The sequence below is a fragment of the Brevundimonas sp. NPDC055311 genome (assembly GCF_053645695.1).
In genome coordinates this window covers 1-225,622 of sequence record NZ_JBSHMV010000001.1, presented here as the reverse complement: position 1 = coordinate 225,622, position 225,622 = coordinate 1, and the positions used below count along the sequence as shown (strand labels likewise).

Here is a 225,622-nt window from a genome sequence, read left to right as displayed (position 1 = left end):
TCGAACATGACGATGCGGTATCTGGCTGGGTCGAAGTAGCGGCGCATGCCCGGGTTGACCGCCCCGCCGGGGCCGCCGTGCAGGACGATGACCGGCACGCCGTGGGGATTGCCGCTTTCCTCGTAATAGATCTCATGGACGCTGTCGGTGGACATCCAGCCCGAGGCGTAGGCTTCGATTTCCGGATAGAGGTCGCGGCGCTCGGTGTTGATCACGTGGGATGCCTCTTTGAAAGGATGGTCTCAGGTCTTGGCGAGATTGGACTGGAAGGCGGCGAAGAAGATCAGGAGCCAGCCGGCGATCATCATGGCGCCGCCGACGGGGGCCACGGCGCCCATGACGGGCAGGCTCAACAGGCCGATCATGGCCAGGGCCACACAGAAAACCAGTCCGCCGGCGCTCGCCAGCCAGCCCGCCAGACGCAGGCGGCGGCTTGATCCGAACAAGGCCAGGGCGACGGCGAGGGCGGCGTGCACCATCTGATAATGGCCGCCCGTGGTCAGCAGGGTCTTGACGGCGGGAGCGGCGCCGTGGGCCGCGAAGGCGCCCAGGGCTACGGCCATGGCGCCGTTGAAACCGGCGAAGGCGAGCAGTTTGCGGTCAGGGCTCATGCCTAATGTCTAGACCACAAAATCGGCGAAGTCTGCTATCGCGCGCCGATGAAAGCCGCATCGCGCATGGCGCTGCAATATGTCCTGCTGTTCGGCGCCAGCGGCGTGACCCTGCCGTTCGCCGGCCTGTGGTTCCGCGATCAGGGGCTGAGCGGCGCCCAGATAGGGGCCCTGCTGGCGATTCCCATGCTGGCGCGAGCCCTGACCGGTCCGCTGCTGGCGGTCTGGGCTGATGGTTTCGCCCTGCGCCGGACCCCGATCGCCTTGCTGGGCCTGGTCATGGCCGTCGGCTATGGCGGGGCGGGACTGGTCGAGGGCTTCATTCCATGGGCCCTGTTCTGGCTGATCGGGGCGACGGCGGCGGCGGCCCTGATCCCGCTCAGCGATGTGATGACCCTGCGCGTTGCGGGGCGCGAGGGGTTCGCCTTCTCCCTGCCGCGCGGCTGCGGTTCGGCGGCCTTCGTCGTCGCCAATCTGACCATGGGCGCCCTGCTGACGCAGGTCTCATCCGACGCCGTCATTCTCTGGGCGGTGACCGCCGCGGTGCTGATCGCGGTCACCGCCTGGCGCGTGCTTCCGGCAGAGCCGGTGGCCGAGGGCGGTCCAGCTTCGCGGTTGGAGCGCTTTCAGGGGCTGGGACGGTTGTTGCGCCGTCCGGTGTTCATGGCGGCCATCTTCTCCGTCGGCGCGGTGCAGGCGACGCACGCCTTCTATTACGGCTTCTCGGCCATCGCCTGGCGCGCGCAGGGGCTGGCCGAGAGCGTGACGGGCCTGTTGTGGGGCTTCTCGGTCGTGGTCGAGATCGGTTTCATGTGGTGGATCGAGCCGTGGCGTCGCCGCATCGGGATCGGTCCGTGGACCATGTTGTTCATCGGCGCGGGCGCGGCGATCCTGCGCTGGGGCCTGATGGCGTTCGCCCCGCCGCTGTGGATGCTCGTCCCGTTGCAGATGCTGCACGCCCTGACCTTCGCCGCGACCTATCTGGCCGGGGTGCAGATCGTCGAACGCCTGTGTCCGCCGGACAGCCATACCGCCGCCCAGACGCTGAGTTCGGCGTTGTCGGCCGGGGTGCTGATCGGTCTGGCCACCTTGGCCAGCGGGCCGCTGTACGACATCGTTGGGCTGAAGGCCTATCTGGCCATGGCCGGATTGGCGCTGATCGGCGCCCTGGTCGGGCTGTGGGTTCGCGCGCAGGAAGCCGCGTCAGGCCACGACTGAGCGGGGCAGGGGCGCCAGGCGCCGCGCCATGGCTGAGGCCGCTGTCTTCACTGCGGTGCGGACGATGGTTTCGCTGGTCCCGTCGGGAATCCGCAGCAGGCCGATGGACGGCGATTCCAGATTGTCCGGAAGATTCGCCAGGACGCGATAGAGGATGTAGCTTCCCGCATCATCCTCGGCGTCGGAGGCGGCGATGGCCGGAACGCCCGCCGCCGTAAGGTCGCGAAGCATGTCGGCGACCGGCGCCGTCACACGGGCAATGCTGGGGCTGGTGCTGTCCAGGCGACCCGGTTCGCCCGGACGGCGGTTTTCCGCGCGCATCTGAATCCGCACCGGCCCGGCGTGGACCGTGCGGCCGACCAGGAGCAGGGCCGAGCATTCGCCCCCAGACAGCAGGTTCGTCAGAGTGTCCGCCAAGGTCTCGGCCGAGGCGTCGCCGGGGGTGGCCAAGGTGCGGGCGCCAGGCGGGTTCCAAGGCTCGCCGGACAGATCCTCGACAGGATCCCAGGCCCGATACGACGGCGACCAGGCGCAGATGGAAATGGCGGGGCGCCGATCAGGACGACCGTTGGAATCCAGACCCGTCAAAGGAAATAGACCCCCTCTAGCGCCACGATGGCGCGCCGCAGCCGGAACGGTGCTTTGAAATGCGGCGTCAGGTCAAGCCTGACCGGCGCCGCGATGGCGAGATGAAAAGGCGAAACGGTCAGCTCAGATCGCCTACGGCGGCGTCCAGAAGCATGAAGGCGCGGCCCTCGTCGGTGGCCAGCCGCATCTGGACGTCGTCGGCGCTGCCGCGCTCCGCCTGAATCTTCAGCCCCTGGACGAAGGCGCGGACGTAGGCCTCGGCGTCGGCGCGCAGGGCGTCGTCGCCCAGAATACGGCGCGAGACGCTGCGGACGGCGGCCGGCGCGACGCGGCGGACGATCTGACGGGCGCGCGCCGGATCGTGGCTGGAGAAGGCCTGGGCGGCTTCCTCCACGCGGGGGCGCGGCAGCAGGGCGTTGGGATCGACCCCCATGCGACGGATGGCCGAGGTCACGCGCGCCGCCAAGGCGTCGATCTCTTCGGGCGTGCCGATGGCGGCGTTCAGCCCCAGCGGCGGGCTGGGCTCGGGCGAGGCGGCGGGCGCCTGTTCCGGCTGGACCAGATCGCGCCAGCTGAGGGCGTCGCCGATGCGCGCGGGGTCGGCTGGAGCCGTTTCGGGCGGCACGGCAGGGGCCGCAGGAATCGGTTCGATTTCCGATTCGGCCGGATGCTCGGGGCGCAGGCGGCCGCGCAGGCTGGAGGCGGGGGGCGGGCCGGCCTCGCGCGCTGCGGGCGTCGTCGGGCGGCGACGGGCGCCGCCTTCGCCGGACACGGCGCCCATCAGACGCACGGCCTCGGTCAGCATCTCATAATTGCGACGCACGCGGTCCTGGAAGCCGGCGTCCAGGGCCTCGGTGTCCTGGGCCGCCTTGCGCGAGGCGGCGGTCAGGGCGCTCAGGCCTTCCTCGACGCTGAGGCGCACGGATTCGACACGGGCGCGCGCTTCGTCGGGCAGTCGGGCGGCGCGCTGATCCATCTCGGCGACCGCCTGTTCGACGGACGTCAGGGCGTCGGTGACCTGAGCCAGGGTCGCCTGGAGGCTGTCGACCAGCTTCTGTCCGGTCAGATCGACCATGTCGGCGGTCTGGGCGACGATGCGGCGGGCGCCGTCGATGCGGGCCTCGGCCGCCTCGTCGGCCTTCTGGGCGGCGTCGAACAGGGATTCGCCCAGGCGGTCGGCGCGGATCTGAGCCTGTTCGATCGCGGCCTGCGCCGCGGCGCGCTGCTCTTCGGCCGTGGCCTGAAGCGCCTCCAGCGAACGCCGCGTCTCCTCGACCAGCAGGTCGCGGGATTCGGCGGCCAGACTCTCGAAGCGGTCCAGCGACAGTTTGGTGGCGTGGTCGAAGCCGTCGGCCTCGCGCTGCGACATCTCCACCAGGGCCTTGAACTGGTCGATCACGGCCTCGACCTGCGCCTTGATGGCGGCGGCGGCGTCGTCGCCCCGCTGGTTCAGATCGTCGGCGGCGGTGCGGGTCTGGGACAGGTGGTCCAGAAGCTGGGCGCGCTGGCTCTCGATCTGGGCGGAGAAGTCCTCCTGGTCCGTACGCAGGGCGTAGGCGGCTGTGACCAAGGCGGCGCGCTGCTGGCCCAGGCCTTCTTCGACCGACTGAATCTGTTCTGCGACTCCGGAGCCGGCCGTTTCCAGACGAAGGGTCTGGCGCGCCAGATCGTCGGAGGCGGAACGGGCGGCTTCCTGGGCCTCGTTGGCCGCAGCGGCCAGATCGGCGGCGCGGGCGGCCAGGGCGGCCTCGGCCTCGCGCAACTGGGTCTGGGCCAGGTCGGAAGCGTCGGCCACCATGCGCGACTGGCGCTCGACCGTCTCGACCACGGCCGACGCTTGGCCTTCCAGCTTGCCGCCCAGAACCCCCATCTGCTCGCGTTCATGCGACAGCTGTTCGGCCAATCGACGGGCCGTGCCGCCCGCCAGCTCCGCCGCCTCGTTCAGGAGGTTGGATTCCTTGACCAGGGCCTCGCGCAGGGAGGCCAGGTCGTCGCGAGCCCGCTCGGCCGACTGTGCGGCGCGGTCGATATCCTCACGCAGGTTGTTCAGCACCTGACCCGCCTGATTGGCGGCCAGGGCGGTCGGCCCCACCAAGGCGTCGGCCATCTCCCGCGCGCGTTTGGTCTCCTGCGCCAGCCCCGCGCCCTGGCGAACGGCGTGGGCCAGCAGGATGGACAAGCCGACCGGCGCCAGCAGGATCAGGGCGTAGACCGCCAGGCGCAGGGGATCGAGCTCCATCATCCCCGAGCCCAGCTCATAGGCGAACCACGACGCCAGACCGCCGACCCACAGGGCTGAAGCCAGGCCGGCGATCAGATAGGCGTTGGCCGCGCCGTTCGAGGCCTTGCCCTTGCCTCGCTTGGCGGACGTTCGGGCGGGAGGGGCTGCGGGCGCTATCGTGGCGGGCGGCGCGTCGGCGGATTCGGCCAGGGGCGACAGGGCGCGCGCAGCCTTCTCGGCCTCGGCGGCGCGTTGCTCGGCCAGGGCCTGTTGCTCGGCCAGACGCCGGCGCTGGCGTTCCGACATGGGGCGCGGAGGCGCCTCGGGCAGGGGCTCAAGGGTCGGATCGGGCTTTGCCGGCGCCGCCTCGGCGGCTTCAGCCGTGTCCGACGCGGGCAGGGGCTCGGTCTCCGAGACAGGTTCGGATTCGGTCAGGTTGAGCGGCGGCCGATGGCGGGATTTCATGGGCGTCGGTCTCGATCACTGATCGCCAGGAAGGCGGCGAAGGGGCGCAGGGCACGGACCCTAACGGCTGGATCGTAAGGCGAAAAGGCTCGAGCGCGGATTAGATCGCCCTTAGCCGACAGGGATCAACGTGATCTGTGGATCAGCAGGACGGCGGAGCGGTCACGTGGACCACGGCCGCAGGCTTGGCGTCGCCGCAATCCTGCACCCGTTGGATTTCACGATCCGACTTGCGCGGAGCATTCATGTCGACGCCGAATTGCGACAACGCCGCTGCGGCGAGCAGGGCGATCAAACCGGCCAGCATCTCAATCAGAGCTTGCATAATTGGACTATGCCAGAAACATCTTCGGGCGACAATGCGGCGAACAGATGAAGCGTCGCCATTGATCCGACTGATGCGAAAATGGAACGATCCGGCCGCGCCGGCGTCTGATGAGATCAGGACGCCCATTGGGTCGTCACGCGAATCAGCCATTGCAGGGGGTATGGGAGCAGACCAGTTCTATGAGGGCAGCCTGCTGGAGACGGCCACCGGAGTGTGGCGGTCCGCGACGGCGCATCGGTTCGCCCCCCTGATGGAGAACAAGGCCTACTTCGACGCCCTGGCGTCGGCGTTGCACAAGGCCGAACGCTCCATTCTTATTCTGGGCTGGCAGTTCGACCCGCGCACGCGCCTGGATCCCGAAGGGCCGCTGACCGATCGTCGAGCCGAGATCGGCCATCAGCTGAAGGCCCTGGTCCGCCACAAGCCGGAGCTGGACGTTCGGCTGCTGATCTGGCGTTCGCCGTTGCTGATCGCAGCCTCGCAGGGCTTCTATCCGCACAAGGCGCAGCGCTGGTTCCGGCGTCGCATCGTCGAGTTCCGACTGGACGGCCCCGGCATCCTGGGCGCTTGCCACCATCAGAAGGTGGTGGTGATCGACAATCAGATCGCCTTTTGCGGCGGCGGCGATATCTCAACCGACCGCTGGGACACCGACGAGCATTTCTCGGGCGATCCGCGCCGGTGCGAGCCGACCGGCGTCATTCCCGCGCCGCGGCATGAGGTCATGTGCGTGATGGACGGGCCGGCCGCCCAGGCTCTTGGCGATCTGGCGCGCGAGCGGTGGAGAAGAGGGACGGGCGAGGTCCTCTCCCCAGTTACGGCCAGATGCGGGGATTCCTGGCCAGACGGCGTGTCGCCCTCCATGACGCAGGTGCAGATCGGCATATCGCGCACCGAGCCCAAGGTGCGCGGTCGTCCCGAGGTGCGTGAGAACGAGGCCCTGCATCTGGAGGCGATCCGGCGGGCGCGTTCGCTGATCTATATGGAGAACCAGTATTTCACCTCGCCCCTGCTGGCGGCGGCGCTGGCTGAACGGCTGGCCGAGCCGGATGGGCCGGAGGTGGTGTTGGTGTCGACCGGGCGCAGCCCCAGCTGGTTCGACGGCCTGACCATGGATACGGCGCGGGCCGAGGTCCTGTATCGGCTGGAACAGGCGGACCGCCACGACCGCTTCACCGCCTTCTATCCGGTGACGGACGAGGGCGAGCGGATCATCGTCCACGCCAAGATGACGATCATCGACGACAAACTGTTGCGGATCGGGTCCAGCAATCTGAACAACCGCTCCATGGGGCTGGATACGGAATGCGACGTCTCGGTCGAGGCGGAGACGGATGAACAGCGCGACGTGATCCGGCGTTTTCGTCGCCGATCCCTGGGTCACTTCATCGGGGTGTCGGGCGAGGCCTTCGCCGAGGCCGAGACGTTGATGGGGTCGGTCGGTCAGGCGATCCAGACCTTTGGACAGGGCCGGATGAAGCCGCTGGGCGCCGCCGAGCCTACGCGGGTGGAGCGGATGTTCGCCGAGTGGCAGTTCGGCGATCCGGTTTCCTCCACCGACGCCTGGCGGCCGTGGAAGCGCCTCAACCGTTCGCACCGCACCCGGCCCAGGTCCGAGGGCGGTCAGGCGCCGGGCTGATTTTTGGGCTGATCGATTTCGAAATCGATGATGAGCGGCAGGTGATCAGACGCTGCTCGCGCCAGGGGCGATGACGCCGCGCTGGCGCTGATCACGCGAATCTCGCGGCTGACGAAGCAGTGGTCGATGCGGATCGCCGGGAAGCTGGACGGGAAGGTCTTGATCGAGGGCTTCAGGCCCAGACGTCGCTGAGCGTCGTCCAGCCGCCGGGTCAGAGCCTGATAGGGGCGGGTGATCGAGGTGGCGTTGAAGTCGCCGGTCAGGATGGTCGGTCCCTGACACATGGGATCGCCCAGCCATTCATCGCCGATCAATGCGGCGGCCTGAAGCCGCTGCTCGCGCGGGACCAGCCCCAGGTGGGTGTTCATGATGTTGACGATCACCCCGTCGAAATCGACGGCTGACCACAGGGCGCCGCGCGGCTCCAACCCCTTGATGCCGGGCAGGGTCGGCAGCGAGGCCGCGCGCACCAGTCGTTCGGGACGGTGGGTCAGTATGGCGTCGCCGTAAAGCTCGGCCTCGACCTTCATGGCGGGGTGGAATTGCACGCTCATCGCCAGCCGTTGGGCGATGGCGTCGGCCTGGTCGACCCAGCCGGTGCGCGCGCGGCCGACGTCCAGCTCCTGCAGGCAGACCACGTCGGGTTCATGCTCGGCGATGACGTCGGCGATCCGCTGCACATCCAGTCTGCGATCGACGCCGACGCAGCGATGAACGTTGTAGGTCAGAAGTCTCGGCATGAATTCCTTGCCCGCGATCGCAGCGACTGTCGCGCCTCAATGCGGCGGTCGCGAGGCCCTGATAACCGGACTAGATGACAACCAGCTTGTCGGGGATCTCATTTTCATCAGCGGGCTTGGGCGGAAAGCGTTCCGCCAGCACCTGACCGCACAGGGCGACGGCCTTCTCGAAGCCTTCGACCGGTCGGTCGCGACGCAGGGCCCCGGTGAGAGCGGCGACCGCGTCGGCCCAGACCTCTGGACTGACGCAGGAATGGATGCCCTCGTCGGCCACCACCTCGACCTGATGATCGGCCAGGGCGGCGAAGATGAGGACGCCGGTGCGCGCTTCGGTGACGTGCAGACCGTGGGCCAGGAACTGCTGCATGGCGGCGCGGCGGACCCGCGTGCGACGCAAGGCGGCCGGCGTCAGCAGCCGTCGCACGATCGGGATCAGAGACAGCAGGAACACGGCCAGGAAAACCCCGGCCTGCACCAGCCCATAAGCCGCCAGCGCGCGCCCGATCTCGGCCGAGGCGGCGGGCGCGTGGGCGATCTCCCAGCCGCCGCCGAAGGTCAGCCAGTCGCCGTTGAAGCCGAACGGGATCAGCCCCAGCGGCAGCAGCAAGGCCGCAGCCGCCGCCCAGCCCAGGCTGACGTCGCGATAGGAGGACACCTGGCGCGCTACGACGCAGAAGATCTCGCCGGAGGTGTTCGCCTCGGCCTGAGCGATGGCCTGGGCCACGCGGGCATGGTCGTCGTTCGTGAATTGCATCACCATCCCCCCGAGGCGCCGCCGCCGCCGAAGCCGCCGCCGCCTCCGCCGAAACCGCCGCCGCCGAAACCGCCGCCACCGCCCCAGCCTCCGCCGCCGCCCCAGCCGCCGCGATCATCGTCGTCGCGGTGGCGCAGGGCTTCGCTGGCGGCCCAGATCAGGATGGGCGACAGGCCGTCGCCGCGACCGCGTCGTTTCCGACCGCCTGCGGCGGCGCCGATCATGCCGAAGAAGATGAAGGCGAAGACCGCCAGGATGACGATGGCGGGCAGGACCGGCTTGGTCGTCCGGGACGCCGCGCTTTTGGCCTCTTCCGCCCGCGCCTGGGCCTCCGCCGGATCGGCGGTCAGTTGGGTGATGATGGCGTCCGTCCCGGCGATGATCCCGGCCGCGTAGTCGCCCTGGCGGAAGGGCGGCAGGATGTCGTTGCGGATGATCAGGGACGAATAGGCGTCGGTCAGCACGCCCTCCAACCCATAGCCGACCTCGATCCGCACCTTTCGCTCGTTCGGCGCGACGATCAGCAGGGCGCCGCCGTCGTTTTCCTTCTGACCGATGCCCCAGTGACGTCCCAGCTGATAGCCGAAGTCCTCGATCTCCTGATCCTGAAGCGAGGGCAGAGTGACGACGACCAACTGATCGCCGGTCTGCTGCTCCAGCGCCGCCAGCTTGCCGGTCAGGGCCTGCTCCTGTTCGGGCGTCAGCAGTTGGGCGTCATCGACCACGCGGCCGGTCAGCGCCGGAAAACTGATTTCGGCGGCCACGCCGACGCCGGGCAGGGCGGCCAGCCACAGGATGAGGCCCAGCATCAGCGCGGGGAGGAGGGCCCGCGCCGCGCCTTCCCTCAGGGCGAGGGCGGAAGGGTTCATTTCAGGCTTACTGCGCCGCCGGGGCGGGCGCAGCCGCAGGCGGCGTCGAACCAGGCGCGGCGCCGGGCGCCGTCGCAGGCGCGCCGCCGCCGGGCTGGACGCCCAGGTCGAAGTTCACGGTCGGCGCCGACTGGGCCTCAGCCGTGGCGGTGAACAACTGCATGGGCTTGGAGCCGCCGTGCAGCGTCTTGGCCCAGATCACGCTCGGGAAGGTGCGCAGGGTGGTGTTGTAGTCGCGCACGGCTTCATTGTAGTCGCGGCGCGCCACGGCGATGCGGTTCTCGGTCCCTTCCAACTGCGACTGCAGGGTCAGGAAGTTCTGGTTGGCCTGGAGCTGAGGATAGGCCTCGACCGTCACCAGCAGCCGCGACAGGGCGCTGGAAAGCTCGCCTTGCGCCTGCTGGTATTGCTGGAAGGCGGCGGCGTCATCGAGGGTCGAGGCGTCGATGTTGACGCTGGTGGCCTTAGCGCGCGCCTCGATCACCTGGGTCAGGGTGGTGCGCTCCTGAATGGCCGCGCCCTGCACGGTGGCGACCAGGTTCGGCACCAGGTCGGCGCGGCGCTGATACTGGCTCTGAACGTCGGCCCAGGCGGCCTCGGCGCGTTCCTGCTTGGTCGGAATGGTGTTGTAGCCGCAGGCGCCCACGGCGGGGGCCAGGACGACGACAGCGGCGACGGCCGCGATGCGAGGCGAGAATCCAGCCATGAAGAAGCTCCTGCGGGCGGTCGTCGGGACCGCTGATCGCTAAAGACTATCGGGGCCGAAAGGCTCCGCTTCAAGGCTGGATTTTTGCAACTTGATCCGCTCATCCCGGCGGACGCCGGGATCCAGTTCTTTGGCCGTCAATCGCACCGTCAAGTCGTTGGGCGTCGCCAGGCGTGCGAGGCTCTTACTGGACCCCGGCGTCCGCCGGGGTGAGCGGAAGAGGGAGCGGTCTTCAGCCGTTCAGGTCTTCCGGCTCCACGCCCGCCGTGCGGCAGGCGGCGGTGTAGGTGTTGGCCAGCAGGCAGGCGATGGTCATGGGGCCGACGCCGCCGGGAACGGGGGTGATGCGGCCGGCGACCTCAACCGCCTGGTTGAAGTCGACGTCGCCGACCACGCGGGTCTTGCCTTCGGCGGCCTTGACCGGATCGCGCGCAGGGACGCGGTTGATGCCCACGTCGATGACGGTGGCGCCGGGCTTGATCCAGTCGCCCTTGATCATTTCCGGGCGGCCGACGGCGGCGACCAGAATATCGGCGGTGCGGCACAGGGCCGGCAGGTCGCGGGTGCGCGAGTGGGCGATGGTGACTGTGCAGCTTTCGCCCAGCAGCAGTTGCGCCATCGGCTTGCCGACGATGTTGGAGCGGCCGACGATGACGGCGTTCAGGCCTGACAGGTCGCCGAGTTGATCCTTCAGCAGCATCAGGCTGCCCAGGGGAGTGCAGGGGATCATGCCCGGCAGGCCGACGGCCAGGCGTCCGGCGTTGACGACATGGAAGCCGTCCACGTCCTTGTCCGGCGAAATGGCGTCCAGAACAGCAGCCGAATCGATGTGCTTGGGCAGGGGCAACTGCACCAGCACGCCGTGGATGCCCGCGTCGGCGTTCAACTGGGCGATCAGGGCCAGCAATTCGTCCTGGGTCGTTTCGGCGGGCAGGCGGTGGGTGTCGGACCGCATGCCGGCCTTCAGCGTCGTCTCGCCCTTGTTGCGGACATAGAGCTGGCTGGCGGGGTCCTCGCCGACGATGACGACAGCCAGGCCGGGCTTGACGCCATGAGCGGATTCCAGCCGGGCGGCGGCGGCCGCGACGCGCTCCACCAGGGTCTGTGAGAAGGCCTTGCCGTCGATCATCGAGGCGCGGGCGGGTTCGACAGCCATATTTGGCTCCATCTGCCGGGAACTGGAAAGCGTGGCCGCGATTTACAGGCGCTGCGGTTCGGCGTCTATGATGACGCCAGCAAAGAGGTTTTTATGCGTTATTCCCTGTTCGCGGCGGCCAGCGCCGTCGCCATCCTGTCCACCGGCGCAGCCTGGGCCCAGACGGCGTCTGACGCCCGGCTGGGCGACGACATCCGGGGGCGGCTGGAAGAGGGAGACGCCCGCACCCGTGGAAGCGACGGCTATCGCTACGACGACTATCGCGTGAACCTGCGCGCCGGACAGCGGCTCGAGGCCGAGATGACGGCGGACGATTTCGACGCCTATCTGGAAATTTACGCCGAGGGCTCCTTGCAGGACTCCCTGGCCAGCGACGACGACAGCGCAGGGGCGCTGAACGCGCGTCTGCGGTTCACCGCACCGGAGGCGGGGGCGTATATCGTCCGTGCGCGAACCTTCTCGGGCATCGAGACCGGCGACTATCAGTTGTCGCTGAAGGAGCGAGCCGCGCCGCGTCTGCCGCGTCCAGGACGGATCGCTGTCGGCCGTGACGCGACGGGCAGCCTGGGATCGAACAGCGCCGAGGATGACGACGGCGCCCGTTATGACGCCTACGCCTTCCGCGCGTCGGCGGGCGAACGGGTCAAGATCGACCTGGAATCCGACGATTTCGACGCCTTCCTGCGCGTCGGACGCATCGTCAACGGCGCCTTTGTCCAGATGGCCGAGAACGACGACGGCGGCTCCAGCCTCAACGCCCGTCTGGTGTTCACCGCGCCGCAGGCCGGGGAATATCTGATCCGCGCCACGTCCTATAACAGCTCGGCCCAGGGCGATTATCGGCTGGCGCTGGAGCAGGGACCGCCTGCGCCGACCGCCACGTCGGTGACGGTTGGCGAGGAGACGCGCGGACGCCTGACGCCAGACAGCGCAACCAGCGATTCCGGGGCGCCGGCGGACCTCTATCGCTTCAGCGGGCGCGCCGGCCAGCGGGTGGCCATCACCATGAAGGCCGATGGTTTCGATACCTACCTCGAGCTGTTCGACGCCAACCACAACAGTCTGGCGACCGATGACGACAGTGCGGGCGACCTGAACTCCCGCCTGACGCATACCCTGACCGAGGATGGCGATTATCTGATCGAGGCGCGCGCCTTCTCCAGCGGCGAGGGTCCCTATACGCTGAACATAGAAGAAATCGCGCCGCCGCCGCCGCCGTCGGCCATTGCTTTCGGCCAGACGGTCGAGGGCGAACTGACCAGCAGCGACGCCACCGACGACGACGGCCGCCTGTATGACGCCTTCATCTTCAGCGGGACCGAGGGGCAGCGCGTCCAGGCCGTCATGCGGTCCGGCGATTTCGACGCCTATCTGCAGCTCGGGCAGGGCGAAGAGGACTTCAGCGAGATCGCCAGCGATGACGACGGTCTGGGCCAGGGAACGGACGCGCGCCTGATCTTCACCCTGCCAGAGACCGGCGACTATGTTCTGCGGGCGCGTTCGTGGTCGCGCGACGCCAAGGGGCTCTATGCGCTGGAGCTTCAAGATCTGGGCGGCGAGCCTTCGCCGGGCAGCCTGCTGATCGGCTCCACCGTGCGAGGCCGGCTGACCGAGCGGGCCAGCATCACTGACGACGGAATCTACTACGACGCCTATCATTTCAAGGCCAAGGCGGATGAGAAGCTGCGCTTCACCCTGATCGCCAGCAGCTTCGACGCGGTGATCGAGGTCGGCGAAGAGAAGGACGGCGACTACTTCAAGCTGGAGGAGGACGACGACAGCCTGTCCGACACCCACGCCCGCCTGAACTGGACCGCGCCGCGCGACGGGACCTATGTCCTGCGGGCCCGCAGCTTCGGCGCCAACTCGACCGGCGACTATGTCCTGATCACGGAGCGGCAGCCCTGAGCGAAACCGGCGACGACGCTGCTTCGGCCCTGATCCTGGGCCGGAAGGACCAACACCTTGACGTGGTGCTGGCCGGCGGCGGTCGTCATGCGCTGTCGGCCGGGTTCGACGATTGGCGCTTCGTGCACGAGGCCTTGCCGGACCTGGATCATGCTCGAATCGACCTGGGCGTCGACTTCCTGGGGCGGCGGCTGAAGGCGCCTTTCCTGATCAGCGCCATGACTGGCGGCCCTGCGCGGGCCGAGGCGATCAACGCCCGTCTGGCCGAGGCGGCCCAGCATCTGGGCATCGCCCTGGCGGTCGGGTCGCAGAGGGCGGCGCTGGAAGGCGGGGCCGCAGGCGGCCTGGACTTCTCACTGAGGCTGAAGGCGCCGGACACGCCGATCCTGGCCAATATCGGCGCGGCCCAGCTGACGCGCGGATTCGGCCGTGATGAGGCGCGTCGCGCGATGGACATGATCGGCGCTGACGCCCTGGTCGTTCACCTGAATCCGCTGCAGGAGGCCTGCCAGCCGGAAGGGGACCGCGACTGGTGGGGCGTGGGCGCGGCGCTTCAGGCCCTGATCCGCGGTCTGGACGCGCCTGTCATCGTCAAGGAGACGGGCGCCGGGATTTCCGCCGTCACGGCCCAGCGTCTGATCGCCATGGGCGCGGCGGGCGTCGATGTGGCCGGAGCCGGCGGCGCCAACTGGGGCCTGATCGAAGGCGAGCGCGCGACCGATGCGGCCGACAAGGCGCACGCCCTAGCCTTCGCCGATTGGGGCATACCAACCGCGCGCGCTCTGGCTGAGACGCGCAACGCCCTGCCGGACGCCTTGCTGATCGGATCTGGAGGCGTGCGCGACGGGGTCGACGCGGCCAAGGCGATCCGGTTGGGCGCGGACGTGGTCGGCATGGCCTCGGGCGTCATTCAGGCCGCCACCGTCTCGACCGAGGCCGTCATCGAGCGCTTCCAGTTGACCATCCGGCAACTGCGCACCGTGTGTTTCTGCGTAAACGCTTCAAATTTAGCGGCGTTGAAACGAGTTCCATTGCTTCCTGTCAAATAAGTCGGGCATTTCCGCCCGCACGTTTTTGCGTCGCACCCAAGGAGATTCCCATGCGCGCCCTGCTGATGTCGTCGATCCTGACGTCGTCCCTGCTTCTGGCCGGCGCCGCCGCCGCCCAGAGCACCATCCGCCCCGGCCAGACCGTGACCGGCAATTTCAGCAGCAAGGACGCGCGCATGGACGACGGGTCCCATTACCGTTGCTACGTCGTCCAGACGCAGGCAGGTCAGGCCTACACGGTGACGATGCAGTCCGAGGACTTCGATACCTATCTGATGGCGGGCGCCGGTGCAGATTGCGATGAAACGTCGGTGACGAACGACGACGGTCCGGACATGGGCACCGACTCGCAGTTGCGCTTTGTTTCCAATGGCGGAAACTGGATCATCCGCGCCAATACGCTCAGCGAAGGCGAGACCGGTTCCTTCCGTCTCAGCGTCTCTGAAGGCCAGCGCCTGCGCCCGACCACTCAGGTCGTGCCGATTTCGGTCGGCGAAAGCCGCCAGGGCCGCCTCGAGTTCAGCGACCGCCAGGCGGATGACGGCTCCTTCTACGACTGCTACGCGCTGGGTGTCAGTCGAGGTGGGAATGTCTCGGTTCGCATGGATTCGGCGCAGTTCGACGCCTACCTCTCGCTGCACGAAGGGCCGCAGTGTGACGGCGACAGCCTGGCCTCCGACGACGATAGCGGCGGCGGCACCAGCGCCATGGTCACCCAGAACCTGCGTCCCGGCTCCTATTCCTTCCGCGCCAACAGCCTCAGCTCGGCGCAGGAAGGCGACTACACCGTCTCCGTCACGACGATGCGCTGACAACGAAAAGGCCCCGGTTTCGCCGGGGCCTTTTTCAATAGAAGACGCTGTCCGATGCGCGCCGCGTTTCTAACGGTTCCCTGAGCGCGGACTGGCGCGCCTCGCGTTCGGCGGCGTAGTCGGGCTGGGGGGCGTCAAAGCCGAAGCCGTAGTCATACCCCTTCAGCTGTGGCGCAGGCTGCGGCGGCGAGAGGCGGATAAGGGGCGGCGGCGTTTCCTGTTCGGGCGGCGGCGGCGGGTCGGGCGTCAACTCCAGCCAGGCGCTTTCGACATAAGGTTCGTCATCCCCCGGGACGTCGGCGAGCCGGTCGGGATCATGTTCGTATCCATCCCGCAATTCTCCAACAGCCATGATGGAGCCGACCGGAAGGTCGGGTTCAACGGGCGGAACGACTTCGATAGCGACAGCCGGGCCTGATCCTCGTCCGCCATGCGCTACGGAAGTCGAGTTCCACGCAGCCCAGCCAGCCGCCCCCAGTCCCATAAGAACCAGGGCGGCGGAGGCCAGAATGACGGCATTCCTGTTCATGCTCGGGGGCGGTCCGCGTTCACGTTGCCTATGAAAGCGCTCAACCGCCGTCCGGTTCAAGCCGAGGGCAGGAGATCGCCGGCGAAGGCGCGATAACGGCCCGCGCGGACGCCTTCCGTCGCACGAGCGATGTCCGGCGCGAAATAGCGGTCTTCGGTGTAGGGGCCGCAAGCCTCGCGCACGATGGCGTAGGTCTGCTCCAGTTCCGGCGATGAGGTCAGCGGACGACGGAACTCGATGCCCTGCGCGGCGGCAAGCAGTTCGATACCGACCACGGTCGCCGTATTGGCGGCCATGTCCAGCAGGCGGCGGGCGCCGTGGGTGGCCATTGAGACATGGTCTTCCTGGTTGGCGCTGGTCGGCACGGTGTCGATAACGCAGGGGTGGGCCACCATGCGGTTCTCGGCCACCAGGGCCGCCGCCGTCACCTGGGCGATCATGAAGCCCGAGTTCACGCCGCTGTCCTTGACCAGGAAGGCGGGCAGGTCGGTCATCTTGGGATCGACCAGGATGGAGGTGCGGCGCTCGCTGATATTGCCAATCTCGCACAGGACCATGGCGATCTGATCGGCTGCATAAGCAACAGGTTCGGCGTGGAAGTTGCCGCCCGAGATGACATCGCCGTCTTCGATGAAGACCAGCGGATTGTCGGTCACGGCGTTGGCTTCACGCTCCAGCATGGCGGCGGCGTTGCGCAGCACGTCCAGCGTGGCCCCCATGACCTGCGGCTGGCAGCGCAGGGAGTAGGGGTCCTGCACCTTGGCGCAGTCGTGACGATGGCTGTCGCGGATGGCGCTGCCGTTCAGCAGTTCACGCAGACGACGGGCCACGTCGATCTGACCGGGCTGGCCGCGCAGGGCGTGGATGCGGTGATCGAACGGCGCGTCAGAGCCCAACAGGGCGTCGACCGACAGGCCGCCGGCGGCGATGGCGGCGGCGAAGACGTCCTCGGTCGCGAACAGGCCGGTCAGGGCCAGGGCCGTCGAACACTGGGTGCCGTTCAGCAAGGCCAGACCTTCCTTGGGGCCCAGAACGACCGGCTTCAACCCTGCCTTGGCCAGAGCAGAAACAGCGTCCAGCACCTGACCCTGATAGCGGGCTTCGCTGACGCCGATCAGGACGCACGACATATGGGCCAGCGGCGCCAGATCGCCCGAGGCGCCGACCGAACCCTTGGAGGGGATCAGCGGCAGGATCCCGGCGTTGACCATGCCGATCAGCGTCTCCAGCGTGTGGCGACGTACGCCCGAGGCGCCCTTCGACAGGCTGGCGATCTTCAGCACCATCAGCAGGCGGGTGGTGTCTTCGCTCAGCGGCTCGCCGACGCCGCAGGCGTGGCTGAGCACCAGGTTCTTCTGAAGGGTTTCAAGGTCTTCCGCCGCGATGCTGGTGTTAGCCAGCAGGCCGAAGCCGGTGTTGATGCCATAGACCGTGCGGCCTTCGTCCAGGATGGCGGCGACGGTGGCCGCGCCCTTTTCGACATTGGCCCAGGCGGCGTCGGTCAGGCTGACCGTGACCGGACCGTTCAGGACGGCGCGAAGCTGGGCGAGGGTGAGCGGCGCGGCGCCGATTTCAATGGAGGTGGTCATAAGCTTACAGGTCCAGCGAGGGCAGGTTCAGGCCATGTTCGCGCGCGGCGTCCCTGGCGATGTCGTATCCGGCGTCGGCGTGGCGCATGACGCCGGTGGCCGGGTCGTTCCACAGAACGCGCTTCAGACGTCTGGCGGCTTCTTCCGTGCCGTCGGCTACGATGACGACGCCCGAGTGCTGACTATAACCCATGCCGACGCCTCCGCCGTGGTGCAGCGACACCCAGGACGCGCCCGACGCCGTGTTCAGCAGGGCGTTCAGCAGGGGCCAGTCAGACACGGCGTCCGAACCGTCCATCATGGCCTCGGTCTCGCGGTTCGGGCTGGCGACGGAGCCGCTGTCCAGATGGTCGCGGCCGATGACGATGGGGGCGCTCAGTTCGCCCGACTTCACCATCTCGTTGAACATCAGGCCCGCACGGTGACGGTCGCCCAGACCGATCCAGCAGATGCGCGCCGGCAGGCCCTGGAAGGCGATGCGCTCGCCCGCCATGTCCAGCCAGCGGTGCAGGCCCGCGTTGTCGGGGAACAGTTTCTTCATCGCCTCATCCGTCTTGCGGATGTCCTCGGGATCGCCCGACAGGGCGGCCCAGCGGAACGGCCCGATGCCGCGGCAGAACAGCGGGCGGATATAGGCGGGCACGAAGCCGGGGAAGTCGAAGGCGTTCTCGACGCCCTCGTCGAAGGCGACCTGACGGATGTTGTTGCCGTAGTCGGTCGTGGGGACGCCCATCTTCTGGAAGTCCAGCATGGCCCTGACGTGTGTGGCCATCGACGCGCGCGCAGCGGTTTCGACGGCGGCCGGGTCGCTGACGCGCTTTTCCTCCCACTCGGCGACGGTCCAGCCTGAGGGCAGGTAGCCGTTGACCGGGTCGTGGGCGCTGGTCTGATCCGTCACCAGATCGGGGCGAACGCCGCGCTTGACCATTTCAGGCAGAAGATCAGCCGCATTGCCCAACAAGCCGATCGACAAGGGTTTCTTGTCCTTGAAGGACTGCTCGAGCAGGGCCAGGGCCTCGTCCAGCGTATCGGCCATGACGTCGACATAGCGGGTGCGCAGGCGGAACTCGATGCGGCTGCGCTGGCACTCGATGGTGATGCACGAGGCGCCGGCCATGGTCGCGGCCAGAGGCTGGGCGCCGCCCATGCCGCCCAAGCCCGCCGTCAGGATCCACTTGCCCGACCAGTCGCCGCCATAATGCTGGCGACCCGCCTCCATGAAGGTCTCATAGGTGCCCTGAACGATGCCCTGGGTGCCGATGTAGATCCACGACCCAGCGGTCATCTGGCCGTACATGGCCAGGCCCTTCTTATCGAGCTCGTTGAAGTGCTCCCAGGTCGCCCATTTGGGCACTAGGTTGGAGTTGGCGATCAACACGCGCGGCGCGTCGACATGGGTGCGGAACACGCCGACCGGCTTGCCCGACTGGACCATCAGCGTCTCGTCGGCTTCCAGATTCTTGAGTTGGTCGATGATGATGTCGAAAGCCTGCCAGTTGCGGGCCGCCTTGCCGATGCCGCCATAGACGACCAGATCCTCGGGACGCTCGGCCACCTCGGGGTCGAGGTTGTTCATCAGCATCCGCATGGCGGCCTCGGCGGCCCATGTTTTGGCAGTCTTTTCCGGCCCGCGCGGGCTACGGATAATGCGAGTGTTGGGCGTGGACATCGAATCCTCCATGCGGCTTCGGCCGTCGAATGTTGGGGTCAGTGTTATGTCTAGACATTAATGCGCGCAAGGGGCAGTTTCGCATGATGGATCAGGAGCCGCTTCATCGTCGCATCGCGGGCGACATCGAGCGCCGCATCGCCTCGGGCGAGTGGCGGCCGGGTTTCCGCATCCCGACCGAGGCTGAACTGACCGCGGAATACGGCTGTGCGCGGATGACGGTGTCGCGCGCCATGTCCGATCTGGCGGCGCGCGGGTTGGTGGTGCGTCGCCGTCGTGCGGGAACCGTGGTGGCCCATCCGCCCGTGCATTCCTCGGCCCTGGTCGCCATTCCCGACATTCAGTCCGAGGTCGAGGGGCGCGGACTGGCCTATTCCCACCGTCTGCTGGGCCGGATCGTGCGCCCGGCCGGTGAGGACGAAGAGGGGCTGGGCGAGCGGCTGATCGAACTGCAGACCCTGCACCTGGCGGACGATCTGCCGTTCGTGTTCGAGCGGCGCCTGATTTCCCTGTCCGCAGCGCCCGAGGCGGAGGCTGCCGACTTCACCACGCAGCCGCCGGGCGGCTGGCTGCTGGCCCACATGCCCTGGACCGAGGCCGAGCACCGCATTTCTGCCGTCGGCGCCGATCATGAGACGGCGGCGGGTCTGGGCCTGGCCGACGGCGCGCCGTGTCTGCGGCTGGAACGCCGGACCTGGCGCGACGGTCAGGGCGTGACCTGGGCCTCACAGATTTTCCCCGGTGCGGCCTATGATCTGGTCGCGCGCTTCTCTCCCACTAAAGGTTGATTGGCCAAAGGATGACCCTGATGGGCGAACCGTCTGAAGCTCTGGGCTGGCGTTCTGTCGGCGATCTGGTCGGCCAGCATCCAGAGGCGCGCGTCGCCCTGATCGGCGCGCCGCTGAACGAGCGGTCATTGACGCCGGGCCGCTGTGATCTGGGCCCGAAGACATTGCGCGCCGTGCTGCCGCGCTTGTCGACCTATGACGTTGAGACGGGGCTGGAACTGGAGATCAAGGTCCACGACGCGGGCGATGTGGCGCTGAAGGCCGTCTCGCCGTTCGACGCCTTTGAGCCGGTGCGTGATGCGGCGGCGGCGCAGGCCCACCGCGACCTGACCCTTCTGGTCGGCGGCAACAACGCCATCACTCGGCCGGGCGTTCATGCGCTGGGGCTGGACCGCGTCGGCGTGCTGACGCTGGACGCCCATTTCGACCTGCGTGACACGGATCAGGGCCTGACCAACGGCAACCCGATCCAGGCCCTGTTGGACGACGGCATGGACGGCCATCGCATCAGCCAGGTGGGCCTCGCGCCCTTCGCCAACACTCGCCGCGCCCACGAAAAAGCCGAGGCGGCGGGCATCAGCGTCCGCACCGCCCGCGAGTGCCGCCAGCGCGGTCTGGCCAACATCGTGGTCGAGGAACTGGAGCGCCTGTCGTCCCTGTGCGAGGTCATCTACGTCGACTTCGACATCGACGTGATCGACCGCAGCCAGTGGCCCGCCAGCCCCGGCGCGCGGCCGGGCGGGGTGTCGGTGCACGACTTCTTCGACGCCGCCCGCGCCATCGGCGCCCATGCCAAGGTTCGCGCCGTCGACCTGACCGAATACGACCCGTCGCTGGAAGTCGGCGACCTCGGCTCCCTGACGGCGGGTCGCTGGTTCTGTGAAATTCTGGCTGGAGTTTCGTCGCGATGAGAGCGTGGCTAGCGGCTGCGATTGTCGGCCTGGTTGTCTCAGCATCCCCCGCACAAGCCTGTGAAGGCATCGATCGCGCGAGCCAACAGATTCTTGAGTTCCAGCGCAACCTAGCCTCAAACGCTGATAGCATTTACCTCGCGCGGGCTGTTCCAGTCCCTGGCCGAACCTATATGAGCACTTACAGCCGTATCGTTGTGATCGACGGTGAGACGCCGCCTCGCAGGTTAAGAGATTGGCCTATAGACTGTGGCGAAGCCGATGAGGGGCTAACCGTGGTTTTCGCCCAGCGAGTTCGACCCACCTATAAGCTGTCCGATTACTGGTTCTGGGGCGGCTGGGTTCTTACAGCATTCTACCCGTCCGAGATCGTCGATCCGGAGATAGCGGCCCGCCTGCGCACAACCGCTGATCGTTTGAGAGCCGAGTTGCGTCAATGAGCCTGGAAACACGACTATTGATCGACTGCCACGTCGCCGCCATGACCGAGGGCGGCGCCCCCTACGGCGCGATCGAGGACGCCGCCATCCTGATCAAGGACGGGCGCATCGCCTGGGTCGGGCCGCGCGCCGACCTGCCTGTGCACAAGGCTGTGGAAGCCGACAGTCTGGGCGGGCGCTGGGTCACGCCGGGGCTGGTCGACTGCCACACCCATCTGGTCTTCGGCGGCGACCGCTCGGGTGAGTTCGAGCAGCGGCTGGAAGGCGCGACCTATGAAGAGATCGCGCGCGCCGGGGGCGGCATCGTCTCGTCCGTGCGCGCCACGCGCGAGGAGAGCGAGGATCAGCTCTACGCCTCGGCCCTGGCGAGGCTGGAGGGGCTGAAGGCCACCGGCGTCACCACGGTCGAGATCAAGTCCGGTTATGGTCTGGATCACGACAGCGAACTGAAGATGCTGCGCGTCGCCCGCCGTATTGGACGCGAGGCCGGGGTGCGGGTCCGCACCTCCTATCTGGGTCTGCACGCCGTTCCGCCGGAACATAAGGTCGACCGCGCCGTCTATGTGGACAAGGCTGTGGATGAAATCCTGCCTGCCGCCTACGCCGAGGGTCTGGTCGACGCGGTGGACGCCTATTGCGAGCCTATCGCCTTCTCGGTCGAGGAGGTCAGCCGCCTGTTCGACAAGGCAGAGGAACTGGGCCTGCCGGTCAAGCTGCACGCCGACCAGTTGTCGGACGGCGGCGGGGCGGCGCTGGCCGCGCGCTATCAGGCGCTGTCGGCCGACCATATCGAGCACACGACCGAGGCGGGCGTGAAGGCGATGGCAGAGGCGGGCGTGGTGGCGGTGCTGCTGCCCGGCGCCTTCCTGATGCTGCGAGAGACGCAGGCGCCGCCGATCGACCGGTTGCGCCGGCACGGCGTGCGGATGGCGGTGGCGACGGACTGCAATCCCGGCACCTCGCCGGTCGCCTCGATGACGGCGGCGATCAACCTGGCCTGCGTCCAGTTCCGCCTGACGCCGGAAGAGGCGCTGGCGGGCGCCACGCGCAACGCGGCCCGCGCGCTGGGCCTGCAGGACGAGATCGGCACGCTTGAGGCGGGCAAGGCCGCCGACCTGGCCGTCTGGGACATCAGTCGTCCGGCGGAGCTGGCCTATTGGCTAGGCAAGCCGCTGCTGCATCGCCGCTATCTGGCGGGACGCGCGGCCTAGGACTAGCGTCGTTCCCTCAAGCGGGAGGGAGCGCGCATGGCGCAGACGGAAACGGACGTCGTCATCCTGGGCGGCGGGCACAACGGACTGGCCTGCGCCTTCTATCTGGCGCGGGCCGGGCTGAAGGTCACGGTGCTGGAGCGGCGCGGCGTCGTCGGCGGGGCGGCGGTGACCGAGGAATTCCATCCCGGCTTCCGCAACTCGACCGCCAGCTACACCGTCAGTCTGCTGAACCCGCGCGTCATCGCCGACATGGAGTTGCCGCGCCACGGGTTGCAGGTGGTGGAGCGACGGGCGGCGAACTTCCTGCCCTTTGACGACGGGCGCTACCTGCTGACCGGCGAGGGGCGAACCCAGGCCGAGGTCGCCAAATTCTCGACCCGCGACGCCGAGCGCCTGCCTGACTATGAGGCGCGGCTGGAGACGGTCGCCGCCATCCTGCGCGATCTGGTCCTGACCACCCCGCCGAACGTGGTGGAAGGCGGCTGGCTGGCGGCCCTGCCGGAGATGTTGAAGGCGGCCTCGCTGGGGCGGCGCGTCTCGGGTTTGGGCCTGGCGGCCCAGCGCGACCTGTTGGACCTGTTCGCCAAGTCGGCGGGCGACTGGCTGGACGGCTGGTTCGAGAGCGATCCGATCAAGGCCCTGTTCGGGTTCGACAGCGTCGTCGGCAACTACGCCAGCCCCTATACGCCGGGCTCGGCCTATGTCCTGCTGCACCACGTCTTCGGTGAGGTGAACGGTAAGAAGGGGGCTTGGGGCCACGCCATCGGCGGCATGGGGGCGATCACCCAGGCCATGGCCGCCGCCTGCGCCGAACAGGGGGTCGACATCCGGCTGGATGCGCCGGTCGCCGAGGTTCTGACGGAAAAGGGCAGGGCCGTCGGCGCCGTGACCGAGGCGGGCGACGCAGTCCGCGCCCGGGCCATGGTCTCCAACCTGCACCCGCGCCTGTTGTTCGACCGCCTGGTCGATCCGGCCGTGGTCTCGGCGGATTTCACCGAGCGGATGAGCCGCTACGCCTCGGGCTCAGGCACGTTCCGCATGAACGTCGCCCTGTCTGAGCTGCCGCGCTTCACCGCCTTGCCGGGCGCGGGCGATCATCTGACGGCGGGCATCATCATCGCCCAGACCCTGGCCTATATGGACCGCGCCCACGCCGAGGCGAGGCTGAACGGCTGGTCGTCAAAGCCGATCGTCGAGATGCTGGTCCCCTCGACCCTGGACGACAGCCTGGCCCTGGCGGGGCAGCACGTCGCCAGCCTGTTCTGCCAGCATGTTGCGCCGGATCTTGAGGACGAACATCGCGACACGGTGGCCGACCTGATGATTGAGACCGTCGAGGCCCATGCGCCGGGCTTCAAAGCTTCCGTGGTCGGGCGGCTGGCGCTGGGGCCGCGCGATCTGGAGCGGCGCTTCGGCCTGATCGGCGGCGACATTTTCCACGGGCGGCTGACGCTGGATCAGTTGTTCAGCGCCCGGCCGGTGCTGGGCCACGCCGATCATCGGATGCCGGTGCCTGGGCTCTATCTGTGCGGATCGGGCGCTCATCCGGGCGGCGGGGTGACGGGGGCGCCGGGACACAATGCGGCGCAGGCGGTGCTGAAGGATTTCGGCCGCCGCTGAAGTGATCTCGTACAGGTTGTGTTTGTAGGTTAATTCAACCTAATATTGTTCTCTCAGGGGTGGGAGAACAATCTATGGATGTCGAAGCGTTCATCACGCGCTGGGGCGGTGCGACAATCAGCGAGCGTGCGCACCATCAGACCTTCATCGGCCAGCTGTGCGCCCTGATCGGAGTGGCGGCGCCGGATCAGGAGACGGTCGGAGATCGCGGCTACTGCTTCGAGCGGCGTGTGGAGTTTTCATTTCACGACGGCGGGGCCCATCGAGGGTTCATCGATTGCTACCGGCGCGGCGCCTTTGTGCTCGAGGCCAAGCAGTCGCAGAAGCGGGCGCCGGGCGGCGAACTGGACCCGCAACGGCATCTGGCCCTGTTCAACGGTCGAGGACGCAAGCCGCCGCAGGGGCATCCAGACGCCATCGAGCGGCTGATGCTGGACGCCAAGCGTCAGGCCGAGAGCTACGCCAAGGCGCTGGACGAATGGCCGCCCTTTATCGTCGTCGTGGACGTGGGCCGCTCCATTCATCTGTGGGCCGACTTCGATCGGCAGGGGAAGGGCTATGTGCCCTTTCCCGACCTGGCCCGCTGTCGCATCGCCATGGACGATCTGCGTGATCCCGAGGTTCGCGATCGTCTGCGCCGGGTCTGGGATGAGCCGATGAGCCTGGACCCGGCGAACCATGTGGCGGCCGTGACCAGCGACATCGCGGCGCGACTGGCCTGGCTGGTCCGTTCGATCCGCAAGCGGGCGCCGACCGACGCCGGGGGGCGCGTCGATGCCGTAGCGCGGGCGGCGTGGGACAAGCGCACCTCCCTGTTCGTCATGCAATGCATCTTCGCCATGTTCGCCGACAGCGTCGGATTGATCGACGACAGGGGCTTTCTGCACCTGCTGGAAAGCTATCGCGGGATGGCGGATCGCTTTCATGTCAGCGCGGCGGACTTCTTTCGGCGTATGAACAGCGGCGGCCATTGCTCGGCCGTTCGCCAGGACCTGCGCCGCTTCAACGGCGGCCTGTTCAAGGAAGAGGCCGCCGTGCCGGTGACGGAGGTCGAACTTGAGGCCCTTATCGCCGCCGCCCAGCGCGACTGGGCCTCGGTCGAGCCGGCGATCTTCGGCGCCTTGCTGGAACAGGCTTTGGACCCGACCGAACGCGGCGAGTTGGGCGCCCACTATACGCCCAAGGCCTATGTGCGGCGGCTGGTCGAGGCCACGATCATGGAGCCGCTGCGCGCCGAGTGGGAGGCTGTCGCAGGGGTGGCGGTCGGACACTATGTTCGTGGCGACATCATTCGGGCCCGTCGCGCCATGCGCGAATTCCATCGCGAGCTGTGTGGGACGCGGGTGCTGGATCCGGCCTGCGGAACCGGCAACTTCCTCTATGTGGCCATGGATATGATGAAGGATCTCGAGAGCGAGGTCCTGACCGCCCTGACCGACCTGGGGGACGCCCAGACGGCGCTCGGTCTGGAGGGGCATACCATCAGCCCCGAGCAGTTCTGGGGGTTGGAGAAGAACGTGCACGCCGCCTGGATCGCCGAGATGGTGATGTGGATCGGCTATCTGCAATGGCATTTCAGGAACGCCGGCGACGCCAAGCCGACCGAACCGATCCTGCGCAACTTCAACCGCATTCTGCATACCGATGCGCTGCTCACCTGGACTGGCGAAGAGCTCGTGCGCGATGGATATGGGCGACCGGTCACTCACACTCGGAAGCTGAGCCGGGGCGGCCTTTCAGCGGCGGTGGTTCGTGAAGAGCGGGAGGTCGCCCGTTACATTGATCCGCGTCCGACGGTATGGCCGGCGGCGCATTTCATCATCGGCAATCCGCCCTTCATCGGCGGCAAGGATGTGCGCGGGGAGCTGGGCGACGGCTATGTCGACGCCCTTTGGCGGGTGCGGCAGGGGCGGTTCCGATCGGCCGATCTGGTCACGGCGTGGTGGGATCGGGCGGCCGAGATCCTGACGACGAAGGACAGCACGTTGAGACGGTTCGGCTTCATCACCACCAACTCCATCACCCAGACCTTTTCCCGGCGCGTGCTCGAGCATCATCTGAAGGGCGGGCCGCCCATGCGGCTGACCTTCGCCATCCCTGACCATCCGTGGATCAAGGGGGTCGACCGCGCTGATGTGCGCATCGCCATGACGGTGGCCGAGCGCGGCGAACCGAACGGGCAGGGGCGGCTGCTGACGGTTGTCGAGACCGTCAGCGACGGCGAGACGCCGGAGATCGTGTTTCATGAGCAGAGGGGCGACATCGCGCCGGACCTGACCATCGGCCTGTCGATCAGCGAGGCGCAATCGCTGAAGGCCAATGCGCTGCTGTGCTCGCCGGGAGTGAAGCTGCACGGTCCGGGCTTCATGGTGTCGCCGGAAAAGGCCGAGCAACTGCTGGCGACTTCTGGCGATGAGGCGGACAGTCCGATCCGCGCCTATCGCAATGGACGCGACCTGGCGTCACGATCGCGCGGTGTGAAGGTGATCGATCTGTTCGGCTGGACCGAGGAGGAGGCGCGCCGCCGCCACCCTGCGATCTTCCAGCATCTGCTGGAGAGCGTGAAGCCCGAGCGCGACCGCAACAATCGTGCGACCTATCGCGACAACTGGTGGGTGTTCGGCGAACCGCGCAGCGAGTTCCGCCCGGCGCTGGAAGGATTGTCCCGCTATATCGCCACGGTAGAGACGGCCAAGCATCGGTGGTTCCGCTTTCTGAACGCTGACATCCTGCCGGACAATGCTCTGATCGCGGTCGCCTCTGATGACCCTCGCATCCTGGGCGTGCTGTCGTCGCGACTGCATGGTCTGTGGGCCCTGGCGCGGGGCGGGCGGCTGGAGGATCGGCCCGTCTATAACAAGAAGGCCTGTTTTGACGCCTTTCCCTTTCCCGATCTCAACAGCACCGCAGGCTTGGAGGTCGGCGCCTTGGCTGAGGAGATCGACGAACGTCGTCGCCAGGTTCTGGGTAGGCACGAAGACCTGACCATGACCGGGCTCTACAATGTCCGACACCGCCTTCAGGAGGGCGGAGAACTGACGACCGCCGAGCGCAATATCTATGATCGCGGCCAGGTCGGCTTGCTGCATCATCTGCACCAACGGCTGGATCAGCAGGTGGCGTCGGCCTACGGGTGGCGCGACTCAATGACGGATCAGGCGGCGCTCGGCGCCCTGCTGGAGTTGAATCGTGCGCGGCGGGTGCAAGAGGAGAGGGGCGAAATCCAATTTTTGCGCCCGACTTATCAAGCCGGCCGGATCAAGGCGTTCGCGCGCGCCGTGCAGACCGAGGCGTCGCTCGACAAGGTGAACGCGCGCAAGCCCTTGCCCGAGGCGCCCGCAGTCCTGGCCGGCGTGCTGCTGGAAGAACTGCGCCGCGAAGGCCGGCCGCTACAGCCTCTTGAACTGGCGCGCCGCTTCGATGGGCGGATCGGCCGTCGCAAGACGGACCGGATCGAGCAGACCCTGGCCGTCCTGGCTGTGGCGGGATCGGTTCAGCGGACGGACGACGGCTGGTTCTCGCCGCGGCGTCACTGATTTGACCTAGCCGTGGGCTGCGGCGATCATTAAGTCACATAAGGGCGGTTCCGGCGGGACCGCCCTTTGCTTTACCGAAGAATTCCAGCCCCGATCGGCGGCGCATTCACGCTACGCCTCGGGGAAACGAGATGACCATGCTTGAGAAGACGTTCGAACCCAAGGCCGCCGAGCCGCGCATCTACGCCCAGTGGGAGGACAGCGGCCTGTTCGCCCCGCGCGCGGCCAAGCCGACCGACGGCGCCGCAGACGCCTATTCGATCGTCATTCCGCCGCCGAACGTAACGGGCAGCCTGCACATCGGCCACGCCCTGAACAACACGCTTCAGGACATTCTGGCCCGCTATCACCGCATGAAGGGCAAGGCCGTCCTGTGGTTGCCCGGCACCGACCACGCAGGCATCGCCACCCAGATGGTGGTCGAGCGCAAGCTGGCGGCTGAGGGCAACATCGGCCGCCGCGACATGGGCCGGGACGCCTTCATCGAGAAGGTGTGGGAGTGGAAGGCCGAATCCGGCGGGACCATCGTGCGCCAACTGCGCCGTCTGGGCTCGTCCTGCGACTGGTCGCGCGAACGCTTCACGCTGGACGAAGGCTTGAACGCCGCCGTCCGCAAGGTCTTCGTCCAGTTGCACAAGGACGGCCTGATCTATCGCGACAAGCGGCTGGTGAACTGGGACCCGCATTTCCAGACCGCCATCTCGGACCTTGAGGTCGAGCAGAAGGAGGTCGACGGCGCCTATTGGCACTTCGCCTATCGCCTGTCGGACGGCGTGACCTATGAGCACCCGGTCGCCTTCGACGAAGACGGCAAGGCGACCGAGTTCGAGACGCGCGACTTCATCGTCGTGGCGACGACCCGGCCGGAGACCATGCTGGGCGACACCGGCGTGGCCGTGCACCCCGAGGACGAACGCTACAAGGGTCTGGTCGGCAAGTTCGTGACCCTGCCGATCACGGGGCGCCGCATTCCGATCGTCGCCGATGACTACGCCGACCCGACCAAGGGGTCGGGCGCGGTGAAGATCACGCCTGCCCATGATTTCAACGACTTCGGCGTCGGAAAGCGTGCGGGACTTGAAGCCCTGAACGTCATGGACGCCTTCGGCCGGATCACCGCCGCCGACACGCCCGACGTGCCTGCCGAATACGAAGGCATGGACCGCTTCGCCGCGCGCAAGGCCATCGTCGCCCGCGCCGAGGAAGAAGGCTGGCTGCGCGAGATCGAGAAGACCAGGCACATGGTCCCGCACGGCGACCGCTCGGGCGTGGTCATCGAGCCGTGGATGACGGACCAGTGGTACGTCGACGCCAAGGTCATGGCCCAGCCGGCCCTGAAGGCGGTCGAGGAGGGCGCGACCGTTTTCGAGCCGAAGTCCTACGAGAAGATCTACTTCGAATGGCTGCGCAACATCGAGCCGTGGTGCATCTCGCGCCAGCTGTGGTGGGGCCACCGTATCCCGGCCTGGTATGGCCCCAACGGCGAGATCTACGTCGCCGAGACGGAAGATGACGCCCGCGAACAGGCATTGTCGGACTATGATTCCGAGGTCGTGCTGACCCAGGACGAGGACGTTCTGGACACCTGGTTCTCGTCCGCCCTGTGGCCGTTCTCGACCATGGGCTGGCCGGAAAAGACTGAGGATCTGGAGCGCTTCTATCCGACCAGCGATCTGGTTACGGCGGCGGACATCATCTTCTTCTGGGTCGCCCGGATGATGATGATGGGCCTGCACTTCATGGACGGCGAAGTTCCGTTCAAGCGCGTCATCATCAACGGTCTGGTCCGCGACGAGAAGGGCCAGAAGATGTCGAAGTCCAAGGGCAACGTCATCGACCCGCTGAACATCATCGACGAGCTGGGCGCCGACCCCTTGCGCTTCACCATGGCAATCCTGTCGGGCACGCGCGACATCAAACTTTCGAAGCAGCGCATTGAAGGTTATCGCAATTTCGGCACCAAGCTGTGGAACGCCGCCCGCTTCAGCCAGATGAACGAGGCGCGTCGGGTGAAGGGCTTCGACCCCGCAGACGTGCAGCAGACGATCAACCGCTGGATCCGCGGCGAACTGACCAAGGCCGAGCGCCAGGTGTCGGACGCCATCGAAGGCGGCCGTTTCGACGATGCGGCGGGCGCGCTTTACCGCTTCATCTGGAACGTTTTCTGCGACTGGTATCTGGAACTGGCCAAGCCGGTGTTCAACGGTTCGGACGAAGCCGCCAAGGCTGAGACGCGCGCCATGACCGCCTGGACCATCGATCAGACGCTGAAGCTGCTGCACCCGGTCATGCCCTACATCACCGAAGAACTGTGGGCCGAACTGGGCAGGGAAGGCCCGACTCGCGACGGTCTGCTGATGGGCGAGACCTGGCCGGTGCTGCCGGACGCCTTCGTGGATACGGACGCCGAGGCGGAGATCGGCTGGCTGGTCGATCTGATCGGCGAAATCCGCGCGCTGCGGGCCGAGATGAATGTGCCGCCGTCGGCCAAGCCGCCGCTCGCCTTTGTCGCCCCGGACGCGGCCACGGCTGAACGCATCGCGCGTCACCGCGACCTGATCCTGACCCTGGGCCGCGTGTCCGAGGTCGCCGTGGCCGAGGCCGCCCCCACCGGGGCCGTGACCTTCGTCTCGGGCGGGGCGACGGTCGCCCTGTCGCTGGCCGGGATCATCGATCTGGACGCCGAACGTGTGCGTCTGGAAAAGGAGATCGCCGCCTTCGACGCTGACATCGGCCATGTGAACAAGAAGCTGGGCAACCCCAACTTCGTCGCCCGCGCCGCCGCCGAAGTGGTCGAGGAACAGCGCGCCAAACTGGCTGAAGCCGAAGAGGGCAAGGCCCGGCTGCAGGCCGCGCTGAAGCGGCTGGAAACCCTGTAAGGGCGTGAGAATCGACCAGCTTCTCGTCGCGCGCGGCGTCTTCGACAGTCGCGCCCGCGCCCGCGCCGCCATCGAGGCGGGGCGGGTGAGGGCGGACGGCCGCGTCGTCGCCAAGCCTTCCGAAAAGGTCGCGGAAGACGCCGAGATCGAGGCCGAGGCCGCCCATCCCTGGGTCGGTCGCGGCGCCTTGAAGCTGGCGCACGCGCTGGAGCTGTGGCCGATCGCGATTGAGGGGCGCGTGGTGCTGGATGTCGGCGCTTCGACCGGCGGCTTCACCGAAGTCTGTCTGGGTCGCGGCGCGGCGCAGGTTTTCGCCGTGGATGTCGGCACAGGGCAGTTGCATCCCTCGGTCGCCGCCGATCCGCGTGTCGTGAATCTGGAGAAGACCGACGCCCGCCACCTGACCACGGCTCTGATCACCGAGACGCCGTCGCTGATCGTCTGCGACGCCAGCTTCATCAGCCTGTCGAAGGTTCTGCCCGCTGCGCTGGCTCTGGCGGAGCCGGAGGCGGATCTGATCACGCTTGTGAAGCCTCAGTTCGAGGCGGATGGTCCCAAGGCGGTCGGCAAGAAGGGCGTGGTCAAGGACCCGGAGGCGCACGCCGCCGCCGTGGCCGGGGTGCGCGACTGGCTGGAGGAGAGCGGCTGGACCGTGCGCGAGGTCGCTGACAGCCCCATCACCGGCGGCGACGGCAACGTCGAGTTCCTGCTCTGGGCTCAGAAAGCCTGAGCCCAAACGATTTGAGGGCCGCCGGTGATCCGGCGGCCCTCTTCACATCGTCGATTGACAGGGGGGCTGAAACTTAATCGACGACGCGATAGCGGCCCGATTGGTCCATGCAGGTGCGCACATAGCGCGTCTCCATGCGACCGTCGGGAAGACGGATGTTGCTCTCGGCCAGGCGACACTGATCGGCGTCGCGGGGCGTGGAGGCGTAGGTATCGGGATAGTCCCGGTAATAGTCGTAAGCATCGCGACGGTCGTCGTAGCGACGATCGTAGTCATAGCCGCGATTGTCATAGCCTCGGTTGTCGTAACCATAGGCAGGCGGGACGTAGGTTCCCTGATAGCCATAGTTGGCGTCGCGGCGATAACGGCTGTCGCAGGCGGCCGAGCTGTTTCCCACGCCGGCGCCGATCGCGGCGCCCAGGACACCGCCCAGAGCGCTGCCTTCGGTGCGGCGGCCGCGGGCCGCCATCTGGGAGCCGGCGACGGCGCCGATGGCGGCGCCCAGCAGGCCGCCGGTCGTGGCGCGCTGGCGCTGATCACGCACGCAGGGATCGTAATAGGTCCCCTGGCCGTAGCCGCTGTTTCCATAGCCATAGGCGGGCGGATAGTCATAGCCGTAGCTCTGGGCCGAGGCGACGCCGGGCAGGGCGACGGCCGAGGCGCAGGCCAGGGCGGCGATGGCGGCGACCGAGGCTTTTTTCGAGATGAGAGCGATCATCGTTTCTGTTCCTTCGACGGACGTTCTCTGAACGGGTCAGGCCGCCGTCTGTTGCAGCCATTGATAGGGCCGCGAAGCTGAACGGCTTTTGATCGCGTCGTTCATCTTCGTTCATGTTTCGATTTTCGCGCGGAAACCGTTAGAAGCCGCCGCATGACGCAAACGCTGACCATCGCCCGCATGGGCCATCAGGGCGACGGGATCGCCGACACCGCCGACGGCCCGGTCTTCGTACCGGGCGCCTTGCCGGACGAGGTGATCGCGGCCGAGGTCAAGGGCGGGCGGGCCGAGCGATTCGAGTTGATCGAGGCCAGTCCCGACCGGCGTCCGATCCACTCGCAAACCTATGCCGAATGCGGCGTCGCGCCGTTGCAACACTGGGCCGACGCGCCCTACCTGGCCTGGAAGCGCGAGGTGGTGCTCCAGACCCTGGCGCGCGAAGGGCTGGAGACCGAGGTGGAGGCGACGGTGGCCACGCCGCTGGCCAGTCGTCGGCGCCTGGCGTTGCACGCGCGCCAGGGGCCGGACGGGCGAGTCATCCTGGGTTTCAAGGCGCGCAAGTCGTGGCGGGTGGTGGAGCTTACGGATTGCCCGTTGTCGGACCCGCTCCTTACGGCGGCTCTGCCGGCGCTCGCCAAGGTCGCGGCGCCTTTCCTGGGCCATCCCAAGTCGGCGCCGACCCTGCACGTCACCCTGACCGACAGTGGTCTGGACGTCGATGTGACGGGGGTGGAGAAGCGTTCCGGCGGTCTGAACGGTGACCAGCTGGCGCTCGCCATCGCGGCGGCGGCCGAAGCGGATCTGGCGCGCCTCAGCCTGGACGGCAATACGCTGGTGATGGCGCGTCAGCCTCGCGTTCGGTTCGGACGGGCGTCCGTGCCCTTGCCGCCGGGCGCCTTCCTGCAAGCGTCGCCGGCCGCCGAGGCCGCCATGGTCGAACGCGCCGTCGAGGCGGTGAGGGGGGCCAGGAAGGTCGCCGACCTGTTCTGCGGCGCGGGAACCTTCACCTTCCCGCTGGCTGAGGTCGCCAGCGTCACGGCGGCCGATTCCGCCGCCGCCTCCATCGCCGCACTGAAAGCGGGGGTCAGCACGGCGCAGGGATTGAAGGGAATAGAGGCTCAGTCGCGCGATCTGTTCCGTCGTCCTCTATCACCCTACGACCTGAAGGGGTGCGAGGCCATCGTCCTTGATCCGCCGCGCGCGGGCGCCCTGGAGCAGACGCAGCAACTTCCGGGGACCAAGGCCTCGGTCATCGTCGGCGTATCCTGCAACCCCCAGACCTTCGCTCGTGACGCGCGCGTTCTGGTCGACGCCGGTTTCCGGCTCGAGAAGGTTACGCCGATCGATCAGTTCATCTGGTCGACGCATATCGAACTGGTCGGCGTCTTCCGGCGCTGATCAGGACGCCAGGTCGAACAGGTCCAGTTGGGGACGAGCGTCGGCGGGAATGCGAAACTGGGTCACGTCCAGCGTATGACGAGGGCCGTCCAGACCGTAGCGTTTGACCGCCGCCTTGAAGCGCGCGGCGATCAGTTCGGCGACGGGACCCGTTCCCTTCATTCGCTGCGACCAGTCCGGGTCGTAGTCCTTACCGCCTCGCGTCTGGCGGATCAGCGACATGACGCGCGCCGCGCGGTCGGGGCGGGCGTCGGCCAGCCATTCGCGGAACAGGTCCTTGATTTCGAGCGGCAGGCGCAGGGTCACGTACATGGCCGAGGTCGCCCCGGCCTTCTGAGCCGCCTCCAGCACCGCTTCGAGTTCATGATCGTTCAGGCCGGGAATGACCGGGGCGAAGCCGACGCCGACCGGGCATCCAGCCTCGGCCAGGCGGCTGATCGCCTCCAGTCGTTTGGCGGGCGTGGAGGCGCGCGGCTCCATCGCCCGCGCCAGCTTGCGGTCCAGGGTGGTGATGGAGACGAAGGCCGAGGCCAGGCCTTGTCTTCCCATGTCGCCCAGAATGTCTGCGTCACGCGCGATCAACACCGACTTGGTGATGATGCTGAACGGCTGTTTGAACCGTTGCATGACCTCCAGGATCGAACGGGTCGATTTCGTTTCGCGCTCGACCGGCTGATAGGGGTCGGTATTGCCGCCTATGTGGATGCGCCGGCAGACGTATCGGGGCTTTGAGAGTTCCTGTTCCAGTAGACGCGCGGCGTGCGGTTTGAAGAAGATCCGGCTCTCGAAATCCAGGCCCGGGGATAGGCCCATCCAGGCATGGGACGGACGGGCGTAGCAGTAGATGCAGCCATGTTCGCAGCCCTTGTAGGGGTTGATGGAGCGATCGAAGCCGACGTCGGGACTCGTATTACGGGCGATGATGGTCCGGGCGTGTTCCGGGGACAGGGTGGTGCGGAGCGGCGAGGCCGCTTCGTCCTGATCCGTCCAGCCGTCGTCCCAAGCCTCGCGTCGGTCGGCTTCATACCGACCCGAGGCGTTGGAACGTGCGCCGCGTCCATTGATCGCCTTGTTCATGGCCGCATGATGCGGAACGGAGTGGAACAAATCAAGAACAAGTTGATCGAAGAACAACCCGGCGGTCAGGCCGGGTTGTCTGTTCTAGCGTCGCGCGGAGGCGTTGGGGCGGCGATCTCGACGATCGCCGCCGGGACGAGGGCCTTCGCGCCGCCACCGGACGGATAGGGAGGTGTCGCCTTCGCCGCCGAATTTCGAGGTGATGGCGAGGTTGCGCCGGACCTGCCACTCGACGCTGACTGCGGCTCCGCGTTCGGCGCCGCCGATCACTTCGAGGTAGACGTCGTCGGTGATGTAGCGGCCGCCAGCCACGGTCAGGCTGGACGCTTCGCCGCTGAAGGAGAGGCGATCCAGACCGGCCAGTTCTCTCAGATTGCCGATCACGTCGAACCCGCCGCCTCCCGCCAGGGAGGCCACGGCCGAGGCCAGTTGGGCCGCCTCGAACGGCGACAACTGCGCCGCCGATCGGCCGAACAGCACCTGCGACAGGATTTCGTCCTGGGGCAGGGCGGGCGTGGAGGTCAGCTCGATCTTGGGTTCGGCGGCGCTGCCGGTGACCTTGATCACGGCGGTCAGGGCCGGGTCTTCGCGCACGGCCTGAAGATTCAGCCGGATGCGCGCCGGATCGGTGGACAGGATGACCGAGCCGCGATCATCGAAGACGAAACGTTTGCCTGCGAACTCATAGTCGCCGCGCACCACATTGGCCGTGCCGGTCAACTGAGGTTGGGCGATGGTGCCGCGCACCCTGGCGTTGGCGGCCAATTCGACGTTCAGTCCGCGGCCGCGAAGATGAATTTCGCGCCCTGTCAGGGTCAGATCCAGGCCGATCTGGGGGCCGCCAGCCGTCTTCTTCTCGGTTTCGACCGGATCGCCGCCGGGGCGATTGATCTCGACCACGTCCATCTTGACGATGCCGTTGGAGCCAGGCAACTCCGGCGAGATCTCGGCCTCGTCGATATTCACGGCGCCTGTCAGGCGGATGTTGCCGTCGGCGCCGCGCACTGCGGTCAGGCGGCCGTTTGCGCGGGCCTGGGCGATATCGTTGTCGATGACGCGGAAGCGCGTCAGCTCGAGCTGCAGGGTCGAGGGCGATCCCTGGCGCAGGCCCAGATCGCCGCTGCCTGACACCTCGCCCTTCAGTCCGTCAGTCGCCTGGAAACGTTCGATCACGGCCTGGCTGTCGTTGAAGCGGCTGGCCAGGGTCACGCTTTCGAGGCGAAGCCCTGTGGCGCTGTCGCGGAATGCGCCCTGTTCAAGATCCAGGCGACCGTTCAGGCGCGGGGCGTTCAGCGTGCCGGCCAGGGTCGCCTGACCGTTCACCTGGCCGGACAGCGACTGGGCGCCGCCCAGGAACAGGTCCCAGATCGGCTGTATCTGACCACGAATGGCGACCTGACCCGACATGTCGCGGGTGCGGGCGATGGCGAGGCGCAGAGGCGCGGCGGAAGCCTCGACCGGCAGGCTGACGTCAGCGGTCGCCTGAACGGCCGTGCCGTCGTTGGCCTGGGCGCGCAGCCTAAGGATGTTGTCGCCGAGGTCGGCGTTCAACGTGCCGTCGATGGCCAGTCCTCGAGGTGCGTCCACGCTGCGAAGCTGTTTCAGGTCGATGTTGGCGGAGCCGCGCAGCGTGTCGCCCTGGCCTTGCATCGAGACGCGGCCCGTCACCTGCCCGCGCAGGTCGGGCGCGAGAGAGCCCATTTCGACATTAGTCATGTCGGCCTGGATGACGCTGCCCTGGCTATCCTGCTTCAGTTCGCCGGTCAGGACGCCGCCGCCGACGCCCAGGTCCAGGCGTGCGACGCGGCCGTCGCCGTTGATGGCGAAGACGGCGGGCGCACGGGTGGTGAAGGCGATCTCACGCACGCGGCCGCCGCCGCGCAGGGTCAGGCTCTGGGCTGCGTCCTGGCGGGAATACTCGCCCGAACCATTGAACTGCACGGGATTGGCGCCGCCCACATCGGCCGCCAGGGTGAAGGGCAGGCGGTCCAGCGTGCCCTGACCCTTCAGCGACAGGTTGCGCAAGGTCCAGTCCTGGCCGATCAGGCGCACGTTGCGGCCCGTGACGTCCAGCACGGCGGTCTGGTCGCCGGCGCCTTCGGTCAGACGTACGCGGCCATTGGCCTCGCCGGAGGCCAGGAAGGCGCCTTGACGCGCGGTGAAGGTCAGGTCGGCGCTGGAGGGAAAGTTATTCGACAGGGCGACGTCGCCCTGGGCCGCCACGCCGCCCGCATTCACATCGACGTCCGACAGCCGCAGGCGCGGTCCGCCCAAGTAGAAGTTGCCCGAGGCGTGCGCCGGCCCGTAGTTGGAGCCGGAGTTCAGGACGACACGCCCGTCCGAGGCGTCGGCGCCCTTGCGGAAGCTGAGCACCAGATCGGCGTTGGTCAGGGTCAGTCCGCCCGCCGCCACCTTGTCGAAGGCGGCGCGCAGGTCGGCGCGCGGCTGGGCCAGGGTGCCGGTCAGGGCGCCGTCGCCCGACATGGCGCCGTCGATGGCGACCGGGCCGACGCCGAACGGGCCCTGGGCGTTCCAGTCCAGCGCCAGCCGCAACTTGGCCCCCTCGATCAGGCCCTTGGCCCCCGCACGCCCGGCGGCGCCGGTCAGTTCGCCGCGATCGATGGAGACGACGCCGTCATTCAGGGAACCGGCCAGTTGCAGGCGCGGCGTCGCGCCCAGAAGACGGTCCAGCTCTTCCATGCCGACGGCCATGCGCGAACCGCGCCCGTCGAAGCTGAGGGTCCAGGGCGCGCCGGCCTTGGCTGAGGCGGCGCGGATCGGGCCGCCGAACGCGCCGCGCGCGCCGGGCTGGATGCGCGATAGTTCGGTCAAGTCGGCCCGGCCGGTGAAGTTCAGGCCGCCGTTCAGGCCGCGCCCGCCCGACCCGACCAAGGTCAGGCCCTGGCCGCGTGCGTCGATCTTCTTCAGCAGCATGGCGCCGTCGGCCATGCGCGCGCCTTCCATCTGGATGCGCGGCGCAGAACCCAGCAGTCCGCCGATGATGCCCGCCGCAGAACCGCCGACGGCGCGCACGTCGGTCGTCACGTCGATACGGCCCTTGTTGGCGGCGATATTGACCGGGCCTGAGATGCGCGTGGCGCGATAGGAGGCGATGTCGGCGTTCAGCAGGCTGGCCGAGCCCTGCAGGGTCCAGACCTGGGCGTCGCCCTTGAACACGCCGGTATAGGCGGCGGGACCGGCGACAGGGCTGCCCACCAGGCGGCTGAGCGACGGCGTGTTCAACTCCAGGCTGATTCCCTCGGGCGAGGTGTTGTCCGTGGTGCGGATCAGACCACGGGCGCTGGATTCGATGTTGTCGGCGTACAGGCGCCAGGCCACGCCCTTATAGCCGTCGCGCTTGGCGTCCGGCGTCATGGCGAAGCCGAAGCGGGCGGTGCGGCCGATACGCTCCACGAAGGGCTCCAACAGGTCCGAGCCGGAGAAGTCGGCGTAACCCGACACCTTGGCGCCGGTGTCGCCATAGGTCCCCTTCACCAGAAGCGGGCGAAACTGGCCGGTCTGGACGGCCACGTCGATGACCTCGCCGTTGACCACGGCGACGGCCGAGAAGGGTTGATCCGGCGAATAGCCCAGCGATCCGGCGATTGGGCCGCCCTGGGCTTCATTGGCGCGCAGGTTGACCCGCAGGTCTTCGGGTTTGTCGCCGAAAGCGGCGGCCAGACGGAGATAGTCGCCCTTGCGGTTCAGGCTGTAGGCGTTGACGTTGGCGCTCTTGACGCCCTTGCGCGGAATGGCGGCGTCGCCGCTGAGGGTCCAGCGGCCGTATTCCTTGGAGAAGCCTTCCAGCAGCTCGACATTGGCGCTGAAGCGGTCGATGTCGATGGAGATGGCCTGCGGCCCGCCCGACTCGCTGGGCGGCTCCAACTCGGGTCGGCGTAGCAGGCGAATCTGGCCCGCGCTGATTTCAGTCGCATGAAAGCGGCGAGCCAGCAGGGGCCAGTAGGACCAGTCGACACGGACGTCGGTCGCTTCCAGCCAGACGCCCTTCTCGTCGGTCACGGTGACGCGCTTCAGGCGGAAGTCGTTGAACAGGTCGCCCTGCAACCCTTCGACGTTAATCCGGCCATAGCGGCTGATCTTCTTGCCCGCGACGAAGCTGGTGATCAGTTCGCGCCCCGCGTCGGACACGAGGTACATCCGCCCTCCCACCAGGGCGACCACGATCAAGGCCAGCAGACCGGCGAAGGTCGCGCCCGCGATGAAGGCCGCCAGTTGCAGGCGCGTACGCTTGCGCTTGGCCTTCTTGGCCGGCGTGTCGGCGACGTCTGCGCCCGTTTCGTGAGGCGGAGGAGTGTCGGTCAAAACGCCTGGCCGATGCTGAGATAGAGCTGGAACCCGGAGTCGCCCTCGCGCTTGTTCAGCGGGAAGGCGATGTCGGCGCGGACGGGGCCGAAAGGCAGCTTGTAGCGGACGCCGACGCCGGCGCCGTATCGCATGTTGCTGAGGTTGGGCGTTTCCTGGAAGCCGACGGCGCCGCCGTCGACGAAGGCCACAGCCTGCAACTTCTCACCAATATCGCGGCGCACCTCGACGGAGGTTTCGAACAGCGACAGGCCGCCGCGCGGTCGGTTGTTGGGCAGGCGCGGGTTGATGCTCTGATAGGAATAGCCGCGCACCGAGCCGCCGCCGCCTGAATAGAACAGACGATCCGACGGCACGGTCAGTTCCTCGCCGCCTATGATGGAGCCGATACGCGCGCGCCCGGCCAGCACGGTCTTGGCCCCGTCCTGAAGCGGCAGATAGGCGGTCGCCTGGCCCTCGGTGCGCAGGAACAGCACCGTATCCTCGCCCGCCACCGCGGTCGGTTGTGTCGACAGCGACAGGCGATAGCCCGAAGTCGGGTTCAGAGGATCGTTCGAGCGATCCATGAAGGCGCTGCCGCGCAAGGTGACGATGGCGAGATCGCGGTCGAAGGTGATCGGCTCCTGCGTCACCGGGTCGAAGCGGTATTCGGTGTAACGGCCTGCGTCGACGCCCAGGCCGTAGCTGAACCAAGACGTCTTGCCGAGGCGCTGTGACAGGTCGGCGGCCGCAGTGATGGCGCTGCGGTCGTAGGCGTCGGTCTGCTCGTTGACGATGAAGGACGACAGCTTCAGCGTCCGCCCCGCCCTGCGCCAGTGCGGCTGGGACCATTCACCGCCGATGCGGCTGTCGATGCTGGCGATGCGCGCGCCGTAGCGCAGGGTGTCGGCCCGACCGAAGCGGTTGTATCGGGTGCGGAAGATATCGACGCCGACGCCTTCATAGGTCGAATAGCTGGCGCCGGCCTCTAGCAGGCTGACCGGGCGATCCGCCAATGTGACCACGACGGGGCGAAGGCCGTCCGGGCGGACATCGTCCAGGGGAGACAGGGCCACGCCCACACCGTCATAGACTCCGGTGTCCAGCAGTCGGCGCTCCAGTTCGGCGACGTCTTCCGGATCGTAGCGGTCGCCCTCGGACCACGGGATGAGACTGTTGAGCCAACTCTCCTTGGTCGGCCCACGGGTCCGAAGCTGGACGCCGTCCAGGCGCACCAATTCACCAGATTTGATGTTGAAGCCCGGCTGGACCAGGAAGGTGGCGTGATCCACCACCACGCGGCGGGGCAGGGCGGTGGCGTCCGCATATCCTCGGCGGGTCAGGTCGGCGACCACGCGGCCCTCCGCCTCCAGAATATCAGCCGCCCGGCCGGGTGCGCCGGGTTTCAGCCGAATGTCTTCAATGACGGCCGCGCTGGTTTCCGCATCGGGCTCGGGCACCGTCCAATTGACCGAAGCCTCGCCCAGGACGAAGCGGCGACCCGGAACGACCTGCACTACGGCGACCGGATTTTCCTCGCCCTCCACCTGATCTTCCACGGTGGCTTGATAATAGCCCTCCGACCGGAGCAGGGCCTGGGCCGAGGTCAGGGCCGCGCGAGCGCGACGACGCGCCTCGAAGCGATTGGAAGGCGCTCCGTCGACCTGCCCGATAGCGCGTTCGAGCTGGCTCTTGAGGTCGCTGTCGATCTCACCGCGAATCTGAGCCCGGGGTTCGGCGGCGGCCTGGCTTGCAAGGGCGCATAAGGCGGCGCCAGCAAGAAGGAGGGGGAGCCTCGACGTCAAATCCGAACCCTGGTTGCGAGACGATCAAGGGCGCTTAGCCCTGTTCGTCAGGAGAATCAGTAAAACAGCGTATCGCTCTCGGGTTGGACTGTCTCTTCGGAGGACCGTTGGTCCGGCGGCAGAGCCTCGACCGGCGCAGTCGTTTCGGCGGGCGCGGGAGCTTCGGCGACAGTCGGTGCGGCGGCGTCTTCGGCGGCGGGCGCTTCGACCGGAGCGGGCGCTTCGACGGGCGTCGGTTCGCTGTAAGGTTGTTCACAGGCGGCAAGGAAGCCGGAGGCGGCCAGCGCCGCCCCGATCAACAGGCGATTCAACATGGATCGATTCATCGTGGGTCCCCCTTCTAGGGGTTGAAAACGTGGAGAAGCGAAGCCGGTTCCTTCGCCGGATCGTCTCCGCGCCTTAGCGAGTTCACGTGAACCTGCAATGAATCGACGCTGGCGGCGGTCGTTTTCAAGGGATCCGGGCTTCATCAGCGCCTTGTTTGCGCGTGGGAAAATTACCTGAAATTTCCACTTGCCCGTCCCGAAGCTCATCCGTATGTTCCGCGCCTCTTCGCAGACGCGATGTGCGCCCCTAGCTCAGTTGGTTAGAGCATCTGACTTTTAATCAGAGGGTCCTCGGTTCGAGCCCGAGGGGGCGTACCACTCCCTTAAAAATCCAAAACGCGTCTAGCGCCGCTGGTTCTTGTTGCGGACAGCGCGTTCGAGTTTTGTCAGGCGTTCGTCCAGCCAACTGACATATGAGGTTCCAATCCCACGCCGCCGCAAGGGGCCGTGGAGCCGCCAGGCGGCCGCGAGCAACGCCGCCAGTACGATTGCGGTGATCACGAAATCCAGCCACGTCAGATTATAAAGCGGGGCGTTCAGCGAGCGCATGACGTTCAGCCTAAGCGGGCTTCGAACCTAGTGTCGAGGGAGGCAGGCTTGGCTTTGGGCGGCCGGGCATGATTAAACGCGCTCATGCGCCAGATTTCCTTGTCCGCCATCGCCGTGTCCCTGTTGCTTGCCGGCTGCAACGCCGGCGCCTCCGCTCGGGACGGGGTGGATCAGGTGGGAACGGGGTTGGGCGACGCCGTGACCGCGCCGCTCGAGGATCTCAACCTCAAGCGTCAGGAAATTCCGACCGTTCTGTTACAGGCGGAATCCAATCCCTATGACGTGCGGAACATGACCCGTTGCTCCGTCATCGCCGCTGAAATAGCTCGGCTGGATGAGGCGCTGGGGCCAGATACGGACGCCGCGCCTACGGATGACGGCACGCTGGCGAGCGAGCGGGCTGCCGATGCTGCGGCTGGGGCGACGCTGGACGCCGTGCGCGGCACCGTGACGGATTTCATTCCCGCCCGCAGCTGGGTGCGCCGCCTGACCGGCGCCGACGCGCACAGCAAGCATGTCCAGTCGGCCATTCAGGCGGGGCTGCGCCGCCGGTCCTTCCTGAAAGGCGTGGGGATGCAGCGCAACTGCGCGCCGCCGGCGGCGCCGGCCGGCTTCGTGCCGCGCCGCGGCTAGGCCTTGAGATGCCGCGCGCGGAAGTCGCGGCGGAACTGTTCGAACCGACCTTCGGCGATGGCCGCGCGCATGGCGGCGGTCAGGGCCTGGAAGAAGGCGATGTTGTGCCAGCTGAGCAGGATCTTGCCGAGAATCTCATCGGCGCGGATCAGGTGGTGCAGGTAAGCCTTTGAATAGTCCTGCGAGGCCGGGCAGGGGACTTCCACATCCAGCGGGTCCTGATCCTCGGCGAAGCGGGCGTTCTTGAGATTCAGCGGGCCGTCCCAGGTCCAGGCTTGGCCGTGGCGTCCCGCGCGGGTCGGCAGGACGCAATCGAACATGTCGACGCCGCGATAAACCGCTTCGACCAGATCGATCGGCTTGCCGACGCCCATAAGATAGCGGGGGCGGTCCTTCGGCAGGAACTCGGGCGCATAGTCCAGCACCTCGCACATGGCCTCATGGCCCTCGCCGACGGCCAGGCCGCCGATGGCGTAGCCGTCGAATCCGATCTCCTGCAGGCGTTCGGAGGACTCGCGGCGCAGGTTTTCATAGGTCGAGCCCTGCTGGATGCCGAACAGGGCCTGCGTGTCGCGCGTGCCGAAGGCGTTCTTCGAGCGCTGGGCCCAGCGCGCCGACAGCTCCATGCCTTCGCGGGCGCGCTTTTCCTCGGCGGGCCAGGCGACGCATTCGTCCAACTGCATGACGATGTCGGAGCCCAGGCGGTCGGCCTGAATCTGGATCGAGCGCTCCGGCGTCAGGACGTGCTTGGACCCGTCGATGTGGCTGGAGAAGGTGACGGCCTCCTCGGTGAGCTTGGAGATTCCCGACAGGCTCATGACCTGGAAGCCGCCGGAGTCCGTCAGGATCGGCTTGTCCCAGCGCATGAAATTATGGAGGCCGCCCAGGCGCTCCATCCGCTCGGGACCGGGCCGCAGCATCAGGTGATAGGTGTTGCCCAGAATGATGTCCGCGCCGGTCTGTTTGACCTGATCCACCGTCATCGCCTTGACCGTGGCGGCGGTGCCGACGGGCATGAAGGCGGGGGTGCGAATGTCGCCGCGCGTGGTTTTCAGCACGCCGGTGCGGGCGCGGCCTTCGACGGCGGAAATCTCAAACGGGAAAGGCATGGGCGTTCCTTGCAGGGACGCGCGTCTTAGGCCGAACGGCGAAAGGCCGCCAGCCCTGGGCCGGTTCCTGTCTCAAGGCGGTTCTGTGGCCGTAATCCGGCGCACACGCCTTTGTTTGAATAGCGACGGTTAGTTTGAAACCGAACGATCACGCGGCTGTTAGGGCAGCGCACGAAACCGTGAAAGTCGCCCGATTAATGTTGCTCCGTTCTGGAACCCTGGGTTCCGTTTCCCTGCTTGCGCTCGCCGTCGCTCACCCTGCCTGGTCCCAGGATTCCATTGTAGTCACGCCGCCCTCGACCGCTGCCGGCGGTCCTGTTCAGGTGCAGGATGTGGTGGTGACCGGACTACGCGGAAGCCTGCGCTCGGCCCAGGCGTTGAAACGCAACGCTGACGAGGTGATGGACGCTGTCGTCGCCGAAGACATCGGCAAGCTGCCGGACGTGAACGCCTCGGAATCCTTGGCGCGGGTCACCGGCATCCAGGTCGAGCGAGGCGGCGGGGAAGCGTCGCGCGTGATCGTGCGCGGACTGCCCGATGTGGCCACCACCTACAACGGCCGCGACATCTTCACGGACCAGGGGCGTTCGGTCGCCATGCAGGACTTCCCGGCGGCGGCCATCGCCGCGCTGGAGGTCTACAAGTCCAGTTCCGCCTGGCGGCTGGAATCGGGCATCGCCGGTCTGATCAATGTAAGGTCGCGGCGGCCGTTCGACTTCGACGGTTTCGAGTTGTCGGCTTCGGCGAAGGGCTCCTACGCCACCCAGTCGGAAAGCTATGATCCGAACGGCGACATCCTGATCAGCAACCGCTGGAACACAGGCGCGGGCGAGGTCGGAGCCTTACTGAACCTGTCATACACCAGCCTGCGCTATCTCGACTCCGTGCGCTGGGACAGCGGCGGCATCGTCGCCGTGGACGGGCAGTCGGCCGATCCGGCGGTTCAGGGGGCGCGTTATCCTGACGCCGTCGGCATCTTCTACGGAACCGGCGACCGCTGGCGTCCGTCGGCCAATCTGGCGCTGCAGTGGCGGCCGAACGACCAGTGGGAATTCTATGTCGACGCCCTTTACCAGGGCTATCGGGCAAAGATTTCGGACCGTCAGTTCATCGTGCCGCTGAACGATGAGACGACACGTTTTGACGACGTGACGCTGCGCGACAGCCGCAATGAAATCCAGAGCCTGACCCAGATCGCCGGCCGTCGTCCGGAGCAGTGGCAGGGCGCCTCGACCGGCAAGACGAACACCTGGCAAGCGGCCGTGGGCGGCAGCTACAACGCCGGGTCGCTTCAGATCGCCTTTGATCTGGCGCGCACTGACAGCACCTATGAGTTCTCGAACTACAGCTTCGACACGGCCTTCACCCATGCGCCGGTGACGCTGATCGACTTCGATACGCCGGGGAAGGATGGCGGAGCGACCTTCGACTTCCGGGACTTCGACGTCACGGACCCGAACAACTACGTCTATCGCGGCCTGTTCGACCGCCACTTCATCGGCGCGGGCGACGATTGGCAGGCGAAGGTTGACCTGACCTATGACACGGGCAACAGCCTGATCCCGCAGTTGAAATTCGGGGTGCGCTACGTCGACCGCAACGGCTCCTATCAGAACGGCGAGCGGTATCAGGATCAGGAAAGTCTCGGCTTGCCGTTGACCGCCATCCCGGTGGAGTTGGCCCTCATCCCGGCAGGTTTCAACGGCAGCGACATTCAGGACATGCGCGCCTGGGTGTCACCGACCTATGGCGGCCTGCGTCAGAACATGGACGCCCTGCGCGCCCTGGCCGGGTTCGAGCCGGGTCGTCCGCCCATCAACCCGGTTCAAACCTATGAGGCGTCGGAGAGGGCCTACACCGCCTATGGTCAGGCGGACTTCGCCATCAACACCCGCATTCCGATCGAAGGCGAACTGGGTCTGCGGATCGTCGCAACCGATTTCAGCGTGCGCGGAACCAGCCGTTCGATTGAGGGCGAGGAAGAGGTGTTCACGCCGGTCGATCAGGGTGGGCGCTACACGGACCTGCTGCCCAGCCTGGGGGTCCGCTTCATGCTGGATGACGACCTGATCCTGCGCATGGCGGCGAACCAGACGCGGACGCGCCCGGCGTTCGGCCAGTTGAACCCTAGCCTGTTCATCAGCCCCTCGGCCGATACCTCGGGACGGCAGACGGCTTCGGGCGGCAACCCTGACCTGAAGCCGATCGAATCGACCAACTATGACCTGACGCTGGAGCGCTACTTCGGTGATGCGGGCGCAGCGACGCTGGCGCTGTTCCGACGCGAGATTTCAGGCTTCATCGCCGATCAGACGATGGACATGGACGATCCTGTCTATGGCGTCCTGCGCGTCACGCGGCCCGTCAACCTGAATGACGCCGTGCTGCAGGGCGTGGAGACGTCCTTCACGACCTTCTTCGACTATGAGTTCGTGCCGAAATGGGCGCGGTCGTTCGGGGTGCAGGCCAACGCCACCTATATCGACGGGGCGCTGCCCTATGTGTCGAAATATTCCTACAACCTGACCGGCATGTATGAGAACGGGCCGTGGACGGCGCGGTTGGCCTATAATCTGCGGACCAAGTTCGGCAACGGCGTCATCGGCGAGCATGTCGATGACGTGGCGCGACTGGACTTCTCGGCGGGCTGGTCGCCGACCGAGCGGATCACCGTGACCTTCGACGCCACCAATATTCTGGGGCAGCCGTTCCGATCGTTCTTCGACTATGGCGAGGGCGTTTATCCGCGCGACGTGCGCTACGAAGAGAGCCTTTATACCGTGGGGCTGCGCTTCCGGTATTGAACCGGGATCAGCGCAGGAGCGTCTCGAGACGCTCCGCGCGTTGCAGGTCCTTGGGACGGCCGAACAGGCGGCATTTCTCGATCTGCTCGGCGACGCTGGGGATGTAGAGCGTTCCCCCGTCCAGTTCGATCGCCTGACGGGTGGTGAAGATGACCGGCGTCCAGTCGGCGCCCGCGCGAACGTCCATCATCGCCATGACCTCGACCGGGACCGGCGTGGTCAGGATCTGGCCGAAGACCTGCGACCGGAACAGGCCCTCGCCGGGGTCTTCCACGGTTTCGCCGTGGAGGGCCTCGATCAGGCGCCGGGCGTCGCGAGGACTGGTCATCACGTCGACATCGGGCACGTGCCATTCCGACAGGCCCGACAGCGCCATGCCCGCGCCCCCGAACACCCACCAGGGATCCTGAAGCTCGGTCGCCGCCGAGGCCAGGATGTCGAAGGTCGCGGCCAGGTTTTCGGGCAGGTCGTCGATGTGGCTCATTGGGCGTCTTCCCGAAACAGCAGGCTTCCGTCGCCATAAGAATAGAAGCGATAGCCGCTGTCGATGGCGTGGGCGTAGGCGGCCCGCATCGTCTCCAGCCCGGCGAAGGCGCTGACCAGCATGAACAGCGTCGATTTCGGCAGGTGGAAGTTGGTCATCAGCACGTTGCAGGCGCGGAAGCGATAGCCCGGCGTGATGAAGATGGCCGTGTCGCCGTGGAAGGGCTGGACCACGTCGTCCTCGCCGGTGGCGCTTTCCAGTAGGCGCAGGCTCGTGGTGCCGACGCAGACGATGCGCCCGCCCGCCGCGCGCACGGCGTTCAGGGCGCCGGCGGTCTCGGCCGAGACCTCGCCCCACTCGGAGTGCATCTTGTGATCGGCCGTGTCGTCCGCCTTGACCGGCAGGAAGGTGCCCGCCCCGACGTGCAGGGTCACCGCATGGGTCGTCACGCCGCGCGCCCGGATGCTATCCAGCAGGGCAGGGGTGAAGTGCAGACCCGCTGTCGGTGCCGCGACCGAGCCGTCATGCTCGGCGAAGACGGTCTGATAATCCTTCAGGTCCTGATCGTCCTCGGCCCGTTTGGCCGCGATATAGGGGGGCAGGGGCATGACCCCGACCTCGCGGATGGCGTCGTCCAGCACAGGACCGGCCAGATCGAAACGCAGGGTGACGAGGCCGTCCTCGCCCTTGGCGGTGATCTCGGCGTCGACCTGGCCCAGGAAACAGGCGTTGTCCTCCTCGCGCCCGAAACGCACTCGGTCGCCGACCTTCAGCCGCTTGCCGGGCTTCATGAAGGCGCTCCAGACGTCGGGCGCGTCGCGGTGGTGCAGGGTCGCCTCGACCGGCACCGACAGCAGTTCGCCCTCCGGCCCGGTGCGGTGGCGCACGCCCGACAGACGGGCGGGGATCACGCGAGTGTCGTTGAAGACCAGGGCGTCGCCGGGCTGCAGGAAGTCCGGCAGGTCGCGGATGATCTTGTCCTGAAGATCGCCGCCCTTCACCACCAGAAGGCGCGCCGAGTCGCGCGGGTCGGCGGGACGCAGGGCGATGCACGCCTCGGGCAGGTCGAAGTCGAAATCGGATGTCCGCATGAGGCGGGCAATGCTCACGCCCCGCCTTTGCGGTCAAGCGAGGCGCAGCCGAAAGTCGACTGGCGAAATTCGGCCCAGCCGCTATGTCAGGCGCAGCCAATGGGAGTTGAGTGCATGACCGACCGCTATCTGGACGACCTGAACGTCGGCGAAAGCTGGGACAGCGAACCCTTCACGATCACGGAGGATGAGATCATCGCCTTCGCGAGCGAGTTCGACCCCCAGCCCATGCATATCGACAAGGCGGCGGCCGAGGCGGGACGGTTCGGCGGCCTGATCGCCAGCGGCTGGCACGTCTGTTCGCGCGTCATGCGCCAGTTCGTGGACGAAGCCTATTTCGGCAACACGCCTTTACTGGGCATGAACGTCGACGCCCTGTGGTGGGTGCGGCCCGTGCGACCGGGCGACATCCTGACTGTGCGCCGCGAGATCATCGAAATCCGCCCGTCGAAGAGCCAGCCCGACCGCGGCGTCGTTCGCACCAAGACAACCGTCACCAACCAGGACGGCGACCTGGCCATGAGCTTCGAGAACCAGATGCAACTGCCGAGGAACGCCGAAGCGCGGCTGTAGAACGCCGCCGCTGTTGACCACGGGCCTTCAAGGCGTCAAAGCCCGGTGCATGCTACAGAACCTCGAAACCCTGTCCCGTGAGGCCCGTTCGTGGCCGTTTGAGCAAGCGCGCAACCTGCTGGCCCACGTGCTCAAAAAACGGCTGTCGGACGCGGAGCGCGACGCTGCGAAACTGCTGATCGACGCCGGCAAGACGGACGAGGCTCTGGCGACCTTCGAGGCGCTGAACAAGCCGGTGATCCTTGAGACGGGTTACGGCCCGTCGGGCCTGCCGCACATGGGCACCTTCGGCGAGGTGGCGCGCACGACCATGGTGCGCAACGCGTTTCGCGCCCTGACCGGCGATCACTGGGCCACGCGCCTGATCGCCTTCAGCGACGACATGGACGGCCTGCGCAAGGTGCCCGAGGGAATCCCCAATCCGGAGATGCTGCGCGAAGACCTGCATCTGCCGCTGACCAAGGTGCGCGATCCCTTCGGCACCCACGACAGCTTCGGCGCGCACAACAACGCCCGCCTGCGCGCCTTCCTCGACAGCTTCGGCTTCGAGTATGAGTTCATGTCCTCGACCGAGACCTATCGGTCGGGGCGGTTCGACGCGGCCCTGCTGACCATGCTGGAGCGCTTCGACAAGGTCATGGGCATCATGCTGCCGACCCTGGGCGAGGAGCGCCGCGCCACCTATTCGCCCTTCCTGCCGATCAGCCCGATCACCGGTCACGTGCTGCAGGTGCCGACGCTGGAGCGCAATGTCGAAAAGGGCACGATCGTCTTCGACGACCCGGCTGGCGGTCGCACCGAGGTCCCTGTCACCGGCGGTCATGTGAAGCTGCAGTGGAAGCCCGACTGGGCGATGCGCTGGACCGCGCTGGACGTCGATTATGAGATGTCGGGCAAGGACCTGATCGAGAGCGTGCGCGAGTCGTCCAAGCTCTGCCGCGCCATCGGCGGCGTCCCGCCTGAGGGCTTCAACTACGAGCTCTTCCTCGACATCGAAGGGAAGAAGATCTCCAAGTCCAAGGGCAACGGCCTGACGATGGAGGACTGGCTGCGCTACGGCACGCCCGAGAGCCTGAGCTGGTACATGTTTCAGTCGCCGAAGTCGGCCAAGAGCCTGCACTTCAACGTCATTCCGCGCGCGACGGACGACTATCTGTCCTTCATCGAGCAGTACAAGACGCAGGAACCGGCCAAGCGGATGGACAACGCCGTGTGGCACATCCACTCGGGGAACCCGCCTGAGAGCGCCTCGCCGGTGTCGTTCGCCCTGCTGCTGAACCTGGTGGGCGTGGCCAACGCCTCGACCAAGGATCAGCTGTGGGCCTATTTCGCCAAATATCTGCCGGACGCCTCGCCTGAGAGCGAGCCCGTGCTGGATCGGCTGATGGGCTATGCGCTGAACTACTACGAAGACTTCGTGAAGCCCTCGAAGACCTATCGCCTGCCGGACGACAAGGAGAAGGCGGCGTTGCTGGATCTGGCGGAACGTCTGAAGGGCTTGCCGGCCGACACGACCGACGGCGAGGCTATTCAGTCCGAAGTTTATGCCGTGGGCAAGGAGCACGCGTTCGACCCGCTGCGGGCTTGGTTCGGCGCCTTGTATGAGGTGTTGCTGGGCGCCTCTCAGGGGCCCCGTTTCGGATCGTTCGCCGCCATCTATGGCCTGCCGCAGACGATTGAACTGATCGAAAAGGGCGCCGTCGGCGGCTTGGCCGAGGGCTGAGGGTATTCGGGCCGTCGACGTTCTCGGCGGCCCGTCTTCGTCCGGGCTGTCAGGCGGCGAGGACAGCGCCGGCCAGTGAAACGACAGCCAAGGTCAGGAGCAGACCCTCAAACGGGGACGGCAGCCAGATCGATCTTCGATGGCGTCGGGTTCTTGTGCTGGGGACCATGATTTTCTCTCGCATTCCATAATGATCTGCAAGGCGAGCTCGGGAGAGCCGGAGAGCGGCAGCGGCTGGCCGTAAAGGCTGCGCCACAGCACATCCAGCGCTACGTCTGCTTTTCCAAGTGCGCCCATGAGGGTCATAGCGCCCGATATTGCAGGTCTTGCCCATCCCCCGAATGGGGGAGGAAATGAACAATATCTGTTTTTTCATATGCACTTGGGCGCACGAATCATCGGACCCGCTGCGTTCGGCAAGAAAGATGAACGGCATATAACGATCAGGCTCGGGGAGCCTTCAGCTTGGCCGAGGCATTCTCATTTCATCGACAACTCGATGACAGGAGAGACTTATGTCGAAGACCTTCAAGGCGGGTCTGGCCGCCACCGCCCTTTTCGCCGCTCTGGGCTCCGCCGCCGTGCCCATGACCGCCGCCGCCATGCCCCAGGCCAACGGCGTCACCAACTGTGATGCGCCCGGCGGTCGTCAGCAGGCGGGCGCCGCCATCGGCGCCGTGCTGGGCGGTCTGGCGGGCAGCCAGGTGTCCAAGAACGAGCGCGCTCTGGGCGCCGTGGTCGGCGCGGGGGCCGGTGCTGCGGCGGGCTCCTACATCGGCTGTAACCAGCAGCGCACGCGCGCTGCGGCCCAGGCGAACGCCAACATGTATCGCGCCACGTCCAACCTGCGTATCCGGTCGGGCCCCGGCACCCAGTATCGTCAGGCCGGCAGCCTGTCCGCCGGGCAGCCCTTCACCGCCGTGGGGTCGCAGGGCGAGTGGGTGCAGATCGCCGGCGGCGGCTGGGTCAACGCCCGCTATGTCGCGCCGAACTGATCGACGGCTTTCTCCCCCACGTTGATCAAGGCAAGGGCCGTTCCCGAAAGGGGCGGCCCTTCGCTATTGGCTGACCCACAGGATGCGGGCCATCCAGAGAAGCTGATGGCGGGGCAGGGTGCGTGGGTCATAAAGCGGATTGGCCGAACTCAGGGTCACTTCGCGGCTGTTCAGGGCGGAGATTTCCTTGGCCAGCGTCTCGCCGTCGATCGTGCGGACGACCACGCGGTCGCCGCGCCGGACCTCGGTCGCGTCCAGATCGACGATCACCCGGTCGCCGGGACGATAGACGGGCTCCATCGAGTCGCCGTCGATGGTCAGGCTGAAAAGGCTGTCCTTGTGAGCTGGCAGTTCGGTCTGGTCCCAGCCGTCGGCCATGGGCAGACCGGCGTCATCGAAGAAACCTTCATCCCCTGCGCGTGCGAGGCCCAGCAGTGGAATGGGGCGCGGCGGGGATGAGGAATCATCGGCGAGGCCGGCGAACTCCCCCAGACTCAGGCCGCTCGTCGCCAGCACCTGCATCAGGCTTTCTGTCGAAGGCCAGCGCGGGCGCGGCGGGTCGCCAGGCCCCAGTCGTTTCGATGGATTGAAGCTGGTCGCGTCCAGCCCGGCTCGACGCGCCAATCCCGACGCCGAGAGGCCCTCACGTCGCGCCAAGGCGTCGATCGCTTTCCAAAGCTGGGAGTGGGACAGGGGCAAGGGCGCAAATTCCGAGGAAATATGCGCCTGAGGCTATCCGAATTGATTAGGAATATCTACCTATTCGTCCGCGATTCCGACCGCGCGGCGTTCCTGCCAGGCGAAGAAGGTGCCCACGCCCAGCGCGATGATGATGCCGTAACCCGACATGTTGATCACGGTGTAGAAGGCTGAAATCTCCGGCCGCAACTTCATCAGCACCATGACATGGCTGGCGATCGCCAGAAGCTGAAAGGCGCTGGCCCATACGGGCCAGGATCGCGGAGATTTCCATACAAGCGCGACAAAAATAACCAGGGCGATCACATCGATGATCAGGACCGGCCACTGCATCGATGTGTAACCGACGTACGTTTGAGCCAGAATTGAAAGAAACCATCCTCCGAGGATGGTTGCGGCGCCGATGCGCTCAGGACGGCCGCCCTTGGTGAGGGCGAAAAGGCTGATCAGGACGATAAAGCCGGCTCCGACCAGTGCGGCGATGGTTTCCAGCAAAGAAAAGCCCCCATTTGTCTCGCGACAATGGGGGCTAAACTACACCATGCTAATCGGAAATCGGAGGCCCGACGCCGATTGTTACGTCGAATTCACGCCACGCGCAGGTGGCGTTCCTGGCTGCCCATCGGGCGGCTGTCCCATTCATCGGGCTTGTTGAGCGGACCAAGCGCGTAGGCGCCGTAGCCCAGACGACGGTGATCCTTTTGCAGTTCAGCGTGGCACGCGATGACGGCCTCGCGAGCGGTGCTGAGGGCGGCGATCGCCTCCATGGCCTTGGTCTGGGATCCCGACGCGGCGACGGCGGAGAGGGAAAGGGCCGTACGAGCGCCGATCATGGCCTGAACCAGGGTCGTGGCGTGGGTGATGGCGTCATCCAGCGCTTTTTCAGTGGCGTGCAGTTCACCGGCGACGCCGGCGATGACTTCGTTGCGATCCATGGCTTTACCCCTCGCTAAAAGAACGATGGGAAAGAGTTAATGCATGTTAACTGTTTTGGGTAGGGATTTCTTTACAAAGTTTACAGTTGCGCTGTCGCCTGGTGGTCAGGTCCCGGCGGTTTCCGGGTCAAGCAGGAAGTGGGCGGTGAGCGAGGCGATGGGCTCATGCCGTGCGTCTTGCCAGGCTTCTGCGACCACATGGGCGACGCGGCGCCCGGCCTTGTTGATTCGTGCGCGGGCGTAGACGTCAACCGGGCGGCCCGAACGGAGATAGGCCACCGTGACGTTGATCGGGCGAGGCAGACGAAGGCGCGGATAGGTGAGGGAGACCTGGGCCATGGCCGTCATCTCCAGCAAGGCCGCGGTCGAGCCGCCATGCAGGGCGGGCAGCATGGGATTGCCGATCAATTTGTCGGTGAAGGGCATGACGACGGTCACTTCGTCGCCGTTCGCCTGGGTCCTGAGGTTCAGGAAGCGCGCATACGGCAGGCTGTCGAGCAGGGAAGCGGTCATGCGGCGGTCTTCGGTTTCAGATTGGCGCCGGTCCGATGTTCGCCTTCCGCGCTGACCATATAGGCCGATTGGGCGGCGGCGACGGGGTCGGTCGGGTCGTCCTCGAAAGCCCAGGCGCGGACGAAGGCGAGATTGCGCGTCAGGCGATAGCATCGGGCTTCGGCCAAGAGATCGCGTCCCGGCGCCGCCGCGCGCATATAGTCGACGCGAAGGTCGAGCGTCGCCACCGGGCGGAATGCGCCCAGCCCGACCCAGACGGCCAGACCGCCGACGTGGTCCAGCAGGGTCGTGACAAGGCCGCCGGCCAGAACGCCGGTCTCAGGGTCGCCGACCAGGTCCTCACGATAGGGAACGCGTATCCGCACGCGGTCTCCGTCCAGTCCTGCGAAGGCGAAGCCGAGAGCATGGGTATGGGCGGCGCCCGAGGCCAGCTGAGGCAATAGGGTGTCTAGGAACGAATCCGTCATCAAGGCGTCCTGTGTCTTGTCCCGCCTTGGTCGCCCGTCGGGGGCGCTCTTGTCCAGCGGGCGGATGATTTGATGATCCGACCTCAAGATCTTCTGCGACCCGCGCCGGCGGGCCTCTATTGCCCGATCGGCGACTTCTATGTGGACCCTGTGCGGCCGGTAGATCGGGCGGTGATTACCCACGGCCATTCGGACCATGCGCGGTCGGGCCACGGCGCGGTGCTGGCGACCGCCCAGACTCTGGCCATCATGGCCGAGCGCTACGGCCCTGACTTTGCGGGACGCACTCAGGCCGCCGCCTATGGCGAGACGACGCAGATCGGTGGCGTGGGCGTGCGGTTCGCGCCTGCCGGGCACGTGCTGGGCTCGGCCCAGGCTGTGGTTGAGCGCGGCGGCCTGACCATGGTGGCGTCAGGCGACTACAAGCGGCGTCGAGACCCGACCTGCCTGCCGTTCGAGCCCGTCCCATGTCATGTCTTTATTTCGGAGGCCACGTTCGGCCTGCCGGTCTTCGTCCATCCGCCGGATGAAGAGGAGATCGCGCGCCTGATCCAGTCGCTGACTCAGTTTCCCGAACGCGCTCATCTGGTCGGCGCCTATGCGCTGGGCAAGGCGCAGCGGGTGATCCGGCTGCTGCGCGAGGCGGGGTGGGATCGGACCATTCATGTGCACGGCGCGTTGGAGCGTCTGAACCGGCTCTATCAGCACGAAGGGGTCGATCTCGGATCCTTGGCGCCCGCCACGGGGCTGAAGGCCGGCGCTTTGGGCGGAGAGGTGGTGATCGCGCCGCCTTCGGCCATTCAGGATCGCTGGGCGCGCCGGTTCGCCGATCCTGTGGCCGCCTTCGCTTCCGGTTGGATGGGGGTGAGGGCGCGAGCGCGCCAACGCGGTGTGGAACTGCCGCTGGTCATTTCGGACCATGCGGATTGGCCTGAACTGATCCAGACCTTCGAGGAACTGGCGCCGGAAGAAATCTGGATCACCCACGGCCGTGAGGAGGGCCTGCTGCGCTGGGCGGAGCTGAAGGGGGTTAAGGCGAGAGCCCTGCGCCTTGTCGGCTATGACGAGGAAGACGAAGAGCGGTCCGGAGACGAGGTCGTGGTCTGATTTGGCCGACTGACGTCCGTCAGGCGACGTCACGCGCGCGGGCGGAGGCGGCCGCCGCAGCAGGTTCCAGCGCGGTGTTCATGGCTAGGCGCAGTCGCTCCGGCTTGATGGGTTTCTCCACCACGGCGGCCATGCCTGCGGCCAGATAGGCCTTGGCGTCGTCCGGGTCGGCGTTGGCTGTCAGGGCGATGACCGGAATGTCGCGTTGAGGCCCTTCCAGGGCGCGAATGGCCCGGGTGGCGCCGACGCCGTCCAGGCGCGGCATCTTGATGTCCATCAGGATCAGGTCAAACGGGCGCGACTGGACCGCTTCGACGGCTTCCTGGCCGTCCTCGACGGTTTCGGAGGTGCAGCCGAACATTTCGCACAGGGCCTGGGCGACCACGCGGTTGGTGGCGTTGTCGTCGGCGATCAGCACATGGGGGTGCGCCTGGAGATGGAGGCTGTCCAGATCGGCGACATTGGTCGGCTCTTCGCGTTCGATGAAGGCGATCGGAGCGAACAGGTCAAAGGCGAAGGTGGCGCCGCGCCCGGTGTTGTTCTCGGCCCAGATACGGCCGTCCATGCACTCGACGAGGCGGCGGCTGATGGCCAGACCCAGCCCGGCGTCGTCTGTGGCCGGATCAAGCAGATCGGCGGCGCGGCGGTCGTCGACCGGGCCGTCGTCGCGAATGCGAGCCTCGATCAGGACGCGATCGCCCTGAGCCTGAGCCCTCAGGCTGGCTTCAACCATGCCGTGACGAGCGAACCTCAGCGCATTGCCGATCAGATTGTTGAACACCTGGCGCAGGCGATCGGCGTCGACCATCGCCGCCAGTTCCGTGTCGCCTTCATAGCCGACCATCAGGGTGACGCCGTCCTGAGCCGCGCGCGGCGACCAATGGTTCTGCAACTCATCCATCAGGGTGCGCAACGGAGTGGCGGTCGCGGCGATCTGCAGCTCTCCGGCCTCGGCGCGCGCCAGATCGAGCGCATCGCGCAGATTGTCCAGCATGTCCTCGGCCGAATCCATGATGGTCCGGGCGTGGGCCTTGGCCGCCTCGTTCAGCGGCTGGCGATGCAGCAGTTCGGCGACGGCCAGCACCCCGTTCATGGAAGTGCTGAGTTCGCGGTTGAGCAGCCCCATGAAGCGGCTTTTATCGCGCGCCGCCGTTCGGACGGCGCGCTCGGCGGCGTCGGACGCGCGGAGTTCTTCGACAAGGCGCTGGTTCTCGTGGCGCTGGTCTTCGTTGATGGCGCGAAGCAGGGCCACCGCCGTGCCGACGCCCCGATAGGCTCCGCCGCGCGTGACGATGAAGCCCCGCATCAGGGCACCTGGTCCGCTTTTCAGGATGATGGAGGAGAAGGCGTCCACGCGAACGCCGGCCTCGATCACCGCCGGCTCCGGGTCCATCACGTGAATGACTTCGCGGCCCCCGTACAGGCTCTGGCCCAGCGGGCCCGCCAGCTTCAGCAGAAAATCCCCACGCTCGATCAGACCGATCGGACGGTCGCCGTCGACTACCGGTATCACCAGGGTGTCTGGTTCGCGCTGGAACCGCGCAAGAATCTCGCCGGTCATGGCGGTTTTCGCCACCGGCTCGACGCGGTCGGTCAGCACTTCGATCGTCGGCATTCGGCCGGCTCCTACTGAGGTTCTTTTACAATCTCAGAGAATCTTTTGCGGAAGGGTTAAGCCGCCGCGATTATTCTTCAGTCTCGCCGCCTTTGCCGAGCCTGCGTCTCTGGCGTATAGGAGGCGGCGTCCCATCTATCCGACCCCGGTTTCTTTTTTGAATGCGCGCGGCCTGCCGGCCGACCGCAGATTTGTCATGAACGCAATCGCGCAACATTCTGAAAAAACAGCTCTTGTTCTCTTTTCCGGCGGGCAGGACAGCGCCACCTGCCTGGCCTGGGCGCTGGAGCGGTTCGATCGGGTGGAGACGGTCGGCTTCGACTACGGCCAACGTCATGCGGTCGAGATGCGGGCGCGCCAAGCGGTGCGCCAGGAAGTGGGTAAGGTCCTGTCGCAGTGGGCGCACCGGCTGGGCGACGACCATGTCGTCGATCTGACCGGCTTCGGCGCCATCGGCGAGACGGCGATGACCACCGAGCGCGCGATCGAGGCGGACGCGCGGGGCTTGCCCAACACCTTCGTACCGGGGCGCAACCTGATCTTCCTGGTCGCCGCGGCGGCCCTGGCCGACCGTCGGGGGCTGGAGGTCCTGATCGGCGGCATGTGCGAGACCGATTACTCCGGCTATCCGGACTGTCGAAACGAGACCATTCAGGCGACGGCGCGCGCCCTGTCGCTGGGGTTGGGCAAGTCCGTGCCGGTCGAAACGCCGCTGATGTTCCTGACCAAGGCCCAGACCTGGGCGCTGGCGGACCGTGTCGGCGGCTCCGCCCTGGTGGAGGCGATCATCGAGTTCAGCCACACCTGCTACCTGGGCGACCGGACGCATCGTCACGCCTGGGGCTATGGCTGCGGCGCGTGCCCGGCTTGCGAACTGCGCGCGGCGGGCTATGCCGAATGGGCGGCCGGCGCATGACCTATTCGGCCAAGGAAGTCTTCCTGACGGTGCAGGGCGAGGGCGGGCAGACGGGGCGTCCGGCCATTTTCCTGCGCTTCGCCGGCTGCAACCTGTGGAGCGGGCTGGAGCGGGATCGCGCCACGGCCGTCTGCACCTTCTGCGACACCGATTTCGTCGGCGTGAACGGCGATGGAGGCGGCAAGTTCAAGACCGCCGACCTCATGGCCGACCATGTCGCCGGGATGTGGCGCGGACGCGAGGGCGATCCGAAGCTGGTGGTCTGCACGGGCGGCGAGCCCTTGATGCAGCTGGATGCGCCCCTGATCGAGGCCCTGCATACGCGCGGCTTCGAAGTCGCCATCGAAAGCAACGGCACCCTGGCAGCGCCGGACGGCATTGACTGGATCTGCATCAGCCCCAAGGCCGACGCGCCTGTGGTCCAGACCTCGGGCCAGGAGCTGAAGCTGGTCTTCCCTCAACCGCTGGCCATGCCGGATCGCTTCGAGAATCTCGATTTCGAGCGTTTCTGGCTCCAGCCCATGGATGGCCCTGATCAGGCCGCCAATACCGCCGCCGCCATTGAGTACTGCCTGACCCACCCGCAATGGCGGCTCAGCGTTCAGACGCACAAATACATCGGGGTGAGATAGCGATCAGCAGGCCTTGCCCTGACGCTGCCTCTGTTCGCAGCGGCGTTGTTCGCGCTCGTATTCACGCTGTTCGCGCTCGCGTTTGGCCTTGGTTTCCTCGTCCGAGGTGGTGACTGCGTCGAATCCGGCGCCGACAGCCGCGCCGGTTACCTTGGCCGCGCCGCCGACCACGGCGGCCCCGGCGCCGACGACGGCGCCCGCGACGCAACCCTGGAGCAACAGGGCGCTTGCCAGGAAGAGGGCGAGAGCAGGGAGGCGCTGGATCATGGGGACAGTGTGCCCGCGCTCTGCAGTCCTGTCAGCGCGCAAAAGAAAGGGAGCGCTTTTTCAAGCGCCCCCTGTGATCTTTCGATCAGTCGCCTCTTACAGGCTGTCGACCATCACCAGTTCGGCGTCCTGCTGGGCCGTGATGGTGATCGTCGGTTCGTCGACGATGCCGGCGCCGTCGCGGGCGTTCAGCGCCGTGCCGTTGACCTCCACCTCGCCGACGGCGGGCACCAGATAGGCGCGACGACCGGCCGCCAGGTCATAGGACAGGCTTTCGCCCGCCTTCAGCGTGGCGGCCAGAACGCGCGCATCGGCGTTGATGGTCAGAGCCTCGTCCGCCGGATCGCCCGAGGCGACGATGGTGAACCGTCCAGAACGGTCGCTCTTCGGAAACTCGCGCTGACCCCAGGAGGGCTGAGCGCCGGGCCGATCCGTCTCGATCCAGATCTGGAACAGGGTCGTGAGCTCATTCTCCATGTTGTACTCGGCGTGGCGCACGCCGGTGCCTGCGCTCATCACCTGAACGTCCCCGGCCGCAGTTCGGCCCGTATTGCCCATGGAGTCCTGATGGGTGATGGCTCCGGTGCGGACGTAGGTGATGATCTCCATGTCCGCGTGCGGATGAGGCGGGAATCCCGACTGAGCGGCGATCTCATCGTCGTTCCAGACGCGCAGCCGGCCCCAACCCATGCGCTTCGGATCATAGTAGTTGGCGAACGAGAAGTGATGCTTGGCGTTCAGCCAGCCGTGGTTGGCGCCGCCGAGCGTCTTGAAAGGTCTGACGTCGATCATGGTGTGGTCTCCCATCTGAGGAATGCTTGAGACCTAGATAGGATCGCCGAAATCAATTGGCAACCGTACCTGTTTCATATCGAGTGACTAACCCACTTGGGCCCGATGCCGCAGCTTGGCGTCGGCCAGCACGATGGCGGCCATGGCTTCGACCACCGGGACGCCGCGCAATGCGACGCAAGGGTCATGGCGGCCCTTGGTGCGAAGGTCGACCTCTTCGCCGTCGCGGTTGATCGTCTGTCGCAGGGTCAGGATGGAGGAGGTGGGCTTGAACGCCACGCGCGCCGTCAGCGGCTGTCCGGTGGAGATGCCGCCCAGCACGCCGCCCGCCTTGTTCGACAGGAAGACAGGCAGGCCGTCGTCGCCCAGGCGCATCTGGTCGGCGTTGTCTTCGCCCGACAGCTCGGCCGCGCCGAAACCCGCGCCGATCTCGACGCCCTTGACGGCGTTGATGGACATCAGGCCCGCCGCCAGTTCGGCGTCCAGCTTGGCGTAGAGGGGCGCGCCCCATCCGGCCGGGACGCCGGTGACCTCCAGCGCCACCACGGCGCCGATGGAGGAGCCGGCTTTTCGCACGCCGTCCAGATACTGCTCCCACGCGGGCACGATCTCGGCCGAGGCGGCGAACAGGGCGTTGTCATACACGGCGTCGAAATCAATCGCTTCGTCAGGAATACGGTGCGGACCGAGTTGGACCACTCCGGCGCGGATGCGAACGTCGTCGCCCAGCACCTTCCTGGCCACGGCGCCCGCCGCCACGCGGCTGGCCGTCTCACGCGCCGAGGACCGGCCGCCGCCACGAGGATCGCGCACGCCGTATTTGGTCTGGTAGACGTAGTCGGCGTGGCCGGGACGGTAGGCGCGGGCGATCTCGCCGTAATCCTTGGACCGTTGGTCGGTGTTCTCGATCATCAGGCTGATCGGCGTGCCGGTCGTGACCGGGCCGTTTCCGTCGTCGAAGACGCCGGACAGGATGCGCACCCGATCGGCCTCCTGCCGCTGGGTGACGAAGCGGCTGCCGCCGGGCTTGCGCTGGTCCAGCCAGGGCTGGATGTCGGCCTCGGTCAGCGGGATCAGCGGCGGGCACCCATCGACGACGCAGCCGATGGCCGGGCCGTGGCTTTCGCCCCAGGTGGTGATGCGGAACAGATGGCCGAAGGTGTTGTGCGACATGGCCTCTCGCTTAGGCCGCCATACGCTCCGGCGTCCAGACCCGAGTGAATCGAAGCAGCATGTCTTCCGCCGCCGACGGCAGGTCGTCCGACGGGATCAGCTTGACGAACAGGTCGCCTGCGGCGCGCTTGCCTCGGGCGGGCAGGCCGAGGCCGGGAAGGCGAAGCCGAACCGGCTCGACCATGTCCGGCACCAGCCAGGCGCTCTGGAGGCCGGCGTGCGTGTCGATCTCTATACGTCCGCCGTCCCGCATCAGGCGCGGCGCTATCGGCCAGTCCATGAACAGGTCGGCGCCCAGAACCGATAATCCGTCGGCGGGCCGGATCAAGACGCGCAACAGGGACGGGCCATCCTTCAGCCGGATGCGATCAGCGGTCCGCACGCCCGGCGGGACGTGAACCAGAAGGCTGCGTCCCCAGGCTTTGACGATCACGCTGCCCCCGGTCAGAGCCTGCATCGGCGTCAACACGACGAGCGGAGGGGGAAGGGGGGCGGAACGGGCGCCCTGAGCATGAGAGGTTTCGGACCGCTTGCGCGGCGCCGGCAGTGCGCGCGTCTCCGTCTGCAGCAGACGGTAGGCGGCGATGACGCGACGAAACCGATCTGCGTCTCCGCCGGGCTGATCCGGACGAGAGGCCTTTACGGCTATACGAAATGCGGCGGCCAACGCCTGCGGGCCTGCCGGACCGTCGAGGCCGAGCAGGCGTCGAGCGTCCATGAATGAGGGGCTGTCCGCGCGCATGGCGGCCACTGTGCAGACCACATGGTCAAGACAGGGTTAACCTTGTTGCAAAGGGCTGACGCAGGTTTGAACGGCGCGCATGTGACGTGGGCCTGAAGCGGGACTATAGGGTCGGCATGACCCAGTCCGTGATCCCGCCCAGCCCGTCTCGGGAAGACTACGCCGCTCAACTCGAGGCGAATGCGGATGAGACCATCTTCGAGCGGGACGACCCCATCGCCCTGTTCGTGGAATGGCTGGAGGTCGCGCGGGGATCGGAACCCAACGACCCGAACGCCATGGCGCTGGCGACGGTCGACGCCGAGGGCCATCCCGATGTGCGTATGGTCCTGCTGAAGGATGTCGATGCGCGAGGCTTCACCTTCTTCTCCAATCAGGAAAGCGCCAAGGGCGGTCAGTTGTGGGCCAATCCAAGCGCCGCCCTGCTGTTCCACTGGAAGAGTCTGCGTCGTCAGGTGCGGATCCGGGGGCCGGTGGAGCCGGTCAGCGTTGAGGAGGCAGACGCCTATTTCGCCAGCCGTGCGCGCGAAAGCCGCATCGGCGCCTGGGCTTCGGACCAGTCGCGTCCCCTGGCGGATCGAGGGGCTCTCGTGGCGAGGGTGGCCGAACAGACCGCGCGTTTCGACGGCCATGAGGTTCCGCGGCCGGATCGCTGGACCGGTTGGCGGGTCAGGCCGGTCCAGATCGAGTTCTGGCGCGATCGTCCCTTCCGCCTGCATGATCGTCTACGGTTTGACCGGACGGCGGAAGATCAGGCGTGGCGTCGCGGCCGGCTCTGGCCCTGATCAAGCAGGTCAGGCGGCGTAACGGGCCAGGAAGGTCTCCACCGCATCTTCGGCGATGGCTGCAGGCGAGCGGGCGGGAAGAACGCGATCGCCGGTCACCGTCGGCACGAAGAACAGCGGGTGTTCGACCATGCCCATCAACTGACTGGCGGCCCAGGACGGCTTGTGAAGCTTCAGCTCGCCCTTTGCGTTCATGTCGGTGAGAGTTGAGACGAGCACCGCGCCGAAATCCTGCTTGGCCTGTTCATAGAAGGCTGTCGCCAGACTCTCGAAACGACGACGCTCGGTCATGACCAGGCGAAAAATGGCCCTGACGAACGGGTCGCTGATGAATTCGGCATAGGCGGTCAGAAAGCCGTTCAATCGCGGCCGGGGCGCGCCGGCGCAGGTCTTCACCTTGGCCATCCGCTCGGCGAAGTCGGCGGAGGCTTCGTCGATGACGACGGCGAACAGCGCCGCCTTGTTCTCGAACATGGCGTAGAGGGTCGCCGTGGATACGCCGGCCTCCCTTGCGATCGGCTCCATCTTGGTGCCGGCGTAACCTTCTTCGACGAAGTGCAGCCGAGCCTGGCGCACCAGGGCGTCGCGTCGGGGGTCTTCGAGGGCGTGGACCGAGACGGTCATCGGATTGTCACCCAATCATTGGACGACGATCCTGCCTTTAATTTGCCATGATTGCAACGATCACGGTTAACGCCGTCAGCGACGCCGGTTAGCTCAACCAGGGTTCAAGCAACGGATGAGCCAACACCGGCGCCGCCAGGCGCACCACGGCTTGAGGATCTTCCAGGCGAACCGCGGCGGTGGCGTCTGCGACGATGAAATCGGCATGGACCCGGGATGGTTCCGTCAGCCGCTCATGGCCGGGACGGACCGTGGCGAGATATTGCTGGATAACGGATTCGGCCGTGCGGCCGCGCTCAGTCTGGTCGCGCAGAAGGCGGCGGATGAAGCGGATGTCTGCGGGGGTGTCGACGAAGACCCGAATGTCGAACAGGGCCGCCAGGGCCGGGGTGCACAGCAGGTGCGTGCCTTCGACCACCACCACCTCAGCGGCCGGCACCGGCTCGCCGCCCGGCTCGCGTCCGTGGTGAATGAAGGAATAAAGCGGGGCGGTCACGCTGCGTCCGGCCTTCAGGTCGCTCAGATCGGAAATCAGCAGATCGTGATCACGCGCGGCGACATCGTCGAAATCGTGCGTCGCCGCATCAAAACCGGGGACGGAAGCCGCGTCGAGATAATAGGAATCTTCTCGCAAAAGGGTGGCGACGCCCTCGGGCAGCGAGGAAATCAGGGCCTCGGCCAGGGTGCTCTTGCCGGAGCCCGAGCCGCCGGTGATGGCGATCAGAATGGTCATGAGCGGCTCATTCACCTGGAGGGCGCGCGATGCAAGCCTTGATGACGTGCAGGAACGGCGATCTGTCGCGGCCAGCCTTCCCTTGCGTCACGTTGCCTGTCGCGGTTCACCTGTCTTAGCGTGGATGCAAGCGCCGCTTTCAACCAAGGCGCATGGACGAGGGAAGACGCCGAATGCTGGGTATGATGCAGGACTGGCCGTTGACGGTCGACAAGATCCTCGATCACGCGAAGAACTGGCACGGACGGCGCGAGGTCGTGACGCGTTCGGTGGAAGGGCCGATCGTCCGCACCACCTACGCCGCCATTCACGAGCGCGCGCGCCGCGTGTCGAACGCCTTGCTGGCCTGGGGAATCAAGCCGGGCGACCGTGTCGCCACCCTGGCCTGGAACACCGGAAATCATATCGAGACCTGGTACGGCATCATGGGCATCGGCGCCGTCTGCCACACGCTCAATCCGCGGCTGTTCCCAGAGCAACTGGCCTACATCATCAATCACGCCGAAGACCGGATCATCTTCACCGATCTGACTTTCGTGCCGCTGCTGGAGGCCATCCTCCCGCATTGCCCGACCGTCGAACGCGTCATCGTGATGACGGACGCCGCTCATATGCCTTCGGCCAAGCTGCCGAAGGGCGAAGCCTATGAGGCGGTGCTGGAGCAGGCGTCGAGCGACGTGGTCTGGGGCGGGTTCGACGAACAGACGGCCTGCGGCCTCTGTTATACCTCGGGCACCACAGGCAATCCGAAGGGCGTGCTGTATTCGCACCGCTCGAACTTCATCCACACCTTGCTGGGCCTTCAGTCCACGGTGATGGGAGCGACGCCCAATGAGGTGATCCTTCCGGTCGTTCCCATGTTCCACGCCAACGCCTGGGGCATCGCATTCGGGGGGCCGGCGGCAGGCTCGAAACTGGTCATGCCGGGCGCCAGGATGGACGGCGCTGCGCTCTATGAGCTGATCGAGACTGAAGGGGTCACCTTCTCGGCCGCCGTGCCCACCGTATGGCAGGGGCTGTTCGGACATATGATCGAGAACGGACTGAAGTTCTCCACCTTGAAAAAGGTTCTGATCGGCGGCTCGGCCTGCCCGGAGGCCCTGATCCGCGGCTTCCAGGAGAAGTTCGGCGTCGAGGTGGTCCATGCCTGGGGCATGACGGAAACCTCTCCGATCGGCACCATCGCCAACCTGACGCCCGAACTGAAGGCTCTGCCTTATGATCAGCAGATGGCCTGGCGCATGAAACAGGGCACGCCGCCGCTGGGGGTCGAGCTCAAGATCAAGAACTACGGCGGTCAGGAGATGCCGCATGACGGCAAGACCTTCGGCCGGGTGATGGTCAAGGGGCCGACCATCGCCGGCGCCTATTTCAAGGGCGAGGGCGGCGACATCCTGGATCACGAAGGTTTCTTCGACACGGGCGACATCGCCAGCGTCGACCCGGAAGGCTTCATGCAGATCACCGATCGCGCCAAGGACGTCATCAAGTCGGGCGGGGAGTGGATCAGCTCCATCGATATCGAGAACATCGCCGTCGGCCACCCCAAGGTCGCCCTGGCGGCCGTCATCGGCGCGGCGCACCCCAAATGGGACGAACGGCCGGTGCTGCTGGTCAAGCTCAAGGAGGGCGAGGTCGAGGACAAGCAGGAACATCTCGACTTCCTGCAGGGCAAGATCGCCAAATGGTGGATGCCGGACGATGTGGTCTTCGTCGACGACATCCCTCTGGGCGCCACGGGCAAGATCGACAAGAAGACCCTGCGTGAGCGAATGACGGACTACCGGCTGCCCACAGCCGGTTGATTCGACGGAGGACGCCGTGTCGACAACCCGCCCTAAGGGCCAGTCTCTGGCCGTGCTGTTGCTTCTGGTTGCGCTGCTGGCGCCGGCCTTGTTGCTGGTCGCGGTCTGCGGCGCGCGCCTGGGCGTGTGGAGCGCGGAATTCAGCCTGGGCGTGCTGGCCCTGAAAATCGGTCGGATCCTGGCCTTCGCGGGATTGTCGGCCGCTCTGGTCGCCTGCCTTCTGGCGTTCCGTGAGCGGCGCTTGGCCGGGATCGCCGGCGCGGCTTTGGCGATCGCCGGGGTGACGGTAGGGGGCTATCTGGTTCAGGAGCGGCGTTTCACCGCCGCTCCGCTCGACGTCGCGACGGACCCATCGGATCCGCCCGCCTTCGCCCGCATCCTGGCGGCGGAGAGGCGCCTGGCGGGCGTGACGGAAAGACAGCCTCAGGGCTGCGAGGGCCTGACCCACGCGCCGACCCAGGTTGCGCCGGAGACGGCGGCCTGGGCGCTCGAAAAGGCCGGGTTCACTGTTCTGGGCACCGCGCCCTTTCGTGTGGATGGACGCAAGGAAGGCGCCTGGTTCGGCCTGACGTATGATGTCAGCGTTCGTATTCGCCCTGGGCGCACGGACGTGCGTGTCGCGGGACGCGACGACCTGGAGGTCGGGGATGAGGCCTGTCGTCTAGCCAGGGCCGTGGTCGCACGCCTGACGCCTTAAGGTTCAGCGCGCCGGGTCGACCAACCGCCAGGTCGCGGCCAGTTCAGCCCCGGGCGAGGCGCGAACCCGGCCTTCCTTCTCCAGCTTGATCAGGTGCGCCAGCACCGAAAGGCTGGCGGCGGGCCAGAGGCGCTGGTCAACTCCGGCGTAGAGTGCGGGAACCATGTCGGCGACCCTCCGGTCCCCCGAGGCCAGTCGGGCCATGATCTGAGCCTCCCGTTCCAGGCGGTGGGCGCGATAGGCCTTCAGGAAGGGCGCGACCTGGGTGATCGCCGGGCCATGCGTGGGCCAGATCGTCGAGAACCCACGGGCGAGAACGGCGTCCAGGCTCTTCATATAGTCCGCCATGTCTCCGTCCGGCGGCGCCACCACCGTCGTCGACCAGCCCATGACGTGGTCGCCGCTGAACAGGGCGTTTTCCTCACGCAGGACGAAGGCCATATGGTTGGAGGCGTGGCCCGGCGTCGCCAAGGCCTCCAGCGTCCAGCCGTCCCCTTCGATCCGCTCGCCGCCGACCAGGATCATGTCTGGTTGAAAGTCGGCGTCATCGTCCTCATCCAGCGGGCCGGAGGCGTGCACGGTCCGGTCCGGCGGACGAGCCGCAAGGATGGGCGCGCCGCCGACCGCCTCGGCCAGGGGGCGGGCGAGGGGCGCATGGTCTCGATGGGTATGCGTCACCAGGATATGACTGACCGTTCGGCCTTCAATCGCGCGAAGCAGGGCCGAAAGATGAGCTTCGTCCATCGGCCCAGGATCGATCACAGCGACCTCGGCGCCCGGCCGGTCGCGTCCGACGATGTAGACGCCCGTGCCGGTGAAGGTGAAAGGCCCTGGATTGTCTGCGATCACGCGCTGGATCAGAGGCGAGACCTGATCCCGACGTCCATAGGCGAAATCGAACTGGCGGAGGTAGGGGATCATGACCGACCTTTGCGCGCCGTGAGCCTTCGGTTCAAGCTACTGTCTTTTGACGCGTACGGCGCGGCTTTTGCCGGCGGTCAACAGGTAGCTCCCCAAGGATGCGCGACGGACGCGCACGTCTGTTCCGTTCCGGTTCTGAAAACGGACCGGGGCCGAATCAATCTGTCGCCATTCGCTGCCGTCGGCCAACCGGAAAGTCCATTTTCCTTCGTGGTCCTGCCCGGCGCCCAGCAGGGTCGTTTCCACGGAATCGACCTCGGGTTCGCGGTCTGCTCCATCTCCGCCGCGGCTAAAGAGAGCGGGTAGGGCGGGCGCGCTGAAGCCGAACAACTGGCGACGCGCTTCGCGAATCTGTTGGCGCTCCATCACCACCAGTTCGCCTTGGCGTTCGGCCGTGTCCAAGGCGTCTGCGGTCCTGTCAAAACAGTCCAGCCGCGCGGCGGAATCCGTCATGGCTCGACAGTCCGACAGCGCGTTCAACAAGGCCGAACGTTCGGAGGTTTGAACTTGCGCCATTACGTCGCAGCTGAGGCTGAACGCGCCGATTGTTGCGGCGCAAAGGGTCAACATCGATCGCATTCTGAACTCTTCTGGAATTGAAGGTTTGATGGTCGAATGATCATGACATGCAAGGTGGGCTTAAGTCATGCCTGTCGTGGCGTGGCGAAATTGCGACATAGGGGGGGCGCAATCGTAACGGTCATGTAATTTGCATGGCCTCTAGTTGACCATCGTGCCTACCCTGCTGGTTGGGTATCGGCCGAACGTCCAATCGGGACAGTGTCCGAGATTATCCGTGATCGACGGGTGGAGGGGGACTTCGCCAGAGTCGGTCACCACTCAGGAGGATGAATCTTGAATCTTCAGATCAAACGCGAGCGTCTGCTGACGTCGACGATGATCGCGGGTCTCGCCTTGGCCGGCTTCGCCACGCCGGCGCTGGCCCAGACCGCGCCGGCCACTCAAGCTGACCAGCCGAGCCAGGTCAGCGACATCGTCGTCACGGGGTCGCGTCTGCGCCAGCCGAACCTCACCACGACCAGCCCCGTGACTCAGGTGACGGGCGAGGACATCGACGTCCAGGGCGTAACCCGCGTCGAGGACCTGGTATCGCAGCTGCCGCAGGCCTTCGCCGCGCAGAACTCGACCGTCGCCAACGGCGCCTCGGGTACGGCGACCGTGTCCCTGCGCAACCTCGGCTCGTCGCGCACCCTGGTGCTGATCGACGGCAAGCGGATGGGCTACGGCTCGCCTCAGGATGACGCGGCCGACCTGAACCAGATCCCCGGCCAGATGGTCGAGCGCGTGGAAGTTCTGACCGGCGGCGCCTCGGCCGTCTATGGTTCGGACGCCGTTGCCGGCGTGGTGAACTTCATCATGCGCCGCAACTTCGAGGGCATCGAAATCGACGCCCAGTACGGCTTCAATCAGCACAACAACGACTATGACGGCGTTGGCAATCTGCGTAATGTCATCGCAGGACGCGCCGCGACCAATCCGTCTCAGTTCCAACTGCCGGACGACAACGTCTACACGGGATTCAGCCGCGAAGTGAACGTGTTGATGGGGATCAACGCGCCTGACGACCGTGGGAATATCACTCTGTATGCGGGTTATCGCAAGAACAACAAGGTTCTGGGGCGCGACTACGACTACTCGGCTTGTTCTCTGGGCGGGCAAGATGGGAATTCCTTCACTTGCGGCGGTTCCGGCACCTCGTTCCCCGGGCTGTTTACGGACTTTGATCAGTACGAATATACGGTTGATGATAGCGGAAATTTCATCCCGTACGATTCCAACCTGCACGCGTACAACTTTGGCCCGCTGAACTACTTCCAGCGCCCGGATGAACGTTACACCTTGGGCGCCTTCGGTCACTATGATGTCACTGACAAGATCGAGGTCTACACGCAGCTGATGTTCAGCGATTATTCGACGGTCGCTCAGATCGCGCCGTCGGGTAACTTCTTCGGCGAATTCTCGGACGGCTTCCGCACGACGGACGGCAGCGCGACGATCCGCTGTGACAATCCGCTGCTTTCCGCACAGCAGCGGGCAGCAATCGCGTGCTCGGCCGGCGATATCACGTCGGGTGCCGCCAAGTCGATGTTCATCGGTCGTCGTAACGTTGAAGGCGGCGGTCGTCAGTCCGACATGCGCTTCCAGTCCTATCGGGGCGTCATCGGCGCTCGTGGTGATCTAAACGACGCCTGGAGCTACGATGTCGCGATGCAATATTCGCGGACCCAGACCCGCGAGATCTATCGCAATGAGTTTTCCAACACGCGCCTGGCGCGTGCTCTGGATGTCGTGACCGATCCGGTCTCGGGCGAAGCGGTTTGTTCGTCGGTCCTGGCGGGCATCGATGCGGAATGCGTGCCTTACAACATCTTCCGTTCAGGCGGCGTGACGCAGGAAGCGCTGGACTATCTGCAGGTGCCGCTGGTCGCCACCGGTTGGACTACGCAGCAGGTCGTTACCGGCTCGCTGACAGCGGATCTGGGCGCCTATGGCGTCAAGCTGCCGTGGGCCACGCGCGGGGTGCAGGCGGCGTTTGGCGCCGAGTATCGTCGTGATGCGCTCGACTTTTCGCCGGACGTGTCGTTCACGAGCGGCGATGGTGCCGGTCAAGGGGGACCGACGCCGGGCTTGAGCGGCGCGAACCAAGTTTACGATGTCTTTGTCGAAGCCCAGGTTCCTATTGCTGAAGGGATGGCCTTTGCTGACCAGTTGTCGGTCGATCTGGCCTACCGTCACTCGGAATACGAACTGGGTGGTGGCACTGATTCCTGGAAGATCGGCGGCGACTGGGCCCCGGTTCCTTCTGTTCGCTTCCGTGCCAGCGCCCAGCGCGCCGTTCGTGCACCGAACGTGATCGAACTGTTCACCGCTCAGGGCTTCAACCTGTTCGACATGGACGCGGACCCCTGCGACAAGAACGCCTCTGCTACCTATGTGGGTGATGCGGCCTGTATCGGCACCAACCCTTGGCAGGTCTCGCCCAACCAAGCGGTTAGCCCGGGGATTTCCAGCCCCTCCGGCCAGTATAACTTCCTGCAAGGCGGCAATACGGCCTTGACTCCGGAAGAGTCTGACACCCTGACGTTCGGCGTGGTCTTCACGCCGGAGTTCCTGCCGGGCTTCAACCTGACGGTCGACTATTTCGACATCAAGATCGACAACCTGATCTCGAGCGTCGGCGCGCAAAACTCGCTGGACGCTTGTTATACGGCTGGTCTGGCGGCGGCGTGCGCCAACATTGAACGCAACGCCAACGGCCAACTGTGGGTCGGCACCGGCAACGTCATCGACCTCAACACCAACATTGGCGGCCTGTCGACGTCGGGTGTGGATGTCGCGGCCAACTACAGCATCGATCTGGCCGACTTCGGCTGGGAACGCGCCGGCACCCTGGGCTTCGCCATGGTGGGCACCTGGCTGAGTGAGTTGAAGACTGACACGGGTCTTGGCTTCGCCAACTCGGAGTATGACTGCGCTGGCTTCTACGCTAATCAGTGCGGCGTGCCGAACCCGGAATGGCGTCACCGCCTGCGGGTGGATTGGGGTACGCCGATCGAGGGCCTCAATATCAATGGCACGTGGCGCTACTACGGCCCTGCCGAGATCGCCGTGCTGGGCGCGGACGGCAGCCTGAGCAATGCTCCCGCAAATCGTCTGGACCGTGAGCTGGACGCACAGAACTACTTCGATCTGGCCGGCACCTGGCAGATGCGGGACAATATTTCGGTGCGCGCGGGCGTGAACAACGTCTTCGACTCCGATCCGCCGCTGTCCTACTCGGTCGGCACGACGGGTAACAACAACACCTACCCGCAACTCTACAACGCCATGGGGCGCTACTTCTTCTTCGGCGTCACGGCGAACTTCTAATCGTTTCAAGGCAATAAGGGGGGCGACGGATTCTTATATCCGTCGCCCCCTTTGGCATGCCTCCTGAAGCGGAAGATGGCGTCCTATTCTCGACGCACCCGAACGGCTCGGCTTGAGCCAAGGTTCAGGAAGTAGCTCCCCAGCGCAGCCTTTCGCACACGCACTTCTTCGCCGTGGCGGTTCCTGGGATTGGAGACGCGGGTATTGTCAATCTGGCGCCAGGTAGACCCGTCAGTCAGGTGGAAAATCCAAGATCCATCCACCGCTGCCGTCGCTCTTTCAAGTGTCGTCTCTAAACTTACCACCTCGTCGCCGCCAAAAACTGAGGGCAGGCTAGGAGTGGAAAAGCCGAACACAGCCCGCTTGGCGGCGTCAACCTGCGCGCGTTCCACAATGACTACTTCGCCGGTAGTCGTGGCGCTGCGCAACGCAGCCATACGCTCATCGTAGCATGCGAGTCTCGTTTCATTGCTGGGGATCTCCTGGCATTCCGAAAGTTTGTCAAAGGCTGTTGGGCTGCTTTGAGCGCGGGCGTCCCCACTCGCGAGCAGCGCGAGGGATAATGCCGCCATAATCCAGCCGCACTTGGATGAAGTGTCAGTCATTTTCATTATACTCCAAATTCCTTCGAGTTTTTCTCTCAATTTCGGGTTTTATTTTTTAGTCACTTTGGAAATTATGTGGCGATTTTGAGACATGTTAGCGCCTAAGTCGTGTCGTCACAGTCCATGTGGGATGATCCGCACGGCGAATAAAGTTAGCCTGCGCAAGGCAGTCACGGTTTCAAGGATTGTGGCTGTGGTTGGGGAGGTAGCGTCTTGGGTGTCCAATTCCTGCTGCGCTCCTTCATTTTATGGAGGAAGAATTGATTTCCATGGAACATCGCAAGCGTTGGCTTGCAACCACGATGATCGCTGGGGTGGCGGCGATGGGTTTCGCTGCGCCGGCCCTTGCACAGAATGCGCCTGGCGAGGAGGTTTCTCGCGTCGATGAAATCGTAGTGACGGGCTCGCGCATCGCGCGCCGGGACGCCGTCGCCGAGAGCCCGATCCTGACGGTTCAACAGGAAGACATGACGCACTCGGGCTCGACTACGGTCGAGCACTACCTGAACACCTTGCCGCAAGTGACTGCAGGCCTCAGCTCGCAGTCGAACAACCCCAGCTCGAACGGTCGCGCCTTCATCGATCTGCGCGGCCTGGGTTCGGGCCGCAACCTAGTGCTGGTTGATGGCCGTCGCCCAATGGGGTCGACTGCAGGCGGCACCGTCGACGTCAACACCATTCCGGCAGCCTTGATCGAGCGCGTTGAAATTATCAGCGGCGGCGCCGCCTCGACCTACGGCGCCGACGCCGTATCGGGCGTGGTCAACTTCATCCTGAAGAATGACTTCGAAGGGATGCAGATCGACTCCCAGTACCGTCTGACGGAACAGGGCGACGGTCAGGAGTGGGGCACCGACATTACCTTCGGCGGCCGCTTTGGGGACGGCAAAGGCAACGCCGTATTCAACGCCAGCTACTTCAATCGCGAATCGATGTATAAGGACGCACGTGAGTTCGCGGCCCAGGCTAGCAATACGACGACCATCTTCCCTGGTGGCAGCGTTTCGCTTGGCACTAACACTCCAAGCCAGAACGCCATCGATAACTACTTCGGCGGCGCCAACCGTTGTATCAACAATGGCGGACATGCGGGTTTCGGGTTTAACCCCGACGGCAGCATCTTCTGTACAGGCGTGGCGAACTCGCCCTACGACATGTACAACTACAAGGGACCGGACTCCGCGATCGCCACGGCTTTCGCACCGGACATCTTCTCGTACAACTTCGAGCCGGACAACATCCTGGTCCTGCCGATGGAGCGCTGGAACCTGTTCACGCGCATCAACTATGACGTGAACGAACACTTCCGTCCTTATGTCCAAGCGTCGTATACTAATTACAATGCCCTGCAGGAACTGGCTCCTACCCCGGCCGGCGGCACGACGGGCTGGAATGTGCCTGTCACGAACCCATTCATCGGGCCTGAACTAGCGCAACTGCTGGCGATGCGTCCCAATCCGACGGCTGACTTCGGCTTCTCGAAGCGCTTCAACGATCTGGGCGGCCGCACCGGCTATAACACCCACGATGTTTGGCAGATTGTTCTGGGAACCAAGGGCTCGCTGGCTCGGACCAACACCTGGACCTATGATCTGTACGCTTCGTACGGACGTTCGGTGCAGAACGAGATCCAGGGCGGCAACGTTCGCCGTGATCGCGTCGATGCTCTGCTGCGCGCGCCCACCATTGCGGCCATGGACACCGCCTCAGGCGGCGCCTGTCCGAACGGTTTGAACCTGTTCGGCGCAGCGCCTATCGACCCCTCTTGCGCGGCGTGGGTCAGCCTGGAAGCCAAGAACCTGACCGTCGTCGAACAGTCGGTTGTCGAAGGCACCGTGACAGGTGACCTGTTCCAACTGCCAGCCGGCGCTGTCCAGGCGGCGTTTGGCGGCAGCTATCGCGAACTGAACTTCGATTTCCGTCCCGACAGCGGTCTGCAGCCGGGGTTGGTCGCCGGCTTCAATCAGCAGCTGCCGGTCAACGGCTTCCTGAACTGGAAGGATGTCTTCGCCGAAGTCCTGGTCCCGGTCGTCAAGGACCTGCCGTTCGCCCAGGCCGTGGACGTGACTCTGGGTTGGCGCGTCTCGGAGAACAGCCGTTCGGGTTCGAGCGAGAGCGCCAAGGCTAACCTAGAATGGCAAGCCAACGACTGGCTGCGCTTCCGTGGCGGCGCCCAAACTGCCGTTCGTTCGCCGACGATCTCGGAATTGTTCGCGCCTCAGACGAACAATTTCCCGTCATTCAGCGGCCAAGACCCCTGTGACACCACGACACCGGCGAGCGACTTCAACCGCAGCGGTCCGAACGGCGCCAAGGTTCAAGCGTTGTGCGCCATCCAGTCGGGCGTCGCGGGTCTGCCCAGCTTCTCTTGGGGCGGTCAAGGCAACGCCCTGGGCGGCGGCAATCCGGACCTGAAGCCGGAAAAGGGCGAATCCTTCACCGCGGGATTCGTAATGAACTCGCCGTTCAATACGGGTGGTTGGGCCGACTCCCTCTATCTGTCGGTCGACTATTGGTCGATCAAGCTGGAGGACGTGATCACCTCAGCGTCGATGTCGACGATCGTGCAGCGTTGCTTCAACCGCGACGACGCCAATCCGACCTATGATCCCAACAATGAATGGTGCCAGCTGTTCAAGCGTGATCAAGGCAACGGCGGCGTCATCGAGGTCCAGCAGTTCTCGCGCAATCAAGCGTCGACCGAAACCAGCGGTGTGGACTTCGCCTTTGGCGTCGGCTTCCCGTTGGGCGCCTATGGCGACCTGAGCTTTAACGCTTTGTCGACTTGGGTTGAGAAGTACACCAGCCAAGTGTCTTCGGCTGACCCGGTGAACGACTATGTCGGCACCATTGGTTCGGGCACCGGCTCGGCTACTCCGGAATGGCGTCACACCCTGACCGGCGGCTGGGCGATGGATCCGTTCTCAGTGACGGCAACCGCCCGTTACATCGACTCCATGGTCCACTCGGCCACCGTCACGGGGGGCACTGGCACAGGCGTGGATTCGATGTGGTACTTCGACCTGCGCGGTACCTATGACGTCAACGACAATGTGTCGCTGCGTCTGGGCGTGAATAACCTGTTCGACGAGCAGCCGCCGCTGTACTCGCCGAACATCCAGGCGAACACCGACCCATCGACCTATGACGTGCTGGGGCGTCGTTACTATGTTGGCCTGACGGCTCGTTTCTAATAGAGCAGGCATGACGTGAAGACTGGGCGGCGGATCTAAAGGTCCGCCGCCTTTTTTCATGCCCGAAAAGGCCGATGGCGCGTATTCGCCCTGATGGCGGTCGCTCGTGCACCATGCAGAAAAGCCCCGCGTGGGCGAGGCTGTCGACTTAGACGATTGGGATACGGGAAGCGGTGGGCGCCACTTCGTTCATTGCTGAAGGAAGTGGCGCGAGTGACGGGGCTCGAACCCGCGACCTCCGGCGTGACAGGCCGGCACTCTAACCAACTGAGCTACACCCGCGTTTCTCTCCCCACGCGGAGGAGAGGAGGGGCGAATACGGTTCGTCGCGCCCGGGGTCAAGCGCATTGTGGCGCTTCTGCAAAAAATCTGCGAATTCAGACTCTAGCGGCCGCAATCCAGGCCAGCGGCGTCGGGCGGCGTCGCCCCTCCGGGACCCAGCGCCTTCTGCATGAAGACGACATCGCGCCAGCCGTCGAATTTCCAGCCGGCGTCGCGAAAGGCGCCGACGTGGACGAAGCCTGAAGCCTCGTGCAGGGCGATGGAGCCGGCGTTGGCGCTGTCGCCGATCACCGCCACAACCTGACGCATTCCCAAGGTCGTGCAGGTCTCGAGCAGGGCGTCCAGCAGGGCTTTTCCGACGCCACGTCCCCGGCATGCTCGGGCGACGTAAATCGAGTCCTCGACCATGAAGCGATAGGCGGCGCGCAGGCGATAGGGAGCGGCATAGGCGTAGCCGGCGACCTGTCTAAGTCCGTCGGGGCCGTCGATTTCAGCGACCAGGACGGGCAGGCCTAAGGCGGCCGGCGCGGCCAGGCGCGTCCGCATCTCGTCGGCTGAGGGGACGTCCAGTTCGAACGTCCCTGTGCCGTTCAGCACGCTGTCGGCGTAGATGGCCGTCACGGCCGCCAGATCGGCTTCCGCAAACGGTCGGACGATCACGCCTTTTCCCATCCCTTCTCCACCGCCCAGACGGCGAAGGCGTAGTCGTGGGCGATGTCTTTCAGATAATCGAACCGGCCGGACGAGGCGAAGTGGCCTGCCTCCATATTGATCTTCAGCAGTACCGGCTTGCCGGAGGTCGAAGCCGGGCGCAGCTTGGCCACCCACTTCTCCGGCTCCCAATAGGTGACGCGCGGATCGGACAGACCGCCGGTCGCCAGCAAGGCCGGGTAAGGCTTGGCCTCGATCTGGTCGTAGGGGCTGTAGCTCAGCATGTAGTCGTAGGCGGCCGCGTCCTCCAGCGGATTGCCCCATTCGGGCCATTCCGGCGGCGTCAGGGGCAGGCTGGTGTCGCTCATGGTGTTGATGACGTCGACGAAGGGCACGCCGCCGATCACGCCGGCCCACAAGTCCGGCCGCATATTGGTGATGGCGCCCATCAGCAGGCCGCCCGCCGAGCGGCCCTCGGCGACGATGTTGCCGGCCTTGGTGTAATTCTGCGCGATCAGGTGGTCGGCGGCGGCGATGAAGTCGGTGAAGGTGTTCTTCTTGGTGAAGCGCCGGGCGGTCAGGAACCAGTTCCAGCCCTTGTCCGAACCGCCGCGGATGTGGGCGATGGCGTAGATGAAGCCGCGATTGACCAGCGACAGTCGGTTCGTTGCGAAACTGGCCGCCATCGGGATGCCGTAGGAGCCGTAGCCGTAGAGTAGCAAGGGCGCGGAGCCGTCGACCGGCGTGTCCTTGCGGCGCAGCACCGTCACCGGCACCAGTTCGCCGTCAGCGGCGGGGGCGTTCAGCCGCTCGACCACATAGTCCGCCGGATTGTGGCCCGAGGGGATTTCCTGAACCTTGCGCAGGGTGCGTTCGCGCGTCTTCAGATCGTAGTCATAGGTCGAGGTCGGCGTGGACGGCGAGTTGTAGCCGTAGCGCATGACCGTGGTGTCGAACTCCGACGCCCCGCTCAGCGACAGGGCGTAGGCGGGCTCGTCCACGGCGATCTCATGCTCGGCGCCGGCGCGATCGCGGATGACGATCTTGGTATTGGCGTCGGCGCGCTCCTGACGGCCCAGATAGTCCTTCACCAGGGCCACGCCCTCGATGAAGCGACCAGGCGTGTGGGCGATCAGGTCTTTCCAGTTCGCCTTGGCGGGGGTCGCGGTGGGCGCTTCGACGACCTTGAAGTCGATGGCGTCGTCGGCGTTGGTGCGGATCACCCAGCGATCGCCCCAGTGGTCCAGGTCATACAGGCGGCCGACATGACGCGGCTCGGCCACCACGGGCGCGGCCGTAGGGTTGGAGGCCGGGATGATGCGGCTTTCCGAGGTTTCCTGGTTGCCGATGGAGATGACGATGAAGGCGTCGTCGGCGGTGCGGCCGATGCCCTGGAACATGCCCTCGTCGGTTTCTTCATTGACCAGGGCGGTTTCGCCGCCGCGCGCCGGGCGACGGAAGATCTTGTCCGGACGACCGTTGTCGTCGCGGTTGGTCCAGAAGATCCACCGGCTGTCCGGCGAGAAGGTGAAGTTGGCGCTGGCCGATTCGATCGGGTTGGGCAGCACTTCGCCGGTCGCCAGATCCTTCACATAGATCTTGTAGACTTCCGAACCCTGGGCGTCCTCGGCATAGGCGAACAGGGCGTGGTCGGGGCTGTGCTCGGTCGCCGAGACCTCCGAATAGGCCTTGCCCTCGGCCAGGGCGTTGCAGTCCAGCAGCAGCTCAGGCGTCGGGGCCTTGACGAAGTTCTTGGTCACGGGCTGACCGTCGACTATCCAGGTCCCCTGGCGCTCGACCCGCATATAGCGGGGATGCTGCTCGCCGGTGCGGTACTCGGTGAAGTATTCCCACGGGCCGTCAGCGGCGGGCACGGAGCTGTCGTCTTCCTTGATGCGGCCCTTCATCTCTTCGAACATCGCGGCTTGCAGCGGCAGGGTCGAGGCCATCATGGCTTCGCGATAGGCGTTCTCGGCGGTCAGGTGTTCCTTGACGTCAGCCTTGATCAGCGATGGGTCGCGCAGCACCGCCTGCCAATTGTCGTCCTTCATCCACTGATAGTCGTCAGTGCGGACCCGGCCCAATTGTTCGATGCGAACGGGGACCTTCTTGGCGACGGGCGGCGTGGGTTTGGACATCGAGGCTCCGGTAGTCTGGCGGGCAAGGGCGGGGGAGGCGGCGACCACGCCGATGGCGGCGGTCGAGGCGATCAGTTCGCGACGGTTCATGATGATGGCGTGCCCCAAGCGTATGATTTGAGCTGGACCTTGTGCCCGGCGACGCTCGGCGTCAAATGGCGTCATGGTCATTCAGGATCTTCCGCCCGAACAACCGGCTGTCGTCGCCGCGCCGCCGCCCGAATGGGATCTGACGGTTGGCGTCATCAACGCCACGGTGCAACTCGACCAGCCGATCAGCGGCAGTCAGAGGAAGGTCGGCACAGGCTTCCTGATCGCCGCGCCTAGACCTGACGGCGCGCCGCGCGTCGTGCTGGTGACGGCGCGGCACGTCCTGGACGTCATGCCGGGTAATGAGGCGCGGATCGGCTGGCGCACGGCCGAGGCCGACGGCGCCTGGAAGTTCACGCCCGGAACCCTGACCATCCGCGACGCGGACGGCGCGCCGCTATGGACCGCCCACCCTGAGCGCGACGTGGCGGTGATGGAGATCACGGCGCCGCCCGCTTTCGCCCAGGCGGCGATCCCGGTCGGCTGGCTGGCGGAAGCTGACGCCTTCGACCGCTGGCGGATGGGGCCGGGCGACGAACTTCTGGCGCTGGGGTATCCGCACGGCCTGTCGGCGAATCGAGCGGGCTTTCCGATCCTGCGCCTGGGCCGGATCAGTTCCTGGCCGCTGACCCCGATCCGGCATTTTCCGATCTTCCTGCTCGATTTCGTGGTGGCCCAGGGCAATTCCGGCGGGCCGGTTTTCTGGACCCCGGCGGCGCGTCGCGTGCCTGGCGCGCCCGTGCCTGACCATCCCTTCATCGCGGGGGTGCTGGTGCAGGAGGTGCAGGGCGGCGGCGAAGGCCTGGACCTCGGCGTTGTGGCTCACGCCGATTATGTGCGCGAGACCATAGCCTTGCTGGATCAGTCGGCGGCCGCACCAGAAGCGCAGTCGAACGCTTCACAATAGCGCCGGCGCATCTCGTTCCTGATCAGAGCCGGGTCTTCCGGGCTGGCCTGTGTGACTTGAGCGTACCAGACATCCCATCCGATGGGTTTCTGGGTCGGCAGATAGTCCAGGCCGTGTCGAGCCAGAACGCGAGCGACCCCCGCGGCGTACAAGGCCTTCTCGGCTTCAAGGTCAGGGTATAGCTCGGCCATCCAGGCGCGTAGAAGCGCTGCCTTCTCAGGCGGCATTTCGTTGACCTTCCAGTCACGGATCGAGCGTTCGGCCGCAGACCGGCTGCCGCCATAGAAGCTGTCGGTAAAGGCTTGGGCGGCCTGGATATGTTCTGGGTCTGGTTCAGGGCCCTCCCACGGTTGACGCAGCGGTTCGTCGCCTTCGGTCAGGATGTCGAAGGGCAGTTCGATCATGAAAGGAACGCCGGCGGGCCGGGCGACGCGCCCGCGGAACACGATCGCCAGCGCCGCTTGCTGGAAACCCATGTCGGCGGGTCTGGCGAACACGGCGCCGCAACGGGTCAAGGCGCCGTCGTCGTTGTTGACGCATTCGAGGGTGACGGTTCCGTTGACTCGCAGATCCTTGGCCATGGGCGGATAATCGTGGCGTTCAACGATGGGATGTGTCTCCGACTGAACAGGCTCCGCCAATAGGGCCAGGCTCGCCAAAAGCGTGATCATCTAAAGGTTTTCCGTGGGTTTTCAGGGCGCGACGCCAGCCGTCGGCCCACAGTCATAACGGGCGCAGTAGCGGCGACGAAGTTCGATCATCGGCTCACGAGGAAAGACATCGCGTCCGGCCTCTCGCAGTTGAGGAGTCCAGGCTTCGCTCCAGTCATCGGGCTGCTTGGGCGGCAAGGCGTCCAACTCGCGAAGAGCAAGGACGCGGGCCATGACCAAGCCCCGCCTTTGGCGCTCTGTTTCCAGGTTGCCGAACAGTTCGGCGATCCAGCCTTCGGTCGTCCGGCGCATCTCGAGCGGCATCCGGTCCAGCCGCCAATGACGTCTAAGGCGAACGACAGGCTCGACGCTGCGTCGGGGGAAACGGCGGCCGCCTTCCATTTGTGCGGCGTTGGGCGTCGGACCGGACCAGGGCGTCGGCGCCTCCGTGTTGAATGGCGGAACGTTGAAGGGCACGCGCACCGTGAACTCGCGTTTTTCAGGCGAGGCGTCGGGTGCGGCGGGCGTTAGCCTTGCGCGCTCGATGATGCGGACCGCGGCTTCTGCGAAGCCCAGCCCGTCCGGACGCGCGCGCATGGCGGTGCAGGCGTTCGGCAGCCCTTCTGGCGTCACCAGGCAGTTTACCTCGACCCAGCCGCCGATGTGCATGGCGGCGGCGAAGGGTGGGAAATCTTCTGGCGTCGGAACAGGGCGCGTGACCCAGGCGACCGGCTCTTCCGTTGTCGCGAAAGAGGCTCCGCTGAAAAAAGCAGCCAGGATAAAACTGGCAACGCCGACCGCTCGATTCATACGAAAACGCCTCCCACGCCTAGGTGGCACGGGAGGCGCTTCACGCTCAAGCCATAGAACGGCGGTCAGCCGGCCAAGGCCTCCACACTCATGCGTTGCAGCAGGTCGCCGCCCTGGCCGACGGCGGCCAGACGGCTGGAGACGTGGCCCAGGACGTTGGCCGCGTAGACTTCATAGAGGTCCAGCTTGCCCTGCAGCCAGGCGGCGTCGCCGTCTCCGGCGTCCAGTTTCGCCTTGGCCGCCAGGGCGCCCTTGGCCAACATCCAGCCGCCGACTACATCGCCCATCAGCCTCAGATAGGCGTCGGCGCCCGCCAGCACGTCGGCCGCGCGGGCGGCGTCCGACTTGGCGTCCAGCAGCCACAGGGTGGCGTCCTCGACCGCCTCGATGGCGGTGGCGAAGCGCTCGACCGGCTTGCCGGAATAGAGGCGGTCGATCTGGGCCAGCGTCGTCTTCATCTCAGCGATCAGGGCCTTGGCCGACTCGCCACCGTCCATCGACAGCTTGCGGCCCACCAGGTCCATCGCTTGAATGCCGTTGGTGCCTTCATAGATCGGCGTGATGCGGGCGTCGCGATAGTATTGGGCCGCGCCGGTTTCCTCGATGAAGCCCATGCCGCCGTGGACCTGAACGCCCATGGAAGCGACCTCGCAGCCGACATCCGTGGACCAGGCCTTGGCGATCGGGGTGAACAGGTCTTCGCGGCCCTTCCAGACCTTGCGATCTTCCTCGGTCGCGGCATGACGGGCCAGGTCGGCGGCGACGCCGGTCGACAGGCAAATGGCGCGGGCGGCGGCGACCTTCGCCTTCATCACCGCCAGCATCCGGCGCACGTCGGGGTGATCGAAGATCGGCGCGTCCTTCTCGCCGGTCCAGACGCTGCGGCCCTGACGGCGTTCCAGCGCATAGGCTAGGGCGTGCTGATAGGCGCGCTCGGCGACGCCCACGCCTTCGACGCCGACGGCCAGACGGGCGGCGTTCATCATGACGAACATATGGGCCAGACCCTGGTTCGGCTGTCCGATCAGTTCGGCGCGGGCGCCCTCATAGCTCATGACGCAGGTGGGGGAGGCGTGGATGCCGAGCTTGTGCTCGACGCCGACCGGACGGAAGGCGTTGCGCTCGCCCAGTGAACCGTCGGCGTTGACTGCGAACTTGGGCGTCAGGAACAGGCTGATGCCCTTCGGCCCCGCAGGGGCGTCGTGCAGGCGAGCCAGCACCAGATGGACGATGTTGTCGGCCGCGTCGTGGTCGCCCCAGGTGATGAAGATCTTCTGGCCGGTCAGGGCGTAGGTCCCGTCGCCGTTGGGAACCGCCGTGGCCGTCAGGGCGCCCAGGTCGGAACCTGCGTGCGGCTCGGTCAGCACCATGGCGCCGGTCCATTCGCCGCTGACCAGCTTGGGCAGATAGGTCGTCTTCTGATGCTCATTGCCCACCTGCTCCAGCGCCTCGATGGAGGCCAGCGACAGCATGGGACACAGGCCGAAGGCCATGTTGGCGGCGTGGACGGTTTCATAGGCCGCCAGCTCCAGCGCCTTGGGCAGGGCCTGCCCGCCGGCCTCGACCGAGGCGGTCAGGCTGGTCCAGCCGCCCGCCGCGAACTGTTGATAGGCGTCGGCGAAACCGGGGGCGGCCGTCACGGCGCCGTTGGCGTATTTGGCGCCCGCCAGATCGCCGGGACGGTTCAGCGGAGCCAGAACCTCTTCCGAAAACTGACCGGCAGCGTCCAGCACGGCCGAGGCGACATCGGCGTCGTAATCGGGAAAGGCGCCGGTCGCCGCCACCTGACCGATTCCGGCCACGGCGTCGAGGGCGAAGGCGATGTCACGGACGGGGGCGCGGTAGCTCATCGGTTATCCTCAGAAAGACGTCGCGCTTCTGTCGGCCGCCGCGCTTCGGGGCGCAAGCCCGCTTGGACTTTGGTCGAGTTTCCGCGCACTCTACGCGCCTGTTTGAACGGCTGACGCCGCGTAAGGAAAGAGCGACCGTGCCCGCCGACCGACCCGCCAGGGGCGACAGCCCCGAAATCGCCGCCGAGGCGTTGAAGACGGGACGCCTGGTCATCCTGCCGACCGAGACGGTCTATGGGCTGGCGGCCGACGCCTCCAACCCCCAGGCGGTGGCGCGTATCTTCGAGGCCAAGGGCAGACCGCGCTTCAATCCCCTGATCGCCCATGTCGCCAATGCGCTGGATGCCGAAGCGATCGCGGTGTTCGACGCGCGCGCGCGGGCCTTGGCCGAAGCCTTCTGGCCGGGGCCGTTGACCATCGTGGCGCCGGTGCGGGATCGCGATCGGGTATGCGACTTGGCGCGGGCGGGGCTGGACAGCGTGGCCGTGCGCGTGCCGGGCCATCCGCGCGCGCGCGCGGTCATCGGCGCCTTCGGCGGGCCGGTCGTCGCGCCATCGGCCAATCGTTCAGGGCGGCCCAGCCCGACGACTTTCGACGACGCCATGGAAGAGACGGGCCATGCCGTGGGCGCGGCGGTTGATGGCGGGCCCTGCGCTGTGGGGGTTGAGAGCACCGTCGTTTCGGTGCTGGACGGGCAGGTGGCTCTGCTGCGTCCCGGTTCCGTCACCCGCGAAGAGATCGAGGCGGTCGCCGGGCCGTTGGCCGAAGGCGGGCAAGGGCATCGCTCGCCGGGCCGCCTGGCTCTCCATTATGCGCCTGACGCGCCGGTGCGCATTGAGGCGGAAGGCGCCAGGGAGGGCGAAATCCTGCTGGGCTTCGGCGCTGGCGTCGGCGACCCACGCTGGAGCCTCAGCCCAAGCGGCGACATCCGGGAGGCGGCGGCCAATCTGTTCCGCCTGTTGCGCGAGGCGGATCGCGCCAAACCCGCCGGGATCGCCGTGTCGTCCATTCCAGCCAAAGGACTGGGCGAGGCGATCAACGACCGTCTGCGCCGTGCGGCGGGCTTCGTCGGCTAGAGGAAGCGCGCCTTCACGTCCACGCTGGACGCCTTGCCGACCTTGGGTAGGCAGTTTTCAAGCCATGTGTCGGCGGCTGTCCGGCCGTGCTGCTTCAGCTCGTTCAGATAGCTCCACTCCGTATCGAATTTGGAATGTAGCGACTGGCCGCCCAGCCATTCGTCGGCTTCGATGACGTGGATGCGGACGCCGCGTCGGCGATCCTCACCGGGTTTCAGCTTGCCCTCGGCGATCAGGTCCTGAACGAAGGCGACGGCCCGCAGTTCGGCGACGAGCGGGGCGTTGAAGACGATCTCATTCAGCCGGTCGTTGATCTCGCCCGCCTCGCGCGGCGCCTCATTACGCTGGAACGGATTGAGCGGCAGCAGCAGGATATCGTCCGGCGTGTCCGTATAGAACAGCGGCCACAACGCGGGGTTGGCCAGATAGCCGCCGTCCCAATAGGGTTCGCCCTCGATCTCCACCGCCTGGAACAACTGGGGCAGGCAGGCCGAGGCCAAGAGCACCTCGGGCGCCATTTCGTCGGATTTGAAGATGCGGGAGCGACCTGCGCGCACCGCCGTCGTCGACACGAACATCTGGATGTCGGAGGCGCGCAGAGCCTCGAAATCCACCGCCGTCTCCAGCACCCGGCGCAGCGGGTTCAGGTTGAAGGGGTTGAAGGAATAGGGGCTCATTGACAGGGCCAAGGTCTGACCCGCCTGCCACATCGGCGTCCCCTTCAGCCATTCGGGCGTCAGGGCCTTGGACCAGACGGCGCTGTCGCCGAAGACGTTGCGGCCGCCGGACTGGTTCACCTCGCGCCACAGGTGGTCCAGCGCCTCGCGCCCGCCCTCGGCTCCGCCGCGTTCCAGTCCGGTGATCAGGGCGGCGGCGTTCATCGCTCCCGCCGAGGCGGCGGTGACGGCGCGCACGTCCAGAACATCAGCTTCCAGCAACCGGTCCAGCACGCCCCACTGAAAGGCGCCGTGAGCTCCGCCGCCCTGCAGGGCCAGACAGACCGGTTTGCGTTTCGCCGCCATCAGCCTCTCCGTCTTTCGAGTCGTGCGGTTGCGGTGAAGCCTATTGAGCCGTCCAGCCGCCGTCGACGGAGAAGTGGGCGCCGTTGGCCGAGGCGCCGAGGTCCGACGCCAGATAGAGGAATATGCCCGCCAGTTCGTCGGTCGTGACGAAACGCTTGGTCGGCTGCGAGCCGAGAATGACGTTCTTCATCACGTCTTCCTCGCTCATGCCGCGGGTGCGCGCCTGGTCCTGGATCTGCTTCGAGACGATCGGCGTCTCGACGAAGCCGGGGCAGATGGCGTTGCAGGTGATGTTGTCCTTCGCCAGCTCCAGCGCCACCGTCTTGGTGAAGCCGATCACCCCGTGCTTAGCGGCGACATAGGCCGACTTGAACGGGCTGGCGACCAGGCCGTGAGCCGAGGCGATGTTGATGATTCGGCCGCGCCCTTGCGCCTTCATGATCGGGATCGCCGCCTTGGTGGCGTAGAAGGTCGAGGACAGGTTGATGGCGATGATCTTTTCCCACGCATCGGCGGGGAAGTTCTCGACGGCCTCGACGTGCTGGATGCCGGCGTTGTTGACCAGGATGTCGAGGCGGCCCAGTTCGCGATGCGCCGTGGCGATCATGTCCTCGATCTGATCCGGCCGGGTCATGTCGGCGGGGTGATAGAGGACGCGCACGCCGGTTTCATCGGCCAGATCGGCGCGCGTCTTCTCGATGGCGTCCGCGTCGCCCAGACCGTTCAGCACCACATCGCCGCCGCACAGGGCCACGGCCCGCGCCAGCGCCAGCCCGATGCCGGAGGTCGAGCCGGAAACGACCGCGACGCGGCCCTTGAGATCGTTCATCGCGAACATGATAGAAAGAACCCGTTGGATAGTGATGCTGCAACGCAACCTAACCGCAGTCGTTCAATCTGGCGATCAGGAATTTCCTTCCCTGATGAATATCCAGTCCGTATCCGTGGACAGGCTCTTGTCGAACCGATAGCCGTCGCGATCGTAAGCCTTCAGGTCATCGACCTTTTCGAGGCGGTTCTCGATGGCGAAGCGGGCCATGCCGCCGCGCGCCTTCTTGGCGTAGAAGGAGATGATGCGGGCCTCGCCGTCCTTCTTTTCCTTGAAGTGCGGGGTCACGACCGGCAGCTTCAGCGCCTTGGCGTCCACCGCGCCGAAATACTCGTGGCTAGCCAGGTTCACCAGGGTGCGTTCAGACAGCTTCTCGGCGTCTTCGTTGAGGCGCAGGGAAATCCGCTCGCCCCAGAAATCATAGAGGGTGGCGCCGCGCTTGGTCTTCAGCCGGACGCCCATCTCCAGGCGGTACGGTTGGATCGCATCCAACGGCCGCAGCAGGCCGTAGAAACCCGACAGGATGCGCAGGTGATCCTGGGCCCAGTTCAGGTCGTCGGTCGAAAGGGTGCGCGCCGACAATCCCTCATAGACATCGCCGGCGAAGGCGAAGACGGCCTGAAGCGCGCCTTCCGACGTTTCGTTGTCGAAGGCCTGGAAACGTTGGTAGTTCAGTTCGGCCAGGGCGTCGGAGATGGACATCAGGCGACGCAGATCGGCCCGGCTGAGCTTCTGCGTCACCTTGGCCAGTTCGGCGGTCTCGTCTGCGCATCGCCGCTGCGTCACGGGGGCGTCGATGGCGGGCGGGTTGAAGTCCAGCTTTTTGGCCGGGGACAGGACGATCAGCAAGACGATCGACTCCCTATGCGTCTCAAGAGCGGGCCTCATAGGCCGCTTCCATGACGTTTTGAACCGCCTGAAACGTCACAGACGGTCGCAAGTCATCAGAAGAGGACCGCCGGATTCATGATGCGCTTGGGATCGAGGGCCTGTCGGATCGCCTGCATGGTCGCGATTTCGAGCGGGGATTTGTATCGCCGCGCCTCATCGGTTTTCAGCCGTCCCAGGCCGTGTTCAGCGGAAATCGACCCGTCGTAACGGGCGACCACATCGTGGACGACTTCTGACCCCTCCATCCAGCGGGCGATGAAGGCCGAGACATCCTCGCCCACGGCGGGGATCACATCATAGTGAAGATTGCCGTCGCCGACGTGGCCGAACACCGACACGCGGCAGCCTGGATGGAAGCGTTCCACCGCGGCCGTCGCCTCGTCGATGAAGTCGGCGATTCGCGATACGGGGACTGACACGTCGTGCTTCCAGCCGCCGCCTTCGGGTTTGAGGGCCGCAGAGTGTTCTTCGCGCAGACGCCAGAACTCGGCCTTCTGGGCGTCGTTCTGGGCGATGGCGGCGTCCACGATCAGCCCTTCCTCGAAAGCGGTTGTCAGCAGCCGCTCCATCGCAGCCTCGGCGCCGTCCGGCTCGCCCGAAGCCAGTTCGATCAGCACATACCAGGGCGGCGTCGATTCCAGCGGTTCGCGCGTGTCGGGGATGTTTTTCAGCACCAGGCTCATGCCCAGCCGCTTCATCAGCTCGAACGCCTCGACTCCGCCGCCGGTCTCGGCCTTGGCGCGAGCCAGAAGAACCACAGCGTCGTGGTGGCTCTCCAGGCCGACGATGGCCGTGGCGCGGCTGCGCATGATCGGAAACAGCTTCAGCGTCGCCGCCGTGACGACGCCCAGGGTGCCTTCGGCGCCGATGAAGAGCTGCTTCAGATCATAGCCGGTGTTGTCCTTGCGCAGCCGCTTCAGGCCGTTGAACACCTGACCGTCGGGCATGACGGCCTCGATGCCCAGCACCAGATCGCGCATCATGCCGTAGCGCAGAACCGCCGTACCGCCCGCGTTGGTCGAGATGACGCCGCCGATGGTGGCCGAGCCCTCGGCCGCGAGGCTGAGGGGGAAGAAGCGGTCCTTCTCCTTGGCCAGTTCCTGCGCCTCCAGCAGGGTCACGCCCGCCTCGACGGTCATGGCGTCGTCCAGGGGCGTCACGTCGCGCACGGTCCGCAGCTTGCGCGTGGACAGCAGGACCTCGCCATAGGGAATCTGGCCGCCAACCAGGCCGGTGCCGCCGCCCTGCGTCACCACGGCGACGCCGTGTCGGGCGCAGATTTCGACGGCGCGGGCGACCTCCTCGGTCGTGCGCGGCTGGAGCAGAAGCGGCGTCTCGCCCGTCCAGCGGCCGCGCCATTCGGTCAGCCACGGCGCCATTTCGGCGGCGTCCTGGGTCCAGGCGCCGGGCAGGGCGGCTTTGAGTTCAGCGAGCGATTCTGGCGTCGGGAGGGTCATATCGGCCTTGTGGCAAAAGGCGCGCCGTGGTGGAAGCGCAAAACCTTGCCTTCTGGCGGTCAATTCAAGGGCAAAACATGATTCCGACGCCGGCTGTGGGCGTGGTGTGCCTGAAAGGCGATGATGTGCTGCTGATCCGTCGCGGCACGCCGCCGCGCGTGGGGGAATGGAGTCTGCCCGGCGGGCGTCTGGAGCCGGGCGAACGTCTGGCTGACGCAGCCCTGCGCGAACTGCGGGAGGAAACCGGCGTCGAGGCGGAATTGATCGGTTTGGTCGATGTGGTGGACGGGCTCTTTCCGGAGGCGGGGCGACATTACGTTCTGATCGACTATGCGGCCCGGTGGCTGTCTGGCGCGCCAGTCGCGGGCGACGATGCGGCCGAGGCGGCCTTCTTTCCGTTCGAGACCGCCCTGGCCAAGGTGGACTGGGAAGAGACGCGCCGCATTATCGGGATCGCACGCACGATGGCTGACGCGGATGTCATGCTGACGGAACCGGATTCTGTAGCGCGCCGTCGTCGGGGCGGTTAAGCTCTCCTTCCAACTGGAGGGCCTTATGAATTTTTCGCTGATATTCTTTGTGATGTTCGCGGTCTTCGCGCTCATCTTCCTGTTCAGCGTGATCAAAATCGTGCCGCAAGGCCGTGAATTCACGGTGGAACGGTTCGGCAAATACACCAAGACCCTGACGCCGGGCATCCACATCCTGACTCCGTTCGTCGAGCGTATCGGCCGTCGCATGAACATGATGGAGCAGGTGCTGGACGTGCCGACCCAGGAGGTCATCACCCGCGACAACGCCATGGTGAAGGTCGACGGCATCGTCTTCATCCAGGTGATGGACGCGGCCAAGGCGGCCTATCGCGTCGACGACCTGACCTACGCCATCGCCCAACTGTGCATGACCAACCTGCGGACCGTGGTCGGCTCGATGGAGCTGGACGAGGTGCTGAGCCAGCGCGACAGCATCAACACCCGCCTGCTGCACGTCATCGACGCCGCGACCGAGCCGTGGGGCATCAAGGCCAACCGCATCGAGATCAAGGATCTGACGCCGCCGGTCGACATCACCAACGCCATGGCCCGTCAGATGAAGGCCGAGCGCGAGCGTCGCGCCGTCATCACCGAGGCGGACGGCGAGAAGCAGGCCGCCATCGCCCGCGCCGAGGGCGCCAAGCAGGCCGCGATCCTGGAAGCCGAGGGCCGGCGCGAAGCCGCGTTCCGCGACGCCGAGGCCCGCGAACGTGAAGCCGAGGCCGAGGCCAAGGCCACCGCCATGGTGTCGGAGGCCATCGCCCGTGGCGACGTCAACGCCATCAACTACTTCGTGGCCCAGAAGTATGTGGAGGCCTTCGCCGAACTGGCGCGCAGCCCGCAACAGAAGACGGTCATCGTGCCGTCGGAAATGGGCGCCCTGGTCGGCACCATCGCCGGCGTCGGCGAATTGGTCGGCCTGGCCAAGGAGCAGCAGCAGGTCCGCACGGACGCGCGTCAGGCTGCGCCGCGCGCCGCGCAGCGTCGTTCGGGCGGCGCCGTGCCGACGACGGAGTAGGCCATGGATTGGTTCGTCTCCCTCTACGCCGCCCAGCCGTTCTGGCTATGGCTGGCGGTCGGCGTGGTCCTGCTGGGGATCGAGGCTACGGCTTCGACCGAGTGGCTGTTGTGGCCGGCGGTGTCGGCGGGGCTGACAGCCCTGCTGTCGGCGCTGGCGCCGCAACTGGGCCTGCCGGTCGAGATCGGCGTCTTCGCCGCGTTGACCGTGGCGTCCACCGTCCTGTCGCGTCGTCTGATCAAGCGGGTGAACCCCAAGGATCAGCCCGACATCAATGATCGCGACATCCGTCTGGTCGGCGAACGCGCCCGCGTGGTCGAAGCCTTCGTCGGCGGTCGCGGCCGGGTCTTCGTGTCCGGCTCGGAATGGCCGGCTGAAATCGAGGGCGCCTCGCCCCTGGCGGGCGAGAGCGTCATCATCGAATCAGTATCCGGTCCTCTGCTGAAGGTGCGGGCGGTCTAGCGCCCGCGCATCTCCGCCACCCCGCGATTGGCCAGGCCGTCGGCGCGTTCGTTCAGGGCATGACCGGCGTGGCCTTTGACCCAGTGCCATTTCACCTCGTGGCGGCTGCGGGCTTCGTCCAGGCGCCGCCACAGGTCCTCGTTCTTGACCGGTTTCTTGTCGGCCGTCTTCCAGCCGCGCGCCTTCCAGCCGCGAATCCACTCGGTCACGCCCTGCATGACGTATTTGCTGTCGGTGTGCAGGTCGACGCGGCAGGGGCGCTTCAGCGCCTCCAGGGCCATGATCGCCGCCATCAGCTCCATGCGGTTGTTGGTTGTCAGGGGCTCGCCGCCCCAGAGTTCCTTTTCGTGCCCGCCGGCGGTTTGCAGGATCGCCCCCCAGCCGCCGGGGCCGGGATTGCCCTTGCAGGCGCCGTCGGTATGGATGATGACGTGATCGTTGAGACTCATGGCCGCGATGCGTACAGCGTCCCTTGGCGCGTCGCCATCACTCAGCCTATATGACGCACAACAATCAGTTGGTGGGGCCGCGTCTCGGTGAGTCCCCTTGAGGAGGTATCGCCATGGGCTCCATGAGCATCTGGCACTGGGCCATCGTCGTCGTCGTCGTGCTGGTCCTTTTCGGCGGCCGCGGCAAGCTGTCGGGCATTATGGGCGACGCCGCCAAGGGTATTCGCGCCTTCAAGGACGGCCTGAAGGACGACACGGACGCCAAGGGCAAGGAAGCCCCGGGCGCCTTGCCGCGCACCGAGGCCGAAAAAGAAGAACTGAACCGCTGATCCTCGCCGAAAGACGCTGAATCATGGGTGGTCTTGGCCCCGGAATCGGCGGGTTCGAAATCCTTGTCATCGGTCTGGTGGCCCTGCTTGTCGTGGGGCCAAAGGACTTGCCTGTGCTGATGCGCAAGGTCGGCCAGTTCGTCGCGAAGGCGCGCGGCATGGCCAATGAATTCCGCGCCAGCTTCGACGAGATGGCGCGCCAGTCCGAGTTGGACGACCTGCGCAAGGAGGTCGAGGCGCTGCGATCGGGGCAGGGGATGTACGCTCTCGGCGCCGAGGCGGACGAAGCCTTCAAGGATATCCGCAAGGAGCTGGAGGCGCCGATCGAGACGCTGGCCGTCGCCACGTCCGCCGCAACCAAGACGGACGAGGCGGCCCAAACCGTGGCCACGGGCGTCGACGAGTGGCCGGATACGGCGGCGGCGCCTGCCGTCCTGAATCCTGAGCCCAAGCCCGTTCCAAAACCGCGCGCCAAGAAGGCGAGCGCCGCTTCTGCGGACGGCGGCGCCAAGGCCAGGACGCGAAAGACGGCCGCAAAGCCTGACGCTAAGACATCCTCGCTGAAACCGCCGGCTTCACGGCCCAAGGTCGCGCGTACCAAGAAGGTCGATCTATGAGCCGCGCCGACCACGATGAAGCCGAGATCGAGGCTTCGCGCGCGCCCCTGATGGATCACCTGATCGAGCTGCGTTCGCGGCTGATGATCTGCGTGGTCGCCTTCATCATCGCCTTCATCGGCTGTTTCGCCTTTTCGGAGACGCTCTACCTGTTCCTGGTGAAGCCCTATGTGGTTTCGGCCGCCTTTCATCAGACGGTAGGCGCGCACGGCCATGTGTCGCCGTTCAACCTGATCCTGGGCACCGCCGGTCTGATCCCGGTGCCGGACGTGGACCACAACAGCGTGCGCCTGATCTACACCGCGCCGCTGGAGATCCTGTTCACCAAGATGAAGCTGGCGGGCCTGGGCGCCGTCATCGTGGCCTTCCCGGTTCTGGCCTGGCAGCTGTACCGCTTCGTCGCGCCGGGCCTTTACCGCAACGAGAAGGGCGCCTTCCTGCCTTTCCTGATCGCAGCGCCGGTGCTGTTCCTGCTGGGCGCGGCGCTGGTCTATTACGTCATGCTGCCCTTCGTGATGTGGTTCTCGCTGAGCCAGCAGATCATCGGCGAAGGCGTGGCGGCTGAATTGTTGCCCAAGGTGTCGGATTATCTGAACCTGGTGACGGCGCTGATCCTGGCCTTCGGCCTGTGCTTCCAGTTGCCGGTCGTGATGACTCTGCTGGGTCTGGCGGGCCTGATCAACAGCCAGATGATGGCCAAGGGCCGTCGATACGCCATCGTCGCCGTGGTCGTGGTCGCCGCCGTGGTGACGCCGCCCGATCCGATCAGCCAACTGATGCTGGCGGTGCCGATGGTCCTGCTCTACGAGGTCTCCATCTGGTGCGTCCGCATCATCGAGCTGCGCCGCAAGAAGGCCGATCAGGCCGAGGGACTGACGGCCTGATCCATGGAGCGGTGAGGCGATCCGGACGCTGACAAGCATCTTGAGGTCGCTTCATGTCCCATACCGCCCCGGACCGGCACTGGTCCAAGGTTGAGCTGCTGCACGAGACGGTCGCCAACCCGAACATCCACATCAAGGGCCGGCGCAGCTACTACAGCAACGCCTGGAGCGGCTCCTTCGAGGAAAGCGTCGTCCGCTATCTCTATGGCGATGCGTACAGCCTCAAGGCGTGGACGCCGCAGTGGCCGATCGACCAACTGTTCATCGGCGATTGCGTCTGCATCGGCGCAGAGGCGGTGATCCTGCTGGGCGGCAACCATACGCACCGAACAGACTGGTTCAGCCTCTACCCCTTCGCAGAGGTCATCCTCGACGCCTATCAGGGCAAGGGCGACACCGTCATCAAGGACGGCGCCTGGATTGGGATGCGCGCCATGATCATGCCCGGCGTGACGATCGGCGAGGGCGCTGTCGTCGCCTCAGGAGCCATCGTCACCAAGGACGTGGCGCCTTACGCCATCGTGGCGGGCAATCCAGCGGTTCCGATCCGCAAGCGGTTCCCGGACGCCGTGATCGAGGCTCTGCTGGCGCTCGACGTCTATGGCTGGTCCGAAAGGAAGTTCGAGGCCTTGCGCCCCCTGTTGTGTGCTGACGACATTGAGGCTCTGATCGAAGCGTCTGCCCGCTACGACCAAGCGTAAGAAAAAGCCCCGGCGGCGAACCGTCCGGGGCTTCTGCATCAGGCTGATCCGAGGATCAGCAGCTATAGTACATGTCGAACTCGACCGGGTGCGGGTGCAACTGCAGCCGGGCGACTTCCTGTTGCTTCAGCTCGATGTAGGCGTCGATGAAGTCGTCATCCATGACGCCGCCCTTCTTGAGGAAGGCGCGGTCGGCGTCGAGGGCGTCCAGGGCTTCCCGCAGCGAACCGGCGACCTCCGGGATCGAGTGACGCTCTTCCGGCGGCAGGTCGTACAGGTTCTTGTCGGCGGCCGCGCCGGGATCGATGCGGTTCTCGATGCCGTCCAGGCCCGCCATCAGCAGCGCGACGAACGTCAGATAGGGGTTGCCCATCGGATCGGGGAAGCGGGCCTCGATACGCTTGGCCTTGGGCGACGAGACATGCGGGATGCGGATCGAGGCCGAACGGTTGCTGGCGGAATAGGCCAGCTTCACCGGCGCCTCATAGCCGGGCACCAGACGCTTGTAGGAGTTGGTGGTCGAGTTGGCGAAGGCGTTGATCGCCTTGGCGTGCTTGATGATGCCGCCGATGTACCACAGACATTCCTGCGACAGGCCGGCGTACTTGTCGCCGGCGAACTGAGGCTTGCCGTCCTTCCAGATCGACATGTGGACGTGCATGCCCGAGCCGTTGTCGCCGAACATCGGCTTGGCCATGAAGGTCGCCGACTTGCCATAGGCGTGGGCCACATTGTGGATCACGTACTTATACAGCTGCATCCGGTCGGCCATGGTCAGCAGGTCGCTGAACTTCAGGCCCAGCTCGTGCTGCGCGGGGGCGACCTCGTGGTGGTGCTTTTCCGGATCCAGGCCCAGGTCCTTCATGACCGCCAGCATCTCGCCGCGCAGGTCCTGACCCGAGTCGACCGGATTGACCGGGAAATAGCCGCCCTTGGCGCCCGGGCGGTGCCCCAGGTTGCCCTCGGCGTATTCGGCACCGGTGTTGGCGGGCAACTCGGTCGAGTCGAAGCTGTAGCGAGTGTCGTGCGCGGCCGTGCTCCAGCGCACGTCGTCGAAGACGAAGAACTCGGCTTCGGGGCCGAAGTAGACGGTGTCGCCCACGCCCGACGATTGGACGTAGGCCAGGGCCTTCTTGGCCATGGAGCGGCTGTCCCGGTTGTAGGGCTCGGCCGTGTCGGGGCTCAGCACGTCGCAGAACAGGAACAGCGTCGTCTGCTGATAGAAGGGATCGATGAAGGCTGTCGCCAGGTCGGGCTTCAACAGCATGTCGGACTCATTGATGGTCTTCCAGCCGGAGATAGAGGAACCGTCGAACATGGTGCCTTCTTCGAGGAAATCCTCATCGACCATGCCGATGTCGAAGGTCACGTGATGGACCCGCCCACGCGTGTCGGTGAAACGGAGATCGACGTACTGGACGTCCTTGTCCTTGATGTCTTGCAGGATCTTTTGGGCGGCGCTCATGGGGAGGAGGTCCTGTGGCTGGAGAATTGAAATCGGCCGCCCCGAGAGGCGGCCGTTGGTCTAGATGGCCTGGGCGCCGGTTTCACCGGTGCGAATGCGGATGACGTCTTCAAGGGTGGTGATGAAGATTTTGCCATCCCCGATCTTGCCGGTGCGGGCGGCGTTTTGAATCGTCTCGACCACGGCGGGGGCCAGGTCATCCGACACCACGACCTCGATCTTGATCTTGGGCAGGAAGTCGATGACGTACTCGGCGCCGCGATAGAGTTCCGAATGGCCTTTCTGGCGGCCGTATCCCTTGGCCTCCAGCACGGTCATGCCCTGCACTCCGATATCCTGGAGAGCGTCTTTTACTTCATCCAGCTTGAATGGCTTGATGACGGCTTCGATCTTCTTCATGGCGGATCCCGAGGCGGCTCCTTGTTTGGTCCGACGCTCGGGCGGTAAAGGGACATTGCATCGCACAATTTGGCAAGCGATTTTCGTACCCAGAGGCCATCCGTGAACGGAAATCCACATGAAGTTCGGTAACACCCCTTCGGAATGGCGCCATCTGCTCCCTCAGCCGGGGCTGCAGAGCCATAAACACGCGCGTGGGCGGCTGGGCGTCGTCTCGGGCGGCCCCTTGTCCACCGGCGCGGCTCGGCTATCGGCCAGGGCCGGGCTGAGGATCGGCGCGGGTCTGGTCAAGGTCTTCTGCCCGCCGGACGCGGCTGCGGTTCTGGCGCCCACGCTGGAGGCGGTGATGCTGGCCAGTTTCGCGACACCGGACCAGCTTCAGATCATGGCCGACCCGATGGACGCCGTCGTGATCGGCCCGGCCGCCGGGTTGCACGAGAGCACGGCGCTGAACCTGGCGGCTCTGGCGCGTACGGGCGCGGCCCTGGTGGTCGATGCGGACGCGCTGACGCTGTTTCGCGACAGGCCTGAGCAGTTGTTCGCCTGGCTGGACCGAGACGACGTCCTGACGCCTCATGAAGGCGAATTCGAGCGGCTGTTTCCCGGCCTGCTGGAGAGACAGGGACGGGAAGGCGCGGCGCACGAGGCGGCGCGGCTAGCAGGCGCGATCATCGTGCTGAAGGGCGCCGCGACGGTCATCGCTGCGCCTGACGGCCGCCTGGCGGTCAATGGCGACGGCTCCCCCTGGCTGGCGACGGCGGGCAGCGGCGATGTGCTGGCCGGGATGATCGGGGGGCTGATCGCCCAGCACATGGACAGCTTCGACGCGGCGCGGGCGGCGGTGTGGATGCATTCGGAGGCCGCGCGACGCTTTGGACCGGGGCTGATCTCCGAGGATCTGCCGCAAGGGCTTCCGGCGGTCCTGGCTGATCTTATGAACGGCTGAAAAGTCTGGTGCGGATGAGAGGACTCGAACCTCCACGCCTCTCGGCGCCAGAACCTAAATCTGGTGCGTCTACCAGTTCCGCCACATCCGCATAGGTTCGCCGGAGGCTGTAGGCGAGGGCGGCGGTTTCGGCAATCCCGCGCGAGCATGAAAAAAGGCCCCGGATCGCTCCGGGGCCTTTCTCATTATTTGGCCTATCGCGCTCCGCGATGCCTGAGGCCGAAGGACCGACCGGGATCAGTCCTTCTTGTTGTCGACGCCGTGGCCGAAGGCTTCCGACGCTGCTTCCAGCGCGGTGTCCTCGGTGATGTCGATGCCCTTGGCCAGCTTGGAGTGCCAGAAGCCGTAGGCGGCGTAGATGACGGCGCCGATCGCCGCGTAGCCGCCCAGCAGCATCAGCGGCAGGGGGTTGTCCTCTGCAGCGTGCTGGAACATCGGAATCAGGTTCTGGCTGGCCAGGAACAGGCAGGCGCAGATCCCCAGGAAGGCCGTGACCATGCCGCCCGGAACGCGGAAGGGACGTTCCATCTCCGGATGCTTGATGCGCAGGACGATCACCGACAGGCAGACGATTGCGAAGGCCGTGGCCGTGCCCAGCGACACCAGGTCGCCCAGGATCGAGATCGGCAGGAAGGCCGCCGCGATAGCGATCAGGATGCCCAGGACGATGGTGCCGATCCAGGGCGTGCGGAACTTCGGATGCACGCGCGAGAACGCTTTAGGCAGAAGGCCGTCGCGGGCCATGGTGTAGAAGACGCGGGTCTGGCCGTAGCACAGCACCAGCATGACCGAGGACAGGCCGGTGATCGCGCCGATCTTGATCAGGAAGGCGACCAAGTTCAGTTGCCCGCCCGGCGCGGCCGCCAGCGGCACATTGGCCCATTCCAGACCCATACGGTCGATGGCGACGGCGATCGGAGCCGGCGAGGCCAGCTCAAGATAGGGCACGACGCCGGTCATTACGGCGGCGACGCACATGTAGATCAGGGTGCAGACGAACAGGGCGCCCAGGATGCCGATCGGCACGTCCTTGGACGGGTTCTTGGCTTCGGCGGCGGCGGTCGAAACCGCCTCGAAGCCGACGTAGGCGAAGAAGATGATCGCTGCGCCGCGGAAGATGCCGCCGACGCCGAACTGACCGGCCTGGCCCGTCGGCTCGGGAATGAAGGGGACCCAGTTGTCTGGATTGATATACTGGATGCCCACCGCGATGAAGGTCAGCAGGACGACGATCTTGATGACGACGATGGCGTTGTTGATGTTCGCCGATTCCGACACCCCGAGGACCAGCAGGCCGCAAACCGCGGCGATGCCGACGGCCGCGACCAGGTTGAAAGTGCCCGTCATCGGGAAGGAAGCGCCAGCTTCGGACTGCACCAACTGGACCAGCGGAGTCGCCCATTGGGGACCTTCGCCGCCTGGATAGCTTATCGCTGGGAACAGGCTGGCGCTCAGGCCGAAGTCGCTCATGATCGACACGACATAGCCGGACCAGCCCACGGCGACCGTGGACGCCGCCACGCCATACTCCAGCACCAGCAGCCAACCCATGACCCAGGCGAAGACTTCGCCGAGCGTGCCATAGGCGTAGGTGTAGGCCGAACCGGAGACCGGCATGGTGGACGCCAGTTCGGCGTAACAGAGGCCCGCCAGGCCGCAGGCGATGCCGGCGACGACGAACGACAGCATGATGGCCGGACCGGCGTTGGCCGAAGCCACCTGACCCGTCAGCACGAAGATGCCCGCGCCGATGATGGCGCCGATGCCCAGGCTCATCAGATTGAGCGGACCGAGGGTCCGTTTCAGCTCGCTCTTGGCGGCTTCCTTCTGAATCTGGGCGATGGATTTTTTAAGAAATAGCCGGTTTCCGGCAGGCTTTACGCCGTCTGCAGACATGCAGGTGCGCCCCCAACATTTATGCGACGACCCCTCCCGGGTCGCCTTCTTGGGCGGGGACGCTAGCCATCTGAGGGCCTCGGCGCAACGCGGTTTACGAAGGATGACGCGCCGACGACGCTTTCGTGACCTAGGCCGAAGGCGCTACAGCCCGTGTCATGTTGCCGATTCACGCCGTTCTGGAGGCCCTCAAGGCCGCCCTGGCTCAGACCTCTGCGGTCGTGCTGGCCGCGCCGCCGGGCGCGGGCAAGACGACGGTCGTGCCTCTGGCGTTGCTGGATCAGCCGTGGCTGGGCGGCGGCAGGATTCTGGTGCTGGAGCCGCGACGACTGGCCGCGCGCGCCGCCGCCGACCGCATGGCAGCCAGCCTGGGCCAGAAAGCGGGAGGAACCGTCGGATACCGCACTCGCCTGCAAAGCCGGATCGGCCCGGACACCCGAATCGAGGTGGTGACTGAGGGCGTCTTCACGCGGATGATCCTGGACGATCCGGGGCTGGAAGGCGTCGGCGCCGTCCTGTTCGACGAATTCCACGAACGCAGTCTGGACGCTGATCTGGGGTTGGCGCTGGCGCGTGACAGCCAGACCGTGCTGCGCGAGGATCTGCGCCTGTTGGTCATGTCAGCGACGCTCGACATCGCGGGCGTGTCCAAGCTGTTGGACGGCGCCCCCGTCATCGAGGCCGATGGGCGGATGTTCCCGGTCGAGACCCGCTATCTGGGCCGCAACCCGGTTGAACGATTCGAGGACGCCATGGCCAAGGCCGTGGTTCAGGCCCTGCATGACGAGACCGGCTCGGTCCTGGCCTTCCTGCCGGGGCAGGGGGAGATTCACCGCACGGTCCAGCGCCTGAAAGAGCGGCTGCGTGATCCGTCGGTCGACGTGGTCGCCCTGTATGGCGCGCTGGACAAGGGCGAGCAGGACCGGGCCATCGAGCCCGCCGCACATGGTCGCCGCAAGGTGGTGTTGGCGACCTCGGTGGCCGAGACCAGCCTGACGATTGAGGGGGTGCGCGTCGTCATCGACGGCGGCCTGTCGCGCGTGCCGCGTTTCGAGCCGTCCAGCGGCCTGACCCGCCTGGCCACCGTCAAGGTCAGCAGATCCTCGGCGGAGCAGCGGCGCGGCCGGGCGGGGCGTGTCGAGCCCGGCGTCTGTTACCGCCTGTGGGACGAGGAGCAGACGCGTGGTCTGGTGGCGCATCAGCGGCCTGAGATTCAGGAGGCGGACCTGACCGCGTTCGCCCTCGATCTGGCGCGCTGGGGGGCGAAGTCGGTGGAAGGGTTGGCCCTGCTGGATCCGCCACCCGCCGGAGCGATGGCGGAGGCGCGCAAGGCGCTCGCCCGTCTCGGGGCGCTGGACGTCAAGGGCGATCTGACGGCGCATGGTCGACGCCTGACTCGCATCCCCTTGGCGCCGCGCCTGGCGCATATGGCGGCCGTCGCCTCGGATCAGGGCGATGCGCTTGGCGGAGCGAGGATCGCGGCGGTGCTCAGCGAGCCGGACCTGGGCGGAAACGGGGTCGATCTGCTCGACCGGCTCAAGGGGCTGGAGCGGGACCGTTCGCCGCGTGGACGCGATGCGATGAAGCTGGCCGAGCGCTGGGCGAGGGCCGCAGGCGCAGGGCGGGACGGGGAGGTCGATGCAGGGCTGCTGCTGGCTGAGGCTTTTCCCGAACGCATCGCCCGCGCCAGGGGCAAGTCGGGCGAGCTGTTGCTGGCCTCGGGGCGCGGCGCCTTCATCGAACCCACGGATCATCTGGCGCGCGAGGCCTGGCTGGCCGTAGCGGAACTGGGCGGCGGAGACACGCGTGATCGCGTCCGTCTGGCGGCGGCGCTGGACGCGGCGACGCTGGAGCGTAACCTGGCGCATCTGATCGAGGTCGAGGATCGGTTGACGCGCGAGCCGTCAGGCAAGCCGGTGATCCGCCGCATTCGCCGCATCGGCGCCCTTGTGCTGGATGAAAAGATCGTCGGCGCGCCGGACCGGGCGACCATGACGGCGGCGCTGAAGGCGGAGATCGAGACGGACGGCCTCGGCGTCCTGAACTGGGGCGAACAGGCGAAGGCGCTGCGGGCGCGCCTGGCTTTCCTGCGGGGGCTGGATGAGGCTTGGCCTGATGTTTCGGACGAAAGTCTGCTGGCGTCGCGCGAGGACTGGCTGTGGCCGCTGCTGGACGGGGCGCGGTCGTTGGCCGACATCAGCGACGGTCGGCTGGCGGAGGCTCTGCGCGGCCTGATCCCCTGGGACCTGCAGCGCAAGCTGGATGATCTGGCGCCCACGCGCCTGACCACGCCGCTGGGTAGCGCAAGCATCGACTATGCCGCCGAGGGCGGGCCGCGCGTCGAAATCCGCGTGCAGGAGCTGTTCGGAGTGAAGGCCCATCCGACCGTCGGCGGCGGGCGTGCGCCCCTGACACTCAGCCTGCTGTCGCCAGCCCGACGGCCGGTTCAGGTGACCAAGGACCTGCCGGGTTTCTGGGCTGGATCGTGGTCGGCGGTGCGTAGCGAGATGCGCGGCCGCTATCCGCGCCACCCATGGCCGGAAGACCCGGCCAATGCGACAGCCACCAGCAGGGCCAAGCCGCGCGGAACCTGATCGTCCGCTTGACGTCTGACGGCGGCGCGCCGCAATGATCGTGCGTCAACCGTAAGGATTTCGCGTGACCGACGCCGCTGTTTCACCGCCGTCCGCCTCCAAGCGACGCGTTCTGTTTGCCAGCCTGATCGGCACGACGATCGAGTTCTACGACTTCTACATCTACGCCACGGCGGCGGTGCTGGTCTTTCCAGATCTGTTCTTCCCCGGCGGCGACCGGATGACGGCCATGCTGGCCTCGTTCGCCACCTTCTCCATCGCCTTCTTCGCCCGGCCGGTCGGCGCTGTCGTCTTCGGCCATTTCGGCGACCGGGTGGGACGCAAGGCGACCTTGGTGGCGGCCCTGATGACCATGGGCCTGTCGACCATCGCCATCGGCCTGTTGCCGACCTGGCATTCGGTCGGGGTTATGGCGCCCCTGCTGCTGGCCCTGTGTCGGTTCGGTCAGGGCTTGGGCTTGGGCGGCGAATGGGGCGGGGCGGTCTTGCTGGCGACCGAGAACGCTCCGCCGGGCAAGAAGGCCTGGTTCGGCATGTTCCCGCAACTGGGCGCGCCGATCGGCTTCATCCTGTCGACGCTGTCCTTCATCGTTCTGGGTCAGCTGATGAGCGAGGGCCAGTTCATGGCCTGGGGATGGCGCACCCCCTTCATCGCCAGCGCCCTGCTGGTCATCGTCGGCCTGTGGATGCGGCTGAAGATCACCGAGACGCCCGAGTTCAAGCGCGCCATCGATCGCGCCGAACGGGTCCAGGCTCCCGCCCTGACCCTCGTCGCGCATCACAAGTTCGCCTTGCTGACCGGGACTCTGGCCGGGCTGGCGACCTTCGTCCTGTTCTATCTGATGACCGTTTTCGCTCTGGGCTGGGGCACGACCAGCATGGGCTATACGCGCGAGCAGTTCCTGCCGATCCAGTTGCTGGGCGTCTGCTTCTTCGGCCTGTTCATTCCGCTGGCGGCTTTGGCGGCGGATCGTTGGGGGCAGGGCAGGACGCTGCTCGTGACAACCGTCGCCATCGCCCTGTTCGGCCTGATCCTCGCGCCCCTGTTCGGCAGCGGCGGGATGGTCGGCGTGGTCGCCTTCTTCATCATCGGCTTTAGCCTGATGGGCTGCGCCTATGGGCCGCTGGGCGCGGCGCTGGCGCGACCCTTCCCGACGACGGTGCGCTACACCGGCGCGTCGATGACCTTCAATCTGGCCGGTATTCTGGGAGCCTCGTTGGCGCCCTACGCCGCGACGTGGTTGGCGGGTCATTACGGCCTGCAGGCGGTCGGAATCTATCTGACGGTCGCGGCCCTGCTGACGGTCCTGGCCCTGATCGGCATGGGCCGCATCAAGACCGAGGGCGAGGCCTAGAGACTGGAGCCGTAGGCCGCATCGGTCACGGCATAGACCATGACCCCCGTCGCGACAGCCAGGTTCAGGCTGTCGGCGCGGCCGCGCATCGGGATCTTGACGTTCAGGTCGCAGGCGGCGGCCAGTTCATCGGTCAGACCCGCCTGTTCGTTGCCCATCATGATGATGGCGGGGTGGCGCACAGGGCTGTCGCGATAGCCGTGCGTGGCGTCCAGGCGGGTGCCGATGACGCTGCCCGGCCATTTGGCGCGCCAGGCCAGGAACTCTTCGCGCGACGCCTTGCTGATGGTCACGGCGAAGACCGAGCCCATGGTGGCGCGCACGGCCTCGACAGAGAAGGGATCGACGCAATCGCCGATCAGGATGACGCCGCCGCAACCAGCCGAGTCCGCCGTGCGGATGATGGTGCCCAGATTACCCGGATCGCGCACCTGCTCCAGCGCCACCCAGCAGGGCTTGGCGTCAGGCTGGATGGCGTCTAGCGGCGTATAGACCTGTTCGAACACCCCCAGCACCGTCTGCGGATTGTCGCGGCGGCTGATCTTTTCGAGGATGGCGTGGGTGACGACGATGATCTGGCCGCCGCTTTTCAGCGTCTCGGCCTTGGCGCGGTCAAGCAGAGGATGAGGCCGGGCGTCCTGACCGACCAACAGCATGACGGGCGCGCGACCCTGATCCAGCGCCTCGCCGATGAACTTCAGTCCCTCAGCCAGGAAGCGGCCGGTGGCTTCGCGTTCCTTGCGCATGTGTAGGGCGCGGACGGCCTTGATGGTGTCGTTGGTCAGGGAGGTGATGAGGCGTTCGGTCATCAGGCGCTCCACCTTGCGAAGAAGGACAGGCCGATGGCGCGGGCGTCCTTACCGTCTTCGGACAACGCCAATTCGCCCCAGTCGATGCGGCCGCCGCGATCCTGCGTCGCCTCGGCCATCATATGCGCCAGCGACAGGCCGGAAATCCGCGCCGCATAGGCGTTGAGCAGCAGGAAGGAGGCGTCGTCGGACAGCAGGGCGGCGCAGTCCTTGAGCAGGTCCGGCATATCCTCGAACAGGCGCCAGACCTCGCCATTGGCGCCGCGCCCGTACTTCGGCGGGTCGAGGATGATGCCGTCATACTGGCTGCCGCGCCGCACTTCGCGAGCCACGAATTTGCGGGCGTCCTCGACGATCCAGCGGATGGGACGATCAGCCAGACCTGACAGTTCGGCGTTTTCGCGGGCGTAGGTCACGGACTTCTTCGAGGCGTCGACGTGGGTGACGTGCGCGCCTGCCGCCGAACAGGCCAGGCTGGCGACGCCGGTATAGCCGAACAGGTTCAGGATCTTCGGCTGCTTCAAGGTGCGGACGCGAGCGTCCAGCCATTCCCAGTTGGCCGCCTGTTCGGGGAAGAAGGCCAGGTGCCGGAACGGGGTGAAACGCCCCATGAAGCGCACGTCGCGCCATTGCAGGGGAAAGGCGTCGATCGGACCGTGCTGGTCGAAGCGCCAGCGGCCGGAGTCCTCTTCCTCCTGCTGCGGGTCGAACATGGCGTTGGCGCGCTCGAAGGCGCTTTCGTCATGGGCCTTCCAGAAGCATTGCGGCTCGGGGCGCACCACGGTGTAGCGGCCGTAGCGCTCCAACTTGCGGCCGTCGCCGCTGTCCAGAAGGGCGTAGTCCGACCACCCCCGCGTGACGAGGGTTTCGGGCGTGGGGGAAAGAACCGGAGCCATGGGCGCTGATTAGGCGCTCAGGCGGCCGCTCGTCCAGCGTCTGCGCCGTCGATCGCGCTTATCTCTGGATCGGGCTCCGCATGATGGGGCGTCTTGTCCCAGTGATGAGGTTCCAAGATCAGCCGGATGACGGCATGGGCGAAGGCCAGGCTGAGCAGGCACCAATAGGCGAGCGAGGCTGCCATATCGCCCAGGCCATAGGCGCCGCCCGCCTGTCGCGCTCCTCGATGCTTCAAAAGCCATGCGGCGGCGATGCCCGACACAAGCACGACGCTGCCTTGCGGCGAGAAATGAGGCAGGCCTCCGGCTACGAGGGCGGTCAGGGCCACGCAGAACACCCAGGCGGCGCAGACGGCGTGGATGGCGGCGGACGCAACGCCGGCGCCAACCGTCGCGGCCAGCGCGGTCCAGCCTCTCCAGCCCATCCCTTCCGCATAACGCGTATGAACGGCCAGGGTCTGCAGATAGCCCTTCAGCCAACGCGTGCGTTGCGGAAGCCAGAGACGCAGGGGGCCTGGCGGAGGCTCGTAGGTCGGTCTCTCGATGACTCCCAGCCGATAGCCGGCGCGCCAGATTCGAAAGCCCAGGTCCGCGTCCTCGGTGACGTTCCAGGCGTCCCAACCTCCCAGTGCTCGCAGCACCGGGACGCGGAAATGGTTGCTGGTGCCGCCTAGTGGAAAGGGCAGGCCGAGGCGGCTCATGGCCGGCAGGGTGACTTCGAACAGGGCGGCGTATTCGGCCGCGAATTGTCGGTCAAGGAAGGGGCTGGCGCTGCCCTTGCCCCGGCGTCGAATGCGAAGCGGCGCCTGAAGGCAAGCCAGGCCTTCTCCCTCTTGGCTGAACCGCGCCGCCGCCTCACGCAGTTGGAACGGATCCGGATCATCCTCGGCGTCATAGATGGTGATGAGGTCGCCGGTGCAGCGGGACAGGGCGTGGTTCAGCGCGCGAGGCTTGGTCTTCGGCGCGCCCGGCGGCACGATCAGAACCTGAAGCCAGTCGGGACGGGCCAGATCCTGCGCCGCCCTGATCGTCTCGACGTCGTCGGCCTCCAGCGCCAGATAGCCCTCAAGCCGGTCGCTGGGATAGTCGATCTCGGAAAGCCGCTCGATCAACTGCGGCAGGATGGCGGTCTCCTGATACAGGGCGGCCACAACGGTGTAGCGCGGCCATTGATCCGGCGGTTGGGGCGACGCCTCAGGCTGCCTCCAACCCCGGCTGGTCCAGAGCAGGAAGAATCTCCAGGCGGCCAGGCTCATGAAGCCGATCTGCAGGCCCAGCAACACGGCCGAACCGGATACCGGCGCAAGGGCGGCGGCGACCAGACCGCTGGCGAGGAACAAGGCCAAGCTCGCGGCCTGACCAAGCGTCAGCGTGATGCGCGCGGACCTTAGAGCATCGCCGTCCGCTGGAACGATCGTCCCCCTTCGCATTCTCGCCCTCCCTGATAGATATCAAGGTTATATTTACAAGGCTGTAAAGTGAAATATTTGGCCTGAACGGGCATTTGCGGCTATCACGGCGCAATCACAGGAGTTCCAGGTTGGGGAGCACTCAAGTGTCGGTCGCACCTGCCGCATCGTCGCGTTCGACCCGCAAGCCCAAGGGCGAAGGGCACGAGCGCCGCGCGGAAATTCTGGCGGCGGCGGAGGGCATTTTCGTCGAGCAGGGCTATGAGGGCGCCACCATCCGCAAGATCGCGGATGAAGTGGGGCTGTCGTCGACCGCCCTCTACATGCACTTCGCGGACAAGGGCGAGATTCTCAATGAGATCTGCCGCAACGCCTTCGACACCCTGGCCGAGGAGCACCGTCGAACCCTGGCGGAAGACGCGCCGCCGCTTGCTCGGTTGCGTCGGATCATCGAGAACTACATGGCGTTCGGTTTCGCCAATCCCAACGCCTATCGCCTCGCCTATCTGACGCCGCCGGTGCAGACGCGCCACGGTGCCGAGACCGTGGCTCAACAGAGCGGCGCGGAGCTGTTCAGGGCTTTCGTCAGCGTGGTGGAAGAGGCGGTCGATCAGGGCGCGTTGCGAGGCGAGCCGCGCACTCTGGCGCAAGTCATCTGGGCCAGCGCCCATGGCCTGGTCTCTATCATGACGACCAAGCCTTACTTCGACTGGGCGGACCGCGAGACGCTGGTTCGCACGCAGATGGACGCCCTGTTCGCGGGACTGACCGCCTCGTGAGGCCCATGATCGGGGCGGTAGTCCTGGCCTTGGTGATTTCCGGCTTCGGCGGTGACGAGGCGATCGCCGCTCCCGTGCGCGTCATGGCTCTGGACCAATGCGCCGATCAGTTCGTCCTTGCCTTGGCCCCGGATGCGGAACTGGGCCTGTCGCCCAGGGCTGACGACCCGGACTCCTGGCTGCGCGCACAGGCCGAAGGACATCGGCGGGTCCGCCCGACCTTGGAGGCCGCTGTCGGGTTCCGACCGGACGTGGCGGTGCGCTACTGGGGCGGAGATCCGCGCCTGCTCGCGACCTTGAAGCGGGATGGGGTTCGCACGGTGACGATCACCGACGCTGCGGACATGGATGGGGTTCGCGCCAACATCCGCGCCGTGGCCGAGGCCGTGAGCGCCGTCGAACGCGGCGAGGCCCTGATCGCGCGTATGGACTCTCGACTGGCGAAGGCGGAAGGGACGGGGCGGGGGCGGAAGGCCGTCTATGTCACTGCAGGCGGGTTCACGACCGGGCCAGGCTCCCTGATGGACGCCGTTCTGCGCGCCGCAGGGTTTCGCAACGGCGTTGAGCGGCCCGGCTATCAGCCGTTGAGGCTGGAGGGGGTGTTGCTGACGCCGCCCGCCCTGTTCGTGAAGGGATTCTTCGATCTGGCGCGCTCCGACTGGCGCGGGGCGGGGCGGCATCCGATGATGCGTCGCGCCATGCAAGGACGGACGGCGGCGGAGCTGCCTGGCGCGGTGCTGACGTGTCCCGCCTGGTTCGCAGCGGATGCCGCCGCCCAGCTGGCCGAACAAGCCTCATGAGCAGGGTCTGGGTGTTGAACCTCGTTCTGGCGGGCGCGATCGTGCTGGCCGTCGCGCTGGCTGTGACGCTGGGCGAGACCCGGTTCAGCGCCACTGACTACGCCGAAGCCTTGAGCCATCCCGCTTCCGGGCCCGGCGAGGTGCTGTGGCTGGTGCGGGCTCCGCGCGCCATCGCCGCTCTCTTCGTAGGAGCCGCCTTGGGGTTGGCCGGTGCGGTGATGCAGGGCTTGTTGCGCAATCCCCTGGCCGAGCCTGGCGTGCTGGGCGTATCGGCCGCCTCGGCCCTGGCTGCGGCGACGGCCATCGTTCTGGGGTTGGCGGCCGTTCCCGGCGCGGTCGAGGTTTCGGCGCTGTTCGGCGCCGCGGTGGCCGGCGGGCTGCTGATCGCCCTGGCTGCGCGGGTGCGGACGCCCGAGGCGCTGATCCTGTTCGGCGTGGCCTTGTCCAGTTTCGCCGGCGCGCTGACCGCTCTGATCTTCAACCTTTCGCCGTCGCCCATCGCCTCGGCCGAGGTGATGAACTGGCTGCTGGGGTCGGTCGAGAACCGCAGCTGGATCGACGTCGCCTGGGTCGCGCCGGCCGTCCTGATCGCCGCCCTGCTGGCGCGAAGCGCGTCGCCCGGCCTGCGGATGCTGACGCTGGGCGAAGAGGCGGCGAGGGCGTCTGGCCTGTCGATGGGCCGGATGCGGGTCCTGGCGCTGGCGGCGGCGGCCCTGGCGGCGGGCGCAGCGGTGGCGGTGGCGGGCGTCATCGGCTTCGTCGGCCTGGCGGCGCCGCATCTGGTGCGTGCGGCGGTGCGCGGCGATCCGGGCAGGCTGCTCCCGCCCTCGGCGCTGGCGGGCGGCCTGATGCTGGTGATCGCCGATCTGGCGGCGCGGATGCTGCCCACGGATCAGGAGTTGAAGCTCGGCGTCTTCACCGCCCTGGTCGGCGCGCCCCTGTTCGCCCTGATCGCCTGGCGCGCCGCGCGGGAGTGGCGGCTGTGACGGCGGCGCTGCTGGAGCTTGCGAACGCGCACGCCCGTGTCGGCGGCGCGGAAGTGCTGAAGGGCGCTTCCCTGTCCGTGCGGCCGGGCGAGGTTGTGGCCCTGTGCGGGCCGAACGGTGCGGGCAAGTCGACGGCGGTGCGCGCCGCATTGGGGCTGGTCCGACTGACGCAGGGCGCCGCGCGTCTGGGCGGCGACGAGGCGCGACGGCTGTCCGAGCGTCAGCGGGGCGAGCGTGCGGCCTATCTGCCGCAGGACCGTTCCATCGCCTGGAATCTTCCGGCGGTCGAGCTGGCGGCGCTGGGCGCGCCGTTCCTGGCGGGCGCCGCCGCCCTGGACCGGGCTCGCGCCGCGCTGGACGAGGTGGGCGTCGGCCATCTGGCGGATCGCGGCGTCGCCGAGATGTCGGGCGGTGAGCGGGCGCGCGTCCTGCTGGCCCGCGCCCTGACGGCTCCAGCGCCCTTGCTGGCGGCGGACGAACCGATCGCGGGGCTGGACCCCGACGCCCAGCTTCTGGTGCTGGAGCGGCTGCGGGCCCGGGCTGATGCTGGACGCGGGATATTGGTCAGCCTGCACGATCTGACCCTGGCGGCCCGTTTCGCCGACCGGGTGGTGGTGCTGGATCAGGGGCGCACGGCGGCTGAAGGCGCGCCGACCGAGGCCCTGTCGCCGCGCATTCTGAAGACCGTTTTCAACCTCGACGCCGTTTGGCTGGAGGCGTTGGTCGGGCCGATTCTGGCGACCCGTCGCCTGTAGTCAGGGTTGATAGGGCCGCGGGCCTGCGTTCGGCGGCGTGCCGCGCGCCAGATCCGCCGACGGGGTCAGGGGAGCCGAGCCGCCGTTCAGCCGAGCGCGATAAACCTGCATGTTCTCCATCACCCGCATCATGTAGTTGCGCGTCTCGGTGAAGGGCGCGCACTCGATGAAGTCGATGGGATCGACCTGGGCCTGACGCGGATCGCCGCAGCGGGCGGTCCATTGCGGCGGACGGGCCGGTCCGGCGTTGTAGCCGACGGCGGCCAGTAAGGGCGATCCGCCGAAATTGTTCATCAGCTCGCCCAGATGATAGCTGCCCAGAGTCATGTTGATCTCGGGGTCCCACAGCTGTTCGGCGCTGAATGTGCGGCCCATGCGGCGCGCCACCCCCTGCGCCGTGGCTGGCAGAAGCTGCATCATCCCCCGCGCATCGGCGCCCGAACGAACCAGAGGGTCGAAGCTGGATTCCTGACGGGTGATGGCCAAGGCGAACTCATTGGGGGCCATGCCCGGAACCTGCTGCGGAAGGCGGATCGGATACATCCGCTCGGGCATGACGAAGCCACGCTGGCTGGCCGCGCGGCCGACCATCATCGATCCGAACTGATCACCATAGCCCTGCATCAGGTCGAACAGCTGCGACAGATCGTAGGGCGAGGGCAGGGTGTCATCCAGGTGGTAGGCGAAGACCCGCATCAGGTTCTTCTCGCCGATCTGGCCCAGGATGCGGGTCGCCCGCACCACCTCATTGCCCTCGAAGCGATTGACGTCCTCGGGCGAGGGCGTGGGCTCGCCGGGCAGGGTCAGGGTGGTCGCGCCGGCCTTTTCCGCGGCAAGCTGGCCGTAGAAGGTCTGCCAGTGCGCGGCGCCCGCCTGATACCAATTCTGGGCGCCCTGTCGGTCGCCGCGCGCCTCGGCCGCACGACCCAGCCAGTAGAGGGCGCGCCCCTGGGTGATCGGGGTCGAGGAGGCGTTGCGCAGCGCCTCGAAATGTTGGGCGGCTGTCGCCGGGTCGTTCAGCTTGGTGAGAGCCACCCAGCCGGCGAAGAATTCGGCGTCGACCTTGCGTTCGCCCGAAGGGAAGCCGTGGCCGTTCATCGCGGCGTAGGCGGCGCGAGCGTTCCCCTGTTGCAGGGCGTCGAGGAAATAGTTGCGGCGTTCGCTCCACAGGGTGTTCTGGCCGTCCGCGTGCGAGGGGGCGGCGGGCAAGGCGGACAGGAGCGGGAAGGCCTCGGATTGACGGCCGGCGGAGCGCAGCAGGCGCACCCGTTCCAGCACCACGGCCGGGTCGTTGGCCTGCGCGGGCGACAGGCCGGCGACGATGGCGTCCGGGGCGTAGGCCGTTCGAAGCGACATCACAGCGTTGGCGACGGCCTGGCGGTCGGCCGGAACCAGGGCGACCATGGCGCGCGTCGCCGGGCCGTGCGGTCCCAGCAGCAGCATGTCCAGCCGCGCCACATGGTCGTCGCTGGTCAACCAGCCGCTCCAGCGCGAATAGATCCGGCTTTGCTGGGCTTCTTCAAAGCTCTGGGTGCGCCACCAGTCGCGAATCAGGGCCTGGGCCTCCTGGCGGCGGCCCGTCTGCTCCAGCGCGCCGGCCAGGGCGATGGCGCCCTGGGCCGTGGTGGGGGCGGTTCCGTTGAAGAAGGCCAGGACGGCGTCCGGCGACTGGCCCGCCATGTCCAGAGCGCGCTCGCCCGCCGCTCGACGAGAATCGCCGCGGGGCCAGCTCGCCAGATCGGTCTGAGCCAGCGCCAGGTCGCTATAGGACATCTGCTTGTCCGAGGTGTCCACCAGGGCCCATTCGACCAGCTTGCGTGCGGTCGGATCGGAAATGCGGGCCATGATGGACTGGGTTCCGACGACGTCGCGCGCCCGCGCGGCCGTCAGGCCCTGCTGCACCAGGGCGGCGTCCTGGCTGTTGATGATTCCGCCCTGACTGGCGGAGTAGGGGACCGGCGCGCTGTTCAGCACATCCTGAGCCGGTGGAGTCAGTATCGCCAGGGCGGCGGCCACGGTCGTCGCGATCATCAGATATCTGATCCTCATTCATCTTTGGTTGCGGCCAAGCGGCGGGCAACCTACCCTTTGCCGATTAGTGACGGGCGGACCGCCGCCCATTCTCCGCGCAGGTATGTTGTTCCCATGACCGCCCCCTTGTTCAAGGGCGTGATCACCGCCCTGATCACACCTCTTCGTGACGGAAACGTGGACGAGGCCGCTTTCAGGCGTCTGTTGGAGCGCCAGATCGCCGCCGGGGTTCACGGCGTCGTGCCGATGGGCACCACGGGCGAAAGCGCGACCTTGCACCTGGACGAGCACAAGCGCGTGGTTGAACAGTGCGTGGAGATCGCCGCCGGGCGCATCCGCGTGATCGCCGGGGCCGGTTCTTCCGCGACGGACAAGGCGATCGAGCTGACCCGCTTCGCCAAGACGGTCGGCGCCGACGGCGCCCTGGTGGTCACGCCTTACTACAACCGCCCCTCGCAGGCCGGGATGCAGGCCCATTTCGAGGCCGTGGCCGATGCCGTGCAACTGCCAATTCTGCTCTACAACGTGCCGGGTCGTACCGGCGTGGACCTGTCGAACGAAACCGTTGCGGCCCTGGCGGCGCACCCGAACATCGTCGGCATCAAGGATGCGAGCGCGGATGTGGCGCGGGCCAGTTGGATGCGAGCGAATATCCACGGCGCCTTCGACCTGATCTCGGGGGATGACTCCAGCTATCTTGGCTATGCCGCCCACGGGGGCGTCGGCGTCATCTCGGTGACCTCGAATGTCGCGCCGGAGGCCATGGTCGCCCTGTATGACGCGATTCAGGCCGGCGACTTCGCCGTCGCCCGATCCTGGCAGGAGCGCCTGATCGGCCTGCACAAGGCGCTGTTCCTCGACAACTCCCCGTCGCCGGCCAAATACGCCCTCGCCAGGCTGGGGCTATGCGAAGAAGAGGTCCGGCTGCCGCTGTCGCTGACGGCCGACGCCGTGAAACCCGCCATCGACAAGGCGCTGACCGAGGCCGGGGTCGCCTGATGGCCGCTGACGCGCCCAAGCAAAAGACGATCGCCGAAAATCGGCGCGCACGCTTTGACTACTTCCTCGAGGACTACATCGAGGCCGGAATCCAGTTGTTGGGCACCGAGATCAAGGCCCTGCGCGACGGGCGGGCGAACATCGCCGAAAGCTATGTCTCGCCGGAGGGGCGTGAGATGGTGCTGATCAACGCCGATATCCCGCCCTACAAGATGGCGAACCGCTTCAACCATGAGCCGCGCCGCCACCGGAAGCTGCTGCTGCACCGCAAGCAGATCGACAAGCTGATCGGCGCCGTCCAGCGGGACGGCCGCACCATCGTTCCGGTGCGCCTGTATCTGAACGAGGCGGGCAAGGCGAAGCTGGAAATCGCCCTGGCCAAGGGCAAGAAGCTGCACGACAAACGCGAGGTTTCGGCCGAACGGGACTGGCAGCGAGACAAGGCGCGCCTGCTGCGCGACAAGGGATAAGTGCGGTTCCGCTTTGCGCGCCGCGCGACGCGCGATAAACGAGCGATGATGGGGTGCGTCTTGCGGAGTTCACGGTGAAGATAGCCGAACGCTGGTTCGTCATGGCGGGCGTGGCCCTGCTGGGCGCCATCGCCGTGGCTGGGGTGGTGGTGGCGATCTACGCCGCCTGGGTCCTGCACGACATGCCCGACGCGTCCGAGCTGGCGGACTATCGCCCGGCGACGGCGACGCGTGTCTACGCCGGCGACGGCACCCTGATCGGCGAGTTCTCGGATCAGCGCCGGATTTACGTCACCTATGACCAGGTGCCGCAGACGGTCGTTCACGCCTTCCTGGCGGCCGAAGACCAGAACTTCTTCAGCCACGGCGGCATCGACGTGTCGGGCATCGGCCGGGCCATGTTCAAGAACGTCTTCAACGTGCTGTCCGGTCGTCGCCTGGAAGGCGGCTCGACCATCACCCAGCAGGTGGCAAAGAACGTCCTGCTGACCAGCGAGACCAGTCTGAACCGCAAGCTCAAGGAAGCCGTCCTCTCCAGCCGTCTGGAAGCGACGCTGAGCAAGGAGCAGATCCTCGAGCTGTATCTGAACGAGATCTACCTGGGCTATCGCTCCTACGGCGTGGCCTCGGCGGCCTACAACTATTTCGGCAAGTCGCTGGATCAGCTGACGCCGGACGAGGCGGCCTTCCTGGCGGCCCTGCCCAAGGGGCCGACCAACTATCACCCCAAACGCTACCCCGAGGCCGCGCTGGGGCGGCGGAACTGGGTGCTGGGCGAAATGGCCGACAACAAGTGGCTGACGGACGCGCAGTTGCAGACCGCGCTGGCGCGCCCCTTGAACACCCGTTCGGCGCCGCGCCGCGCGGAATACGCCGACGCGGACTTCTTCGTGGAGGAGGCGCGTCGTCGCGCCATCGCCCTGTTCGGTCAGGAAGAAGTCAATCGCGGCGGCTACTACCTGCGCACCACCCTGGACCCGCAGCTGCAGTCGGCGGCGCGCGACGCGCTGATGCGCGGCCTTGAAGACTACGACCGTCGCCACGGCTGGCGCGGCGCCTGGGGCACGACCGATTTCGCCGACGGCTGGCAGGCCGAGGCCCAGAAGCGCACGACCCCGCCCGAGCGCCGTTCGTGGCAGGCCGCCGCCGTCGAGAACGTCAGCGGAAGCACGGTTCGGGTCCGCACGGCCAAGGACGATCAGACGGGCGCGCTGCGCGCCGCCGACGTGGCCTGGTCCAACGCGGGACGTCGTCCCCTGAAACGCGGCGATCTGATCTTCGTGGAGCGCCAGGGCGGACAGTTCGCCCTGAAACAGGTCCCCGCGGTCAACGGCTCCCTGGTCGCCATCGAGCCGCAGTCGGGTCGCGTCCTGGCGATGGTCGGCGGCTATTCCTACGCCCTGTCCAGCTTCAATCGTGCGACGCAGGCGCGTCGTCAGCCGGGTTCGGCCTACAAGCCCTTCGTCTATGCGGCGGCGCTGGAAGGCGACTTCACTCCGGCCTCCATCGTGCTGGATGCGCCCATCAGCTTCCCCGGCGGCCCCGGCGGCCGCGCCTGGACGCCCCAGAACTACAGCCGCCAGTTCTACGGCCCTCAGACTCTGCGGCGCGGGTTGGAGTTGTCGCGTAACGTCATGACCGTGCGCCTGGCCCAGGCGGTCGGCATGAAGAACGTCGTCGACCTGTCCAAGAAGATGGGCGTGGTCGATGACATGTCGCCGAACCTGGCCATGTCGCTGGGCGCGGGCGAGACCACCCCCTATCGCATCACTGCGGCCTATGCCGCCTTCGTCAACGGCGGCCGGCGGATCGATCCCTATCTGATCGAACTGGCTCAGGATCGGAACGGCCAGACCATCCATCGCGCCGATCGACGCCAATGCCGCGACTGCGGCCGTGGCTTCAGCGGCCAGGAGTCGCCGCGCCTGCAGGATCGTGGAACCCAGGTGATCGACCCGATCACCGCCTATCAGATCACCTCGATGCTGGAGGGCGTGATTCAGCGCGGCACCGGCGCCCGGGCGCGCAGCCTCGGCCCCTGGGTCGGCGGCAAGACCGGCACGACCAATGAATACCGTTCCGCCTGGTTCGTCGGCTTCTCGGCGGACATCGTCGTGGGCGTCTTTGTCGGATTTGACGACAACCGCTCGCTGGGCGGGGGCGAGGCGGGGGCTTCGACCGCCGTGCCGATCTTCATCGACTTCATGGAAGACGCCTTGAAGGAGCGCCCGGCGCGGCCGTTCGTGAAGCCGAAGAACGCCATCTTCCGCACCGTGAACGGCATTGAGGAAGCCTTCCGTCCGGGCACCGAACGCCAGTTGCGCGAAGAAGCGCCGCGCCCGGTCCAGCCGGAGGGGCCGCAGAATTATTACGACGTCATCCGTCGTGAGCAGGAAGCCAGGTCCCAGGCTCCGGCGCCGGTCGCGCCGCCGCCCGTGGCTCCGCCGCCGCCCAAAAAGCAGCCGGCCGAGGACTTGAGCGACCTCTACTGACGCTCTAGTTACACCCCTCTTCGGCGCGCCGGATGCCCTGGCGCGCCCTTTCACCCCCGTATCGCTGGAGATTGCGATGAGACCGGATGTCGAGGCCATGAAGGCCGACATCGAGCAGAGCGTCGCTCTGCTCAGGAGGCGACTTTGACTGGGATGTCGCTCTAAGAAAGCTCGATGAGTTGAACGCGCGGGTCGAGGATCCGACGCTGTGGGACAATCCCGAACAGGCCCAGGCCGTCAGCCGCGAACGCTCGCGTCTTGAAGCCCAGGTCAGCGCCGTCAAGGACATGGAGCAGGGTCTCGAAGACGGGATCATGCTGGCCGACATGGCGGATGAAGAGGGCGACGAAGCCACTCTCAACGAAGCCCGTGAACAGCTGAAGGCGATCAAGGACCGCGCCGCGCGCGCCGAGCTGGAAGCCCTGCTGTCCGGCGAGGCCGACGGCAATGACGCCTATCTGGAGGTCAACTCGGGCGCCGGCGGCACGGAGTCGAACGACTGGGCCGGAATGCTGCTGCGCATGTACAGCCGCTGGGCGCGCTCGCACGGCTATGAGGTCGAGCTCCAGGAAGAGGAATCCGGCGAACAGGCGGGCATCAAGTCGGCGACCCTGCTGGTTTCCGGCCCCAACGCCTATGGCTGGCTGAAGTCGGAATCGGGCGTTCACCGTCTGGTCCGCATCAGCCCCTATGACGCAGCGGCCAAGCGGCACACCTCCTTCGCTTCGGTCGGGGTGTCGCCGGTCGTCGACGACAGCATCGAGATCGACATCAACCCGTCGGATGTCCGCACGGACACCTATCGCGCGTCAGGCGCGGGCGGCCAGCACGTCAACAAGACGGACTCGGCCGTGCGCCTGACCCACATTCCGACCAATACCGTGGTGGCTTGTCAGGCGGGCCGCTCGCAGCACCAGAACCGCGATCAGGCGTGGAAGATGCTGCGTGCGCGTCTGTATGAGCTGGAGCTTCAGAAGCGTGAAGCCGCAGCTCAGGCCCTGGCCGACGCCAAGACCGACATCGGCTGGGGGCACCAGATCCGATCCTACGTCCTGCAGCCGTATCAGATGGTGAAGGACCTTCGGACAGAGGTCGAAACCTCCGACACCCAGGGGGTTCTGGACGGCGATCTGGATCCGTTCATGGGCGCCGCCCTGGCGGCCCGCGTGGGCGAGACCCGCGAGGGCTGATCGACTCCGCTCGATCGATACTAAAAAAGGGCGGCCTTTGCGGGCCGCCCTTTCTCGTTATCAGTGTCCGCGCCGATCAGGCGGCGGGCTTGGCCTCGACCTTGGCGTCCGTCTTGGCGGGCGCAGGCTTTTCGGCGGGGGCAGGGGATTCCAGCATATTGGCGCCCGGCGTGTCCCGCTTGGCCTGGGTGCAGCGGCCCTGGAACCAGGCGCCCTGTTCGATCGACAGCTGCTCCTGGGTGATGTCGCCCTCGACGCGAGAGGTGGCGAACAGCTTGACCTGCTTGGCGACGATGGCGCCAGAAACGCGGCCGCGCACCTCCAGGATGTCGGCGTGGACCGTGCCTTCAACGGCGCCGCCTTCACCGATCACCACGCGCACCACGCGGATGTCGCCCTTCAGAGAGCCGTCGACCTGAAGTTCGCCCGCGCCGGAGATATTGCCCTCATACTTCACGCCCGCCGACAGAGTCGAAAGGCTGGATGAGCGGGCGGCGGCCGGTCGCGCCGGTTCAGGTGCTCGAGCAGGCGTGGCGGTGGCGGCGGGCGCCGGGGTCGGAGCGGCGGGCTCCGGCGGCTTCGGAATGCCCAACCCGCTCGAAGGGTTGCTGTCGAGGGGTTTGTTCTTGTTGAACATCTTTACTCTCCGCGTCACGCCGGGACGACCGGCGTTTGGTCAATGTCAGCCCCTGAGGATACAATCCCTGACAATACTTAGGGGGGGCTGAGACGGAGAGGTCAAGCGGGGCCTTCCGAACCCCGCTCGCCGATCAGAGCGTTTCGACGGCGGCCAGCACCTCTTCGGCGTGCCCCTTCACCTTGACGTTCCGCCAGGCGCGACGAACCACGCCCTGACCGTCGATCAGGAAGGTGGCGCGCTCAATGCCCATATATTCGCGGCCATAGAGCTTCTTCAGCACCCACACGCCCCAGGCCTCGGTGACCACCCCGTCTTCGTCCGAGCCGAGCATGACCTTGAGGTCATGCTTGGCCTTGAAGCGGTCCAGCTTCTTCACCGTGTCGCGCGACACGCCGATCACCACGGCGTTAGCCGCCGCGAACCTGTCGATCAGGGCCGAGAAGTCCTGTCCCTCGGTCGTGCAGCCGGGCGTGTCGGCCTTGGGATAGAAGTAGAGGACGATGTTCTTGCCCTTCAGCCCGTGCAGCGACACGCGCCCGTCGCCGTCTGTCGCCAGGTCGAAGGCGGGGGCGGGGGTGTTTTCGGTGATGTCGACCATCAATCTCTCCGTTCATCCCGGCGGACGCCGGGACCCAGTAAGAGCCCCGGCCGCGCCGATGGAAAGCAGCAAGACGTTCTCGCCGCGCTTGAAGCCAAAGCACTGGGTCCCGGCGTCCGCCGGGATGAGCGGGTTAAACGGGCCGCACCAGCACGATCTTCTTCTTGCCGGCGCCGAGTTTCAGCACGTCGTCTGCGTTCAGATCGGCCTCTTCGATCAGGCGGGCGCCGTCGTTGACGACCTCGTCGTTCAGGCGAAGGCCGCCGCCCTGGGCCAGACGACGCGCCTCACCGTTGGAGCCGCTGAGGCCCGCCTTGGTCGTCACGGCGGCGATCATGGCGCCGATCACCTCGTCACGCGGCAGTTCGACGGTCGGCAGGTCGGCCGACAGCTGGCCCTTCTCGAAGGCGGCCTCGGCAGCCGCGCGTGCGGCCTGTGCGGCCTCGGCGCCGTGCAGCATGGAGGTTGTGGCGTCGGCCAGCGCCTTCTTGGCGTCGTTGATTTCGGCGCCTTGAAGGGCCTCATAGCGCTCGATCTGATCCAGCGGCAGGTCGGTGAACAGACGCATGAAGCGGCCCACGTCGCCGTCCTCGGTGTTGCGCCAGTATTGCCAGTAATCGAACGGCGACAGGGCGTCGGCGTTCAGCCACACGGCGCCGCCGACCGTCTTGCCCATCTTCTGGCCCGAGGCGGTGGACAGCAACGGCGTGGTCAGGCCGAACGCGGCCTTGTGGTCCACCTTGCGGGTCAGTTCGACGCCGTTGATGATGTTGCCCCACTGGTCCGAGCCGCCCATCTGCAGCGAACAGCCATAGCGACGGTTCAGCTCCAGGAAGTCGGTCGCCTGCATCAGCATGTAGTTGAACTCGAGGAAGGTCAGCGGCTGCTCGCGATCCAGGCGCAGCTTGACCGAGTCGAAGCTCAGCATCCGGTTGATGGTGAAGTGGGTCCCGTAATCGCGCAGGAACTGCAGGTAGCCCAACTGCGACAGCCACTCGTCGTTATCCAGCATGATGGCGTCGGTCGGGCCGTCGCCGAAGGTCAGGAATTTCTCGAACACGCCTTTGATGCCGGCGATGTTCTCGGCGATCTTTTCCTCGGTCAGCAGGGGGCGTTGGGTGTCCTTGAACGACGGGTCGCCGACCTTGGTCGTGCCGCCGCCCATCAGGACGATCGGCTTGTGTCCGGCCTGCTGCAGACGGCGCAGCAGCATGATCTGGATCAGGTGGCCGACGTGCAGTGACGGCGCCGTCGCGTCAAAGCCGATATAGCCCGTGACCACGCCGGATGCGGCCGCCTCGTCCAATTCGACCGGGTGGGTGATCTGGTGGATATAGCCGCGCGCCTTCATCAGGCGCAGGAAGTCCGACTTGAAGGCGGTTTCGGAAACGGTTTGGGTCGTGGGCTCGGTCATGGTCGGGTCCGTAGCATCAGAACCGGCGGCCGTCTTCCGAGGAATAACGCCGCCGAAGGAAGGGCGGCAAGGATCGCGGCCGCTCTCTAGTAGAGGCCGTAGTAATAGGCGGCGAAAAGGGCCGGTTGGGCGATCATGGGCGCTAGCTACGGCGCGCCCGACGTGGCAGTCAAGCCGCCATGACGACCTCCCCGAAAAAGACCCTGCGCGTGCTCGGCTTCATGACCGGCACTTCGCTCGACGCCGTGGACATGGCGGTGATCGAGACGGACGGCCACGACATCCTGGCCTTCGGTCCCGCCGGCGAGATGAAGCTGGACGGCGAGACCCGCGCCGTCATCGAAGACGCCATCGAGGACGCCTTCGACTGGGAACGCGACGAAGAAGAGCCGGACAGCTTTGAAGACGCGCGCATGGCGGTGGCCGACGCGCATCTGGCGGCCGCGCTCGGCTTCATGGCTGTGAACGGGGTCAAGTCCAGCGGGCTGGATCTGGTCGGTATCCACGGCCAGACGGTGCTGCATGAAGCGCCTACGCCCGACCTGCCGGGCCGCACGGTGCAGTTGATCGACGCCGTCAGCGTGGCCGAGGGGCTGGGCGCGCCGGTGGCCTTTGATTTCCGTAGTGCAGACGTGGCGGCGGGCGGGCAGGGCGCGCCGCTGGCGCCGGTCTATCACGCGGCGCTGGTCCGTAAGGCGGGCCTGTCAGGGCCGGTCGCCGTGCTGAACCTGGGCGGCGTCGGCAACATCACCCTGATCCGCGCTGACGGCGAACTGGAGGCCTTCGACACTGGCCCGGCCAACGGCATGGTCGATCTGCTGGTTCAGTCGCGCATGAAGAAGCGGATGGACGAGGGCGGCCGTCTGGCGGCGGCGGGAACGGTCGATCAGGCCGTGCTGAACGCCTATCTGGCCCATCCCTATTTCGCGACGAGCGGTCCGAAGTCGCTGGATCGTTTCGACTTCTCGTTGGACCCAGTGGCGCAACTGTCGCTGGAGGATGCTGCGGCGACCCTGACAGCCTTCGCGGCGCAGGCCGTGGCTTTGGGCGTCGCTCGCTGTTCTGAGCAGCCGAAAGAGATCGTCGTCTGCGGCGGCGGTCGCCACAATCCGGTGCTACTGGCCGCCATCCGCGATCGCGTGGGCGTTCCCGTCTCGACGGCCGAGGACAAGGGCTGGCGCGGCGACTCTATCGAGGCCGAGGCTTTCGCCTTCCTGGCGGCGCGCTGCCGTCTGGGCCTGCCGATCAGTTTCCCCGGCACGACGGGAGTCGCAGCGCCGATGACCGGCGGCCGGATTGTAGAACCGGGAGAAGAATAGGCGTGGCGGCTTCATCGCGTTTCTGGGGCGTCGCCAGCGGTCTGGCTGCGGGCGCCCTGTGGGGGCTGGTCTTCCTGGCGCCGAAGGTGGTGCCTGAGGCTTCGCCTCTGTTGCTGACGGCCGGGCGTTACCTCGCCTATGGCCTGATCGCAGCCCTGTTGATCGCGCCGCGCTGGCGAAGAGCGACGGCGGCCCTGACGGGCAAGGCGTGGGGCGCGCTGGTCTGGCTGAGCCTGACGGGCAATCTGGTCTATTTCGCCTTCCTGGTGGTCGGCGTGCATTATGCGGGCGTCGCGGCCTCGGCCCTGATCGTCGGCATGGTGCCCGTGGTCGTGGCGCTATGGGGCCTGAAGGACAAGGATTCCCCGCCGCTGTCGCGCGTGGCCCCGCCCATCGTTGTGGCAGCCCTGGCTGTCGGTCTGATCGGCTGGGAATCGCTCAGTCACGGCGGCGGGGCCGCAGCACAGAGCGGGGCCGCAACCCTGATCGGGCTCGGATGCGCTGTTGCGGCCTTGTTGTCGTGGACTGCCTTCGCTGTCGGCAACAGCCGCTGGATGGGGCGTCTGCCAGACGTCACCCCACATGAGTGGTCATTGCTGACCGGTGTCGTCACCGGCGCGCTGGCGTTGGTGCTGGTCATTCCGTCGCTGTTCATGCTGGATGGAATGACGGACGACGCCTGGATGCGCCTGATCGGGGTCAGCGCGGGTGTGGCGATCTTCGCATCGGTGATCGGCAACGCCTTCTGGAACCAGGCGAGCCGCCTGCTGCCGTTGACCATGCTGGGTCAGATGATCGTGTCTGAGACCCTATTCGCCTTCATCTATGGCTTCATCTGGGAACAGCGCGGCCCGACTGTGATCGAGGTCGTCGCCATGATCCTGATGATCGTCAGCGTCGTCTGGTGCGTCCGCGCCCACCGACCGGCCGCCCTGGCCGCCGCTGAAGGTGATCATTGAGCAACGCCCGCAGGCCTCAGGCGTTGGGGTAGGGCGGACCGGGCCCCTCTGGCGACCCTTCATCGCGATGTCGGCCGCGTCGTTTGAAACGGCTCGCGAAGGCGTCGATGGAACTGTTGCTGTTGGAGTGGTTGGGCAAGCCCGTCTGGATGTGGGCGGGCTTCCTGACGATCGTCGTCGGCCTGCTGGCGCTGGATCTGGGGCTGTTCAATCGGCGCGATCATGAAATCGGCGTACGGGAAAGCCTAGGGCTCTCCGCCTTCTACATCGCCGTGGCCCTGGCTTTCGGGGCGTGGCTGTGGTCGTGGCTGGGGGCCGACAGCGCGATCGACTACCTGACCGCCTATGCTGTCGAGAAAAGCCTGGCGATGGACAATGTCTTCGTCATCGCCTTGATCTTCAGCGCCTTTTCCGTGCCCCGGCTTTATCAGCATCGCGTGCTGTTCTGGGGCGTGCTCGGCGTCATCGTCCTGAGGGCGATCATGATCGGCGGCGGTGCGGCGCTGGTTGCCCGCTATCACTGGGTGCTGTACCTTTTCGCGGGCTTCCTGATCCTGACCGGCGTACGGATGTTCTTTGCCCGCAGCGAGGAAACGGATATCGCCGATAATGCGCTGCTGAAGTGGTTCCGGCGGCGGATGCGGGTGACGAACGACCTGCACGGCCACGCCTTCTTCGTCCGGGTGTCAGGCCGTTCGGGCGAGATGAAGTTGCACGCCACGCCGCTGTTCCTGGCCCTGGTGACGATCGAGATCGCCGACGTGATCTTCGCTGTGGACTCCGTGCCGGCGGTCTTCGCCATCACGACGGACGCCTATGTCGTCTACACGTCCAACATTTTCGCCATACTGGGGCTGAGGGCGCTCTATTTCGCCCTGGCGGCGGTGATCCACCGCTTCGCCTATCTGAAGCAGGCGCTGGCGGTCCTGCTGGTCTTTATCGGGGGCAAGGTGTTCGCCGCGCCCCTGCTGGGGATCGAGAAGACGCCGCCCGTTATCTCATTGTCAGTGACAGCGGCGATCTTGGCGACAGGGGTGGTCTGGTCTCTGTGGCGGACCCGCGCGGAGGCCGGGCCTCCGCGCTGATCGTCAGAACGTCAGGCGGGCTTTTCAGCCAGTCGCTTGTCCAGATAGGCGCCGACGCGGCGCTCGACGGCGCCGATATGGTCCTGCCAGAAGTGGGTCGCGCCTTCTTCCAGCTCATAGTCGATGATGATGCCCTTCTGGGTGCGCAGCTTGTTGACCACGCGCTCCACCTCGGCCGGGGGCACCACGGTGTCGGCCGTGCCGTGCAGGAACAGGCCCGAGGCCGGGCAGGGGGCCAGGAAGCTGAAGTCGTAGATGTTGGACGGCGGCGACACCGAGATGAAGCCGTCGGTCTCGGGGCGGCGCATCAGCAACTGCATGCCGATGTAGGCGCCGAACTGATAGCCTGCGACCCAGGTCTGAGTGGCGGCCGGGTTGTTGGCCTGCAGCCAGTCCAGCGCCGTGGCGGCGTCGGCCAGTTCGCCGATGCCGCTGTCGAACTCGCCCTGCGACTTGCCGACGCCCCGCGAATTGTAGCGCAGGGTGGCGAAGCCGCGCTGAACGAACAGCTGGTGCATCGTCAGAGCGACCGGATTGTTCATGTGCCCGCCCGCCTTCGGGTGCGGGTGCAGGATCAGGGCGATCGGCGCGTCGGGGCGCTTGCCGGGCGAGTAACGGCCTTCGATGCGGCCAGCGGCGCCGGGCAGGATGACTTCAGGCATGGATCGCGATCCCTACAATCAACAGAGGTTTCGCCGGACGGATAATACTTGACCAGGGAGGTAGGACTTTCTAAGTCCCCGGTGCGCGACGCACTCGCCAGCGAGGCCGGGGGTCTTAGCATGACCGCTCCGAAAAGCGTTAGAATTTTGAGGTTATAGGGATGCGCCTGTCGACAAAGGGACGTTACGCCGTGATGGCGATGGCCGATCTGGCGAAAAACGGCTCGGGCCGGGCCGTGTCCCTGGCTGAAATCGCGGCGCGTCAGGAGATTTCGCTCAGCTATCTGGAACAGCTGTTCGCGCGACTGCGCAAGGGCGGCCTGGTCAAGAGCATTCGCGGGCCTGGCGGCGGTTATCGCCTGGCCAAGGGGCCGGACGAGACGGTCGTGGCCGACATCGTCCTGGCCGTCGATGAGCCGATCCGCGCTACCCGCTGCGCCGCCCATGGCACGCCGCGAGGCTGCATGAACGGCGGGGCGCGCTGCATCACTCATGATCTTTGGGAAGACCTCGGTGCCGAGATCCATCGCTATCTGGCCGGGGTCAGCCTGGAGGACGTGATCGAAAAGCGGACCAGCCGCGCCCGTATGGGACAGAAGGACGTCGGGGCCATGGAGGCGGCGGCGTGAGCGTCTATCTGGATTACAACGCTTCCGGCCTGGTTCGTCCTGAAGTTCAGGAAGTCATGGCCAAGGCCTTGGCTGACAACGGAAACCCTTCGGCCGTTCATGCCGCCGGCCGCCGTGCGCGTGCGCGCGTCGAGACGGCCCGTGCTCAGGTGGCCGATCTGGTCGGCGCCGATCCGACGGCGATCATCTTCTCCTCGGGCGGAACCGAATCCAACGCCCAGGCGATCCACAGCGCCCTGGCCGCCGGCTGCGAACGGCTGATCGTCGGCGCGACTGAGCATCCGTGCGTGGCCGAAGCCGCTACGGCGAGCGGCGGGCCGGTCGAAGTTCTGCCGGTGGACGCCAATGGCGTAGTCGATCTGGCCTGGCTGGCTGAGGCGCTGGCGCGTCCGGGGCAGGCCGTCGTGGCCATTCATCACGCCAATAACGAAAGCGGCGTGATCCAGCCGATCGCTGAGGCGGCGGCGCTCGTCCGCGCGGCGGGCGGCTGGCTGCACGTCGACGCCATCCAGTCCGCAGGCAAGATTCCGGTGACGATGCGGGCGCTCGGCGCCGACAGCCTGACCCTCTCGTCGCACAAGCTGGGCGGGCCTCAAGGCGTGGGCGCCCTGGTGCTCAAGGACGGCGTGTCCGCCGTTCGCATTCTGCACGGCGCCGGTCAGGAGCGCGGCCTGCGCGCTGGGACCGAGAACGTTCCGGGCATCACCGGGTTCGGCGTCGCCGCCGACTGCGCGGCCCGTGATCTGGACGCCGCCGGGGCTCATGTCGTCTGGCGCGACGCGGCTGAGGCGAAGGTCAAGGCCGCGGGTGCGACCATCATCGGCGGCGCAGTCGAGCGGCTGCCCAACACCCTGTTCATGGCGGTCGAGGGCTGGGACAGCCCGCAACAACTGATCACCCTGGATCTGGTCGGGGTCATGGTCTCGGCCGGTTCGGCCTGCTCGTCGGGCAAGGTCAAGCCGTCCAAGGCGATCAGCGCCATGGGCCTGCATCATCTGGCGACCGGAGGCGTGCGCGTCTCCGGGGGCTGGGGCACGACCGAGGCCGACTGGACCCGGTTCGCCGACGCCTGGGTCGCGGCCTGGAACAAGCACAAGGCGCGCTTGCAAGAGCGCGTAAAGGAAGTCGCGTAAGTTATGGCTATTGTTCAGGAAACAATCGATACGGTCGCGGAGCTGGAGCGGTACAAGTACGGCTTCACCACGGACGTCGAACAGGAGTTCGCCCCCAAGGGCCTGAACCCGGACATCATCCGCTTCATCTCAGAGAAGAAGGGGGAGCCGGAGTGGATGCTGGAGTGGCGCCTGGCCGCCTATGAGCGCTGGCTGGCCATGGAAGAGCCGACCTGGGCGGCGGTGAAGTACGATCCCGTCGACTATCAGGACCTCTACTACTACGCCGCGCCGGTGAAGAAGGAAGGGCCGAAGTCGCTGGACGAGGTCGATCCCGAACTGCTGGCCGTCTACGAAAAGCTGGGCATCCCGCTGAAGGAACAGGAAGTTCTGGCCGGCGTTCAGGGCGCGCCCAAGGTGGCGGTCGACGCCGTGTTCGACAGCGTCTCCGTCGTCACCACCTTCAAGGAGGAGTTGGCCAAGGCGGGCGTGATTTTCATGCCTATTTCCGAGGCCTTGCGCGAATATCCCGATCTTGTGCGTCAGTATCTGGGCACGGTCGTCCCGGTCAGCGACAACTATTTCGCGGCTCTGAACAGCGCGGTCTTTTCCGACGGCAGCTTCGTCTACATTCCGCCGGGCGTGCGCTGCCCGATGGAGCTGTCGACCTATTTCCGCATCAACGCCAGCCAGACCGGCCAGTTCGAGCGGACCCTGATCATCGCCGACAAGGGTTCCTACGTGTCCTATCTGGAGGGCTGCACCGCGCCCATGCGCGACGAGAACCAGTTGCACGCGGCGGTCGTGGAGATCATCGCCCTGGACGACGCCGAGGTGAAGTACTCGACCGTCCAGAACTGGTACCCCGGCGACGCCGAGGGCAAGGGCGGCATCTACAACTTCGTCACCAAGCGCGCCGACTGCCGTGGCGACCGCTCCAAGGTCAGCTGGACGCAGGTTGAAACGGGCTCAGCCGTCACCTGGAAGTACCCGTCCTGCATCCTGAAGGGTGAGGAAAGCTCGGGCGAATTCTACTCCATCGCCATCACCAACGGCCATCAGCAGGCCGACACCGGCACCAAGATGCTGCACCTGGGCAAGAACAGCCGCAGCCGCATTATCGCCAAGACGGTCTCGGCGGGTAAGTCGGACTCGACCTATCGCGGCCTGGTGTCGATCCACCCCAAGGCGACCGGCGTGCGCAACTTCACCCAGTGTGACAGCCTGCTGATCGGCAAGGAATGCGGCGCCCACACCATCCCCTACATCGAGGTCCGCAACGGCTCGGCCCAGCTGGAGCACGAAGCGACCACGACCCGCCTGTCCGAAGCTCAGCTCTTCTACGCCCAGCAGCGCGGCCTGTCGGAAGAAGAAGCCGTGGCTCTGCTGGTCAACGGCTTCGTCCGCGATGTCCTGCAGGAGTTGCCGATGGAGTTCGCCGTCGAGGCCCAGAAGCTGGTGGCGATCAGCCTTGAAGGCTCGGTCGGCTGAGTGAGTTGAAGAAGAAAAACAATGCTTAAGATCAATAACCTCCACGTCTCTGTCGCCGATAAGCCGATCCTCAAAGGTCTGACGCTCGATGTGCCTGCGGGCGAAGTTCACGCGGTCATGGGGCCGAACGGGGCGGGCAAGTCGACGCTGGGTTACAGCCTGTCGGGCCGCCCCGGCTATGAGGTGACGGACGGTTCCGCCTCGTGGAACGGCATCGACCTGCTGGATATCGAACCGGCCGAGCGGGCGGCGGCGGGCCTGTTCCTGTCGTTCCAGTATCCGATCGAAATCCCCGGCGTGCCGGCCATGACCTTCATCCGCACGGCCCTGAACGCCCAGAAGCGCGCGCGCGGCGAGGAAGAGGTTTCGGCCCCCGCCTTCCTGAAGCTGGTCAAGGCGGCGTCTCAGTCGCTGAAGATGGATTTCGACATGCTGAAGCGGCCGCTGAACGTCGGCTTCTCCGGCGGCGAGAAGAAGCGGATGGAAATCCTGCAGATGGCCCTGCTGGAGCCGTCGCTGCTGATTCTGGACGAGACCGACTCCGGCCTCGATATCGACGCCCTGCGCATCGTCGCCGACGGGGTGAACGCCATGCGCAGCCCCGAACGGTCGATGCTGGTGATCACCCACTATCAGCGCCTGCTGGACTACATCAAACCGGACCGCGTCCACGTCCTGGCGGGCGGCCGCATCGTCGCCTCGGGCGGACCTGAGCTGGCGCATGAGTTGGAAGCGGAAGGCTACGACAAGTTCCTGCCGGAGGCGGCATGAAGGCGCTCGCCCGGCTGGACCTGACCGACGCCGCGACCTTTCCCTCGCGGCGGGTCGAGGAGTGGAAATACAGCGACCTGAAGCGTTTTCTTCGTGAAGCGCCTGAGCCGTCCGGCACCGCCGTCGTGGGCGCGCCGGGGCCGTTCTATGATCTGGGCGGCGACGCCGTCGTCTTCGCCAACGGCCGCCCGGTCGGGGTGAAGGACTACATCGCCTCGGGCGATCAGACGCTGCGCCTGCGCTTCATTTCGGATGCAACGGGCACCGGTCATACGGCGGCGGCGCGCATCGTCGCCCGGCCCGGCGCGCGCCTGCTGCTGCTGGAGACGCACGAGGGCAAGGGCTCGGCCTATGTCGCTCACAACAAGGTCGAGATTGACGTCGCGGCCGACGCCGAGGTGACCCGCATCGTCCTGACCGACGAACCCGCCGACGCCATTTCCGTGGCCGAGGCTGAGGTGCGGCTGGAGGCGGGCGGCCGTTATCGCCAGACCATCGTCGCTACCGGCGCCAAACTGCAACGCCACGAGACCCGTCTGCGTCACGGAGCTGAGGGCGCCGACGCGCGCGTGGACGGGCTCTATCTGCTGAGCGGCGCGCGCCATTCGGACCAGACTTCGGTGATCGACCACGTCTCGCCGAACGGCACGACCAGCCAGCTGATCAAGGGCGTGGTCCGCGACGAGGCGCGCGGCGTTTTCCAGGGCAAGATCCTGGTCCAGAAGGGCGCGGACGAGACCGACGCCCGCATGGGGCACCATGGCCTGATCGCCTCGGATCGCGGCGAGATCGACGTGAAGCCCGAACTGATCATCTACGCCGACGAGGTGCAGTGCGCCCACGGCGCGACCGTCGGGACGCTGGATGAAAGCGCCCTGTTCTACATGCAGCAGCGCGGCATTTCGGCTGATGAAGCCCGCGCCCTGTTGACCCACGCCTTCCTGATCGAGGTCGTCGACCGCATCGAGCATGAAGGCGCCAGAGAGGTGGTGCGGGAATGGCTGACGGCTCGCCTGTGACCAACGCACCTGTGAACAAGGTTGGCGTGACGGGGTTTGACCCCTATGCCGCGCGCGCACAGTTCCCGATCCTGTCGCGTCAGGTGAACGGCAAGCCGCTGGTCTATCTGGACAGCGCCGCCTCGGCCCAGAAGCCGCGCGCGGTGATCGACGCCCTGGTCGCGTCGATGGAAGGCTCCTACGCCAACGTCCACCGCGGTCTGCACACCCTGTCGAACGAGGCGACCGAGGCCTATGAGCGGGCGCGCGAGATCGTCGCCCGCTTCCTGAACGCTCCGTCGCCGGAGACCATCGTCTGGACCAAGGGCGGGACCGAGGCGATCAACCTGGTAGCCAACGGCGTCGGCCTGTCGATCCAGCCGGGCGACGAGATCATCGTCACCGAGATGGAGCACCACTCCAACATCGTGCCTTGGCACATCCTGCGCGAGCGGCGCGGGGCGGTGCTGAAATGGGCGCCGATCAAGGATGACGGCTCGCTGGACATGGAGGCCTTCGCCGCTCTGCTGGGGCCGAAGACGAAGCTGGTCGCCGTCACCCACATGTCGAACGTGCTGGGGACCATCAATCCGGTCGCCGAGATCACCCGTCTGGCCCATGCGGCCGGGGCGCGGGTGCTGATCGACGGCTGTCAGGGGGCGGTCCACGCGGCGCCGGACGTCCAGGCCATCGGTTGCGACTACTATGTCCTGACCGGCCACAAGCTGTTCGCACCCACGGGCATCGGCGTCCTGTACGGCACGGCGGAGGCGTTGGAGGCCCTGCCGCCTTATCAGGGCGGCGGCGAGATGATCGAGACCGTGGAGAAGGAGCGCGTGACCTATGCGCGTCCGCCTCACCGGTTCGAGGCCGGCACCCCGCCGATTCTGGAAGCGATCGGCCTTGGCGCGGCGATCGAGTGGCTGGCGCAGTATGAGCCGGCGGCGATCCAGGCGCATGAGAAGGCTCTATATCATCATGCCGTCGAGCGTCTGCGCGAGTACGACTGGCTACGGATTCTGGGCGAAGCAGAAGGGAAGGGCGCCATCCTGACCTTCGCCGTCGAGGGCGCCCACGCCCATGACGTGGCCCAGATCATGGACCGTTACGGCGTCGCCGTCCGGGCCGGTCTGCACTGCGCCGAACCGCTGGCGAAAAGACTGGGCGTGACCTCGAGCACGCGCGCCTCCTTCGCCCTATATAACACCATGGAGGATGCAGACGCCTTCGTGGACGCGCTGATCAAGGCGCGCAATTTCTTCGTGTGACGAGTATGGACGCCAAGACCGACAACGCGATCAGCGACAGCGACGCCTTCGCCGCCAGCTGGGACGAGCCGCAGAAGAGCGCCCTGTCTCAGGCCGAGCTGGACAAGCTGACGGACGACCTGATCGAGGCGCTGAAGACGGTGTACGACCCGGAAATCCCGGTCGACATCTATGAGCTCGGCCTGATCTACAAGGTCGACGTGTCCGACGATCGCGACGTGCTGGTCGAGATGACGCTGACGGCGCCGGGCTGCCCGGTCGCCGGCGAAATGCCCGGCTGGGTCGAAACGGCGGTGTCCAAGGTCGAGGGCGTTCGCAGCGCCAGGGCCAATCTGGTGTTCGATCCGCCGTGGGACGCCTCCAAGATGAGCGACGAGGCCAAGTTGGCCCTGAACATGTTCTGACGAGGCCATGATGACCGAGCTTCAGACCACGACCCGACCCCGACGCCCCCGGCCCAAGGCGGTGACCCTGACGGACGCCGCCGCCGCGCGCGTGCGCGAGATCATGGACAACGCTGAAAAGGATTACGTCGGGCTACGCGTCGGCGTGAAAAACAGCGGCTGCGCCGGGCAGGAGTACACCTTCGCCTATGCCGAAGAAGCCCTGCCGCTGGACGAGGTGGTCGAGGACAAGGGCGTCACCATTCTGATCGAGCCCAAGGCGGTCCTGTTCCTGATCGGAACCGAGATCGACTATGAGGTGACGAAGCTGGCCTCCAAGTTCGTCTTCCGCAATCCGAACGAGACGGACGCCTGCGGTTGCGGCGAGAGCGTCACCATCATTCCCGCCGCTGCTCTGGACGCCGACTGACATGATCCGACTGGAGGGGGTGACCCGGCGCTATCGCAGCGCGGCGGGCGACCGCACGGCGCTGGACGCCGTCGACCTGCACGTCGCGCGCGGCGAGGTGTTTGGCGTGGTGGGCCGTTCGGGGGCGGGCAAGTCCACCCTGATCCGCGCCATCAACCGACTGGAGACGCCTGACGCGGGCAAGGTCTTCGTCGATGGGCAGGAGATCACCGCCCTGAACCCCGCCGAACTGCGCGCTGCGCGGCGCGGCATCGGCATGATCTTCCAGCATTTCAACCTGCTGAACGCCAAGACGATTGAAGACAACGTCGCCTTCCCCTTGCGGCTGGAAGGGCGGCCAGAGGCTGAGGTGAAGGCGCGCACGGCGGAACTGCTGGCCCAACTGGGGCTGGCCGATCACGCGAAGAAGCATCCGTCCCAACTGTCGGGCGGCCAGAAGCAGCGCGTCGGCATCGCCCGCGCCTTGGCCTGCGGCCCCAGCGTCCTGCTGTGCGACGAGGCGACCAGCGCCCTCGACCCTGAGACGACCGAGGACATCCTGACCCTGCTGGACGGGTTGAACCGCGACCTGGGCCTGACCATCGTCCTGATCACCCACCAGATGGAGGTGGTGCGCCGCGTCTGCGACCGGGTGGCGGTGCTGAAGGACGGCAGGATCGTGGAGCAGGGCGCGACGGCCGACGTCTTCCTGCATCCGCAGCACGCCGTGACCCGCGCCATGCTGGCCGAGGGCGAGGAGGCGGTCGACGCCTCGGTCGCGCCCGCCGGGGCGCGCATGGCCCGCCTGACCTTCCGCGGCCCTTCGACCTATGAGCCGGAATTGAGCCGCGTCGCGCGCACGGCGGGCGTGGACTATTCCATCCTGTCGGGTCGCATCAGCCGCATCCGGGGCGAGCCCTATGGCCAGATGACGGTGGCCTTCACCGGCGGAGACGCCGAGGCGGCCCTGGCGCAACTGGCCGCGCGCGGCGTCGTGGTGGAGGCGGTCTGATGTTCGCCAATGTGGATTGGGCCGATATCGGCAAGGCGACGATCGACACGCTGCTGATGCTGGGCGGATCAATGGTTCTGACCGTGATCCTGGGCGTGCCGCTGGGCGTGCTTCTGTATCTGTCGGGCAAGGGGCGGCTGGCGGCCAATCCGATGCTGAACGCCGTACTGTCCTTTGTGGTCAATGTGCTGCGCTCGGTGCCCTTCATCATCCTGCTGATCGTCATGCTGCCGGTGACGGTGCTGCTGGTCGGCACATCGCTGGGCGTGGCGGGCGCCATTCCGCCGCTGGTCGTCGGGGCCGCGCCCTTCTATGCGCGCTTGGTCGAGACGGCGCTGCGTGAAGTGGACAAGGGCGTGGTCGACGCGACCCAGGCCATGGGCGGTTCGACCTTCCAGATCGTGACGCGCGCTCTGTTGCCCGAGGCCATGCCGGGCATCATCGCCGGCGCGACCGTCACCGCCATCGCCCTGGTCAGCTACACCGCCATGGCGGGCGTGGTGGGGGCGGGCGGTCTGGGCGATCTGGCCATCCGCTTCGGCTATCAGCGTTTCCAGACCGACGTCATGGCCGTGACCGTAGTTCTGCTGCTGATCCTCGTACAAATTCTGCAGATGATCGGCGACCGTCTGGTCGCTAAGGTCTCGCACCGCTGATTTTTCGAAAGCCCGCCCCATGATCCGCCGTTCGCTGCTGCTGTCCGCCGCCGCTGTTTTGACGCTCGCCGCCTGCGGTCAGGGCGCGGGCAAGAAGGCGGGCGGCGAGGGCGCGCCTCTGCTGGTCGGCGCCACCGCCGTGCCCCACGCTGAAATCCTGGAGCAGGTGAAGCCGATCCTGGCCGCCGAAGGCGTGCCGATCGAGATCAAGGTCTTCAACGACTACGTTCAACCTAACGTGCAACTGGCTGAAAAACGGTTGGATGTGAACTACTTCCAGACCAAGCCCTATCTCGACGAGTTCAACGCGGCGCGCGGCACGACCCTGATCACGGTCGCCGGCATCCACGTCGAGCCGCTCGGCCTCTATTCGCGCAAGCACAAGACCTTGGCCGAGTTGCCGAACGGCGCCCAGGTGGTGTTGCCCAACGACGCCTCCAACACCGGCCGCGCCCTGCTGCTGCTTCAGGCGGCGGGCCTGATCACCCTGAAGGATCCGCAGAATCCGCTGCAGACCGTTCGCGATATCGCCGCCAATCCGAAGGGCCTGAAGTTCCAGGAGGTCGAGGCCGCGACCATCCCGCGCATCCTGCCTCAGGTCGATGGGGCGGTGATCAACACCAACTATGCTCTCGACGCCGGGCTGAAACCCAAGACAGACGCCCTTCAGCTTGAAGGCGCCGACAGCCCCTATGTGAACTATCTGGTCGCGCGACCGGACAATCAGGACGACCCGCGAGTCCAGGCCCTGGCCAAGGCCCTGCGCGGCCAGGCGATCAAGGATTTCATCGCCTCAAAATACGAAGGCGCGGTGATCCCGGCGGCCTAAGCTGCGGCGCTGACTGCCTTGGCCGCTGCGGCGGCCTTGGCGCCTTCACCGTCAGAGGCGACGAGGACGGCGGGCGTGACCGGCTGTCCGGTCGCCTCGGCGATCAGTTCGGCTGTCCTGCCCTCCACGGCGGCTTCCAGGCGTTCCAGAAACTCGGCCTTGGGCAGCCCGGTCGGAATGGGCTCGAGGAATTCCAGCGTCGCCGTGCCGGGGTTCTTGTGGAACTCTTCCAATGGCCAGAACAGGCCCAGGTTCGTCGCCAGCGGCACGACCGGCATGTCGAAGTCGCGATACATGTGCCAGACGCCTGAGCGATAACGGAACTTCTCGCCCACCTTGGCCAGATGACCTTCCGGATAGATCAGGATCTTGCGCCCTTCGCGATGGGCGTCGGCGGCGCGTTCCTTCAGGGCGGCGCGGGCGGCGTGGCCGCCGCAGTTGTTGACGACGATGGCGCCCAGTTTCTTGAGCACCGTTCCCAACAGGGGGAATTTCTCCAGATGGTCGCCGGTGACGAAGGCCACGTCGTCGAACTGGTCATAGGTGGCGAAGCCGTCGCCCCAGCTCTGGTGCTTTGAAGCGATGATGAAGGCGCCCTGCGGCAGGCGTTCCTTGCCGCGCGTCTCGATGCGGATGCCCGCGAACAGGCTCATGGCCTGCACCATGCGCCGGACATAGCGGCGGATGATCCAGCTTGTAGCCTTGCGGCCGGGCGCTAGGGCCGCAAAGGCGGCGGCCAGGCCGTAGGTGATGGAAAGCGCCCAATAGGCGATGTTGAAGAGCAGGCTTCGCATCAGGCGACTATGCCAGCCTGACATTCAGAGGCGAGCGTAAAGTGAAGCCTGGCGACGGAGGCCGCCTCGGTCCTGAATTCAGGCGGGCAGTTCGATCGAAACGGCGGCCTGGGCGGCCAGACCTTCGCCACGGCCGGTGAAACCCAGGCCTTCGCTGGTCGTGGCTTTCACGCTGACGGCGTCCAGCGGCAGCTTCAACAGGGCCGCCAGCCGTTCACGCATGGCCTGGCGATGGGGCTTCACCTTGGGCTGTTCGCAGATCAGGGTCACGTCGACATTGACGATGCGCCCGCCGCGCAGCGCCACCCGTTCGGCGGCATGAACCAGGAAGCGGTCCGATGACGCCCCCTTCCACTGAGGATCGCTGGGCGGAAAGTGGTCGCCGATGTCGCCGTCGGCGATGGCGCCGAGGATGGCGTCCGTCAGGGCGTGCAGACCGGCATCGGCGTCCGAATGACCGATCAGAGTCTGGTCATGCGGAATCTCGACCCCGCACAGCCAGACCGACGTGCCCGGTCCCCAACGATGAACGTCGAAACCCTGGCCGATGCGGATGGTGGTGCGAGCAGGGGACAGGGCCTCGGCCATGGCGAAATCCTCAGGATAGGTCAGTTTGGTCAGGCGCGCGTCGCCTGGGATCAGTCGGACGCGGCCGCCCGCGCGCTCGACCACGGCGGCCTCGTCGGTGGCGGCTTCATCGGCGGGCCAGGCGGCATAGGCGTCGCGGATGGTCTTGAGTCGAAAGGCCTGCGGCGTCTGGGCGCGCCACAGGTTCTCCCGATCGACGGCGCCGCTGACCATGCCCTCACGCCCTCGGCGCAAGCTGTCGGCGACAGGCAGGGCGGGCAGGGCGCCATCAGCGTCGACGAGACCCGCCAGCAGGCGCGCGATCACCTCGGCGCTCAGGAAGGGACGGGCGGCGTCGTGGATCAGCACCGGCTCGTCGTCAGCTCCGCTCAGCGCCGCGAGGCCTGCGCACACCGACGCGGCGCGTGTCGCGCCGCCGAGAACCGCGCGCCATCCGTCCAGACCGGCCAGGGCCGCGTCGGCCTCTTCGCGGGCGTCAGCGGCGATCACGACGACGACATCGCGCGCGCCGGCGTCCAGCAGCGCCTCGACCGACCAGCGCACGACCGGCTTGCCGGCCACCCTGCGCCACTGTTTGGCGCCGCCCGCCCGAGAACCCGAGCCGGCGGCCACGACGATCGCTGAGAATCCCATGCGGGTCTTCTAGGCGTCCCGGTTCCGCTTGACGAGAGGGGCCTTCTTCGGTGCTAAGGAGCCTCATGACCATCGGGTTGCAGATTGGCGATGTGAAGATCGCGGGGCGGGTGCTGATGGCGCCCATGACCGGGATCACGGATTTGCCGTTCCGTGTGCTGGCGTCAAGGCTGGGCGCCGCCTATGTGGCGACCGAGATGGTGGCTGCGGCCGAGCTGGCGCGCGCCCGTCCCGACGTGGTGCGCCGCGCCGCCGTCGGCGGTGGCCTGCCTCTGACAGTGATCCAGCTGGTCGGAGGCGATCCGGCCGCCATGGCCGAGGGCGCGCGCATGGCCGAGGCGGCGGGCGCCGACATCATCGACCTGAACTTCGGCTGTCCGGCCAAGGAGGTCACCGGCGCCGCCTGCGGCTCGGCCCTGATGCGCACGCCGGATCAGGCGGCGCAGATCATGGAGGCCGTCGTTCAGGCCGTCAGCCGCCCGATCAGCGTGAAGATGCGGCTGGGCTGGGACGAGAGCAGTCATAACGCCCCTGACCTGGCGCGCCGGGCCGAAGACCTGGGTGTCGCCGCCGTCACCGTGCATGGCCGCACCCGCAAGCAGTTCTACACCGGCGTCGCCGACTGGGACGCGGTGGCCGAGGTCAAACGGGCGGTCGCCATACCCGTCATCGTCAACGGCGACATCATCACGGCCGAACAGGCGCGCGAGGCGCTGAGCCGATCCGGCGCCGACGCCCTGATGCTGGGGCGCGGGGTTTACGGGCGGCCGTGGCTGGCGGCGCATCTGGAGCGCGCCCTTGCGGACGGGACGCGCCTTCGAGAGCCGGATCGCGAAGAACGACTGGCGATCGTCATCGAGCATCTGCGAGCGTCGGTCGCCTTCTATGGCTTGCCGCTGGGTCTCAAGATGTTCCGCAAACATCTGGGCTGGTACATCGAGCAGGCCCCCTGGCCGGCCGATCCAGCCCAGCGTCGGGCCGCCAAGGCCAGGCTGTGCCGGCTGGAGACGCCGGGCGAGGTCGAAACGGCGCTGGCGACCTTGTGGCGAGATGTGACGTATTTGGGCAACTTCGCTGTTGAAAACGAGACACAGGTGTCCGAAGTTGCGGCGTAATGTCGGACACGCCCGTCGCCCCGGTTGAAGAACAAGTCTCAGAGCGCTCGCTCTGGGGGCGTCTCGCTGACGGTCGGGCGCGAGCCTTGTTCGGAACCGCCTATGTCGTCGCCTTCCTGGTCACGGCGGCGGCCATCTGGCTGGTGGCCATTGCGCCGGGAGCCGCCGCAGGCGGGGACGCCCGGACGGCGGCCAGTCGCGCGGTTCTCTATGTCCTTCTGGCCAATCTGGTCCTGATTGCAGGACTCGCGACGGTGATCGGCGGACGGGTGCTGCGCCTGACGCGCAATCGGAACGATCCGGGCGCACGTCTGCATCTGCGGTTCGTCACCCTATTCTCTCTCGTTTCGGTCGTGCCGGCGGTGCTGATCGCCCTGGTCTTCGGCCTGCTGGTCAACCGGGGGGTGGATCAGTGGTTCAGCACCAACGTCCGTTCAGCTGTCGAGAACGGGGCCGAGATCGGCCGCGCCTATGTCGCGGACGTGGGCGCCGGGCTTGAGGTCGACCTGGATACGATGGCGACCGAGTTGGGCGGCGTCCGGGATCTGTTCGACAATCGGATTCAGTTCTCGCGCGCCCTGTCGCAGATCGGCGACTTCTTCGGCTACCCGGCCCTCTATATTCTGGATGAGCAGGGACGCGTCCTGGCCAGCGGCGAGCAACCGGGCGCGCCGCCCTATGTCGCCCCGCCGCGCGAGGCCTTCGAGACGGTGGCGGGCGGCGAGGTGGCTCCGACGACGGTGACCGAGAACCCCGACATGGTGCGGGCGCTCTATCCGCTGCCGGATTACGGTCACGCCTATCTCTATGTCGTGCGGCCGCTGGCGCCGGGCCTGATCCAGCGAATGCGCAACGGCGAGGAGTCCATCACCGCCTATCGCGCCGCCGAGGAAAGCCGCGCTCGCATTCAGGGAGCCTTTGCGCTCAGCTATCTGGAAACGGCGCTGCTGGTGCTGGTCGGGGCGGTCTGGCTGGCCATGTCGGCCGCCAGTTCGATCTCGGCGCCGATCGGACGGCTGGTGCGGGCGGCGGATCAGGTGGCGGGCGGCGACCTCGATGCGCGCGTCGATAACGACGGCGCGCCGTCCGAGATCATCGTCCTGTCCGAAGCGTTCAACCGGATGACCGAGGATATCAAGACCCAGCAGGCGGCGCTCAAGACCGCTTCGGACGAGGCCCAGGGACGCAGCCTCTTCATCGAAACGGTCCTGTCGGGCGTCAGCGCGGGCGTGATCGGCCTGGACCGCCAGCGACGGATCTCCGCCATCAACGACAGCGCCAGCCAGCTGCTGGGCCTCGATCCGGAACAGGTCCAGGGCCGGCGTCTAGCCGAGGTGGCGTCCGAACTGGGCGAACTGTCGGAACGGGGCGAAGCCCATATCGAGGAGGATATCGATGTCAGCCGCGACGGCGAGGCCCTGCGCCTGCGAGTCCGCATCGAGGGCGGGCAGGGCGGCGAGATGGTGCTCACCTTCGACGACATCACCCGCCTGGTCACGGCCCAGCGTAATGCGGCCTGGCGCGACGTGGCGCGCCGCATCGCCCATGAGATCAAGAACCCGCTGACGCCGATCCAGCTCTCGGCCGAGCGGCTGCGCCGCCGCTATCGCGAGCGGGTGGGCGATGATGTCGAGGTGTTCGATCGCTGCACCGAGACCATCATCCGTCAGGTGGGCGACATCGGCCGGATGGTGGACGAGTTCTCGTCCTTCGCCCGGATGCCGGCGCCGCGCTTTTCAATGGAGAATCCTGCGGAAATGCTGCGCGAGGCGGTCTTCGCCCAGCGTGTGGCCATGCCCGACATCGGCGTGGATCTGATCGAACCTCTACCGGAAGTCGTGCTTCAGTGCGACGGCCGCATGGTCGGTCAGGCCTTGGCTAACATTCTGAAGAACGCGGGCGAGGCCGTAGGCGCCAAACGTGCGCTCGAGCCGGTCGCCGAAGGGACGCTGGGCGTTATCGCCCGGCTGGATGTCGAAGACGGACGCGCCGTCTTCGTGATCGAGGACGACGGCGTCGGCCTGCCGGCCAAGGATCGCGACCGGCTGACCGAACCCTATGTAACCACGCGCGAGAAGGGCACGGGCCTGGGCCTGGCCATCGTCAAGCGCATTTGTGAGGACCACGGCGGCGAGCTGCGGCTGGCTGACGCGGAGACATTGTCGGGCGCGCGCGTATGCCTGATCTTCCCCCTGACCCAGGACCACAAGTCCGCCCATCGCGCCTCTGGCGTGGCGGCTGCGGCGAGTTAAGCGAGGCGTCATGCGTAATACGGGTGCTGATATTCTGGTCGTCGACGACGAGGCCGACATCCGCGAACTGGTGTCCGGCCTGCTGGAGGACGAGGGCCACTCGGTCCGCACAGCCGCCAATTCGGACGAGGCGCTGGCCGCCATCCGCGCGCGCAAGCCTTCCCTGGCCGTACTCGACATCTGGATGCAGGGCGGCGGGCTGGACGGGCTGGAACTGCTCGATGTCGTGCGCGAGCTGGATGAGGACCTGCCGGTCGTCATGATCTCGGGCCACGGCAACATCGAAACGGCGGTCAGCGCACTGAAGCGCGGCGCCTATGATTTCATCGAGAAGCCGTTCAAGTCTGACCGCCTGGTCGTGGTGGTGGAGCGGGCCCTGGAATCGGCCGCGCTGAAACGCGAGAACCGGCGCCTGCGCGCCCAGACGCTGACGCCCACCGGACTGATCGGCAAGTCGGTCGCCGCCCAGGTGCTGCGCACCACCATCGCCAAGGTGGCGCCGGCCAACAGCCGCGTCCTGATCTCGGGCCCTCCTGGTTCGGGCAAGGAACTGGTGGCCCGGCAGATTCACGAAGCCAGCCCCCGGGCGAAGGCGGAGTTTGTCGCCATCTCGGCCGCCGGCATGACGCCCGAGCGCCTGGACGTCGAATTGTTCGGCGAGGAGGGCGGCGACGGCCGCCCACGCAAGATCGGCGTCTTCGAGCGGGCCCATAACGGCACCCTCTACCTGGATGACGTGGCCGACATGCCCCGCGAAAGCCAGAGCCGCATCCTGCGCGTCCTGGTCGAACAGAGCTTCCGCCGCGTCGGCGGCGAGCAGGACGTGCAAGTGGACGTCCGCGTCGTCACCTCCACCGCCCGCGACCTGCGCACCGAGATCGCCGAGGGGCGTTTCCGCGAAGACCTGTTCCACCGGCTGAACGTCGTGCCGATCCGGGTGCCGCCGCTGTCGGAGCGACGCGAGGACATCGCCGAACTGGTCGAGTATTTCGTCGACAATCTGTCGGCCTCCCAGGGCCTGCCGCATCGTCGCATCGCCGACGACGCCCTGGCCGTGCTGCAGGTTCATCCGTGGCCGGGCAATGTCCGCCAGTTGCGCAACAACATCGAACGTTTGCTGATCCTGGCCACCGGCGGGCCGGACGAACCCATCACCGCCGATATGCTGCCGCAGGAGGTGGCTTCATCCGCCAGCCCCGCCTCGCTCAGCGCGGACCGCATCATCGCCCTGCCGTTGCGTGAGGCGCGCGAGGTGTTCGAACGGGAATATCTGTCGGCCCAGATCATGCGGTTCGGCGGAAATATCTCGCGTACGGCCGCTTTCATCGGCATGGAGAGATCTGCGCTGCATCGCAAGCTTAAGTCGCTGGGCGTATCGCCTGCACGCGGCGGAGACGAGGAAGGAGAGGGCGCCTGATGTCCAGGGTCGCCTATGTGAACGGCGTCTATCAGCCGCACGGCCAGGCCGTGGTCCATATCGAGGATCGCGGGTTCCAGTTCGCTGACGGCGTCTATGAGGTCTGGTCGGTCTTCGACGGCAGGCTGGCCGATTATCAGGGGCACCTGAGCCGGCTGGCCCGCAGCCTGACCGAGCTGCGGATCGACATTCCCATGTCGGCCGAGTCGCTGGGCATCGTCCTGCGCGAGACGATCCGCCGGAACCGGGTGCGCAACGGCATCGTCTATATCCAGATCACGCGCGGCACGGCGCCCCGCGATCACGCCTTCCCGACGGACGTGGCGCCCAGCGTCATCATCACCGCCAAGTCGATCGACCTGAAGAAGGGCGAAGCTCTGGCCGCCAGGGGCGCGGCCGGCGTCACCCACCCCGACATGCGCTGGGGCCGTTGCGACATCAAGACGGTCGGCCTTCTGCCCAACGCCCTGGCCAAGCAGGCGGCGCGTGAACGTGGCGCTTACGAATCCATCCTGTTCGATGAAATGGGCATGGTGACCGAAGGCTCCTCGACCAACGCCTGGATCATCGACGAAAACGGCAAGCTGCGGACCCGCGACACCCAGGCCAACATCCTTCGCGGCATCACCCGCGCGGCGATCCTCAAGCTGGTCGAGGCGGAAGGTATCGAGCTGGAAGAGCGCGCCTTCAGCGTCGAGGAGGCCAAGCGCGCGCGCGAAGTCTTCGTCACGGCGGCCAGTTCCTTCGTCATGCCGATCGTTTCGCTGGACGGAACCCGCATCGGCGACGGCAAACCGGGCCCGGTTGCGACCCGTCTGCGCGAGATTTATCTGGAACAGGCGCGTCGCGAAGCCATTTAAGGCGTTGCCGCACCGGCGGGGGCTTGGCTAAGGTCGCGGATGCGGGCGATGTTCCGCCTCGCGGCCATTCCGCCGCTGATGAAAAAGACCAAGAACAGGATTAACCTGCCATGTCGCAAGACAAACGACAGAACCTCCAGGACACCTTCCTGAACAGCGTCCGCAAGACAAAGACGCCGCTGACCATCTTCCTGGTGAACGGCGTCAAGCTTCAGGGCATCGTCACCTGGTTCGACAACTTTTGTGTGCTGCTGCGTCGCGATGGCCAATCGCAGCTGGTCTATAAGCACGCCATCTCGACCATCATGCCGTCCGCGCCCGTGCAACTGTACGAGCCCGACGCCGAAGAAGACTGATTGACCTCCAAACTCATTGACCACGCCGTCCCGCTGATCCGGGCCGTCGTCATCCACCCCGACCGCCGCGGCGATAACGCGCGCCACGCGAACGAACGCCTGGAAGAGGCCGTGGGCCTGGCCCAGGCGCTGGACCTCGACGTGCGGGCGCAGGAAATCGTGCGCCTGCGCTCCGTCACGCCCGCCACCCTGATCGGGCGGGGTAAGCTAGAAGAGATTTCGGCCCTGATCCTGGCCGCCGACGCCGAGGCGGTCGTCGTCGACGACCAACTGACGCCGGTGCAGCAACGCAACCTGGAACGCTTCTGGGACATCAAGGTCATCGACCGGACCGGCCTGATCCTCGAAATCTTCGGCCGCCGCGCTCGCACGCGCGAAGGGCGATTGCAGGTCGAGCTGGCGCGCTTGGAATACGAACGCTCTCGCCTGGTGCGCACCTGGACCCACCTGGAGCGCCAGCGCGGCGGTACGGGCGGAACGGGGGGGCCCGGCGAAACCCAGATCGAGCTGGATCGACGGATGATCGCCGACCGCATCGTGCGGCTGAAGGCTGAACTGGAAGAGGTGCGCCGCACGCGCGGCCTGCACCGCAAGGCTCGTCGGCAGGTCCCGTTCCCGTCGGTCGCCCTGGTCGGCTACACCAATGCGGGCAAGTCGACGCTGTTCAATCGGCTGACCGGGTCGGAGGTGCTGGCCAAGGATCTGCTGTTCGCCACGCTGGACACGACACAACGCACCATCCGTCTGCCTCAGGGGCGGCCGGCCATCATCGCCGACACCGTGGGCTTCGTCTCCGACCTGCCGCACGAACTGGTGGAGAGCTTCCGCGCCACCCTGGAGGAAGTCGGCGAGGCGGACCTGATCCTGCATGTGCGCGACATCGCCTCGCCCGACAGCGCGGCCCAGGCCAAGGACGTCGAGGCGGTGCTGGAGCAGATTCCAACGCCCGAGGGCAAGACCCGCCGCATCCTCGAAGTCTGGAACAAGATCGACCTCCTGGAGCCGGAAACCCGCGAATCCATCGTCGGTCAGGCCGAGCGTCTGGCGCGCGACGGTCAGGCTGTCGCCGTGTCCGCGTGGACGGGCGAGGGGATCGAGACCCTGCGCGAGACCATCGCCGGTCTGATCGACGACGATCCGGAGACTCATCTGACGGTCGAGCCGCATCGCGGCGACCTGCTGGCGTGGCTGTACGCCAACGGCCGTGTGACGGGGCGCGAGACGGACGATGACGGCCGGGTCCATCTGACGGTCCGACTGCATCCCGCCGCGCTGGGGCGACTTGAACGGCTGTATCCGGACGTGATCGACTGATCCTGTCATGCACCTGATCGAGACCATCCTCTTCCTGTTGCTGGCCGTGGTGCTGTCAGGGTGGTTGGCTCGGATCACGCGCATCGCCCTGCCGCTGGTGCAGATCGCGCTTGGGGCGGGGGTGGTGCTGATCACCGGCGAGTCGGTCGATCTGAAGCCGGATATCTTCTTCCTGCTGTTCCTGCCGCCCCTGCTGTTCGTGGACGGCTGGCGTATCCCCAAGGAGGCGCTGTTCCGGGACAGGGTGGTGATCCTGGAGCTGGCGCTGGGACTGGTGGTCTTCACCGTCCTAGGGCTGGGTTTCCTGATCCATTGGCTGATCCCGGCCATGCCGCTGGCCGTGGCCTTCGCCCTGGCGGCCATCCTGTCGCCGACCGACCCGATCGCAGTCCAGGCCATTGCTGGGCGGGCGCCGATCCCGAAGCGGCTGATGCACATCCTGGAGGGTGAGTCGCTGCTGAACGACGCCAGCGGCCTGACCTGCATGCGGATCGCCGTGCTGGCGGCGACGACCGGCGCCTTTTCCCTGAGCAGCGCTTTTGGAACCTTCGCCTGGCTGGCCTTGGCCGGCGTGGCCGTCGGCATCGTCGTGACCCTCGTCATCGGCCTGGTGAAGGCTTTCATCAGCCGTCGCTGGGGCGAGGACGTCGGCGGGCAGATTCTGATCAGTCTGCTGATGCCCTTCGCGGCCTATCTGGCGGCGGAAGCCATCCATGCCTCGGGCATTCTGGCGGCGGTGGCGGCGGGCGTGACGATGAGTTTCACCGAGCGTCAGGGCTCGGCCCTGGCCGCGACCCGCATTCGGCGCGCCGTGGTGTGGGACACGGTGCAGTTCGTCGCCAACGGCCTGATCTTCGTCATCTTGGGCGAGCAGATGCCGTCCATCATGGCGCGTGCGGCCGAGGTGATCCGCTCTACCGATCATGACGAGATCTGGTGGCTGGCCGTCTATGTCTTCGCCATCGTCGCGGCCCTGGCGGCCTTGCGCTTCATCTGGGTGTGGACGTCGCTGAAACTGACCCTGTTCCGTCGAAAGGGCCGCCGCGCGCCGCCCAAGGTCGGGCTGCGGTTGGTGGCCGTCATGTCGCTGGCGGGGGTGCGCGGGGCTATCACCCTGGCGGGCATTCTGACGCTGCCCTTCTACCTGAGCGACGGTTCGCCCATGCCGGCGCGGAACCTGGCCATCTTCCTGGCGGCGGGAGTGATCATCGTCTCCCTGGTGCTGGCCACGATCGCCTTGCCTCGTCTTTTGAGGGGCGTGCAGCTTCCGCCGGAGGATGACCATCAGGCCGAGGAGAACCGATCCCGCGTCGCCGCCGCCTGGGCCGCGATCCGAGCCATCGAGGACGCTCAGCACGCCATGGCCGAGGGCAAGGTCGATCCCGACTTCTATGCCGAAACCGCTACGCGAGTGATGGAGGTCTATCGCCACCGCATCGACATGCGCGCCAGCATGGAGGAGGACGCCGTGGTCCAGGCGCGCCGCGCCGATGACATCGAGCGCCGCCTGCGCCTGACCGGCCTTGCGGCGGAGCGTGAGGAACTGGTGCGCCTCGGCCGCCAGCGACTGATCGACGAAGAGACGGCGCGCAAGCTGATCCGCGAGATCGATCTGCAGGAATTGCGCTACGTCTAGGCCGTCTCGGCGATCCAGCCTGCCAGGTCGGCGTAGCTGTCGAACACCTGGTGTGCGCCGGCGCGGCCTTCATCGCCTCGGCGGCGTAGAGGAACAGGTCAGGATGGGGCACCCAGATAGGTCGCCAAGGCGTCGTCCAGCGTGGTCGGCAGGCCGATTTCGCTGAGCAGTTCGGCCATGACCGCATTATTCAGCAGTTCGCTGTCGGCGATGACCTCGTCATAGTCGAAGATGATGAGGTCGAACGGACTTCGGTTCACGCCCGCTCGGCGGCCTTGGCGGCGTCCCACAGGGCGTCCATCTCGGACAGGTCGGACTGCTCCGGCGTGCGGCCGTCTTTCTTCAGTTCGGCCTCGATGAACTCGAAACGACGAACGAATTTGGCGTTGGCGGCGCGCAGGGCGTCTTCCGGCTCGACCTCTAGCTTGCGGGCCAGATTGGCGACGACAAACAGCAGGTCGCCCAATTCCTCGCGGGCCTTCTCCTTGTCGCCGGCGGCGATCTCGACGCGCAGTTCCTGAACCTCTTCGGCCAGTTTGTCGAAGACTTCGTCGGTGGAGGGCCAGTCGAATCCGACACGCCCCGCGCGCTTGGTCAGTTTGGCGGCGCGGGTGAGGGCAGGCAGGCCGACCGGCACGTCGTCCAGCACGCCGTGCTGTTCCTTGGCCTTGCGCTCGGCGGCCTTGATGTCTTCCCAGCGGTCCTTCTGGGCCGGGCCGGTGGCCTTGGCGGCTTCGTCGCCGAAGACGTGCGGATGGCGGCGAACCAGTTTGTCGGCCATGGCCTCGGCCACGTCTTCCAGCTGGAAATGCCCTGCTTCCTCAGCCATGCGCGAGTGGAAGACGACCTGGAACAGCAGGTCGCCCAGTTCCACCCTCAGTTCGTCCATGTCGCCGCGCTCGATGGCGTCGGCGACCTCATAGGCCTCCTCGATCGTATAGGGTGCGACCGTCTGGAAGGTCTGCTCCACGTCCCAGGGACAGCCGCCGTTCGGATCGCGCAGGCGAACCATGATGTCCTTCAGGCGGTCGACAGGGTGGGTCATTCAGGCGTGTCCGGCGTCTCTTTGCGCCAGGGCGGCGCGGATTTCATCGTGCCTGCGTGCGGTCAGGGGATAGCCCTTCAGCACCCAGGCCGTGGCCGCCAATAGCAGGCCCGGCACGGCGATGAACAGGATCTGCAGGATCAACAGCGAGAAGTCGCTATTCCCCTCCGGCCCCGGCAGCGCCTTGAACCCCACCAGCGGCAGGATGGCGTAAGGCAGCAGGGCGAAGACGTGACCCATCTTGGTCGTGGCCGACAGGATGGAGAACATCAGGCCGGTGCGATCCACGCCGGTTTCCAGCCGCACCTCGTCGCCCGCATCCGCCATCATGGCGCGCAGCAGGAACAGACCCGCCGCATAGGGCAGGCCGGCGATGAACATCGCGATCGCCGTCAGGGCGAAGTTCCCGCCGGGGACCAGGGTGGCGCCGACGTAGAAGACGGCGAAGATCAGGCTGGCGACCGCCAGGGCGCGATCCTTGCCAATCCTCGTCGCCAGCCAGGCCCAGACCGGCGCCCCGACCAGGCCGGCCATGAAGTAGATCAGCATGAACAGCGACGCCTGGGTGTGGTCGTAGCCCTTGATCTGGCCGAAGAAGAAGAACAGCAGCGACCCCGTAATGCCCGGCGCGATGCCCAGCAGCAGGTCCGCGATCAGCAGCTTGCGCACTGTCTTCATCCTGAACAGGGCCAGATAGGCGCGCGGTCCGCCGTGCGGCGCGGCGCCCGCATTGACGGGCTCGGGCACGGCGACCATGGCCAGGCCGATGGTGAGGGGCAGGGCGATGATGATGGCCCAGCCCATGATGCGCACCCCGTCGACGTAGTTCCCCAGGCCCGTCTTCACCACGATGGTCGGCAGGATCAGGATCAGGATCACGCCGATGATGTTGAACACCTGCCACCAGCCGTAGACTCGGCTGCGCTGGTCATACTGCGGCGCCAGAACAGCGGCCCAGCCCAACTGCCCCAGCGTGCCCATCGAGAAGCCGAGGTAGAGCACCAGCAGCCAGGCGAACAGATAGATCGGCCCCGCGCCCGGCTGGACCGTCACGAACATCATCAGCGCCGCCAGCATCAGGATCGGCGTGGCCACGGCCATCCACGGGCGATAGCGGCCCAGGCGCGTGCGCGTCCGGTCCATGCCCCAGCCGATGAAGGGATCGAACAGGATGTCGATCAGCCGCACCGCCATGAAGACGGCGGCCACCATGCCCATCTCTATGCCGACGTGGGTGGCGTAGAATTCCGGCAAGGTGACGGGCAGGGCCACGCCGAAAGCCGCCAGCGGCAGGCAGGGGCCTGAGAAGGCGGCCAGGATGGCGTTGGAACGGCGCGGCGCGTCGGGCGCGGCGAGGGCGGACGAAGGCGCTGCGGTTGCGGTCATGCGGTCACGGCCTGTTCGCGGCGCGAGTCGGCCGCAACGGTCACCATGCAGGTTTTCGACGCAGGCGCGAAGACCGCGGAGGGCTTGCGGCGACTCTCAACCTGAGGCCTGCTGGGGTCATGTGGAAAGCGTCCGCCTTCGTTATCGCCGCCTTGATCGCCGCCTTCGCCGGACAGGCTCACGCCGAGGCCCCGGAACCTGCGCCGACCGCCCAGATCTGCGACCGGGCGTCCGACGCCTGGGACGATACGGCCGAGGCGAACGCCATCTCCCTTTATGCGCTGGAATGGGTTCCGTTCGGGCCCTCCGAGTTGGGATGGGAAGCCTATGTCCCGTTGATCCAACAGGAGGTCGGTTCGCCCTGCGATCCGACATCGGCGGGCTTCGCCGAAGCCCTGGCCGCGTTCCAGGCGCGCTACGGGGTCACGGCCAGCGGCCGGTTCGACCAGGCGACCTTTCAGGTGTTGCGAGGTCTGTGGCAGGAGCGGCGACCCTTCGTCATGGCGCGGGTGAGGGGAGAATGCCCGGATCCGCCTCCCGTCGCCGACCTGGCCTATCTGACGACAGGAGAGGAACACGCCGAACGCCTGACGCGTCTGCTGCGTCGCGACGTGCTGGACGCCTATCGCGCCATGGCGACGGCGGCTCGCGCCGAAGTTCCGGAGATCGCCGCCGAACCGGAATTGCTGCGCATCTTTTCCTCTTTCCGCGATCCGGAAGCCGACGCGGCGCGATGCGCGCGCGACGGCAACTGCGACGGCTTGAGACGCGCCGTCTGCTCGCCGCACCGGACCGGCACGGCCGTCGACCTTTATGTCGGCCACCTGCAGGGCATGGGCGTCGATTCCACCGACGTTCACAGTCGCCGCTACATGAGCCAGACGCCGACCTATCGTTGGCTGGTCAAGAACGCCGGGCGGTTCGGCTTCGTCCCCTACGTCTATGAGCCCTGGCACTGGGAGTGGGTCGGTCGATGATCCGACCGCTGGCGCATGGCGAGGCGGCGCTGGCGCGCGAAGTGTTCGGGCGTGACTTGCGGCTGGACGACATCCGCTTTCTGGGCTCGCCATGGCCGTTCGATCGCGCCTTCGTGCCGGGGCGCTGGTTCGGACGCGACTGGATCGTCTGGCCCAGGGCGACCTTGGCGCCGGATTTGTCGCAGGCGTCGCTGCGAACTCAGGCGGTCTTCATTCACGAACTGGTCCATGTCTGGCAGGCCCAGAACGGCGTCAACCTGCTGACCGGAAAGCTCAAGGCGGGCGACGGGCCGGGCGCCTACGCCTATCCTGTCGATGAGCGCTGCGAATGGATCGGCCTGAACATCGAGCAGCAGGCCATGGTGGTCGAACACCGCTTCCTGCTGTCGCGGGGCGCGCGGGTTCCGGGCGAAAGCGCCTTTTATGACCGCGTTTGTCCGATCGGCGATCGTTGAGGAAATTGACAAGAAGGCCTTGCGGCGCCGCAACATGACGTTAAATCAGGCACTGATGCTGTTGCTGTATGCATCGTTTCAGTTTTGCCGGAGCGGCCATGCCCAAGATTCTCGTCCTCTACCACTCGACCTACGGCCACATCGAACAGATGGCCGAAGCCGTCGCCGAAGGCGCGCGGCAGGTCGAAGGCGCCGTCGTGGACATCAAGCGCGTCCCCGAAACCGTGCCGGAAGAGCTGGCGCGCAGTTCAGGCTACAAGATGGATCAAGCCGCGCCGATCGCCACGGTGGCGGAACTGGCCGACTATGACGCCATCATCCTGGGCGCCGGCACCCGCTTTGGCACCGCAGCCTCGCAGATGCGCGCCTTCCTGGACCAGACGGGCGGTATGTGGGCGCAGGGCAAGCTGGTCGGCAAGGTCGGCAGCGCCTTCAGCGCCTCGGCCACCCAGCACGGCGGCCAGGAGACGACCTTCCTCGGCCTGCATCATTATTTCATGCACCAGGGAATGGTTGTCGTCGGCCTGCCGTACGCCTTCGCCGGCCAGATGAACATGGACGAGATCACCGGCGGCACCCCATACGGGGCCACGACCCTGACCAAGGGCGACGGCTCGCGCATGCCGAGCCAGAATGAACTGGACGGCGCCCGCTTCCAGGGCAAGCATGTCGCGGAAATCGCCAGGAAGCTGCACGGTTAAGATCATGCGCCAGCCCGCACTCTTCTTTGGTCACGGCTCCCCCATGAATGCGCTGGGCGGTCCCTTCGCGGACACCTGGCACGCGTTGGGGCAGGAGATCGGCAAGCCGAAAGGCGTCGTCATGGTCTCGGCTCACTGGGAGACGCGCGGGCTGGGCGTGACGGCACAGGAGTTGCCGGAAACTATCCATGATTTCGGAGGCTTCCCGGCCGAACTTCACGCTATGCAGTATCCCGCGCCCGGCTCGCCCTCGCTGGCGAACCGGGTGGCGCAACTGACAGACGCAGTGCAGACGACGCAGTGGGGGCTGGATCACGGGACCTGGTCCGTCCTGGCCCATGTCTGGCCGGACGCGGACGTGCCCGTGGTGCAATTGTCGTTGGACCGCACCCTCGACGCCCGCGGCCATTATGAACTGGCCCAGCGCCTGCGCCCCTTGCGGGACGAAGGCGTCATCGTCGCCGGTTCGGGCGATTTCGTGCACAATCTGCGGACGTGGAAGCGGGCGGGCGGCGAGCCCTATGACTGGGCCGTCGATTTCAATGAGGCGGTCAAGCGCGCCTTCATGGCGGGCGACCATGACGCCCTGATCGACTGGGTCCACCTGGCCGAACAGGCGCAGCTCAGCGTTCCGACGGACGAACACTATCTGCCGTTGCTTTATGTCGCCGCGCAGCAGGCGCCGAGCGAATCCGTCAGCTTCTTCAATGATGTGATCGAAGGCGGATCGATCTCGATGACGGGCGTCCGGATCGGCTGACCGGACGCCGCGTTTCGTTTCTTAGCGTCGGCCGCCGCGCAGGGCGTTGTCCAGCGACCATGGCCCCGGCCCGGCGAAGACCAGATACAGGAAGACGAAGCAGTAGAGCGCCGCCAGCTCTCCGCCGTTGTTGATGGGGTAGGGGCTCTGCGGCGCGTGAACCATCCAATAGGCCACGGCGGTGAAGCCTGACAGGATGAAAGCCGTCGGGCGGCTGAACAGGCCCAGCGCCAACAGAACGCCGCCGACCAGTTCAATGGGACCGGACCAACCCGCCAGAGTCGACAGATCGACTCCGCCGCCGCGACCGCCCGGCGGAAAACCCAGGATCTTCTGCGCGCCGTGCTGAAGCAAAAGCAGGCCGGAGACAATTCTCAGAAGGCTGAGAAAATGCGGCTCCCAGCCGGCCAGGGATGTCGAACGTCGGGCCATGAAATCTCCTCGGCCGTTGCGCCCCGCGAGCGGGACCGGACGGCCGAGGTTATGACACTGGCGTCGAACGGCAAGCGCCTTGTCAGGCGCTCTTCAATTCATCCTCGACCTTCTTCTGGATGGTCACATAGTCGGTCTTGCCGGTGCCCAGGACCGGAATGCTTTCGACCTTGATGATCTTCTTCGGCACCGCCAGTTCGGGCGCTCCATTGTCACGCGCCCATTCGGTCAGGCGTGAGCTCTCGGCCTCCGCGACGTCGGTGACCAGCACCAGGCGCTCGCCCTTCTTGCTGTCAGGCACGGCGACGACGGCGTGGTGGCCGGTCGGCCAGACGGCGCCGGCCATGCCTTCGACCGCCGTCAGGGACACCATCTCACCGCCGATCTTGGCGAAGCGCTTCACCCGGCCCAGGATGGTGATGTAGCCCTCGGCGTCGATATCGACGATGTCGCCCGTATCGTGCCAGCCGTCCGCCAGGGGCTCCAGATTGTCCGGGTCGTTCGGCGAGATGTAGCCTTCCATCACGTTCGGGCCGCGCAGATACAGGCGGCCGCCGACCTCGATGCCTTCAACCGGTTCGATGCGGTATTCCATGCCCGGCAGTATCTGGCCCACCGTGCCTGGCCGGTTGCGGTCGGGGTGGTTCACGGCGACGACCGGCGCCGCCTCGGTGGCGCCATAGCCTTCCAGCAGGGTCAGGCCGCCGAACTTGGCGTCGAAGGCGGCGCGGGTTTCTTCGCGCACCTTCTCGGCTCCGGCGACCGCGAACTTCAGGGTGGCGAAGTCGCCGAGCTCGGCCACGCGGGCGTACTGGTTCAGGAAGGTGTCGGTCGCGAAGAGGATCGACGCCTTCACCTGGGGCAGAAGATCGGTGATCTGCTTGGCGTGCAGCGGCGAGGGATATTCAAACGCCTTCAACCCCTGCAGCAGCGGCAGAATGACCCCGCCTGTCAGGCCGAAGCAGTGGAAGGTCGGCAGCGGATTGAACATCACCCAGTCGGGGTCCAGGTCGATGTGGGCCGCCACCTGGCGCGCATTGGCGACCAGGTTCTTCTGGCTCAGCACCACGCCCTTGGGCGCGCCGAAGCTGCCCGAGGTGAACAGCACCACGCCCGCCGAATCCGGGGCGGTCTTCACGCGAAACCGCTTGGGCGCCATGCCGGCGCTGAGGCCGTACAGCTTGTCGGCCAGGCCGATGGTCTTGCGGATATCATCCAGCCAGACGATCTCGGAAACCTCGCCCAGGGCTTCCATCAGGTCGTCCAGCTTGGCCTGGGTGACGAAACGCTTGGCCGACAGGATCTTCTTCACGCCCGCCGTCTTCAGCGCGGCCTTCAGATTGGCTTCGCCCGAGGTGAAGTTCAGCATGACCGGCACGCGGCCGAAGGCGTGCAGGGCGAAGAAGGTCACCACCACGCCTGCGCTGGACGGCAGCAGCACGCCGACGCGCTCGCCCGGTTGGGTCAGTCTGGCGATCTTGCGGCCCAGCACGAAGGCGGCGCGGATCAGGCCGGTATAGGTTAGGGGGTGGCGATCCTGGTCCTCCAGAATCTCCTTGTCGCCGTAGCGGGCGCGCGCATCGATCAGCGCGTCGAACAGGGTCTCTTCATAGACCTTGGGGTCCAGGGCTGCCCGCAGCAAGCACGTCCTCCTTCGGAGAGCTCTGGCGCGGCCCTCTCGGTTACAAGAGGCCGGAACCTAGTGACGTAAGGTCGCCTTGAAAAGATGCGTAACGTCGCGTGAGGCCGTTCCGATGTCGGACTGAAACCGACTGTGCCTTGCCTTTGCACATCGGAAGGCCGACATACCGCCTTCAGAAACAGGAGCCAGACCGCCGGCGATGGTCACGCTGATCGACACCCTGCAGAAGAAGCCATCTGAGCTTCGTCACCCTGAAAAGCAGAACCGCCCGGAATCGGCGGTGCTGAAGAAGCCCGACTGGCTGCGCGTCAAGGCGCCCGGCTCGGGCCAGTACAACGCCACCAAGGACATCGTGCGCTCCAAGGGGCTGCACACCGTCTGTGAAGAGGCCGCCTGCCCGAACATCGGCGAGTGCTGGAGCCAGAAGCACGCCACCCTGATGATCATGGGCGACACCTGCACGCGGGCCTGCGCCTTCTGCAACGTCAAGACCGGCCTGCCGCAGCCGCTGGACCCGGAAGAGCCGGCCAAGGTCGGCCTGGCCGTGGCCCAGATGGGCCTGAACCACGTCGTCATCACCTCCGTGGACCGCGACGACGTGTCGGACGGGGGCGCCGCTCACTTCGCCGAAGTGGTGCGCCAGATCCGCATCCAGGCGCCGAACACCACGGTCGAGATCCTGACGCCTGACTTCCTGCGCAAGGACGGCGCGGCCGAGGTGATGATCGACGCCACGCCCGACGTCTTCAACCACAACCTTGAGACGGTTCCGCGCCTGTATCTGAAGATACGGCCGGGCGCCCGCTACTTCCACTCCCTGCGCCTGCTGCAGATGGTCAAGGAGCGCGACCCGAACCAGTTCACCAAGTCCGGCATCATGGTCGGTCTGGGCGAGACCAAGGAAGAGGTCATGCAGGTGATGGACGACATGCGCTCCGCCGGCGTCGACTTCATCACGATCGGCCAGTACCTGCAGCCTACGCGCAAGCACGCCTCGATCGACCGCTTCGTCACGCCCGAAGAGTTCAAGGCCTATGAGGCGATCGCGCGGGCCAAGGGCTTCCTGATGGTGTCGTCCTCGCCGCTGACGCGCTCGTCGCACCATGCGGGCGACGACTTCGCCCGGCTGCGAGCCGCGCGTGAGGCCCAGTTGTCGTCCCGGAACGGCCGCTGATCCTTTGGCCGTCCATCGCGTAACGCGCATCCTGCCCTATGCGCCTGAACAGCTCGCCGCCATGGTGGCGGACGTGCGCGCCTATCCCGACTTCGTGCCGTGGATCACCGCCATGCGCGTCTGGAACGTGCGGGACGAGGCGCCGGGCGTGCATCTGCTGGACGCCGAGGCCGGGGTCGGATTCGCCTTCCTGACCGAGAAGTTCTCAACCTGGGTGCGTCATGACGTGCACGCGCCCAAGGTCGAGGTCGGCCTGATCCGCGGCCCGTTCAAGTACCTGAAGAACCGCTGGGAGTTCCATCCGCACCCGCAGGGGACGCGACTGGAATTCTCCATCGACTTCGCCTTCAAGTCGCGCATGCTGGACATGATGCTTCAGGCGAACTTCGACCGGGCGGTCGACAAGCTGATCCAGTGTTTCGAGAGCCGGGCCAAGGCTCTTTACGGCAAGAGGTAGGACCATGGGCGCGCCTTTCGACTTCGATGCGACGGTCGTGGGCGCGGGAGCTGTGGGGCTGGCCTGCGGTCGAGCGCTGTCACGGCGCGGCCTGATGGTGCTGGTGCTGGAGAAGGAGCCGCACATCGGTCAGGGCGTCTCCTCGCGCAATTCCGAGGTGATTCACGGCGGACTCTATTATCCGACCGGCTCGTTGAAGGCGAAGTTCTGCGTCGAAGGGCGGCGCGCCCTTTATGATTTCCTGGAAAGCCGCAAGGTCGACCACTGGAAGTGCGGCAAGCTGGTCGTGGCGACCGAGGAAGCCGAGGTTCCGCGCATCGAGGCCATCTTCCAGCAGGCCGCCACCAACGGCGTCGAGCGGCTGGAACACCTGACCGGCGCCCAGGCGCGGACGCTTGAGCCGGAACTGAACGCCCACGCCGCCATCCTGTCGCCCGAAAGCGGCGTGTTCGACAGTCACCGCTATATGCTAGCTCTGCAGGGCGAGATTGAGGACGCGGGCGGCGCGGTCGTGATCTCCGCGCCTTTCGAGGGGGCGGAAGGCTTGCCGGGCGGCGGCTTCTCTGTTCGCGTGGGCGGGGAGGGGGCGATGACCGTGACCAGCCGCCTTCTGGTCACGGCGCCTGGCCTGTCGGCTCAAGACGTCGCAGCTCGAATCGACGGCTATCCCGCCGCTAATATTCCCGCGCGTCATCTAGGCAAGGGGATCTACTTCCGTCTGACGGGCGCGGCGCCGTTCAACCGCCTGATCTATCCGCCGCCGATCCCCGGCGCGCTGGGCACCCACTACCGCAAGGATCTGGGCGGGCAGGGGGTGTTCGGTCCCGACCTGGCCTATGTCGAGACCGAGGATTACTCCGTCGATCCGGCCAAGGCGGAAGAGTTCGCCCGCTACATCCGCCGCTTCTGGCCCGGCGTGACGGTCGAGCGGCTGACCCCCGACTACGCGGGCATCCGGCCCAAGCTGCATGGGCCGGGCGAGCCGCAGCCGGATTTTCAGCTTCATGGCCGAGAGCATCACGGCATCGACGGCCTGATGGCCCTGTTCGGCATCGAAAGCCCCGGCCTGACCAGTTCCCTGGCGATCGGCGAGGCGGCGGCCGAGACCTTGGCGGGCTCGGCTTGAGCCTGACGATCAGTCGAACGCCGACAGCGGGATTGAGACGAGGCTGAACGGCAGGACGGGGTCTCCCGAACCGCGACGGTTCAACTGACTGTTGGCGACGATGAGGCGGTCGCCGCGCACGGCGGCCGTGGCGGGCCAGGCCAATTCGGCGAACGCCAGCCGCTTCGCTTCCGTCGCTGTGGTGAAATCGGACGACAGATCCAGGGCCACGATCTCCTCGGACCACTGACGCACCACGAACAGCCTCTGACCGTGCAACGCCAGGCCGTCGCCGCCGTCCAGCGCCGAATCACCTGTGTCGATCGCCGTGATCTCGCGGGTGCTCGTATCGATTCGAAAAAGCTTGCCGGCCTTCATCTGCACGACGAGCAGATAGCGTCCGTCCGGCGTGGTCGCGATTCCGTTCAGATTGGCGTCCTCGCCGTAGCGAATGGCCGTTCCCTCGAACGACAGCCAGGGCTGCAGCGCCTGATCGGCGATGGGATCGCGCGGCGCGCGCCATAGCACCGGCCGCACGGTGTCGGTGAAGTAGGCCGCATCGGTCGTCAGGGCCACGTCGTTGATCAGCGCCGCGCCTTCGGGGGTGGTGAATCGCGCCAGTCGTCGACCGGTGGCGATGTCGACGACATGCATCGAGCCTGTCCGCGCCCCGGCGACCCACAGGCGTCCTTCGCCATCGGCCTTGAGGCCCAGAGCCACTGAAACCGGCGTCGCGGGGCGGGCGTCGGCCATATCCAGCGGATCGCCGATCACGATGGTCGCCCTGTTTTCGGGATCAACGCTGACGACGACGCCGGTATTGGCGCTGGTGGTGTAGATCGCGCCGGTGGCTGGATCGACCGTCACGCCCTCGGGGTAGGCCGCCGCTTCGGGTAGAGCCAGGACCGCGATGCTCGACGTGGACTGTTCCCGAGCCTGAGCCGGCGCTCCGGCGAGGAGGCCGATGAAGGCGACAGACCCCGCCGTCGTCATCCAGAAATCGCGCCAAGAATCGCGCATGTCGTCCTCCCATGATATTCAGCGCCGGAACTCTGCCGTAGGGATGGGCCGGATGCCACCCTCGTCGAGGCGGCGGCAGGCCGAACCATTATCATTCCGCGACTTGAAATCCCTTGCGGCTTCATGCATAAGCCCGCCCTCGCGTGGCGGCTCTTATCGGGGGGCCGCCGCTGTTGTTTTCGCGTCTTCACCGGCGCACCGACTTAGAGATTGAGACGGACATGGCCGTTCCGAAGCGCAAAACTTCCCCCTCGCGTCGCAACATGCGTCGTGCTCACGACGCCCTGGGCGCCAACACCTATGTCGAAGACAAGGACACCGGCGAGCTGCGTCGTCCGCACCACATCGACCTGAAGACCGGCATGTACAAGGGCCGTCAGGTTCTGACCCAGCAGGAAGACTAAGGTCTCCTCTGGCGATCCGGCTCCAGCCGGGCGCAAATTCAGCGGCGCGCGAGCCTCTCGCGCGCCGTTTTCGCATATGTTCGCCGTCGTCTCGCCTGTGGCGATTCAAGCGGGTCTGGTCTAAACCGGCCCGACCTTTCCCAACTCAGTCAGAGCGCAGAGATTCATGACCGATATCGTCGACATCGTCGCCCGCCAGATTCTCGACAGCCGGGGCAATCCGACGGTTGAAGTGGACGTGATCCTGGAAGACGGCAGCTTCGGCCGCGCCGCCGTGCCGTCGGGCGCTTCGACCGGCGCGCACGAAGCCGTCGAACTGCGCGACGGCGACAAGGACGTCTGGGGCGGCAAGGGCGTCGAGAAGGCGGTCGACGCCGTCAACGGCGAAATCTTCGACGCCCTGTCCGGCATGGACGCCGAGGACCAGCGCCGCATCGACGAAGCCCTGATCGAACTGGACGGCACCGAGAACAAGTCGCGTCTGGGCGCCAACGCCATGCTGGGCGTGTCGCTGGCCGTGGCCAAGGCCAGCGCCATCTCGGCCGGTCTGCCCCTGCACCGCTATATCGGCGGCGTCTCGGCCCGCATCCTGCCGACGCCCATGATGAACATCATCAACGGCGGCGCCCACGCCGACAACCCGATCGACATTCAGGAATTCATGATCATGCCGACGGGCGCCGAGAGCTTCTCGGAAGGCCTGCGCATGGGCGCCGAAATCTTCCACGCGCTGAAGAAGGCGCTGAAGGACGCCGGCCACAACACCAACGTCGGCGACGAGGGCGGCTTCGCTCCGAACCTGGCCTCCGCCGACGAAGCCCTGACCTTCATCACCAAGGCGGGCCAGGCGGCGGGCTATCTGGCAGGCGAAGACTTCCACCTGGCCCTGGACGTCGCTTCGACCGAGTTCTTCAAGGACGGCAAGTATGAGCTGGCCGGCGAGGGCAAGTCCTTCGACGCCGAGGGCATGGTCAACTATCTGGCCGATCTGGTCGAACGCTTCCCGATCGTCTCGATCGAGGACGGCTGCGCCGAGGATGACTTCGACGGCTGGAAGCTGCTGACGGATCGCCTGGGCGACCGTGTCCAGCTGGTCGGCGACGATCTGTTCGTGACCAACCCGCGCCGTCTGGCCGCAGGTATCGGCGAGGGCCTGGCCAACTCCATCCTGATCAAGGTCAACCAGATCGGCACCCTGTCCGAGACGCTGGACGCCGTCGATATGGCGCACCGCGCGGGCTACACCGCCGTGATGTCGCACCGTTCGGGCGAAACCGAGGACTCGACCATCGCCGACCTGGCCGTGGCCACCAACTGCGGTCAGATCAAGACCGGCTCGCTGGCCCGTTCGGACCGGACGGCCAAGTACAACCAACTGCTGCGTATCGAAGAGATGCTGGGCGACCAGGCCGCCTATTTCGGCGACGGCATGCTGCTGAAATAAGCTGCATCACGAAGATGTGCTGGGCGTCGCCTCCGAACCTCGGGGGCGGCGTTCGCAATTACGGCCAAGCTACGGTTCGTTAGGCATTTTCGCTCACTGATAGGTCACCGTGTTTGTGCGCGCTCAGAAGGAGCGTCCGTTGTGCCCGAGCAGATGAAGCCCTACCTGCCGTCCGTCCTGCTGCTGTTGCTGATCGCCTATCTGGGCGTGCAAGCCCTGACGGGTGAACGCGGCCTGCTAAGTGGCGGTGAACGCGACGCTTTGCTGTCCCAGCGACAGTCGCAACTGACGCGCTTGACCGAGCAGCGCCAGGACCTGGAAGTCCGTGTCCGCTACCTGCGCACCGAGAGCCTCTCGAAGGATCTTCTGGAGGAGCGGGCGAGGGCGGTGATCGGCTTCGCCGACCCGCGCGACTATGTGGTTCGGCTGAACGGCCCCGCCGGCCACAACCGTGGCGCGACCCGCGCCTCCTGAACTATTGTTACAGCCTGGCTGGCTGCTTTGCGTTTCGGGAACGAAGGCTGCTAAAGCCCCTTTCTGTAACGATAAGAGTCCCTGAAACAGGGGTGTAAGCCGGGAGATGCCGGATGGCGAAAGCCGCCGCTCAGAAAAACTCGCCCAGCACGGGCGAAAAGATTCCGAACACGCCGCAGGCTTCCAAGGAAGACCTGCTGCGTTTCTACCGCGAGATGGTTCTCATCCGTCGCTTTGAAGAGCGCGCGGGCCAACTCTACGGCATGGGCCTGATCGGGGGCTTCTGCCACCTGTACATCGGTCAGGAAGCCGTGGCCGTCGGCGTTCAGGAGAGCGTCAAGCAGGGCTACGACAAGATCATCACGGGCTACCGCGACCACGGCCACATGCTGGCCGCGGGCATGGACCCGAAGGAAGTCATGGCCGAGCTGACGGGCCGCATCGGCGGATCGTCCAAGGGCAAGGGCGGGTCCATGCACATGTTCGACGTGCCGACCGGCTTCTACGGCGGTCACGGCATCGTCGGCGCGCAGGTCGCGCTGGGCACGGGTCTGGCCTTCGCGGGCAAGTACCGCGGCGACGACTCGGTCAGCTTCGTCTACTTCGGCGACGGCGCGTCGAACCAGGGGCAGGTCTACGAGAGCTTCAACATGGCCCAGCTGTGGAAGCTGCCGGCCATCTACATCATCGAGAACAACCAGTACGCCATGGGCACGAGCATCGAGCGCTCGTCGTCCACGACCGAACTGTATCAGCGCGGCGCCAGCTTCGGCATTCCCGGCGAGCAGGTCGACGGCATGGATGTCCTGGCCGTGCGTGACGCCGCCGCCCGCGCCGTGGCGCGCGCCCGCGCCGGCGAAGGTCCCTACATCCTGGAAGTGAAGACCTACCGCTATCGCGGCCACTCCATGTCCGACCCGGCCAAGTACCGCACCAAGGAAGAGGTGGACGAGGTCAAGAAGACCCGCGACCCGATCGACCACATCAAGATGCTTCTCGCCGCCGCCAAGGCGACCGAGGACGAACTGAAGGCGATCGACAATGAAGTGAAGGCCGTCGTGGCCGAAGCTGTACAGTTCGCTCAAGAGAGCCCTGAGCCGGATCCGTCCGAGCTCTACACCGACGTCTACGTGGAGGCCTGATACGTGACGGACATTCTGATGCCGGCGCTGTCCCCCACGATGGAAGAGGGCACGCTGACCAAGTGGCACATCAAGGCTGGCGACGTCGTGTCGGCCGGCCAGGTGATCGCCGAGATCGAAACCGACAAGGCGACGATGGAAGTCGAAGCCGTGGATGAGGGCGAAGTCCTCGAAATCCTGGTGGCAGAAGGCACCGAGGGCGTGAAGGTCAATACGCCGATCGCACGTCTGGCGGGCGAAGACGGCGCTGCGGCGCCCGCGCCGAAAGCCGCTGAGCCGATGACGGCCGTTGAAGCCGAGGCGCCTGTCGCCGCAACGGCCGCCGCTGCGCCTGCCCAGCCCAAGGTCGAATTGCGTGATCCTGAGATTCCGGCCGACGCCAAGCTGGTGAAGACCACCATCCGCGACGCCCTGCGCGACGCCATGGCCGAGGAAATGCGCCGCGACGAGGCCGTCTTCCTGATGGGCGAGGAAGTCGCCCAGTATCAGGGAGCCTATAAGGTCAGCCGGGATCTGCTGCAGGAATTCGGTGATCGCCGCGTGGTCGACACTCCGATCACCGAGCACGGATTCGCCGGCCTGGGCGTGGGCGCGGCGTTTGCGGGCCTGAAGCCGATCGTGGAGTTCATGACGTGGAACTTCGCCATGCAGGCGATCGACCACATCATCAACTCGGCGGCCAAGACCCTGTACATGTCCGGCGGCCAGATGGGCTGTCCGATCGTCTTCCGCGGTCCGAACGGCGCCGCCGCCCGCGTGGCCGCCCAGCACAGCCAGGACTACTCCGCCTGGTACGCCCAGATTCCGGGCCTGAAGGTCGTGGCGCCCTATGACGCCGCCGACGCCAAGGGGCTGCTGAAGGCCGCCATCCGCGATCCGAACCCCATCGTCTTCCTCGAACACGAGATGATGTACGGCCACGAGTTCGACGTGCCGGACGTCGAGGACTATGTCGTGCCGATCGGCAAGGCCAAGGTCCGCCGCGAAGGCACGGACGTCACCATCACGGCGCACAGCCGCATGGTCGGCTTCGCCCTGCAGGCCGCTGAAAAGCTTGCTGAAGAAGGCATCTCGGCCGAAGTCGTCGACCTGCGCACCCTGCGTCCGCTGGATCACGAGACGATCGTCGAGAGCGTCAAGAAGACCAACCGCCTGGTTTCGGCCGAGGAGGGCTGGGGTCCCATGGGCGTCGGCGCCGAAGTGGTCGCCCGCGTGATCGAGCACGCCTTCGACTATCTGGATGCGCCGCCGCTGCGCGTGCACCAGGAAGACGTGCCGCTGCCCTACGCCGCCAACCTGGAAGCCCTGTCCCTGCCGGGCGTCGACAAGATCGTCGCCGCCGTGAAGAAGGTGATGGCGTGACCCAGCCCGCAGAGTTCGAACTGACCGTGCCGGACAGCGTCGCCGCTGACGCCGACGCGGTCGAACTGCTGCGCATGTGGTGGTCGAAAGACGAACCGGTGATGTCGGTGAAGCCTGCCTTCGCCGACCCCATCAAGTTCGGAGAACTCCTGGCCTATGCCGCGCGCCACATGGCGCATGGCTACGCCGTGCGTCACGGCCACAATGAAAAGGCCGCCTATGACCGCATCCTTCAAGGGCTCAGCGACGTGATCAAGGCCGATAACGTCCGCACCGTCGCCGAGCCGGTTTCACCGCAAGCGGGGAACGCCTGATGACCGATATCCTGATGCCCGCCCTGTCTCCGACGATGGAGGAGGGCGTGCTGGCCAAGTGGCACGTCAAGGTCGGCGACACCGTCTCGGCCGGCGACGTGATCGCCGAGATCGAGACCGACAAGGCGACGATGGAAGTCGAAGCCGTGGACGAAGGCGAAGTGCTGGAAATCCTGGTGCCGGAAGGCTCCGAGGGCGTGAAGGTCAATACGCCTATCGCCCGCCTGTCCGGCGACGACGTAGCGCCCGCGCCCAAGAAAGTTGATGCTCCGGCCGAGACGCCGAAGGCTGAAGCGCCCAAGGCGGAGGCTCCGAAGGCCGAAGCCGCGCCCGCTCCGGCCGCACCGAAGTCTGACGACGGCGGCCGCATCTTCGCCTCGCCGCTGGCGCGCCGTCTGGCCGCTCAGGCCGGTCTGGACCTGAAGGCCGTCAAGGGCACCGGCCCGCACGGCCGCATCGTCAAGCGCGACGTGGAGGCCGCCGGCAAGGGCGGCGCTCAACCGGCCGCCGCGACGGCTGCGACCGCAGCCGAGCCGCGTAAGGCCCTGTCGCTGGTTCAGATGGGCATTCCGGACGGCAGCTATGACCTGATCCCGCTGGACGGCATGAAGAAGGCCGTCGCCCGCCGCATGGTCGAGAGCGTGCAGAACGTGCCGCACTTCCCGCTGTTCATCGACGTCGAGATCGACCAGCTGATGGCCGTCCGCGCCAAGGTGAACAAGATGCTGGAGCCGCAGGGCGTCAAGGTCTCGGTGAACGACTTCGTCATCAAGGCCGCCGCCCTGGCCCTGAAGATGGTGCCGGAGGCGAACGCCTCCTACACCCCCGAGGGCATCGCCATGCATCACAACGCCGACGTTTCCATGGCGGTGGCGATCGACGGCGGCCTGATCACTCCGATCATCCGCAAGGCCGAGGCCAAGGGCCTGGCCCAGATCGCGACCGAGTCCAAGGACCTGGCCAAGCGGGCCCGTGAGCGCAAGCTGAAGCCCGAAGAGTTCCTGGGCGGCACCTTCTCGGTGTCCAACCTGGGCATGTTCGGCATCAAGCAGTTCACCTCGATCATCAATGAGCCGCAGGGCTGCATCATGAGCGTGGGCGCCGGCGAACAACGTCCAGTCGTCAAGGACGGCCAGATCGTGCCGGCTACCGTCATGACCGTGACCCTGACCTGCGATCACCGCGTGGTCGACGGTGCGACGGGCGCCCGCTTCCTGCAGGCGTTCAAGCCGCTGATCGAAGATCCCGTGGCGATGCTGGCGTAAGGGGAGGGTGAAGTCATGACCTCGGTCTATGACTTCTCCGCCCGGGCCATCGATGGCGCGGACGTGGCGCTGGACCGCTTTCGCGGTCAGGCGTTGCTGATCGTCAATACGGCGTCAAAGTGCGGCTTCACCGGCCAGTATGCCGGGTTGGAGAAGCTGCACCGCGACTTCGTCGACGCGCCGTTCGAGGTCCTGGGCTTTCCCTGCAACCAGTTCGGCCAGCAGGAGCCGGGCAGGGCGGCGGAAATCGCCGCCTTCTGCGCCAGCAGCTTCGACGTGACCTTTCCCCTGTTCGACAAGGTCGAGGTCAACGGACCGAACCGCCACCCTCTCTACGCCTGGCTCACCCGACAGAAGCGCGGCTTCCTGGGCTCCCAGGCCATCAAGTGGAACTTCACCAAGTTCCTGACCGACCGCGAAGGCCGCGTCGTCGCGCGCTATTCGCCCCAGACTGAACCCGAGGCCATCAAGGCCGACATCGAGAAGTTGATCTGATCATGGCTGCTGAATTCGATCTCGTCGTCATCGGCTCGGGCCCCGGCGGTTACGTCGCGGCCATCCGCGCCAGCCAACTGGGCCAGAAGGTCGCCATCATCGAGCGCGAGAACCTGGGCGGCATCTGCCTGAACTGGGGCTGCATCCCGACCAAGGCCCTGCTGAAGTCCGGCGAGAAGTTCGAGAGCCTGTCGCACCTGAAGGACTACGGCCTGTCCGCCTCGGGCGCCTCGTTCGACTTCGACGCCATCATCCAGCGCTCGCGCGGCGTGGCCAAGCAACTGAATCAGGGCGTCGGCTTCCTGATGAAGAAGAACAAGATCGAGGTCATCGAGGGCTCGGCCAAACTCGAGAAAGGCGCCGCTGCGCCGAAGGTCGTCGTGGCTCTGAAGGCCGGCGGCTCGCGCACGATCGAAGCCAAGACCGTCATGCTGGCCGTCGGCGCCCGCGCCCGCGCCCTGCCGCAGATCGGGCTCGAGGCCGACGGCGACAAGATCTGGGCCTATCGCGACGCCCTGGCGCCGAAGAAATTGCCCAAGACCTTTGTGGTCATCGGCTCGGGCGCCATCGGCATCGAGTTCGCCAGCTTCTACCGCGCCCTGGGCGCCGAGGTGACGGTCGTCGAAGCCGTTGACCGCATCATGCCTGTCGAGGACGAAGAGGTCTCCAAGGCCGCCCAGAAGGGCTTTGAAAAGCGCGGCATCAAGTTCAAGCTCGGCGCCAAGGTGACCAAGGTCTCTAAGGATTCCAAGGGCGTGAAGGTCGATCTTGAAGTCAACGGCAAGGTTGAAAGCCTGGAGGCCGAGGTCTGCATCTCGGCCGTCGGCATCACCGCCAACACCGACGGCATCGGTCTGGAGGCGCTGGGCGTCGAACTGGACCGCGGCCACATCAAGACCGACAGCCACTGCCAGACCAATGTGAAGGGCCTGTACGCCATCGGCGACTGCGCCGGCGCGCCCTGGCTGGCGCACAAGGCCTCGCACGAAGGCATTCACGCCGCCGAACACATCGCCGGTTACAAGACGCCGAACGTCCATTCGCCGATCGCCGGCTGCACCTACGCCCAGCCGCAGGTCGCCTCGGTCGGGGTGACGGAGCAGGGGGCCAAGGCCGAGAAACGCGAGGTCAAGATCGGCCGCTTCCCGTTCAAGGTGAACGGCAAGGCCATCGCTGCGGGCGAGACCGAAGGCTTCGTCAAGGTCATCTTCGACGCCAAGACCGGCGCCCTGATCGGCGCCCACATGATCGGCGCAGACGTCACCGAAATGATCCAGGGCTACGTCACCGCCATCACCATGGAAGCGACCGAGGAAGACATCCACGGCATCGTCTATCCGCACCCGACCATGTCCGAGGCCATGCACGAGGCCGCTCTGGATGCCTATGGCCGCGTGATCCACATCTAGGGCGGTTGTTAGAAAATCTGAACTGTGGCTAAGAGGATCGCTCCTCCCCACGGTTCGGATTTCCTATGATTGTCGCGCCTGACGTCCTCGGCCTGATCGGCAACACGCCCCTGGTGCGCCTCAAGCGCGCCTCTGAGGCGACCGGCTGCGAAATTCTGGGCAAGGCCGAGTTTCTGAACGTCGGCGGCTCGATCAAGGATCGCGCGGCGCTCAGCATCATCCGCGCGGCGCGCGCCTCGGGCGCGCTGAAGCCCGGCGGAACGATCGTCGAAGGCACGGCGGGCAACACCGGCGTGGGCCTGACCCTGGTCGGGGCGGCGCTGGGCCATCCGGTCGTCATCGTCATGCCGCGCACTCAGACGGAAGAAAAGAAGCGGGCCGTACGCCTGCACGGCGCCCGTCTTATCGAGGTCGATCCGGCGCCCTTCGCCAGCCCCAACCATTTCGTCCACTTTTCGCGTCGTCTGGCCGAGGAACTGAACGACAGCGAGCCGAACGGCGCCTTCTACGCTGACCAGTTCGACAATCCGGCCAATCGTCAGGCTCACTATGAAGCCACTGGGCCGGAAATCTGGAAGCAGACGGACGGCCGCGTCGATGGTTTCATCTGCGCCGTCGGCTCGGGCGGCACTCTGGCGGGAACCTCAGCCTATCTTCGTGAGCGCAATCCGGCCCTGCAGGTCGGCCTGGCCGACGTGCCGGGCGCCGCCCTCTACAGCTGGTTTACCGAGGGCGTGCTGAAAGGCGAGGGCGGTTCAATCGCCGAAGGGATCGGCGTCAATCGCATCACCGGAAATCTGAACGGGCTCTCGGTCGATCATGCCTATCGCATCGAGGATGCGGAGTTCCTGCCGATCCTCTTCGACCTGGTTCGCGAGGAAGGGCTGTCGCTCGGTCCCTCGAGCGGCGTCAACATCGCCGGCGCCATCCGCATGGCGCGGGATATGGGGCCCGGCCATACCCTCGTGACCGTCTTGTGCGACGCCGGTCAGCGCTACGCCAGCAAGATCTATGACCCGGCGTTCCTGAACGCTCGCGGCCTGCCTACGCCGAACTGGATGCGCTGATGACCCGCCGCAAGGATTCCGCCGTCGACAGCCGGCTTCCGCCGCTCAACGCCCTGAAGGCTTTCGAGGCCGCCGCCCGTCGGCTCAACATCACCCGCGCCGCCGAGGAGCTATCCGTCACGCCCGGCGCCATCAGCCAGCAAATCCGCATTCTGGAAGAGCACGCAGGAGCCCCGCTGTTCCATCGCGAAGGTCGTCAGATTGCGCTGACGGAGCTGGGCGCCGAACTCTATCCGCTGTTGCGCGACGGGTTCGACTATCTGAAACGGGCAGGGGACCTGCTCTATCGGCCCGACCGCCGCCACGCCCTGGCGGTCAGCGTGCCGCCGTCCTTCGCCTCCAAATGGCTGGCGCCGCGCATCGCCCGTTTCGCGGCGGCGCATCCTGAAATCGAGGTTTGGATGTCGGCCGACATGCGGCTGGCTGACGTCAGCGGCGGCCGGGTCGACGTTGCGGTCCGTTACGGGCGGGGCGACTATCCCGGCGTGCGCTCGGAAAGGTTGCTGAACGCCGATGTGACGCCGGTCTGCGCGCCCTCGTTAACCATGGGCGACAACGCCTTGCGTCGGCCGTCGGACTTGGCGCGCCACGTCCTGATCCATCTGCGGCCCAGCGAATTGGAAGAACCGCGCCCGGACTGGGCGGCTTGGCTCAAGGCCCGGGGACTGACGGACATCGACGCCCAGGCCGGGCCGCGTTTCGATCAGACGGCCTTGGCCATTGAAGCGGCGGCTCATGGTCAGGGCGTGGCCCTGGCGCCGTACGCCTTTGTCGCTGAAGACCTTGCGTCCGGCCGGCTGGTGGCGCCTTTCGCTGACGGCGCTCTGACTACGGAACTGGCTTACCACGTCCTGACCAAGCGCAGCGGCGCATCAGCGCCGGCAAGGGCGTTCGCCGCCTGGCTCAAGCATGAGGCCCAAAGCGCAGCAGAGGCCAACATCGACGACCTGTGAAGGCAGATGCAGTGTTATCGCCTAAGAAATATTATGCGAAGGGAGCGCCAGTTCGATAGCGTTGCACCATTCCTAGCAACATAGCTCGACGCCCCGCTGCGCAGCCATTCAAACAGCGCAGCAGCGGGGCTTCGGGCGGGCCACAGCCACAACTTTCGTTCTTGATTAAGCTTCACAGCACGTGACATGCGATGATCTGGCCGGCGACACCATACAGGGCTTCGCCGATCGTCTGCTGATCCCGGCTGATGGAGCGCGACTGACACTTTAGGTGACGAACTGATGGCTCAGTGACGGCCAGCGACGCTGACTGACTGTTCAAACAGGCGGACGTCTGGGGGCGTCCGCGCCCTCAGAGCACGCGGCGAACCACAGACTCGAGATCAGCAATGCGCCATGAGTGGACGTTGGTCGGTGTCCCAATAGCTGACATTTAATAAGCCGCGACCGCTACCCCACCACCACACCTTCATACCCCGCTGGCTTTTTTTCGGGCCACAGCCCTGAACGGGAGGGTGGTAGCAAACGCCCCAGATTGGCCGACGACAGGACGGCGCCTTTGTCGCGATTTGGGCCTCTGCACGACCGGAGCCTCATGCTCAGCGGCAGTCTGGCGCACGGCCGACGCCGGCTGCAGCCGTCCGTCAGAATAGACGCCGCTATGACGAAACTCATCCAACCAAGCCTGCCATCAGCCAGCAGCGCACCTGATTTCCAAAGAAATAAACGGACAGCCAAAACGTTTCTCGCGATTGACTTGAGCAGTCCCCTCTCTATGGCTTGGAATAACGCAGCGAAGGGGCGCTGGAATGCAGGGCGAGGCTTCGGCTTCCTACGAAAAAGCCGCTGAGGCCCACGCTATTCTGCTGAACGATCCGTCGTTTCAGTTCGATCGCGCCAATTTCGACCCGCCACAGACACCCGGTTGGCTGCGCTGGATCGGCGAAGCGTTGCAGTTCCTCGCGCCGGTGCTGAAATGGGTGTTCTGGATCGGGCTGGCCCTACTGGCGGGACTGATCCTCTACGCTATCGTGCGCGAGATTCTGCGACTGCAGAAGCCGGACGCCAAGCCTGATAAGCCTGCGACGCCGGTCGAAGCCGACTGGCGGCCGGACGTTCAGGCGGCCCGCGATCTGCTGGTCGAGGCGGACGCACTGGCTGCACGCGGACAATACGCCGACGCCGCCCACCTGTTGTTGCTGCGGAGCGTACAGGACATCGAGAAGCGCCAGCCGCGCGCGCTGCGGGTGTCGCTGACGGCGCGCGAGATAGCCCGCCTGAAAGCCTTGCCCGAGGCGGCCCGCCCCGCCTTTGAACGGATCGGCCGGGTGGTCGAACGCAGCCTGTTCGGCGGCGCCGCCGTGGGCGCCCAGGATTTCGCCGACTGTCGCCAGGCGTATGAGGCCTTCGCCCTGCCCGAGGGCTGGCGCGCATGAGCCGTTCCGCCAAGGCGACCGGGAACGCCTTTTCCCCCGTCGTCCTCATCAGCCTGCTGCTGGTCAGTGTCGTGGCGCTGGCCGGGCTGGGCCTTCTGTCGGCCTATGCCCCCGAACTGAAGTCCGGCGACGACGGCGGCGGCCACGCCCTGTCGCGTAGCTCGACCGGATTTGGCGGGGCGCCGGTCCTGCTGCGAAACCTCGGCGTGCCAGTGACGATGAGCCGAGGCCGCCTGACGCCGTCCTCCGACGAAAGCCTGCTGGTCCTGACGCCGACGCCGAGCACCCAGCCCGAGCAGATCGACGACATCAACCATGCCGGTGCGACCCTGATCGTCCTGCCCAAGTGGAGCGCGGCGCCCGACCCCGAGCACCCTGGCTGGGTTCGCACAATGGGCCTGCTGCCCGCCCAGTCCTCAATGGCTCCGCTGAGCGAGCACCTGCGGCAGGGCGCCCGCCTGCAATCGCGCGACGGCCGCGCAACCGTCGCCTTGAAACGCCCAGACGGCAGGCCCTTCGGCGCGCCGGTCGATGTTGATGCGCTGATGACCCTGTCCGGCCCCGACTGGGTTCCTGTCGTGACGGATGATCTGGGCAGCCCGGTTCTGGCCATGCACGCGACCACGCGCGTTTATGTGCTGGCCGACGCCGACCTGCTCAACACCCACGGGCTCAAGACGCTGAACGGGGCCCGCACGGCCATCGCCCTGCTGGACGTCGTGCGGGCGAAAGACGCGCCGGTCATCTTCGACCTGACGCTGCACGGGATGCAGCGCACGCGCAGCCTGTTGCGGCTGATGCTGGACCCGCCGCTGCTGGGCATGACGCTGGTGCTGGCGGCGCTGGCGGTCTTCGCCGGCTATCAGGCCGTCGTGCGTTTCGGTCCCGCCCGCGAGAGCGGCCGTGTCATCGCGCTGGGCAAGCGCGGGCTGGCTGACAATACGGCGGGGCTGGTGCGGCTGGCTCGGCGCGAACATCACATGGCTGCGCCCTACGCCCTGCTGACCCGCGCCGCCGTGACCCGCGCCATCGGCGCCCCGCGCCGTCTGAGCGAGGACGAACTCGACGCCTTTCTCGATCGCGTCAGCCGGACCACCGGCGCGCACGCGACCTATTCCGCCCTGGCCGATCAGGCCCGGGCCGCCAAAACGCCCGGCGATCTGATGCAGGTCGCCGCCGCCCTCCATCGCTGGAACCAGGAGCTGACCCGTGGACGTCAATGAGGTGAAGACGATCGCCGAGCGCATCCGCGCCGAGATCGCCAGGGCCGTCGTGGGCCAGGACGGCGCCGTCGACCTGTTGCTGACGGCCCTGTTCGCAGGCGGGCACGTCCTGCTGGAAGGCCCGCCCGGCACGGCCAAGACCCTGCTGGCCCACAGCTTCGCCCGCGCGGTCGGGCTGGACTACGGCCGCATCCAGTTCACGCCGGACCTGATGCCGGGCGACATCCTGGGGTCCAACCTGTTCAACTTCCAGACCTCCAGCTTCACCCTGACGCGCGGGCCGATCTTCTGCGAACTGCTGCTGGCGGACGAGATCAACCGCACGCCGCCCAAGACCCAGGCCGCCCTGCTGGAAGCCATGCAGGAGCGCAACATCACCATCGACGGCCAGGCCCATGCGCTGAGCCCGCGCTTCACCGTCGTCGCCACCCAGAACCCGATCGAGCAGCAGGGCACCTATCCCCTGCCCGAGGCGCAGTTGGACCGCTTCCTGTTCAAGCACGTCCTCGACTATCCCGATCTGGAGCAGGAGCGCGCCATCATCGCCGCCCACGGGTCGCGCACCGGCCAGATGGACCCGGTCGCCCTGGGCGTCGAGACCGTGGCCGAGGCCGCCGCCATCGCCGCCGCCGTGGACGCCGTGGCCCAGGTGCGGCTGACGGACGAGGTCGTCGACTATATCGCCGCCCTGGTGCGGGCCACGCGCGATTCCGCCGATGTGGAGACGGGCGCCTCGCCGCGCGCGGGAGCCATGCTGGCCGTCGCCGCCCGCGCTCGCGCCGCTCTGGACGGGCGCGACTACGTCATTCCCGACGACGTGAAGGCGTTGGCGATCCCGGCTCTGCGCCACCGCCTGGTGCTGTCGCCCGCGGCCGAGATCGAGGGCCGCCGCGTTGAGCAGGTGCTGGCTGGCCTGGTGGATCAGGTGGCGGCGCCCCGGTGATCTACCCCAGCCGACGCGCAGTGACGGTCCTGGCGGCGGGAGCGCCCGTCGCCCTGCTGGCGGGCGTGCTGACGCCTGTCGGCTGGCTGGCCGGTCCGGTCTGGATCGCAGGCGTCGTGCTGCTGTTCGCGGCGGACGCCCTGCTGACCGGCTCGCGCTCCGGCCTGACGCTGGACGCGCCCGAGCCGGTGCGCGCCGCCGTCGGGCGACCGGGCCTGGTCGGACTGACGGCGCGCTTCGCCGCCCAAGGCCGCGCGCCGCATCAGGTCGAAGCCGCCCTGTCGGGCGAGGCCAAGCTGAGCGTGGACGACACCCCGCGCCAGGCCGGGGTGCGCGACCACGTCGCCGCCCTCGCCTTCCCCTTCACGCCCGAGAGACGCGGCGACGCGGCCCTGCATGAGCTTTGGGTGCGCTGGCGCGGACCGATGGGTCTGGCCTGGAAGCAGAAGACGTTCCGCCTGGATCTGTCGGCGCCGGTGCTGACCGATCTGCAGTGGGTGCGCGATCAGGCGGTGCGCCTGTTCGCCCGCGACGCCCTGTTCGGATCCAAGGCCCAGTTGGACATCGGCGAAGGCGCGGAGTTCCAGGCCCTACGCGACTATCAGCCCGGCATGGACCGGCGCGCCATCGACTGGAAGCAATCGGCCCGCCACGCCGCCCTGCTGGCCAAGGAATTCCGCACCGAGCGCAACCACAACGTCATCATGGCCCTGGACTGCGGACGCGCCGCCTGCGAACCGGTCGGCGGAATGCCGCGCGTGGACCGCTTCATCCACGCGGCCCTTCTGCTGTCCTACGCCTGCCTGCGCTCAGGCGACCGGGCGGGCCTGTTCGCCTTCGATTCCCGGCCGCGCCTGTCGACCGGCGCCGTCGGCGGCATGAACGCCTTCCGCACCCTGCAGACCGTCGTCGGCCGGGTCGACTATTCGACGCACGAGACCAACTACACCCTGGCCCTGGCCACCCTGTCGGGACAGCTTCAGCGCCGCTCGCTGATCGTGGTCTTCACCGACTTCACCGATTCCACCGCCGCCGAGTTGATGATCGAGTCTCTGGGCCGGTTGCTGAAACGCCACCTGGTGCTGTTCGTCGTCCTGCGCGACGAGGAGTTGGAGGGTCTGGCCGCCGCCGCGCCGGAAACGGCCGAGGACGTGTCGCGCGCCGTCGTCGCCGCCAGCCTGCTGCGCGAACGCGAAACGGTCATCAGCCGTCTGCGCCGCATGGGCGCCCACATCGTCGACGCCCCCGCCGATCAGGTCGGGCCCGAGGCGGTCAACGCCTATCTGGACCTGAAGCGGAGGGATCTGCTGTGACCGACGCCCCCCTGCTGAAAAGCCAACGCTTCCGCCAGGCGCGCGAAGACGACTGGCGCCGCCTGGAGCGGTTGATGGACAAGGCGGAAAAGGGCTCGGCGTCCAAGCTGACCGACGAAGAGATCCTGGCCGTGCCGGTGCTGTACCGTTCGACCCTGTCGGCCCTGTCGGTGGCGCGCGAGACCTCGCTGGATCAGGGGCTGATCGACTATCTGGAGACGCTGTCGGCGCGGGCCTACTTCTTCGTCTACGGCTCGCGGGCGACGCTGCGCGACCGGCTGACCGCCTTCTTTCGTCATGACTGGCCCGCCTCGGTCAAAGGCCTGTGGCGCGAGACCCTGGTGTCCGCCGCCCTGATGCTGCTGGGCGCCGTGGTCGGCGGCTGGCTGGTCATGCACGATCCCGAATGGTTCTACGCCTTCGTGCCAGGCGATCTGGCGGGCGGACGCGATCCGGGCGCCTCGACCGCCACTCTGCGCGCCACCCTGGACGGGACCGAGAACGCCGACGGCCTGTCGGTGTTCGCGGCCTTCCTGTTCACCCACAACGCCAAGGTCGCCCTGTTCGCCTTTGCGCTGGGCTTCGCCCTGTGCCTACCGACCGGCTTGCTGGTCCTCTACAACGGCGCGACGCTGGGCGCCTTCTTCGCCCTGTTCGCCAGCCGCGGCCTGGGGGTCGAGCTGGGCGGCTGGCTGCTGATTCACGGCGTAACCGAGCTGTTCGCCGTCATCCTGGCCGGCGCCGCCGGTCTGAAGATCGGCTGGGCCGTCGCCTTCCCCGGCCGGGCGCACCGACTGGACGCCGCCGTCCAAGCGGGGCGAACCGCCGGCGTGGTCATGGGCGGGGTCATCGTCATGCTGCTGCTCGCTGGTCTGCTGGAGGGCTTCGGACGGCAGCTGATCGCCGACACCGGCCTGCGCTACGCCGTAGCGGGCGTGACGGCCCTGATCTGGGGGCTCTACTTCTATGGTCCGAGACGGGAGGCGTCTCGTGTCCGCTGACGCCGCAAGGATCGACAAGACCGAGCGCCCCTTCGTCACGCCCGAGGGCGTGGACCTGCGACTGAACATCGGCGACGCGGGGCAAAGGGCGGCGGCCTTCCTGCTGGACGCCGCAATCATCATGGGCGTGCTGATCGCCTTCACCCTAGCCCTGATCTTCACCGGCGTCGGCGCCATAGGCGCGGCCGGACAGGCGGGGGCGGAACTGGTCGCCGTGCTGTGGCTGGTGGTCTTCTTCCTGCTGAGGAACTTCTACTTCACCGCCTTCGAGCTGTCGGCGGCGGCGGCCACGCCCGGCAAACGGGCGATGGGCCTGCGCGTCGCCTCGCGCGACGGCGGACGGCTCCGGGCGGAATCGGTGTTTGCGCGCAACGCCATGCGTGAGCTGGAGGTCTTCCTGCCGCTGTCGCTTCTGGTGACGCAGGCGGGTCAGGGCGGGGTCGACAGCTGGATGTATCTGCTGGCCTTCGTCTGGGCGGCGATCTTCGTCTTCTTCCCCCTGTTCAACCGGGACCGGCTACGCCTGGGCGACCTGGTCGGCGGCACCTGGGTGGTGCGCACCCCACGCCGCAAGCTGACCCGCGACATGGCCGACGACGGGTCGGAACAGCTGGCGAGGTATGACTTCACCCTGGCGCAGCTGGACGCCTATGGGACCAAGGAGCTGCACGTCCTGGAATCCATCCTGCGCACCGGTGAACGCAAGACCATGCGCGCGGTCGCCGACCGCATCATGGGCAAGATCGGATGGTCTCGCGATCCGCACCAGACGGACCGCGACTTCCTCAGCGCCTATTACGCCGCCGTGCGCGGGCGGCTGGAGCAGAAGCTGCTGATGGGCGTGCGGCGTCGCGACAAGCACGACGTCTGACGCCGCGTCCCATCAGTCGAACACGGCGGCCAGAGCCTCAGGCCCGGCCCCTTCCTTGACGGTCCGCAGTTCGTAATAGAGCGCCGCCACCCCGGCCGAAGCGACCACTGCCGACAGGATGTTGACCACCACGCCGGACGCCACATTGACCCACAGGTTCGGGCTTCCGTCGAAGAAGCCGCCGCCGGTCGCCAATCCCAGCGCGCCGACCGCGGCTCCGATGATCCACGACAGAATCACATAGATGACCATCAGGCCGAACACGTTCCAGCGATAACCGCGGGTCAGGTCGCGACTGCGTTGCAGGCTCTCGAATATGCCCCGCTGCTCAACCACCACGGCGGGCGAGGCGACCGACCACATCACCGCGACGATTACGCCCGGCACGATCAGGGCCAGAGAGGCCAATCCCGTGCCCAGGCCGGCGATTATGGCCAGCCCCAGCAGCGGCAGAAACATCTTCACGCCGATGTCGAACGCCTGGCTGAAGGACGTGGTTTTGCCGTTGAACCCGTTGATAGCCGCCTTCATGACCATGCCCTGAACCATGTAAAGGCCCGCCAGATAGAAGACCCAGCCCGCCGCCATCGTCAGGAATCCGGCAGCGCCGCCGTCGGTGACGACCGTGCTCTGGCCCAGGCCCATGACGGCGCTGGGCGCCCCGACCATGACCGTCGCCGCGCCGAAAAAGATCGCTGCGTTTTCGCGAATGGTCGTGAAGGTGCGCTGGATCACCCGACCGAGGTCGAACTGGCCGCCCCGGCTGACGGCCTGCCCCGTCCAGGTCGGTGGGGCGACCGCCTGCAGTACGAAGATTTCGGTCGCCTGCAGATCCGCGCCGGGCACGAAATCCACCTTCTGCCCACGCGTTAGCGGCAAGGGTGTCCGGACTTGCGTGGCGTTGAACAGATAGCGCGCCTTATCGTCGCCCAGGATCGCCCCCATCCCGGTTGCCTGATCGAATGTCAGAACCTCACCACGCATGATCATGCCCCCGAATACCCTCATTATCCGGCCTATCGATGTCGCGGCGGATTGGCCAGAGCTTTCATGCCCCTGATCACACCTGACATTCCGATCTGTCGTGTTGAGTCAGCCCCGCTCATTCGGCAGCTTATCGGCAACCTTGTCCGAAAGCGGGCGTCGCCGACCGCCGCGTTGAGTCAGAAACGGACATCCGTCTTCGCTTCTGGCGTTTATCCACAACCTATCTACGCCTAGTGTTTTCGTACCCAACGCGCCCCCGCAGCCGCTCTAGCGCTTTCGGGCTTGCAACAGAAGCGCTGTCGCCGAGCGCAACAGCCAGACCTCTCAAGTTGCATAATTTTTGGTGTTAATTCAGCTATTTATAGCTGCAACAGTTTCCGAGCCTGTGCAATCTGCGAAATATAGGTTGCTGATCTGACCCGTGCCGTCAGACGCCGAAGCTTCCCCGCCAGCCGTCGAACGCAACTTCGACGTTCGCAGGCACAGACCGCGACAGGACGTTGTAGTCCAGATCGATATGCAGGTTGGTCAGCACGGCTTTCGACACCTCGGCGCGCGCGATCCATTCCAGCGCCTGGTCGACGTGGGCATGGGTCGGATGCGGCGTGTAGCGTAGCGCGTCGATGATCCAGAGTTCAGCGCCGCGAACGGCCTCGAGCGCGGCGTCGTCCAGGCCGGAAACATCGCTTGAATAAGCGATCGGCCCAAGACGATAACCCACCGAGCGGATCGGTCCGTGGGCCTGGTCGAAGGTCCTGACGGAGATCGGGCCGCCAAGCCCCTCGATCCGCCAGTGTTGCCCGTGCGGCGGGATCCGCTGGGCCTCGACAATGGCCGGATAGCCGTGATGGCTTTCGAAGATGTAGTCGAAACGCCGCGTCAAGGCCTGATGGGTGGCCGCATCCATCCAGGCGGGAATTCGTCGCCGGGCATGAACGGCGAAGACGCGCAGATCGTCGATGCCGTGGGTCTGGTCCGCGTGATCGTGGGTGTAGAGAACCGCATCGATGTGACGTGTTTCGGCGGCCAGCATCTGCTGGCGAAAGTCCGGAGACGTGTCGATCACCACGCTGGTCACGCCGCCCGGACCATGGCGTCGCGCCAGCATGGAGCAGCGGGTGCGCCGGTTACGCGGCTCGGCAGGATCGCAGTCGCCCCAGTCGCCATCGCCGCGCGGCACGCCGCCGGACGAGCCGCAGCCGAGAATGACGACCTCCAGCTCGTCCCGCCCGCTCATTCCGCAGGCCTCGGAATGCGATCGAACAGGTTGAAGAAGGCATCGGTTGTCCGTTGATCCGCCTGCTCGAGCGTCCAGCCCCGGACCTCAGCCAATTTTTCGAGCACCAGGCCGACGTAGGCCGGCTCGTTTCGGCGGCCGCGATGTGGGATCGGCGCAAGATAGGGACAGTCGGTTTCGACGATGATGCGATCCTCAGGCATCCGGCGGATGACCTCCCTCACCTCTTCGGCCGCCTTGAAGGTGGCGATGCCGGAAACGGAGAACCAGGCGCCGAGTTCCATAGCTGTTTCAGCCAGTTCCAGGCCGCTTGTGTAGCAATGCATCAAGAGCTTGAAGGGCGCGCGGGCGTGCTCCTCGCGCAGAATGTCAGCCATGACTTCATCGGCCTCGCGCGTGTGGATGACCAACGGAAGCTCGGTGCGCCGCGCCGCTTCGATATGCTGGCGGAAGACCTTGGCCTGAACATCGCGCGGGCTGAGATCATAGTGGAAGTCCAGGCCGCATTCGCCGATGCCGATGACGCGCGGGCGATCCGCCAGTTCGATCAGGCGATCGGCGGTCAGATCGCCATAGTCCTTGGCCTCGTGCGGATGGACGCCGACCGTGCACCAGATGTCGGCGTTGTTCATCGCCAGGGCGTGGGTCGCTTCAAAGGTCGACAGCTTGTCCGAAATCTCGACCATCAGCCGCACGCCCGCCTGGCGCGCACGGTCGATCACCGCCTCGCGATCCTCATCGAACTGAGGCGCGTGAAGGTTGACGTGACTGTCGATGAGCATATCAGGCGGCGGCTTTCGTGCGGGCGATATCGGCCAGGGCTCCGGCCAGGACGTCTCCCTTATCAAGATTCAACCCGGCGGCGCGATCGGGCATCTCGGACAGACGTCCCCACAGCTCGGCCCAGCGCGCGCCTTCTCGTCCCTCGGATTCGACGGCCCGACGCTTCACAGCGGCGATTACGCGGTCCATCAGGGCTTCGAAACGCGCCTGTCCTTCGGCGCCCCGGAAACCGTCGGCGATCGCCAATTGCTCTGCGCGGTCCACGTCCGGCCCCTCGACCCAGGCGCGAGCCAGACGGTCGACTTCGGTCATGGCTCCGGAGGCCAGATCCAGGGCTGCGCCGGGCGAACCGCCCGCCATGCTCGCCGCCGCGACCGCTTCATCGCGGGATACGCCGGTGCGTCGCTCGACCAGTTCCGCCAGGCGCGCTTCCGGCCAGATGGGAAAGGTCAGCCGCCGACAGCGCGATCGGATGGTGGCCAGCAACCGACCCGGCGCATGGGTGACCAGGAAGAGCACGCCGTTTTCAGGCGGTTCCTCAAGAATCTTGAGCAAGGCGTTGGCGGCGTTCACATTCAGGTCGTCCGCGGCGTCGATGATGGCGACGCGGCTTCGGGCTTGCGAGGGGCTCTTGGCGAAGAATTCGGGTAGGTCGCGGGCCTGATCGACCGAAATGGCGCGCTTCAGCTTGCCGCCCTCGACCGCGCGTTCCAGCACCAGAAGATCCGGATGGGCCTGGGCGGACACCAGGCGGCTGACGGGGTCATGCGGCGCGGCGCCCAGCGGCCCGCGCGACGGGTCCGGCGCGGCTCCCAGCAGGCGGCGTGCGGCGCGATAGGCGAAGCTGGCCTTGCCCGATCCCTCGACCCCGCACAGCAGCCAGGCGTGGTGCAACCGGCCGCGGTTCAGGGCGTCCAGGAAGGCTTCCTCAGCCTGGGTGTCGGCGATCAGATCGAAACGGTCGCGCGGATGCTCGCTCAAAGCAGCCGCTCCTCCACCACGGCCCAGAGGCGGGCAGAGACCGCTTCCACCTCTCCGGTCGCATCGAGGATGACGCACCGTTCGGGGTGACGTTCAGCCACCTGGAGGAAGCCGTCACGCAATTTCTGGTGGAAGGCCAATCCCTTGGATTCGAAACGGGTCTCGAACAGGCCGCGCCCGAAGGCTCGATCCAGTCCGACCTCGACCGGAAGGTCGAACACCAGCGTCAGGTCGGGTTGATCGCCATTGACCACGGCGTCGTCCAAGGCCTCGATCAGGCTTTCGGGCGTTCCCCCGCCGGCGCCCTGATAGACGCGACTGGAATCGGCGAAGCGGTCGCAGACCACCCAGCGTCCGGCCGCCAGGGCGGGGACAATGGTCCGTTCCAGATGGTCCGAGCGCGCCGCATACATCAGCAGGGTCTCTGTCCGCGCGGACCATCGATCCGCCTCGCCCGAAACGGCGATACCGCGGATTTCCTCGGCGCCCGGCGACCCGCCAGGCTCGCGCGTCTGAAGCACGTCGAGCCCGCGCGCGCGCAAGCGTTCGACCAACAGGCGCGCCTGGGTCGTCTTGCCGGCGCCCTCGCCGCCTTCGAAAGTGATGAATCTGCCTCGCTGCACCTGCGCACAATGGCGAGCGAGGCGCGGGAAGCAAGCCCGTTCAGCCGCCTATCAACAGGGCGTCGCCAAACCCGCGTGCGACGACAGCCTGACGCGCCCGCTCAGCGGCCCCCGCATCGGGCCAGGGACCGACCACGACGCGGAACAGCGCGCGGCCGTCCCGGTCGATGTTCTGGACCACAGCCTTGTCGCCGAGACGTCGCGCCACTCGATCGGCGCCGCGACGATCCGAATAGGCCCCCGCCTGCACCCAATAGGCGTTCAAGGCCGCTGGCTGCGCCGCCGCATATGCTGGCGCGGGCGGGCTCGATGCCGTCACGCTTTCATAATAGGGGCGCGGTCCCGACGACTGAGGCGTCGCTTGCGCCTGAACCTGGGCTCGAGGCTGAGGCGCGTTATCGACGTCGGCTCGGCGAAGAGAGGTTCCTCCGCCCTGACGCGGCGCCCGCCCGACATAGCGGACCCGCACGTCCCCGACGCCTTGCTGCAGGAGACCCAGTTCTTCAGCCGCCCCGCGCGACAGGTCGATGATGCGGCCGTCGACAAATGGGCCGCGATCATTGACGCGAAGGATGACCCGACGGCCGTTGGCGCGGTTGGTCACCTCGACCAGGCTGGGCAACGGCAGGGTCTTGTGAGCGGCGGTCAGGGCGTTCATGTCGAAGCGCTCGCCGGTGGAGGTGGATCGTCCGTGATGATAGCTGCCGTACCAGGACGCCTGGCCCACCTCGTCGTAGTTCGGCTGTTCCTTGGGGTGATACCAGCGGCCGCGGACCTGATACGGACGCATGGTGCCCGAGACGATCGGGGCGGGATCGGTCACCACGGGCACGCTGATGGGCGCGTCGCCCTTGCCGCCCAGGCTGGCGCAGGCCGCCAGGGTTGAGAAGGCGGCGAGAATAATCGCCCCTTTCAACAATCTCGCCCACATAACGTTCTGCACTCCAGCCGACAGGAAATCGGAGCGAGACTAGAGGCAGAGGTTTCCGGTTTGGTTAACGCTCCGTTTGCGCGTATGGCCTTGCGTCAAAGCCCCTCCCCGGCTGGACGTCAGAACCGAGCGCCTTGAACACTTCCCTCTACAGGACCCGAACCGGGGTCTTCCTTCTCGCGATCCTCTGTTGCGCCCTGTGGGGCAGCGCATTTCCCGCCATCAAGAGCGGCTACGCCCTGTTGCAGGTCGCCCCGACCGACATCGCGAGCCAACTGTTGTTCGCGGGCTGGCGTTTCGCCCTGGCTGGCGTGATCCTGCTGATCGTGGCCGTGGGCATGAAGAAGCCGGTTCTGGCCATGAGCGGCCGTCAGGCCGGGCAAGTCGCCCTGCTCGGGCTGACCCAGACGGCCATTCAGTACGTTTTCTTCTACATCGGCCTGGCGCACGCCACGGGCGTGAAGTCCTCCATCATGAACGCGACCAGCGTCTTCTTCAGCGTCGTTCTGGCCCACTTCATCTATGCGGATGATCGGCTGAGCGGCCGCAAGGCGCTGGGCTGCCTGATCGGCTTCCTGGGCGTCGTCGTGGTCAACCTCGGCGGCGGGGGTGAATTCGGCTTCGACTTCACCTTGCTGGGCGAAGGTTTCATCGTGATCGCGGCCTTTGTCCTGGCCGCCGCCTCCATCTATGGCAAACGGCTGTCGCGCAATCTGGACCCCATGGTCATGACCGGCTGGCAACTGGCCATCGGCGGCTTGATTCTGACGGTTGCAGGCATGGCGATGGGCGGACGGATTCAGGGACTGGACCTGACATCGGGGACTTTGCTCCTGTATCTGGCCCTGCTCTCGTCGGTGGCCTTCGCGGTGTGGAGCCTGCTCCTGAAGCACAACCCGGTGGGGATGATCGCCGCCTTCAATTTCCTGATCCCGGTCTTCGGCGTCTCGCTGTCGGCGGTTTTTCTGGGAGAATCCATGCTGCGCTGGAGCTACCTGATCGCCCTCATTCTGGTCTGCGCCGGCATCTGGCTCGTCACCCGCCCGAATGCGCCGCCGAACGGCAAGATCGCCTGACGCTTTCCGCTTGGGTCGCGCTCGGCTTGCCGCTATGCACGGGCGAGCGCGAGCCGACTCGCGTGGGACAGGTGGCCGAGTGGTTTAAGGCAGCGGTCTTGAAAACCGCCGTAGGTGGAAGCCTACCGTGGGTTCGAATCCCACCCTGTCCGCCACCGTCCTGAGCTGGAAGCAACCATCGAGGATGGTCATGAGGACGCTAAGCGCGGCCCCATAGTGAGCTTCATAGCTTCGGTAACTAGGCTGCTCGCTCCAGGCCATAGCCGGACATCGCCGCCGTCCGGAAGGTGTTTGGGACCCTGGGTTCAGAGATCGTCCGGGCGAAGGGGCGTCTTCAGGCCATCGTGCTCGACCATGCGTGCGACGATGTGGGGGCGAGATTCCTAGCGTTGCCCTGCCCCACACGCCTCATGCCTGCGCTCATTCCGAGGAAGATCCCGACATTGGAAATGTCGACTCTACGCCATGGATCAAACGGCTTCAGCCCCTCCTGAACTTTAGCCTGATTGTCGGGTTGATCCCGCCCGCGTGTGCACGGCAGATCAGCCTATGTCAGGCGCACCGCTTCAGCCAGGACATCCATGGGAAGCGGCCCGGAAGCCAGGACGAAATCATTATATTGGCGCAAGTCGAACCGCGCCCCAAGCCGGCGCCTTGCCTCTTCGCGCGAGGCTGCGATCTGCTGCTTGCCGACCATGAAGCTGCAGGCCTGACCGGGATAGACGCAGTAACGGTCGATCTCGCGCTCGGCGGCGTCGCGATGCTCGCCGGCATGGGTCACCATCCAGTCGATCGCGTGTTCACGCGTCCAGCGGGCATGGTGAATCCCCGTGTCGACGACCACGCGGCAGGCCCTGAAAAGCTGCCCCTGCAGATAGCCGATCCGACCGACCGGATCGCCTTCGAAGGCGCCGATCTCATCGGCGAGCTGCTCGGCGTAGAGCGCCCAGCCTTCGGTCCAGGCCGAGAAACGGACCGTCCGCCGGAACAGCGACAGCTCGCCGGCTGCCTGCAGGACGCTATCCTGGAAATGGTGCCCCGGCACGCCTTCGTGGTGGAGGAGCGTGGGAATGCGCCACAGGGCGTTTTCCTCGACCGAGCGCAGGTTGATGTAGATAATCGACGGCTGAGCGGGATCGCTGCTGGCGCTGTAGAAACCGCCGGGCGCGCCGTTCTGGATGGCGGGCGAGACGCGACGCACCTCCACCGGCCGATCCGGGGTCACAGTGAACCCGCGCGACAGCAGCCCCTTGACGTGGTTCAGGCGCTGGTTGGCGTAGTCGATGATTTCCTGACGCCCGGCTTCCGTATCTGGCTTGAGGAAGCGCGGGTCGCGATCCAGGGCGGCCATGCGGGCGCCGACTTCCCCCTCCGTCAGACCCTCGGCTCTCAGCAGCCGGTCGATTTCGGCCGAGAGTTCGGCGACCCATGACAGGCCCAGCTGATGCAGTTCGCCCGGCGCATAGCTGGCGGTGGTGTTGGAATGAAGCGCGGAGGCGTAATAGGCTTCTCCGTCCGGCTTGGCCCACACGCCCGCGCGAGCGTCGGTGCGAGGCTGCAAGGCGGCCAGGGCTTCGCTCTGGCGCTGCAGGGCGGGTCGGATCCGCTCGGCGAAGATCGCCGCCGCGCGCGTGTCCAGACCGGCGATCCCGGCTTCGCGCGCTCGCTCCAGCGCGGGCGCCGTCAGCGCATTGCCCGTCGGCGAGGACTCACGAAGAGCCGCAATCTGGGTCAGGGTCTTGGCGAGAATGAAGTCGGGCGGGATGACGCCGAGCCCCGCGTCGTGGCGGATCTGTTCGGTCTCCTGATCCAGGGCGACGGCGAACTGGTTCAGCTTGTCGAGATAGCGGTCGGCGTCGGCCGCGTTCTTCATCGGCGAGCGACCGCCGATGCCGTCCGGCAGCCAGTAGTAGGCGCCGTTCATCTGGCTGACGACATAGGGGCTGGGCCGCAGATTGATGTCCGAGAAGCCATAACGGCCATACTGGTCGGCCATCGCCTCATAGACGAAGCGGGCCGTGTCGTAGTCCAGCGCTGCGGCGGCCGAGAGCGCCGCGCGGTTCACCGCGCCCAGTTCAGCCAGCCGCTGCGCCGTCGCCTGTCCGTGGCGAGCGCGGGCCGCCAGCGAATAGTCGGCCAGGCGGTCGCCGCCCCCTTCCTCGGCGCGCAGGGCCTGGGCGTGGCGTTCGAGCATGGCGGCAAGGCGGGCGTCGTCGGCCCCGCCGCCCTTCGCCGCGCCGGGCGAAACGGCGCCCGTAGCGCACGCCGCCAGAGGGGAAGCCATGCCGAGCGCCGCAGCGCCGACCAGGAGATCACGACGACGCATCAGGCGGCGCTCCATTGCTGAACAAGGGCGTCCAGGACTTCCATCGGCAAGGGGCCGGAACGCAGTACAAGATCGTTATAGTCGCCCAGACGGAAACGACCGCCCATGGCCTGTCTCGCCGCCTCGCGCGAGGCGACGATCTGTTGCTTGCCGACCATGAAGCAGCAGGCCTGCCCAGGGTAGACGCAGTAGCGGTTCACTTCCCGCTCGGTCGGTCCGCGCAGTTCGCCGACGGTGTCGACCATATAGGCGACGGCCTGTTCGCGATCCCAGCGCTCGTGGTGCAGGCCGGTGTCGACCACCACGCGGCCGGCGCGCCAGAGCTGCGCCTGCAGATAGCCGATACGGCCGTAGGGGTCGGCCTCATAGGCGCCGATCTCGTCAGACATGGCTTCGGCGTAAAGGGCCCAGCCCTCGGTCCACGCGGAGAAGCGCGCCGCGCGCCGGAAGGCCGACAGGCCGCCGACCTCGTCCAGCACCGCCGCCTGAGAGTGATGGCCCGGTACGCCTTCGTGATGGATCAAGGTCGGCAGGCGCCAGGACGGCAGATCGCTGGGCGTCTTCAGGTTCAGCAGAACCGCGCCCGACATTCCGCCCGACGGCCCGTTGTAGAAGGCGACGGGAGAGCTGTCCTCGGTGGCCGTCGACATGCGGCGAACCTCGACCGGCGTGTCCACCAGATGGGTGAAGGCCCGCGACGCCCGCGCCCGCGACGCCGCCAGATAGGCTTCGGCCTGACGATGAACCTCGACCCGCCCGGCATCGGTGTTCGGCTGCAGGAAGCGCGGGTCGACGTTCAGGGCGGCGATACGCTCGCCGACCGAGCCCTGGCTCATACCCAGTCGCTTCAGATCAGCGTCGATCTCGGCCGACAGGGCCGCCACCCACTCCAGACCCTGACGATGCAGCTCGCCCGGCGCCCGCCGGATGGTGATGTTGGCGTACAGCGACGAGGCATAGAGCGCCTCGCCGTCCGGTTGCGCCCAGACCCCGGCCTTGTCCGACGCGCGCCCGACAAGGGCGTCCAGCGCCTGCGCCTGACGGTCCAGCGCGGGGGCGACGATCCGGCTGAACAGGGCCGCCCCTTCCTCGCCCAGGGCTTCGTCGGAGCGGTACGCCGGAGCCAGGACGGGATTGGCCCCCGGCGCGCTGTCGCGCAGGGCCCTGACCTGCGCCGCTGTCATCGCCAGAATGAAGTCCGGCGGAATGACGCCCTGCGCCGCGTCGTGGACGATGCGTTCGCTCTCCTGCTCGATGCCGCGCGCCAGGGCGGCGACGCCATCTAGGTATACGTCCCGTCCCTTGATCGCCCGCGCCCCGATCCGCGGCGGCGACCAGTAGTAGGCGCCGTTCATCTGGCTGACGACATAGGGGCTGGGGCGAAGATCAAGATCCACGGTACCCGGCCGCGCCAGATGATCATCCAGAACGCCATAGACGAAGGCCGCGGTATCCCGGTCGATGCGGGCGGCAGGCGACAGGGCCGCGCGATCGACGCTCTGAAGTTCAGCGATCCTTTGCGTGTTCTCCGCTCGGAAACCAGCGCGTCCTGCAACGGAGCGGTCGCCCAGCGGATCCGCCTCGCTTCCTCCGTCGAACGCCTGAAGAGAGCGGGCGTGCCGTTCCAACAGCGCCGCCAGCCGACCATCGGCGCTGTCGAAAGCCGCAGCCGCAGGCGCGGCGGCCAGGGCGGCGGTCCCAGCCGCCGCCGTCAGCATCTGCCGTCTGTTCATGCCCTGCTCCCCTTCAGTCCCGCCCGCTTAGGCGGCGGCCAGCCAGCGGTCGATCTTGGCTTCCAGCACGTCCAGCGGCAGAGCGCCGGTGTCCAGCACCTGATCGTGGAAATGGCGGATGTCGAACCGGTCGCCTAGCTTCTGGGTCGCCCGGCCGCGCAGTTCCTGAAGCTTCAGCTCGCCCACCTTGTAGGCGCAGGCCTGACCGGCGTTGGTGATGTAGCGGTCGATTTCGACCACCACGTCGCGCTGCGCCATCGAGGTGTTGGCCAGCATGTAGTCGATGGCCTGCTGACGCTCCCACCGCAGGGCGTGAAGTCCGGTGTCGACCACCAGACGCACCGCGCGCAGCATCTCCATGTCGAGATGGCCGAACCACTGATACGGGTCGGTGAACAGACCCAAGTCCTTGCCCAAAGACTCCGCATACAGGCCCCAGCCCTCGGTATAGGCGGTCGCCGGCGCCAGGCGGAAACGCAGCAGATCCGGCAGGCTTTCGTCTTCCTGCACCAGGGACGACTGATAGTGGTGGCCCGGCACGCCTTCGTGCAGCGCCAGGGTCTCCAGCGTCGGGATGGGGCGCGTGTTCAGCATCGCCATGTTGAAATAGAGCACGCCGGGCTCCGAAGCGTCCGGCGGGCCCGAGCGGTAATAGCCCGTGCCGCGCTGGTCCCCCAGCGCCGGCAGCGGACGGACCTCGAACTCGGCGCGCGGGCGGCGTGAGAACAGTTCGGGCATCCGCTGCCAGACCTTGGCCTCGATCCGCTCGAAGTGATCGATCAGGTCTTTCGGCTCAGTGTAGTAGAAGCTCGGCTCCGTGCGGATATGTTCGAAGAAGGCCGGTAGATCGCCGGTGAAGCCCGCCGCCTTGCGCGACTCCTCCATCTCGGCCCGGATACGGGCCACTTCCGACACGCCCAGACGGTGGATCTCCTCGGCGCTCATGGTGGTCGTGGTGTGGCGGACCAGGTCGGCCGCATAGACGCGCGCGCCGTCCTTCATCGCCCACAGGCCCGCACCCTCGGTCGCGGTCGGCAGGTAACGATCGCGCAGGAACACGCGCCACTGGTCATAGGCGGGATAGGCGCCGTCCTGGACCGCCTTGCGATAGGCCGCCTCCAACCGCGTGCGGTCAGCCGCTCCGATCGCATCGGGGAAGCGCGTCGCCGGCGCATAGAGGGGATTGTCCTCGACCGGCAGGGCCAGGAAGGCCTCGACCTGCGCCAGGACGTTGGTGACCACGATCTTCGGCTGATGATAGCCCTCGGCCATCCCCTGCTCCAGACGCTTCACCGTGTCGTTCATGAAGGCCGTGAAGCCTTCCAGCTGGGCCAGACCCAGCTCATAGTCCTGAAGCGACTTGAACTGGGCGCTGGTCATATAGTCGGGGAATTCGACGTGCAGGCCGAACGAGGCGTTCAGCGGCGCCTTGTTGCGGATCGCATGCAGACCGCTGTCGATCTCGTCGACCGCCTTCTCCGCCTGATAGCGGAAGACATCATAGGCGATCTGATCGCCCTCGGGCAGGGAGGCGCGGTCGATAGCCGACAGCGCGTTCAGCTCCGCCCGCTTCTGGGCCCCGAATTGCCGGGCGTAGGCCTCGCCCTGAGGGTCGATGAAGACGTCGCCGGTCGGCCGTTGCCCCCGTCGCGCCAGGCGCAGCGGATTCAGGGCGTCATCCGCCTTCTGGCTCTCCTTGACCAGGGCCGCGAACCGCTCCCGCGCGTCCGTCTGGCGCCATGCAGCCGCAGCGGGCGATGCGGCTACAATGCTGAGCGCCGCCGCACCGGCCACGCCCAGAAGGAGTTCACGTCTTCTCATACTCGGTTCCCTCAACTCATACGTCCCGCTCGAGATTCAAAGCGCGACGACGACGGCCTCAGGAGGATGGCCGAACCGTCGCCGCCGCGCCTGATCGGGGTCAGAACTTAGCCGTCAGACCCACGAAGTAGCGCCGTCCCAGGATGTCATAGGTCGAGGGATCGGTATTGGCCTGGATGCCCGGCGACCAGGTCTGCGGGTCCTGATCGGTCAGGTTGTTGACGCCCGCGCGCAGAACGACGCGTTCGTTAACCTCCCAGGTGCCCAGCAGATCAAAGTAGTTGATCGCATCCAGCTTGTTGTCGGTGCGGTAGATATCCATCTCGCCCACCCGGCGCCAGCGCAGGCCCACGCCATACGGCCCCTTGGAATAGTTGACCGAAGTCAGGAACTTCCATTCCGGGAAGGTGAAGCCGTTGGTGGAGTCGATGGTGCCCGCACGCTCGTTGAACGGCCCGCCCGCAGCATCCTGACGCTGCCATGCGTCCATCCAGCCGACCACGAAATTCAGGTTCAGCGCGCCCCAGTCGGGCATGCCGGCGTCCATCAGGTCGAAGCCCCAGTCGACCTGGAGGTCGACGCCCGAGGTCTTCAGCGTGGCCAGGTTCTGCTGCAGGCCCAGGCTGTCCACCACATTGCCCGTCATGGAATCGCGGCGGAACAGCTGGCAATAGCCGTTGTTGACGTCATAGCTGGTGTTCGTCACGCCCGTGGCGTTGAAGCAGCCCTGAAGCTGGTTCGCGGCCGTGATGGTGCCGACCACGTCGGTGATCTCGATGCTGTAGTAGTCGAGCGAGGTCGACAGGCGCGAGAACAGCGGGTTCTCCAGCTGCGGACGATAGACGAAGCCCAGCGTCCAGGTGTCCGCCGTCTCTTCCTTCAGGTTGCGGTTGCCGCCGACGAAGCCCTGAATCTGCGTGCTGTTGAAGACATAGCTGTCGACAGCGGCCGCCGACAGGCCCTGGGCGATGCAGAGATCGCGGACCTTGGCCGCGTCCGGCCCGTTCCGGTAGGCGCCGCGGATGTCGCAGGGGTCGCCGCCATAGACGGCCTGACCTGCGGCGTTCACCGGGCTGCCGATCTGCGGCGAGCTGATATCGCGGTTGCCGAACAGTTCGCCGATGGAGGGCGCACGCACGGCGCGCTGGACGCCGCCGCGAACACGCAGACCGTCGACAACGGCCCAGTCGATGTCCGCCTTATAGGCGGAAACCCCGCCGACAGTGCTGTAGTCGGCGTAGCGATAGCCGAGGTTCAGATCCAGCGACTGGACGAACGGCTTGTCCGCCAGGACCGGGATCAGGGCCTCGATGAAGACTTCGGTCGAGTTGGTCGAGCCGGTCAGGGGTTGAACCGGATTGAAACCGGCGACTTCCACGCCGCCGATCTTGCCGCCGTCAGGCAGGCCGTCAGCGCCCAGGTGGTCGACGACCGGATTGCTTTGCGACAGGCCGGCGTCGGGACGGAAGGCGAAGGTGTCTTCGCGATACTGGGCGCCCACGGCGACGCGGACTTCACCGGCCGGCAGTTGGAACAGGCCGCCCTGCAGGGTCGCCTCGACGACGCTCTGCTCGCTGAGGGTGGCGTTCTTGCTGTTGCGGTTGATGTAGTTGATGCAGCTCTGCGACAGCTGCGTCAGGCCGAAGGGGTTGAAGCCGCCTTCGCACAGGCTGGCGCCGCCGGTCGGATCATCCAGCAGTCGCTGAACGGCCGAGCGCGAGACGTTGCCCGATTGCTGCGTCTGGTTGTCGACGCGGCCGTACTGGGCGCTGACGTCGTAGCGCCAGTCGCCGAAGGGCAGATCGCCGCGCACGCCGGTCGTCACCTGATAGACCGTGGTGCTGTCTTCGGCCAGGCGGCCGCCGATGGCGTTGAAGCGCTTGTTCAGACCGAACGAAGCCGTCGGATCCGGACGCGCGTCCAGGAAGGCGCGCAGGTCGGCCGAGATGAACGGATTGGTCGTCGGCACGCGGAAGCCGTACGTCGGCGACGGTCCCGGCATCGGCGTCGGCGCCAGGATCACGTCCGAGCTGTACTGGGTGTACAGGACGTTGCCGTACAGCTCCATCGAGTCCGTCAGGTTGTAGCGAACCGCCGAGAAGGCGTTCCAGCGCTCCAGCGGAATGCTGAGCATGCCGGTCGCGCCGGTGTTGTAGGCCCAGGCCACGCCGGGCTCGTGATAGGCGTCCCATTCGGCGCCGCCGGGGCTCTTGAAGTTGTAGGCGCCGACGTGGCTGAACAGCGAACCGTCGGTGTTGTAGCCGAACTCGCCGGTCGGGGTGACGCAGTTGGCGCAGTTCAGATAGCTGTTGATGAAGGCCTGGCTCGGCAGGTTCGTCGAGTCAAAGGTCGTGACCCCGAGCGGCGAGACGCTGTTGCGGCCGGAAACGCGCGAGAAGCCGCGCGCATCGCTCATGATCGCCGAACGGGTCGAACGGCCGATCGACAGCACCGCATTGCCGCGACCGTCGTCCAGATTGCCGCCCACCGTCACGGTGAAGCTCTCGGTCGTGCCGTCGCCGCGTTCCGTCTGACCATACTGGGCGTCGATCTGAACGCCGGAGAAGCTGTCGTTCAGAATGAAGTTCGCCACGCCGGCCAGGGCGTCCGAACCATAGGTGGCCGAGGCGCCGCCCGAGATGACTTCGACGTTCTTGATCAGGGCCGCCGGGATCAGGTTGACGTCGACCGTGCCGTCCGCGTTCGACGGCACGATGCGGCGACCATTCATCAGGACAAGCGTCCGGTTGCTGCCCAGGCCGCGCAGGTTCAGGTTGGCCTGACCGCCGTTGCCCGGGTTGACCGAGCCGTGGCTGTTGCCGGGCATGAACTGCGGCATGTCGTTCATCAGGCCTTCGACCGTCACCGACCCGGTCGCTTGCAGGTCTTCCTGGCCGACGGTCACGATGGGGCTGGTCGAATTATAGTCCTTACGGACGATCCGCGAACCCGTGACGACGATCTCGCTGACCGAGGTGGGTTCGTCCTGAACCATGGCGGCGGCGGGCTGGGCGGCGAAAGCCGTCAGGGCGGCGACACCGCCGATAACAGTGGATGTCAGCAGACACTGACGCGTATTGGGAGAGGTCAACGAAGGAACTCCAAGGGAATTTAGCGTGAATGGATGAGCGATCAGGCGCGCGTGGCCGCGGCCTTAATCGCGGAACTGGGCGGTGGCTTCGATCTCGACGAGGAAGTCCGGCAAGGCCAGAGACTGGACCCCGATGACCGTGTTGGGCGCCGGCGTTTCGTCGCCGTAGAAGCGTTTCAGGGCGCCGACCACGGCCCCGAGGCGCTCCATGTCGTTATCGACGATGTAGGTCCGCAGCCGGACGACGTCCGACGGACCCAGACCGGAATGGGAGAGGACCGCCGCGATGTTGGCGAGCGCCTTGTCGACCTGGGCGGCGAAATCGCCGACGCCCACGACGTTGCAATCGGCGTCCCATGCGACTTGGCCGGCGAGGTGAAGCACCTTCCCGCCGTCCTGAACGGCGGCATGCGAGAAGCCGAAAGGCGTGCTGTCGTAGAGTCCTGATGGATTGATTTTCGTGGTCGCCATGTCGCCCTCCCGGCTAGTCGACGAGTTCGAGCTGCAGCCCGAAAGGATCCTGGATGTAGAGGTTGGTCTTTCCGGCCAGCGGTCCGGCGTCGATCTCGATGGCGTCCAGCGGCGTACAGCCTCGCTCCGTCAGCCATGCGGCGGCTGCGAGAACGTCATCCACCCGGAACGCGATGTGATGCCCGCCGATGTCGCAGTTGAGCGGCGGCTCCGTCCACCGCCCGTCCGGCCGGTCGTACTGCACCAGTTGGACGCGAGCGCCATCGCCGAAGGCGATCATCGCCAGGGTCAGACAAGCCCCCTGGACGCCCACATGGGCCTCCATCCAGTCGCGCCCATCGGGACCCGTCGGCATGTCGGCCGCGTCCATCGGCCCCATGCGGTAGAGCTCCACCGCCCCGAGGACGCCACAGTAGAACGCCAGCGCCTGATCGAGGTCAGGGACGGTTCTGGACACGTGATCCACCGTGAACGACGGCCTGCCCCCATCGCGAGTAGTTCCGGCCACGCTCCCCTCCATTGCAACGTGTTCCGACTTTTGATGAAGACAGTTTTGTGGCGTTCTGTCGCCGCACACAATGACAGCTTTTGGAAAATTCGTTGCGATAAACGCAATCAACGAACGGCGAGATCACCGACTCTGACGGGCCTTGCAGGGAAGCGCGCCGTGAACCCTGAGCGTTCGGAATGCGGCTGTCCGGCCAGGCTCAGCAGGCTATGCTCGCAGTTTCGGCCCTGGCAGGCGCCCATGCCGCATCGGGTCGCCAGCTTGACCGAGCCGACTTCCGCGCACTGCGCCACGGCGGCCTGCAGATCACCCAAGGCGACATCCTCGCACCGACACACGATCGTGTCCGCATCAGGCAACCGCGCGCTGAACGGCCCCGGGTCCGCGATGGCCTCAAGCAAGGCCGCAAACCGCATCGCCGCCCGCCGCTCCTTGCGCCAGGGCCGTGCGCGACGACGCGCTTCGTCCTGATCGATAAGGCCTTCGTCCAGGGCGACCGCCAGACCGGCCAGAGCGCCTTCGGCCGACGCCGCTGCGGCGCCCTTCACGCCTGTCGTCTCGCCTGCGACATAGACGCCCCGACGCGAGGCCCGCATCCATTCGTCGTGGCTCGCCTTCCAACCGCCGGGCCGAGCAGGCGTCACCTGCAGGCCCGCCGCGCGCGGAAGGTCCGCCTGGGGCATGAAACCGAAACAGAGGGCGGCCGCGTCGCAGTCGAACCGCTCGGCGCCCCCTAGATGCAAGGCGGAAACCCTGCCCTGCCCCTCCACGCTCAGCGCCGCTCGACCGAAACGCAGGGGAACGCCGGCCCTGAGCAGGCGCCAGGCGCTGCCTAGCGCCGAGACCAGAACGGGCCAATGCGTCAGGGCGGCCCAGGGTCGGGTGATCGCGCGCCATGCGAGCGTCGAGAAAGGCTGGATGAAGGCCACTACGGCCACCTCGCCGCCTGCCTCCAGGGCCTGCTCGGCCACAAGCAGTTGCAGCGGGTGGCTGCCCGCGAAGGCCAGGCGCTTTCCGGGGACCAGTTGCTGGCTCTTGATGAAGGCCTGAGTCCCGCCCGCACTCATGACGCCCGGCAAGGTCCAGCCGGGAATGGGCGCGGCAAGATCGTAGCAGCCGCCGGCGATCAGCACCCGGCGCGCCGAAACCTCTTCGACGCCCGACGCGCCGGACAGGGTCAGCGTCCACACGCCGCCCGCTTCACGCAGCCCAAGCACCGATCGCCCGCCCAAGAAGTCGACGTTCGTCAGGGCCTCAAAGGCGGCGAGCCGCGCCTTCAGCCCGCGATAGGCCCCGCCCTTCATCCAGTCGGCGACCGAAAACGTGCGCGGCGGCTGGCGCAGGATCTGGCCGCCCGGCCGCGCCTGTTCGTCGATGACGGCGATCCGCAGGGCCCCATTGAGGCTCAGGCACGCCGCCTGCCCCGCCGGTCCTGCGCCGATCACGGCCAGGTCGTAATCTGGGCTCGCGCCGCTGAGGGACGAACTCATTCGCCGATCCCCGTCTCGACCGTCATTCCGGGTTCAGCCAGGACAAGACAGGCGCGCACGCGTCGGGAAACGTCGCCATCCCGCACATGGACCAGGCATTCGCTGCAGACGCCCATGTTGCAGAAGAGGCCGCGCGGCCGTCCCGAACGATCGCGCCGAAATCCCGTGGCGTCGGCGGCCAGCATGGCCGTCGCGATGGTCTCGCCCGGATAGGCCTGGATCGCGTCGCCGTCGACGCTGAAGGCGAAGGGCTCCCCGCGCGACACGCCGTCGGTCTTACGCAAGCCGACCTCCCATGAAGCTGTTGAGGTGGCCGAAGCGCGCCGGAGAGAAGATCGACAGGCGATCCTCGCGCTCATCCAGAATCAGTCTGGCGAGAAGACGGGCGAACACCGGCCCCAAGGTGAAGGCGGAACCGCCCGCCGCCACATAGACGCCGGGCGCTTGGGGCACTTCGCCCACAAGCGGGGTCTGATCGGCCGTGATGGCGGTGATCCCGGTCCAGCTGCGGATCAGATTGAGCTCGGCGACCGGCGGAAAGATACGCGACGCGACCCCCAGATTGCCCGCGAGCGACGGCGTCAGCAGTTCCGCCGGCCGGTCCAGATCGAACCGGCCCGCTGCGTCCAGCCGCATGCGGGACGGCCATCCCCCGCCGATCAGCATGTTTCCGGCGTGCGCCTGCTTCATCGACAGCCTTTGACCGACGTGCTGGATCAACTGCTCCAGTATCGGCGGCGCCCGCTCGGTCACATTCATCAGCAGGGCGACCGGATAGATGGGAAGGTGCAGGTTGAACAACTCGCCGATACGGCCGGTCCAGGCGCCCGCCGCGATCAGCACCTTGCGGGTCGCAAGTTCGATGTCCGCCTCGCCCCGCCGCACGGTCAGACGATAGCCCTGCGCATCCGCTCCGGCCGCCGTCAGGCGCGCGCCCTGCAGCAGCTGGACGCCCCCCGTCTGGGCCCGCGTCATGAAGGCCGGGGTCAAAGCCTTCGGATCTGCATGGCCTTCCGACGGGAGGTAGGCCGCCGCCGTCACGGCTTCGGAAAGGCCCGGCGCGATCGTTCGCGCTTCGGCGCCGTCGATCAGCCGGGTGTCCAGACCTCCCTCGACCTCGCGGGCGACCTTGCGCTCAAGCGTACGGACCTGGTCCGCCGTCTCGGCGACCATCAGGCCCCCGCGCAGGTGGATGTGGAGATCCGGACCCATTTCGGCGTCCAGCCTCCGCCATTCCTCGATCGCGAGGCGGTTGAGGCTCAACACCTGCGCCGCCTGATCGGCCAGCGCCTCGCCGTTCTCCAAGAAACGGCGCTCCAGCTGAAAATGCAGAGACCCCGCATTGGCGCCGGACGCGCCAATATTGGGATAGCCCGCCTCCACCACGGCCACCGAGGCCCCGGCCTGGGCGAGCCTGAACGCCGTGGCGGCGCCGACCAGGCCGCCGCCGATCACCACGACGTCCAGACGTTTCATCGATCAGGCGCGCCCGAGCGACGCCAGGGTCTCGCGAATGCGCTCCAAATCGGCTTCGCGCACGTCCAGCAGCGGACGGCGCACATAGCCCCCCGGCAGGCCCTGGATATTCAGCGCCGCCTTCAGAATGGCAGGCCCCGACCCGAAGCGGCCGACAAGCTCCGACGTGTACCAAGCGTCCATGATGACCCGGTCCTGACGGCCGCAGGCGCGCGCCGCCTCGAAATCCCCTGCCCAGACGTGATTGTAGAAATCCGGCTGGGTCCGCCCCAATACGCCGCCGGCCCCCATGGTGCCGTCGCCGCCCCCGCCCCTTAACAAGGCCAGGCCGCCGTCGTCCATGCTGTGGCCGAAAACGCGGATCTGCTCGCACAGTCCGAAATAGGTCTGCACGAAGCGGCGCAGGTCGCCCGTCGACTGCTTGATGGCGACGACGTTCTCGATGCCGGCCAGACGGCGCAACAGGTCGAAGTCCATGTCGACGCCCGTGCCCGGCGGCCAGTTGTAGACGCAGATCGGTAGGGCGGCCCCGTCCGACACCGTCTGATAGAAGCTGACGATCTCGTCCGGCGATGGACGAATATAGGGCGGCGGCGTCACCAGCACGCCTTCATAGCCGCAGGCATGGGCGGTCTCGGCGAAGTCGACGACCTCCTGTGCGGTAAAGGCGGTGCAACCGGCGATGAGAGAGATCTTGCCCTTCATCTGTTCGCCGACGGCGGTGATCAGGGCCTTGCGCTCCTGAGGGGCCAGGCTGGTCCACTCCCCCGTGGTTCCGGCCACCACCAGACCGTGCATACCCTCAGCGTGCAGCCATTCCAGCAACGTCCCGAGGCCTGACAGGTCGAGCTGTCCATCGACGTCGAAGGGCGTCGTGATTGCGGGGATGTAGCCGCGCCAGCCGACGCGCATTCTCTTGCCAGTCACAAACACCTCTAGATCAATACTGTGCGACAGATCGCCCCTGTCTCGATCATTTCGTTTAGCCTCACAATACGGGACAAATGATCAATATCATTGCGTTTCACGCAACGCGCGCTAGCCTCTGCGTCCTAGGAGGACTCCATGCAGGGAAACGCGCTTTATTACTTCCACGAGGCCGCGCGTCTGGGCTCGATGCGCCTGGCCAGCGACAAGATCGGCGTCGCCGTCTCTTCCATCAGCCGCCAGATCGCACAACTGGAACGCGACATGGGCGTGGCCCTGATCGAACGCGGACGGCGCTCGATCCGCATGACCGAGGCGGGCCGGCTGGCCTACGAATACTATCAGGGCTGCGTCGCCAACGAAGAAGCCTTCATGAACAGGCTCCACGAGCATCGGCAGATGAAGGCGGGCAAGGTCAGCATCGCGGTTGGCGAGGGCTTTCTGGGCGGCTTCTTCTCCAAGGTCCTTGAGGAGTTCCAGGGCCAGCACCCCGGCATCGCCGCGTCCGTATCAGTGCAGTCGACGACGGAAATCGTCAGGGCGGTCCTCGATGACAACGCCCACTTCGGCCTGATCTTCAACGACTGCGCCGAACCCAAGATCCGCGTGCGCGCGGTCGCGGCCCAGCCCTTGATGGTGGTGTGCGCCCCGGATCACCCGGCGGCGCGGCTGAAGAGCGTCTCGCTGTCCGAACTGAGCGCCTTCGACCTGTGCCTGCCGGACATCGGTCTGAGAATCCGCCAGATCCTGCGCGAGGCCGAGCGCCGTGAACAGGTGTGGCTGGAGCCCGCCCTGACGACGACCTCCCTGTATGTGATGCGCGAGGCAGCGCGGGCGGGCCGGATGGTCACCGTCCTGCCGCGCATCGCGGTGACGAGCGAACTGGAAGAGGGAACCCTGGTGGTCCGCCCGCTCAGCGAGGCCAACCTCGAAGACACGACCATCAGCCTGATCCACCGACTGGGGCGTCAGCTGGACGGTGCGCCCGCGCGCCTGCTGGCCGCGTTCGAAACCCGCATCAAGAGCTGGAACGAGACCGAGGCAGGGCGCGACTGACGCGAACAGGAGGCGGGCTTAACGCCCGCCTTCCTCGGCGCGGCCCCACGTCGTCAGCAGTACGACGATGATCGCGACAAGGGCGTTGACGCCCATCGCCACCAGTCCCTTGTCCCACCCCGGCAGCAGCGCCGCCCACAGGGACTGAGCGGACGGCAGCAACAGGGCCGCATAGCCCGCGCCGATGCCCGCAGCCACGCCGATCGCATTGGCGCGCGGCCACAGGAAGGCCAGGAAGACGCCGGGCGCCAACATGCCGATGGCGGCGTAGGCGGCCAGGCCGATCTCGACCAGGGAAGAGGTCGCGCCGATCGTCAGCCACACGGCCACCGCTGCGAAGCCCACCATCGACAGCCGCGAAACCAGCAGACTGGCCCGATCGCTCAGGTCCGGCTTGAGCGGCATGACTACGTTGCGGCTGAAGATCGACCCCGCCGTCAGCAGCAGCACCGAGCCCGGCACCAGCGCCAGCAGACAGGCCGTCCCGGCCAGCAGGCCGATCATCCACACCGGATAGGCGTCGGACACGAACTGCAGCAGGGCGGCGTTGACGTCCCCGCCCGGCGGAGAAGCCCCGGCCAGCAGGGCGCCGAAGCCCAACAGAATGATGAAGAAGAAGGACAGGGAATAGATCGGCTGCAGCACGGCGTTGCGGCGGATGGCCTTGCGGCTGCCGGCTGCGTAGCAGAGCTGGAACATGTGCGGGAAGATCCAGGTCCCCAGGGCGACGTTCAGCGCCGCCGTCATCATCCAGGTCACCGTCAGGCCGGCTTCGGGGACCATGCCCGGAAAGACGCCGATGCCGGGATTCTGGTCCTGAACCCGCGCGAACACGTCCAGAATGGACGAGGCGCCGACCTTGCCCGCGACGGTGGCGCTCAGGCCGACGACAAGAACGATCATCAACACGTCCTTGACCCCGGCGGCGAAGGCCGCCGAGCGCAGACCCGCCACATAGACGAAGGCCAACATGATGCCTGCGGCGATGATGGCCGCCGCCGTCACCGACACCTCGGTCCCCAACGTCAGGCGCAGGATCAGGCTCAGGGCCGTGATCTGGATCTGCACATAGACGACGATGGCGGCGATACCCGCCAGACCGACCAGGCACCCCAGCCAGGTCGCCTTGTAGCGGGCGGCGAAGAAGTCCGCCTGGGTGATGAAGCCGCCCTGACGGCCCGCCTGCCAGATACGCGGCATCAGCCAGTAGCCCAGCGTCGCCGCCAGGGAGACGGAGGTGAAGGCCAGATAGGCCGGGGCACCATAGGCCCAAGCGTAGCCCGAAATGCCCAGAACGGCGAAGGTCGTATAGATCTCGCCCGCGTTCAGGAACCAGAAGATCAGGGTGCCGAAGCGACGGCCGCCGACCGCCCATTCGGTCACCGTCTTGGCCTTGGACTTCTGATGTCCGTAGAGCATGGCGCCGATCATGGTCGCCAGCACGATGCCGAGGGTCAGAGCCAGGGTCACGACAGACCCTCCCCGTCCTGATCGTCGGTCAGACCCAGTTCCTTCTCGATCCGCTCATCGCCCCAGAAGACGAAGCCGATCACGGCTGTCGCGACCAGGATGCCCGCCATCTGCCACACCATGGGCATAGGCAATGAAAACACCCGCACCGACGCCGTATTGACCAGCGGCGTCAGGCCGATCTGCCAGATGAAGGGGATGACGAGCAGCCAGCGGTGAACATACCGCCGGTGCATCGCCCGGAACGAAGCGTAATGCGTCATGACTACAGGGTCCCAGTCGGTTCAGCGCGCCTGGCCCGACAGGCCGTGGTCATCGCGCACGACCGCCCCGCCCTTCATGACGAAGCTCAGCGAGCGCAGGGCGCCGATGTCCTTGGTCGGGTCGCCGTCCAGAATGACGATATCAGCGTATTTGCCGACCGTGATGCTGCCGATATCGGCGTCGCGACGCATCATGCGCGCCGGCTGGATCGTGGCGGCCTGAAGCGCCTGAAGCGGCGTCATGCCCGCATCGACATAGAGCTCGGCTTCGCGAACCGTGGCGGTCGTGCCCTCATTGTCCTCGAACGGAAACTGATCGGTGCCCAACGCGATCGGCACGCCCAGACGGATCGCCTGCTGCAGCACGGCCCAGTGGTCCTTGCCCACGCTCTCGACCCGGGCCAGGTACCAGTCCGGCGAACCGATCCGTTGGTAGAAGGCGCGCGCGCCGGGCTGGCTGACGACGATGGTCGGAATCAGCCAGGCCTCGTCCTTGGCCATGCGCCGCAGCACCGGCTCCGTCAGGTGATAGCCGTGCTCGAAGGCGTCGATGCCGTATTCCAGCGCCTGCATCGCCGCCTGGGGCGAACCGTTGTGAGCGGTGACGCGCACCCCGTTGCGATGGGCCACGTCGATCAGGACAGAGAGTTCCTCATCGGTCATCGGCGCGGCGGCGATGTCGCCGTGGGTGTCGGAAATGCCGCCCGAAATGGCGATCTTGATCCAGGATGCGCCCTGCTTGATCTGCTCGCGCGCGGCGCGGGCGAAGGCGTAAGGGCCGTCGACTTCGTGGAAACCGTGACCGCCGGTCGGCACGATCAGTTCGCCCGCCGTCTCGATGCGCGGACCGACCGCCTCGCCGCGCTGGATAGCGCGCTTCAGGGCGAAGTCATTGCCGTGTAGTTCGGACGTCAGACGCACGCTGGTGACCCCGGCGCGTAGCGAACGCTCGGCGTTGTGCGCCATGCGCAGGACCTGCTGGGCGTCCGTTTCATTCTGGAGTTCAGCCCCCGCCGCCCCCGGCAGCTTCAGGCCGAAGTGGACATGCATGTTCATCAGCCCCGGAGCCAGCCAACGGCCCTCCGTCGGGATGATGCGGGCGCCGGCCGGCAGCTGGACCTCGCTGCGCGGACCGACGCGGACGATGCGCTGTCCCTCGACCACGACCACGGCGTCGGGAATGATCCGCCCGTCCTCGACCGAAATCACCGAGCCCCCCACCAGAGCCGTGACCTCTCCATCCGGCTGCGCCTGGGCCGAGGCGGCCTGCGCGCCGAAAACGGTCAGGGCCGCAGCCGAGACCGCCGCCATAAGCGGCGCGAAACGTGGAAGACGAAGCGAGTACATGTGAAATCCCCTCTAGCCCGGGCGCGCCGGAGCCTCGCACTGTCAGGAAATGCAATGAGCCTGACAATGCGGTTCGCTGATACAGTCTGTTGCGCCAATAGCAACGAAGATCAGAGATCAGGTAGTTACGTCGCAACCCGTCGCCTTGCGGCGGAGATCATCGAAACTGGGACGATTGCGCTGAATCCGGTCGGTCGAACGCGTGTACCAGCCGGCGCCGTGCATACGCGCCATCAACTGCATGGCGGGCGTATCGACATGCAGGCGCTCGGGATCGACGAAGCGGTCATCGACGTGCAGGGCCAGGACCTGTCCGATCACCACCGTGGCCGCCGGCGCAAAGTCCAGCGTCTCGACGACCCGACATTCGAAACTGACGGGCGCCGAGGCGATGCGCGGCGGCCTTATCATGGCGGACGGCGCCGTCGCCACCCCGGCGGCGGCCAGTTCGTCATACCCCGCAGGCGCCTCGGCGCAGGTCCAGTTCATGGCGTCCAGATCATCCTCGGACACCAGGTTGACGACGAATTCCCTCGTCGTGACGATGTTGGCGCAGGTGTCCTTGCGGTCGCCGTCCGGCTTGCGCATCAGGCCCAGGGCGATCAAAGGGGGATCGGCCGCCATCATGTTGAAGAAGCTGTAGGGTGCGGCGTTGCGCGCCCCGTCCCGCGACAGGGTCGTCACCCAGGCTATGGGCCTGGGCGTGATGGACGACGCCATCAGCTTGTAACGATCGCCCGCCTGCAACTGCGACAGGTCAAACAGCAAGATCGTCCTCCGCCCCGATGCGTCGCACCGGACGTTGCGGCGCCGTGTTGACGCTCAACTGGAAAACATCGGGACGCGCATAGTGGCCCGCGACGTCGAAGTCGTATTTGGCGCGCGCGATCTCGGACAGGTCGATATCGGCGTAGAGGATCGTCTCCCCGGAATAGTCGGGTCCCGCCAGCACCTCGCCCAGAGGGGCGACGATCATGCTGCCGCCGCGCATCAGCACGGTGTCGGATGCATCGCCAAGAGCGCAGTCATAGTCCGCCGGATAGGCGTCGCGCCGGATGTGCTGGCAGGCGGACAGGACGAAGCAGCGGCCTTCCAGCGCGATATGGCGCATGGAGGCGGCCCAGCCGTCGCGGTCGTCCGCCGTCGGCGCGCAATAGAGGCCGATGCCCTGATCGTACATCGCCATCCGCAGCATGGGCATGTAGTTCTCCCAGCAGATGACGGCCCCGATCCGGCCCAGGGAGGTGTCGATCACCGGCATGGTCGAGCCGTCGCCGAAACCCCAGATCAACCGTTCGGCGCCCGTAGGCATCAGCTTGCGGTGTTTGGCGATCAGGCCGCGCTCGCCATCGAAGAACAGGACGGTGCAATAGAGCGTCGCCCCGCCGCGCTCGATGACCCCCATCACCACGAAGGCGCCTGTTTCGGCCGTCGCCTGGGCCAGGGTCGCCACCTCGGGTCCGTCGAGATCGATGGCGCCCTCATAGTACCGGCGATAGTCCTCGCGTCCCGACGGCTTACGCATCCCCACGGGCGTGCCGAACGAGGCGCCTTTCGGATAGCCGCCCAGGAAGGCCTCGGGAAAAACGATCAGCCGCGCGCCTTCGTCGGCGGCATGGCGGATCAGATCCGCCGCCTTGACCGCCGACGCCCCTGGATCATCCGGAATCGACGCCGCCTGCACCACGGCAGCCTTATAGGACTGAGACATCACGCCCCCCTCATCCCTGAAACCTCAGCGCAGATTAGTTGCGTTTGACAGCAATTGGAAGATATTTTAGGTCTATAATATTAGTGGAGGAGAGGGGTCATGACGAACCGTTTCGACCAATACCGCGAAGACGTCATCGGCCGCGCCAACGTCGCCGACACTCCCGAACTGGTGGATTATTATCGCCGCCTCTCGGAGCTAGGGACCGGCGCCTTGTGGACGGTGGCCAACAAGATCGAGCCTTGGGAGCCGGTCTCGACCTCTGTCCCCATGCTGTGGCGCTACGCCGAGCTGCGCGACCATGTGCTGAAAGCCCTGGATCTGGTCACCCCGGAACAGGCGGGGCGTCGCGTCGTCTATCTGGAGAACAAGGGCCGGGCCGACGTGGTCGCCGCCGTCGGCTGGCTCTATTCAGGCCTGCAGGTAATGAAGCCCGGCGAATGCGCTTCCAGCCACCGCCACAGCGCCTCGGCTCTGCGCTTCATCATGGAGGGGCGCGGCGCCTTCACCAATGTCGACGGGCACAAGATGACGCTGGGGCCGAACGACTTCGTGCTGACCCCCAACGGAACCTGGCACGAGCACGGCGTGGCCGAGGACGGCGAGATCTGCATCTGGCAGGACGGCCTCGACATTCCGATGATGAACGCGCTGGAAGCCAATTTCTACGAGGTCCATCCGGACCTGAACCAGGCGGTCTCCTTCCCTGTCGACGACAGCACGGCGACGTGGGCTGGCGCGGCCCTGCGCCCGGCGTCGACGCCCTGGAACAAGCCCTATTCGCCGCTGCTGAAGTATGAGTGGGGCCCGACCTACGAAGCCCTGCAACGCTTCGCCGCCGTCACCGACGGCAGCCCCTACGACGGCGTCCACATGGACTACGTCAATCCGAACACCGGCGGACCGGTCATGCAGACCATCGGCGCCTCGATGCAGATGCTGCGTCCCGGCGAACGGACAAAGGCCCACCGCCAGACCGGCAGCTTCGTCTATCAGTGCGCCAAGGGGCAGGGCTATTCCATCATCAACGGCCGCCGGTTCGACTGGCGCGAGCGGGACATCTTCGTCGTCCCGGCCTGGATGTATCACGAGCACGCCAACGCCTCGGACCGCGAGGACGCCTGTCTGTTCGCCTTTCACGACCTGCCGGTCATGCGCGCCCTGGGCCTCTATCGCGAAGAAGCCCTGGCCGAGAACGGCGGCCATCAACCCATCATCTCTGAATAGGACTAAATGAATGCGTCTTGTTACCTATCGCGCCAGCGTCGAGGCCGAGGCCCGGCTGGGCGCCATCGACGGCGACCTGATCGTCGACCTTGAAAAACTGGGCCAGGCGCGCGGCGTCGCCCTGCCCTCCTCGATGCTGGTCTTCATCGACCTGGGGCCTCAGGCGGTTTCCGCCGCCACGGCGTTGATGGCCGAGGCCAAGGGCCTGTATCCGGTCGGCGTCGCCACGCCGCTGTCGAACGCGAATCTGCTGGCTCCCATCCCCCGCCCGCGCAAGAACATCTTCGGCATCGGGCTGAACTATACCGAACATGTGGCGGAGTCCGCCAAATCGCTGGACACCTCGCCCGAGTTGCCGCGCGAGCCGGTGATCTTCTCCAAGCCGCCGACGACCGTGGTCGGGCCGGGCGACCCCATCGTCCACAACGCCGCCATCACCCAGCAACTGGACTGGGAAGTCGAACTGGCCGCGGTGATCGGCTCGACCGCCAAGGGCGTCAGCCGCGAGGACGCGCTCAAGCACGTATTCGGCTATACGGTGCTGATCGACGTCAGCGCCCGCGACTGCCGCCGCGCAGGCCAGTGGATCTACTCCAAGGGCCAGGACAGCTTCGCCCCGATGGGGCCGTGCATCGTCACCGCCGACGAGATTCCCGACCCGCAGACGCTGGACCTGACCCTGTCGCTGAACGGCGTCCAGAAGCAGAGCAGCAACACGGCCTATATGCTGTTCAAGGTCGATGAACTGATCGCCGACATCAGCAAGGGCATCACCCTGGAGCCCGGCGACATCATCGCCACCGGCACCCCCGCAGGCGTCGGCGCCGGCATGGACCCGCAGCAATGGATGTGGCCCGGCGATACGGTCGAGGCCGAGGTCGTCGGCATCGGCAAGCTGCGCCATCCCGTCGTCGCCGCCTGACGACAAAAGCCCGCCCCGGCGCAGCGCCCGGGCGGGCTTTTCATTTCAGGAACAGGGCGAGGCTCAGGTCTTCGCCAGACCGTCGCGAACGTCATCCGGCCAGGGCGCCGAGCGCCCTTCAGCCAGAATCATGCAGACCAGAACGCCCTCGGCCGTCATCCGCACCTCGTCGCCGCAGGCCACCGTATAGGCCACGGCGCAGCTGGAGCGGCCAACCGATTTCACTTCGATGGTGATGTCCAGTTCGTCGCCGAGGCGACTGGGCACCGCAAACCGGCTGTCCAGGCTGACCGTGGGCACGCCCAGGCCGCGCGTCAGGTGCAGTTCGGCGAAATCAACGCCCAGACCTTCGGCGAACCAGTCCTCAACCGCCCCGTTCAGCATCTCGAAATAGCGGGGGTAGAAGACGATGCCCGCCGCATCGACATGTGCGAAACGCACCTTGCTCCGCGTCGTGAAGCTCATGTGTGAAGGTTCTCTCCGATCGACGCCTTGACCTTGGCCAACAGGGCGTGAAGCTGTTCCAGATCATCGGGAGCCACGTCGGACAGCGCCTGATGGATCCACGCATGGTGCGCCTTGGCCAGCACATTGAAGCTGGCCTGCCCGGCCGCGCTCAGCCGCACGATGGATGATCGGCGATCTTCGGGGTCGGGGCTGACCACGACCTGGCCCGCGTCCTGAAGCTGGCGCACGATGGCCGTGACGTTGCCGTTGGACACCAGAAGCGCGCGCGACAGCTGCCCCATCGTCCGCCCCTGCGGATGACGGTCCAGGGCCGCCATGACGTCGAAACGCGGCAGGGTGGTGTCGTATTGCTCGGCGAAGCCGCGTCGCAGGCTCTTTTCGATCGTCATGGTGCAGCTCAGCATCCGGAGCCACGCCCGAACATCGATCGGCCCCGCGCCGCCGTCATGCTTCTCGCGCATGGCGCGCCACTCCTCTGCGAACCGCCCGCCCGGCCCGGTCAGGCTCTAACGCCATCTGCGGCGCTTCGGGCCTGTCGCGCAAGCTGGTCGAAACCGGCGCGATAGACGCTGGGCGTCGGATGCTCGCGGCGGCCCGCGGCGGCCGCCGCCTTGAGCGTCCAGGCCGGATCCAGCAGGTGCGGGCGCCCCAGGGCGACAAGGTCCGCCCGTCCGGCCGCCAGGATGGCGTTGGCCTGATCCGCCTCGGTGATGGCGCCCACCGCCAGGGTGCGAACGCCCGCCTCATTGCGGATGCGGTCGGACAGGGGCGTCTGGAACATCCGCCCGGTGACAGGGCGCGCATCCGGATGGGTTTCTCCGGAAGAGACGTCGATCAGGTCCGCCCCGGCCGCAGCCAGCCGCCTGGCGATCTCGACCGCTTCATCCGAAGCCAGCCCGGCCTCCCCCATCCAATCCTCGGCCGATATCCGCACCAGAAGCGGCTTGGCCCCTGGCCAGGCGGCGCGGACCGCCTCCACCACCGACAGCGGAAACCGCAGACGCCCATCCAGATCGCCGCCATAGGCGTCCTGGCGATGGTTCATCAGCGGCGTGATGAAGCTGGACAGCAGGGTCCCGTGCCCAGCCTGGATCTCAAGCACGTCGAAATCCGCCGCCTCCGCCCGGCGCGTCGCGGCGACGAAGGCGGCACGAACCGCGTCCATCCCGGCTTCGTCCAGAGCGGCGGGCGCAAGGCCGCCTTCGGCCCAGGGCCGATCCGAAGCCGCCACGAGCGGCCAGGGCTGATCCAGAGGCGTCGCCGCCGGGCGGCCGCCCTGCGGCGCGGCGCACGCTCCGCGCGGACCCGCGTGGCCGATCTGGGCGCAGACCAGGGTTTCTCCCCCGGCATGGATCAGGGCGTTGATGCGCGCCCAGCCCGCAATCTGATCGTCGTCATAGAGACCGGCGCAGCCCGGCGTCACCCGGCCCTCGGGGGACACGGCCAGCATTTCGGTCATGAGCAGACCCGCGCCGCCCAGCCCACGCGCGCCATAGTGCGCCAGGTGAAAGTCCGTCACCCGCCCCTGAGCATCAGCCTGATACGTCTGCATCGGGGCCACGACGATCCGATTGGGCAATTTCGCGTCGCGCAGGCGCAGGGGCGCGAACATCGGCGGCGTCCCAGCCCCCGCGTCCGCCTTGCCGGCGAACCAGTCCTCGACCCGCCCCAGCCAGGGGCCGTCGCGCAGACGCAGGTTCTCGTGGCTGACCCTCTGGCTGCGGGTCAGCAGGGCGTAGGCGAATTGCTCCGCGTCGAAATCCGCATAGCGGTCGATGCTCTCGAACCATTCGGTGGAGTTGCGCGCGCTGTTCTGAATCTTCAGCACCTCGACCTGACGCTCGTCGCGATAGTCCTTCAGCGCCTGCGTCAGCGCCTGTCGGTTATCGAGGCCCGGCCGGTCCAGCACCTCGGCCAGCTTGATCGCATCCTCCAGCGCCAGCTTCGTGCCCGAGCCGATCGAGAAGTGCGCCGTGTGCGCAGCGTCGCCGAGCAGCACCACATTGTCGAAGGACCACTGGCCGCACAGCACCCGGCGGAAGTTGATCCAGGACGCCGAGCCGCGCAGGTGCGCCGAATTGCTCAACAGCGGCTTGCCGTCCAGGTGACGCGCGAAGATCCGTTCGCACGCCGCCAGCGTCTCTTCCTGGCTCATGCCCTCGAAGCCCAATCCTGCCCAGGTCTCAGGCGAGCATTCGACGATGAAGGTCGAATGGGTTTCGTCGAATCGATAGGCGTGAGCCCAGATCCAGCCCTCCGGCGTCTTTTCGAAGATGAAGGCGAAGGCGTCGAACAGCTTCTGCGTGCCCAGCCAGGTGAACCTGTTCCGGCGCGTCTGGATGTCGATGTCGAAGCGGTCGGCGTAGCGGGTGCGGATGCGGCTGTTGACGCCGTCGGCGGCGACGATCAGATCGAACTCGGCGTAAGGCTCCAGATCGTCGCCGAATTCGGTCTCGAAATGCATGACCACGCCAAGCTCGGCCGCCCGAGCCTGCAGAATCTGCAACAGCCGCTTGCGGCCGATGCCGATAAAGCCGTGGCCGGAAGACACCTCCGTCCGGCCATCGAGCGTCACTGCAATATCGTCCCAGTGCGCAAAGCTGTCCCGGATCCGATCCGCGCTGACCGGGTCGTTCGCCGTCAGATTGGTAAGCGTCTGGTCCGAAAAGACAACGCCCCAGCCAAAGGTGTCCCCGCTCCGGTTGCGCTCGAAAACATGGATGTCGTGCCCCGGATTCCGAAGCTTCATCGAGATGGCGAAATAGATGCCGGCGGGGCCGCCGCCGAGACAAGCAACACGCATGGAACGCCTCCTATTACTTTAGGTCTAAAATAAATAGGGACGACACGCAAGCGCTTCATCGCCGTTGCCGAAACGACGCTCAGAGGGCGATCAGATCGCGAAAGCGTTTAGTCCGTCATGACTTCCAGGTTGGCGTTCAATCGCCCCAGCAGCGCCAGCAATCGCTCGGAATCCCGCTCGGAGAATCCCGCCAGCGCTTGACGATAGACGGGCGCCATCAAGACTCGAGCCCGGGCCAATCGCTCGCGCCCCGCCTCCGTCAGGCCGACGTCGATCACCCGAGCGTCCACCGCGCTGGGACTGCGCGTCACCAGGCCGGCGTTGGTCATGCGCTCCACGATCCGCATCATCGTCGAGAGATTGACCACCCCGGCGCGCGAAATCTGGCCGATGGACCGTGGGGCGCGTTCGCCAAGGATCATCAGCACCCGCCATGTCGGGATGTCGATGTCGATCTTCCGCAACTCGCGCTCGATGATCAGGTTGTACCGGCTCAGCACCCTGTTCACCTGATAGAAGGGATAGCGCTCGAGACGGAACTCCTCTGAACCGGGATCCCCCGTCCGGCGCAATTGCCCAGCCACGGCGCCATCCTCCTTGCGCAGAGCCGACGCAAGATCAGCGTCGGCGCTCAAGAAATTAGTTGCAGATGCAAGTTTCTTCGGCAAGGCTTAGTCCTGAGGGAAAAGAGAAGGGGAGGACGAATGTCCGTATCTGCACAAGCTCTGTCGCAAATCGCGACAGGCATCGCCAGCGGTGATGTGAAGGTCGTCGACCTGACGCAAACGCTTTCGGAAGACACGCCGACGCTGGTGTTGCCGCCGCCGTTCGGCCAGTGCGCGCCGTTCAGCCGCGAGGAAATATCCCGCTACGACGAGCGCGGCGTCGCCTGGTACTGGAGCAATTTCACCGTCGGCGAGCACACGGGCACCCACTTCGACGCGCCCGCCCACTGGATCACGGGCAAGGACCGGCCAGCCGGCACCGTGGACGTGGTGCCGGCATCGGACCTGATCGCGCCTGCCGTCGTCATCGACTGCTCAGCCGAGGCCGCCGCCGATCCCGACTTCCTGCTTGAACCTTCGCATATCGAGGCGTGGGAGGCTGTTCACGGCCGCATCCCGCCGCGCAGTTGGGTCCTGTTCCGCACGGACTGGTCCAAGCGCGATCCGGAGGCCTATGTGAACCGCCGCGAAGATGGCGCCCACACCCCCGGACCGTCGGTTGCGGCTGTTCGCCTGCTGGTCGAAGAGCGCGACGCCCTGGGCTTCGGCGTCGAAACCATCGGCACGGACGCTGGTCAGGCGCACCTGCTGGAGCCGCCCTACCCCGCCCACGCCCTGTTCCACGGCGCTGGCCGCTATGGTCTGCAATGTCTGCAGAACCTGGACGCCCTGCCGCCCACGGGCGCCGTGGTGATCGCGCCGCCGCTGAAGATCCGCGACGGATCGGGCAGCCCGCTGCGCGTTCTGGCTCTGGTCGCGGGCTGATCCAGGATGGCCGAGCGTTCGTTCAAGTCGGAAGTCCGCAAGCTTACCGCGGCGGAAGGCGACGTCTTTCACGGCGAGGGCATCCTCGCCGTGACCAAGGCGTTGCTGCAATCCGGGGTCGCCTATGTCGGCGGTTATCAGGGCTCGCCCATCAGCCACCTGATGGACGTCTTCGCCGATGCGAACGACCTGCTGGAAAGCCTGGACGTTCATTTCGAGGCCAGCGCCTCGGAAGCCACGGCGGCGGCCATGCTGGCCGCCTCCGTCAACTATCCGCTGCGCGGCGCCGTGGCCTGGAAGTCGGTCGTGGGCACGAACGTGGCCTCCGACGCCCTGTCCAATGTCGCCTCTGGCGGGGTGACGGGCGGCGCCATGATCATCGTCGGCGAGGACTATGGCGAAGGCTCCTCCATCATGCAGGAGCGCACCCACGCCTTCGCCATGAAGTCGCAGATGTGGCTGCTCGACCCGCGTCCCAACCTGACCAGCATCGTCGACATGGTCGAAAAGGGCTTCGAGCTTTCCGAAGCCTCGCACACGCCCGTCATGCTGGAGCTGCGCGTGCGCTCCTGCCACATGACGGGAAGCTTCGTCGCCCGCGACAATCGCCGCCCGCCCCTGACCGTGGCCCAGGCGGCCGCCGCGCCCGTGCGCGATGTAGAGCGGATCGTCCTGCCGCCCGCCAACTTCCTGCATGAGGTCGAGAAGGTCGAGAAGCGCTGGCCCGCAGGCATCGCCTTCGTGCGCGACAACAGGCTGAACGAGATCTTCGGCCCGAACGAGGGCGACATCGGCCTGATCGTTCAGGGCGGCCTCTACAACAACCTGAACCGGGCGATGGAGTTGCTGGGCCTGGCCGACGCCTTCGGCGACAGCGCCCTGCCGATCTACTGCCTCAACGTCACCTATCCGCTGATCCCCGAAGAGGTGACCGACTTCTGTCGCGGCAAGAAGACGGTCCTGATCATCGAGGAGGGTCAGCCCGAGTTCATCGAGCATGAGTTGAACACCCTGATCCGGCGCGCAGGCCTTGAGACCCGCATCGTCGGCAAGGGACCGCTGCCGCGCGCCGGCGAATACGCCGCCCACATCATCCAGAAGGGGCTGCAAAGCTTCCTGGAGGAGTGGAGCCCCGCCCATCTGCCGACGGCCGCGCCCGCCCCAAAGGCTGCGCCGCCCGCCGCCATGGCCAGCCTGGCCGCCGAGGTTCCCGCACGCCCCGCCGGCTTCTGCACCGGCTGCCCGGAACGCCCGATCTTCACCGCCATGAAGATGGTCGAGCGCGAACTGGGCCCGTCGCACGTGTCGGCGGACATCGGCTGCCACCTGTTCTCCATCCTGCCGCCCTTCAACATCGGCAATACGACGATGGGCTACGGCCTGGGCGCCGCCGGGGCTTCGGCCTTCAAGCCGAAGGACAAGCGTGCGATCGCCATCATGGGCGATGGAGGCTTCTGGCATAACGGCCTGACCTCAGGCGTCGGCAACGCCGTGTTCAACAAGAACGACACCGTCACCCTGGTCGTCGACAACGGCTATTCGGCCGCGACCGGCGGCCAGGACGTGCTGTCCTCGCGCGCCGACAACAGCGCGCGCAGCACCCGCAACCCGATCGAGAAGGCGGCGCGCGGCGTCGGCGTGGAATGGGTGCGCTCCATCGACCGCACCTACGACCTGAAACGCATGAAAGGCGCGCTGAAGGAGGCGCTGACCAGCCCTGAGAAGGGCCCGAAGGTCATCATCGCCCAGTCCGAATGCATGCTGAACAAGCAGCGCCGCGAGAAGCCCCTGCTGCGCAAGGCCGCCCAGGCGGGACGGCGCGTCTCTCAGGACCGCTTCGGCGTGGATCCCGACACTTGCACCGGCGACCACAGCTGCATCCGCCTGTCCGGCTGTCCGTCCCTGTCGATCAAGCCCAATCCCGATCCGTTGCGGCGCGATCCGGTGGCGCATGTCGACAACTCCTGTGTCGGCTGCGGACTGTGCGGCGAGGTCAGCCACGCCGCCATTTTGTGCCCCAGCTTCTATCGGGCGCGGGTGGTGACCAACCCTGGACGCTGGGAGCGCTTGGTCAACGGACTGCGCCAACGGATCATCACGACCCTCCAGCGCGGCGCCGAGCGCCGCCTGGCGGCACGAGCTTTCTAAGAACCATGACACAGCAAAGAGATCGTCTCTGCATCGCCATTCTGGCGCTCGGAGGACAGGGCGGCGGCGTGCTGGCCGACTGGATTCAGAGCGTCGCCCGCAGCCAGGGCCAACTGGCTCAGGGCACCTCCGTCCCCGGCGTGGCCCAGCGCACGGGGTCGACCGTCTACTATGTCGAACTGGCGCCCCTGCCGGCCGACAGTCGCGCGCCTGTCCTGGCGCAGATGCCGACGCCCGGCGACGTCGATGTCGTCATCGCCTCGGAGTTGATGGAGGTCGGTCGCGCGATGGTGCGCGGCTTCGTCAGCGCCGAACGCACGACGCTGATCGGCTCGACCCATCGCATCTACGCCATCTCCGAGAAGTCGGCGATGGGCGACGGACGCGCCGACAGCAGCAAGATTCTCGAGGCCGCCGCCAAGCGGGCGCGCCGCTTCGTCGGCTTCGACATGGACGCCGCCTCCGCCCGATCCGGCAGCGTCATCAGTTCGATCATGTTCGGCGCCCTGGCGGGCAGCGGCGCCCTGCCCTTCCCGCGCGAAGCCTTCGAAGACGCGATCCGCGCCAGCGGCGTCGCGGTCGACAGCAACCTGAAGGGCTTTGCCGAGGGGTTCGACGCCGCCCGCCAGCCCGTTGCGGCGCCCGAAGAACCTACAGCGCCGACGCCCGCGCCGACCACGCCCTTCGGCCAGGCGCTGGCGGCTAGGATTCGCGCCCGGCTGCCCACCGCCGTGCACAGGAACGCTCTGCTCGGGGTTCAGCGCCTGATGGACTATCAGGACCGGGCCTACGCCGCGCTCTATCTCGAGCGACTGGAGCGGATCGCGGCGCTGGACCAGCCCCCGCACGCCCTGACCACAGAGACGGCCGCCGCCCTGGCGCTCTGGATGGCCTACGACGACACCATCCGGGTGGCGGACCTGAAGACCCGCGCGTCCCGCGCCGCCCGCGTCAGGGGTGAAGTACGCGTCACGAACGACCAGCTCCTCAGCGTCACCGAGTTCATGCACCCGCGCCTGCGCGAGATCTGCGAGACCTTACCCGCCCCTATCGGGCGGCGCCTCCTGCACAGCGCCGCCGCCGAGAGCCTGCTGGGCCGCTTCTTCACAAAAGGCCGCCATGTGGAGACGACGCGGTTGCGCTGGTTCCTGATGCTGAGCCTGCTGGCCGCCCTGCGTCCATGGCGCCGCAGTTCCCTGCGCTACCAGGAGGAACAGCAGCGCATTGAGGAATGGCTCGCGCAAATTCAGGCCGTGACTCCGTCGCAACCAGACGTCGCACTCGAAATCGCGCGATGCCAGAACCTGATCAAGGGCTATGGCGAGACCTTTGATCGCGGCCTGTCGAGTTACGCCAAGATACTGGCCTTCGTGCGCTTGGGAGGAGCGAGTGCTGACGATATCGCCGCGCTTCGCAGGGCCGCCCTTGCTGACGAACAGGGAACAGCGCTGACGGCCGAACTCCATCGGCTCGGCGCAGCCGTCTGAGGTGCTGACAGAACGGCCCTCCCTCTCCGCTTTAGGCTGCGTGCGTCCCCATTTAAGATTGCCAAGAGAAAATTCTCGAAATTTATTCGTCAGATACCTTGGGAACTTAATATCTATGCAGAAGAAAAATCTGCGAGCAACGTTCAATCGGGAAGCAGGCCTCGCCGTTTGAATGATGCATTCAACTCAGCGGACAGCGCCTCACGGCCTTTTTCGTCCCAGTGCAGCGAAGCGGGTGTGTTTTGAAAAAGGCTGACCCGCCACCCATCGCCATCCTTGTTGGCTACCATGGTCTGACGGGCATTGGCCGTTGGGTTGATCTCTTCGGCGCCGGGCGGAACCATGCCGACATCGGCGAGAAGAATGCCGGCGCTCCCAATTCGTCGCGTCGTCCGAATGATGGCGACGAAGGCGGCGGTGGGATGATCAGCAAAGATAGGTGAAAGATGTTTCTGGATCGCCTCTCGGCTATCTGCAAGAGAGCCGTCGAAGCCGATCAATATCCCATCAATCGAGAAGCATTCAGCCATGCCATTTGCATCGCGGTCATTCCAGCCTTGCAGGAGTCGAAGATAAAGCGAGCGAAGTGCGGTTGAATTCGACAATCCAGCTTCTCCTGGCTTGTTGTGTTGTAAAGCGTAGACATAGCTCCCTCGCCCGCCGGACGTCGACCTGCCAGATGAGCCGCATAACAACCTTTCGCGGGCGCGATGCGACCATTGCGCCGGAAGCGACGTTATGGCTCCGTAGCCGTACAGCTTGGATCAGGCGTCGGCATGATGCTGAGGGGCCGAGGATGACGAAGACAGCGCTGCGCATGGGTTCGGAGACCCTCGCCGCTCGTCTCGCTGCGCCGGTCATGCTTTCCGTGTTGTTGGCGGCCTGCATGGCTGGCCCGAACTACCGCACCCCCACCAGCCTGGCGACGCCTGCGGCCTTCTCGCACGGCGAGCCTCCCGGCCAGCCCACCCCTGCCTGGTGGCGAATGTTCCGCGATCCCATGCTGGATCGCCTGGTCGACGAGGCGCGGGCCGCCAACCTGGATTTGCGTCAGGCGACGCTGCGGGTCGAGGAAGCCCGACACCGGGCGCGCATCGTCGGAGCCGCCACCGCGCCCACCATCTCGGCCGATGCACAGGGCGGCTACACCCGGCTTAGCAAGACCACCTCCATCGCCGCGCTTCTGGGCGAGTCAGGGACGCCGGGCTCCGAACCGATCGGCGCGCCGGGGACGGCGTTCGAGACCTACCAGACCGGTTTCGACGCCTCGTGGGAGCTGGACCTGTTCGGGGCCGGTCGACGGGCGCTGGAGGCGGCTGATGCTCGCACAGCATCGGCGGTCTGGACCCGGCGTGACGCCGAAATCATCCTGACGGCTGAAGTCGCGCGGGCCTATCTGGACTATCGCGCCCTGGATCAGCGCATCGCCGTGGCCGACGCGCTTCAAGAAGTGCGAGACGACGCCCTGCTTTTCCATCAAATCCGCCGACGCCATGGCCTGACGTCGACTCTGGATGAACGCACCGCCGAACGCGACAGAGCGTCCATCGCCGCCGCGCGTGAGGATCTCGTCGCCCAGCGCACCGCGCAGGCCCACGCCCTGGCGGTCCTTCTGGCCCGGCCGCCTATGGCGCTGATCAACGATCTGGCTGAGACCCAGGCCGCGCCGACCGCGCCCGCCGTCATTCCGGTCGGCCTGCCGTCGGATCTGTTGCGGCGACGGCCGGATGTCCGGGCGGCCGAACGAAACCTCGCCGCCGCCACCGCCGAGATCGGCGTGGCCGTGGCTGACCTGTATCCTTCGATCAGCCTGACCGGCGCGATCCATCTGGTCTCGGGCTCTCTCAGCACGCTGATCTCGTCCGACAGCCTGCAACCCACGGCGGGCGCCGCACTCATGCTCCCGCTGTTCGACGGCGGACGGCGGCGCGCGACGGTGGACCTGCGTCAGACCCAGGCGCAGGAAGCTCTTCTCGCCTATCAGGGCGCGGTGCTGATCGCGCTGAAGGACGTCGAGGACGCCTTGAGCCGGCTGGAGGCCGACCGCGTCCGAGAGGAGCAAATCAGAGCCGCCGAATCCGCCGCTCGCGACCAATGGACGACCCTTCAGGCTCAACAGAACGCAGGACTGGCGACCGCGCTGGACCTGCTGGCGGCGCGCGCCTCCTTCCTGGACGCCTCCGACGCACACATCCAGGCGCAGGGGGCGGTCGATCTGGACGTGGTGGCGCTTTTCAAGGCGCTCGGCGGCGGTTGGGACGAGCGTCGCATCGCCGATGCGGGAGGGCTCTAGATGGCCGACACTGCACAACGCCGTCGACGTATCGCACGCCGCCCTCTTGTCATCGGCCTGGTTGTTGGAGGCGCAGCCTGCACCCTGCTGGTCTGGAGCCTGTCCGATCGGCGGTCGTCAGACACCCCGATGTTTACCGGCTATGTCGTGAGCCAGAACCTCTACATGTCCGCCCCCGTGGCGGGCGTGGTGGACACCCTGGACGTCGTGCGCGGTCAGCGCGTCGAGGCCGGCGCCCCTCTTTTCCGCATCGACCCTACATCTCTGGGCGCGCGCGCCGATCAGGCGATCGCCCAGGTCAATCAGGGGCAGGCGCAACTGGAGGCCGACGTCGCCGCTCTGAACAAGGCTCGCGCCGATCTGGCTGCGGCTGACGTGGACGTGGACCGTACGGGCTCCGACCTAGCCCGCTTTCTCGCAGCGGAGCAAGAAAAGACGGGATCGGTCGCGGGCCAGCAACTCGACCAGGCTCGAACCGCTGCCGCCGGCGCCCAGCGGCGCAGAGACGCCGCCCGAACCGACGTGGACGCCGCCGCCGCCCGCATCGCCGCCAGCCGCGCCGCCATTCAGGGCAGCCAGGCGGGGGTGGTCGACGCCCGCCGCCAGCTCAGCCAGCTCTCGCCCGTCGCCCCGATCGCCGCGCGGGTCGAGGATGTCATGTATCAAGCCGGCGAATGGGCCGCCGCCAATGCGCCGATCATCAGCCTGGTCCCCGACGATCAGGTCAAGGTGCGCTTCTATGTGCCCCAGGCCATGGTGAGCGCCTATCCGCCGGGCGCAACGGTCGCCATCGCCTGCGACGGCTGCGCTTCGGGCATGACGGCGCGCGTCAACTACGTCGCCAGCCGCCCGGAATACACGCCCCCGATCATCTACAGCCTGGCTGCGCGCGACAAGCTGGTCTTCCTGGTGGAAGCTGCGCCCTCAGCCCCGCGCGCGCTGACGCCAGGCCAGCCGATCGACGTCACGCCCCTGAAAACTCCCCCCGCTCGCCGATGAGCCGGGTCATCGACGTCAGGGGTCTGAACAAGTCGTTCGGCGACAAACATGTGGTGCGCGACGTCTCCATCGCCGTGGACGAAGGGCGGATCACGGGCTTTCTCGGCCCGAACGGCTCAGGCAAGACGACCACGCTGCGCCTGCTGTGCGGCCTACTGACCCCTGACAGCGGCGAAGGCGAGGTCCTGGGGCTCAACTTCCGAACCGAGAGCAGTCGGATCAAGCGTCAGACCGGCTACATGACCCAGCGGTTCTCACTGTACGACGACATGACCATCAGCGAGAATCTGGTCTTCGTCGCCCGCGTCTATGGTCTTGATGATCGCGCCGACCGCGTGGATCGGGCGCTGAAGCGACTGGGCCTGGCCGAGCGTCGCGACCAGTTGGCGGGCGCCCTGTCCGGCGGCTGGAAACAGCGGCTGGCTCTCGCCGCCGCGACCCTGCACGATCCGAAGCTCCTGTTGCTGGACGAGCTGACGGCCGGCGTCGATCCCAAGGCCAGGCGCGAATTCTGGGATGAGATTCACGCCCTCGCCGCAGAGGGTCTGACCGTCCTCGTGTCGACCCACTACATGGATGAGGCCGAGCGTTGCCATGACATCGGCTACATCCTGCATGGCGAACTGATCGCGCGCGGGACGGGCGAAGAGATCATAGATCGCTCGAACCTGATCACCTTCAACGGCGAAGGTCCCGATATCGACCACCTGGCCCGCCGTCTGGCGACCCAGGCCGGCGTGGTCAGCGCCTCGGCCTTCGGCGCGGCGGTTCATGTCAGCGGCGTAGACCGCGCCGCGCTGGAGCAGGCCCTGGCTCCCTATCGTCAGGCCCCTTATCGCTGGACCGAGGTCAAGCCGTCCCTGGAGGACGTCTTCATCCAGCTGATGAGCCGCGAGACGGAAAGCGTCCAGGAAGGACATGACGCATGACCGGCGCCTTGCTGCGAATCTATGCGGTCCTGACCAAGGAATTCACCCAGCTCAGCCGGGACCGGATCACCTACGCCATGATCCTGCTGATGCCGCTCGTGCAGTTGCTGCTGTTCGGCTACGCCATCAACATGGACCCTCGGCATCTGCCGGCGGCTGTCTTCTCCAGCGACCACAGCGCGACCGCCAACGCCGTGGTCTCGGCGATGGAGCGCACCAGCTACGTCGATGTGCGCTACCTGCCCCGCTCGACCGATGAGATGGACGCCCTGCTGCGACGCGGCCAGGTCATGCTGGGCCTGACCATTCCCCCCGACTTCACCGAACGGGTGCTGAAAGGCGACCAGGCCCAGGTCCTGGTCGAAGTGGACGCCTCCGATCCTGTGTCGGCCGCCGGCGCATTGGGCGCCGTCGCCGCCCTGCCCGACAATGCGCTTGATCGGCAGTTGGTCGGCGCTGCGGCCAGGCCCTCGACCTCTCCACCGTTCGAGGTGGTGACGCACCGTCTCTATAATCCTGAGAACATCACCGCCTACAACATCGTGCCCGGCCTGCTGGGCGTCATCCTGTCCATGACGCTGGTGATGATGACCGCCATGGCCGTGACCCGAGAACGCGAGCGCGGCACCATGGAGGCGCTGCTTTCCACCCCGGCCACGCCGATAGAGATCATGGTCGGCAAGCTGACGCCCTATGTCCTGGTCGGCATCGTCCAGACCGCCGTCATCCTGGTCGTCGCTCGCGTTCTGTTCAGCGTGCCTATGGCGCAGACTGCGGCGGGCTGGATCGCCCTGACCTTCGGGGTCAGCCTGTTCATCCTGGGCAATCTGGCGCTCGGCTATCTGATCTCGACCCTGGCCAAGAGCCAGCTGCAGGCCATGCAGATGTCCTTTTTCTACATGATGCCGTCGATCTTCCTGTCGGGTTTCGCCTTCCCCTTCTACGGCCTGCCTGTCTGGGCCCAGTACATCGGCAATGTCCTGCCGATCACGCATTTCCTGAGGATCGTGCGCGGCGCCCTCCTCAAGCAGCAGACCCTGTCGGACATGGGACCGAACCTGTTGGCGTTGGGACTGTTTGTCCTGATCATCTCGACCTTGGCGCTGTGGCGCTCGCGCACAACGCTGGATTAGGTCGGAATCTCCTCGGTCATTCCTTGATGATCGTCACCGGGCTCTTGATAGATCAACCCGTCGGCGACCCGCCTGACGCCGGGCGTCGGCCTGGCGGCGGTCGTTTGGCCGGGCCCCATGATGTGGAAGACCTCGGCCCCGTCGGCGAGCAGATAGTCAGCGATGATCCGACGGTGACATCGCCACCAGAGCGCTTCCGAACACATGACGGCGCAGGTTCGTCGTCGACCCAGCTCGAGCAGTTCGGCTAGGCCGAGCCGGAACGCAGCCGTCAAGGCGTAGTCGGCGTAGTTCCGAAAACTCCGGTTGCGCCACAGGGTGTTCGGCGACGCAGACCATTGATGTTCACGCCCGCGCAGGCCGCCCAGCGCCGCGAGGTGACGATAGCCGATCCCCCACGGTTCCAACGCCTGCGGCAGGACGTCGATATTGAACTGCGGATTGGCGCGCGAGCGCGGCATCTTGCGGACATCGACGACGATTTCAGCTTCGGCGTCGCGAAGCAGCTCCGCCATTTCCTCGATGGAACGCGTGGAATGGCCGATCGTGAAAAACGGTCGCCGGAAATCCTCGGCCATCCCCAGCGTCAGTCGCTCAGGCGCGTCAGGACCGCGCCGCGATGAAGGGCGATGTGATCTGTCTTGCTGCTCTTGATCTCATACTGAGGTTCGGACGGACGGGCGTGGTGGATGTGGCCCTTGTAGTCGACATCCTGAGTGTGGACCCGAATGATCGTGCCGCTGACGCGACCGGCTTCCGAGTTCCAGCTCACTCGGTCCCCGACCCGGAATTGTTCGGCTCCCCTATCGCCCATCCTCGGTCTCCTGCCCTTGCCTCATGGCGATCCCCTCGGCCTGTCGGCCAACGGCAGGCCGCATCCAAAGGTTCCCACGGCTCTCATCCGATCGGCCGGGAACGGTGCAACCTCGCCTTCCCTCGCGAGTTTCGATCGGGGGCGTCCGCATCGCAATCAGGCGAGACAGGATGTCATGACCGCCGCCGAAGAGATGCTGAAGCCGAACACGGCTTCAATCGATCAGCTCTGCATCGACACCATACGCACCTTGTCGATGGACGCCGTGCAGAAGGCGGAATCCGGACATCCCGGCACGCCGATGGCCCTGGCGCCGGTCATCTACACCTTGTGGCAGCGCGTCCTGCGTTACGATCCCACGGACCCGCTCTGGCTGAACCGCGACCGCTTCGTGCTGTCCAACGGTCACGCCTCGATGCTTCTCTATTCGATCCTGCATCTGACCGGAGTCCGACAGTGCGGCCCGGATCACGAACGCCTCGACACCCCGTCCGTCTCGCTCGACGACATCAAGGCCTTTCGGCAACTGGACAGCCGATGTCCCGGCCATCCCGAATACGGCCATACGACTGGAGTGGAGACGACCACTGGACCGCTGGGTCAGGGCTGCGGAACCAGCGTGGGCATGGCCATCGCCGAACGCTGGCTGTCCACGCATTTCAACCGACCCGGCTTCACCATCTTCGACCATGACGTCTATGTGCTGTGCAGCGACGGCGACCTGATGGAGGGCGTCAGCAGCGAGGCGGCCTCGATCGCCGGTCATCTGATGCTGGGCAACCTCTGCTGGATCTATGACTGCAACACCATCACCATCGAGGGTCACACGGACCTGACGTTCACGGAGGACGTGGCGGCGCGCTTCCTGGCCTATGGCTGGAACGTGCTCCACGTCGGCGACGCCAATGACGTCGAGCGCATGGCCGAGGCCTTGCAAGCCTTTCGCGAGCACGACAGCACGCCGACCCTGATTATCGTCAACAGTCATATCGGCTATGGCGCGCCGCATAAGCAGGACACCAGCGCGGCGCACGGCGAGCCCCTGGGCGAGGAAGAAGTCCGCCTGGCCAAGCGTCGCTACGGTTGGCCCGAAGACGCGCATTTTCTGATTCCCGACGGCGTGCGCGCCCATTTCGACGCAGGCGTCGGCCGGCGCGGACGAGCGGCGCGAACGGCATGGCGGGAAAGTTATGACGCCTATCGCGTCCAGCATCCCGATCTGGCGGCGCAGTTGGACCAGATGGCCAGGGGCGAGGCTCCGAGAGGCTGGGACGCCGACCTCCCCATCTTCCCCGCCGACGCCAAGGGCCTGGCCAGTCGAGCGTCGTCGGCCAAGGCGCTCAACGCTGTCGCCGCGCGCTATCCCTGGCTCGTAGGCGGCTCGGCGGACCTGTCGCCCTCGACCAAGACCAATCTGACATTCGAGGCGGCGGGCGACTTCGAGGTCAGCGCCTATGCTGGCCGCAACCTGCATTTCGGAATTCGCGAGCACGCCATGGGAGCCGTGCTCAGCGGCATGGCCCTGTCCGGACTTCGCGCCTACGGCTCCAGCTTCCTGATCTTCTCCGACTACATGAAGCCGTCGATCCGCCTGGCCGCCCTGATGCGGCTGCCGGTGATCTACATCTATACCCACGACTCCATCGGCCTGGGCGAAGACGGGCCGACCCACCAGTCCATTGAGCAACTGGTCGGCCTGCGCGCCATCCCGAACCTGATCGTGCTTCGTCCCGCCGACGCCAATGAAGTCGTGGAAGCCTGGCGCGTCATCGGGAACCTCAAGGATCAGCCCGTCTGTCTGGTGCTCAGCCGCCAGGCCCTGCCTACGTTCGATCGCACCCTCTACGCCTCCGCCCAGGGGCTGGCGCGCGGCGCCTATGTCATGGCGGACGCTCGGGTCGACGATCCGGAAGTGATCCTGATCGGTGCCGGCAGCGAGGTCGCCGTCTGCGTGGCGGCGTTCAAGAGGCTGACGCAACAGGGCGTCGCCGCTCGGGTCGTCAGCATGCCGTCCTGGGAACTGTTCGAGCAACAGGACCTGGCCTATCGCGACAGCGTCCTGCCGCCCGGCGTCATGGCGCGCGTTTCGGTCGAGGCCGGCGCGGTGATCGGTTGGGACCGCTATGTCGGGTCCGCCGGCGCCCGGATCGGCATGAGAAGTTTCGGCGCCTCGGCGCCGGCCGACGATCTGATGGCCCGGTTCGGCTTTACGGCGGACGCCGTGTTTGAAGCCGCCAAGGCTCTGTTGATCACAGCAAAGGGACAGGGCGTATGACACCGCTCCGACAGCTCGAAGCCTGCGGTCAGGCGATCTGGCTCGACTATCTGAAGCGCAGTCTGATCCAGGACGGCGGCTTGAAGGCCCTGATCGACGACGACGGCCTGAAGGGCGTCACCTCCAACCCCTCGATTTTCGAGAAAGCCATCGCGGGGACCGACGAGTACGCCGAGGCGATCAGCGCCTTCCTGGCCAAGGGCGACCACAGCGTTTCGGAGATCTACGAACACCTGGCCATCACCGACATTCAGGCGGCGGCGGCGGTCCTGCGTCCGGTCTTCGACAGGACGGAGGGGCGAGACGGCTACATCAGCCTGGAATGCTCGCCCTATCTGGCGGATGACACCCAGGCCACCATCGTCGAAGCCATGCGTCTGCATCAGGCGATCGACCGACCCAATGTCATGATCAAGGTGCCGGCGACCCCGGCGGGCATCCCGGCGATCCGCGAACTGACCGGGCGCGGGTTGAACATCAACATCACCCTGCTGTTCTCCCTGGCGGTCTATGAACAGGTAGTCGAAGCCTACCTCTCCGGCCTCGAACAATGGCGACAGGCGGGCGGCGACCTGTCGCGCATCGCCAGCGTGGCCAGCTTCTTCCTCAGCCGGATCGACACCGAGGTCGACAAGCGACTGGACGCGCTGGAGGACAAGGCTCTGGCGGACGGGCTGCGCGGCCGAGCGGCCATCGCCAGCGCCACCCTGGCCTACAATCGCTACCAGGCCCTGTTCTCCAGTCCTCGCTGGCAGACTCTGGCCGCCGCCGGCGCGCGGACCCAGCGCCTGCTATGGGCGTCCACCAGCACCAAGAACCCGGCCTACAAGGACACCCTTTATGCCGAGGCGGTGATCGGTCGCGACACCGTCGACACCCTGCCCCCGGCGATCCTGGACGCCTTCCGCGATCACGGGGTCGTCGTCCCCGACGCCATCGAGCGCGGCGTGGACGAGGCCCGCGCCCTGCTCATCACCCTGGAGCAGCACGGCGTGTCGATGCAGGCCGTCACCGACGCACTGGTGGTCGACGGTGTTCGCCAGTTCACCGACGCCTTTGACAAGCTGTTCGCCGCCCTCGCCCGCCAGCGCGACGCCCATCTCGCAAATCCGCGCCGCTCGTAGAGAAGGAAGGCCGTCATGCAGATCGCCATGGTCGGACTGGGCCGCATGGGCGGCGCCATGACCCGTCGCCTGATGGCCGCAGGTCACGATTGCGTCGTCTACGCCCTGGACGCCAAGGCGCGCGACATCCTGGCGAGCGAGGGCGCCACGGCCGCCGTCTCTCTAGCGGATCTGGTCGAGAAGCTGCAGAAGCCCCGCGCGGTCTGGCTGATGCTGCCCGCCGGTCAGGCCACTGAGGACACCGTTCAGCAATTGCGCGACCTGCTCGCGCCCGGCGACGCTATCATCGACGGCGGCAACAGCTTCTACAAGGACGACATTCGCCGGGCCAAGGCACTGGCCGACAAGGGCGTGGCCTATGTCGATTGCGGCACTTCGGGCGGGATCTGGGGCCTGGATCGCGGCTACAGCATGATGATCGGCGGCCCGCCGGAAGCCGTCGCCCGTCTCGATCCGATCTTCGCCGCCCTGGCCCCGGGTTTCTGCCACATCCCCCGCACGCCAGGGCGCGACGGCCAGCCCTCGACGGCCGAGCGCGGCTATATCCATGCGGGCCCGACGGGCGCCGGACACTTCGTCAAGATGGTGCACAACGGCATCGAGTACGGCCTGATGCAGGCCTATGCCGAAGGCTTCAACATCCTGCGCAACAAGAACTCCGAGGACCTTCCCGAAGACGAGCGCTACACCTTGAACCTGGCGGAGATCGCCGAGGTGTGGCGGCGGGGCAGCGTCATCGCCTCCTGGTTGCTCGACCTGGGGGCAGCGGCCCTGGTCAAGGACGGCCAGCTCAGCGACTATTCGGGATACGTCCAGGATTCCGGCGAGGGTCGCTGGACCGTGGAGGCGGCCATTGAGGAAGCCGTCCCGGTGGACGTGCTGTCCACCGCCCTCTATGCGCGCTTCCGTTCACGCAAGGATCATACCTTTGCCGAGCGCATGCTGTCCGCCATGCGCTTCGGCTTTGGAGGGCACATCGAAGGCGCCGAGGCGATCGACCCCATGCCGCCGTCGCCTCGACCATGAAGAACCGCCCGGGCATACGCCTGTTGCTGGCGGATGTGGACGGCACCCTGGTCACACGCGAAAAAGTTCTGACCGAGGCTGCGATGCAGGCGTCGCGAGACTTGGCCGCTGCGGGGATCGCCCTGGCGTTGACCAGCGCCCGGCCGCCGCGCGGTATGCGGATGCTGATCCGGCCCTTGGCCTTGCAGGGCGTTCTGGTCGGCTTCAATGGCGGGCTTTACGTGCAGCCTGATCTGTCCGTGATCCGGCGTCATGCGATCGACGCCGAGACGGCCAGGGCGACCGTGAACCTGCTGCGTGATCAGGGGCTGGACGTCTGGCTCTACACGGAAAAAGACTGGCTGGTCCGCAACCCTCATGGATCGCATGTGGTGCGCGAGGCCTGGATCCTGCAGTTTGACGCCAAGGTCGTGAGGGACTTCAGCGACGATGATCTGAGCCAGACGCTGAAGATCGTCGGCGTCTCCGACGACCTGCCTCTGGTCGCCCGCTGCGAGACGGCGGTTCGCCATAAGCTTGGCGATCGGGTCAGCGCGGCCCGTTCGGAACCGCACTTCCTCGACGTGACTCATCCTCAGGCCAACAAGGGCGCCGTCGTGCTCGCCCTGGCCCGACGACTGAACATCGCGCCCGAGCAGGTCGCCGCCATCGGCGACATGCCCACGGATGTGATGATGTTCAGCAAGAGCGGCCTGTCCATCGCCATGGGCAACGCCAGCGAGGCGGTCAAGGCAAAGGCCGACGTGGTGACCGACAGCAATGAGAACGACGGGTTCGCCCATGCGGTCAGGCGGTTCGTCCTGCCCGCCGCCCCCACGCCCCCACGATCATGACGCCGTGCGCCGCCCCGCACGCTGAAGACTGGGCTTGGCGCTTCGCGTCAGGTTCTGCGCTGTATTCAACAGGCCGACGTGTGAGAAGGCCTGCGGGAAATTGCCGACCAGCCGCCCGGCCCCCGTATCATACTCCTCGGACAACAGGCCGACATCGTTGCACAGCCCGAGCAGGCGCTCGAACAGACGCCTCGCGTCGTCAATCCGGCCGAGCATGACGTAGGCGTCGGCCAGCCAGAAGCTGCAAGGGAGAAAGGCCCCTTCGCCAGGCGGCAGGCCGTCGTGCACGCGGAAGCTGTCATAGCGCCTGACGAAACCCTCGGGCGTCAGCAATTCTCGCTCGACGGCGGCGACCGTGGCGGCGAAGCGCGGATCATCATGGGCTACGAAGCCCAGATCGCCGATCAGCAACAGGCTGGCGTCAGGGCTGGGATCGTCATAGGCGCGTTTGAACGCCCCGGTCGCGGCGTCTAAGCCGTTCTGAAGCACCGATGTCTTGATGGTCTGACGCAGAGCGCGCCATTCGTCGACCGGCCCGTCGAGCCCATGATCCTCCACCGCCCTGACGGCCCGATCCATCACGACCCAGGCCATGATCTTGGAGAAGGTGAAGTCATGAGGCCCGGAGCGCACCTCCCATATGCCTTCGTCCGGCTGATCCCAGACCTTGACGACGTGAGCGACGACTGCGCGCTCCAACGCCCAACTGCTGTCCTCGACCAGGCCCCAGCGTCGCGCCTGATGAAAGGCGTCCATCAGCTCGCCGTAGACGTCGAGCTGGAACTGCTGGTGCGCCGCATTGCCGATCCGAACCGGCGCGGCGGCCTCATACCCCGGCAGCCAGTCGGCGCCCCATTCCATCAACCGCCTCTCTCCGGCGAGGCCGTACATGATCTGCATCTCGTCGGGCGCGCCGGCCACAGCGCGCTGAAGCCATCGGACCCAGGCTCGGGCTTCCGTGAAATGCTCGGCGTTCATCAGCGCCAGCAAGGTCAGGGTGGCGTCACGAATCCAGCAATAGCGATAGTCCCAGTTTCGCGTCCCGCCCAAGGCCTCCGGCAGGGAGGTCGTCGGGGCCGCGACCAATCCGCCGGTCGGAGCATAGGTCAGGGCCTTGAGCGTCAGCAGCGAGCGTTGGATAGGCTGTGCATAGGGGCCTTTGACCTTGCCGCGCGCCGCCCAGCGCGACCAGAAGCTTCGCGTGGCCTGCAGGGCGGCCTCGGGATCAACGGCCCTGGGGACCGGCCGATGGGACGGGCCGTAGGTCAGGACGAAAGGCATGGTTTCGCCCGCGCTGATGGTGAAGCGCGCCACTGTCGACAGGCCTTCGCCGCGGATCGGCGCCGGCGTGCGCAGGATGACCATGTCCGGACCGGCGACCGCCTTCAGGGCTCCGTCATCGCCTCGGGTCACCCAGGGCAGCGTCGCTGCCGTATCCGAAGCGAACGATCAACTCCATGTCCATCTCGACGAACCCGGTCTTGCCCACGACCGTGCGGATCAGGTTCGAATCGCGTCCGCGTAACGACATGAAATCGACGAGAGCGATCGTCCCCGTCTCGGTCTCGAACGTCGTTTCCAGGATCAGGGTGTCGGGCTCGTAGCGGCGCGTGACCCGCGCCGTCGGGTCGGTCGGCGCGATCTTCCATCGACCGTGGCGGGGCTCGCCCAACAGCGCGGCGAAACAGGCCCCGGAATCGAAGCGCGGCCAGCACAGCCAATCCACAGAGCCGGTTCTTGAGACCAAGGCCCCGGTCTCGCAGTCTCCGATCAGCGCGTAATCTTCAATCCGCGCCGACACGGCCCATCCCCAAGATCGCCATCTTCAGCCTCTCAACTCCTCGCCGATCCGCAAACTCTCCAGATCACGGCCGAGCGTCGCGGCGGCGAGCAGACGGTCGCCGGCTTCGAAACGGACGGTGGCGTCAGCGTCCTCGATTGAGCCGTCGAGGCGAATGGCGTCCCAGGCTTGCGCGTGGCCGACGTAGCGGATCGCCTGATCGTAGTGCTGGCTCCAGAAGAAGGGAGCGTCGATGAACTCCGTCGGCTCGCCCAGCATGTTCAGGGCGGCGACCTGCCCCTGACGCTCGGCCACGACCCAGTGTTCGATGCGCCAGGCCTCGCCGGCGACTCGCCCGGGATAGCGCGCGATGTCCCCGGCGGCGTAAACGCCGGGATGGCTGGCGCGCATCATCCGATCGACGATCACCCCGCCGTCGACCGCCAGCCCGGCGTCGATCGCCAGTTGCAGCCGAGGCCGCACGCCGACCCCCAGCACCACGAAATCCGCATCCAGACGCGTCCCGTCGGCCAGGGTCACCCTGTCGCCGTCAAAGGCCACGGCCGTGGCGTCCAGGTGAAAACGCACGCCCTGTTGTTCATGCAGGTTCCGCACGAAGGCGCCGAGCGCCTGCCCCATGACGCGTTCCAGCGGCGTCGTTTCCGGAGCGACGACATGCACCTCCAGCCCCCGCGCTCGCAACGATGCGGCGGCCTCCAGTCCGATGAAGCTTGCCCCGACGATCACGACGCGATGAGCATGATGCGCCGCCGCGATGATGGCCCGAGCGTCAGCCAGCGAGCGCAGGACGTAAACATTGTTCCGCTCGAAGTCCGGCCCTTTCAGTCGGATCGGTTCCGCTCCCGTCGCCAACAGCAGGGCGTCATAGCCGATGCGTTCGCCGCTGGACCCCACCGCCTCCTGCGCCGGAAGGTCCAACCGAGCCACTTCGAAACCAAGGCGCAGGTCGATGGCGTGCTCGGCATAGAATTCCGGCGGTTTCAGCGGAATCCAGTCTTCGGGCGCTGTTCCCGCCAGATAATCCTTCGACAGATTGGGCCGGTCGCATGGCGGCGCATCGTCCGCGCTCAGAAGAGCGAGGTTTCCCTGATAGCCGCGCCGCCGCAGCATCTCCGCCGCTGCAAACCCCGCCGCGCCTCCGCCGATAATCACGATGCGCCGTGGATGCGCCGGCTGCGCGGGCGTCGTCGGCAGCAGCGACGCCTTTTCTCGCGCGCGCACGAACACCAGGTCGCCTTCGATTTCGACGCGCAGGTGTCCAGCGGACTCATGGCGGGCGCGGCCAGCGCCTCGCCGCTACGCAGGTCGAAACAGGCATGATGCCAGGGACAGCGCACCGTATCGCCGACCGCCAGGCCTTCGCTCAAGGGGCCGCCGTAATGGGTGCAGGTCGCGCTTACGGCCCAGAAACCATCGGTCCGCCGCGCCAGCAGAACGGGCTCGCCGCCGACATGTCCCGCCAGAAACCCGTCCAGCGGCGCCTGCGCGATCGCTACGCCTCGGCTGAAGTCCGGCCCTGCAGCCTCCTCGGTCCGTGCCCCGCTCATGCCCGTCCTCCTGGTCGTCGGCAGTCATCCCCAGACATTGGATGCGCGACCAGGCGGAAAGTTCCAGCGCTTGCTGGCGTTGCGGTTTCAAACGGCTTTCAACCCGTCAGTCGTTCAGGCTGGACGAGACTATATCAGCGACGTCCTGACGAAAAAGCCGCCGCGCCTCTTCATCCCGATAGAACATATGACCGCCGTTGTAACAACGATACGTCATCGCCGCCGCCAGGGGCTCCGGCAATCGAAGCTTCAGCGCCTCGTCACGGGCGCAACTCGTCAGGGAATCATAGCGACCCGAAGCGACCAGCACTCTCAGGTCGGGTTCCTGCGCCACGGCTTCTTCCGTGCCCGGCAAAGGCGGTCCGATACGCGGTGGGCCTCCGCCCTTCTGAACCGCCTCGCGGATGGCTGTCTCAACCTGCTCCGGCGTGGCGTCGATGGTAGCGTAATTCCAACGGGAGCCCACGCTCTGAGGATAGCGATCAAACGGCGCGTAACCGGCCTCCGCCGCCTGGAGGCCAAGGTAGGGCAGATCCGTCCGATACCCCAGGTCATGCCGCAGATAACGGTCGATAGCCTTGCGGAAGTCGGAGCGCGGCTCTTCGATCAGGCGCATGTCAAAGATGTTCAGCGTCCGACCTGCATCCGCCAGCAGGCCGCGCAGATGCTGGCGCGGCGTGAAGCTGAGCGTCGCAAGGTCGATGGAATCGAGCGGCACGCCGGTGAAACGCGCTAGGTCGGCCGCCACGGCGGCCCGTTCGGCGGCGATCATGTCCTGGCTCTGCAAGGCGGGCAGATAGGTTTGCTCGATCCAGGCGCGGGCGCGCGCCCTCACGGTCTCGACGTCGGCGCCCAAGGCGGGATCGAGGCGGCCGTGATACAGGGCGACAGGGGCCAGATCGATGGGACGCAGCGCAGTCGCCATGGGCCTGGGCAGATATTCGGTCGTCAGGCCGTCGCCGCCGGAGATCAGGACCAGTCCCTTCACCGGGACGCCTTGCCGGATCAGCCTGTAGCCGACGCTGGCGGCGCGCCCAGCGCCCCAGCTTTCCCCCGCCAGGATGACCGGCCGCTCTTCCGCAGCGTGCTGCAGAAGCCACGCGCGGACGAACTCCGTGACCGAAGCGACGTCGCCCACCGTGCCGTAGAATTCTCCGGCCGCCTCGGCGCTGACCGGTCGGCTGAAACCCGTGCCGATGGGATCGACGAAGACGAGGTCCGCATCCTCCAGCCAGGTCTCGGGGTTCTCGACCAGGCGATCGCCCTCCCCCCGCCTCGGCCCGGCGACTTCGAAATGCAGGATGGTCGAGTTCGACCCGGGACCCCCGTTCCAGACGAAAATCACCGGACGAGGCGCGACGCCCTCGACCAGATAGGCGATGTAGCCCATGTAGCCGCGCGCCTGAGCGGTTTCGACATCACGGATGGCGATGCGCCCCACCTCTGCGACATAGTCCAGGTTTCGCCCGCCGACCTGCACGCTGTGGCGCGTCTCGACAGGATGCTCCGGGACGGCTCGCGTTTCGGAGAGGCTCGCGACATCAGCACGAGCGGCGCTGTAGGCGCTCCCCATGGCTGCCAGCATCGCCATGCCCGCCGCCAGACCCAGACGCACCGTCCGCCGCCTCATGCCAACCTCCCAGTCGTGGAATGAAATCTTAGCGTCATGCCGTCGGCAGGGTTATGCGAACACGCTGCGTCGGTGGACGCGCCTCGCTCCGTTCTCTCTTGCAGGCATGGTTCTGCGCATAGATCACTCAGTGTGTTGAACAGGATCGCAATCACTCGAACCAACCTGCGCGTACCATGCATAGAAGCTGCTTCGCCCGCCTCTGGCGCGCATGTCATTTGCAATCTCCCCGCCAGCCTCGATGCTTTTGCAAAGAACGTCCGGCGCCCGCCCGGGCACAATGACCTGGTGATCTGCCTGGGAGGGCTAGGATGTTCAGGGGCCTATACAGGAACGCCGCAGGCGCGGTGATCGGCGGCCTCGCCGCGAGCCTTTGTCTGGCGGCCATGCCCGCCTCGACGGCGATCCCGGAGGCGCCGGCGGCGCATGACGGCATGACCGCCCTCGCGCCCTTCGTCACCCGCCATCAGACGCAAATCCGGGGTCAGCATATCGCCTATACGGCGACCGCCGGCGAGACCCTGTTGCGCAATGGTCGAGGTCAGCCGACCGCCGCCCTATTCAGCTTCGCCTATGTGAAGGATGACGCGCCCGTCGATCGCCCCGTCATCTTCGTCTTCAACGGCGGCCCCGGCTCGTCCTCGCTATGGTTGCACATGGGCGTGGTCGGCCCGCGCCGGGTGCAACTGGATCGCGAGGTCAACCCCAGCAATGTTCCGCCCTTCGGCGTCGTCGACAACCCGGACAGCCTGCTGGACGTGGCGGACCTGGTCTTCATCGACCCCATCGGCACCGGCTTCAGCCGCATCGTCGGCGTCGGCGAGCCTGAGGATTTCTACGGCGTCGACCAGGACGCCGAGAGCGTCGCTCAGTTCATCGAGCTGTGGCTCAGCGCTAACGGCCGTTGGAACGCGCCCAAATACCTGATGGGCGAAAGCTACGGCAGCGCCCGCGCCGCCCTTTTGCCCCGCGCTCTGATGGGCGGGCCGACCACCTATTCCGGGGTCATGCGCGGCATCACGGTCAACGGGATCATCCTGCTGGGGTCCAGCCTCAACGGCCAGGGCGCAGGCCCCGGCCCCGCGCGTGCGGCGGCGCTGAACCTTCCGGCCATGGCGGCCACGGCCTGGAGCCACGGGCGGATCGAACGCGGCGGGCGAAGCCTGGCCGATTTCGACGCCGAGGTCTCGGCCTTCGCCACCGGCGACTATCTGAACGCCGTCGAGAAGGCCGCCACCGGCGCGCTGAGCCAAGCGGAACGCGCCGCCGTCGTCGCTCGATTGATCCGCTATACCGGCGTGCCGGCCGAGGCCTGGCCCGAGACTCTGGTGCTGTCGACGCGCGCCTTCTCCCAACTGCTGCTGGCGGACCAAGGGCTGGCGGTGGGGCTCTATGACGGACGCTACACCCTGCCGCTGGCGGGCGACGGCGGCGAACCCGTGGCCGATGACCCCGCCATGGGCCGCTATGTGCCGGGATTTGTCTCCGCCTTTCATCAGATGCTAGCGAAGGACCTGAAAGTGCGCATGGATCGCCCCTACGGCGCCATCGTCTGGCGCAACCTGCTGTTCGGCTGGAATTGGAAGCGGACGGGCGTGCCCGAGGGCCAGTCCTTCGCCGCCGATCTGGCCACGGCCATGCGCCGGAACGGCGACCTGCGCGTCCTGGTCGCCAGCGGCTATTTCGATCTGGTCACGACCCCCGCCGCCGCCAAGGACGCTCTAAGACAGGCAGGCGTGCCCGCCGACAGGACGACCATTCGCGACTATGAGTCCGGGCACATGCTCTATCTGGGCGATACGGCCGCCGCCTTCTCGGACGATGTGCGCACCCTGATCGCGGCAGACGCGCGCTGAAGCGCGGCCTTTTCAGGCTCAGCCAGGCTCGATCACGCCGACGCATTCCCCGAAGCCGATGGAGACAAAGCCTTCGCGCACGGCCCGACCGCGCAGATGAAGGGCGTCGCCGTCCTCCAGGAAGGTGCGGCTTTCGCCGTTAGGCAGGACGATCGGTTGTTTGCCGCCGCGCGTCAGCTCCAGAAGACTGCCCATCCCCGTATCGTCAGGGGTCGAGATGGTGCCCGAGCCCAGAAGATCGCCGGGGTTCAGGCCGCAGCCGTTCGAGGCGTGATGCGTCACCAGTTGGGCCATGGTCCAGTAGAGATTGGTCGCGGGACCGACGCCCAGGCGATGGGGAGCCACGCCCGCCTTTCGCATGGCCTCGGTCTGGATCAACGTCTCCAACTCCAGCGCGAAGGTCCCGTGCGCCTGATCCGCCTCGTCCCACAGATAGGGCAAGGGCGCCGGATCGCCTTCGGGCCGAGCCGGCTGTGCGATGCGGAACGGCTCTAGCGCCTCGGCGGTGACGATCCAGGGCGACACCGTGGTCAGGAAGCTCTTGGCCAGGAAGGGCCCCAGCGGCTGATACTCCCACGCCTGAAGATCGCGCGCAGACCAGTCGTTCAGCAGAGACAGGCCGGCGATCCGGGATCCCGCGTCGGCGATCGACAACGGCTCTCCCAGCCGATTGCGCTGAGCGATCCAGACGCCGAGTTCAAGCTCCAGATCCAGCCGTCGCGTCGGTCCGAAGGTCGGCGCCGACGCATCCGGCGCCCGCGTCTGACCTGACGGGCGGCGCACGGTCCGGCCCGACGGCACGACGGTAGACGCCCGGCCGTGATAGCCGATGGGCACATGCTTGTAGTTCGGCAGCAACGGGTCGTCCGGCCGGAACAGACGTCCGACGTTCATGGCGTGGTGAACACCCGCGTAGAAATCGGTGTAGTCGCCGATTGCCGCGGGCAGATGCATGATCGCATCGAAGGCCTCGGCCAGATGAACTTCTACCTTGCTGCGGCGAGCCGTATCCGACAACAGGGCGGAGGCCGCGCGGCGCACGGCGCGGCGCGGCTCCGGCGCCAGAGCCAGAAGCGGATTCAGCGCGGGGCCGGAGGCCGCCTCGGCTGCGGTGTGCGCCTCGCCATCGAACAAACCCGAACGCGCCGCCGAGGCCAGGTCCAGAATCCGGTCGCCGATAGCCATGCCGCCGCGAGGCGCCTCGCCCGGACGGCTGAACACGCCTAGCGGCAGATTCTGGATCGGGAAGTCGGCGTGGCTGTTCGCGCTATCGACCCAGCTGACGCGCGCCGGATCGTGGGTTTCGTCGATCCCCCTCACGCCGTGCGGCCTTTCTGGAAGCCGGTCCAGCAGTCGTCATAGTCGAGCTGCATCAGCGGCGTCTGCTCGGCCCATAGCGTGGTGCGGATGGGCATGCGCGTCTCGAACATGAAGGCCAGGGTGTTCTCGATCTT

General features: G+C 66.5%; 208 protein-coding genes and 4 tRNA genes (1 of these 212 cut by a window edge). 109 read left to right on the top strand and 103 right to left on the bottom strand.

The features are described 5' to 3' along the window. Both pip and ACWIDZ_RS01055 read right to left on the bottom strand, forming a co-directional pair. Positions 1-215: the 5' end (the start) of a prolyl aminopeptidase gene (gene pip / locus ACWIDZ_RS01060; protein ID WP_453988562.1), read on the bottom strand. 748 nt of this gene lie to the left of the window's left edge; the window shows 215 of its 963 coding nt (coding positions 1-215); its start codon is at positions 213-215; the stop codon falls past the left edge of the window. 27 nt (positions 216-242) lie between these two features. Next, complete coding sequence (locus tag ACWIDZ_RS01055) at positions 243-611, bottom strand: DUF423 domain-containing protein (protein ID WP_453988563.1); 369 nt, start codon at positions 609-611, stop codon at positions 243-245. A 48-nt stretch (positions 612-659) separates the two neighbouring features. Between ACWIDZ_RS01055 and ACWIDZ_RS01050 the strand changes: the two genes are divergently transcribed. Beyond that, entirely contained in the window at positions 660-1,829 is a 1,170-nt protein-coding gene (locus ACWIDZ_RS01050) for an MFS transporter (RefSeq protein ID WP_453988564.1), read from the top strand. Here the strand turns inward: ACWIDZ_RS01050 and ACWIDZ_RS01045 are convergent. The 3 genes from ACWIDZ_RS01045 to ACWIDZ_RS01035 all read right to left on the bottom strand — a co-directional run bounded on the left by ACWIDZ_RS01045 (position 1,815) and on the right by ACWIDZ_RS01035 (position 5,557). Beyond that, entirely contained in the window at positions 1,815-2,417 is a 603-nt protein-coding gene (locus tag ACWIDZ_RS01045) for a hypothetical protein (protein WP_453988565.1), read from the bottom strand. The genes ACWIDZ_RS01050 and ACWIDZ_RS01045 overlap by 15 nt on opposite strands. 118 nt (positions 2,418-2,535) lie before the next feature. Continuing rightward, on the bottom strand, positions 2,536-5,103 hold the full coding sequence (locus ACWIDZ_RS01040; protein WP_453988566.1) for a tipN: 2,568 nt from the start codon (positions 5,101-5,103) through the stop codon (positions 2,536-2,538). A 142-nt stretch (positions 5,104-5,245) separates the two neighbouring features. Next, positions 5,246-5,557, bottom strand: coding sequence for a hypothetical protein (locus tag ACWIDZ_RS01035; protein ID WP_453988568.1), 312 nt, complete (start codon positions 5,555-5,557; stop codon positions 5,246-5,248). Between the two features lie 34 nt (positions 5,558-5,591). Between ACWIDZ_RS01035 and ACWIDZ_RS01030 the strand changes: the two genes are divergently transcribed. Then, a complete protein-coding gene (locus ACWIDZ_RS01030) occupies positions 5,592-7,070 on the top strand; it encodes a phospholipase D-like domain-containing protein (protein ID WP_453988570.1) in 1,479 nt (492 codons plus the stop codon). On the opposite strand, the gene ACWIDZ_RS01025 is transcribed toward ACWIDZ_RS01030, so the two are convergent. The 5 genes from ACWIDZ_RS01025 to ACWIDZ_RS01005 form a co-directional block, all read right to left on the bottom strand. Further along, positions 7,055-7,810 (bottom strand): endonuclease/exonuclease/phosphatase family protein, encoded by a 756-nt coding sequence (locus tag ACWIDZ_RS01025; RefSeq protein ID WP_291774810.1) that lies wholly within the window; start codon positions 7,808-7,810, stop codon positions 7,055-7,057. The genes ACWIDZ_RS01030 and ACWIDZ_RS01025 overlap by 16 nt on opposite strands. A 70-nt stretch (positions 7,811-7,880) precedes the next feature. Then, positions 7,881-8,570 carry a TPM domain-containing protein gene (locus ACWIDZ_RS01020; RefSeq protein ID WP_453988571.1) on the bottom strand — a complete coding sequence of 230 codons (690 nt, stop codon included), beginning with the start codon at positions 8,568-8,570 and terminating at the stop codon, positions 7,881-7,883. Beyond that, complete coding sequence (locus ACWIDZ_RS01015) at positions 8,564-9,433, bottom strand: TPM domain-containing protein (protein WP_453988572.1); 870 nt, start codon at positions 9,431-9,433, stop codon at positions 8,564-8,566. Before ACWIDZ_RS01015 ends, ACWIDZ_RS01020 begins: the two co-directional genes overlap by 7 nt. 7 nt (positions 9,434-9,440) lie before the next feature. After that, positions 9,441-10,139: a LemA family protein gene (locus tag ACWIDZ_RS01010; protein WP_453988573.1), complete on the bottom strand. Its 699-nt coding sequence runs from the start codon at positions 10,137-10,139 to the stop codon at positions 9,441-9,443. Positions 10,140-10,371: 232 nt separating this feature from the next. Further along, positions 10,372-11,295: a bifunctional methylenetetrahydrofolate dehydrogenase/methenyltetrahydrofolate cyclohydrolase gene (locus tag ACWIDZ_RS01005; RefSeq protein ID WP_453988574.1), complete on the bottom strand. Its 924-nt coding sequence runs from the start codon at positions 11,293-11,295 to the stop codon at positions 10,372-10,374. 93 nt (positions 11,296-11,388) lie between these two features. On the opposite strand from ACWIDZ_RS01005, the gene ACWIDZ_RS01000 reads away from it, so the two are divergent. The 3 genes from ACWIDZ_RS01000 to ACWIDZ_RS00990 are packed head-to-tail and all read left to right on the top strand — an operon-like array spanning position 11,389 to position 15,064. After that, positions 11,389-13,203: a PPC domain-containing protein gene (locus ACWIDZ_RS01000; RefSeq protein WP_453988575.1), complete on the top strand. Its 1,815-nt coding sequence runs from the start codon at positions 11,389-11,391 to the stop codon at positions 13,201-13,203. Beyond that, positions 13,200-14,252 (top strand): type 2 isopentenyl-diphosphate Delta-isomerase, encoded by a 1,053-nt coding sequence (gene fni, locus ACWIDZ_RS00995; RefSeq protein ID WP_346521873.1) that lies wholly within the window; start codon positions 13,200-13,202, stop codon positions 14,250-14,252. Before ACWIDZ_RS01000 ends, fni begins: the two co-directional genes overlap by 4 nt. Positions 14,253-14,302: 50 nt before the next feature. Continuing rightward, positions 14,303-15,064 carry a peptidase gene (locus tag ACWIDZ_RS00990; protein WP_453988576.1) on the top strand — a complete coding sequence of 254 codons (762 nt, stop codon included), beginning with the start codon at positions 14,303-14,305 and terminating at the stop codon, positions 15,062-15,064. A gap of 34 nt (positions 15,065-15,098) precedes the next feature. Here ACWIDZ_RS00990 and ACWIDZ_RS00985 read toward each other — a convergent pair whose 3' ends face one another. From ACWIDZ_RS00985 to hutU, 3 genes are read right to left on the bottom strand one after another with little or no spacing between them, the layout of a single operon-like run. Continuing rightward, positions 15,099-15,593, bottom strand: coding sequence for a hypothetical protein (locus tag ACWIDZ_RS00985; RefSeq protein ID WP_453988577.1), 495 nt, complete (start codon positions 15,591-15,593; stop codon positions 15,099-15,101). Between the two features lie 56 nt (positions 15,594-15,649). Beyond that, positions 15,650-17,182, bottom strand: coding sequence for a histidine ammonia-lyase (hutH, locus tag ACWIDZ_RS00980; RefSeq protein WP_453988578.1), 1,533 nt, complete (start codon positions 17,180-17,182; stop codon positions 15,650-15,652). 4 nt (positions 17,183-17,186) lie between these two features. Further along, the gene (hutU, locus tag ACWIDZ_RS00975) at positions 17,187-18,851 is read right to left on the bottom strand and encodes a urocanate hydratase (protein ID WP_453988579.1); all 1,665 of its coding nucleotides are present in this window, start codon (positions 18,849-18,851) and stop codon (positions 17,187-17,189) included. A gap of 86 nt (positions 18,852-18,937) precedes the next feature. Between hutU and ACWIDZ_RS00970 the strand changes: the two genes are divergently transcribed. From ACWIDZ_RS00970 to ACWIDZ_RS00940, 7 genes are all read left to right on the top strand, one after another. After that, the gene (locus ACWIDZ_RS00970) at positions 18,938-19,639 is read left to right on the top strand and encodes a UTRA domain-containing protein (protein ID WP_346487055.1); all 702 of its coding nucleotides are present in this window, start codon (positions 18,938-18,940) and stop codon (positions 19,637-19,639) included. A gap of 20 nt (positions 19,640-19,659) precedes the next feature. Further along, positions 19,660-20,550 carry an agmatinase family protein gene (locus ACWIDZ_RS00965; RefSeq protein WP_453988580.1) on the top strand — a complete coding sequence of 297 codons (891 nt, stop codon included), beginning with the start codon at positions 19,660-19,662 and terminating at the stop codon, positions 20,548-20,550. A gap of 436 nt (positions 20,551-20,986) precedes the next feature. Beyond that, complete coding sequence (gene hutI / locus ACWIDZ_RS00960; protein WP_453988581.1) at positions 20,987-22,201, top strand: imidazolonepropionase; 1,215 nt, start codon at positions 20,987-20,989, stop codon at positions 22,199-22,201. Between the two features lie 36 nt (positions 22,202-22,237). Further along, a complete protein-coding gene (locus tag ACWIDZ_RS00955; RefSeq protein WP_453988582.1) occupies positions 22,238-23,824 on the top strand; it encodes a phytoene desaturase family protein in 1,587 nt (528 codons plus the stop codon). Between the two features lie 74 nt (positions 23,825-23,898). Then, complete coding sequence (locus ACWIDZ_RS00950; protein ID WP_453988583.1) at positions 23,899-27,360, top strand: DNA methyltransferase; 3,462 nt, start codon at positions 23,899-23,901, stop codon at positions 27,358-27,360. 137 nt (positions 27,361-27,497) lie between these two features. After that, positions 27,498-30,239 carry a valine--tRNA ligase gene (locus ACWIDZ_RS00945; protein ID WP_453988584.1) on the top strand — a complete coding sequence of 914 codons (2,742 nt, stop codon included), beginning with the start codon at positions 27,498-27,500 and terminating at the stop codon, positions 30,237-30,239. 4 nt (positions 30,240-30,243) lie between these two features. Beyond that, on the top strand, positions 30,244-30,969 hold the full coding sequence (locus ACWIDZ_RS00940; RefSeq protein WP_453988585.1) for a TlyA family RNA methyltransferase: 726 nt from the start codon (positions 30,244-30,246) through the stop codon (positions 30,967-30,969). A gap of 73 nt (positions 30,970-31,042) precedes the next feature. On the opposite strand, the gene ACWIDZ_RS00935 is transcribed toward ACWIDZ_RS00940, so the two are convergent. Further along, positions 31,043-31,687: a glycine zipper 2TM domain-containing protein gene (locus tag ACWIDZ_RS00935; protein WP_291774857.1), complete on the bottom strand. Its 645-nt coding sequence runs from the start codon at positions 31,685-31,687 to the stop codon at positions 31,043-31,045. A gap of 153 nt (positions 31,688-31,840) precedes the next feature. Between ACWIDZ_RS00935 and ACWIDZ_RS00930 the strand changes: the two genes are divergently transcribed. Further along, entirely contained in the window at positions 31,841-33,085 is a 1,245-nt protein-coding gene (locus ACWIDZ_RS00930) for a class I SAM-dependent RNA methyltransferase (RefSeq protein ID WP_453988586.1), read from the top strand. Here ACWIDZ_RS00930 and ACWIDZ_RS00925 read toward each other — a convergent pair whose 3' ends face one another. From ACWIDZ_RS00925 to ACWIDZ_RS00910, 4 genes are all read right to left on the bottom strand, one after another. After that, positions 33,086-34,162, bottom strand: a complete 1,077-nt coding sequence (locus ACWIDZ_RS00925) for a PA0069 family radical SAM protein (protein WP_453988587.1) — start codon at positions 34,160-34,162, stop codon at positions 33,086-33,088. Between the two features lie 84 nt (positions 34,163-34,246). Beyond that, positions 34,247-38,485 carry a translocation/assembly module TamB domain-containing protein gene (locus ACWIDZ_RS00920; RefSeq protein ID WP_453988588.1) on the bottom strand — a complete coding sequence of 1,413 codons (4,239 nt, stop codon included), beginning with the start codon at positions 38,483-38,485 and terminating at the stop codon, positions 34,247-34,249. Beyond that, on the bottom strand, positions 38,482-40,269 hold the full coding sequence (locus ACWIDZ_RS00915; protein ID WP_453988589.1) for an autotransporter assembly complex protein TamA: 1,788 nt from the start codon (positions 40,267-40,269) through the stop codon (positions 38,482-38,484). The genes ACWIDZ_RS00920 and ACWIDZ_RS00915 overlap by 4 nt, the downstream gene beginning before the upstream one ends. A 56-nt stretch (positions 40,270-40,325) precedes the next feature. Further along, a complete protein-coding gene (locus ACWIDZ_RS00910) occupies positions 40,326-40,802 on the bottom strand; it encodes a hypothetical protein (protein ID WP_343829674.1) in 477 nt (158 codons plus the stop codon). A gap of 34 nt (positions 40,803-40,836) precedes the next feature. On the opposite strand from ACWIDZ_RS00910, the gene ACWIDZ_RS00905 reads away from it, so the two are divergent. Continuing rightward, positions 40,837-40,913, top strand: a tRNA-Lys gene (locus ACWIDZ_RS00905). A 24-nt stretch (positions 40,914-40,937) separates the two neighbouring features. On the opposite strand, the gene ACWIDZ_RS00900 is transcribed toward ACWIDZ_RS00905, so the two are convergent. After that, on the bottom strand, positions 40,938-41,144 hold the full coding sequence (locus tag ACWIDZ_RS00900; RefSeq protein WP_343829675.1) for a hypothetical protein: 207 nt from the start codon (positions 41,142-41,144) through the stop codon (positions 40,938-40,940). Between the two features lie 84 nt (positions 41,145-41,228). Here ACWIDZ_RS00900 and ACWIDZ_RS00895 point away from each other — a divergent pair, with 84 nt between their 5' ends. Further along, positions 41,229-41,777 carry a hypothetical protein gene (locus ACWIDZ_RS00895; RefSeq protein WP_338574738.1) on the top strand — a complete coding sequence of 183 codons (549 nt, stop codon included), beginning with the start codon at positions 41,229-41,231 and terminating at the stop codon, positions 41,775-41,777. On the opposite strand, the gene tgt is transcribed toward ACWIDZ_RS00895, so the two are convergent. Then, complete coding sequence (gene tgt / locus ACWIDZ_RS00890) at positions 41,774-42,886, bottom strand: tRNA guanosine(34) transglycosylase Tgt (RefSeq protein ID WP_453988590.1); 1,113 nt, start codon at positions 42,884-42,886, stop codon at positions 41,774-41,776. The genes ACWIDZ_RS00895 and tgt overlap by 4 nt on opposite strands. Positions 42,887-43,224: 338 nt before the next feature. Between tgt and ACWIDZ_RS00885 the strand changes: the two genes are divergently transcribed. Beyond that, on the top strand, positions 43,225-45,690 hold the full coding sequence (locus tag ACWIDZ_RS00885; RefSeq protein ID WP_453988591.1) for a TonB-dependent receptor: 2,466 nt from the start codon (positions 43,225-43,227) through the stop codon (positions 45,688-45,690). Positions 45,691-45,697: 7 nt separating this feature from the next. On the opposite strand, the gene ACWIDZ_RS00880 is transcribed toward ACWIDZ_RS00885, so the two are convergent. Together ACWIDZ_RS00880 and queA are read right to left on the bottom strand one after the other, a co-directional pair. Next, positions 45,698-46,174: a hypothetical protein gene (locus tag ACWIDZ_RS00880; RefSeq protein WP_291774890.1), complete on the bottom strand. Its 477-nt coding sequence runs from the start codon at positions 46,172-46,174 to the stop codon at positions 45,698-45,700. Next, the gene (gene queA / locus ACWIDZ_RS00875) at positions 46,171-47,265 is read right to left on the bottom strand and encodes a tRNA preQ1(34) S-adenosylmethionine ribosyltransferase-isomerase QueA (protein WP_291776117.1); all 1,095 of its coding nucleotides are present in this window, start codon (positions 47,263-47,265) and stop codon (positions 46,171-46,173) included. The genes ACWIDZ_RS00880 and queA overlap by 4 nt, the downstream gene beginning before the upstream one ends. Before the next feature lie 114 nt (positions 47,266-47,379). Here queA and ACWIDZ_RS00870 point away from each other — a divergent pair, with 114 nt between their 5' ends. The 3 genes from ACWIDZ_RS00870 to ACWIDZ_RS00860 all read left to right on the top strand — a co-directional run bounded on the left by ACWIDZ_RS00870 (position 47,380) and on the right by ACWIDZ_RS00860 (position 50,556). Further along, complete coding sequence (locus tag ACWIDZ_RS00870) at positions 47,380-47,838, top strand: MaoC family dehydratase (protein WP_453988592.1); 459 nt, start codon at positions 47,380-47,382, stop codon at positions 47,836-47,838. Positions 47,839-47,887: 49 nt separating this feature from the next. After that, complete coding sequence (locus tag ACWIDZ_RS00865) at positions 47,888-49,561, top strand: lysine--tRNA ligase (protein ID WP_453988594.1); 1,674 nt, start codon at positions 47,888-47,890, stop codon at positions 49,559-49,561. A 515-nt stretch (positions 49,562-50,076) separates the two neighbouring features. After that, a complete protein-coding gene (locus ACWIDZ_RS00860) occupies positions 50,077-50,556 on the top strand; it encodes an SH3 domain-containing protein (protein WP_291774899.1) in 480 nt (159 codons plus the stop codon). Positions 50,557-50,619: 63 nt separating this feature from the next. On the opposite strand, the gene ACWIDZ_RS00855 is transcribed toward ACWIDZ_RS00860, so the two are convergent. From ACWIDZ_RS00855 to ACWIDZ_RS00835, 5 genes are all read right to left on the bottom strand, one after another. Then, positions 50,620-51,180 carry a S24 family peptidase gene (locus ACWIDZ_RS00855; protein ID WP_453988595.1) on the bottom strand — a complete coding sequence of 187 codons (561 nt, stop codon included), beginning with the start codon at positions 51,178-51,180 and terminating at the stop codon, positions 50,620-50,622. A 135-nt stretch (positions 51,181-51,315) separates the two neighbouring features. Then, the gene (locus ACWIDZ_RS00850) at positions 51,316-51,750 is read right to left on the bottom strand and encodes a hypothetical protein (protein WP_346521546.1); all 435 of its coding nucleotides are present in this window, start codon (positions 51,748-51,750) and stop codon (positions 51,316-51,318) included. Positions 51,751-51,842: 92 nt separating this feature from the next. Further along, on the bottom strand, positions 51,843-52,190 hold the full coding sequence (locus ACWIDZ_RS00845; protein ID WP_346521544.1) for a hypothetical protein: 348 nt from the start codon (positions 52,188-52,190) through the stop codon (positions 51,843-51,845). Between the two features lie 105 nt (positions 52,191-52,295). Then, entirely contained in the window at positions 52,296-52,703 is a 408-nt protein-coding gene (locus ACWIDZ_RS00840) for a PaaI family thioesterase (RefSeq protein ID WP_338574756.1), read from the bottom strand. Beyond that, positions 52,700-53,170: a PaaI family thioesterase gene (locus ACWIDZ_RS00835; RefSeq protein WP_343829690.1), complete on the bottom strand. Its 471-nt coding sequence runs from the start codon at positions 53,168-53,170 to the stop codon at positions 52,700-52,702. Before ACWIDZ_RS00835 ends, ACWIDZ_RS00840 begins: the two co-directional genes overlap by 4 nt. A gap of 72 nt (positions 53,171-53,242) precedes the next feature. Between ACWIDZ_RS00835 and ACWIDZ_RS00830 the strand changes: the two genes are divergently transcribed. After that, complete coding sequence (locus ACWIDZ_RS00830) at positions 53,243-54,277, top strand: ligase-associated DNA damage response exonuclease (protein WP_452112186.1); 1,035 nt, start codon at positions 53,243-53,245, stop codon at positions 54,275-54,277. A 19-nt stretch (positions 54,278-54,296) separates the two neighbouring features. On the opposite strand, the gene ACWIDZ_RS00825 is transcribed toward ACWIDZ_RS00830, so the two are convergent. Next, a complete protein-coding gene (locus tag ACWIDZ_RS00825) occupies positions 54,297-55,892 on the bottom strand; it encodes a response regulator (RefSeq protein ID WP_453988596.1) in 1,596 nt (531 codons plus the stop codon). A 205-nt stretch (positions 55,893-56,097) separates the two neighbouring features. Between ACWIDZ_RS00825 and queC the strand changes: the two genes are divergently transcribed. Continuing rightward, a complete protein-coding gene (gene queC, locus ACWIDZ_RS00820) occupies positions 56,098-56,808 on the top strand; it encodes a 7-cyano-7-deazaguanine synthase QueC (RefSeq protein WP_453988728.1) in 711 nt (236 codons plus the stop codon). After that, positions 56,805-57,440: a 7-carboxy-7-deazaguanine synthase gene (gene queE / locus ACWIDZ_RS00815; protein ID WP_453988597.1), complete on the top strand. Its 636-nt coding sequence runs from the start codon at positions 56,805-56,807 to the stop codon at positions 57,438-57,440. Before queC ends, queE begins: the two co-directional genes overlap by 4 nt. 3 nt (positions 57,441-57,443) lie before the next feature. Here queE and ACWIDZ_RS00810 read toward each other — a convergent pair whose 3' ends face one another. The 4 genes from ACWIDZ_RS00810 to ACWIDZ_RS00795 form a co-directional block, all read right to left on the bottom strand. Then, entirely contained in the window at positions 57,444-57,707 is a 264-nt protein-coding gene (locus ACWIDZ_RS00810) for a hypothetical protein (protein ID WP_338574761.1), read from the bottom strand. Positions 57,708-57,803: 96 nt separating this feature from the next. Continuing rightward, the gene (locus ACWIDZ_RS00805; protein WP_346521531.1) at positions 57,804-58,499 is read right to left on the bottom strand and encodes a pirin family protein; all 696 of its coding nucleotides are present in this window, start codon (positions 58,497-58,499) and stop codon (positions 57,804-57,806) included. Positions 58,500-58,586: 87 nt separating this feature from the next. Next, positions 58,587-59,672, bottom strand: coding sequence for a chorismate synthase (gene aroC / locus ACWIDZ_RS00800; protein WP_346521529.1), 1,086 nt, complete (start codon positions 59,670-59,672; stop codon positions 58,587-58,589). Between the two features lie 10 nt (positions 59,673-59,682). Next, positions 59,683-60,105, bottom strand: coding sequence for a DnaJ C-terminal domain-containing protein (locus ACWIDZ_RS00795; RefSeq protein ID WP_312217873.1), 423 nt, complete (start codon positions 60,103-60,105; stop codon positions 59,683-59,685). Positions 60,106-60,530: 425 nt separating this feature from the next. Here ACWIDZ_RS00795 and pdxH point away from each other — a divergent pair, with 425 nt between their 5' ends. Continuing rightward, the gene (gene pdxH / locus ACWIDZ_RS00790) at positions 60,531-61,199 is read left to right on the top strand and encodes a pyridoxamine 5'-phosphate oxidase (protein WP_453988598.1); all 669 of its coding nucleotides are present in this window, start codon (positions 60,531-60,533) and stop codon (positions 61,197-61,199) included. Positions 61,200-61,208: 9 nt separating this feature from the next. On the opposite strand, the gene ACWIDZ_RS00785 is transcribed toward pdxH, so the two are convergent. After that, positions 61,209-61,838: a TetR/AcrR family transcriptional regulator gene (locus ACWIDZ_RS00785; RefSeq protein ID WP_454071093.1), complete on the bottom strand. Its 630-nt coding sequence runs from the start codon at positions 61,836-61,838 to the stop codon at positions 61,209-61,211. A gap of 73 nt (positions 61,839-61,911) precedes the next feature. After that, entirely contained in the window at positions 61,912-62,556 is a 645-nt protein-coding gene (udk, locus tag ACWIDZ_RS00780; protein ID WP_346486853.1) for a uridine kinase, read from the bottom strand. A 173-nt stretch (positions 62,557-62,729) separates the two neighbouring features. On the opposite strand from udk, the gene ACWIDZ_RS00775 reads away from it, so the two are divergent. Next, positions 62,730-64,361 (top strand): long-chain-fatty-acid--CoA ligase, encoded by a 1,632-nt coding sequence (locus tag ACWIDZ_RS00775; protein ID WP_343829702.1) that lies wholly within the window; start codon positions 62,730-62,732, stop codon positions 64,359-64,361. 16 nt (positions 64,362-64,377) lie between these two features. Continuing rightward, a complete protein-coding gene (locus ACWIDZ_RS00770) occupies positions 64,378-65,058 on the top strand; it encodes a DUF1499 domain-containing protein (RefSeq protein WP_343829703.1) in 681 nt (226 codons plus the stop codon). A gap of 3 nt (positions 65,059-65,061) precedes the next feature. Here the strand turns inward: ACWIDZ_RS00770 and ACWIDZ_RS00765 are convergent, their stop codons facing one another. Beyond that, positions 65,062-65,979 (bottom strand): MBL fold metallo-hydrolase, encoded by a 918-nt coding sequence (locus tag ACWIDZ_RS00765; protein WP_453988601.1) that lies wholly within the window; start codon positions 65,977-65,979, stop codon positions 65,062-65,064. 36 nt (positions 65,980-66,015) lie between these two features. Beyond that, positions 66,016-66,558 (bottom strand): hypothetical protein, encoded by a 543-nt coding sequence (locus tag ACWIDZ_RS00760; RefSeq protein WP_343829705.1) that lies wholly within the window; start codon positions 66,556-66,558, stop codon positions 66,016-66,018. 276 nt (positions 66,559-66,834) lie between these two features. On the opposite strand from ACWIDZ_RS00760, the gene ACWIDZ_RS00755 reads away from it, so the two are divergent. After that, a complete protein-coding gene (locus ACWIDZ_RS00755; RefSeq protein WP_453988603.1) occupies positions 66,835-69,870 on the top strand; it encodes a TonB-dependent receptor domain-containing protein in 3,036 nt (1,011 codons plus the stop codon). An 83-nt stretch (positions 69,871-69,953) separates the two neighbouring features. Here ACWIDZ_RS00755 and ACWIDZ_RS00750 read toward each other — a convergent pair whose 3' ends face one another. Then, entirely contained in the window at positions 69,954-70,481 is a 528-nt protein-coding gene (locus ACWIDZ_RS00750) for a hypothetical protein (protein WP_453988604.1), read from the bottom strand. Positions 70,482-70,744: 263 nt separating this feature from the next. Between ACWIDZ_RS00750 and ACWIDZ_RS00745 the strand changes: the two genes are divergently transcribed. After that, the gene (locus ACWIDZ_RS00745; RefSeq protein WP_343829708.1) at positions 70,745-73,669 is read left to right on the top strand and encodes a TonB-dependent receptor domain-containing protein; all 2,925 of its coding nucleotides are present in this window, start codon (positions 70,745-70,747) and stop codon (positions 73,667-73,669) included. Between the two features lie 205 nt (positions 73,670-73,874). Here the strand turns inward: ACWIDZ_RS00745 and ACWIDZ_RS00740 are convergent. From ACWIDZ_RS00740 to ACWIDZ_RS00730, 3 genes are all read right to left on the bottom strand, one after another. Next, a tRNA-Asp gene (locus tag ACWIDZ_RS00740) sits at positions 73,875-73,951 on the bottom strand. Between the two features lie 102 nt (positions 73,952-74,053). Continuing rightward, complete coding sequence (locus ACWIDZ_RS00735; RefSeq protein ID WP_343829709.1) at positions 74,054-74,611, bottom strand: GNAT family N-acetyltransferase; 558 nt, start codon at positions 74,609-74,611, stop codon at positions 74,054-74,056. Further along, positions 74,608-76,830: a S9 family peptidase gene (locus ACWIDZ_RS00730; protein ID WP_453988605.1), complete on the bottom strand. Its 2,223-nt coding sequence runs from the start codon at positions 76,828-76,830 to the stop codon at positions 74,608-74,610. Before ACWIDZ_RS00730 ends, ACWIDZ_RS00735 begins: the two co-directional genes overlap by 4 nt. A 73-nt stretch (positions 76,831-76,903) precedes the next feature. On the opposite strand from ACWIDZ_RS00730, the gene ACWIDZ_RS00725 reads away from it, so the two are divergent. Continuing rightward, positions 76,904-77,737 (top strand): trypsin-like serine peptidase, encoded by an 834-nt coding sequence (locus ACWIDZ_RS00725; protein ID WP_453988606.1) that lies wholly within the window; start codon positions 76,904-76,906, stop codon positions 77,735-77,737. Here the strand turns inward: ACWIDZ_RS00725 and ACWIDZ_RS00720 are convergent. From ACWIDZ_RS00720 to ACWIDZ_RS00710, 3 genes are all read right to left on the bottom strand, one after another. Then, on the bottom strand, positions 77,692-78,408 hold the full coding sequence (locus ACWIDZ_RS00720; protein ID WP_453988607.1) for an energy transducer TonB: 717 nt from the start codon (positions 78,406-78,408) through the stop codon (positions 77,692-77,694). The genes ACWIDZ_RS00725 and ACWIDZ_RS00720 overlap by 46 nt on opposite strands. Before the next feature lie 21 nt (positions 78,409-78,429). Beyond that, positions 78,430-79,197, bottom strand: coding sequence for an energy transducer TonB (locus ACWIDZ_RS00715; protein ID WP_453988608.1), 768 nt, complete (start codon positions 79,195-79,197; stop codon positions 78,430-78,432). A gap of 65 nt (positions 79,198-79,262) precedes the next feature. Then, positions 79,263-81,047, bottom strand: coding sequence for an acyl-CoA dehydrogenase (locus tag ACWIDZ_RS00710; RefSeq protein WP_453988609.1), 1,785 nt, complete (start codon positions 81,045-81,047; stop codon positions 79,263-79,265). A gap of 137 nt (positions 81,048-81,184) precedes the next feature. On the opposite strand from ACWIDZ_RS00710, the gene ACWIDZ_RS00705 reads away from it, so the two are divergent. Continuing rightward, the gene (locus tag ACWIDZ_RS00705) at positions 81,185-82,123 is read left to right on the top strand and encodes an L-threonylcarbamoyladenylate synthase (protein WP_453988610.1); all 939 of its coding nucleotides are present in this window, start codon (positions 81,185-81,187) and stop codon (positions 82,121-82,123) included. On the opposite strand, the gene ACWIDZ_RS00700 is transcribed toward ACWIDZ_RS00705, so the two are convergent. The 4 genes from ACWIDZ_RS00700 to ACWIDZ_RS00685 form a co-directional block, all read right to left on the bottom strand. After that, complete coding sequence (locus ACWIDZ_RS00700) at positions 82,120-83,145, bottom strand: patatin-like phospholipase family protein (RefSeq protein ID WP_453988612.1); 1,026 nt, start codon at positions 83,143-83,145, stop codon at positions 82,120-82,122. The two genes, ACWIDZ_RS00705 and ACWIDZ_RS00700, sit on opposite strands and share 4 nt — an antisense overlap. 40 nt (positions 83,146-83,185) lie before the next feature. Then, on the bottom strand, positions 83,186-83,983 hold the full coding sequence (locus ACWIDZ_RS00695; protein WP_453988613.1) for a 3-hydroxybutyrate dehydrogenase: 798 nt from the start codon (positions 83,981-83,983) through the stop codon (positions 83,186-83,188). Between the two features lie 66 nt (positions 83,984-84,049). After that, complete coding sequence (gene yaaA, locus ACWIDZ_RS00690; RefSeq protein ID WP_453988614.1) at positions 84,050-84,823, bottom strand: peroxide stress protein YaaA; 774 nt, start codon at positions 84,821-84,823, stop codon at positions 84,050-84,052. Between the two features lie 95 nt (positions 84,824-84,918). Further along, a complete protein-coding gene (locus ACWIDZ_RS00685) occupies positions 84,919-86,322 on the bottom strand; it encodes an FAD-binding oxidoreductase (RefSeq protein ID WP_453988616.1) in 1,404 nt (467 codons plus the stop codon). A gap of 77 nt (positions 86,323-86,399) precedes the next feature. Here ACWIDZ_RS00685 and ACWIDZ_RS00680 point away from each other — a divergent pair, with 77 nt between their 5' ends. From ACWIDZ_RS00680 to ACWIDZ_RS00670, 3 genes are read left to right on the top strand one after another with little or no spacing between them, the layout of a single operon-like run. Next, positions 86,400-86,852: an NUDIX hydrolase gene (locus ACWIDZ_RS00680; protein ID WP_291774990.1), complete on the top strand. Its 453-nt coding sequence runs from the start codon at positions 86,400-86,402 to the stop codon at positions 86,850-86,852. A 52-nt stretch (positions 86,853-86,904) separates the two neighbouring features. Next, positions 86,905-87,873 carry an SPFH domain-containing protein gene (locus ACWIDZ_RS00675; protein WP_434735051.1) on the top strand — a complete coding sequence of 323 codons (969 nt, stop codon included), beginning with the start codon at positions 86,905-86,907 and terminating at the stop codon, positions 87,871-87,873. Between the two features lie 3 nt (positions 87,874-87,876). Further along, positions 87,877-88,335 (top strand): NfeD family protein, encoded by a 459-nt coding sequence (locus ACWIDZ_RS00670; protein ID WP_291774997.1) that lies wholly within the window; start codon positions 87,877-87,879, stop codon positions 88,333-88,335. Here ACWIDZ_RS00670 and rnhA read toward each other — a convergent pair. Continuing rightward, positions 88,332-88,784, bottom strand: a complete 453-nt coding sequence (rnhA, locus tag ACWIDZ_RS00665) for a ribonuclease HI (protein ID WP_291775001.1) — start codon at positions 88,782-88,784, stop codon at positions 88,332-88,334. The genes ACWIDZ_RS00670 and rnhA overlap by 4 nt on opposite strands. Before the next feature lie 113 nt (positions 88,785-88,897). Between rnhA and ACWIDZ_RS00660 the strand changes: the two genes are divergently transcribed. Genes ACWIDZ_RS00660 through ACWIDZ_RS00645 form a run of 4 tightly spaced genes read left to right on the top strand, consistent with a single transcriptional unit; the run spans position 88,898 to position 91,315 of the window. Next, positions 88,898-89,113, top strand: coding sequence for a twin-arginine translocase TatA/TatE family subunit (locus ACWIDZ_RS00660; RefSeq protein WP_003166998.1), 216 nt, complete (start codon positions 88,898-88,900; stop codon positions 89,111-89,113). 23 nt (positions 89,114-89,136) lie between these two features. Continuing rightward, positions 89,137-89,730 (top strand): Sec-independent protein translocase protein TatB, encoded by a 594-nt coding sequence (tatB, locus tag ACWIDZ_RS00655; RefSeq protein ID WP_453988618.1) that lies wholly within the window; start codon positions 89,137-89,139, stop codon positions 89,728-89,730. Continuing rightward, positions 89,727-90,614 (top strand): twin-arginine translocase subunit TatC, encoded by an 888-nt coding sequence (gene tatC, locus ACWIDZ_RS00650; protein WP_338574818.1) that lies wholly within the window; start codon positions 89,727-89,729, stop codon positions 90,612-90,614. The genes tatB and tatC overlap by 4 nt, the downstream gene beginning before the upstream one ends. A 53-nt stretch (positions 90,615-90,667) precedes the next feature. After that, the gene (locus ACWIDZ_RS00645) at positions 90,668-91,315 is read left to right on the top strand and encodes a CatB-related O-acetyltransferase (protein WP_312217847.1); all 648 of its coding nucleotides are present in this window, start codon (positions 90,668-90,670) and stop codon (positions 91,313-91,315) included. Between the two features lie 55 nt (positions 91,316-91,370). Here ACWIDZ_RS00645 and glnA read toward each other — a convergent pair whose 3' ends face one another. Continuing rightward, complete coding sequence (gene glnA / locus ACWIDZ_RS00640; protein WP_291775014.1) at positions 91,371-92,780, bottom strand: type I glutamate--ammonia ligase; 1,410 nt, start codon at positions 92,778-92,780, stop codon at positions 91,371-91,373. 60 nt (positions 92,781-92,840) lie between these two features. Further along, positions 92,841-93,179 carry a P-II family nitrogen regulator gene (locus tag ACWIDZ_RS00635; RefSeq protein WP_121482972.1) on the bottom strand — a complete coding sequence of 113 codons (339 nt, stop codon included), beginning with the start codon at positions 93,177-93,179 and terminating at the stop codon, positions 92,841-92,843. 118 nt (positions 93,180-93,297) lie between these two features. Here ACWIDZ_RS00635 and ACWIDZ_RS00630 point away from each other — a divergent pair, with 118 nt between their 5' ends. After that, positions 93,298-94,125 (top strand): NAD(P)H-hydrate dehydratase, encoded by an 828-nt coding sequence (locus ACWIDZ_RS00630; RefSeq protein WP_453988619.1) that lies wholly within the window; start codon positions 93,298-93,300, stop codon positions 94,123-94,125. Positions 94,126-94,131: 6 nt separating this feature from the next. Here the strand turns inward: ACWIDZ_RS00630 and ACWIDZ_RS00625 are convergent. Together ACWIDZ_RS00625 and ACWIDZ_RS00620 are read right to left on the bottom strand one after the other, a co-directional pair. Next, positions 94,132-94,216: transfer RNA gene (locus ACWIDZ_RS00625), tRNA-Leu, on the bottom strand. 146 nt (positions 94,217-94,362) lie between these two features. Then, positions 94,363-96,021, bottom strand: coding sequence for an amino acid permease (locus tag ACWIDZ_RS00620; RefSeq protein WP_453988620.1), 1,659 nt, complete (start codon positions 96,019-96,021; stop codon positions 94,363-94,365). A gap of 158 nt (positions 96,022-96,179) precedes the next feature. On the opposite strand from ACWIDZ_RS00620, the gene hrpB reads away from it, so the two are divergent. Beyond that, positions 96,180-98,615 (top strand): ATP-dependent helicase HrpB, encoded by a 2,436-nt coding sequence (gene hrpB / locus ACWIDZ_RS00615; RefSeq protein ID WP_453988621.1) that lies wholly within the window; start codon positions 96,180-96,182, stop codon positions 98,613-98,615. Between the two features lie 64 nt (positions 98,616-98,679). Then, positions 98,680-99,969 carry an MFS transporter gene (locus tag ACWIDZ_RS00610; protein WP_453988622.1) on the top strand — a complete coding sequence of 430 codons (1,290 nt, stop codon included), beginning with the start codon at positions 98,680-98,682 and terminating at the stop codon, positions 99,967-99,969. Here the strand turns inward: ACWIDZ_RS00610 and ACWIDZ_RS00605 are convergent. The 3 genes from ACWIDZ_RS00605 to ACWIDZ_RS00595 are packed head-to-tail and all read right to left on the bottom strand — an operon-like array spanning position 99,966 to position 103,020. Then, complete coding sequence (locus ACWIDZ_RS00605; RefSeq protein ID WP_453988623.1) at positions 99,966-100,778, bottom strand: TrmH family RNA methyltransferase; 813 nt, start codon at positions 100,776-100,778, stop codon at positions 99,966-99,968. The two genes, ACWIDZ_RS00610 and ACWIDZ_RS00605, sit on opposite strands and share 4 nt — an antisense overlap. After that, the gene (locus tag ACWIDZ_RS00600; RefSeq protein WP_453988624.1) at positions 100,778-101,674 is read right to left on the bottom strand and encodes a class I SAM-dependent methyltransferase; all 897 of its coding nucleotides are present in this window, start codon (positions 101,672-101,674) and stop codon (positions 100,778-100,780) included. The genes ACWIDZ_RS00605 and ACWIDZ_RS00600 overlap by 1 nt, the downstream gene beginning before the upstream one ends. 17 nt (positions 101,675-101,691) lie before the next feature. Then, complete coding sequence (locus tag ACWIDZ_RS00595) at positions 101,692-103,020, bottom strand: glycosyltransferase family 2 protein (RefSeq protein ID WP_453988625.1); 1,329 nt, start codon at positions 103,018-103,020, stop codon at positions 101,692-101,694. A gap of 209 nt (positions 103,021-103,229) precedes the next feature. Between ACWIDZ_RS00595 and ACWIDZ_RS00590 the strand changes: the two genes are divergently transcribed. The 4 genes from ACWIDZ_RS00590 to ACWIDZ_RS00575 are packed head-to-tail and all read left to right on the top strand — an operon-like array spanning position 103,230 to position 106,403. Continuing rightward, positions 103,230-103,862, top strand: a complete 633-nt coding sequence (locus ACWIDZ_RS00590; protein ID WP_291775039.1) for a TetR/AcrR family transcriptional regulator — start codon at positions 103,230-103,232, stop codon at positions 103,860-103,862. Positions 103,863-103,867: 5 nt separating this feature from the next. After that, positions 103,868-104,662 carry an ABC transporter substrate-binding protein gene (locus ACWIDZ_RS00585; RefSeq protein WP_453988626.1) on the top strand — a complete coding sequence of 265 codons (795 nt, stop codon included), beginning with the start codon at positions 103,868-103,870 and terminating at the stop codon, positions 104,660-104,662. After that, positions 104,659-105,648: a FecCD family ABC transporter permease gene (locus tag ACWIDZ_RS00580; protein ID WP_346486891.1), complete on the top strand. Its 990-nt coding sequence runs from the start codon at positions 104,659-104,661 to the stop codon at positions 105,646-105,648. Before ACWIDZ_RS00585 ends, ACWIDZ_RS00580 begins: the two co-directional genes overlap by 4 nt. After that, on the top strand, positions 105,636-106,403 hold the full coding sequence (locus tag ACWIDZ_RS00575) for an ABC transporter ATP-binding protein (protein ID WP_453988627.1): 768 nt from the start codon (positions 105,636-105,638) through the stop codon (positions 106,401-106,403). The genes ACWIDZ_RS00580 and ACWIDZ_RS00575 overlap by 13 nt, the downstream gene beginning before the upstream one ends. Here ACWIDZ_RS00575 and ACWIDZ_RS00570 read toward each other — a convergent pair whose 3' ends face one another. Then, complete coding sequence (locus ACWIDZ_RS00570; protein WP_453988628.1) at positions 106,404-108,434, bottom strand: lytic transglycosylase domain-containing protein; 2,031 nt, start codon at positions 108,432-108,434, stop codon at positions 106,404-106,406. A gap of 114 nt (positions 108,435-108,548) precedes the next feature. On the opposite strand from ACWIDZ_RS00570, the gene dapA reads away from it, so the two are divergent. The 4 genes from dapA to prfB all read left to right on the top strand — a co-directional run bounded on the left by dapA (position 108,549) and on the right by prfB (position 113,585). Next, on the top strand, positions 108,549-109,433 hold the full coding sequence (gene dapA / locus ACWIDZ_RS00565) for a 4-hydroxy-tetrahydrodipicolinate synthase (RefSeq protein WP_453988629.1): 885 nt from the start codon (positions 108,549-108,551) through the stop codon (positions 109,431-109,433). Next, on the top strand, positions 109,433-109,903 hold the full coding sequence (gene smpB, locus ACWIDZ_RS00560; protein WP_291775056.1) for an SsrA-binding protein SmpB: 471 nt from the start codon (positions 109,433-109,435) through the stop codon (positions 109,901-109,903). The genes dapA and smpB overlap by 1 nt, the downstream gene beginning before the upstream one ends. 101 nt (positions 109,904-110,004) lie before the next feature. Next, the gene (locus ACWIDZ_RS00555; protein WP_453988729.1) at positions 110,005-112,395 is read left to right on the top strand and encodes a penicillin-binding protein 1A; all 2,391 of its coding nucleotides are present in this window, start codon (positions 110,005-110,007) and stop codon (positions 112,393-112,395) included. Positions 112,396-112,471: 76 nt separating this feature from the next. Next, positions 112,472-113,585 (top strand): peptide chain release factor 2 gene (gene prfB / locus ACWIDZ_RS00550; RefSeq protein WP_291775059.1). Its coding sequence is split into 2 segments (ribosomal slippage): positions 112,472-112,540 and positions 112,542-113,585, totalling 1,113 coding nucleotides; the frame shifts between segments, so codons are not numbered across the junction. A 76-nt stretch (positions 113,586-113,661) separates the two neighbouring features. Here the strand turns inward: prfB and ACWIDZ_RS00545 are convergent. From ACWIDZ_RS00545 to tyrS, 3 genes are all read right to left on the bottom strand, one after another. Beyond that, on the bottom strand, positions 113,662-114,222 hold the full coding sequence (locus tag ACWIDZ_RS00545; protein WP_453988630.1) for a bactofilin family protein: 561 nt from the start codon (positions 114,220-114,222) through the stop codon (positions 113,662-113,664). A 133-nt stretch (positions 114,223-114,355) separates the two neighbouring features. Next, positions 114,356-114,823 (bottom strand): peroxiredoxin, encoded by a 468-nt coding sequence (locus ACWIDZ_RS00540; RefSeq protein WP_453988631.1) that lies wholly within the window; start codon positions 114,821-114,823, stop codon positions 114,356-114,358. A 133-nt stretch (positions 114,824-114,956) separates the two neighbouring features. After that, positions 114,957-116,237, bottom strand: coding sequence for a tyrosine--tRNA ligase (gene tyrS, locus ACWIDZ_RS00535; protein WP_453988632.1), 1,281 nt, complete (start codon positions 116,235-116,237; stop codon positions 114,957-114,959). Between the two features lie 179 nt (positions 116,238-116,416). Between tyrS and ACWIDZ_RS00530 the strand changes: the two genes are divergently transcribed. The 3 genes from ACWIDZ_RS00530 (at position 116,417) to ACWIDZ_RS00520 (ending at position 119,600) form a co-directional block, all read left to right on the top strand. Continuing rightward, positions 116,417-117,556 carry an anhydro-N-acetylmuramic acid kinase gene (locus tag ACWIDZ_RS00530; protein ID WP_453988633.1) on the top strand — a complete coding sequence of 380 codons (1,140 nt, stop codon included), beginning with the start codon at positions 116,417-116,419 and terminating at the stop codon, positions 117,554-117,556. Positions 117,557-117,558: 2 nt separating this feature from the next. Beyond that, the gene (locus ACWIDZ_RS00525) at positions 117,559-118,515 is read left to right on the top strand and encodes a DMT family transporter (protein WP_453988635.1); all 957 of its coding nucleotides are present in this window, start codon (positions 117,559-117,561) and stop codon (positions 118,513-118,515) included. A gap of 107 nt (positions 118,516-118,622) precedes the next feature. Then, complete coding sequence (locus ACWIDZ_RS00520) at positions 118,623-119,600, top strand: TerC family protein (RefSeq protein ID WP_453988636.1); 978 nt, start codon at positions 118,623-118,625, stop codon at positions 119,598-119,600. An 11-nt stretch (positions 119,601-119,611) separates the two neighbouring features. On the opposite strand, the gene ACWIDZ_RS00515 is transcribed toward ACWIDZ_RS00520, so the two are convergent. After that, positions 119,612-120,262, bottom strand: a complete 651-nt coding sequence (locus tag ACWIDZ_RS00515) for an alpha/beta hydrolase (protein WP_453988638.1) — start codon at positions 120,260-120,262, stop codon at positions 119,612-119,614. A 161-nt stretch (positions 120,263-120,423) separates the two neighbouring features. Between ACWIDZ_RS00515 and ACWIDZ_RS00510 the strand changes: the two genes are divergently transcribed. From ACWIDZ_RS00510 to ACWIDZ_RS00460, 11 genes are read left to right on the top strand one after another with little or no spacing between them, the layout of a single operon-like run. Beyond that, positions 120,424-120,891 (top strand): Rrf2 family transcriptional regulator, encoded by a 468-nt coding sequence (locus ACWIDZ_RS00510; protein ID WP_453988639.1) that lies wholly within the window; start codon positions 120,424-120,426, stop codon positions 120,889-120,891. Continuing rightward, positions 120,888-122,024, top strand: a complete 1,137-nt coding sequence (locus ACWIDZ_RS00505; protein ID WP_453988640.1) for a cysteine desulfurase family protein — start codon at positions 120,888-120,890, stop codon at positions 122,022-122,024. Before ACWIDZ_RS00510 ends, ACWIDZ_RS00505 begins: the two co-directional genes overlap by 4 nt. A gap of 3 nt (positions 122,025-122,027) precedes the next feature. Beyond that, positions 122,028-123,494, top strand: a complete 1,467-nt coding sequence (gene sufB, locus ACWIDZ_RS00500) for a Fe-S cluster assembly protein SufB (protein WP_338574876.1) — start codon at positions 122,028-122,030, stop codon at positions 123,492-123,494. 21 nt (positions 123,495-123,515) lie between these two features. Beyond that, a complete protein-coding gene (gene sufC / locus ACWIDZ_RS00495) occupies positions 123,516-124,265 on the top strand; it encodes a Fe-S cluster assembly ATPase SufC (RefSeq protein ID WP_346486910.1) in 750 nt (249 codons plus the stop codon). Then, the gene (sufD, locus tag ACWIDZ_RS00490) at positions 124,262-125,284 is read left to right on the top strand and encodes a Fe-S cluster assembly protein SufD (protein ID WP_338574878.1); all 1,023 of its coding nucleotides are present in this window, start codon (positions 124,262-124,264) and stop codon (positions 125,282-125,284) included. The genes sufC and sufD overlap by 4 nt, the downstream gene beginning before the upstream one ends. Continuing rightward, a complete protein-coding gene (locus ACWIDZ_RS00485) occupies positions 125,263-126,531 on the top strand; it encodes an aminotransferase class V-fold PLP-dependent enzyme (protein ID WP_453988641.1) in 1,269 nt (422 codons plus the stop codon). Before sufD ends, ACWIDZ_RS00485 begins: the two co-directional genes overlap by 22 nt. Before the next feature lie 5 nt (positions 126,532-126,536). Then, positions 126,537-126,935 carry an SUF system Fe-S cluster assembly protein gene (locus tag ACWIDZ_RS00480; RefSeq protein ID WP_338574881.1) on the top strand — a complete coding sequence of 133 codons (399 nt, stop codon included), beginning with the start codon at positions 126,537-126,539 and terminating at the stop codon, positions 126,933-126,935. Positions 126,936-126,945: 10 nt separating this feature from the next. Continuing rightward, positions 126,946-127,344, top strand: a complete 399-nt coding sequence (locus ACWIDZ_RS00475; protein ID WP_291776127.1) for a HesB/IscA family protein — start codon at positions 126,946-126,948, stop codon at positions 127,342-127,344. 1 nt (position 127,345) lies between these two features. Continuing rightward, positions 127,346-128,335, top strand: a complete 990-nt coding sequence (locus tag ACWIDZ_RS00470) for a methionine ABC transporter ATP-binding protein (protein ID WP_312217980.1) — start codon at positions 127,346-127,348, stop codon at positions 128,333-128,335. Next, positions 128,335-128,991: a methionine ABC transporter permease gene (locus ACWIDZ_RS00465; RefSeq protein ID WP_453988642.1), complete on the top strand. Its 657-nt coding sequence runs from the start codon at positions 128,335-128,337 to the stop codon at positions 128,989-128,991. Before ACWIDZ_RS00470 ends, ACWIDZ_RS00465 begins: the two co-directional genes overlap by 1 nt. A gap of 19 nt (positions 128,992-129,010) precedes the next feature. After that, on the top strand, positions 129,011-129,820 hold the full coding sequence (locus tag ACWIDZ_RS00460; protein WP_453988643.1) for a MetQ/NlpA family ABC transporter substrate-binding protein: 810 nt from the start codon (positions 129,011-129,013) through the stop codon (positions 129,818-129,820). Here the strand turns inward: ACWIDZ_RS00460 and ACWIDZ_RS00455 are convergent. Continuing rightward, entirely contained in the window at positions 129,817-130,614 is a 798-nt protein-coding gene (locus tag ACWIDZ_RS00455) for a lysophospholipid acyltransferase family protein (protein WP_452112214.1), read from the bottom strand. The two genes, ACWIDZ_RS00460 and ACWIDZ_RS00455, sit on opposite strands and share 4 nt — an antisense overlap. A gap of 78 nt (positions 130,615-130,692) precedes the next feature. Beyond that, a complete protein-coding gene (locus ACWIDZ_RS00450; protein WP_453988644.1) occupies positions 130,693-131,835 on the bottom strand; it encodes a bifunctional 2-C-methyl-D-erythritol 4-phosphate cytidylyltransferase/2-C-methyl-D-erythritol 2,4-cyclodiphosphate synthase in 1,143 nt (380 codons plus the stop codon). A 65-nt stretch (positions 131,836-131,900) separates the two neighbouring features. Here ACWIDZ_RS00450 and dusB point away from each other — a divergent pair, with 65 nt between their 5' ends. The 7 genes from dusB (at position 131,901) to ACWIDZ_RS00415 (ending at position 140,785) form a co-directional block, all read left to right on the top strand. Beyond that, a complete protein-coding gene (dusB, locus tag ACWIDZ_RS00445) occupies positions 131,901-132,950 on the top strand; it encodes a tRNA dihydrouridine synthase DusB (protein WP_453988645.1) in 1,050 nt (349 codons plus the stop codon). Continuing rightward, positions 132,950-135,202 (top strand): ATP-binding protein, encoded by a 2,253-nt coding sequence (locus ACWIDZ_RS00440; protein WP_453988646.1) that lies wholly within the window; start codon positions 132,950-132,952, stop codon positions 135,200-135,202. Before dusB ends, ACWIDZ_RS00440 begins: the two co-directional genes overlap by 1 nt. A 10-nt stretch (positions 135,203-135,212) precedes the next feature. Then, a complete protein-coding gene (gene ntrX, locus ACWIDZ_RS00435) occupies positions 135,213-136,619 on the top strand; it encodes a nitrogen assimilation response regulator NtrX (protein ID WP_312217973.1) in 1,407 nt (468 codons plus the stop codon). Next, positions 136,619-137,479: a D-amino-acid transaminase gene (locus tag ACWIDZ_RS00430; protein ID WP_453988647.1), complete on the top strand. Its 861-nt coding sequence runs from the start codon at positions 136,619-136,621 to the stop codon at positions 137,477-137,479. Before ntrX ends, ACWIDZ_RS00430 begins: the two co-directional genes overlap by 1 nt. Positions 137,480-137,589: 110 nt before the next feature. Next, on the top strand, positions 137,590-137,835 hold the full coding sequence (hfq, locus tag ACWIDZ_RS00425; protein WP_003164861.1) for an RNA chaperone Hfq: 246 nt from the start codon (positions 137,590-137,592) through the stop codon (positions 137,833-137,835). After that, positions 137,836-139,149, top strand: coding sequence for a GTPase HflX (hflX, locus tag ACWIDZ_RS00420; protein WP_453988648.1), 1,314 nt, complete (start codon positions 137,836-137,838; stop codon positions 139,147-139,149). Positions 139,150-139,156: 7 nt separating this feature from the next. Then, positions 139,157-140,785: a Na+/H+ antiporter gene (locus tag ACWIDZ_RS00415; protein WP_453988649.1), complete on the top strand. Its 1,629-nt coding sequence runs from the start codon at positions 139,157-139,159 to the stop codon at positions 140,783-140,785. Between the two features lie 98 nt (positions 140,786-140,883). Here ACWIDZ_RS00415 and ACWIDZ_RS00410 read toward each other — a convergent pair whose 3' ends face one another. From ACWIDZ_RS00410 to ACWIDZ_RS00400, 3 genes are read right to left on the bottom strand one after another with little or no spacing between them, the layout of a single operon-like run. Next, entirely contained in the window at positions 140,884-141,045 is a 162-nt protein-coding gene (locus ACWIDZ_RS00410) for a hypothetical protein (RefSeq protein WP_453988650.1), read from the bottom strand. Then, the gene (gene mazG, locus ACWIDZ_RS00405) at positions 141,042-141,830 is read right to left on the bottom strand and encodes a nucleoside triphosphate pyrophosphohydrolase (protein WP_291775126.1); all 789 of its coding nucleotides are present in this window, start codon (positions 141,828-141,830) and stop codon (positions 141,042-141,044) included. The genes ACWIDZ_RS00410 and mazG overlap by 4 nt, the downstream gene beginning before the upstream one ends. Beyond that, a complete protein-coding gene (locus ACWIDZ_RS00400; protein ID WP_453988651.1) occupies positions 141,831-143,216 on the bottom strand; it encodes an MFS transporter in 1,386 nt (461 codons plus the stop codon). Between the two features lie 119 nt (positions 143,217-143,335). Here ACWIDZ_RS00400 and ACWIDZ_RS00395 point away from each other — a divergent pair, with 119 nt between their 5' ends. The 4 genes from ACWIDZ_RS00395 (at position 143,336) to ygiD (ending at position 146,109) form a co-directional block, all read left to right on the top strand. After that, the gene (locus ACWIDZ_RS00395; RefSeq protein WP_453988652.1) at positions 143,336-144,193 is read left to right on the top strand and encodes a D-alanyl-D-alanine carboxypeptidase family protein; all 858 of its coding nucleotides are present in this window, start codon (positions 143,336-143,338) and stop codon (positions 144,191-144,193) included. Further along, on the top strand, positions 144,190-144,648 hold the full coding sequence (locus tag ACWIDZ_RS00390; RefSeq protein WP_291775132.1) for a hypothetical protein: 459 nt from the start codon (positions 144,190-144,192) through the stop codon (positions 144,646-144,648). The genes ACWIDZ_RS00395 and ACWIDZ_RS00390 overlap by 4 nt, the downstream gene beginning before the upstream one ends. A gap of 98 nt (positions 144,649-144,746) precedes the next feature. Continuing rightward, complete coding sequence (gene wrbA, locus ACWIDZ_RS00385; RefSeq protein WP_343829769.1) at positions 144,747-145,349, top strand: NAD(P)H:quinone oxidoreductase; 603 nt, start codon at positions 144,747-144,749, stop codon at positions 145,347-145,349. A gap of 4 nt (positions 145,350-145,353) precedes the next feature. Continuing rightward, positions 145,354-146,109: a 4,5-DOPA-extradiol-dioxygenase gene (gene ygiD, locus ACWIDZ_RS00380; RefSeq protein ID WP_453988653.1), complete on the top strand. Its 756-nt coding sequence runs from the start codon at positions 145,354-145,356 to the stop codon at positions 146,107-146,109. Between the two features lie 21 nt (positions 146,110-146,130). On the opposite strand, the gene ACWIDZ_RS00375 is transcribed toward ygiD, so the two are convergent. Together ACWIDZ_RS00375 and ACWIDZ_RS00370 are read right to left on the bottom strand one after the other, a co-directional pair. Next, positions 146,131-146,541, bottom strand: coding sequence for a DoxX family protein (locus ACWIDZ_RS00375; RefSeq protein ID WP_291775137.1), 411 nt, complete (start codon positions 146,539-146,541; stop codon positions 146,131-146,133). Positions 146,542-146,623: 82 nt separating this feature from the next. Beyond that, complete coding sequence (locus ACWIDZ_RS00370) at positions 146,624-148,180, bottom strand: AMP-binding protein (protein ID WP_453988730.1); 1,557 nt, start codon at positions 148,178-148,180, stop codon at positions 146,624-146,626. Between the two features lie 202 nt (positions 148,181-148,382). Here ACWIDZ_RS00370 and lipA point away from each other — a divergent pair, with 202 nt between their 5' ends. From lipA to ACWIDZ_RS00355, 3 genes are read left to right on the top strand one after another with little or no spacing between them, the layout of a single operon-like run. Further along, positions 148,383-149,357 (top strand): lipoyl synthase, encoded by a 975-nt coding sequence (lipA, locus tag ACWIDZ_RS00365; RefSeq protein WP_453988654.1) that lies wholly within the window; start codon positions 148,383-148,385, stop codon positions 149,355-149,357. 4 nt (positions 149,358-149,361) lie between these two features. Continuing rightward, positions 149,362-149,814 carry a type II toxin-antitoxin system RatA family toxin gene (locus tag ACWIDZ_RS00360; RefSeq protein ID WP_453988655.1) on the top strand — a complete coding sequence of 151 codons (453 nt, stop codon included), beginning with the start codon at positions 149,362-149,364 and terminating at the stop codon, positions 149,812-149,814. Positions 149,815-149,818: 4 nt separating this feature from the next. Then, complete coding sequence (locus ACWIDZ_RS00355) at positions 149,819-150,940, top strand: NAD(P)/FAD-dependent oxidoreductase (protein ID WP_453988656.1); 1,122 nt, start codon at positions 149,819-149,821, stop codon at positions 150,938-150,940. A 9-nt stretch (positions 150,941-150,949) separates the two neighbouring features. On the opposite strand, the gene ACWIDZ_RS00350 is transcribed toward ACWIDZ_RS00355, so the two are convergent. After that, the gene (locus tag ACWIDZ_RS00350; RefSeq protein ID WP_453988657.1) at positions 150,950-151,939 is read right to left on the bottom strand and encodes a hypothetical protein; all 990 of its coding nucleotides are present in this window, start codon (positions 151,937-151,939) and stop codon (positions 150,950-150,952) included. 221 nt (positions 151,940-152,160) lie between these two features. Between ACWIDZ_RS00350 and rpmF the strand changes: the two genes are divergently transcribed. The 17 genes from rpmF to ACWIDZ_RS00265 all read left to right on the top strand — a co-directional run bounded on the left by rpmF (position 152,161) and on the right by ACWIDZ_RS00265 (position 169,055). After that, on the top strand, positions 152,161-152,343 hold the full coding sequence (gene rpmF, locus ACWIDZ_RS00345) for a 50S ribosomal protein L32 (RefSeq protein WP_024352840.1): 183 nt from the start codon (positions 152,161-152,163) through the stop codon (positions 152,341-152,343). A 166-nt stretch (positions 152,344-152,509) separates the two neighbouring features. Next, positions 152,510-153,787, top strand: coding sequence for a phosphopyruvate hydratase (gene eno / locus ACWIDZ_RS00340; RefSeq protein ID WP_291775151.1), 1,278 nt, complete (start codon positions 152,510-152,512; stop codon positions 153,785-153,787). Positions 153,788-153,940: 153 nt separating this feature from the next. Next, complete coding sequence (locus ACWIDZ_RS00335) at positions 153,941-154,261, top strand: FtsB family cell division protein (protein WP_291776129.1); 321 nt, start codon at positions 153,941-153,943, stop codon at positions 154,259-154,261. A gap of 113 nt (positions 154,262-154,374) precedes the next feature. Continuing rightward, positions 154,375-155,403, top strand: coding sequence for a pyruvate dehydrogenase (acetyl-transferring) E1 component subunit alpha (gene pdhA / locus ACWIDZ_RS00330; RefSeq protein WP_338574961.1), 1,029 nt, complete (start codon positions 154,375-154,377; stop codon positions 155,401-155,403). 3 nt (positions 155,404-155,406) lie between these two features. Then, the gene (locus ACWIDZ_RS00325; RefSeq protein WP_453988658.1) at positions 155,407-156,765 is read left to right on the top strand and encodes a pyruvate dehydrogenase complex E1 component subunit beta; all 1,359 of its coding nucleotides are present in this window, start codon (positions 155,407-155,409) and stop codon (positions 156,763-156,765) included. Continuing rightward, positions 156,762-157,079: a DUF5076 domain-containing protein gene (locus ACWIDZ_RS00320; protein WP_343829776.1), complete on the top strand. Its 318-nt coding sequence runs from the start codon at positions 156,762-156,764 to the stop codon at positions 157,077-157,079. The genes ACWIDZ_RS00325 and ACWIDZ_RS00320 overlap by 4 nt, the downstream gene beginning before the upstream one ends. After that, entirely contained in the window at positions 157,079-158,344 is a 1,266-nt protein-coding gene (locus ACWIDZ_RS00315; protein WP_453988659.1) for a pyruvate dehydrogenase complex dihydrolipoamide acetyltransferase, read from the top strand. Before ACWIDZ_RS00320 ends, ACWIDZ_RS00315 begins: the two co-directional genes overlap by 1 nt. Before the next feature lie 15 nt (positions 158,345-158,359). Beyond that, the gene (locus ACWIDZ_RS00310) at positions 158,360-158,839 is read left to right on the top strand and encodes a glutathione peroxidase (RefSeq protein WP_338574968.1); all 480 of its coding nucleotides are present in this window, start codon (positions 158,360-158,362) and stop codon (positions 158,837-158,839) included. A gap of 2 nt (positions 158,840-158,841) precedes the next feature. Continuing rightward, positions 158,842-160,248, top strand: a complete 1,407-nt coding sequence (gene lpdA / locus ACWIDZ_RS00305; RefSeq protein ID WP_453988660.1) for a dihydrolipoyl dehydrogenase — start codon at positions 158,842-158,844, stop codon at positions 160,246-160,248. Between the two features lie 65 nt (positions 160,249-160,313). Continuing rightward, positions 160,314-161,315, top strand: coding sequence for a cysteine synthase A (locus ACWIDZ_RS00300; RefSeq protein ID WP_453988661.1), 1,002 nt, complete (start codon positions 160,314-160,316; stop codon positions 161,313-161,315). Further along, complete coding sequence (gcvA, locus tag ACWIDZ_RS00295; protein ID WP_453988662.1) at positions 161,315-162,268, top strand: transcriptional regulator GcvA; 954 nt, start codon at positions 161,315-161,317, stop codon at positions 162,266-162,268. Before ACWIDZ_RS00300 ends, gcvA begins: the two co-directional genes overlap by 1 nt. 809 nt (positions 162,269-163,077) lie before the next feature. Further along, the gene (locus ACWIDZ_RS00290; protein WP_453988663.1) at positions 163,078-163,704 is read left to right on the top strand and encodes a DUF4129 domain-containing protein; all 627 of its coding nucleotides are present in this window, start codon (positions 163,078-163,080) and stop codon (positions 163,702-163,704) included. Further along, positions 163,701-164,927 carry a DUF4350 domain-containing protein gene (locus ACWIDZ_RS00285; protein ID WP_453988665.1) on the top strand — a complete coding sequence of 409 codons (1,227 nt, stop codon included), beginning with the start codon at positions 163,701-163,703 and terminating at the stop codon, positions 164,925-164,927. The genes ACWIDZ_RS00290 and ACWIDZ_RS00285 overlap by 4 nt, the downstream gene beginning before the upstream one ends. After that, on the top strand, positions 164,914-165,870 hold the full coding sequence (locus ACWIDZ_RS00280; RefSeq protein ID WP_453988666.1) for an AAA family ATPase: 957 nt from the start codon (positions 164,914-164,916) through the stop codon (positions 165,868-165,870). Before ACWIDZ_RS00285 ends, ACWIDZ_RS00280 begins: the two co-directional genes overlap by 14 nt. Continuing rightward, positions 165,867-167,183, top strand: coding sequence for a DUF58 domain-containing protein (locus ACWIDZ_RS00275; RefSeq protein WP_343831556.1), 1,317 nt, complete (start codon positions 165,867-165,869; stop codon positions 167,181-167,183). Before ACWIDZ_RS00280 ends, ACWIDZ_RS00275 begins: the two co-directional genes overlap by 4 nt. Then, positions 167,180-168,184: a stage II sporulation protein M gene (locus ACWIDZ_RS00270; protein ID WP_343831555.1), complete on the top strand. Its 1,005-nt coding sequence runs from the start codon at positions 167,180-167,182 to the stop codon at positions 168,182-168,184. Before ACWIDZ_RS00275 ends, ACWIDZ_RS00270 begins: the two co-directional genes overlap by 4 nt. Further along, entirely contained in the window at positions 168,174-169,055 is an 882-nt protein-coding gene (locus ACWIDZ_RS00265) for an RDD family protein (protein WP_343831553.1), read from the top strand. The genes ACWIDZ_RS00270 and ACWIDZ_RS00265 overlap by 11 nt, the downstream gene beginning before the upstream one ends. A 12-nt stretch (positions 169,056-169,067) precedes the next feature. On the opposite strand, the gene ACWIDZ_RS00260 is transcribed toward ACWIDZ_RS00265, so the two are convergent. The 6 genes from ACWIDZ_RS00260 to ACWIDZ_RS00235 form a co-directional block, all read right to left on the bottom strand. Next, a complete protein-coding gene (locus ACWIDZ_RS00260; protein WP_453988667.1) occupies positions 169,068-170,045 on the bottom strand; it encodes a hypothetical protein in 978 nt (325 codons plus the stop codon). A 424-nt stretch (positions 170,046-170,469) separates the two neighbouring features. Further along, positions 170,470-171,279 (bottom strand): MBL fold metallo-hydrolase, encoded by an 810-nt coding sequence (locus tag ACWIDZ_RS00255; RefSeq protein WP_453988668.1) that lies wholly within the window; start codon positions 171,277-171,279, stop codon positions 170,470-170,472. Beyond that, positions 171,276-172,061 carry a TatD family hydrolase gene (locus ACWIDZ_RS00250; protein ID WP_453988669.1) on the bottom strand — a complete coding sequence of 262 codons (786 nt, stop codon included), beginning with the start codon at positions 172,059-172,061 and terminating at the stop codon, positions 171,276-171,278. Before ACWIDZ_RS00250 ends, ACWIDZ_RS00255 begins: the two co-directional genes overlap by 4 nt. A gap of 1 nt (position 172,062) precedes the next feature. Next, positions 172,063-173,043 carry a DNA polymerase III subunit delta' gene (locus ACWIDZ_RS00245; RefSeq protein ID WP_453988671.1) on the bottom strand — a complete coding sequence of 327 codons (981 nt, stop codon included), beginning with the start codon at positions 173,041-173,043 and terminating at the stop codon, positions 172,063-172,065. Continuing rightward, positions 173,040-173,666: a dTMP kinase gene (gene tmk / locus ACWIDZ_RS00240; protein WP_453988672.1), complete on the bottom strand. Its 627-nt coding sequence runs from the start codon at positions 173,664-173,666 to the stop codon at positions 173,040-173,042. The genes ACWIDZ_RS00245 and tmk overlap by 4 nt, the downstream gene beginning before the upstream one ends. A 40-nt stretch (positions 173,667-173,706) precedes the next feature. After that, positions 173,707-174,582, bottom strand: coding sequence for a septal ring lytic transglycosylase RlpA family protein (locus ACWIDZ_RS00235; RefSeq protein ID WP_453988673.1), 876 nt, complete (start codon positions 174,580-174,582; stop codon positions 173,707-173,709). Positions 174,583-174,731: 149 nt separating this feature from the next. On the opposite strand from ACWIDZ_RS00235, the gene ACWIDZ_RS00230 reads away from it, so the two are divergent. Further along, positions 174,732-175,673: a DMT family transporter gene (locus ACWIDZ_RS00230; protein ID WP_453988674.1), complete on the top strand. Its 942-nt coding sequence runs from the start codon at positions 174,732-174,734 to the stop codon at positions 175,671-175,673. A gap of 65 nt (positions 175,674-175,738) precedes the next feature. Further along, positions 175,739-175,828 (top strand) — tRNA-Ser (locus tag ACWIDZ_RS00225). 392 nt (positions 175,829-176,220) lie between these two features. On the opposite strand, the gene ACWIDZ_RS00220 is transcribed toward ACWIDZ_RS00225, so the two are convergent. The 10 genes from ACWIDZ_RS00220 to ACWIDZ_RS00175 all read right to left on the bottom strand — a co-directional run bounded on the left by ACWIDZ_RS00220 (position 176,221) and on the right by ACWIDZ_RS00175 (position 189,516). Further along, positions 176,221-177,999 (bottom strand): DUF885 domain-containing protein, encoded by a 1,779-nt coding sequence (locus ACWIDZ_RS00220; protein WP_453988676.1) that lies wholly within the window; start codon positions 177,997-177,999, stop codon positions 176,221-176,223. Next, entirely contained in the window at positions 177,999-179,732 is a 1,734-nt protein-coding gene (locus ACWIDZ_RS00215) for a DUF885 domain-containing protein (protein WP_453988677.1), read from the bottom strand. The genes ACWIDZ_RS00220 and ACWIDZ_RS00215 overlap by 1 nt, the downstream gene beginning before the upstream one ends. 27 nt (positions 179,733-179,759) lie before the next feature. Continuing rightward, positions 179,760-181,553 (bottom strand): DUF885 domain-containing protein, encoded by a 1,794-nt coding sequence (locus ACWIDZ_RS00210; RefSeq protein ID WP_453988678.1) that lies wholly within the window; start codon positions 181,551-181,553, stop codon positions 179,760-179,762. A gap of 100 nt (positions 181,554-181,653) precedes the next feature. Beyond that, a complete protein-coding gene (locus tag ACWIDZ_RS00205) occupies positions 181,654-184,644 on the bottom strand; it encodes a TonB-dependent receptor domain-containing protein (RefSeq protein WP_453988679.1) in 2,991 nt (996 codons plus the stop codon). A gap of 63 nt (positions 184,645-184,707) precedes the next feature. Next, a complete protein-coding gene (locus ACWIDZ_RS00200; protein ID WP_338578056.1) occupies positions 184,708-185,115 on the bottom strand; it encodes a RidA family protein in 408 nt (135 codons plus the stop codon). Positions 185,116-185,128: 13 nt separating this feature from the next. Next, the gene (locus tag ACWIDZ_RS00195; RefSeq protein ID WP_291779746.1) at positions 185,129-185,572 is read right to left on the bottom strand and encodes a VOC family protein; all 444 of its coding nucleotides are present in this window, start codon (positions 185,570-185,572) and stop codon (positions 185,129-185,131) included. A gap of 158 nt (positions 185,573-185,730) precedes the next feature. Beyond that, positions 185,731-187,113 carry an FAD-dependent oxidoreductase gene (locus ACWIDZ_RS00190; RefSeq protein ID WP_453988680.1) on the bottom strand — a complete coding sequence of 461 codons (1,383 nt, stop codon included), beginning with the start codon at positions 187,111-187,113 and terminating at the stop codon, positions 185,731-185,733. Then, positions 187,110-187,397, bottom strand: a complete 288-nt coding sequence (locus ACWIDZ_RS00185) for a (2Fe-2S)-binding protein (RefSeq protein WP_453988681.1) — start codon at positions 187,395-187,397, stop codon at positions 187,110-187,112. Before ACWIDZ_RS00185 ends, ACWIDZ_RS00190 begins: the two co-directional genes overlap by 4 nt. Then, a complete protein-coding gene (locus ACWIDZ_RS00180) occupies positions 187,390-188,589 on the bottom strand; it encodes an NAD(P)/FAD-dependent oxidoreductase (protein WP_453988682.1) in 1,200 nt (399 codons plus the stop codon). Before ACWIDZ_RS00180 ends, ACWIDZ_RS00185 begins: the two co-directional genes overlap by 8 nt. Positions 188,590-188,592: 3 nt before the next feature. Next, on the bottom strand, positions 188,593-189,516 hold the full coding sequence (locus ACWIDZ_RS00175) for a dihydrodipicolinate synthase family protein (RefSeq protein ID WP_453988683.1): 924 nt from the start codon (positions 189,514-189,516) through the stop codon (positions 188,593-188,595). Between the two features lie 138 nt (positions 189,517-189,654). Here ACWIDZ_RS00175 and ACWIDZ_RS00170 point away from each other — a divergent pair, with 138 nt between their 5' ends. Next, the gene (locus tag ACWIDZ_RS00170) at positions 189,655-190,572 is read left to right on the top strand and encodes a LysR family transcriptional regulator (RefSeq protein ID WP_453988684.1); all 918 of its coding nucleotides are present in this window, start codon (positions 189,655-189,657) and stop codon (positions 190,570-190,572) included. 18 nt (positions 190,573-190,590) lie between these two features. Here the strand turns inward: ACWIDZ_RS00170 and ACWIDZ_RS00165 are convergent, their stop codons facing one another. From ACWIDZ_RS00165 to ACWIDZ_RS00145, 5 genes are all read right to left on the bottom strand, one after another. Further along, on the bottom strand, positions 190,591-192,042 hold the full coding sequence (locus ACWIDZ_RS00165; protein WP_453988685.1) for a sodium:solute symporter family protein: 1,452 nt from the start codon (positions 192,040-192,042) through the stop codon (positions 190,591-190,593). After that, entirely contained in the window at positions 192,039-192,305 is a 267-nt protein-coding gene (locus tag ACWIDZ_RS00160; RefSeq protein ID WP_453988686.1) for a DUF3311 domain-containing protein, read from the bottom strand. Before ACWIDZ_RS00160 ends, ACWIDZ_RS00165 begins: the two co-directional genes overlap by 4 nt. Positions 192,306-192,326: 21 nt before the next feature. Beyond that, a complete protein-coding gene (locus ACWIDZ_RS00155; protein ID WP_453988687.1) occupies positions 192,327-193,652 on the bottom strand; it encodes an amidohydrolase family protein in 1,326 nt (441 codons plus the stop codon). Positions 193,653-193,769: 117 nt separating this feature from the next. Then, positions 193,770-194,420 carry a flavin reductase family protein gene (locus ACWIDZ_RS00150; RefSeq protein WP_453988688.1) on the bottom strand — a complete coding sequence of 217 codons (651 nt, stop codon included), beginning with the start codon at positions 194,418-194,420 and terminating at the stop codon, positions 193,770-193,772. Further along, on the bottom strand, positions 194,410-195,363 hold the full coding sequence (locus tag ACWIDZ_RS00145; protein WP_453988690.1) for a carbon-nitrogen hydrolase family protein: 954 nt from the start codon (positions 195,361-195,363) through the stop codon (positions 194,410-194,412). The genes ACWIDZ_RS00150 and ACWIDZ_RS00145 overlap by 11 nt, the downstream gene beginning before the upstream one ends. 99 nt (positions 195,364-195,462) lie before the next feature. On the opposite strand from ACWIDZ_RS00145, the gene ACWIDZ_RS00140 reads away from it, so the two are divergent. Next, complete coding sequence (locus ACWIDZ_RS00140) at positions 195,463-196,590, top strand: cupin domain-containing protein (RefSeq protein WP_452112120.1); 1,128 nt, start codon at positions 195,463-195,465, stop codon at positions 196,588-196,590. A 10-nt stretch (positions 196,591-196,600) separates the two neighbouring features. Then, positions 196,601-197,512, top strand: coding sequence for a fumarylacetoacetate hydrolase family protein (locus ACWIDZ_RS00135; RefSeq protein ID WP_453988691.1), 912 nt, complete (start codon positions 196,601-196,603; stop codon positions 197,510-197,512). 63 nt (positions 197,513-197,575) lie between these two features. Here ACWIDZ_RS00135 and ACWIDZ_RS00130 read toward each other — a convergent pair whose 3' ends face one another. The 4 genes from ACWIDZ_RS00130 to ACWIDZ_RS00115 all read right to left on the bottom strand — a co-directional run bounded on the left by ACWIDZ_RS00130 (position 197,576) and on the right by ACWIDZ_RS00115 (position 201,451). Further along, positions 197,576-197,953: an acyl-CoA thioesterase gene (locus ACWIDZ_RS00130; RefSeq protein ID WP_454071091.1), complete on the bottom strand. Its 378-nt coding sequence runs from the start codon at positions 197,951-197,953 to the stop codon at positions 197,576-197,578. A 20-nt stretch (positions 197,954-197,973) separates the two neighbouring features. Further along, entirely contained in the window at positions 197,974-198,441 is a 468-nt protein-coding gene (locus ACWIDZ_RS00125; RefSeq protein WP_278069437.1) for a MarR family winged helix-turn-helix transcriptional regulator, read from the bottom strand. Between the two features lie 38 nt (positions 198,442-198,479). Beyond that, on the bottom strand, positions 198,480-200,783 hold the full coding sequence (locus ACWIDZ_RS00120) for a bifunctional salicylyl-CoA 5-hydroxylase/oxidoreductase (protein ID WP_453988692.1): 2,304 nt from the start codon (positions 200,781-200,783) through the stop codon (positions 198,480-198,482). Between the two features lie 107 nt (positions 200,784-200,890). Next, positions 200,891-201,451 (bottom strand): MarR family winged helix-turn-helix transcriptional regulator, encoded by a 561-nt coding sequence (locus tag ACWIDZ_RS00115; protein ID WP_453988693.1) that lies wholly within the window; start codon positions 201,449-201,451, stop codon positions 200,891-200,893. 36 nt (positions 201,452-201,487) lie between these two features. Here ACWIDZ_RS00115 and ACWIDZ_RS00110 point away from each other — a divergent pair, with 36 nt between their 5' ends. The 3 genes from ACWIDZ_RS00110 to ACWIDZ_RS00100 are packed head-to-tail and all read left to right on the top strand — an operon-like array spanning position 201,488 to position 205,908. After that, entirely contained in the window at positions 201,488-202,273 is a 786-nt protein-coding gene (locus ACWIDZ_RS00110) for a cyclase family protein (RefSeq protein ID WP_312218380.1), read from the top strand. A gap of 6 nt (positions 202,274-202,279) precedes the next feature. After that, complete coding sequence (locus ACWIDZ_RS00105) at positions 202,280-204,421, top strand: thiamine pyrophosphate-dependent enzyme (protein WP_453988694.1); 2,142 nt, start codon at positions 202,280-202,282, stop codon at positions 204,419-204,421. 5 nt (positions 204,422-204,426) lie between these two features. After that, positions 204,427-205,908, top strand: a complete 1,482-nt coding sequence (locus ACWIDZ_RS00100) for an indolepyruvate oxidoreductase subunit beta family protein (protein WP_453988695.1) — start codon at positions 204,427-204,429, stop codon at positions 205,906-205,908. Between the two features lie 143 nt (positions 205,909-206,051). Here the strand turns inward: ACWIDZ_RS00100 and ACWIDZ_RS00095 are convergent, their stop codons facing one another. Then, positions 206,052-206,513, bottom strand: a complete 462-nt coding sequence (locus ACWIDZ_RS00095) for an SgcJ/EcaC family oxidoreductase (protein ID WP_453988696.1) — start codon at positions 206,511-206,513, stop codon at positions 206,052-206,054. Positions 206,514-206,704: 191 nt separating this feature from the next. On the opposite strand from ACWIDZ_RS00095, the gene ACWIDZ_RS00090 reads away from it, so the two are divergent. The 4 genes from ACWIDZ_RS00090 to ACWIDZ_RS00075 are packed head-to-tail and all read left to right on the top strand — an operon-like array spanning position 206,705 to position 211,262. Continuing rightward, a complete protein-coding gene (locus tag ACWIDZ_RS00090) occupies positions 206,705-208,201 on the top strand; it encodes an efflux transporter outer membrane subunit (RefSeq protein WP_453988697.1) in 1,497 nt (498 codons plus the stop codon). Then, positions 208,202-209,200 (top strand): HlyD family secretion protein, encoded by a 999-nt coding sequence (locus ACWIDZ_RS00085; RefSeq protein WP_453988698.1) that lies wholly within the window; start codon positions 208,202-208,204, stop codon positions 209,198-209,200. Continuing rightward, positions 209,197-210,129 carry an ABC transporter ATP-binding protein gene (locus ACWIDZ_RS00080; protein ID WP_453988699.1) on the top strand — a complete coding sequence of 311 codons (933 nt, stop codon included), beginning with the start codon at positions 209,197-209,199 and terminating at the stop codon, positions 210,127-210,129. Before ACWIDZ_RS00085 ends, ACWIDZ_RS00080 begins: the two co-directional genes overlap by 4 nt. Then, entirely contained in the window at positions 210,126-211,262 is a 1,137-nt protein-coding gene (locus ACWIDZ_RS00075; protein ID WP_453988700.1) for an ABC transporter permease, read from the top strand. Before ACWIDZ_RS00080 ends, ACWIDZ_RS00075 begins: the two co-directional genes overlap by 4 nt. On the opposite strand, the gene ACWIDZ_RS00070 is transcribed toward ACWIDZ_RS00075, so the two are convergent. Further along, the gene (locus tag ACWIDZ_RS00070; RefSeq protein ID WP_453988702.1) at positions 211,259-211,840 is read right to left on the bottom strand and encodes a DUF488 domain-containing protein; all 582 of its coding nucleotides are present in this window, start codon (positions 211,838-211,840) and stop codon (positions 211,259-211,261) included. The two genes, ACWIDZ_RS00075 and ACWIDZ_RS00070, sit on opposite strands and share 4 nt — an antisense overlap. Positions 211,841-211,848: 8 nt before the next feature. Next, on the bottom strand, positions 211,849-212,076 hold the full coding sequence (locus ACWIDZ_RS00065) for a hypervirulence associated TUDOR domain-containing protein (protein WP_346486995.1): 228 nt from the start codon (positions 212,074-212,076) through the stop codon (positions 211,849-211,851). A gap of 175 nt (positions 212,077-212,251) precedes the next feature. Here ACWIDZ_RS00065 and tkt point away from each other — a divergent pair, with 175 nt between their 5' ends. The 4 genes from tkt to ACWIDZ_RS00045 are packed head-to-tail and all read left to right on the top strand — an operon-like array spanning position 212,252 to position 217,334. After that, positions 212,252-214,351: a transketolase gene (tkt, locus tag ACWIDZ_RS00060; protein WP_453988703.1), complete on the top strand. Its 2,100-nt coding sequence runs from the start codon at positions 212,252-212,254 to the stop codon at positions 214,349-214,351. After that, entirely contained in the window at positions 214,348-215,475 is a 1,128-nt protein-coding gene (gene tal / locus ACWIDZ_RS00055; protein ID WP_453988704.1) for a transaldolase, read from the top strand. The genes tkt and tal overlap by 4 nt, the downstream gene beginning before the upstream one ends. 15 nt (positions 215,476-215,490) lie before the next feature. After that, positions 215,491-216,501, top strand: a complete 1,011-nt coding sequence (gnd, locus tag ACWIDZ_RS00050; protein WP_453988705.1) for a phosphogluconate dehydrogenase (NAD(+)-dependent, decarboxylating) — start codon at positions 215,491-215,493, stop codon at positions 216,499-216,501. Then, the gene (locus ACWIDZ_RS00045; RefSeq protein ID WP_453988706.1) at positions 216,498-217,334 is read left to right on the top strand and encodes a Cof-type HAD-IIB family hydrolase; all 837 of its coding nucleotides are present in this window, start codon (positions 216,498-216,500) and stop codon (positions 217,332-217,334) included. Before gnd ends, ACWIDZ_RS00045 begins: the two co-directional genes overlap by 4 nt. Here the strand turns inward: ACWIDZ_RS00045 and ACWIDZ_RS00040 are convergent. The 5 genes from ACWIDZ_RS00040 to ACWIDZ_RS00020 form a co-directional block, all read right to left on the bottom strand. Beyond that, on the bottom strand, positions 217,329-218,747 hold the full coding sequence (locus ACWIDZ_RS00040) for a glycoside hydrolase family 15 protein (protein ID WP_453988707.1): 1,419 nt from the start codon (positions 218,745-218,747) through the stop codon (positions 217,329-217,331). The genes ACWIDZ_RS00045 and ACWIDZ_RS00040 overlap by 6 nt on opposite strands. Next, the gene (locus ACWIDZ_RS00035; RefSeq protein WP_453988708.1) at positions 218,731-219,135 is read right to left on the bottom strand and encodes a trehalase-like domain-containing protein; all 405 of its coding nucleotides are present in this window, start codon (positions 219,133-219,135) and stop codon (positions 218,731-218,733) included. Before ACWIDZ_RS00035 ends, ACWIDZ_RS00040 begins: the two co-directional genes overlap by 17 nt. Before the next feature lie 24 nt (positions 219,136-219,159). Next, a complete protein-coding gene (locus ACWIDZ_RS00030) occupies positions 219,160-220,287 on the bottom strand; it encodes an NAD(P)/FAD-dependent oxidoreductase (protein ID WP_453988709.1) in 1,128 nt (375 codons plus the stop codon). Then, a complete protein-coding gene (locus ACWIDZ_RS00025; protein ID WP_453988710.1) occupies positions 220,284-220,682 on the bottom strand; it encodes a Rieske 2Fe-2S domain-containing protein in 399 nt (132 codons plus the stop codon). The genes ACWIDZ_RS00030 and ACWIDZ_RS00025 overlap by 4 nt, the downstream gene beginning before the upstream one ends. A gap of 106 nt (positions 220,683-220,788) precedes the next feature. Further along, positions 220,789-222,312 (bottom strand): S10 family serine carboxypeptidase-like protein, encoded by a 1,524-nt coding sequence (locus ACWIDZ_RS00020; RefSeq protein ID WP_453988711.1) that lies wholly within the window; start codon positions 222,310-222,312, stop codon positions 220,789-220,791. Positions 222,313-222,623: 311 nt separating this feature from the next. On the opposite strand from ACWIDZ_RS00020, the gene ACWIDZ_RS00015 reads away from it, so the two are divergent. Further along, positions 222,624-224,168 carry a S10 family peptidase gene (locus ACWIDZ_RS00015; protein ID WP_453988712.1) on the top strand — a complete coding sequence of 515 codons (1,545 nt, stop codon included), beginning with the start codon at positions 222,624-222,626 and terminating at the stop codon, positions 224,166-224,168. 18 nt (positions 224,169-224,186) lie between these two features. On the opposite strand, the gene fahA is transcribed toward ACWIDZ_RS00015, so the two are convergent. After that, positions 224,187-225,488 carry a fumarylacetoacetase gene (gene fahA, locus ACWIDZ_RS00010; RefSeq protein WP_453988713.1) on the bottom strand — a complete coding sequence of 434 codons (1,302 nt, stop codon included), beginning with the start codon at positions 225,486-225,488 and terminating at the stop codon, positions 224,187-224,189. Further along, the gene (locus ACWIDZ_RS00005; RefSeq protein WP_453988731.1) at positions 225,485-225,619 is read right to left on the bottom strand and encodes a homogentisate 1,2-dioxygenase domain-containing protein; all 135 of its coding nucleotides are present in this window, start codon (positions 225,617-225,619) and stop codon (positions 225,485-225,487) included. The genes fahA and ACWIDZ_RS00005 overlap by 4 nt, the downstream gene beginning before the upstream one ends. Positions 225,620-225,622: the final 3 nt, after the last annotated feature.

Excerpts from the sequence above, each read along its gene's own strand:
- ACWIDZ_RS00390 (WP_291775132.1), top strand. The coding sequence starts at position 144,190 with ATGATCCGACCGCTGGCGCATGGCGAGGCGGCGCTGGCGCGCGAAGTG.
- ACWIDZ_RS00105 (WP_453988694.1), top strand. The coding sequence starts at position 202,280 with ATGGCCGAGCGTTCGTTCAAGTCGGAAGTCCGCAAGCTTACCGCGGCG.
- ACWIDZ_RS00145 (WP_453988690.1), bottom strand. The coding sequence starts at position 195,363 with ATGTCTCAGTCCTATAAGGCTGCCGTGGTGCAGGCGGCGTCGATTCCG.
- ACWIDZ_RS00760 (WP_343829705.1), bottom strand. The coding sequence starts at position 66,558 with ATGCGATCGATGTTGACCCTTTGCGCCGCAACAATCGGCGCGTTCAGC.
- ACWIDZ_RS00580 (WP_346486891.1), top strand. The coding sequence starts at position 104,659 with ATGAGCAGGGTCTGGGTGTTGAACCTCGTTCTGGCGGGCGCGATCGTG.
- ACWIDZ_RS00395 (WP_453988652.1), top strand. The coding sequence starts at position 143,336 with ATGTGGAAAGCGTCCGCCTTCGTTATCGCCGCCTTGATCGCCGCCTTC.
- ACWIDZ_RS00470 (WP_312217980.1), top strand. The coding sequence starts at position 127,346 with ATGATCCGACTGGAGGGGGTGACCCGGCGCTATCGCAGCGCGGCGGGC.
- ACWIDZ_RS00810 (WP_338574761.1), bottom strand. The coding sequence starts at position 57,707 with ATGATCCAGCGCCTCCCTGCTCTCGCCCTCTTCCTGGCAAGCGCCCTG.
- ACWIDZ_RS00110 (WP_312218380.1), top strand. The coding sequence starts at position 201,488 with ATGTCCGTATCTGCACAAGCTCTGTCGCAAATCGCGACAGGCATCGCC.
- ACWIDZ_RS01000 (WP_453988575.1), top strand. The coding sequence starts at position 11,389 with ATGCGTTATTCCCTGTTCGCGGCGGCCAGCGCCGTCGCCATCCTGTCC.
- ACWIDZ_RS00680 (WP_291774990.1), top strand. The coding sequence starts at position 86,400 with ATGATTCCGACGCCGGCTGTGGGCGTGGTGTGCCTGAAAGGCGATGAT.
- ACWIDZ_RS01040 (WP_453988566.1), bottom strand. The coding sequence starts at position 5,103 with ATGAAATCCCGCCATCGGCCGCCGCTCAACCTGACCGAATCCGAACCT.
- ACWIDZ_RS00720 (WP_453988607.1), bottom strand. The coding sequence starts at position 78,408 with ATGATCACGCTTTTGGCGAGCCTGGCCCTATTGGCGGAGCCTGTTCAG.
- ACWIDZ_RS01030 (WP_453988570.1), top strand. The coding sequence starts at position 5,592 with ATGGGAGCAGACCAGTTCTATGAGGGCAGCCTGCTGGAGACGGCCACC.
- hfq (WP_003164861.1), top strand. The coding sequence starts at position 137,590 with ATGTCGCAAGACAAACGACAGAACCTCCAGGACACCTTCCTGAACAGC.
- ACWIDZ_RS00310 (WP_338574968.1), top strand. The coding sequence starts at position 158,360 with ATGACCTCGGTCTATGACTTCTCCGCCCGGGCCATCGATGGCGCGGAC.
- ACWIDZ_RS00200 (WP_338578056.1), bottom strand. The coding sequence starts at position 185,115 with ATGGCGACCACGAAAATCAATCCATCAGGACTCTACGACAGCACGCCT.
- ACWIDZ_RS00415 (WP_453988649.1), top strand. The coding sequence starts at position 139,157 with ATGCACCTGATCGAGACCATCCTCTTCCTGTTGCTGGCCGTGGTGCTG.
- sufD (WP_338574878.1), top strand. The coding sequence starts at position 124,262 with ATGAAGGCGCTCGCCCGGCTGGACCTGACCGACGCCGCGACCTTTCCC.
- ACWIDZ_RS00865 (WP_453988594.1), top strand. The coding sequence starts at position 47,888 with ATGCTACAGAACCTCGAAACCCTGTCCCGTGAGGCCCGTTCGTGGCCG.
- ACWIDZ_RS00070 (WP_453988702.1), bottom strand. The coding sequence starts at position 211,840 with ATGGCCGAGGATTTCCGGCGACCGTTTTTCACGATCGGCCATTCCACG.
- ACWIDZ_RS00540 (WP_453988631.1), bottom strand. The coding sequence starts at position 114,823 with ATGGTCGACATCACCGAAAACACCCCCGCCCCCGCCTTCGACCTGGCG.
- ACWIDZ_RS00985 (WP_453988577.1), bottom strand. The coding sequence starts at position 15,593 with ATGAACAGGAATGCCGTCATTCTGGCCTCCGCCGCCCTGGTTCTTATG.
- ACWIDZ_RS00880 (WP_291774890.1), bottom strand. The coding sequence starts at position 46,174 with ATGAGCCACATCGACGACCTGCCCGAAAACCTGGCCGCGACCTTCGAC.
- ACWIDZ_RS00955 (WP_453988582.1), top strand. The coding sequence starts at position 22,238 with ATGGCGCAGACGGAAACGGACGTCGTCATCCTGGGCGGCGGGCACAAC.
- ACWIDZ_RS00140 (WP_452112120.1), top strand. The coding sequence starts at position 195,463 with ATGACGAACCGTTTCGACCAATACCGCGAAGACGTCATCGGCCGCGCC.
- ACWIDZ_RS00335 (WP_291776129.1), top strand. The coding sequence starts at position 153,941 with ATGAAGCCCTACCTGCCGTCCGTCCTGCTGCTGTTGCTGATCGCCTAT.
- ACWIDZ_RS00120 (WP_453988692.1), bottom strand. The coding sequence starts at position 200,783 with ATGCGTGTTGCTTGTCTCGGCGGCGGCCCCGCCGGCATCTATTTCGCC.
- ACWIDZ_RS00775 (WP_343829702.1), top strand. The coding sequence starts at position 62,730 with ATGCTGGGTATGATGCAGGACTGGCCGTTGACGGTCGACAAGATCCTC.
- glnA (WP_291775014.1), bottom strand. The coding sequence starts at position 92,780 with ATGAGCGCCGCCCAAAAGATCCTGCAAGACATCAAGGACAAGGACGTC.
- ACWIDZ_RS00670 (WP_291774997.1), top strand. The coding sequence starts at position 87,877 with ATGGATTGGTTCGTCTCCCTCTACGCCGCCCAGCCGTTCTGGCTATGG.
- pdhA (WP_338574961.1), top strand. The coding sequence starts at position 154,375 with ATGGCGAAAGCCGCCGCTCAGAAAAACTCGCCCAGCACGGGCGAAAAG.
- ACWIDZ_RS01010 (WP_453988573.1), bottom strand. The coding sequence starts at position 10,139 with ATGGCTGGATTCTCGCCTCGCATCGCGGCCGTCGCCGCTGTCGTCGTC.
- aroC (WP_346521529.1), bottom strand. The coding sequence starts at position 59,672 with ATGTCGCACAACACCTTCGGCCATCTGTTCCGCATCACCACCTGGGGC.
- ACWIDZ_RS00430 (WP_453988647.1), top strand. The coding sequence starts at position 136,619 with ATGTCCAGGGTCGCCTATGTGAACGGCGTCTATCAGCCGCACGGCCAG.
- ACWIDZ_RS00830 (WP_452112186.1), top strand. The coding sequence starts at position 53,243 with ATGATCCGACCTCAAGATCTTCTGCGACCCGCGCCGGCGGGCCTCTAT.
- ACWIDZ_RS01015 (WP_453988572.1), bottom strand. The coding sequence starts at position 9,433 with ATGAACCCTTCCGCCCTCGCCCTGAGGGAAGGCGCGGCGCGGGCCCTC.
- ACWIDZ_RS00160 (WP_453988686.1), bottom strand. The coding sequence starts at position 192,305 with ATGACGCATTACGCTTCGTTCCGGGCGATGCACCGGCGGTATGTTCAC.
- ACWIDZ_RS00375 (WP_291775137.1), bottom strand. The coding sequence starts at position 146,541 with ATGGCCCGACGTTCGACATCCCTGGCCGGCTGGGAGCCGCATTTTCTC.
- ACWIDZ_RS00355 (WP_453988656.1), top strand. The coding sequence starts at position 149,819 with ATGGGCGCGCCTTTCGACTTCGATGCGACGGTCGTGGGCGCGGGAGCT.
- ACWIDZ_RS00745 (WP_343829708.1), top strand. The coding sequence starts at position 70,745 with ATGGAACATCGCAAGCGTTGGCTTGCAACCACGATGATCGCTGGGGTG.
- queE (WP_453988597.1), top strand. The coding sequence starts at position 56,805 with ATGACCTATTCGGCCAAGGAAGTCTTCCTGACGGTGCAGGGCGAGGGC.
- lipA (WP_453988654.1), top strand. The coding sequence starts at position 148,383 with ATGGTCACGCTGATCGACACCCTGCAGAAGAAGCCATCTGAGCTTCGT.
- gnd (WP_453988705.1), top strand. The coding sequence starts at position 215,491 with ATGCAGATCGCCATGGTCGGACTGGGCCGCATGGGCGGCGCCATGACC.
- ACWIDZ_RS00075 (WP_453988700.1), top strand. The coding sequence starts at position 210,126 with ATGACCGGCGCCTTGCTGCGAATCTATGCGGTCCTGACCAAGGAATTC.
- ACWIDZ_RS00700 (WP_453988612.1), bottom strand. The coding sequence starts at position 83,145 with ATGGCGGCGAAACGCAAACCGGTCTGTCTGGCCCTGCAGGGCGGCGGA.
- ACWIDZ_RS00400 (WP_453988651.1), bottom strand. The coding sequence starts at position 143,216 with ATGACCGCAACCGCAGCGCCTTCGTCCGCCCTCGCCGCGCCCGACGCG.
- ACWIDZ_RS00645 (WP_312217847.1), top strand. The coding sequence starts at position 90,668 with ATGTCCCATACCGCCCCGGACCGGCACTGGTCCAAGGTTGAGCTGCTG.
- tkt (WP_453988703.1), top strand. The coding sequence starts at position 212,252 with ATGACCGCCGCCGAAGAGATGCTGAAGCCGAACACGGCTTCAATCGAT.
- ACWIDZ_RS00835 (WP_343829690.1), bottom strand. The coding sequence starts at position 53,170 with ATGACGGATTCGTTCCTAGACACCCTATTGCCTCAGCTGGCCTCGGGC.
- ACWIDZ_RS00710 (WP_453988609.1), bottom strand. The coding sequence starts at position 81,047 with ATGAGCTACCGCGCCCCCGTCCGTGACATCGCCTTCGCCCTCGACGCC.
- rnhA (WP_291775001.1), bottom strand. The coding sequence starts at position 88,784 with ATGAGTCTCAACGATCACGTCATCATCCATACCGACGGCGCCTGCAAG.
- ACWIDZ_RS00570 (WP_453988628.1), bottom strand. The coding sequence starts at position 108,434 with ATGATCGCGACGACCGTGGCCGCCGCCCTGGCGATACTGACTCCACCG.
- ACWIDZ_RS00620 (WP_453988620.1), bottom strand. The coding sequence starts at position 96,021 with ATGTCTGCAGACGGCGTAAAGCCTGCCGGAAACCGGCTATTTCTTAAA.
- ACWIDZ_RS00600 (WP_453988624.1), bottom strand. The coding sequence starts at position 101,674 with ATGGCTCCGGTTCTTTCCCCCACGCCCGAAACCCTCGTCACGCGGGGG.
- ACWIDZ_RS00870 (WP_453988592.1), top strand. The coding sequence starts at position 47,380 with ATGACCGACCGCTATCTGGACGACCTGAACGTCGGCGAAAGCTGGGAC.
- hrpB (WP_453988621.1), top strand. The coding sequence starts at position 96,180 with ATGTTGCCGATTCACGCCGTTCTGGAGGCCCTCAAGGCCGCCCTGGCT.
- sufB (WP_338574876.1), top strand. The coding sequence starts at position 122,028 with ATGGCTATTGTTCAGGAAACAATCGATACGGTCGCGGAGCTGGAGCGG.
- ACWIDZ_RS00315 (WP_453988659.1), top strand. The coding sequence starts at position 157,079 with ATGACCGATATCCTGATGCCCGCCCTGTCTCCGACGATGGAGGAGGGC.
- ACWIDZ_RS01025 (WP_291774810.1), bottom strand. The coding sequence starts at position 7,810 with ATGCCGAGACTTCTGACCTACAACGTTCATCGCTGCGTCGGCGTCGAT.
- ACWIDZ_RS00350 (WP_453988657.1), bottom strand. The coding sequence starts at position 151,939 with ATGCGCGATTCTTGGCGCGATTTCTGGATGACGACGGCGGGGTCTGTC.
- ACWIDZ_RS00065 (WP_346486995.1), bottom strand. The coding sequence starts at position 212,076 with ATGGGCGATAGGGGAGCCGAACAATTCCGGGTCGGGGACCGAGTGAGC.
- ACWIDZ_RS00965 (WP_453988580.1), top strand. The coding sequence starts at position 19,660 with ATGGGCGAACCGTCTGAAGCTCTGGGCTGGCGTTCTGTCGGCGATCTG.
- ACWIDZ_RS00930 (WP_453988586.1), top strand. The coding sequence starts at position 31,841 with ATGACGCAAACGCTGACCATCGCCCGCATGGGCCATCAGGGCGACGGG.
- ACWIDZ_RS00840 (WP_338574756.1), bottom strand. The coding sequence starts at position 52,703 with ATGACCGCTTCCCTGCTCGACAGCCTGCCGTATGCGCGCTTCCTGAAC.
- hutH (WP_453988578.1), bottom strand. The coding sequence starts at position 17,182 with ATGACCACCTCCATTGAAATCGGCGCCGCGCCGCTCACCCTCGCCCAG.
- ACWIDZ_RS00475 (WP_291776127.1), top strand. The coding sequence starts at position 126,946 with ATGACCGAGCTTCAGACCACGACCCGACCCCGACGCCCCCGGCCCAAG.
- ACWIDZ_RS00085 (WP_453988698.1), top strand. The coding sequence starts at position 208,202 with ATGGCCGACACTGCACAACGCCGTCGACGTATCGCACGCCGCCCTCTT.
- ACWIDZ_RS00025 (WP_453988710.1), bottom strand. The coding sequence starts at position 220,682 with ATGAGCGGGGCACGGACCGAGGAGGCTGCAGGGCCGGACTTCAGCCGA.
- ACWIDZ_RS00100 (WP_453988695.1), top strand. The coding sequence starts at position 204,427 with ATGACACAGCAAAGAGATCGTCTCTGCATCGCCATTCTGGCGCTCGGA.
- ACWIDZ_RS00300 (WP_453988661.1), top strand. The coding sequence starts at position 160,314 with ATGATTGTCGCGCCTGACGTCCTCGGCCTGATCGGCAACACGCCCCTG.
- sufC (WP_346486910.1), top strand. The coding sequence starts at position 123,516 with ATGCTTAAGATCAATAACCTCCACGTCTCTGTCGCCGATAAGCCGATC.
- ACWIDZ_RS00045 (WP_453988706.1), top strand. The coding sequence starts at position 216,498 with ATGAAGAACCGCCCGGGCATACGCCTGTTGCTGGCGGATGTGGACGGC.
- ACWIDZ_RS00510 (WP_453988639.1), top strand. The coding sequence starts at position 120,424 with ATGCGCCTGTCGACAAAGGGACGTTACGCCGTGATGGCGATGGCCGAT.
- ACWIDZ_RS00945 (WP_453988584.1), top strand. The coding sequence starts at position 27,498 with ATGCTTGAGAAGACGTTCGAACCCAAGGCCGCCGAGCCGCGCATCTAC.
- ACWIDZ_RS00260 (WP_453988667.1), bottom strand. The coding sequence starts at position 170,045 with ATGATCATGCGTGGTGAGGTTCTGACATTCGATCAGGCAACCGGGATG.
- lpdA (WP_453988660.1), top strand. The coding sequence starts at position 158,842 with ATGGCTGCTGAATTCGATCTCGTCGTCATCGGCTCGGGCCCCGGCGGT.
- ACWIDZ_RS00015 (WP_453988712.1), top strand. The coding sequence starts at position 222,624 with ATGTTCAGGGGCCTATACAGGAACGCCGCAGGCGCGGTGATCGGCGGC.
- mazG (WP_291775126.1), bottom strand. The coding sequence starts at position 141,830 with ATGACCCACCCTGTCGACCGCCTGAAGGACATCATGGTTCGCCTGCGC.
- ACWIDZ_RS00990 (WP_453988576.1), top strand. The coding sequence starts at position 14,303 with ATGCGCGCCCTGCTGATGTCGTCGATCCTGACGTCGTCCCTGCTTCTG.
- ACWIDZ_RS00255 (WP_453988668.1), bottom strand. The coding sequence starts at position 171,279 with ATGAGCGGGCGGGACGAGCTGGAGGTCGTCATTCTCGGCTGCGGCTCG.
- tatC (WP_338574818.1), top strand. The coding sequence starts at position 89,727 with ATGAGCCGCGCCGACCACGATGAAGCCGAGATCGAGGCTTCGCGCGCG.
- ACWIDZ_RS00020 (WP_453988711.1), bottom strand. The coding sequence starts at position 222,312 with ATGAGGCGGCGGACGGTGCGTCTGGGTCTGGCGGCGGGCATGGCGATG.
- ACWIDZ_RS00630 (WP_453988619.1), top strand. The coding sequence starts at position 93,298 with ATGAAGTTCGGTAACACCCCTTCGGAATGGCGCCATCTGCTCCCTCAG.
- dapA (WP_453988629.1), top strand. The coding sequence starts at position 108,549 with ATGACCGCCCCCTTGTTCAAGGGCGTGATCACCGCCCTGATCACACCT.
- ACWIDZ_RS00480 (WP_338574881.1), top strand. The coding sequence starts at position 126,537 with ATGGACGCCAAGACCGACAACGCGATCAGCGACAGCGACGCCTTCGCC.
- ACWIDZ_RS00465 (WP_453988642.1), top strand. The coding sequence starts at position 128,335 with ATGTTCGCCAATGTGGATTGGGCCGATATCGGCAAGGCGACGATCGAC.
- ACWIDZ_RS00285 (WP_453988665.1), top strand. The coding sequence starts at position 163,701 with ATGAGCCGTTCCGCCAAGGCGACCGGGAACGCCTTTTCCCCCGTCGTC.
- ACWIDZ_RS00090 (WP_453988697.1), top strand. The coding sequence starts at position 206,705 with ATGACGAAGACAGCGCTGCGCATGGGTTCGGAGACCCTCGCCGCTCGT.
- smpB (WP_291775056.1), top strand. The coding sequence starts at position 109,433 with ATGGCCGCTGACGCGCCCAAGCAAAAGACGATCGCCGAAAATCGGCGC.
- ACWIDZ_RS01035 (WP_453988568.1), bottom strand. The coding sequence starts at position 5,557 with ATGGGCGTCCTGATCTCATCAGACGCCGGCGCGGCCGGATCGTTCCAT.
- ACWIDZ_RS01050 (WP_453988564.1), top strand. The coding sequence starts at position 660 with ATGAAAGCCGCATCGCGCATGGCGCTGCAATATGTCCTGCTGTTCGGC.
- ACWIDZ_RS00715 (WP_453988608.1), bottom strand. The coding sequence starts at position 79,197 with ATGAATCGAGCGGTCGGCGTTGCCAGTTTTATCCTGGCTGCTTTTTTC.
- rpmF (WP_024352840.1), top strand. The coding sequence starts at position 152,161 with ATGGCCGTTCCGAAGCGCAAAACTTCCCCCTCGCGTCGCAACATGCGT.
- ACWIDZ_RS01055 (WP_453988563.1), bottom strand. The coding sequence starts at position 611 with ATGAGCCCTGACCGCAAACTGCTCGCCTTCGCCGGTTTCAACGGCGCC.
- ACWIDZ_RS00825 (WP_453988596.1), bottom strand. The coding sequence starts at position 55,892 with ATGCCGACGATCGAAGTGCTGACCGACCGCGTCGAGCCGGTGGCGAAA.
- ntrX (WP_312217973.1), top strand. The coding sequence starts at position 135,213 with ATGCGTAATACGGGTGCTGATATTCTGGTCGTCGACGACGAGGCCGAC.
- tatB (WP_453988618.1), top strand. The coding sequence starts at position 89,137 with ATGGGTGGTCTTGGCCCCGGAATCGGCGGGTTCGAAATCCTTGTCATC.
- dusB (WP_453988645.1), top strand. The coding sequence starts at position 131,901 with ATGACCATCGGGTTGCAGATTGGCGATGTGAAGATCGCGGGGCGGGTG.
- hutU (WP_453988579.1), bottom strand. The coding sequence starts at position 18,851 with ATGTCCACGCCCAACACTCGCATTATCCGTAGCCCGCGCGGGCCGGAA.
- ACWIDZ_RS00135 (WP_453988691.1), top strand. The coding sequence starts at position 196,601 with ATGCGTCTTGTTACCTATCGCGCCAGCGTCGAGGCCGAGGCCCGGCTG.
- ACWIDZ_RS00725 (WP_453988606.1), top strand. The coding sequence starts at position 76,904 with ATGGTCATTCAGGATCTTCCGCCCGAACAACCGGCTGTCGTCGCCGCG.
- ACWIDZ_RS00125 (WP_278069437.1), bottom strand. The coding sequence starts at position 198,441 with ATGCGCGAGAAGCATGACGGCGGCGCGGGGCCGATCGATGTTCGGGCG.
- ACWIDZ_RS00660 (WP_003166998.1), top strand. The coding sequence starts at position 88,898 with ATGGGCTCCATGAGCATCTGGCACTGGGCCATCGTCGTCGTCGTCGTG.
- ACWIDZ_RS00730 (WP_453988605.1), bottom strand. The coding sequence starts at position 76,830 with ATGAACCGTCGCGAACTGATCGCCTCGACCGCCGCCATCGGCGTGGTC.
- queA (WP_291776117.1), bottom strand. The coding sequence starts at position 47,265 with ATGCGGACATCCGATTTCGACTTCGACCTGCCCGAGGCGTGCATCGCC.
- ACWIDZ_RS00080 (WP_453988699.1), top strand. The coding sequence starts at position 209,197 with ATGAGCCGGGTCATCGACGTCAGGGGTCTGAACAAGTCGTTCGGCGAC.
- ACWIDZ_RS00900 (WP_343829675.1), bottom strand. The coding sequence starts at position 41,144 with ATGCGCTCGCTGAACGCCCCGCTTTATAATCTGACGTGGCTGGATTTC.
- ACWIDZ_RS00935 (WP_291774857.1), bottom strand. The coding sequence starts at position 31,687 with ATGATCGCTCTCATCTCGAAAAAAGCCTCGGTCGCCGCCATCGCCGCC.
- ACWIDZ_RS00805 (WP_346521531.1), bottom strand. The coding sequence starts at position 58,499 with ATGATCGACGTCAGACCTTTCAAGACGCTCGGCGGCGCCAACCACGGC.
- ACWIDZ_RS00530 (WP_453988633.1), top strand. The coding sequence starts at position 116,417 with ATGACGACCTCCCCGAAAAAGACCCTGCGCGTGCTCGGCTTCATGACC.
- ACWIDZ_RS00970 (WP_346487055.1), top strand. The coding sequence starts at position 18,938 with ATGGATCAGGAGCCGCTTCATCGTCGCATCGCGGGCGACATCGAGCGC.
- eno (WP_291775151.1), top strand. The coding sequence starts at position 152,510 with ATGACCGATATCGTCGACATCGTCGCCCGCCAGATTCTCGACAGCCGG.
- wrbA (WP_343829769.1), top strand. The coding sequence starts at position 144,747 with ATGCCCAAGATTCTCGTCCTCTACCACTCGACCTACGGCCACATCGAA.
- ACWIDZ_RS00250 (WP_453988669.1), bottom strand. The coding sequence starts at position 172,061 with ATGCTCATCGACAGTCACGTCAACCTTCACGCGCCTCAGTTCGATGAG.
- pdxH (WP_453988598.1), top strand. The coding sequence starts at position 60,531 with ATGACCCAGTCCGTGATCCCGCCCAGCCCGTCTCGGGAAGACTACGCC.
- ACWIDZ_RS00895 (WP_338574738.1), top strand. The coding sequence starts at position 41,229 with ATGCGCCAGATTTCCTTGTCCGCCATCGCCGTGTCCCTGTTGCTTGCC.
- ACWIDZ_RS00460 (WP_453988643.1), top strand. The coding sequence starts at position 129,011 with ATGATCCGCCGTTCGCTGCTGCTGTCCGCCGCCGCTGTTTTGACGCTC.
- ACWIDZ_RS00675 (WP_434735051.1), top strand. The coding sequence starts at position 86,905 with ATGTTCGCGGTCTTCGCGCTCATCTTCCTGTTCAGCGTGATCAAAATC.
- ACWIDZ_RS00155 (WP_453988687.1), bottom strand. The coding sequence starts at position 193,652 with ATGTACTCGCTTCGTCTTCCACGTTTCGCGCCGCTTATGGCGGCGGTC.
- ACWIDZ_RS00210 (WP_453988678.1), bottom strand. The coding sequence starts at position 181,553 with ATGAGAAGACGTGAACTCCTTCTGGGCGTGGCCGGTGCGGCGGCGCTC.
- ACWIDZ_RS01005 (WP_453988574.1), bottom strand. The coding sequence starts at position 11,295 with ATGGCTGTCGAACCCGCCCGCGCCTCGATGATCGACGGCAAGGCCTTC.
- ACWIDZ_RS00170 (WP_453988684.1), top strand. The coding sequence starts at position 189,655 with ATGCAGGGAAACGCGCTTTATTACTTCCACGAGGCCGCGCGTCTGGGC.
- ACWIDZ_RS00605 (WP_453988623.1), bottom strand. The coding sequence starts at position 100,778 with ATGACCGAACGCCTCATCACCTCCCTGACCAACGACACCATCAAGGCC.
- ACWIDZ_RS00685 (WP_453988616.1), bottom strand. The coding sequence starts at position 86,322 with ATGACCCTCCCGACGCCAGAATCGCTCGCTGAACTCAAAGCCGCCCTG.
- ACWIDZ_RS01020 (WP_453988571.1), bottom strand. The coding sequence starts at position 8,570 with ATGGTGATGCAATTCACGAACGACGACCATGCCCGCGTGGCCCAGGCC.
- ACWIDZ_RS00180 (WP_453988682.1), bottom strand. The coding sequence starts at position 188,589 with ATGAAACGTCTGGACGTCGTGGTGATCGGCGGCGGCCTGGTCGGCGCC.
- ACWIDZ_RS00555 (WP_453988729.1), top strand. The coding sequence starts at position 110,005 with ATGGCGGGCGTGGCCCTGCTGGGCGCCATCGCCGTGGCTGGGGTGGTG.
- ACWIDZ_RS00190 (WP_453988680.1), bottom strand. The coding sequence starts at position 187,113 with ATGAGTTCGTCCCTCAGCGGCGCGAGCCCAGATTACGACCTGGCCGTG.
- gcvA (WP_453988662.1), top strand. The coding sequence starts at position 161,315 with ATGACCCGCCGCAAGGATTCCGCCGTCGACAGCCGGCTTCCGCCGCTC.
- ACWIDZ_RS00695 (WP_453988613.1), bottom strand. The coding sequence starts at position 83,983 with ATGTTCGCGATGAACGATCTCAAGGGCCGCGTCGCGGTCGTTTCCGGC.
- ACWIDZ_RS00750 (WP_453988604.1), bottom strand. The coding sequence starts at position 70,481 with ATGAAAATGACTGACACTTCATCCAAGTGCGGCTGGATTATGGCGGCA.
- ACWIDZ_RS00585 (WP_453988626.1), top strand. The coding sequence starts at position 103,868 with ATGATCGGGGCGGTAGTCCTGGCCTTGGTGATTTCCGGCTTCGGCGGT.
- hutI (WP_453988581.1), top strand. The coding sequence starts at position 20,987 with ATGAGCCTGGAAACACGACTATTGATCGACTGCCACGTCGCCGCCATG.
- ACWIDZ_RS00910 (WP_343829674.1), bottom strand. The coding sequence starts at position 40,802 with ATGAGCTTCGGGACGGGCAAGTGGAAATTTCAGGTAATTTTCCCACGC.
- ACWIDZ_RS00520 (WP_453988636.1), top strand. The coding sequence starts at position 118,623 with ATGGAACTGTTGCTGTTGGAGTGGTTGGGCAAGCCCGTCTGGATGTGG.
- ACWIDZ_RS00545 (WP_453988630.1), bottom strand. The coding sequence starts at position 114,222 with ATGTTCAACAAGAACAAACCCCTCGACAGCAACCCTTCGAGCGGGTTG.
- ACWIDZ_RS00845 (WP_346521544.1), bottom strand. The coding sequence starts at position 52,190 with ATGGATCGCAACGAAGTCATCGCCGGCGTCGCCGGTGAACTGCACGCC.
- ACWIDZ_RS00215 (WP_453988677.1), bottom strand. The coding sequence starts at position 179,732 with ATGAACAGACGGCAGATGCTGACGGCGGCGGCTGGGACCGCCGCCCTG.
- tal (WP_453988704.1), top strand. The coding sequence starts at position 214,348 with ATGACACCGCTCCGACAGCTCGAAGCCTGCGGTCAGGCGATCTGGCTC.
- tyrS (WP_453988632.1), bottom strand. The coding sequence starts at position 116,237 with ATGACCGAGCCCACGACCCAAACCGTTTCCGAAACCGCCTTCAAGTCG.
- ACWIDZ_RS00440 (WP_453988646.1), top strand. The coding sequence starts at position 132,950 with ATGTCGGACACGCCCGTCGCCCCGGTTGAAGAACAAGTCTCAGAGCGC.
- ACWIDZ_RS00290 (WP_453988663.1), top strand. The coding sequence starts at position 163,078 with ATGCAGGGCGAGGCTTCGGCTTCCTACGAAAAAGCCGCTGAGGCCCAC.
- ACWIDZ_RS00450 (WP_453988644.1), bottom strand. The coding sequence starts at position 131,835 with ATGGGATTCTCAGCGATCGTCGTGGCCGCCGGCTCGGGTTCTCGGGCG.
- ACWIDZ_RS00515 (WP_453988638.1), bottom strand. The coding sequence starts at position 120,262 with ATGCCTGAAGTCATCCTGCCCGGCGCCGCTGGCCGCATCGAAGGCCGT.
- ACWIDZ_RS00635 (WP_121482972.1), bottom strand. The coding sequence starts at position 93,179 with ATGAAGAAGATCGAAGCCGTCATCAAGCCATTCAAGCTGGATGAAGTA.
- ACWIDZ_RS00950 (WP_453988583.1), top strand. The coding sequence starts at position 23,899 with ATGGATGTCGAAGCGTTCATCACGCGCTGGGGCGGTGCGACAATCAGC.
- tgt (WP_453988590.1), bottom strand. The coding sequence starts at position 42,886 with ATGCCTTTCCCGTTTGAGATTTCCGCCGTCGAAGGCCGCGCCCGCACC.
- ACWIDZ_RS00220 (WP_453988676.1), bottom strand. The coding sequence starts at position 177,999 with ATGCGTCGTCGTGATCTCCTGGTCGGCGCTGCGGCGCTCGGCATGGCT.
- ACWIDZ_RS00765 (WP_453988601.1), bottom strand. The coding sequence starts at position 65,979 with ATGATCCCCTACCTCCGCCAGTTCGATTTCGCCTATGGACGTCGGGAT.
- ACWIDZ_RS00925 (WP_453988587.1), bottom strand. The coding sequence starts at position 34,162 with ATGAACAAGGCGATCAATGGACGCGGCGCACGTTCCAACGCCTCGGGT.
- ACWIDZ_RS00455 (WP_452112214.1), bottom strand. The coding sequence starts at position 130,614 with ATGCGAAGCCTGCTCTTCAACATCGCCTATTGGGCGCTTTCCATCACC.
- ygiD (WP_453988653.1), top strand. The coding sequence starts at position 145,354 with ATGCGCCAGCCCGCACTCTTCTTTGGTCACGGCTCCCCCATGAATGCG.
- ACWIDZ_RS00485 (WP_453988641.1), top strand. The coding sequence starts at position 125,263 with ATGGCTGACGGCTCGCCTGTGACCAACGCACCTGTGAACAAGGTTGGC.
- udk (WP_346486853.1), bottom strand. The coding sequence starts at position 62,556 with ATGACCATTCTGATCGCCATCACCGGCGGCTCGGGCTCCGGCAAGAGC.
- ACWIDZ_RS00860 (WP_291774899.1), top strand. The coding sequence starts at position 50,077 with ATGTCGAAGACCTTCAAGGCGGGTCTGGCCGCCACCGCCCTTTTCGCC.